The 227,062-nt window shown below is 57.0% G+C and carries 231 protein-coding genes, 1 tRNA gene, 4 rRNA genes and 1 pseudogene (2 of these 237 cut by a window edge); 160 read left to right on the plus strand and 77 right to left on the minus strand.

Annotated features, from left to right (window positions below; genetic code table 11):
- The 10 genes from livK to ugpQ form a co-directional block, all read left to right on the plus strand.
- Positions 1-526, plus strand: the final stretch of a protein-coding gene (gene livK / locus LGM20_RS01570; protein ID WP_002920808.1) for a high-affinity branched-chain amino acid ABC transporter substrate-binding protein LivK. It extends 584 nt beyond the left edge of the window; the window shows 526 of its 1,110 coding nt (coding positions 585-1,110); its start codon lies off the left edge, out of view; the stop codon is at positions 524-526.
- A gap of 61 nt (positions 527-587) precedes the next feature.
- Positions 588-1,514 carry a high-affinity branched-chain amino acid ABC transporter permease LivH gene (gene livH, locus LGM20_RS01575; RefSeq protein ID WP_002920807.1) on the plus strand — a complete coding sequence of 309 codons (927 nt, stop codon included), beginning with the start codon at positions 588-590 and terminating at the stop codon, positions 1,512-1,514.
- Entirely contained in the window at positions 1,511-2,788 is a 1,278-nt protein-coding gene (gene livM, locus LGM20_RS01580) for a branched chain amino acid ABC transporter permease LivM (protein ID WP_044524973.1), read from the plus strand. Before livH ends, livM begins: the two co-directional genes overlap by 4 nt.
- Positions 2,785-3,552 carry a high-affinity branched-chain amino acid ABC transporter ATP-binding protein LivG gene (gene livG / locus LGM20_RS01585; protein WP_023291227.1) on the plus strand — a complete coding sequence of 256 codons (768 nt, stop codon included), beginning with the start codon at positions 2,785-2,787 and terminating at the stop codon, positions 3,550-3,552. Before livM ends, livG begins: the two co-directional genes overlap by 4 nt.
- Position 3,553: 1 nt before the next feature.
- Entirely contained in the window at positions 3,554-4,267 is a 714-nt protein-coding gene (gene livF / locus LGM20_RS01590; protein WP_004145133.1) for a high-affinity branched-chain amino acid ABC transporter ATP-binding protein LivF, read from the plus strand.
- Positions 4,268-4,538: 271 nt separating this feature from the next.
- Positions 4,539-5,855: a sn-glycerol-3-phosphate ABC transporter substrate-binding protein UgpB gene (ugpB, locus tag LGM20_RS01595; RefSeq protein ID WP_032454248.1), complete on the plus strand. Its 1,317-nt coding sequence runs from the start codon at positions 4,539-4,541 to the stop codon at positions 5,853-5,855.
- Between the two features lie 106 nt (positions 5,856-5,961).
- Positions 5,962-6,849, plus strand: a complete 888-nt coding sequence (ugpA, locus tag LGM20_RS01600; RefSeq protein WP_032454247.1) for a sn-glycerol-3-phosphate ABC transporter permease UgpA — start codon at positions 5,962-5,964, stop codon at positions 6,847-6,849.
- Complete coding sequence (gene ugpE, locus LGM20_RS01605) at positions 6,846-7,691, plus strand: sn-glycerol-3-phosphate ABC transporter permease UgpE (protein WP_008806976.1); 846 nt, start codon at positions 6,846-6,848, stop codon at positions 7,689-7,691. Before ugpA ends, ugpE begins: the two co-directional genes overlap by 4 nt.
- A gap of 1 nt (position 7,692) precedes the next feature.
- A complete protein-coding gene (locus tag LGM20_RS01610) occupies positions 7,693-8,763 on the plus strand; it encodes a sn-glycerol-3-phosphate import ATP-binding protein UgpC (RefSeq protein WP_023291224.1) in 1,071 nt (356 codons plus the stop codon).
- Entirely contained in the window at positions 8,760-9,500 is a 741-nt protein-coding gene (gene ugpQ, locus LGM20_RS01615; protein ID WP_023291223.1) for a glycerophosphodiester phosphodiesterase, read from the plus strand. The genes LGM20_RS01610 and ugpQ overlap by 4 nt, the downstream gene beginning before the upstream one ends.
- A 24-nt stretch (positions 9,501-9,524) precedes the next feature.
- Here ugpQ and LGM20_RS01620 read toward each other — a convergent pair whose 3' ends face one another.
- Positions 9,525-9,845 (minus strand): DUF2756 family protein, encoded by a 321-nt coding sequence (locus LGM20_RS01620; RefSeq protein WP_023291222.1) that lies wholly within the window; start codon positions 9,843-9,845, stop codon positions 9,525-9,527.
- 123 nt (positions 9,846-9,968) lie between these two features.
- Here LGM20_RS01620 and ggt point away from each other — a divergent pair, with 123 nt between their 5' ends.
- On the plus strand, positions 9,969-11,714 hold the full coding sequence (ggt, locus tag LGM20_RS01625) for a gamma-glutamyltransferase (RefSeq protein ID WP_044524972.1): 1,746 nt from the start codon (positions 9,969-9,971) through the stop codon (positions 11,712-11,714).
- Positions 11,715-11,803: 89 nt separating this feature from the next.
- Here ggt and yhhY read toward each other — a convergent pair whose 3' ends face one another.
- Complete coding sequence (yhhY, locus tag LGM20_RS01630; RefSeq protein WP_072096665.1) at positions 11,804-12,280, minus strand: N-acetyltransferase; 477 nt, start codon at positions 12,278-12,280, stop codon at positions 11,804-11,806.
- 240 nt (positions 12,281-12,520) lie between these two features.
- Positions 12,521-13,162, minus strand: coding sequence for a bactofilin family protein (locus tag LGM20_RS01635; RefSeq protein WP_023291219.1), 642 nt, complete (start codon positions 13,160-13,162; stop codon positions 12,521-12,523).
- A gap of 264 nt (positions 13,163-13,426) precedes the next feature.
- Here LGM20_RS01635 and LGM20_RS01640 point away from each other — a divergent pair, with 264 nt between their 5' ends.
- The 5 genes from LGM20_RS01640 to gntU all read left to right on the plus strand — a co-directional run bounded on the left by LGM20_RS01640 (position 13,427) and on the right by gntU (position 18,567).
- Positions 13,427-14,464 (plus strand): oxidoreductase, encoded by a 1,038-nt coding sequence (locus LGM20_RS01640; RefSeq protein WP_044524971.1) that lies wholly within the window; start codon positions 13,427-13,429, stop codon positions 14,462-14,464.
- 121 nt (positions 14,465-14,585) lie between these two features.
- Positions 14,586-15,281, plus strand: a complete 696-nt coding sequence (locus LGM20_RS01645; RefSeq protein ID WP_002920779.1) for a pirin family protein — start codon at positions 14,586-14,588, stop codon at positions 15,279-15,281.
- Between the two features lie 239 nt (positions 15,282-15,520).
- Entirely contained in the window at positions 15,521-16,516 is a 996-nt protein-coding gene (gene gntR, locus LGM20_RS01650; protein ID WP_023291217.1) for a gluconate operon transcriptional repressor GntR, read from the plus strand.
- Between the two features lie 180 nt (positions 16,517-16,696).
- Positions 16,697-17,227 (plus strand): gluconokinase, encoded by a 531-nt coding sequence (gntK, locus tag LGM20_RS01655; RefSeq protein WP_044524970.1) that lies wholly within the window; start codon positions 16,697-16,699, stop codon positions 17,225-17,227.
- Positions 17,227-18,567 carry a gluconate transporter gene (gene gntU / locus LGM20_RS01660; protein WP_004202127.1) on the plus strand — a complete coding sequence of 447 codons (1,341 nt, stop codon included), beginning with the start codon at positions 17,227-17,229 and terminating at the stop codon, positions 18,565-18,567. Before gntK ends, gntU begins: the two co-directional genes overlap by 1 nt.
- On the opposite strand, the pseudogene LGM20_RS01665 reads toward gntU, so the two are convergent.
- Positions 18,564-18,925, minus strand: a pseudogene (locus tag LGM20_RS01665) (hypothetical protein). The gene gntU and the pseudogene LGM20_RS01665 overlap by 4 nt on opposite strands.
- Before the next feature lie 103 nt (positions 18,926-19,028).
- Here LGM20_RS01665 and asd point away from each other — a divergent pair.
- From asd to glgP, 6 genes are all read left to right on the plus strand, one after another.
- A complete protein-coding gene (gene asd, locus LGM20_RS01670; protein ID WP_023291215.1) occupies positions 19,029-20,135 on the plus strand; it encodes an aspartate-semialdehyde dehydrogenase in 1,107 nt (368 codons plus the stop codon).
- A gap of 238 nt (positions 20,136-20,373) precedes the next feature.
- Entirely contained in the window at positions 20,374-22,560 is a 2,187-nt protein-coding gene (gene glgB / locus LGM20_RS01675; RefSeq protein ID WP_023291214.1) for a 1,4-alpha-glucan branching enzyme, read from the plus strand.
- The gene (gene glgX / locus LGM20_RS01680) at positions 22,557-24,533 is read left to right on the plus strand and encodes a glycogen debranching protein GlgX (protein WP_023291213.1); all 1,977 of its coding nucleotides are present in this window, start codon (positions 22,557-22,559) and stop codon (positions 24,531-24,533) included. Before glgB ends, glgX begins: the two co-directional genes overlap by 4 nt.
- Before the next feature lie 80 nt (positions 24,534-24,613).
- Positions 24,614-25,909: a glucose-1-phosphate adenylyltransferase gene (glgC, locus tag LGM20_RS01685; protein WP_002920566.1), complete on the plus strand. Its 1,296-nt coding sequence runs from the start codon at positions 24,614-24,616 to the stop codon at positions 25,907-25,909.
- Positions 25,909-27,342 carry a glycogen synthase GlgA gene (gene glgA, locus LGM20_RS01690; RefSeq protein WP_004202133.1) on the plus strand — a complete coding sequence of 478 codons (1,434 nt, stop codon included), beginning with the start codon at positions 25,909-25,911 and terminating at the stop codon, positions 27,340-27,342. The genes glgC and glgA overlap by 1 nt, the downstream gene beginning before the upstream one ends.
- Positions 27,343-27,359: 17 nt before the next feature.
- Positions 27,360-29,807: a glycogen phosphorylase gene (glgP, locus tag LGM20_RS01695; RefSeq protein ID WP_023291212.1), complete on the plus strand. Its 2,448-nt coding sequence runs from the start codon at positions 27,360-27,362 to the stop codon at positions 29,805-29,807.
- Between the two features lie 101 nt (positions 29,808-29,908).
- Here glgP and glpD read toward each other — a convergent pair whose 3' ends face one another.
- Positions 29,909-31,417 (minus strand): glycerol-3-phosphate dehydrogenase, encoded by a 1,509-nt coding sequence (gene glpD, locus LGM20_RS01700; RefSeq protein WP_044524969.1) that lies wholly within the window; start codon positions 31,415-31,417, stop codon positions 29,909-29,911.
- 204 nt (positions 31,418-31,621) lie between these two features.
- Between glpD and glpE the strand changes: the two genes are divergently transcribed.
- The 3 genes from glpE to LGM20_RS01715 are packed head-to-tail and all read left to right on the plus strand — an operon-like array spanning position 31,622 to position 33,640.
- Positions 31,622-31,951: a thiosulfate sulfurtransferase GlpE gene (gene glpE / locus LGM20_RS01705; protein WP_023291211.1), complete on the plus strand. Its 330-nt coding sequence runs from the start codon at positions 31,622-31,624 to the stop codon at positions 31,949-31,951.
- Positions 31,952-32,001: 50 nt separating this feature from the next.
- A complete protein-coding gene (gene glpG / locus LGM20_RS01710) occupies positions 32,002-32,832 on the plus strand; it encodes a rhomboid family intramembrane serine protease GlpG (RefSeq protein ID WP_004151408.1) in 831 nt (276 codons plus the stop codon).
- 49 nt (positions 32,833-32,881) lie between these two features.
- Positions 32,882-33,640 (plus strand): DeoR/GlpR family transcriptional regulator, encoded by a 759-nt coding sequence (locus LGM20_RS01715; protein ID WP_002920548.1) that lies wholly within the window; start codon positions 32,882-32,884, stop codon positions 33,638-33,640.
- 15 nt (positions 33,641-33,655) lie between these two features.
- Here the strand turns inward: LGM20_RS01715 and malT are convergent, their stop codons facing one another.
- Positions 33,656-36,361, minus strand: coding sequence for an HTH-type transcriptional regulator MalT (gene malT / locus LGM20_RS01720; RefSeq protein WP_004202139.1), 2,706 nt, complete (start codon positions 36,359-36,361; stop codon positions 33,656-33,658).
- 624 nt (positions 36,362-36,985) lie between these two features.
- On the opposite strand from malT, the gene malP reads away from it, so the two are divergent.
- Positions 36,986-39,376 (plus strand): maltodextrin phosphorylase, encoded by a 2,391-nt coding sequence (gene malP / locus LGM20_RS01725; protein WP_044524968.1) that lies wholly within the window; start codon positions 36,986-36,988, stop codon positions 39,374-39,376.
- 10 nt (positions 39,377-39,386) lie between these two features.
- Complete coding sequence (gene malQ / locus LGM20_RS01730; RefSeq protein WP_023291208.1) at positions 39,387-41,480, plus strand: 4-alpha-glucanotransferase; 2,094 nt, start codon at positions 39,387-39,389, stop codon at positions 41,478-41,480.
- A gap of 102 nt (positions 41,481-41,582) precedes the next feature.
- Here the strand turns inward: malQ and gntT are convergent, their stop codons facing one another.
- From gntT to gntX, 3 genes are all read right to left on the minus strand, one after another.
- The gene (gntT, locus tag LGM20_RS01735) at positions 41,583-42,899 is read right to left on the minus strand and encodes a gluconate transporter (protein WP_008806999.1); all 1,317 of its coding nucleotides are present in this window, start codon (positions 42,897-42,899) and stop codon (positions 41,583-41,585) included.
- 336 nt (positions 42,900-43,235) lie between these two features.
- A complete protein-coding gene (gene nfuA / locus LGM20_RS01740; RefSeq protein WP_004202143.1) occupies positions 43,236-43,811 on the minus strand; it encodes a Fe-S biogenesis protein NfuA in 576 nt (191 codons plus the stop codon).
- A gap of 58 nt (positions 43,812-43,869) precedes the next feature.
- Positions 43,870-44,544 carry a DNA utilization protein GntX gene (gene gntX / locus LGM20_RS01745; RefSeq protein ID WP_023291207.1) on the minus strand — a complete coding sequence of 225 codons (675 nt, stop codon included), beginning with the start codon at positions 44,542-44,544 and terminating at the stop codon, positions 43,870-43,872.
- A gap of 39 nt (positions 44,545-44,583) precedes the next feature.
- Between gntX and bioH the strand changes: the two genes are divergently transcribed.
- Together bioH and LGM20_RS01755 are read left to right on the plus strand one after the other, a co-directional pair.
- A complete protein-coding gene (bioH, locus tag LGM20_RS01750; protein ID WP_023291206.1) occupies positions 44,584-45,357 on the plus strand; it encodes a pimeloyl-ACP methyl ester esterase BioH in 774 nt (257 codons plus the stop codon).
- Between the two features lie 120 nt (positions 45,358-45,477).
- A complete protein-coding gene (locus LGM20_RS01755) occupies positions 45,478-45,747 on the plus strand; it encodes a YdgH/BhsA/McbA-like domain containing protein (protein WP_004202149.1) in 270 nt (89 codons plus the stop codon).
- Between the two features lie 86 nt (positions 45,748-45,833).
- Here the strand turns inward: LGM20_RS01755 and feoC are convergent, their stop codons facing one another.
- The 5 genes from feoC to greB form a co-directional block, all read right to left on the minus strand.
- The gene (gene feoC / locus LGM20_RS01760; protein ID WP_004202151.1) at positions 45,834-46,073 is read right to left on the minus strand and encodes a [Fe-S]-dependent transcriptional repressor FeoC; all 240 of its coding nucleotides are present in this window, start codon (positions 46,071-46,073) and stop codon (positions 45,834-45,836) included.
- A gap of 9 nt (positions 46,074-46,082) precedes the next feature.
- Positions 46,083-48,401, minus strand: coding sequence for a Fe(2+) transporter permease subunit FeoB (gene feoB, locus LGM20_RS01765; RefSeq protein ID WP_032454235.1), 2,319 nt, complete (start codon positions 48,399-48,401; stop codon positions 46,083-46,085).
- A gap of 28 nt (positions 48,402-48,429) precedes the next feature.
- Positions 48,430-48,657 (minus strand): ferrous iron transporter A, encoded by a 228-nt coding sequence (gene feoA / locus LGM20_RS01770; protein ID WP_002920506.1) that lies wholly within the window; start codon positions 48,655-48,657, stop codon positions 48,430-48,432.
- 418 nt (positions 48,658-49,075) lie between these two features.
- Positions 49,076-51,406 carry a Tex family protein gene (locus tag LGM20_RS01775; protein WP_044524967.1) on the minus strand — a complete coding sequence of 777 codons (2,331 nt, stop codon included), beginning with the start codon at positions 51,404-51,406 and terminating at the stop codon, positions 49,076-49,078.
- Between the two features lie 101 nt (positions 51,407-51,507).
- Positions 51,508-51,981, minus strand: coding sequence for a transcription elongation factor GreB (gene greB, locus LGM20_RS01780; RefSeq protein ID WP_002920503.1), 474 nt, complete (start codon positions 51,979-51,981; stop codon positions 51,508-51,510).
- A gap of 227 nt (positions 51,982-52,208) precedes the next feature.
- On the opposite strand from greB, the gene ompR reads away from it, so the two are divergent.
- Both ompR and envZ read left to right on the plus strand, forming a co-directional pair.
- On the plus strand, positions 52,209-52,928 hold the full coding sequence (ompR, locus tag LGM20_RS01785; RefSeq protein WP_001157751.1) for an osmolarity response regulator transcription factor OmpR: 720 nt from the start codon (positions 52,209-52,211) through the stop codon (positions 52,926-52,928).
- Positions 52,925-54,280 carry a two-component system sensor histidine kinase EnvZ gene (gene envZ, locus LGM20_RS01790; protein ID WP_044524966.1) on the plus strand — a complete coding sequence of 452 codons (1,356 nt, stop codon included), beginning with the start codon at positions 52,925-52,927 and terminating at the stop codon, positions 54,278-54,280. Before ompR ends, envZ begins: the two co-directional genes overlap by 4 nt.
- Before the next feature lie 77 nt (positions 54,281-54,357).
- On the opposite strand, the gene pckA is transcribed toward envZ, so the two are convergent.
- From pckA to LGM20_RS01815, 5 genes are all read right to left on the minus strand, one after another.
- Positions 54,358-55,980, minus strand: a complete 1,623-nt coding sequence (pckA, locus tag LGM20_RS01795) for a phosphoenolpyruvate carboxykinase (ATP) (RefSeq protein ID WP_023291202.1) — start codon at positions 55,978-55,980, stop codon at positions 54,358-54,360.
- Between the two features lie 359 nt (positions 55,981-56,339).
- A complete protein-coding gene (gene hslO, locus LGM20_RS01800) occupies positions 56,340-57,224 on the minus strand; it encodes an Hsp33 family molecular chaperone HslO (RefSeq protein ID WP_017899960.1) in 885 nt (294 codons plus the stop codon).
- An 18-nt stretch (positions 57,225-57,242) separates the two neighbouring features.
- The gene (gene hslR / locus LGM20_RS01805) at positions 57,243-57,644 is read right to left on the minus strand and encodes a ribosome-associated heat shock protein Hsp15 (protein ID WP_044524965.1); all 402 of its coding nucleotides are present in this window, start codon (positions 57,642-57,644) and stop codon (positions 57,243-57,245) included.
- Positions 57,641-58,324, minus strand: coding sequence for a GMP/IMP nucleotidase (gene yrfG / locus LGM20_RS01810; RefSeq protein WP_044524964.1), 684 nt, complete (start codon positions 58,322-58,324; stop codon positions 57,641-57,643). Before yrfG ends, hslR begins: the two co-directional genes overlap by 4 nt.
- A gap of 60 nt (positions 58,325-58,384) precedes the next feature.
- Entirely contained in the window at positions 58,385-60,514 is a 2,130-nt protein-coding gene (locus tag LGM20_RS01815) for an intracellular growth attenuator family protein (protein ID WP_044524963.1), read from the minus strand.
- A 320-nt stretch (positions 60,515-60,834) separates the two neighbouring features.
- On the opposite strand from LGM20_RS01815, the gene nudE reads away from it, so the two are divergent.
- Positions 60,835-61,395 (plus strand): ADP compounds hydrolase NudE, encoded by a 561-nt coding sequence (gene nudE / locus LGM20_RS01820; protein ID WP_004202164.1) that lies wholly within the window; start codon positions 60,835-60,837, stop codon positions 61,393-61,395.
- Between the two features lie 53 nt (positions 61,396-61,448).
- On the opposite strand, the gene mrcA is transcribed toward nudE, so the two are convergent.
- Positions 61,449-64,007, minus strand: a complete 2,559-nt coding sequence (gene mrcA / locus LGM20_RS01825) for a peptidoglycan glycosyltransferase/peptidoglycan DD-transpeptidase MrcA (protein WP_032454231.1) — start codon at positions 64,005-64,007, stop codon at positions 61,449-61,451.
- A gap of 118 nt (positions 64,008-64,125) precedes the next feature.
- Between mrcA and LGM20_RS01830 the strand changes: the two genes are divergently transcribed.
- The 12 genes from LGM20_RS01830 (at position 64,126) to trpS (ending at position 74,076) form a co-directional block, all read left to right on the plus strand.
- The gene (locus LGM20_RS01830; protein ID WP_023291197.1) at positions 64,126-64,926 is read left to right on the plus strand and encodes a type IV pilus biogenesis protein PilM; all 801 of its coding nucleotides are present in this window, start codon (positions 64,126-64,128) and stop codon (positions 64,924-64,926) included.
- Positions 64,910-65,443 carry a PilN domain-containing protein gene (locus tag LGM20_RS01835; RefSeq protein WP_044524959.1) on the plus strand — a complete coding sequence of 178 codons (534 nt, stop codon included), beginning with the start codon at positions 64,910-64,912 and terminating at the stop codon, positions 65,441-65,443. Before LGM20_RS01830 ends, LGM20_RS01835 begins: the two co-directional genes overlap by 17 nt.
- Positions 65,433-65,861, plus strand: coding sequence for a HofO family protein (locus LGM20_RS01840; RefSeq protein WP_044524958.1), 429 nt, complete (start codon positions 65,433-65,435; stop codon positions 65,859-65,861). Before LGM20_RS01835 ends, LGM20_RS01840 begins: the two co-directional genes overlap by 11 nt.
- Entirely contained in the window at positions 65,851-66,231 is a 381-nt protein-coding gene (locus tag LGM20_RS01845; RefSeq protein ID WP_023291194.1) for a HofP DNA utilization family protein, read from the plus strand. Before LGM20_RS01840 ends, LGM20_RS01845 begins: the two co-directional genes overlap by 11 nt.
- On the plus strand, positions 66,167-67,408 hold the full coding sequence (gene hofQ, locus LGM20_RS01850; protein ID WP_032429004.1) for a DNA uptake porin HofQ: 1,242 nt from the start codon (positions 66,167-66,169) through the stop codon (positions 67,406-67,408). Before LGM20_RS01845 ends, hofQ begins: the two co-directional genes overlap by 65 nt.
- Before the next feature lie 270 nt (positions 67,409-67,678).
- Positions 67,679-68,200 (plus strand): shikimate kinase AroK, encoded by a 522-nt coding sequence (gene aroK, locus LGM20_RS01855; RefSeq protein WP_002920267.1) that lies wholly within the window; start codon positions 67,679-67,681, stop codon positions 68,198-68,200.
- Positions 68,201-68,255: 55 nt separating this feature from the next.
- Positions 68,256-69,350 (plus strand): 3-dehydroquinate synthase, encoded by a 1,095-nt coding sequence (gene aroB, locus LGM20_RS01860; protein ID WP_044524957.1) that lies wholly within the window; start codon positions 68,256-68,258, stop codon positions 69,348-69,350.
- Between the two features lie 84 nt (positions 69,351-69,434).
- A complete protein-coding gene (gene damX / locus LGM20_RS01865; protein WP_044524956.1) occupies positions 69,435-70,724 on the plus strand; it encodes a cell division protein DamX in 1,290 nt (429 codons plus the stop codon).
- A gap of 78 nt (positions 70,725-70,802) precedes the next feature.
- Positions 70,803-71,630, plus strand: a complete 828-nt coding sequence (gene dam / locus LGM20_RS01870; protein ID WP_004202178.1) for an adenine-specific DNA-methyltransferase — start codon at positions 70,803-70,805, stop codon at positions 71,628-71,630.
- 17 nt (positions 71,631-71,647) lie between these two features.
- The gene (rpe, locus tag LGM20_RS01875; RefSeq protein ID WP_023291190.1) at positions 71,648-72,325 is read left to right on the plus strand and encodes a ribulose-phosphate 3-epimerase; all 678 of its coding nucleotides are present in this window, start codon (positions 71,648-71,650) and stop codon (positions 72,323-72,325) included.
- Positions 72,318-73,079, plus strand: coding sequence for a phosphoglycolate phosphatase (gene gph, locus LGM20_RS01880; protein WP_023291189.1), 762 nt, complete (start codon positions 72,318-72,320; stop codon positions 73,077-73,079). The genes rpe and gph overlap by 8 nt, the downstream gene beginning before the upstream one ends.
- Positions 73,072-74,076, plus strand: coding sequence for a tryptophan--tRNA ligase (gene trpS, locus LGM20_RS01885; RefSeq protein ID WP_002920253.1), 1,005 nt, complete (start codon positions 73,072-73,074; stop codon positions 74,074-74,076). Before gph ends, trpS begins: the two co-directional genes overlap by 8 nt.
- 74 nt (positions 74,077-74,150) lie before the next feature.
- Here trpS and cysG read toward each other — a convergent pair whose 3' ends face one another.
- From cysG to nirB, 3 genes are all read right to left on the minus strand, one after another.
- Positions 74,151-75,524, minus strand: coding sequence for a siroheme synthase CysG (gene cysG, locus LGM20_RS01890; RefSeq protein ID WP_023291188.1), 1,374 nt, complete (start codon positions 75,522-75,524; stop codon positions 74,151-74,153).
- A gap of 153 nt (positions 75,525-75,677) precedes the next feature.
- Positions 75,678-76,004 (minus strand): nitrite reductase small subunit NirD, encoded by a 327-nt coding sequence (gene nirD, locus LGM20_RS01895; RefSeq protein WP_044524954.1) that lies wholly within the window; start codon positions 76,002-76,004, stop codon positions 75,678-75,680.
- The gene (nirB, locus tag LGM20_RS01900) at positions 76,001-78,544 is read right to left on the minus strand and encodes a nitrite reductase large subunit NirB (protein WP_044524953.1); all 2,544 of its coding nucleotides are present in this window, start codon (positions 78,542-78,544) and stop codon (positions 76,001-76,003) included. The genes nirD and nirB overlap by 4 nt, the downstream gene beginning before the upstream one ends.
- Positions 78,545-78,782: 238 nt before the next feature.
- Here nirB and LGM20_RS01905 point away from each other — a divergent pair, with 238 nt between their 5' ends.
- Positions 78,783-80,105, plus strand: coding sequence for a cytosine deaminase (locus LGM20_RS01905; protein WP_023291185.1), 1,323 nt, complete (start codon positions 78,783-78,785; stop codon positions 80,103-80,105).
- On the opposite strand, the gene tsgA is transcribed toward LGM20_RS01905, so the two are convergent.
- The gene (gene tsgA / locus LGM20_RS01910; RefSeq protein ID WP_004202192.1) at positions 80,102-81,289 is read right to left on the minus strand and encodes an MFS transporter TsgA; all 1,188 of its coding nucleotides are present in this window, start codon (positions 81,287-81,289) and stop codon (positions 80,102-80,104) included. The genes LGM20_RS01905 and tsgA overlap by 4 nt on opposite strands.
- Before the next feature lie 277 nt (positions 81,290-81,566).
- Here tsgA and ppiA point away from each other — a divergent pair, with 277 nt between their 5' ends.
- The 5 genes from ppiA (at position 81,567) to argD (ending at position 84,907) form a co-directional block, all read left to right on the plus strand.
- Positions 81,567-82,136 (plus strand): peptidylprolyl isomerase A, encoded by a 570-nt coding sequence (gene ppiA / locus LGM20_RS01915; RefSeq protein ID WP_002920238.1) that lies wholly within the window; start codon positions 81,567-81,569, stop codon positions 82,134-82,136.
- A 106-nt stretch (positions 82,137-82,242) separates the two neighbouring features.
- A complete protein-coding gene (locus LGM20_RS01920) occupies positions 82,243-82,410 on the plus strand; it encodes a YhfG family protein (RefSeq protein WP_004202194.1) in 168 nt (55 codons plus the stop codon).
- Positions 82,400-83,002 carry a putative adenosine monophosphate-protein transferase Fic gene (locus LGM20_RS01925; RefSeq protein ID WP_032454217.1) on the plus strand — a complete coding sequence of 201 codons (603 nt, stop codon included), beginning with the start codon at positions 82,400-82,402 and terminating at the stop codon, positions 83,000-83,002. Before LGM20_RS01920 ends, LGM20_RS01925 begins: the two co-directional genes overlap by 11 nt.
- A 31-nt stretch (positions 83,003-83,033) precedes the next feature.
- The gene (gene pabA / locus LGM20_RS01930; RefSeq protein WP_044524952.1) at positions 83,034-83,597 is read left to right on the plus strand and encodes an aminodeoxychorismate synthase component 2; all 564 of its coding nucleotides are present in this window, start codon (positions 83,034-83,036) and stop codon (positions 83,595-83,597) included.
- Positions 83,598-83,686: 89 nt separating this feature from the next.
- On the plus strand, positions 83,687-84,907 hold the full coding sequence (gene argD, locus LGM20_RS01935; RefSeq protein WP_032454216.1) for a bifunctional acetylornithine/succinyldiaminopimelate transaminase: 1,221 nt from the start codon (positions 83,687-83,689) through the stop codon (positions 84,905-84,907).
- On the opposite strand, the gene LGM20_RS01940 is transcribed toward argD, so the two are convergent.
- Positions 84,897-86,975, minus strand: coding sequence for a YccS/YhfK family putative transporter (locus LGM20_RS01940; RefSeq protein WP_023291181.1), 2,079 nt, complete (start codon positions 86,973-86,975; stop codon positions 84,897-84,899). The genes argD and LGM20_RS01940 overlap by 11 nt on opposite strands.
- 51 nt (positions 86,976-87,026) lie before the next feature.
- Positions 87,027-87,659 (minus strand): cAMP-activated global transcriptional regulator CRP, encoded by a 633-nt coding sequence (gene crp / locus LGM20_RS01945; RefSeq protein ID WP_000242758.1) that lies wholly within the window; start codon positions 87,657-87,659, stop codon positions 87,027-87,029.
- A gap of 306 nt (positions 87,660-87,965) precedes the next feature.
- Here crp and LGM20_RS01950 point away from each other — a divergent pair, with 306 nt between their 5' ends.
- On the plus strand, positions 87,966-88,370 hold the full coding sequence (locus LGM20_RS01950) for an OsmC family protein (protein ID WP_044524950.1): 405 nt from the start codon (positions 87,966-87,968) through the stop codon (positions 88,368-88,370).
- Positions 88,371-88,425: 55 nt separating this feature from the next.
- Here LGM20_RS01950 and LGM20_RS01955 read toward each other — a convergent pair whose 3' ends face one another.
- From LGM20_RS01955 to LGM20_RS01970, 4 genes are all read right to left on the minus strand, one after another.
- Positions 88,426-89,295 (minus strand): phosphoribulokinase, encoded by an 870-nt coding sequence (locus tag LGM20_RS01955; protein WP_004202201.1) that lies wholly within the window; start codon positions 89,293-89,295, stop codon positions 88,426-88,428.
- Between the two features lie 36 nt (positions 89,296-89,331).
- On the minus strand, positions 89,332-89,550 hold the full coding sequence (locus tag LGM20_RS01960) for a YheU family protein (protein ID WP_002920151.1): 219 nt from the start codon (positions 89,548-89,550) through the stop codon (positions 89,332-89,334).
- The gene (locus LGM20_RS01965) at positions 89,547-90,506 is read right to left on the minus strand and encodes a hydrolase (protein WP_229588929.1); all 960 of its coding nucleotides are present in this window, start codon (positions 90,504-90,506) and stop codon (positions 89,547-89,549) included. The genes LGM20_RS01960 and LGM20_RS01965 overlap by 4 nt, the downstream gene beginning before the upstream one ends.
- Before the next feature lie 258 nt (positions 90,507-90,764).
- Positions 90,765-92,669, minus strand: a complete 1,905-nt coding sequence (locus LGM20_RS01970) for an ABC transporter ATP-binding protein (RefSeq protein WP_023291178.1) — start codon at positions 92,667-92,669, stop codon at positions 90,765-90,767.
- A gap of 173 nt (positions 92,670-92,842) precedes the next feature.
- Between LGM20_RS01970 and kefG the strand changes: the two genes are divergently transcribed.
- The 4 genes from kefG to slyD all read left to right on the plus strand — a co-directional run bounded on the left by kefG (position 92,843) and on the right by slyD (position 96,097).
- The gene (kefG, locus tag LGM20_RS01975) at positions 92,843-93,406 is read left to right on the plus strand and encodes a glutathione-regulated potassium-efflux system ancillary protein KefG (protein ID WP_004202208.1); all 564 of its coding nucleotides are present in this window, start codon (positions 92,843-92,845) and stop codon (positions 93,404-93,406) included.
- Positions 93,393-95,198: a glutathione-regulated potassium-efflux system protein KefB gene (gene kefB, locus LGM20_RS01980; RefSeq protein WP_004202210.1), complete on the plus strand. Its 1,806-nt coding sequence runs from the start codon at positions 93,393-93,395 to the stop codon at positions 95,196-95,198. The genes kefG and kefB overlap by 14 nt, the downstream gene beginning before the upstream one ends.
- An 11-nt stretch (positions 95,199-95,209) precedes the next feature.
- Entirely contained in the window at positions 95,210-95,410 is a 201-nt protein-coding gene (locus tag LGM20_RS01985) for a YheV family putative zinc ribbon protein (RefSeq protein ID WP_002920143.1), read from the plus strand.
- Between the two features lie 93 nt (positions 95,411-95,503).
- Positions 95,504-96,097, plus strand: a complete 594-nt coding sequence (slyD, locus tag LGM20_RS01990; protein ID WP_004202213.1) for a peptidylprolyl isomerase — start codon at positions 95,504-95,506, stop codon at positions 96,095-96,097.
- 58 nt (positions 96,098-96,155) lie between these two features.
- On the opposite strand, the gene LGM20_RS01995 is transcribed toward slyD, so the two are convergent.
- Positions 96,156-96,374: a protein SlyX gene (locus tag LGM20_RS01995; RefSeq protein WP_002920136.1), complete on the minus strand. Its 219-nt coding sequence runs from the start codon at positions 96,372-96,374 to the stop codon at positions 96,156-96,158.
- Positions 96,375-96,596: 222 nt separating this feature from the next.
- On the opposite strand from LGM20_RS01995, the gene fkpA reads away from it, so the two are divergent.
- From fkpA to bfr, 11 genes are all read left to right on the plus strand, one after another.
- On the plus strand, positions 96,597-97,427 hold the full coding sequence (fkpA, locus tag LGM20_RS02000) for an FKBP-type peptidyl-prolyl cis-trans isomerase (protein WP_004202215.1): 831 nt from the start codon (positions 96,597-96,599) through the stop codon (positions 97,425-97,427).
- A gap of 168 nt (positions 97,428-97,595) precedes the next feature.
- Positions 97,596-98,318: a helix-turn-helix transcriptional regulator gene (locus tag LGM20_RS02005; protein WP_002920130.1), complete on the plus strand. Its 723-nt coding sequence runs from the start codon at positions 97,596-97,598 to the stop codon at positions 98,316-98,318.
- Positions 98,318-98,704: a sulfurtransferase complex subunit TusD gene (tusD, locus tag LGM20_RS02010; protein ID WP_002920128.1), complete on the plus strand. Its 387-nt coding sequence runs from the start codon at positions 98,318-98,320 to the stop codon at positions 98,702-98,704. Before LGM20_RS02005 ends, tusD begins: the two co-directional genes overlap by 1 nt.
- Positions 98,704-99,063: a sulfurtransferase complex subunit TusC gene (tusC, locus tag LGM20_RS02015; RefSeq protein ID WP_032454214.1), complete on the plus strand. Its 360-nt coding sequence runs from the start codon at positions 98,704-98,706 to the stop codon at positions 99,061-99,063. The genes tusD and tusC overlap by 1 nt, the downstream gene beginning before the upstream one ends.
- Before the next feature lie 7 nt (positions 99,064-99,070).
- Positions 99,071-99,358 (plus strand): sulfurtransferase complex subunit TusB, encoded by a 288-nt coding sequence (gene tusB / locus LGM20_RS02020; RefSeq protein WP_004202221.1) that lies wholly within the window; start codon positions 99,071-99,073, stop codon positions 99,356-99,358.
- Positions 99,359-99,482: 124 nt separating this feature from the next.
- Entirely contained in the window at positions 99,483-99,857 is a 375-nt protein-coding gene (gene rpsL, locus LGM20_RS02025; RefSeq protein ID WP_002920115.1) for a 30S ribosomal protein S12, read from the plus strand.
- Between the two features lie 96 nt (positions 99,858-99,953).
- On the plus strand, positions 99,954-100,424 hold the full coding sequence (gene rpsG / locus LGM20_RS02030; RefSeq protein ID WP_002920113.1) for a 30S ribosomal protein S7: 471 nt from the start codon (positions 99,954-99,956) through the stop codon (positions 100,422-100,424).
- Positions 100,425-100,520: 96 nt separating this feature from the next.
- A complete protein-coding gene (gene fusA / locus LGM20_RS02035; RefSeq protein WP_023291175.1) occupies positions 100,521-102,635 on the plus strand; it encodes an elongation factor G in 2,115 nt (704 codons plus the stop codon).
- 69 nt (positions 102,636-102,704) lie between these two features.
- Positions 102,705-103,889, plus strand: a complete 1,185-nt coding sequence (gene tuf, locus LGM20_RS02040; protein ID WP_004174069.1) for an elongation factor Tu — start codon at positions 102,705-102,707, stop codon at positions 103,887-103,889.
- Between the two features lie 180 nt (positions 103,890-104,069).
- Positions 104,070-104,264 carry a bacterioferritin-associated ferredoxin gene (bfd, locus tag LGM20_RS02045; RefSeq protein WP_044524940.1) on the plus strand — a complete coding sequence of 65 codons (195 nt, stop codon included), beginning with the start codon at positions 104,070-104,072 and terminating at the stop codon, positions 104,262-104,264.
- 73 nt (positions 104,265-104,337) lie between these two features.
- On the plus strand, positions 104,338-104,814 hold the full coding sequence (gene bfr / locus LGM20_RS02050; protein WP_004206792.1) for a bacterioferritin: 477 nt from the start codon (positions 104,338-104,340) through the stop codon (positions 104,812-104,814).
- Here the strand turns inward: bfr and LGM20_RS02055 are convergent.
- Complete coding sequence (locus tag LGM20_RS02055) at positions 104,798-105,283, minus strand: prepilin peptidase (RefSeq protein ID WP_044524946.1); 486 nt, start codon at positions 105,281-105,283, stop codon at positions 104,798-104,800. The two genes, bfr and LGM20_RS02055, sit on opposite strands and share 17 nt — an antisense overlap.
- Positions 105,284-105,665: 382 nt before the next feature.
- Between LGM20_RS02055 and rpsJ the strand changes: the two genes are divergently transcribed.
- From rpsJ to LGM20_RS02210, 31 genes are all read left to right on the plus strand, one after another.
- Complete coding sequence (gene rpsJ, locus LGM20_RS02060; protein WP_001181005.1) at positions 105,666-105,977, plus strand: 30S ribosomal protein S10; 312 nt, start codon at positions 105,666-105,668, stop codon at positions 105,975-105,977.
- 32 nt (positions 105,978-106,009) lie between these two features.
- The gene (gene rplC, locus LGM20_RS02065; RefSeq protein ID WP_002919796.1) at positions 106,010-106,639 is read left to right on the plus strand and encodes a 50S ribosomal protein L3; all 630 of its coding nucleotides are present in this window, start codon (positions 106,010-106,012) and stop codon (positions 106,637-106,639) included.
- Between the two features lie 10 nt (positions 106,640-106,649).
- Positions 106,650-107,255 (plus strand): 50S ribosomal protein L4, encoded by a 606-nt coding sequence (rplD, locus tag LGM20_RS02070; protein WP_002919794.1) that lies wholly within the window; start codon positions 106,650-106,652, stop codon positions 107,253-107,255.
- Positions 107,252-107,554: a 50S ribosomal protein L23 gene (rplW, locus tag LGM20_RS02075; protein WP_000617546.1), complete on the plus strand. Its 303-nt coding sequence runs from the start codon at positions 107,252-107,254 to the stop codon at positions 107,552-107,554. The genes rplD and rplW overlap by 4 nt, the downstream gene beginning before the upstream one ends.
- Positions 107,555-107,571: 17 nt before the next feature.
- Positions 107,572-108,393 (plus strand): 50S ribosomal protein L2, encoded by an 822-nt coding sequence (gene rplB / locus LGM20_RS02080; RefSeq protein WP_002919786.1) that lies wholly within the window; start codon positions 107,572-107,574, stop codon positions 108,391-108,393.
- Positions 108,394-108,409: 16 nt separating this feature from the next.
- Positions 108,410-108,688, plus strand: a complete 279-nt coding sequence (gene rpsS, locus LGM20_RS02085) for a 30S ribosomal protein S19 (protein ID WP_001138115.1) — start codon at positions 108,410-108,412, stop codon at positions 108,686-108,688.
- A 14-nt stretch (positions 108,689-108,702) separates the two neighbouring features.
- Positions 108,703-109,035 carry a 50S ribosomal protein L22 gene (gene rplV, locus LGM20_RS02090; protein ID WP_002919773.1) on the plus strand — a complete coding sequence of 111 codons (333 nt, stop codon included), beginning with the start codon at positions 108,703-108,705 and terminating at the stop codon, positions 109,033-109,035.
- A gap of 17 nt (positions 109,036-109,052) precedes the next feature.
- Complete coding sequence (rpsC, locus tag LGM20_RS02095) at positions 109,053-109,751, plus strand: 30S ribosomal protein S3 (RefSeq protein ID WP_002919766.1); 699 nt, start codon at positions 109,053-109,055, stop codon at positions 109,749-109,751.
- A gap of 12 nt (positions 109,752-109,763) precedes the next feature.
- Positions 109,764-110,174, plus strand: coding sequence for a 50S ribosomal protein L16 (rplP, locus tag LGM20_RS02100; RefSeq protein ID WP_002919759.1), 411 nt, complete (start codon positions 109,764-109,766; stop codon positions 110,172-110,174).
- A complete protein-coding gene (gene rpmC, locus LGM20_RS02105; RefSeq protein WP_002919754.1) occupies positions 110,174-110,365 on the plus strand; it encodes a 50S ribosomal protein L29 in 192 nt (63 codons plus the stop codon). Before rplP ends, rpmC begins: the two co-directional genes overlap by 1 nt.
- Positions 110,365-110,619, plus strand: coding sequence for a 30S ribosomal protein S17 (rpsQ, locus tag LGM20_RS02110; protein WP_002919751.1), 255 nt, complete (start codon positions 110,365-110,367; stop codon positions 110,617-110,619). The genes rpmC and rpsQ overlap by 1 nt, the downstream gene beginning before the upstream one ends.
- A gap of 165 nt (positions 110,620-110,784) precedes the next feature.
- On the plus strand, positions 110,785-111,156 hold the full coding sequence (gene rplN / locus LGM20_RS02115; protein ID WP_002919748.1) for a 50S ribosomal protein L14: 372 nt from the start codon (positions 110,785-110,787) through the stop codon (positions 111,154-111,156).
- A 10-nt stretch (positions 111,157-111,166) separates the two neighbouring features.
- Positions 111,167-111,481 (plus strand): 50S ribosomal protein L24, encoded by a 315-nt coding sequence (gene rplX, locus LGM20_RS02120; protein WP_000729185.1) that lies wholly within the window; start codon positions 111,167-111,169, stop codon positions 111,479-111,481.
- Positions 111,482-111,495: 14 nt separating this feature from the next.
- A complete protein-coding gene (gene rplE, locus LGM20_RS02125) occupies positions 111,496-112,035 on the plus strand; it encodes a 50S ribosomal protein L5 (RefSeq protein WP_001096200.1) in 540 nt (179 codons plus the stop codon).
- 14 nt (positions 112,036-112,049) lie between these two features.
- A complete protein-coding gene (gene rpsN / locus LGM20_RS02130; protein WP_002919667.1) occupies positions 112,050-112,355 on the plus strand; it encodes a 30S ribosomal protein S14 in 306 nt (101 codons plus the stop codon).
- Positions 112,356-112,388: 33 nt separating this feature from the next.
- Positions 112,389-112,781: a 30S ribosomal protein S8 gene (rpsH, locus tag LGM20_RS02135; protein WP_002919665.1), complete on the plus strand. Its 393-nt coding sequence runs from the start codon at positions 112,389-112,391 to the stop codon at positions 112,779-112,781.
- A gap of 12 nt (positions 112,782-112,793) precedes the next feature.
- Positions 112,794-113,327, plus strand: a complete 534-nt coding sequence (rplF, locus tag LGM20_RS02140; RefSeq protein ID WP_002919662.1) for a 50S ribosomal protein L6 — start codon at positions 112,794-112,796, stop codon at positions 113,325-113,327.
- A 9-nt stretch (positions 113,328-113,336) separates the two neighbouring features.
- Positions 113,337-113,690, plus strand: a complete 354-nt coding sequence (gene rplR, locus LGM20_RS02145; protein WP_000358960.1) for a 50S ribosomal protein L18 — start codon at positions 113,337-113,339, stop codon at positions 113,688-113,690.
- 14 nt (positions 113,691-113,704) lie between these two features.
- Positions 113,705-114,208: a 30S ribosomal protein S5 gene (gene rpsE, locus LGM20_RS02150; RefSeq protein ID WP_002919545.1), complete on the plus strand. Its 504-nt coding sequence runs from the start codon at positions 113,705-113,707 to the stop codon at positions 114,206-114,208.
- A 3-nt stretch (positions 114,209-114,211) separates the two neighbouring features.
- Positions 114,212-114,391, plus strand: a complete 180-nt coding sequence (rpmD, locus tag LGM20_RS02155) for a 50S ribosomal protein L30 (RefSeq protein WP_001140434.1) — start codon at positions 114,212-114,214, stop codon at positions 114,389-114,391.
- 3 nt (positions 114,392-114,394) lie between these two features.
- Positions 114,395-114,829, plus strand: coding sequence for a 50S ribosomal protein L15 (gene rplO, locus LGM20_RS02160; RefSeq protein WP_002919516.1), 435 nt, complete (start codon positions 114,395-114,397; stop codon positions 114,827-114,829).
- A gap of 7 nt (positions 114,830-114,836) precedes the next feature.
- Positions 114,837-116,168, plus strand: a complete 1,332-nt coding sequence (gene secY, locus LGM20_RS02165; RefSeq protein ID WP_002919515.1) for a preprotein translocase subunit SecY — start codon at positions 114,837-114,839, stop codon at positions 116,166-116,168.
- Between the two features lie 33 nt (positions 116,169-116,201).
- Positions 116,202-116,318 carry a 50S ribosomal protein L36 gene (gene rpmJ, locus LGM20_RS02170; RefSeq protein WP_000868187.1) on the plus strand — a complete coding sequence of 39 codons (117 nt, stop codon included), beginning with the start codon at positions 116,202-116,204 and terminating at the stop codon, positions 116,316-116,318.
- A gap of 146 nt (positions 116,319-116,464) precedes the next feature.
- Complete coding sequence (gene rpsM / locus LGM20_RS02175; RefSeq protein WP_002919259.1) at positions 116,465-116,821, plus strand: 30S ribosomal protein S13; 357 nt, start codon at positions 116,465-116,467, stop codon at positions 116,819-116,821.
- 16 nt (positions 116,822-116,837) lie between these two features.
- Positions 116,838-117,227 (plus strand): 30S ribosomal protein S11, encoded by a 390-nt coding sequence (rpsK, locus tag LGM20_RS02180; RefSeq protein WP_002919257.1) that lies wholly within the window; start codon positions 116,838-116,840, stop codon positions 117,225-117,227.
- A 33-nt stretch (positions 117,228-117,260) separates the two neighbouring features.
- Complete coding sequence (gene rpsD / locus LGM20_RS02185; RefSeq protein WP_002919224.1) at positions 117,261-117,881, plus strand: 30S ribosomal protein S4; 621 nt, start codon at positions 117,261-117,263, stop codon at positions 117,879-117,881.
- A gap of 25 nt (positions 117,882-117,906) precedes the next feature.
- Positions 117,907-118,896: a DNA-directed RNA polymerase subunit alpha gene (locus LGM20_RS02190; protein ID WP_002919219.1), complete on the plus strand. Its 990-nt coding sequence runs from the start codon at positions 117,907-117,909 to the stop codon at positions 118,894-118,896.
- A 40-nt stretch (positions 118,897-118,936) separates the two neighbouring features.
- A complete protein-coding gene (gene rplQ / locus LGM20_RS02195; protein ID WP_002919206.1) occupies positions 118,937-119,323 on the plus strand; it encodes a 50S ribosomal protein L17 in 387 nt (128 codons plus the stop codon).
- 107 nt (positions 119,324-119,430) lie between these two features.
- Entirely contained in the window at positions 119,431-119,799 is a 369-nt protein-coding gene (locus LGM20_RS02200; protein WP_032454201.1) for a DnaJ family domain-containing protein, read from the plus strand.
- Between the two features lie 2 nt (positions 119,800-119,801).
- A complete protein-coding gene (gene zntR / locus LGM20_RS02205) occupies positions 119,802-120,227 on the plus strand; it encodes a Zn(2+)-responsive transcriptional regulator (RefSeq protein ID WP_023291172.1) in 426 nt (141 codons plus the stop codon).
- 57 nt (positions 120,228-120,284) lie between these two features.
- Positions 120,285-120,563 carry an alternative ribosome-rescue factor A gene (locus tag LGM20_RS02210; RefSeq protein ID WP_023291171.1) on the plus strand — a complete coding sequence of 93 codons (279 nt, stop codon included), beginning with the start codon at positions 120,285-120,287 and terminating at the stop codon, positions 120,561-120,563.
- Here the strand turns inward: LGM20_RS02210 and mscL are convergent.
- From mscL to def, 5 genes are all read right to left on the minus strand, one after another.
- Positions 120,499-120,912 (minus strand): large-conductance mechanosensitive channel protein MscL, encoded by a 414-nt coding sequence (gene mscL, locus LGM20_RS02215; RefSeq protein WP_004145325.1) that lies wholly within the window; start codon positions 120,910-120,912, stop codon positions 120,499-120,501. The genes LGM20_RS02210 and mscL overlap by 65 nt on opposite strands.
- Positions 120,913-121,051: 139 nt before the next feature.
- Positions 121,052-122,428 (minus strand): Trk system potassium transporter TrkA, encoded by a 1,377-nt coding sequence (trkA, locus tag LGM20_RS02220; RefSeq protein WP_002919153.1) that lies wholly within the window; start codon positions 122,426-122,428, stop codon positions 121,052-121,054.
- A gap of 13 nt (positions 122,429-122,441) precedes the next feature.
- The gene (gene rsmB, locus LGM20_RS02225) at positions 122,442-123,737 is read right to left on the minus strand and encodes a 16S rRNA (cytosine(967)-C(5))-methyltransferase RsmB (RefSeq protein ID WP_023291170.1); all 1,296 of its coding nucleotides are present in this window, start codon (positions 123,735-123,737) and stop codon (positions 122,442-122,444) included.
- A 52-nt stretch (positions 123,738-123,789) separates the two neighbouring features.
- A complete protein-coding gene (gene fmt / locus LGM20_RS02230) occupies positions 123,790-124,737 on the minus strand; it encodes a methionyl-tRNA formyltransferase (protein ID WP_017900611.1) in 948 nt (315 codons plus the stop codon).
- 14 nt (positions 124,738-124,751) lie between these two features.
- On the minus strand, positions 124,752-125,261 hold the full coding sequence (def, locus tag LGM20_RS02235) for a peptide deformylase (protein WP_004206802.1): 510 nt from the start codon (positions 125,259-125,261) through the stop codon (positions 124,752-124,754).
- Between the two features lie 128 nt (positions 125,262-125,389).
- On the opposite strand from def, the gene dprA reads away from it, so the two are divergent.
- Genes dprA through LGM20_RS02265 form a run of 6 tightly spaced genes read left to right on the plus strand, consistent with a single transcriptional unit; the run spans position 125,390 to position 129,181 of the window.
- A complete protein-coding gene (gene dprA, locus LGM20_RS02240) occupies positions 125,390-126,514 on the plus strand; it encodes a DNA-protecting protein DprA (protein ID WP_044524937.1) in 1,125 nt (374 codons plus the stop codon).
- Positions 126,486-126,959 carry a DUF494 family protein Smg gene (gene smg / locus LGM20_RS02245; protein ID WP_002919137.1) on the plus strand — a complete coding sequence of 158 codons (474 nt, stop codon included), beginning with the start codon at positions 126,486-126,488 and terminating at the stop codon, positions 126,957-126,959. Before dprA ends, smg begins: the two co-directional genes overlap by 29 nt.
- A gap of 26 nt (positions 126,960-126,985) precedes the next feature.
- Positions 126,986-127,528, plus strand: coding sequence for a DNA topoisomerase family protein (locus LGM20_RS02250; RefSeq protein WP_044524935.1), 543 nt, complete (start codon positions 126,986-126,988; stop codon positions 127,526-127,528).
- A 4-nt stretch (positions 127,529-127,532) separates the two neighbouring features.
- Positions 127,533-128,105, plus strand: a complete 573-nt coding sequence (gene tsaC, locus LGM20_RS02255) for an L-threonylcarbamoyladenylate synthase type 1 TsaC (RefSeq protein WP_004206805.1) — start codon at positions 127,533-127,535, stop codon at positions 128,103-128,105.
- A gap of 3 nt (positions 128,106-128,108) precedes the next feature.
- Complete coding sequence (gene aroE / locus LGM20_RS02260) at positions 128,109-128,927, plus strand: shikimate dehydrogenase (protein ID WP_044524933.1); 819 nt, start codon at positions 128,109-128,111, stop codon at positions 128,925-128,927.
- A complete protein-coding gene (locus LGM20_RS02265; protein WP_044524932.1) occupies positions 128,924-129,181 on the plus strand; it encodes a DUF1488 family protein in 258 nt (85 codons plus the stop codon). Before aroE ends, LGM20_RS02265 begins: the two co-directional genes overlap by 4 nt.
- Here LGM20_RS02265 and LGM20_RS02270 read toward each other — a convergent pair.
- Positions 129,157-129,711 carry a gamma carbonic anhydrase family protein gene (locus LGM20_RS02270; protein ID WP_044524944.1) on the minus strand — a complete coding sequence of 185 codons (555 nt, stop codon included), beginning with the start codon at positions 129,709-129,711 and terminating at the stop codon, positions 129,157-129,159. The two genes, LGM20_RS02265 and LGM20_RS02270, sit on opposite strands and share 25 nt — an antisense overlap.
- A gap of 471 nt (positions 129,712-130,182) precedes the next feature.
- Here LGM20_RS02270 and LGM20_RS02275 point away from each other — a divergent pair.
- The 5 genes from LGM20_RS02275 (at position 130,183) to rrf (LGM20_RS02295) (ending at position 135,276) form a co-directional block, all read left to right on the plus strand.
- Positions 130,183-131,722 (plus strand): 16S ribosomal RNA (locus LGM20_RS02275).
- A gap of 194 nt (positions 131,723-131,916) precedes the next feature.
- Positions 131,917-134,818: ribosomal RNA gene (locus LGM20_RS02280) — 23S ribosomal RNA — on the plus strand.
- Between the two features lie 98 nt (positions 134,819-134,916).
- Positions 134,917-135,032: ribosomal RNA gene (gene rrf, locus LGM20_RS02285) — 5S ribosomal RNA — on the plus strand.
- Between the two features lie 14 nt (positions 135,033-135,046).
- Positions 135,047-135,122, plus strand: a tRNA-Thr gene (locus tag LGM20_RS02290).
- Between the two features lie 38 nt (positions 135,123-135,160).
- Positions 135,161-135,276, plus strand: a 5S ribosomal RNA gene (gene rrf / locus LGM20_RS02295).
- Together the 16S, 23S and 5S rRNA genes with 1 tRNA gene alongside form the textbook arrangement of a ribosomal RNA operon.
- A 224-nt stretch (positions 135,277-135,500) precedes the next feature.
- Here rrf (LGM20_RS02295) and LGM20_RS02300 read toward each other — a convergent pair.
- From LGM20_RS02300 to LGM20_RS02310, 3 genes are all read right to left on the minus strand, one after another.
- Complete coding sequence (locus tag LGM20_RS02300; protein ID WP_004206262.1) at positions 135,501-135,722, minus strand: putative periplasmic lipoprotein; 222 nt, start codon at positions 135,720-135,722, stop codon at positions 135,501-135,503.
- Positions 135,723-136,014: 292 nt separating this feature from the next.
- Positions 136,015-139,125 (minus strand): efflux RND transporter permease subunit, encoded by a 3,111-nt coding sequence (locus LGM20_RS02305; protein ID WP_023291164.1) that lies wholly within the window; start codon positions 139,123-139,125, stop codon positions 136,015-136,017.
- Positions 139,126-139,137: 12 nt separating this feature from the next.
- Positions 139,138-140,277, minus strand: a complete 1,140-nt coding sequence (locus LGM20_RS02310) for an efflux RND transporter periplasmic adaptor subunit (protein ID WP_044524928.1) — start codon at positions 140,275-140,277, stop codon at positions 139,138-139,140.
- A 376-nt stretch (positions 140,278-140,653) separates the two neighbouring features.
- Between LGM20_RS02310 and envR the strand changes: the two genes are divergently transcribed.
- Entirely contained in the window at positions 140,654-141,307 is a 654-nt protein-coding gene (gene envR / locus LGM20_RS02315; protein WP_044524927.1) for an acrEF/envCD operon transcriptional regulator, read from the plus strand.
- Between the two features lie 84 nt (positions 141,308-141,391).
- Here the strand turns inward: envR and fis are convergent, their stop codons facing one another.
- From fis to msrP, 10 genes are all read right to left on the minus strand, one after another.
- Positions 141,392-141,688: a DNA-binding transcriptional regulator Fis gene (gene fis / locus LGM20_RS02320; RefSeq protein ID WP_000462905.1), complete on the minus strand. Its 297-nt coding sequence runs from the start codon at positions 141,686-141,688 to the stop codon at positions 141,392-141,394.
- Between the two features lie 24 nt (positions 141,689-141,712).
- Entirely contained in the window at positions 141,713-142,678 is a 966-nt protein-coding gene (gene dusB, locus LGM20_RS02325; RefSeq protein WP_004144972.1) for a tRNA dihydrouridine synthase DusB, read from the minus strand.
- A 357-nt stretch (positions 142,679-143,035) separates the two neighbouring features.
- Entirely contained in the window at positions 143,036-143,917 is an 882-nt protein-coding gene (prmA, locus tag LGM20_RS02330) for a 50S ribosomal protein L11 methyltransferase (RefSeq protein ID WP_044524925.1), read from the minus strand.
- An 11-nt stretch (positions 143,918-143,928) separates the two neighbouring features.
- Positions 143,929-145,380 (minus strand): sodium/pantothenate symporter, encoded by a 1,452-nt coding sequence (gene panF, locus LGM20_RS02335; RefSeq protein WP_044524923.1) that lies wholly within the window; start codon positions 145,378-145,380, stop codon positions 143,929-143,931.
- Positions 145,370-145,612 carry a DUF997 family protein gene (locus LGM20_RS02340; protein ID WP_004206253.1) on the minus strand — a complete coding sequence of 81 codons (243 nt, stop codon included), beginning with the start codon at positions 145,610-145,612 and terminating at the stop codon, positions 145,370-145,372. Before LGM20_RS02340 ends, panF begins: the two co-directional genes overlap by 11 nt.
- Before the next feature lie 110 nt (positions 145,613-145,722).
- Positions 145,723-147,072 (minus strand): acetyl-CoA carboxylase biotin carboxylase subunit, encoded by a 1,350-nt coding sequence (gene accC, locus LGM20_RS02345; protein ID WP_004174096.1) that lies wholly within the window; start codon positions 147,070-147,072, stop codon positions 145,723-145,725.
- Between the two features lie 10 nt (positions 147,073-147,082).
- On the minus strand, positions 147,083-147,550 hold the full coding sequence (gene accB, locus LGM20_RS02350) for an acetyl-CoA carboxylase biotin carboxyl carrier protein (protein ID WP_004206250.1): 468 nt from the start codon (positions 147,548-147,550) through the stop codon (positions 147,083-147,085).
- 22 nt (positions 147,551-147,572) lie between these two features.
- Positions 147,573-148,025: a type II 3-dehydroquinate dehydratase gene (gene aroQ / locus LGM20_RS02355; RefSeq protein WP_023291159.1), complete on the minus strand. Its 453-nt coding sequence runs from the start codon at positions 148,023-148,025 to the stop codon at positions 147,573-147,575.
- A 232-nt stretch (positions 148,026-148,257) separates the two neighbouring features.
- Positions 148,258-148,857, minus strand: coding sequence for a protein-methionine-sulfoxide reductase heme-binding subunit MsrQ (gene msrQ, locus LGM20_RS02360; protein ID WP_023291158.1), 600 nt, complete (start codon positions 148,855-148,857; stop codon positions 148,258-148,260).
- On the minus strand, positions 148,857-149,858 hold the full coding sequence (gene msrP, locus LGM20_RS02365) for a protein-methionine-sulfoxide reductase catalytic subunit MsrP (RefSeq protein ID WP_032454192.1): 1,002 nt from the start codon (positions 149,856-149,858) through the stop codon (positions 148,857-148,859). The genes msrQ and msrP overlap by 1 nt, the downstream gene beginning before the upstream one ends.
- 230 nt (positions 149,859-150,088) lie before the next feature.
- Here msrP and LGM20_RS02370 point away from each other — a divergent pair, with 230 nt between their 5' ends.
- The 9 genes from LGM20_RS02370 to tldD all read left to right on the plus strand — a co-directional run bounded on the left by LGM20_RS02370 (position 150,089) and on the right by tldD (position 162,629).
- Positions 150,089-150,280, plus strand: a complete 192-nt coding sequence (locus tag LGM20_RS02370) for a hypothetical protein (RefSeq protein WP_032429221.1) — start codon at positions 150,089-150,091, stop codon at positions 150,278-150,280.
- A 79-nt stretch (positions 150,281-150,359) separates the two neighbouring features.
- Entirely contained in the window at positions 150,360-152,300 is a 1,941-nt protein-coding gene (csrD, locus tag LGM20_RS02375; RefSeq protein ID WP_044524921.1) for an RNase E specificity factor CsrD, read from the plus strand.
- Between the two features lie 305 nt (positions 152,301-152,605).
- Positions 152,606-153,649, plus strand: coding sequence for a rod shape-determining protein MreB (gene mreB, locus LGM20_RS02380; protein ID WP_002918653.1), 1,044 nt, complete (start codon positions 152,606-152,608; stop codon positions 153,647-153,649).
- A 70-nt stretch (positions 153,650-153,719) separates the two neighbouring features.
- A complete protein-coding gene (gene mreC, locus LGM20_RS02385; RefSeq protein WP_004206242.1) occupies positions 153,720-154,712 on the plus strand; it encodes a rod shape-determining protein MreC in 993 nt (330 codons plus the stop codon).
- Positions 154,712-155,200, plus strand: a complete 489-nt coding sequence (gene mreD, locus LGM20_RS02390) for a rod shape-determining protein MreD (protein ID WP_002918648.1) — start codon at positions 154,712-154,714, stop codon at positions 155,198-155,200. Before mreC ends, mreD begins: the two co-directional genes overlap by 1 nt.
- Positions 155,201-155,207: 7 nt before the next feature.
- The gene (locus LGM20_RS02395) at positions 155,208-155,789 is read left to right on the plus strand and encodes a Maf family protein (protein WP_023291155.1); all 582 of its coding nucleotides are present in this window, start codon (positions 155,208-155,210) and stop codon (positions 155,787-155,789) included.
- Between the two features lie 2 nt (positions 155,790-155,791).
- Complete coding sequence (gene rng, locus LGM20_RS02400; protein WP_004206239.1) at positions 155,792-157,261, plus strand: ribonuclease G; 1,470 nt, start codon at positions 155,792-155,794, stop codon at positions 157,259-157,261.
- Positions 157,262-157,298: 37 nt separating this feature from the next.
- A complete protein-coding gene (gene yhdP / locus LGM20_RS02405; RefSeq protein WP_044524919.1) occupies positions 157,299-161,096 on the plus strand; it encodes an AsmA2 domain-containing protein YhdP in 3,798 nt (1,265 codons plus the stop codon).
- A gap of 87 nt (positions 161,097-161,183) precedes the next feature.
- Positions 161,184-162,629 carry a metalloprotease TldD gene (gene tldD, locus LGM20_RS02410; protein WP_004206236.1) on the plus strand — a complete coding sequence of 482 codons (1,446 nt, stop codon included), beginning with the start codon at positions 161,184-161,186 and terminating at the stop codon, positions 162,627-162,629.
- 35 nt (positions 162,630-162,664) lie between these two features.
- Here the strand turns inward: tldD and aaeR are convergent, their stop codons facing one another.
- The gene (gene aaeR, locus LGM20_RS02415) at positions 162,665-163,594 is read right to left on the minus strand and encodes an HTH-type transcriptional activator AaeR (RefSeq protein ID WP_002918641.1); all 930 of its coding nucleotides are present in this window, start codon (positions 163,592-163,594) and stop codon (positions 162,665-162,667) included.
- Positions 163,595-163,725: 131 nt separating this feature from the next.
- On the opposite strand from aaeR, the gene aaeX reads away from it, so the two are divergent.
- The 4 genes from aaeX (at position 163,726) to LGM20_RS02435 (ending at position 167,197) form a co-directional block, all read left to right on the plus strand.
- Positions 163,726-163,929, plus strand: coding sequence for a p-hydroxybenzoic acid efflux pump operon protein AaeX (gene aaeX / locus LGM20_RS02420; RefSeq protein WP_002918640.1), 204 nt, complete (start codon positions 163,726-163,728; stop codon positions 163,927-163,929).
- Between the two features lie 7 nt (positions 163,930-163,936).
- The gene (gene aaeA, locus LGM20_RS02425) at positions 163,937-164,869 is read left to right on the plus strand and encodes a p-hydroxybenzoic acid efflux pump subunit AaeA (RefSeq protein ID WP_023291152.1); all 933 of its coding nucleotides are present in this window, start codon (positions 163,937-163,939) and stop codon (positions 164,867-164,869) included.
- Between the two features lie 5 nt (positions 164,870-164,874).
- A complete protein-coding gene (aaeB, locus tag LGM20_RS02430) occupies positions 164,875-166,842 on the plus strand; it encodes a p-hydroxybenzoic acid efflux pump subunit AaeB (protein ID WP_023291151.1) in 1,968 nt (655 codons plus the stop codon).
- 79 nt (positions 166,843-166,921) lie between these two features.
- Positions 166,922-167,197: a barstar family protein gene (locus LGM20_RS02435; RefSeq protein WP_002918629.1), complete on the plus strand. Its 276-nt coding sequence runs from the start codon at positions 166,922-166,924 to the stop codon at positions 167,195-167,197.
- 50 nt (positions 167,198-167,247) lie between these two features.
- Here LGM20_RS02435 and yhcN-B read toward each other — a convergent pair whose 3' ends face one another.
- From yhcN-B to argR, 3 genes are all read right to left on the minus strand, one after another.
- Positions 167,248-167,514, minus strand: coding sequence for a DUF1471 family stress response protein YhcN-B (gene yhcN-B / locus LGM20_RS02440; protein ID WP_002918627.1), 267 nt, complete (start codon positions 167,512-167,514; stop codon positions 167,248-167,250).
- Between the two features lie 99 nt (positions 167,515-167,613).
- Complete coding sequence (yhcN, locus tag LGM20_RS02445; RefSeq protein WP_017899932.1) at positions 167,614-167,877, minus strand: peroxide/acid stress response protein YhcN; 264 nt, start codon at positions 167,875-167,877, stop codon at positions 167,614-167,616.
- A 374-nt stretch (positions 167,878-168,251) separates the two neighbouring features.
- Positions 168,252-168,722, minus strand: coding sequence for a transcriptional regulator ArgR (gene argR, locus LGM20_RS02450; protein WP_002918625.1), 471 nt, complete (start codon positions 168,720-168,722; stop codon positions 168,252-168,254).
- Positions 168,723-169,136: 414 nt separating this feature from the next.
- Between argR and mdh the strand changes: the two genes are divergently transcribed.
- The 10 genes from mdh to LGM20_RS02500 all read left to right on the plus strand — a co-directional run bounded on the left by mdh (position 169,137) and on the right by LGM20_RS02500 (position 178,782).
- On the plus strand, positions 169,137-170,075 hold the full coding sequence (mdh, locus tag LGM20_RS02455) for a malate dehydrogenase (RefSeq protein ID WP_023291150.1): 939 nt from the start codon (positions 169,137-169,139) through the stop codon (positions 170,073-170,075).
- Positions 170,076-170,206: 131 nt separating this feature from the next.
- On the plus strand, positions 170,207-170,836 hold the full coding sequence (locus tag LGM20_RS02460) for a GntR family transcriptional regulator (protein ID WP_044524918.1): 630 nt from the start codon (positions 170,207-170,209) through the stop codon (positions 170,834-170,836).
- Positions 170,823-171,488 (plus strand): GntR family transcriptional regulator, encoded by a 666-nt coding sequence (locus tag LGM20_RS02465; RefSeq protein ID WP_044524917.1) that lies wholly within the window; start codon positions 170,823-170,825, stop codon positions 171,486-171,488. Before LGM20_RS02460 ends, LGM20_RS02465 begins: the two co-directional genes overlap by 14 nt.
- Positions 171,489-171,699: 211 nt before the next feature.
- Positions 171,700-172,968 (plus strand): SLC13 family permease, encoded by a 1,269-nt coding sequence (locus tag LGM20_RS02470; RefSeq protein ID WP_044524916.1) that lies wholly within the window; start codon positions 171,700-171,702, stop codon positions 172,966-172,968.
- A 32-nt stretch (positions 172,969-173,000) separates the two neighbouring features.
- Complete coding sequence (ttdA, locus tag LGM20_RS02475) at positions 173,001-173,900, plus strand: L(+)-tartrate dehydratase subunit alpha (protein ID WP_012540456.1); 900 nt, start codon at positions 173,001-173,003, stop codon at positions 173,898-173,900.
- Positions 173,900-174,517, plus strand: coding sequence for a L(+)-tartrate dehydratase subunit beta (gene ttdB, locus LGM20_RS02480; RefSeq protein ID WP_023291146.1), 618 nt, complete (start codon positions 173,900-173,902; stop codon positions 174,515-174,517). The genes ttdA and ttdB overlap by 1 nt, the downstream gene beginning before the upstream one ends.
- A 141-nt stretch (positions 174,518-174,658) precedes the next feature.
- Positions 174,659-174,910, plus strand: coding sequence for an oxaloacetate decarboxylase subunit gamma (locus tag LGM20_RS02485; protein ID WP_044524913.1), 252 nt, complete (start codon positions 174,659-174,661; stop codon positions 174,908-174,910).
- A gap of 15 nt (positions 174,911-174,925) precedes the next feature.
- Positions 174,926-176,695 (plus strand): sodium-extruding oxaloacetate decarboxylase subunit alpha, encoded by a 1,770-nt coding sequence (oadA, locus tag LGM20_RS02490; protein ID WP_224222704.1) that lies wholly within the window; start codon positions 174,926-174,928, stop codon positions 176,693-176,695.
- A gap of 15 nt (positions 176,696-176,710) precedes the next feature.
- On the plus strand, positions 176,711-178,012 hold the full coding sequence (locus LGM20_RS02495) for an oxaloacetate decarboxylase subunit beta (RefSeq protein ID WP_023291143.1): 1,302 nt from the start codon (positions 176,711-176,713) through the stop codon (positions 178,010-178,012).
- Between the two features lie 59 nt (positions 178,013-178,071).
- Positions 178,072-178,782, plus strand: a complete 711-nt coding sequence (locus tag LGM20_RS02500; protein ID WP_044524849.1) for a membrane protein associated with oxaloacetate decarboxylase — start codon at positions 178,072-178,074, stop codon at positions 178,780-178,782.
- A gap of 25 nt (positions 178,783-178,807) precedes the next feature.
- Here LGM20_RS02500 and degS read toward each other — a convergent pair whose 3' ends face one another.
- From degS to zapG, 3 genes are all read right to left on the minus strand, one after another.
- On the minus strand, positions 178,808-179,866 hold the full coding sequence (gene degS, locus LGM20_RS02505) for an outer membrane-stress sensor serine endopeptidase DegS (protein ID WP_002918568.1): 1,059 nt from the start codon (positions 179,864-179,866) through the stop codon (positions 178,808-178,810).
- Positions 179,867-179,953: 87 nt separating this feature from the next.
- The gene (degQ, locus tag LGM20_RS02510; protein WP_017899931.1) at positions 179,954-181,321 is read right to left on the minus strand and encodes a serine endoprotease DegQ; all 1,368 of its coding nucleotides are present in this window, start codon (positions 181,319-181,321) and stop codon (positions 179,954-179,956) included.
- Between the two features lie 174 nt (positions 181,322-181,495).
- The gene (gene zapG / locus LGM20_RS02515; protein ID WP_012540461.1) at positions 181,496-181,894 is read right to left on the minus strand and encodes a Z-ring associated protein ZapG; all 399 of its coding nucleotides are present in this window, start codon (positions 181,892-181,894) and stop codon (positions 181,496-181,498) included.
- 190 nt (positions 181,895-182,084) lie between these two features.
- Between zapG and zapE the strand changes: the two genes are divergently transcribed.
- The 7 genes from zapE (at position 182,085) to LGM20_RS02550 (ending at position 186,575) form a co-directional block, all read left to right on the plus strand.
- Positions 182,085-183,212 (plus strand): cell division protein ZapE, encoded by a 1,128-nt coding sequence (zapE, locus tag LGM20_RS02520; RefSeq protein ID WP_044524847.1) that lies wholly within the window; start codon positions 182,085-182,087, stop codon positions 183,210-183,212.
- 266 nt (positions 183,213-183,478) lie between these two features.
- Entirely contained in the window at positions 183,479-183,907 is a 429-nt protein-coding gene (rplM, locus tag LGM20_RS02525) for a 50S ribosomal protein L13 (RefSeq protein ID WP_002918559.1), read from the plus strand.
- A gap of 15 nt (positions 183,908-183,922) precedes the next feature.
- Entirely contained in the window at positions 183,923-184,315 is a 393-nt protein-coding gene (gene rpsI / locus LGM20_RS02530; protein ID WP_000829818.1) for a 30S ribosomal protein S9, read from the plus strand.
- Positions 184,316-184,372: 57 nt separating this feature from the next.
- Positions 184,373-184,657, plus strand: coding sequence for a hypothetical protein (locus LGM20_RS02535; RefSeq protein ID WP_136070768.1), 285 nt, complete (start codon positions 184,373-184,375; stop codon positions 184,655-184,657).
- The gene (gene sspA / locus LGM20_RS02540) at positions 184,627-185,265 is read left to right on the plus strand and encodes a stringent starvation protein SspA (RefSeq protein WP_002918467.1); all 639 of its coding nucleotides are present in this window, start codon (positions 184,627-184,629) and stop codon (positions 185,263-185,265) included. Before LGM20_RS02535 ends, sspA begins: the two co-directional genes overlap by 31 nt.
- A gap of 3 nt (positions 185,266-185,268) precedes the next feature.
- Positions 185,269-185,763: a ClpXP protease specificity-enhancing factor gene (sspB, locus tag LGM20_RS02545; RefSeq protein ID WP_002918465.1), complete on the plus strand. Its 495-nt coding sequence runs from the start codon at positions 185,269-185,271 to the stop codon at positions 185,761-185,763.
- A gap of 125 nt (positions 185,764-185,888) precedes the next feature.
- On the plus strand, positions 185,889-186,575 hold the full coding sequence (locus LGM20_RS02550) for an N-acetylmannosamine-6-phosphate 2-epimerase (RefSeq protein WP_044524845.1): 687 nt from the start codon (positions 185,889-185,891) through the stop codon (positions 186,573-186,575).
- A gap of 73 nt (positions 186,576-186,648) precedes the next feature.
- On the opposite strand, the gene gltD is transcribed toward LGM20_RS02550, so the two are convergent.
- Together gltD and gltB are read right to left on the minus strand one after the other, a co-directional pair.
- Positions 186,649-188,067 (minus strand): glutamate synthase subunit GltD, encoded by a 1,419-nt coding sequence (gene gltD / locus LGM20_RS02555; RefSeq protein ID WP_032454181.1) that lies wholly within the window; start codon positions 188,065-188,067, stop codon positions 186,649-186,651.
- A 9-nt stretch (positions 188,068-188,076) separates the two neighbouring features.
- Positions 188,077-192,537 carry a glutamate synthase large subunit gene (gene gltB, locus LGM20_RS02560; RefSeq protein WP_044524842.1) on the minus strand — a complete coding sequence of 1,487 codons (4,461 nt, stop codon included), beginning with the start codon at positions 192,535-192,537 and terminating at the stop codon, positions 188,077-188,079.
- 673 nt (positions 192,538-193,210) lie between these two features.
- Between gltB and LGM20_RS02565 the strand changes: the two genes are divergently transcribed.
- Positions 193,211-194,146 (plus strand): tRNA modification radical SAM protein MnmL/YtqA, encoded by a 936-nt coding sequence (locus tag LGM20_RS02565; protein ID WP_044524840.1) that lies wholly within the window; start codon positions 193,211-193,213, stop codon positions 194,144-194,146.
- Between the two features lie 52 nt (positions 194,147-194,198).
- Here LGM20_RS02565 and LGM20_RS02570 read toward each other — a convergent pair whose 3' ends face one another.
- Together LGM20_RS02570 and LGM20_RS02575 are read right to left on the minus strand one after the other, a co-directional pair.
- Positions 194,199-195,482: an MFS transporter gene (locus LGM20_RS02570; protein WP_023291136.1), complete on the minus strand. Its 1,284-nt coding sequence runs from the start codon at positions 195,480-195,482 to the stop codon at positions 194,199-194,201.
- Between the two features lie 76 nt (positions 195,483-195,558).
- Positions 195,559-196,575 (minus strand): Zn-dependent oxidoreductase, encoded by a 1,017-nt coding sequence (locus LGM20_RS02575; RefSeq protein WP_044524838.1) that lies wholly within the window; start codon positions 196,573-196,575, stop codon positions 195,559-195,561.
- A gap of 297 nt (positions 196,576-196,872) precedes the next feature.
- Here LGM20_RS02575 and uxuA point away from each other — a divergent pair, with 297 nt between their 5' ends.
- The 4 genes from uxuA to mtgA all read left to right on the plus strand — a co-directional run bounded on the left by uxuA (position 196,873) and on the right by mtgA (position 202,034).
- Complete coding sequence (uxuA, locus tag LGM20_RS02580; RefSeq protein WP_044524869.1) at positions 196,873-197,937, plus strand: mannonate dehydratase; 1,065 nt, start codon at positions 196,873-196,875, stop codon at positions 197,935-197,937.
- Between the two features lie 148 nt (positions 197,938-198,085).
- Entirely contained in the window at positions 198,086-200,425 is a 2,340-nt protein-coding gene (arcB, locus tag LGM20_RS02585) for an aerobic respiration two-component sensor histidine kinase ArcB (protein WP_032454177.1), read from the plus strand.
- A gap of 233 nt (positions 200,426-200,658) precedes the next feature.
- The gene (elbB, locus tag LGM20_RS02590; RefSeq protein ID WP_023291132.1) at positions 200,659-201,312 is read left to right on the plus strand and encodes an isoprenoid biosynthesis glyoxalase ElbB; all 654 of its coding nucleotides are present in this window, start codon (positions 200,659-200,661) and stop codon (positions 201,310-201,312) included.
- On the plus strand, positions 201,309-202,034 hold the full coding sequence (mtgA, locus tag LGM20_RS02595) for a monofunctional biosynthetic peptidoglycan transglycosylase (protein WP_023291131.1): 726 nt from the start codon (positions 201,309-201,311) through the stop codon (positions 202,032-202,034). Before elbB ends, mtgA begins: the two co-directional genes overlap by 4 nt.
- A 63-nt stretch (positions 202,035-202,097) precedes the next feature.
- Here mtgA and npr read toward each other — a convergent pair whose 3' ends face one another.
- The 11 genes from npr to LGM20_RS02650 form a co-directional block, all read right to left on the minus strand.
- Positions 202,098-202,370, minus strand: a complete 273-nt coding sequence (npr, locus tag LGM20_RS02600; protein WP_002918431.1) for a PTS phosphocarrier protein NPr — start codon at positions 202,368-202,370, stop codon at positions 202,098-202,100.
- On the minus strand, positions 202,367-203,221 hold the full coding sequence (gene rapZ, locus LGM20_RS02605) for an RNase adapter RapZ (RefSeq protein ID WP_004206208.1): 855 nt from the start codon (positions 203,219-203,221) through the stop codon (positions 202,367-202,369). The genes npr and rapZ overlap by 4 nt, the downstream gene beginning before the upstream one ends.
- A 45-nt stretch (positions 203,222-203,266) precedes the next feature.
- Positions 203,267-203,755 carry a PTS IIA-like nitrogen regulatory protein PtsN gene (gene ptsN, locus LGM20_RS02610; protein ID WP_004144926.1) on the minus strand — a complete coding sequence of 163 codons (489 nt, stop codon included), beginning with the start codon at positions 203,753-203,755 and terminating at the stop codon, positions 203,267-203,269.
- Positions 203,756-203,825: 70 nt separating this feature from the next.
- The gene (gene hpf / locus LGM20_RS02615) at positions 203,826-204,113 is read right to left on the minus strand and encodes a ribosome hibernation promoting factor (protein ID WP_004206206.1); all 288 of its coding nucleotides are present in this window, start codon (positions 204,111-204,113) and stop codon (positions 203,826-203,828) included.
- Positions 204,114-204,135: 22 nt separating this feature from the next.
- Entirely contained in the window at positions 204,136-205,569 is a 1,434-nt protein-coding gene (gene rpoN / locus LGM20_RS02620) for an RNA polymerase factor sigma-54 (protein ID WP_004206204.1), read from the minus strand.
- A 47-nt stretch (positions 205,570-205,616) separates the two neighbouring features.
- Positions 205,617-206,342: an LPS export ABC transporter ATP-binding protein gene (gene lptB / locus LGM20_RS02625; RefSeq protein ID WP_004206203.1), complete on the minus strand. Its 726-nt coding sequence runs from the start codon at positions 206,340-206,342 to the stop codon at positions 205,617-205,619.
- 6 nt (positions 206,343-206,348) lie between these two features.
- Complete coding sequence (lptA, locus tag LGM20_RS02630; protein WP_002918415.1) at positions 206,349-206,894, minus strand: lipopolysaccharide ABC transporter substrate-binding protein LptA; 546 nt, start codon at positions 206,892-206,894, stop codon at positions 206,349-206,351.
- The gene (gene lptC / locus LGM20_RS02635) at positions 206,863-207,438 is read right to left on the minus strand and encodes an LPS export ABC transporter periplasmic protein LptC (protein WP_002918413.1); all 576 of its coding nucleotides are present in this window, start codon (positions 207,436-207,438) and stop codon (positions 206,863-206,865) included. Before lptC ends, lptA begins: the two co-directional genes overlap by 32 nt.
- On the minus strand, positions 207,435-208,001 hold the full coding sequence (gene kdsC / locus LGM20_RS02640) for a 3-deoxy-manno-octulosonate-8-phosphatase KdsC (protein ID WP_023319211.1): 567 nt from the start codon (positions 207,999-208,001) through the stop codon (positions 207,435-207,437). The genes lptC and kdsC overlap by 4 nt, the downstream gene beginning before the upstream one ends.
- A 14-nt stretch (positions 208,002-208,015) precedes the next feature.
- On the minus strand, positions 208,016-209,020 hold the full coding sequence (gene kdsD / locus LGM20_RS02645) for an arabinose-5-phosphate isomerase KdsD (RefSeq protein ID WP_369707981.1): 1,005 nt from the start codon (positions 209,018-209,020) through the stop codon (positions 208,016-208,018).
- A complete protein-coding gene (locus LGM20_RS02650) occupies positions 209,017-209,994 on the minus strand; it encodes a calcium/sodium antiporter (RefSeq protein ID WP_044524837.1) in 978 nt (325 codons plus the stop codon). Before LGM20_RS02650 ends, kdsD begins: the two co-directional genes overlap by 4 nt.
- 209 nt (positions 209,995-210,203) lie before the next feature.
- On the opposite strand from LGM20_RS02650, the gene mlaF reads away from it, so the two are divergent.
- The 7 genes from mlaF (at position 210,204) to murA (ending at position 215,010) form a co-directional block, all read left to right on the plus strand.
- Positions 210,204-211,016: a phospholipid ABC transporter ATP-binding protein MlaF gene (gene mlaF, locus LGM20_RS02655; RefSeq protein WP_004206196.1), complete on the plus strand. Its 813-nt coding sequence runs from the start codon at positions 210,204-210,206 to the stop codon at positions 211,014-211,016.
- Positions 211,017-211,023: 7 nt separating this feature from the next.
- Positions 211,024-211,806 (plus strand): lipid asymmetry maintenance ABC transporter permease subunit MlaE, encoded by a 783-nt coding sequence (gene mlaE / locus LGM20_RS02660; protein WP_004150949.1) that lies wholly within the window; start codon positions 211,024-211,026, stop codon positions 211,804-211,806.
- Between the two features lie 4 nt (positions 211,807-211,810).
- The gene (gene mlaD, locus LGM20_RS02665) at positions 211,811-212,362 is read left to right on the plus strand and encodes an outer membrane lipid asymmetry maintenance protein MlaD (RefSeq protein ID WP_004206195.1); all 552 of its coding nucleotides are present in this window, start codon (positions 211,811-211,813) and stop codon (positions 212,360-212,362) included.
- A gap of 18 nt (positions 212,363-212,380) precedes the next feature.
- Complete coding sequence (gene mlaC / locus LGM20_RS02670; protein ID WP_023291126.1) at positions 212,381-213,016, plus strand: phospholipid-binding protein MlaC; 636 nt, start codon at positions 212,381-212,383, stop codon at positions 213,014-213,016.
- On the plus strand, positions 213,016-213,306 hold the full coding sequence (mlaB, locus tag LGM20_RS02675; RefSeq protein WP_023291125.1) for a lipid asymmetry maintenance protein MlaB: 291 nt from the start codon (positions 213,016-213,018) through the stop codon (positions 213,304-213,306). The genes mlaC and mlaB overlap by 1 nt, the downstream gene beginning before the upstream one ends.
- A 136-nt stretch (positions 213,307-213,442) precedes the next feature.
- Entirely contained in the window at positions 213,443-213,697 is a 255-nt protein-coding gene (gene ibaG / locus LGM20_RS02680) for a BolA family iron metabolism protein IbaG (protein ID WP_004144910.1), read from the plus strand.
- 53 nt (positions 213,698-213,750) lie between these two features.
- Positions 213,751-215,010 (plus strand): UDP-N-acetylglucosamine 1-carboxyvinyltransferase, encoded by a 1,260-nt coding sequence (gene murA / locus LGM20_RS02685; protein WP_023291124.1) that lies wholly within the window; start codon positions 213,751-213,753, stop codon positions 215,008-215,010.
- A 54-nt stretch (positions 215,011-215,064) separates the two neighbouring features.
- On the opposite strand, the gene sfsB is transcribed toward murA, so the two are convergent.
- Entirely contained in the window at positions 215,065-215,337 is a 273-nt protein-coding gene (gene sfsB / locus LGM20_RS02690) for a DNA-binding transcriptional regulator SfsB (RefSeq protein WP_004206189.1), read from the minus strand.
- Between the two features lie 197 nt (positions 215,338-215,534).
- Positions 215,535-216,506: an octaprenyl diphosphate synthase gene (ispB, locus tag LGM20_RS02695; protein WP_023291123.1), complete on the minus strand. Its 972-nt coding sequence runs from the start codon at positions 216,504-216,506 to the stop codon at positions 215,535-215,537.
- 260 nt (positions 216,507-216,766) lie between these two features.
- Here ispB and rplU point away from each other — a divergent pair, with 260 nt between their 5' ends.
- The 4 genes from rplU (at position 216,767) to cgtA (ending at position 219,609) form a co-directional block, all read left to right on the plus strand.
- On the plus strand, positions 216,767-217,078 hold the full coding sequence (gene rplU, locus LGM20_RS02700; protein WP_002918379.1) for a 50S ribosomal protein L21: 312 nt from the start codon (positions 216,767-216,769) through the stop codon (positions 217,076-217,078).
- A gap of 20 nt (positions 217,079-217,098) precedes the next feature.
- Entirely contained in the window at positions 217,099-217,356 is a 258-nt protein-coding gene (gene rpmA, locus LGM20_RS02705; RefSeq protein ID WP_002434222.1) for a 50S ribosomal protein L27, read from the plus strand.
- A gap of 93 nt (positions 217,357-217,449) precedes the next feature.
- Entirely contained in the window at positions 217,450-218,415 is a 966-nt protein-coding gene (locus LGM20_RS02710; protein ID WP_004206187.1) for a DMT family transporter, read from the plus strand.
- Positions 218,416-218,430: 15 nt separating this feature from the next.
- Positions 218,431-219,609: an Obg family GTPase CgtA gene (gene cgtA, locus LGM20_RS02715; RefSeq protein WP_004206186.1), complete on the plus strand. Its 1,179-nt coding sequence runs from the start codon at positions 218,431-218,433 to the stop codon at positions 219,607-219,609.
- 52 nt (positions 219,610-219,661) lie between these two features.
- Here the strand turns inward: cgtA and dacB are convergent, their stop codons facing one another.
- Positions 219,662-221,095 carry a serine-type D-Ala-D-Ala carboxypeptidase gene (gene dacB / locus LGM20_RS02720; protein ID WP_023291122.1) on the minus strand — a complete coding sequence of 478 codons (1,434 nt, stop codon included), beginning with the start codon at positions 221,093-221,095 and terminating at the stop codon, positions 219,662-219,664.
- Between the two features lie 235 nt (positions 221,096-221,330).
- On the opposite strand from dacB, the gene greA reads away from it, so the two are divergent.
- On the plus strand, positions 221,331-221,807 hold the full coding sequence (gene greA, locus LGM20_RS02725; protein WP_002918375.1) for a transcription elongation factor GreA: 477 nt from the start codon (positions 221,331-221,333) through the stop codon (positions 221,805-221,807).
- 152 nt (positions 221,808-221,959) lie between these two features.
- Here the strand turns inward: greA and yhbY are convergent, their stop codons facing one another.
- Positions 221,960-222,253, minus strand: a complete 294-nt coding sequence (gene yhbY, locus LGM20_RS02730) for a ribosome assembly RNA-binding protein YhbY (RefSeq protein WP_002918374.1) — start codon at positions 222,251-222,253, stop codon at positions 221,960-221,962.
- A 123-nt stretch (positions 222,254-222,376) separates the two neighbouring features.
- On the opposite strand from yhbY, the gene rlmE reads away from it, so the two are divergent.
- The 4 genes from rlmE to glmM all read left to right on the plus strand — a co-directional run.
- Positions 222,377-223,006 (plus strand): 23S rRNA (uridine(2552)-2'-O)-methyltransferase RlmE, encoded by a 630-nt coding sequence (gene rlmE / locus LGM20_RS02735; protein ID WP_008806638.1) that lies wholly within the window; start codon positions 222,377-222,379, stop codon positions 223,004-223,006.
- A 99-nt stretch (positions 223,007-223,105) separates the two neighbouring features.
- On the plus strand, positions 223,106-225,040 hold the full coding sequence (gene ftsH / locus LGM20_RS02740; RefSeq protein WP_004206183.1) for an ATP-dependent zinc metalloprotease FtsH: 1,935 nt from the start codon (positions 223,106-223,108) through the stop codon (positions 225,038-225,040).
- Between the two features lie 96 nt (positions 225,041-225,136).
- Positions 225,137-225,985 (plus strand): dihydropteroate synthase, encoded by an 849-nt coding sequence (folP, locus tag LGM20_RS02745; RefSeq protein ID WP_004206182.1) that lies wholly within the window; start codon positions 225,137-225,139, stop codon positions 225,983-225,985.
- On the plus strand, positions 225,978-227,062 hold the 5' portion of the coding sequence (gene glmM / locus LGM20_RS02750) for a phosphoglucosamine mutase (protein ID WP_004206179.1). 253 nt of this gene lie beyond the right edge of the window; the window shows 1,085 of its 1,338 coding nt (coding positions 1-1,085); its start codon is at positions 225,978-225,980; its stop codon lies off the right edge, out of view. Before folP ends, glmM begins: the two co-directional genes overlap by 8 nt.

Below are 227,062 nucleotides of genomic sequence, written 5' to 3' on the forward strand. Positions count from 1 at the left end.
TGACGGCATCACCGCGGGCGAGAAAGATTTCTCCGCGCTGCTGGCGCGCCTGAAGAAAGAGAACATCGACTTCGTCTACTACGGCGGTTACTACCCGGAAATGGGCCAAATGCTGCGCCAGGCGCGCTCCGTGGGGCTGAAAACCGTGTTTATGGGGCCGGAAGGGGTCGGCAACGCCTCGCTGTCCAATATCGCGGGCGCCGCGGCGGAAGGGATGCTGGTGACGATGCCAAAACGCTACGATCAGGACCCTGCCAACAGCGCCATCGTCAACGCGCTGAAAGCGGAGAAGAAAGATCCGAGCGGGCCGTATGTCTGGATCACTTACGCCGCGGTTCAGTCGCTGGCGCAGGCGATGGACAGAACCGGCAGCCAGCAGCCGCTGGATTTAATCAAAGATTTGAAAGCGCACGGTGCGAAAACCGTGATTGGGCCGCTGACCTGGGATGAAAAAGGCGATCTGAAGGGATTTGAGTTTGGTGTCTTCCAGTGGCACGCCGACGGCTCTTCGAGCGCGGCGAAATAAGCGCTGAAGATGAGTTATCCCTCCGCCCGCGAGCCGCGGGCGGTTTGAAAAAGGTTACCTTATGTCCGAGCAGTTTCTCTATTTTCTGCAGCAGATGTTTAACGGCGTCACGCTGGGCAGTACCTACGCGCTGATCGCCATCGGCTATACGATGGTGTACGGCATTATCGGCATGATCAACTTCGCCCATGGCGAGGTCTACATGATTGGCAGCTATGTCTCCTTCATGATCATCGCCGCGCTGATGATGATGGGTATCGACACCAGCTGGCTGCTGGTCGCCGCCGGCTTCGTGGGCGCCATTGTGATTGCCAGCGCCTACGGCTGGAGCATTGAGCGCGTGGCCTATCGGCCGGTGCGTAATTCCAAGCGTCTGATTGCGCTGATCTCCGCTATCGGGATGTCTATCTTCCTGCAGAACTACGTCAGCCTGACCCAGGGCTCCCGCGACGTGGCGCTGCCGAGCCTGTTTAACGGCCAGTGGGTCGTCGGCCACAGCGACAGCTTCTCCGCGACGATCACCACCATGCAGCTGGTGATCTGGGTGGTGACCTTTATCGCCATGCTGGCCCTGACGCTGTTCATTCGCTACTCGCGGATGGGGCGCGCCTGCCGCGCCTGTGCCGAAGACCTGAAAATGGCGAGCCTGCTTGGCATTAACACCGATCGCGTCATTGCCCTGACCTTTGTCATCGGCGCAGCGATGGCGGCGGTGGCGGGCGTGCTGCTGGGTCAGTTCTACGGCGTGATTAACCCCTACATCGGCTTTATGGCCGGGATGAAGGCCTTCACCGCCGCCGTGCTCGGCGGTATCGGCAGTATCCCCGGCGCGATGATCGGCGGCCTGATCCTGGGTATTGCCGAGGCGCTCTCTTCTGCCTATCTCAGCACCGAATATAAGGATGTGGTTTCCTTTGCGCTGCTGATTCTGGTGCTGTTAGTGATGCCGACCGGCATTCTGGGCCGCCCGGAGGTGGAAAAAGTATGAAACCGATGCAAATTGCAATGGCGCTGCTCTCTGCTGCGATGTTCTTCATTCTGGCGGGCGTCTTTATGGGCGTGCAGCTGGAGCTGAACGGCACCAAACTGGTGGTGGATACCGCCGCCGATATTCGCTGGCAGTGGATCTTCATCGGCACCGCGGTGGTCTTTTTCTTCCAGCTGCTGCGGCCGCTGTTTCAGAAAGCGGTTAAGAACGTCTCCGGGCCGAAGTTTATTATGCCGGCGATTGACGGCTCGACGGTGAAGCAGAAGTTGTTCCTGATAGCCCTGCTGGTGATTGCCGTGGCCTGGCCGTTTATGGTGTCGCGCGGTACGGTGGATATCGCCACCCTGACGATGATCTATATCATTCTCGGCCTTGGGCTGAACGTGGTGGTCGGCCTTTCCGGCCTGCTGGTCCTGGGCTACGGCGGGTTCTACGCCATCGGCGCGTATACCTTCGCGCTGCTGAACCACTATTACGGTCTCGGCTTCTGGACCTGTCTGCCGCTGGCCGGCCTGGTCTCCGCGGCGGCTGGCTTCCTGCTTGGCTTCCCGGTGCTGCGTCTGCGCGGCGACTACCTGGCGATCGTGACCTTAGGCTTCGGCGAGATCGTGCGTATTCTGCTGCTCAACAATACCGAAATCACCGGCGGGCCAAACGGCATCAGCCAGATCCCGAAACCGACCTTCTTTGGCCTCGAATTCAGCCGCAGCGCCCGCGAAGGCGGCTGGGATACCTACAGCAACTTCTTCGGCGTCAAATACGATCCCTCCGACCGGGTCATTTTCCTCTATCTGGTGGCGCTGCTGCTGGTGGTGCTGAGCCTGTTCGTTATCAACCGCCTGCTGCGGATGCCGCTGGGGCGGGCGTGGGAAGCGCTGCGTGAAGATGAGATCGCCTGTCGTTCGCTGGGCCTGAGCCCGACGCGCATCAAGCTGACCGCCTTTACCATCAGCGCCGCGTTTGCCGGCTTCGCCGGGACGCTGTTCGCCGCGCGCCAGGGCTTCGTCAGCCCGGAATCCTTTACCTTCGCCGAGTCCGCCTTTGTACTGGCGATCGTCGTGCTGGGCGGGATGGGCTCGCAGTTTGCGGTGATCCTGGCGGCTATTCTGCTGGTGGTGTCGCGTGAGCTGATGCGTGACTTTAACGAATACAGCATGTTAATGCTCGGCGGTCTGATGGTGCTGATGATGATCTGGCGTCCGCAGGGGCTTCTGCCAATGACGCGCGTGCAGTTGAAGCTGAAAAACGGTCAGGCGAAAGGAGAGCAGGCATGAGTCAGCCATTATTATCCGTCAGCGGCCTGATGATGCGTTTCGGCGGTCTGCTGGCCGTCAACAATGTGTCGCTGGAGCTCAAAGAGCGCGAGATCGTCTCGCTGATCGGCCCCAACGGCGCCGGGAAGACCACCGTCTTTAACTGCCTGACCGGTTTTTACAAGCCCACCGGCGGCACCATTCTGCTGCGCGACCAGCATCTGGAAGGGCTGCCGGGCCAGCAGATTGCCCGGATGGGCGTGGTGCGGACCTTCCAGCACGTGCGCCTGTTCCGCGAAATGACGGTCATTGAAAACCTGCTGGTGGCGCAACATCAGCAGCTGAAAACCGGGCTCTTCTCCGGCCTGCTGAAAACGCCGGCCTTCCGTCGGGCGCAGAGCGAAGCGCTGGACCGCGCGGCCACCTGGCTTGAGCGTATCGGCCTGCTGGAGCACGCTAACCGGCAGGCCAGCAACCTGGCCTATGGCGACCAGCGCCGGCTGGAGATTGCCCGCTGCATGGTCACCCAGCCGGAAATTCTGATGCTCGATGAACCGGCGGCGGGGCTGAACCCGAAAGAGACCAAAGAGCTGGACGAGCTTATCGCCGAGCTGCGTAACCATCACAACACCACCATCCTGCTTATCGAACACGATATGAAGCTGGTGATGGGCATTTCCGATCGCATCTACGTCGTGAACCAGGGGACACCGCTGGCCAACGGGACGCCGGAAGAGATTCGTAATAACCCGGACGTGATCCGCGCATACCTTGGTGAGGCATAAGATGGAAAACGCGATGTTAACTTTTGACAACGTCAGCGCCCACTACGGCAAGATTCAGGCGCTGCACAACGTCAGCCTGCATATCAAACAGGGCGAGATCGTCACGCTTATCGGCGCCAACGGCGCGGGGAAAACCACCCTGCTCGGCACGCTGTGCGGCGATCCGCGCGCCTCCAGCGGGCGTATTGTCTTTGACGGTAAGGATATTACCGACTGGCAGACGGCGAAGATCATGCGCGAGGCGGTGGCGATCGTCCCGGAAGGGCGGCGCGTCTTTTCGCGAATGACGGTGGAAGAGAACCTGGCGATGGGCGGTTTTTTTGCCGACCGCGATCAGTTCCAGACCCGCATCAAATGGGTGTATGAGCTGTTTCCGCGTCTGCACGAGCGCCGTATCCAGCGCGCCGGCACCATGTCCGGCGGCGAACAGCAGATGCTGGCCATCGGCCGCGCCCTGATGAGCCAGCCGCGTCTGCTGCTGCTGGATGAACCGTCGCTGGGGCTGGCGCCGATCATCATTCAGCAGATCTTCGATACCATCGAGCAGCTGCGCGAGCAGGGGATGACTATCTTCCTGGTTGAGCAGAACGCCAACCAGGCGCTGAAGCTGGCCGATCGCGGCTACGTGCTGGAGAACGGCCACGTGGTGCTGGAGGATACCGGCGACGCGCTGCTGGCCAACGAGGCGGTGCGCAGCGCCTATCTCGGCGGTTAATTCATCGCAACCCGGCGTCATTCACTTCGCCGGATAGTAGCCCGGGTGAGGCGCTTGCGCCGACCCCGGGAGCCGATCGCACAACTATTATCCGTGTCTCAGCTCCCACTTTACTTCCCCCGTCCTTTCATCGGCTTGTCATCTCTCTGACCCGTTACTATCTTTTTTTTGTAATAAAAAAGTTATTTTTCTGTAATTCGAACATGTCATGTTACCCCGCGAGCATAAAACGCGTGAAATCGCGCATCCGGCACAACAAGAGAGATAACCGATGATATCGTTACGACATACAGCTTTAGGACTGGCGCTGAGCCTGGCTTTTGCCGGTCAGGCCCTGGCGGTTACCACCATCCCGTTCTGGCACTCAATGGAAGGCGAACTGGGTAAAGAAGTGGATTCTCTGGCGCAACGCTTTAACGCGGCCAATCCTGATTACAAAATCGTTCCGGTATACAAGGGCAACTATGAACAGAGCCTGAGCGCCGGTATCGCCGCCTTCCGTACCGGCAACGCGCCGGCGATCCTGCAGGTGTATGAAGTGGGTACCGCCACCATGATGGCGTCAAAAGCCATTAAGCCGGTCTACCAGGTGTTCAGCGAGGCGGGCATCACGTTTGATGAATCGCAGTTTGTGCCGACGGTCGCCGGGTATTACACCGATTCGAAAACCGGCCATCTGCTCTCCCAGCCGTTTAACAGCTCCACGCCGGTGCTGTACTACAACAAAGACGCCTTCAAAAAAGCCGGTTTAGATCCAGAGCAGCCGCCGAAGACCTGGCAGGATCTGGCGGCCTACACCGCGAAGCTGAAAGCCGCCGGGATGAAGTGCGGCTACGCCAGCGGCTGGCAGGGCTGGATCCAGATTGAGAACTTCAGCGCCTGGCACGGTCTGCCGGTGGCGACGAAAAACAATGGCTTTGACGGCACCGACGCGGTTCTTGAGTTCAACAAGCCGGAGCAGGTGAAGCATATCGCGCTGCTCGAAGAGATGAACAAGAAGGGCGATTTCAGCTACTTCGGGCGTAAAGACGAGTCCACCGAAAAGTTCTATAACGGCGACTGCGCCATTACCACTGCCTCGTCCGGCTCGCTGGCCGATATCCGCCAGTACGCCAAATTTAACTACGGCGTCGGCATGATGCCTTACGATGCCGACGTGAAAGGCGCGCCGCAGAACGCCATCATCGGCGGGGCCAGCCTGTGGGTGATGCAGGGTAAAGACAAAGAGACCTACACCGGCGTGGCGAAGTTCCTCGACTTCCTGACCAAACCGGAAAATGCCGCTGAATGGCACCAGAAAACCGGCTATCTGCCGATCACCACCGCGGCCTACGATCTGACCCGCCAGCAGGGCTTCTATGATAAGAACCCGGGCGCCGATATCGCCACGCGCCAGATGCTGAACAAGCCGCCGTTGCCGTTCACCAAAGGCCTGCGTCTGGGCAACATGCCGCAAATCCGCACCATCGTCGATGAAGAGCTGGAGAGCGTGTGGACCGGCAAGAAAACCCCGCAACAGGCGCTGGATTCCGCCGTTCAGCGTGGGAATCAGCTGCTGCGCCGCTTCGAACAAGCGACCAAATCGTAATCTGTAACTTGCCCGGTGGCGCTGCGCTTACCGGGCCTACGATGTGCCTTATGTAGGCCGGGTAGGGCGTAGCCGCCACCCGGCATTGTTCAGGAACCCAATCTCAATGTCATCATCCCGTCCGGTATTCCGCTCGCGCTGGCTGCCCTATGTCCTGGTCGCGCCGCAGCTGATTATCACGCTGATTTTCTTTATCTGGCCCGCGGGCGAAGCGCTGTGGTATTCGCTGCAGAGCGTCGATCCGTTTGGCCTGTCCAGCCAGTTTGTCGGCCTGGATAACTTCGTGGCGCTGTTCCATGACCCGTACTATCTGGACTCGTTCTGGACCACTATCAAATTCAGCGCCCTGGTGACCGTCAGCGGCCTGCTTATTTCGCTCTTTTTCGCTGCGCTGGTCGACTACGTGGTGCGCGGCAGCCGCTTCTATCAGACCCTGATGCTGCTGCCGTATGCCGTGGCCCCCGCGGTGGCGGCGGTGCTGTGGATCTTCCTCTTTAACCCCGGGCGCGGGCTGATCACCCATTTCCTCGGCGAGCTGGGCTACGACTGGAACCACGCGCAGAACAGCGGCCAGGCGATGTTCCTGGTGGTCTTCGCCTCGGTATGGAAGCAGATAAGTTACAACTTCCTGTTTTTCTTCGCCGCGCTCCAGTCGATCCCGCGTTCGCTGGTTGAGGCTGCCGCTATCGACGGCGCCGGGCCAATCCGCCGCTTCTTCAGGCTGGCGCTGCCGCTGATTGCGCCGGTGAGTTTCTTCCTGCTGGTGGTCAACCTGGTTTACGCCTTCTTCGACACCTTCCCGGTGATCGATGCCGCCACCGCCGGCGGCCCGGTGCAGGCGACCACCACCCTGATTTACAAAATCTATCGCGAAGGTTTCGCCGGGCTCGATCTTTCCGCTTCCGCCGCGCAGTCGGTGGTGCTGATGTTCCTCGTCATTATCCTGACGGTGGTGCAGTTCCGTTACGTTGAAAGTAAGGTGCGTTACCAATGATTGAGAACCGTCGCGGGCTGACGATTTTCAGCCACACCATGCTGATTCTGGGCATCGCCGTCATTTTATTCCCGCTGTACGTCGCCTTCGTGGCGGCGACGCTGGATAACCAATCGGTGTTCGAAACGCCGATGACGCTGATCCCCGGCGGACATCTGCTGGAGAACATGAAGACCATCTGGGTGAACGGCGTTGGCGTCAACAGCGCGCCGTTCTGGCTGATGATGCTCAACAGCTTCATCATGGCGTTCGCCATTACGGTGGGCAAAATCGTCGTGTCGATGCTGTCGGCGTTCGCCATCGTCTGGTTCCGCTTTCCGCTGCGTAACCTGTTCTTCTGGATGATTTTTATCACGCTAATGCTGCCGGTCGAGGTGCGTATTTTCCCGACGGTGGAAGTGATCGCCAATCTCAACATGCTCGACAGCTACGCCGGGCTTACGCTGCCGCTAATGGCCTCAGCCACCGCCACCTTCCTGTTCCGCCAGTTCTTTATGACCCTGCCGGACGAGCTGATTGAAGCGGCGCGTATCGATGGCGCTTCGCCGATGCGCTTCTTTCGCGACATCGTGCTGCCGCTGTCGAAAACCAACCTCGCGGCGCTGTTCGTCATCACTTTTATCTACGGCTGGAACCAGTATCTGTGGCCGTTGCTGATTATTCAGGATGTGAATCTTGGCACCGCCGTCGCCGGCATCAAAGGCATGATCGCCACCGGCGAAGGTACTACCCAGTGGAATCAGGTGATGGCGGCGATGCTGCTGACCCTGATCCCGCCGGTTGTCATCGTTTTAGCCATGCAGCGCGCATTTGTGCGTGGCCTGGTCGATAGTGAGAAATAAAATGGCTGGTTTAAAACTACAGGCAGTAAGCAAAAGCTGGGATGGCAAAACCCAGGTGATTCAACCGCTGACGCTGGACGTGGCGGACGGGGAATTTATCGTCATGGTCGGCCCGTCGGGCTGCGGGAAATCAACGCTGCTGCGGATGGTCGCCGGACTGGAGCGGGTGACCAGCGGCGATATCTGGATCGACCGCAAGCGGGTCACCGAGATGGAGCCGAAGGATCGCGGCATCGCCATGGTGTTCCAGAACTATGCCCTTTATCCGCATATGAGCGTGGAAGAGAACATGGCGTGGGGGCTGAAGATCCGCGGCATGGGTAAGGGATTGATCGCCGAGCGGGTGCAGGAGGCGGCGCGTATTCTTGAGCTGGACGGCCTGCTCAAGCGCCGCCCGCGCGAGCTCTCCGGCGGCCAGCGCCAGCGCGTGGCGATGGGCCGCGCCATCGTGCGTGACCCGGCGGTATTCCTCTTCGACGAACCGTTATCAAACCTCGACGCCAAGCTGCGCGTGCAGATGCGTCTTGAGCTGCAGCAGCTGCATCGCCGCCTGAAAACCACCTCGCTGTACGTTACCCATGATCAGGTGGAGGCGATGACCCTCGCTCAGCGGGTGATGGTGATGAATAAAGGCGTTGCCGAGCAGATCGGCACCCCGGTGGAAGTGTATGAGAAGCCGGCCAGCCGCTTTGTGGCGAGCTTTATCGGCAGCCCGGCCATGAACCTGCTGGAAGGGCGCATCAGCGATGACGGCGGTCGCTTTGAGCTGGCGGGCGGCATCCAGCTGCCGACGAATCATGAGCACCGGCGCCACGCCGGGCGTAAAATGACCCTCGGTATCCGCCCGGAGCATTTTATCTTAAGCTCGCAGGCGCAAGGCGGCATTCCGCTGCTGATGGACTCCCTGGAAATTTTAGGCGCCGATAACCTTGCCCACGGGCGCTGGGGCGAACAGAAGCTGGTGGTCAGACTGCCGCACCAGCAGCGCCCGGCGGCAGGCAGCACGCTATGGCTGCATCTGCCTTTGGAACATCTGCACCTCTTTGATGGTGAAACAGGACAACGCGCATGAGTAACTGGCCTTATCCCCGTATCGTCGCCCATCGCGGCGGCGGTAAACTGGCGCCGGAGAACACCCTGGCGGCTATCGACGTCGGCGCTCGCTACGGGCACACGATGATTGAATTTGACGCCAAGCTGTCAAAGGACGGGCAGATCTTTCTGCTGCATGACGATAATCTCGAACGCACCAGCAACGGCTGGGGCGTGGCGGGGGAGCTGCCATGGGACGATCTGCTGAAGGTGGATGCCGGTAGCTGGTTCAGCCGTGAATTTAAGGGCGAGCCGCTGCCGCTGCTCTCCCAGGTGGCGGAGCGCTGCCGCCGTCACGGCATGATGGCGAATATCGAAATTAAACCGACCACCGGCCTTGGGCCGCAGACCGGCAACGTGGTGGCCCTGGCGGCGCGGGAGCTGTGGGCGGGAATGACCGCGCCGCTGCTGTCGTCGTTTGAAATCGATGCCCTGGAAGCGGCGCAGGAAGCCGCCCCCGAGCTACCGCGCGGGCTGTTGCTGGATGAGTGGCGTGAGGACTGGCGGGAGTTGACCACCCGGCTGGGCTGCGTCTCCATTCACCTTAACCACAAGCTGCTGGACGCCGGGCGGGTGGCAAGCCTGAAACAGGCCGGCCTGCATATCCTGGTGTATACCGTTAACAAACCCCAGCGCGCCGCCGAGCTGCTGCGCTGGGGCGTAGACTGCATCTGCACCGATGCCATTGACGTCATCGGGCCCCATTTCCAGCCTTAATAACCGCTGCGCGGCGGCTGGCCTTTACGGGTTGGTCTGCCGCAGCATCCCTCCGTTGTTGTTCGGCAGCACCTGCTGCGGCGGATTGAGATTCCCGCCCTGCGCCGCGCGCTGCTGATTGGTCTGCAGCTGGTTTTGCAGATGCTGCTGCTGGGAGCGAGTCTGATTGTTCAGATTCTGCTTCAGCATGCTCTGTTGCTGCTGTTGCTGCACCTTCATCTCATTTTGCATGCGCTGCTGGCTGGGGACCACGTAACCCGGCTGGTTGGGGTTGTTATCAATATTGATTGGCTGGGCTAAAACGCCGAGCGGCATCAGCGCCGCCAGAAATAACATCGCTTTCATGGTTTTCTCCTCCCGTGCGTGGGATCACTTAAGTGTACCTCGAATCCGCCATAACAATGATTTTTTAGGAGTTATCAACCAGGCTTAAGCGGGGAATGAAACCTACCTATCAGGAGTAAGACAATGATAAAAACAACAATCTGGCGTCAGGTGGTCATCGCTGCGTTGCTGGCGGGCGGTAGTTTTACCGTCGCCGCCAGTCCACCGCCGCCGCCGCCGGTCTCTTATGGCGTAGAGGAGGATGTATTCCACCCGGTGCGCGCCCGGCAGGGCATGGTGGCCTCGGTGGATGCGCTGGCCACCCGCGTCGGGGTGGATATTCTGCGCCAGGGCGGCAACGCTGTCGATGCGGCGGTGGCGGTTGGCTACGCGCTGGCGGTCACTCATCCGCAGGCGGGGAATATTGGCGGCGGCGGTTTTATGATGCTGCGGACGAAAGACGGCAAGACTACGGCGATCGATTTCCGCGAAATGGCGCCAGAGCAGGCCACCCGCGACATGTTCCTCGACGACCAGGGTAACCCGGACAGTAAAAAATCGCTCACCTCGCATCTGGCCTCTGGCACGCCAGGCAGCGTGGCGGGCTTCTCTCTTGCCCTGGAAAAATACGGCACCATGCCGCTGAACAAAGTGATCCGCCCGGCAATCAAGCTGGCGGAAGAGGGCTTTATTGTTAACGATGCGCTGGCGGACGATCTGAAGACCTACGGCAGCGAAGTGATCCCGCAGCACGAAAACAGTAAAGCGATCTTCTGGAAGAACGGCGAGCCGCTGAAGAAGGGCGACCGGCTGGTACAGAAGAACCTGGGGAAAAGCCTCGAGCTGATTGCCGAGCACGGTCCGGATGCCTTCTATAAAGGCGCTATTGCCGACCAGATCGCGGACGAGATGAAAAAGCACGGCGGGCTTATCACCAAAGCCGACCTCGCTAACTATAAGGCCGTGGAGCGCACGCCGATTAGAGGCGAATATCGCGGGTATGAGATCTACTCTATGCCGCCGCCCTCCTCCGGCGGGATCCACATCGTGCAGATCCTCAATATCCTCGAAAATTTCGATCTGCAGAAATATGGCTTTGGCAGCGCCGACGCTATGCAGGTGATGGCGGAGGCGGAGAAACACGCCTATGCCGACCGCTCTGAATATCTCGGCGACCCTGACTTCGTCAAAGTGCCGTGGCAGGCGCTGACCAGCAAAGCCTACGCCAAAGCGATTGCCGCCGAGATCGACGTCAATAAGGCGAAGCCTTCCAGCCAGATCCGCCCGGGCAAGCTGGCGCCCTATGAAAGCAACCAGACCACCCACTTCTCGGTGGTCGATAAAGACGGCAATGCGGTGGCGGTGACCTATACGTTGAATACCACCTTCGGCACCGGCATTGTGGCGGGGGACTCCGGCATTCTGCTGAATAACCAGATGGATGATTTCTCGGCGAAGCCCGGCGTACCTAACGTCTATGGCCTGGTGGGCGGCGACGCCAATGCGGTGGAGCCGAAAAAACGCCCGCTGTCGTCGATGTCGCCGACCATTGTGGTGAAAGACGGCAAAACCTGGCTGGTGACCGGCAGCCCGGGCGGCAGCCGGATCATCACCACTGTGCTGCAGATGGTGGTCAATACCATCGATTTCGGGATGAACGTCGCAGAAGCCACCAACGCCCCGCGCTTCCATCATCAATGGTTGCCGGATGAGCTGCGGGTGGAGAAAGGCTTTAGTCCGGATACCCTGAAGCTGCTGGAGGCGAAAGGGCAGAAAGTGGCGCTGAAAGAGGCGATGGGCAGCACTCAGAGCATTATGGTGGGGCCGGACGGGATGCTGTATGGCGCCTCCGACCCGCGTTCGCCGGATGATTTAACGGCGGGGTATTGATATGTTGCCCGGTGGCGCTGCTGCGCTTACCGGGCCAACCACTGCACGAACGCAGGTCGGGTAAGGCGAAGCCGCCACCCGGCAACATGCTACTTCATTCTCGCCATATAATATGCATCCACATATTCACCGTTGCGCAGCGCGTAACGCTTGCCGGTGCCTTCGATCTCAAATCCGTGTTTTTTGTACACCGCAATCGCCGGCTTGTTATCAGCGAACACCGTCAGCTCAATGCGGTCAACGCGCAGCCAGTTATCGCACAGGTCGATCATCTCGCGCATCAGTGCGCTGCCGATACCGCGCCCCTGATGGCCGGCGGCAACCGCCATGCCAAAGGTCGCCACGTGGCTGCGACGAGGGCGCGGTTCGACATGGAGCGACAGATGCCCGGTAACCCGATCGTCCAGCGTCGCCACCAGATGGAAGGTATGGGGTTTGGGCTGTAGCTTCTCCTGCCAGGCTTCCATGGCGGGGTAGGGGATCTGTAGCGTGTCATGATAGACCTCCGGGTGCGCCATCAGCATACGTAAAGGTTCAGCATCGCGCGGTTCGGCATGGCGTATCACTATGTCACTCATTCCCTTGTCCTCTTTTTGGTGGTTGATTCTCCTTCACCATCTCTGACGGCAGCCGGGGAGTCAATGCCGTTTTTTGCAAAAAAAAGATAGACAAGTGCGAATGAGAATGATTATTATTGTCCTGCATTCAGGAAGACCCTTGCGGAAAGCCTGAAAGCACGACATTGCTCACATTGCTTCCAGTATTACTTTAGCCAGCCGGGTGCTGGCTTTTTTTTTGCTGCAACCTCAGGCGCTTTGCGGCCTGGCGGACATCACGCCGTCTTCCGCAACCAGGCCGATGAGATGACTTTTGCTTTCCGCCGCGGCCAGCACCTCGGCGCTGCCGGTGAACTGGCCGCCCTTTTTAATCGCCAGCGAGCGATAGGCGAGGGTGCCATCCAGATTGCCGTGCTCCTCAATGGTGATGCTGTCGCCGCGGCACTGGCCCTGAACCTTGCCATCAATAATCAGCTCACGGCAGCTGATGTTGCCCTCGACCTGACCTTCACGCATCACCTTAATCAGATGTTCTTTCGCCTCAATGTTGCCGGTAAGCTGGCCGTGAATATAGACATGGCCGCTGGCGACAATATTGCCGACGAAATGCACCCCGCTGGCGATGACCGTAGTCTCTTGTTTTTTGCTGGCGACCGCCTGGGATTCTGGGTTGTTTGCCGGAGGCGTGGCCACTTCTGACGTCTGAGGTTCCGTTTTATTTTTCTTAATAAACATCGCGTTAATTTTGTTCCGTTGGCTATGGAGGAGAAAGGCGACCAGTGCGCAGGCGGCCGCCAGGCGCGCCGGCACGATCGCATCGACAGACCAGGCGATCAGCGCGAGAAGCCAGAAAAAAAGGGCGCCGTTTAAGGCGAGATACTGTTTGTCCATCCGTAGCGGCTGGCTACTCCGTTAGTCATCAGCAACGTCCTGGTTTGCCCTCCACTTATCCGCAGTTTCGCCATTGAGATCAAGATACTTAACCGAAAAATGTCGATTTAATCTGTTGTTAATCAATGAGTTATTAATAATTACGTATGGGTGGTACGCGACCTATTTTTTTGACGAATCTTCACGGAAAACGGACTGAGAGGATGAAGTCATGTCCCGGCTTGCGCTATGGTTGAAGGTAGCTCATTAACTAAGGACAGCGTTATGACTCTGCACTGCGCATTTATTGGCTTCGGCAAAAGCACCACCCGCTACCATCTTCCTTACGTGTTACACCGCCAGGACCGCTGGCAGGTGGCGCACATCTATCGCCGTCGGGCGAAGCCCGAGGAGCAGGCGCCGCAGTATTCCCACATCCATTTCACCAGCGATCTCGATGAAGTGTTAAACGACCCGCAGGTCAGGCTGGTGGTGGTCTGCACCCATGCCGACAGCCATTTTGACTATGCGAAAAAGGCGCTGGAGGCGGGGAAAAACGTGCTGGTGGAAAAGCCGTTCACCCCGACGCTGGAGGAAGCCAAGACCCTGTTTGCGCTGGCGAACAGCAAAGGCCTGACGGTGACGCCCTACCAGAACCGCCGCTTCGACTCCTGCTTCCTGACCACTAAAAAGGTGATTGAGAGCGGCAAACTTGGCGAACTGGTGGAGATTGAAAGCCATTTTGACAACTACCGCCCGCTGGCGGAGAACAACCCCGGCGGCCCGCATAACGGCGAGTTCTATGGCCTTGGCGTGCATACCCTGGACCAGATTATTTCGCTGTTCGGCCGCCCGGACCATGTCGCTTACGATCTGCGCTCGCTGCGCAACAAAGCTAACCCGGATGATACCTTTGAGGCCCAGCTGTTCTACGGCGATCTGAAGGCCATCGTTAAGACCAGCCACCTGGTGCAGATCGACTACCCGAAATTCATCGTCCACGGCCATAAAGGCTCGTTTGTGAAATATGGTATCGACCAGCAGGAGACCAGCCTGAAAGCCAATATCATGCCGGGCGAGCCGGGCTTTGGCGCGGACGACAGCGTCGGCGAGCTGGTGTATGTCAACGAGGCAGGGGAGACGGTGCGCGAAGCGGTCCCGCTGGAGAGCGGCGACTATGGCCGGGTCTACGACGCGCTGTACGACACCCTCGTCAACGGCCAGCCAAATTACGTCAAGGAATCTGACGTTCTTACCAATATGGAGATCCTGCAGCGCGGCTTTGAGCAGCCCTCACCGGCCACCATTACTCTGGTGAAATAAGCCCAAGCGGCTCCTCTGCGCTTGTTCATATTTTTTGAACAGAGGAGTCAATTTTCACCCTCTATGATCGTCGGCGAAATGGGTCCACACTGATTCCATCGAAAACATATGGGGGTGCAACATGATCTACTTACGCAAAGCGAACGAACGTGGCCACGCTAACCATGGCTGGCTGGATTCCTGGCATACTTTCTCTTTCGCCAACTACTACGACCCGAACTTTATGGGCTTCTCCGCCCTGCGGGTGATTAACGACGACGTCATCGACGCCGGTCAGGGCTTCGGTACCCACCCGCATAAAGATATGGAGATCCTGACCTATGTACTGGAAGGGGCGGTGGAGCACCAGGACAGCATGGGCAACAAAGAGCAGGTGCCGGCGGGCGAGTTCCAGATCATGAGCGCGGGTACCGGGGTGCGTCACTCTGAGTACAACCCGAGCAAAACCGATCGTCTGCGTCTGTACCAGATCTGGATTATTCCGGAAGAAACCGGCATTACCCCGCGCTACGAGCAGCGCCGCTTCGACGCCGCCCAGGGCAAACAGCTGGTGCTGTCGCCGGATGCACGGGATGGCTCGCTGAAGGTCTATCAGGATATGGAGCTGTATCGCTGGGCGCTGCTGAAAGATGAGCAGTCGGTTCACCAGATTGCCGCGGAACGTCGCGTCTGGATCCAGGTCGTCAAAGGCGAAGTGACCATCAACGGTACCAAAGCCACTACCAGCGATGGTTTGGCTATCTGGGACGAGCAGGCGATTTCGGTTCATGCCGACAGCGATAGCGAAATCCTGCTGTTCGATCTGCCGCCGGTTTGATCGTTATCTGAGGTCGTCTATACCCAAAATAATTTGAGTTGCAGAAAGGCGGCGACGCAGAGAATCCCCAGGAGCTTACTTAAGTAAGTGACTGGGGGTGAGCGAGGAAAGCCAACGCGCATGCAACTCGAAGTATGATAGGTATAAATAAATTGCGTAGCCTTCCCTCATGTTAGGGAAGGTTGCGCTTTGTCCGTGATAAACTGAGAAAATGTTCCCCGTTGATCACAGTCAGGACGATGAAAAAGAAAAGACCCGTACTTCAGGATGTAGCCGATCTTGTCGGCGTGACCAAAATGACGGTCAGTCGCTATTTACGCAACCCGGAGCAGGTCTCCGAAGCGCTGCGTGGCAAGATTGCCGTTGCCCTCGATGAACTGGGTTATATTCCCAATCGCGCCCCTGACATTCTCTCCAACGCCACCAGCCGCGCTATTGGCGTGCTGCTGCCATCGTTAACCAACCAGGTATTCTCGGAAGTGCTGCGCGGGATTGAAAGCGTCACTGACGCCTTCGGCTATCAAACCATGCTGGCGCACTACGGCTACAAGCCGGAAATGGAAGAGAAACGCCTCGAATCGATGCTCTCCTGGAACATTGACGGCCTGATCCTCACCGAACGCACCCATACGCCCCGCACCCTGAAGATGATTGAAGTCGCCGGCATTCCGGTGGTGGAGCTAATGGACAGCCAGTCACCGTGCCTCGATATCGCGGTCGGTTTCGATAACTTCGAAGCGGCGCGGCAGATGACGGCGGCGATTATCGCCCGCGGCCACCGCCACGTTGCTTATCTCGGCGCGCGTCTTGATGAACGTACTATCATCAAACAGAAGGGGTACGAGCAGGCGATGCTCGATGCGGGCATGACGCCCTACAGCGTGATGGTGGAGCAGTCCTCGTCCTATTCATCCGGGATTGAGCTGATGCGCCAGGCGCGCCGCGAATACCCGCAGCTTGACGGCATCTTTTGCACCAACGATGACCTCGCGGTCGGCGCGGCCTTTGAGTGCCAGCGCCTGGGGCTGAAGATCCCGGACGACATGGCGATAGCCGGTTTCCACGGCCACGATATCGGCCAGGTGATGGAGCCGCGGCTGGCCAGCGTCCTGACCCCGCGCGAGCGGATGGGGCGCATTGGCGCCGAACGTCTGCTGGCGCGCATTCGTGGCGAAGCGATTACCCCTAAGATGTTAGATTTAGGTTTCACATTGTCACCGGGCGGATCAATTTAAACTGACAAGTTTGAAGTAGATCACACATATTCACATCTGGCACGAATGGATATTGCTTCTCCACAGGTCCGGCATGACAATGTTACCGATAACAGTTACCCGTAACAATTAACCGATACGCCGCCTTCGCGCTCAATGAGTCAGCCCCGGCGCGGCGTACCTGTCCGGTGGGAGGATGCTTTGAGCACGACTAATCATGATCACCACGTCTACGTTCTGATGGGCGTTTCCGGCAGCGGGAAATCCGCTGTCGCCAGCGAAGTGGCGCATCAGCTGCATGCCGCGTTTCTCGACGGCGACTTTCTGCATCCGCGCAGCAATATCACCAAGATGGCCTCCGGTGAGCCGCTCAACGATGACGACCGTACCCCGTGGCTGCAGGCGCTAAATGACGCCGCGTTTGCCATGCAGCGTACCAATAAGGTGTCGCTGATCGTCTGTTCGGCGCTGAAGAAGAGCTATCGCGACATTCTGCGCAAGGGCAACCCGAACCTCTCCTTCATCTACCTGAAAGGCGACTTCGAGGTGATCGAAAACCGTCTGAAGGCGCGTAAAGGGCACTTCTTCAAAACCCAAATGTTGGTGACGCAGTTTGAAACGCTGCAGGAACCAGGCGCCGACGAGAGCGATGTGATTATCGTCGATATCGACCAGCCGCTGGAAGGCGTGGTGGCCAGCACCATTGAGGTGATCAACAAAGGCAGTCACTAGTGAGTACTTTAACGCTTGTTTTAACAGCAGTCGGCTCGGTATTGCTACTGCTGTTTTTAGTCATGAAGGCGCGGATGCACGCCTTCGTGGCTTTGATGGTGGTTTCTATTGGCGCAGGTCTCTTCTCCGGCATGCCGCTGGATAAAATCGCGGCGACGATGGAGAAGGGGATGGGCGGTACGCTGGGCTTCCTGGCGATCGTCGTCGCGCTGGGCGCGATGTTCGGGAAGATCCTGCATGAAACGGGGGCGGTCGATCAGATTGCCGTCAAGATGCTCAAATCCTTCGGCCACAATCGCGCGCACTATGCGATTGGTCTCGCCGGCCTCATCTGCGCGCTGCCGCTGTTTTTCGAAGTGGCGATCGTGCTACTGATCAGCGTCGCCTTCTCGATGGCGCGCCATACCGGCACTAACCTCGTGAAGCTGGTGATCCCGCTGTTTGCCGGGGTGGCCGCCGCCGCGGCGTTCCTGCTGCCGGGACCGGCGCCGATGCTGCTGGCGTCGCAAATGCACGCCGACTTTGGCTGGATGATCCTGATTGGCCTGTGCGCGGCAATTCCGGGAATGATTATCGCCGGGCCGCTGTGGGGCAACTTCATCAGCCGCTACGTTGAGCTGCATATTCCTGACGACGTGACGGAGCCGCATCTCGGCGAAGGCAAAATGCCCTCCTTCGGCTTCAGCCTGTCGCTGATCCTGCTGCCGCTGGTGCTGGTAGGCCTGAAAACCATCGCCGCGCGCTTTGTGCCGGTGGGGTCGACCGCTTACGAATGGTTTGAATTTATCGGTCACCCATTCACCGCGATCCTGGTAGCCTGCCTGGTGGCGATCTACGGCCTGGCGGTACGTCAGGGGATGGCGAAAGACCGGGTGATGGAGATCTGCGGTCATGCGCTGCAGCCGGCGGGCATTATCCTGCTGGTGATCGGGGCAGGCGGCGTCTTCAAGCAGGTGCTGGTTGACTCCGGCGTCGGCCCGGCGCTGGGTGAAGCGCTGACCGGCATGGGGCTGCCGATCGCCATTACCTGCTTCGTGCTGGCGGCGGCGGTGCGTATCATCCAGGGTTCCGCCACCGTGGCGTGCCTGACGGCGGTCGGCTTGGTGATGCCGGTGATTGAGCAGCTGAACTACAGCGGCGCGCAGATGGCGGCATTGTCTATCTGTATCGCCGGCGGCTCGATTGTCGTGAGCCATGTGAACGACGCCGGCTTCTGGCTGTTCGGTAAATTTACCGGCGCCACCGAAGCCCAGACGCTGAAAACCTGGACGATGATGGAAACCATCCTCGGCACCACCGGGGCGATTGTCGGCATGATCGCCTTCCAGCTGCTGAGCTAAGTCTGTTCGCCACCCGCTTGCGGGTGGCCAAAAGCCAGGGTAACGCCGTTTACCCTGGCTTTCCGGCGATAAGCCGCGCTTTTTCCCTCTTTTCTCTTCCCGCTCCTCGCCCTTATTAGCGCTACGACGATGCTCGTATCCTTCGGCAAGCCTTGCTGCACCTGGGTTTGTTGCCTCTTTTTGGCAAGGGGAAAATCAGCGGATTTCGCGCTTAATCCATAATCAGGATCAATAAAATCGCGACGGAAAATGTTCCATTCCCTGGGTGATTTCCCCGATAATCATTGCGCTTTGACGACGACCAGCGACGGTGGACAATGTGCAGGATAAGTTGCTTTTCTGATTGTTCAGCAATCATTGATTAATTTCACTTGCGACTTTAGCTGCATTTTGTAAGGTGAGGGATAATCCAGTTGGAAACTGGTCAGGCACAAACAGCACACACCTCGCAGGAATACGTTATGAAAAATGTTGGTTTTATCGGCTGGCGCGGAATGGTCGGCTCTGTTCTCATGCAACGCATGGTTGAAGAGCGCGATTTCGACGCCATTCGCCCGGTGTTCTTCTCTACCTCCCAGCTGGGACAGCCAGCGCCGTCTTTCGGCGGTAGCACCGGTGGCACGCTCCAGGATGCGTTCGATCTGGACGCGCTGAAGGCACTGGACATTATTGTCACGTGCCAGGGCGGCGATTACACCAACGAGATTTACCCGAAGCTGCGCGAAAGCGGCTGGCAGGGTTACTGGATTGACGCTGCCTCTTCGCTGCGCATGAAGGACGATGCGATCATTATCCTCGACCCGGTTAACCAGGACGTGATCACCGCCGGCCTGAACAACGGCGTAAAAACCTTTGTCGGCGGCAACTGTACCGTCAGCCTGATGCTGATGTCCCTCGGCGGCCTGTTTGCCCAGGATCTGGTGGAGTGGGTCAGCGTGGCGACATACCAGGCGGCTTCCGGCGGCGGCGCGCGTCATATGCGCGAACTGCTGAGCCAGATGGGCCAGCTGCACAACCACGTCGCGGCAGAGCTGGCGGACCCGGCTTCCGCCATTCTGGATATCGAGCGCAAAGTGACGTCGCTGACCCGCAGCGGCGAGCTGCCGGTGGATAACTTCGGCGTACCGCTGGCGGGCAGCCTGATCCCGTGGATCGACAAACAGCTGGATAACGGCCAGAGCCGCGAAGAGTGGAAAGGCCAGGCGGAGACCAACAAGATCCTCGCCACCTCGTCCGTTATCCCGGTAGACGGCCTGTGCGTCCGCGTTGGCGCGCTGCGCTGCCACAGCCAGGCGTTCACCATTAAGCTGAAAAAAGATGTCTCTATCCCGACCGTTGAGGAGCTGCTGGCCGCGCACAACCCGTGGGCCAAAGTGGTACCGAACGATCGCGACATTACCATGCGCGAGCTGACCCCAGCCGCGGTGACTGGCACCCTGACCACCCCGGTAGGTCGCCTGCGTAAACTGAATATGGGGCCGGAGTATCTGTCGGCCTTTACCGTTGGCGACCAGCTGCTGTGGGGCGCCGCGGAGCCGCTGCGCCGGATGCTTCGCCAGCTGGCGTAAGCGCAGGATAAACAGAAAGGGGGTCTTCGAGCCCCCTTTTTTTTTGCGTAATACAAGGAGTAAACGCGGATGTTAGATTTTTCCCCACGGAGGTAACTCAGCCTTGGCTATGCTTTAAGTAAGGAATTCCTTACCTGAAGGTGGGACGGAGCAGAAGGATGCAGAAGGCGCTGCGCCGTTCAGGTCAAAAAAAGTCGCCAGTTACAGGAATGAGCGACACTTACAACAGGATGAAAGCATGTCTAATCATATCGATAGAGACGTGATTAATGCGCTAATCGCCGGTCATTTCGCGGACCCTTTTTCCGTGCTCGGCATGCACCGTACCGACGCCGGGCTGGAAGTGCGCGCATTATTACCCGATGCCACCGATGTGTGGGTTATTGAACCGAAAACCGGACGCAAAGTCGGCAAGCTCGAATGCCTCGACTCGCGTGGTTTCTTCAGCGGCGTTCTGCCGCGGCGTAAAAACGCCTTTCGCTATCAGCTGGCCGTCACCTGGCACGGGCAGCAGAATCTGATTGATGACCCTTATCGCTTTGGTCCGCTGCTGCAGGATCTTGACGTCTGGCTGCTGTCGGAAGGGACCCACCTGCGCCCTTACGAAACGCTGGGCGCGCACGCCGCCACCATGGACGGCGTCACCGGCACCCGTTTCTCGGTATGGGCGCCGAACGCCCGTCGCGTCTCAGTGGTGGGGCAGTTTAACTACTGGGACGGCCGGCGCCACCCGATGCGATTCCGCAAAGAGTCCGGCATCTGGGAACTGTTCGTCCCCGGCGCGCACAATGGCCAGCTGTATAAATTCGAGCTGATTGACGCCCACGGCCATCTGCGGGTCAAAGCCGACCCTTACGCCTTTGAATCGCAAATGCGTCCGGAAAGCGCCTCGCTTATCTGCGACCTGCCGCCTAAAGTCGAACAGCCGGCGGACCGCAAAGCGGCGAACCAGTTCGATGCCCCTGTCTCTATCTATGAAGTGCATCTTGGCTCATGGCGTCGCCATACCGACAATAATTTCTGGCTGAGCTACCGCGAGCTGGCCGACCAGCTGGTGCCCTACGCAAAATGGATGGGCTTCACCCATCTCGAGCTGCTGCCGGTTAACGAGCACCCGTTCGACGGCAGCTGGGGCTATCAACCCACCGGCCTCTATGCGCCGACCCGCCGATTCGGCACCCGCGATGATTTCCGTTACTTTATCAACGCCGCGCACGCCGCCGGGCTAAACGTCATTCTGGACTGGGTGCCTGGCCACTTCCCGGCGGATGATTTTGCCCTTGCCTCTTTCGATGGCACCGCGCTGTATGAGCACAGCGATCCGCGCGAGGGGTATCACCAGGACTGGAATACCCTGATCTACAACTACGGACGCCGCGAAGTCAGCAACTTCCTGGTGGGAAATGCGCTGTACTGGATCGAACGCTTCGGCATCGATGCTCTGCGCGTCGACGCGGTGGCCTCGATGATCTATCGCGACTATAGCCGCAAGGCGGGGGAGTGGATCCCCAATGAATACGGCGGCCGGGAAAATCTGGAAGCCATTGAGTTTCTGCGCAACACCAACCGCATCCTTGGCGAACAGACGCCGGGCGCGGTCACCATGGCGGAAGAGTCCACCGATTTCGCCGGGGTAACCCGTCCGCCAGCCGGCGGCGGCCTCGGTTTCTGGTTCAAATGGAACCTCGGCTGGATGCACGACACCCTGGATTACATGAAACTCGATCCGGTGCACCGCCGCTTCCATCACGACAAAATGACCTTCGGCATGCTCTACAACTACACCGAGAACTTTGTGCTGCCGCTCTCCCACGATGAAGTGGTGCACGGCAAAAAATCGATTCTCGACCGCATGCCGGGGGACGCCTGGCAGAAGTTCGCCAACCTGCGCGCCTACTACGGCTGGCTGTTCGCCTTCCCGGGGAAAAAGCTGCTGTTTATGGGCAATGAGTTCGCCCAGGGCCGCGAGTGGAACCACGACGGCAGCCTCGACTGGCATCTGCTGGAGGGCGGCGACAACTGGCACCACGGCGTCCAGCGGCTGGTGCGCGACCTGAACCATACCTATCGCCACCATAAGGCGCTGCACGAGCTGGACTTTGACCCGTACGGCTTCGAATGGCTGGTGGTGGACGACCACGAGCGCTCAGTGTTTGTCTTTGTGCGCCGCGACCGGGCGGGGAACGAGATTATCGTCGCCAGCAACTTCACGCCGGTGCCGCGCCACGACTACCGCTTCGGCATCAACCAGCCGGGCCGCTGGCGCGAGGCGTTGAATACCGACTCAATGCACTATCACGGCAGCAACCAGGGCAACGGCGGGGTGGTGGAAAGCGATGCCATCCCCAGCCACGGTCGCGAACATTCGCTGTCCCTGACCTTGCCGCCGCTGGCGACGATCTGGCTGGTCCGGGAGGCGCAATGACCAACCTCGCGGCAGGCAAGCCTGCGCCGTTGGGCGCCAGCTATGACGGCAAGGGGGTGAACTTCGCCCTCTTCTCCGCCCACGCGGAGCGGGTGGAGCTGTGCGTGTTCGACGAGCAGGGCAACGAGCAACGCTTCGATCTCCCGGCGCGCAGCGGCGACATCTGGCACGGCTGGCTGGCTGCCGTCGGGCCGGGCCTGCGCTACGGCTACCGGGTGCATGGCCCCTGGGATCCGGCGCAGGGACACCGCTTTAACCCGGCCAAGCTGCTGCTCGATCCCTGCGCTCACCGGGTTGAGGGCGATCTGCCGGACGACGAGCGCCTGCACGGCGGAATGTGGCAGCCGGATCATCGCGATAGCGCCGCGATAGCGCCAAAATCGCAGGTAGTGGATCTGCGTTACGACTGGCTGGGCGATAAACCGCCGCGTACCCCGTGGGGGGAAACGGTGCTTTATGAAGCGCACGTGAAAGGGCTCACCCTGCTTAATCCGCAGCTGCCGGAAGCCATCCGCGGAACGTATAAGGCGCTGGGCCACCCGGTGATGATCGCTTACTTCAAATCGCTGGGCATCAGCGCCCTTGAACTGTTGCCGGTGGCGCAGTTCGCCAGCGAGCCGCGACTGCAGCGGATGGGGTTGAGCAACTACTGGGGCTACAACCCGCTGGCCTGGTTCGCGCTGGATCCGCGCTATGCCAGCGACCCGACGCGCGCCCTGGATGAGTTTCGCGATGCGGTTAAGGCGCTGCACGCCGCCGGTATCGAGGTGATTCTGGATATCGTGCTCAACCATAGCGCGGAAATCGATCTTGAAGGTCCCACCGTCTCCCTGCGCGGAATCGACAACCGTAGCTATTATTGGGTAAGGGAAGATGGCGATTATCACAACTGGACCGGGTGCGGGAATACGCTCAATCTCAGCCACCCGGGGGTAGTGGAACTGGCGCGCCAGTGTTTGCGCTTCTGGGTGGATGAGTGCCATGTCGACGGTTTTCGCTTCGATCTCGCCTCAGTGATGGGGCGGACGCCGGAATTCCGCCAGGATGCGCCGCTGTTCGAGGCTATCCGCCACGACAGCGTGCTGTCGCAGGTGAAACTGATCGCCGAACCCTGGGATATCGGCCCGGGGGGCTACCAGGTGGGCAATTTTCCCCCGCTGTTCGCCGAGTGGAACGACCATTTTCGCGATAGCGCCCGCCGCTTCTGGCTGCAGCAAAACGTCTCCCTGGGGGATTTCGCGCAACGCTTCGCGGCCTCCAGCGATCTCTTTGCCCGTGATGGCAAGCCGCCATCGGCGACGGTCAATCTGGTGACGGCCCACGATGGCTTCACGCTGCGCGACTGCGTTTGTTTCAATCAGAAACACAATGAGGCGAACGGGGAGGAGAATCGCGATGGGACTAACAATAACTACAGCAACAATCATGGTATAGAAGGATTAGAAGCTAATTTTGCGGTGATTGAACGGCGACGCGCCAGCGTGCATGCGCTGCTGACGACGCTGCTGCTGGCTCAGGGGACGCCGATGCTGTTGGCGGGCGATGAGCAGGGCCACAGCCAGCACGGCAACAATAATGCCTACTGTCAGGACAACGCCCTGACCTGGCTCGACTGGCGCCAGGCGAACCCGGGATTAACCGCCTTTACCGCGGCGCTGATCCACCTGCGCCGGCGCATTCCGGCGCTCACCCGCAACCGCTGGTGGCAGGAGGGGGATGGCAGCGTCCGCTGGCTTAATCGCCATGCCCAGCCGCTGACTGCCGGGGAGTGGCAGCAGGGGGCAGCGTGTATGCAGATCCAGTTGTCGGATCGCTGGCTGCTCACGCTGAACGCCACCGCAGAGGTGGTCGATATGGTTTTACCCGAGGGGGAATGGCGCGCCGTTCCTCCATTCGCCGGAGAGGATAATCCGGTCATCATGGCTGTCTGGCATGGGCCCGCGCACGGAGTGTGCGTATTTCAAAGGTCGTAAGCCCTGAAGCTTCCGGTTGAACCCGTGGCGGCGGCGCGGCGGGATGAGCAGGAAAGCGGGGGTGTAAAAAGGAGTTAATCATGGTTAGGCTTGAAAAAAACGATCCGCTGATGCTGGCGCGTCAATTACCTATCAAATCCGTGGCGTTGATCCTCGCGGGCGGCCGTGGCACCCGGCTTAAGGATCTCACCATTAAGCGTGCGAAACCTGCTGTTCACTTCGGCGGCAAGTTCCGTATTATCGATTTCGCATTATCTAACTGCATTAACTCAGGGATCCGCCGCATCGGCGTTATTACCCAGTATCAGTCGCATACGCTGGTGCAGCACATCCAGCGCGGCTGGTCGTTCTTCAGCGAAGAGATGAACGAGTTTGTCGATCTGCTGCCGGCCCAACAGCGCGTACACGGCGAAAACTGGTATCGCGGCACGGCGGACGCGGTGACGCAGAACCTGGACATCATCAGCCGCTACAAGGCCGAGTACGTGGTGATCCTCGCGGGCGACCATATTTATAAGCAGGACTACTCGCGCATGCTGATCGACCATGTCGAAAAAGGGGCGCGTTGCACCGTGGCCTGCATGCCGGTGCCCATTGAAGAGGCATCCGCCTTCGGCGTCATGGCGGTCGACGAAAACGAAAAAATCATTGAGTTTGTCGAGAAACCCGCCAACCCGCCGGCGATGCCGACCGACCCGACCAAATCGCTGGCCAGCATGGGCATTTATGTCTTCGACGCCGCCTATCTTTATGAGCTGCTGGAAGAAGACGATCGCAACGAGAACTCCAGCCATGATTTCGGCAAAGACATCATTCCGAAGATCACCGAAGCTGGCATGGCTTATGCACATCCTTTCCCGCTCTCCTGCGTGCAGTCCGACCCGAACGCCGAGCCGTACTGGCGCGACGTGGGGACGCTTGAGGCCTACTGGAAGGCCAACCTCGATCTGGCGTCAGTTACGCCGGAGCTGGATATGTACGACCAGAACTGGCCGATCCGTACCCATATGGAATCGCTGCCGCCGGCGAAGTTCGTGCAGGACCGTTCCGGAAGCCACGGCATGACCCTGAACTCGCTGGTCTCCGGGGGCTGCATTATCTCCGGGTCGGTGGTGGTGCAGTCGGTGCTGTTCCCGCGCGTGCGGGTGAACTCATTCTGTAACATTGATTCGGCAGTCTTGTTGCCAGATGTCTGGGTGGGGCGCTCATGCCGCCTGCGTCGCTGCGTGATTGACCGCGCCTGCGTCATCCCGGAAGGAATGGTGATTGGTGAGAACGCGGAAGAGGATGCACGCCGCTTCTATCGCTCAGAGGAAGGTATCGTGCTGGTGACCCGCGACATGCTGCGGAAATTGGGGCACAAACAGGAGCGCTAATGCAGGTCTTACATGTATGTTCTGAGATGTTCCCGCTGTTAAAGACGGGCGGTCTGGCGGACGTCATCGGCGCGCTGCCGGCGGCGCAAATCGCGGAGGGTATCGATACGCGCGTGCTGTTGCCGGCGTTTCCCGATATCCGCCGCGGCGTGGTGGATGCCCAGGTGGTGACCCGCCGGGATACGTTCGCCGGGCGGATCACGCTGCTGTACGGCCACTTTAACGGCGTGGGGATCTATCTGATAGACGCCCCGCATCTCTATGACCGGCCGGGGAGCCCTTACCACGATACCAACCAGCACGCTTATACCGACAACGTTCTGCGCTTTGCGCTGCTGGGCTGGGTGGGAAGCGAAATGGCCAGCGGACTGGATCCGTTCTGGCGCCCGGATGTGGTCCATGCCCACGACTGGCACGCCGGCCTGACGCCGGCCTACCTGGCGGCGCGCGGGCGTCCGGCTAAATCGGTCTTTACCGTGCACAACCTGGCGTACCAGGGGATGTTTTACTCCTGGCATATGAATGATATCGAGCTGCCGTGGTCGTTTTACAACATGCATGGCCTCGAGTTTAACGGCCAGATCTCGTTTCTGAAGGCCGGTCTTTACTACGCCGACCATATTACGGCGGTGAGCCCGACCTATGCGCGCGAGATCACCGAGCCGCAGTACGCCTACGGCATGGAGGGGCTGCTGCGTCAGCGCCATCATGAAGGGCGGCTGTCGGGAATTCTCAACGGCGTTGACGACGGTATCTGGAGCCCGCAAAACGACCTCCTGCTGCCGATGCGCTACGATCGCGACACGCTGGAGGAGAAGGCGGAGAACAAGCGTCAGCTGCAGATCGCCATGGGCCTGAAGGTCGATGATAAAGCGCCGCTGTTTGCCGTCGTCAGCCGTCTCACCAGCCAGAAAGGGCTCGATCTGGTGCTTGAAGCGCTGCCGGGCCTGCTTGAGCAGGGCGGCCAGCTGGCGCTGTTGGGCGCCGGCGACCCGGTGCTGCAGGAAGGGTTCCTCGCCGCCGCTGCCGAACACCCGGGCAAGGTGGGGGTGCAGATTGGCTATCATGAGGCCTTCTCCCACCGCATTATGGGGGGCGCCGACGTCATTCTGGTCCCGAGCCGCTTTGAACCCTGCGGCCTGACCCAGCTGTACGGTCTGAAGTACGGTACGTTGCCGCTGGTGCGCCGCACCGGCGGGCTGGCGGACACGGTCTCTGACAGTTCGCTGGAGAACCTTGCCGATGGTCTGGCGACAGGTTTTGTCTTTGAGGACAGCAATGCGCTGTCATTGCTGCGCGCTATACGTCGCGCCTTTGTCCTCTGGTCGCGCCCATCGCTCTGGCGCTATGTGCAGCGTCAGGCGATGAATATGGATTTTAGCTGGCAGGTTGCCGCGAACTCCTATCGCGAACTTTATCAACGCTTGATGTAATCACTGGAGTCATTGTTATGAATGTACCCTTTAGCTATGCATCACCGACGCTGAGCGTTGAGGCGTTAAAACATTCTATTGCCTATAAGCTGATGTTTATCATCGGTAAAGATCCGGCCATCGCCAACAAGCATGAATGGCTTAACGCCACGCTGTTTGCCGTTCGCGATCGCATGGTGGAGCGCTGGCTGCGCTCCAACCGCGCGCAGCTCTCGCAGGAAGTGCGCCAGGTATACTATCTGTCGATGGAGTTCCTGATCGGCCGTACCCTCTCGAATGCCCTGTTGTCGCTCGGCATCTATGACGATGTGAGCAGCGCGCTGGCGGAGATGGGGCTCGATCTCGAAGAGCTGATCGATGAAGAGAACGACCCGGGGCTTGGCAACGGCGGTCTGGGCCGCCTGGCGGCCTGCTTCCTTGACTCCCTGGCGGCGCTGGGGCTGCCGGGACGTGGCTACGGGATCCGCTACGACTACGGGATGTTTAAACAGAATATCGTCGATGGCCGGCAAAAAGAGTCCCCTGACTACTGGCTGGAGTACGGTAACCCGTGGGAGTTTGAGCGCCACAACACCCGCTATAAAGTGCGCTTCGGCGGCCGCATTCAGCAGGAGGGGAAGAAAACCCGCTGGATAGAGACGGAAGAGATCATTGCCGAAGCCTACGATCAGATTATCCCCGGCTTTGACACCGACGCCACCAACACGCTGCGTCTGTGGAGCGCGCAGGCCAGTAGCGAAATTAACCTCGGTAAGTTTAACCAGGGCGACTACTTCGCCGCGGTAGAGGATAAGAACCACTCCGAAAACGTCTCCCGCGTCCTCTATCCGGACGACTCGACCTACTCCGGCCGCGAGCTGCGCCTGCGCCAGGAGTATTTCCTCGTCTCGGCCACGGTGCAGGATATTCTGAACCGCCACTATCTGTTGCATAAGACCTATGACAACCTGGCGGACAAGATAGCCATCCACCTGAATGACACCCACCCGGTGCTGTCGATACCGGAGCTGATGCGCCTGCTTATCGACGAGCATAAATTCAGCTGGGACGAGGCGTTCGAGGTGACCTGTCAGGTCTTCTCCTATACCAACCATACCCTGATGAGCGAAGCGCTCGAGACCTGGCCGGTGGATATGCTGGGCAAAATTCTCCCGCGCCATCTGCAGATTATCTTTGAGATTAACGACTACTTCCTCAAGACCCTGCAGGAGCAGTATCCCAACGATACCGCGCTGCTCAGCCGGACCTCGATTATCGACGAGTCAAACGGCCGTCGCGTGCGGATGGCCTGGCTGGCGGTGGTGGTCAGCCACAAGGTCAATGGGGTGTCGGAGCTACATTCCCGATTGATGGTGGAGTCGCTGTTTGCCGAATTCGCCAAAATTTTCCCGATGCGCTTTATCAACGTGACCAACGGCGTCACGCCGCGCCGCTGGCTGGCGCTGGCCAACCCGCCGCTGTCGAAAGTGCTGGATGAGCATATCGGCCGCACCTGGCGGACCGATCTGAGCCAGCTTGACGAGCTGAAGCAGCATATCGACTATCCGACGGTCAATCAGGCAGTGCGTCAGGCTAAACTGGAAAACAAACAGCGGCTGGCCAGCTATATTGCGCAGCAGCTTAATGTGGTGGTGAATCCGAAGGCGCTGTTTGATGTGCAGATCAAACGCATTCACGAGTACAAACGCCAGCTGATGAATGTGCTGCACGTCATTACCCGCTATAACCGGATCAAAGCCGATCCGCAGGCGGAGTGGGTGCCGCGGGTGAACATTTTCGCCGGTAAGGCGGCTTCAGCCTACTACATGGCCAAGCATATTATTCACCTGATCAACGATGTGGCGGCGGTGATCAATAACGATCCGCAGATTGGCGACAAGCTGAAGGTCGTTTTTATCCCCAACTACAGCGTCAGCCTGGCGCAGCTGATCATTCCGGCGGCAGATCTGTCGGAACAGATCTCGCTCGCAGGCACGGAAGCCTCCGGCACCAGTAATATGAAGTTTGCCCTTAACGGCGCGCTGACGATCGGCACCCTCGACGGGGCGAACGTGGAGATGCAGGAGCACGTGGGCGAAGAGAATATCTTTATCTTCGGCAACACCGCGGAAGAGGTGGAGGAGCTGCGTCGCAGCGGCTATAAACCTCGCGAATATTACGAGCAGGATGAAGAGCTTCACCAGGCGCTGACGCAGATCGGTACCGGCGTTTTCAGCCCGGCGGAACCGGGGCGCTACCGCGACCTGCTGGATTCGCTGATTAACTTTGGCGACCACTACCAGGTGCTGGCGGACTATCGTAGCTATGTGGACTGCCAGGATCGCGTCGACGAGCTGTATCAACATCCGGAAGAGTGGGCCTACAAGGCGATGCTGAATATTGCCAATATGGGCTACTTCTCTTCCGACCGGACGATCCAGGAGTACGCGAAATACATCTGGCATATCGACCCGGTAAGGCTCTAAGCCAGTCAACGCAACACAACGGGGCCATTTGGCCCCGTTGTTTTGTTATTGCGGTTGGATCCGGCCTCAGGCGTTTCCCCAGGCCCGCGCAGCCGGGCGCGTTAAGACGCTAACGACAGCTCAGACTTTCCCGCATGCTGCGCCAGCCATTCGCTGATGCGCGCCTGCTGCTCGCCATTCAGCCACATGCCCTGTTTGGTTCGACGCCAGATGGCGTCATCCAGGCTGCGCACCCATTCATGCTCAACCAGATACTTCAGCTCGGCTTCATAAAACTCATGGCCGAAATCTTCCCCCAGATCGCTCAGGGCGCTGGCTTCCTTGAGGATCCACTCGCTGTTGCTCCCGTAGGTGCGGGCATAATGGCGGGCCAGTGATTCCCTGATGAACGGGAAGCGACGGCGCAGTTTTGCCGCGTAGTCGTCGCGGTCGCCGCCGATATCGCCGCCTGGGAGCACCGCGGTTTTGGTCCATGCCGGGCCGATCCCTTTGTAATAGGGGGTCAGTTTTTCCAGCGCATGCTCGGCCAGTTTGCGATAGGTGGTCAGCTTCCCGCCGAAGACGGAGAGCAGCGGCGCCTGGCCGTTCTCATCGTGAATATCCAGCGTGTAGTCGCGGGTGATCGCCTGCGGTGAATCCGACTCGTCGTCGCACAGCGGACGGACGCCGGAGTAGGTCCAGACGATATCGTCCCGGCTGAGGGTCTTTTTAAAGTGCGCGTTATAGACGTTCAGCAGGTAATTAATCTCTTTATCATCAATGGCCACCGCTTTCGGATCGCCCTTATACTCGACGTCCGTCGTGCCGATGATGGAGAACTCATCCATCCACGGGATAACAAACACAATACGTTTATCTTCGTTTTGCAGAATGTAGGCCTGCTTCTGGGTATGCACCCGCGGCACCACGATGTGGCTGCCCTTGATCAGGCGGATACCGTAAGGCGAGCGGAGATGCATCCCTTCGTCGAAGAACTGTTTGACCCATGGACCGGTGGCATTGACCAGACCGCGCGCCTTCCAGGTAAACTTCTCGCCGCTATCGATATCTTCCGCTTCCACCACCCACAGGCCGTTCTCCCGTTTTGCCGAGATGGCGCGAGTGCGGGTCCGCACCTCGCCGCCTTTGCGGACGACCATCTGCGCGTTGGCCAGCACCAGGCGGGCATCGTCGACCCAGCAGTCGGAATATTCGAAACCGCGCACAATTTCCGGCTTAAGTACCGATTCTGCGCCAAAACGCAAGCCGGTGGATCCCGGCAGACTGGTGCGTTTGCCCAGATGATCGTACATAAACAAGCCGATGCGGATCATCCATGCCGGACGCAGATGCGGGCGATGCGGGAGACGAAAGCGCATCGGGAAGGCGATATGCGGGGCCATTTTTAACAGCACTTCGCGTTCGGCCAGCGCTTCGCTGACCAGGCGGAACTCATAGTGTTCGAGGTAGCGTAGCCCGCCGTGGATCAGTTTGGAACTGGCGCTGGAGGTGGCGCAGGCGAGATCGCGCGCTTCCAGCATCAGTACGGATAAACCACGCCCGGCGGCATCTGCCGCGATACCGGCACCGTTGATGCCTCCGCCTATCACAATCAGATCTTTGGTTTCCACGTTCTTACCCTCTCACACTTTCGTTTAAGCTCACAAATGCTCGATATCGCTCACTATAGCAAACAAACGCGCTTTTGGTAACATCAAAAAAACATTTTGGAGTGATGGGTGTAACATATTGGCGTTTCTTTACCGCCTGACGGTACACTACAGGGTAAAATTGGGCCGGCCACTGCCCGTCATGACGAGAAAGAGAAGAGAACCATGGAACAGTTTGAATGTATCAACGTTGAAGAAGCGCACCAGAAACTGCATCAGCAGACGGCGGTTTTGGTCGATATCCGCGATCCGCAAAGCTATGCGATGGGCCATACGCCGGGCGCGTTTCATCTGACCAACGATACCCTGGGCGCGTTTATGCGTGACAACGACTTTGACACGGCGGTGATGGTGATGTGCTATCACGGCAACAGCAGCAAGGGCGCCGCGCAGTATCTGCTGCAGCAGGGGTTTGATAAGGTCTACAGCGTTGACGGCGGGTTCGACGCCTGGCATCGCCATTTCCCGGCGGAAGTGGCGCACGGGACGTTTTAACGACTGGCAGGTATACTATCTCCCTTTGTGTGGAATAAGCGATTCGCTGCATGTTAATGATTACCTCTTTTGCCAACCCGCGCGTGGCCCAGGCGTTTGTCGATTATATGGCGACGCAGGGGATTATCCTGACTATCCAGCAGCACACCCAGAGCGACGTCTGGCTGGCTGATGAGAGTCAGGCCGGACGCGTCAGGGCTGAGCTGGCGCGTTTTCTCGAAAACCCGGCGGACCCGCGCTATCTGGCGGCGAGCTGGCAGTCCGGTCAGACCAACAGCGGGTTGCGCTATCAGCGCTTTCCTTTCTTTGCCACGCTGCGGCATAACGCCGGCCCGTTCACCTGGGCGATTCTGCTGATCTGCATCGCGGTGTTCATCCTGCAAAATCTGCTGGGCGATCAGCCGGTGATGATTTGGCTGGCCTGGCCCTACGATCCTTCGCTGCAGTTCGAAGCCTGGCGCTATTTCAGCCATGCTTTCATGCATTTCTCGCTGATGCATATTCTCTTCAACCTGCTATGGTGGTGGTATCTCGGCGGCGCGGTGGAAAAGCGCATCGGCAGCGGCAAGCTGGTGGTGATCACCGTCATCAGCGCCCTGTTGAGCGGCTTTGTGCAGCACCAGTTTAGCGGCCCGTGGTTTGGCGGGCTGTCGGGCGTGGTTTACGCGCTGATGGGCTATGTCTGGCTGCGGGGCGAGCGCGATCCGCAGAGCGGTATTTATCTGCAGCGCGGGTTGATACTCTTCTCTTTAGTGTGGTTAATTGCTGGCTGGTTTGACGTTTTCGGCATGGCGATCGCCAACGGCGCGCACGTGGCTGGTCTGGCGACCGGCCTGGCGATGGCGTTTGTCGATACCTTGCATGGGCGAAAACGCGCATAAAGACTTACCGACAGGGGTCGGGTAGGCGACATTTTTCCAGGGATATTTCATGAAACAAACACAACGTCATGACGCCATTATCGAGCTGGTAAAAAAACAGGGTTACGTCAGCACGGAAGAGCTGGTTGAGCAGTTCGCGGTCAGCCCGCAGACCATCCGCCGCGACCTGAACGATTTAGCCGAACAGAAAATGATCCTCCGTCATCACGGCGGCGCGGCGCTGCCCTCCAGCTCGGTGAACACCTCCTGGCACGATCGCAAAGCGACCCAGACGGCGGAGAAAGAGCGTATCGCCCGGCGGGTGGCCAGCGAGATCCCGGACGGGGCGACGCTGTTTATCGATATCGGCACCACGCCGGAAGCGGTGGCGCACGCCCTGCTCGATCACAACGATTTGCGGATTGTGACCAATAACCTGAACGTCGCCAACACGCTGATGGTGAAAGAGGACTTCCGCATTATTCTCGCCGGCGGCGAACTGCGCAGCCGCGATGGCGGGATCATCGGGGAAGCCACCCTCGACTTTATCTCGCAGTTCCGTCTCGACTTCGGCATTCTCGGCATCAGCGGCGTCGACAGCGATGGCTCGCTGCTGGAGTTTGATTATCATGAAGTGCGCACCAAGCGCGCGATTATTGAGAATTCACGCCACGTGATGCTGGTGGTGGATCATACCAAGTTTGGCCGCAACGCGATGGTCAACATGGGCAGCATCAGCATGGTCGATGCGGTCTATACCGATGTGCTGCCCCCGGCGGGCGTGCTCAAGGTCATCACCGATAACAACCTCCAGCTCGAGCTGTGCTAAGCGACAACGGCGTCGTCAGACGCCGTATCCCATCATCTTAAGCAACTGCTGGGCATGCTGCACCGCGTCCTGACGGTGGGCGACGCCCAGTTTCTGATACAGGTTGCGAATATGGGTCTTGATGGTGGTGGCCGCCACGTCAAGCTCGCCGGCAATCTGCTCGTTGCTGTAGCCGGAATAGATTAAGCCAAGCACCTGCCATTCGCGCTGGGTCAGCGGGCTGGTGCGGATAAGCTCCGGCACCTCGGGGTGATTCAGCAGCCGCTCGACGAACCCTTCGTCAAAGTGGGCGAATTTGTGGCGATGATGCTGGTTGATGTCGCGCAGAATACGCTGGGCGCGATGCTGCTCCAGCTCCGGCAGGGTGTTCAGCTGGATCAGCTGGCGCAGCTGCTGGGCCATCGCCTCGCCTTCAATCACAAAGTGGTTGATAAAGCCGGTGCGGTTGGCGAGCGTCAGGGCTTCCAGCAGGGCTTTCTGCGCTTCGCTCTTGCGTCCTGCCTGCCAGTACAGCTGGTTGAGCAGCAGCAGGTTGCGGTTGAGATCGCTCATCAAACGCAGTGAACGCGCATTTTCGTTCAGCTCTTCCAGCACCATTTCCGCCGGTTCGAAATCGCCCAGCAGGATCTGCGCGCGGGCAATATTGCGCCACTGGCTCTGCAGGAAGTGGTTATTGGCGAATTCCGGCTTCGGCGTCTGGCGCAGCCAGTTGGCCGCCGCGGTTTTATCGCCGGTCATCTGCCAGTAGATCACCCGCACCTTGTCGGCGTTGGAGACCCAGTCGCTGTGGTAGTGACCGTTACCGAGCAGATTTTCCAGCCGGTTCAGGTGGCTACGGGCATTATCCAGATCGCCGCGCGCCAGCGAGCATTGCACCATCAGCGCCAGGCACTGCAGCTGCTGCTGCGGTTGATAGGTTGAGAGAACCTCCATCCCCTGGCGGGCGCAGGCTTCAGCCTCGTCGAGGCGCGCCCATGCCCACAGCAGCTGAGAGCGGATGCGCAGCAGGAACTCATGCATCGGCAGCTGCTCAAGATGCTGTTCGCGTACCAGCTGGAAGGCTTTCTCCTGGCTCTCCCAGGCGGCCTGCAGGAAGCCCTGGGCGAACAGAATTTCGCTTTGCTGAATGATGCTCCACAGGGCGTAATGCCAGACGTCGTGACGGCGGGCCATCTGTTCGGTCTGCTGCATCACGGCGAGAGATTTGGTCAGTTTCCCCTTACAGTGGAGGACTTCGCCATGTACTGAGGTGGCGACGATGCGGCTGTAATAGTTGGCCAGCGGCAGCTCTTCCAGCGCCACCATCGACAGACGTTCCGCTTCGTCCTGGTCGCCGTCGTTAATCGCCACCTGCGCGCGCAGGGCGTTGAAGTCGCCATGCATCGCGGTATCCATTTCGACGCTCATCTCCTGCTCGGCGCGCGCCAGCAGGGTGTTGACTTCGCTGTAGCGATGCTGGCTCTGCATCAGCCAGGCCTGCAGCAGGATCAGGCGCGGATTTTCCAGCAGATTTGACCAGGGCAGCGCCGACAGCGACTGCTCCAGCAGACCCAGTTCGCTATGGTTGAACATGCCCCAGGCGTGATTGAGCAAGATATCGCGCAGCATTTTGGCATCGCCGGCCGCCAGCGCATGATGGATGGCCTCGCTGGGGAAGCCTTGCGCCATCCAGCTCTCCGCCGCGGCGCGGTGGATCTCCGGCAGTTCAACCGCCAGCTCCCACTGACAGCGCTGGCGCAGGAAACTGCCAAACAGCGGGTGATAGCGGAACCATTCGCCGGAATCATCCATCCGCTGCAGGAACAGCCCCTGACGTTCGATCTCCTCCAGCTGCATCTGGCCATTCTCTTCGCCGGTGACGCGCACGATTAACGCATCGTTCATTGAGCGCAGCAGAGAGCTCTTCAGCAAAAAGTTGCGCGTGCGGGCGTCGACGTTATCCAGCACTTCATCCACCAGATAATCCGACAGATGGCTGGCGTTAATCCCGGCGAGGCGACGGGCGGAGTGTTGGGCGGAGGAGTTATTCTGGCGGGCGGAGAGGGCGATGAGCTGCAGCGCGGTGGCCCACCCGGCGACGTCGTCGCACAGCCGACTGCTGTCGTCGGCTTCGATAGGCGACGTCAGACGACAGTCGAAAAATTGTTTCGCTTCCTGGTGGGTAAAGGCCAGCTGCTGGCTGCCAATCTCCAGCAGCTGATCGCGGACGCGCAGGTTGGCAATGCCCAGCTGCGGCAGGTTCCGCGACAGGACCACGAGGGTCATATTCTCCGGCTGATGGCGCAGGAAAAAGCGCATCGCGTCATGGATCACCGGATTATTGATCAGATGATAATCATCAATGACGAGGTACAGCGGGCGCTGCCAGTCGGCGAGTTCAATAAACAGCTGCGCAAAAAGAGAGGAGAGGCTGGCGTACTGGCGCTTTTGCACCATCGCTTCACTGGCCGCGCAGTGGTTGCCGGTGGCCTGCTGGATCGCCGCGATCAGATAGCTGGCAAAACGCTCCTGCTGGTTGTCGCCTTCGTCCAGCGAAAACCACCCAAGATCGTTTTTACCTGCGGCCCACTGAGAAATGAGCGTTGTTTTACCGTACCCGGCAGGACTGGTGATCAGCACGAGACGATAATTGTTCGCGCCGGAAAGTTTCGCCAGTAAACGCTCTCGAACCACGGTGTGTTCAAGGCGAACCGGACGACTTAATTTGGACGGAATCAACATAGTTCTACATTTCGCTGTGCAAGAGAGAGGTTGCGATTTTTTTTGCGCTTCGTAATTAATATCTAATAAGGTCGGTGATTATGAAATTTATTGCAAGTTATGTCCGAAGTTTATGCTCTTGAATTTGCTCTATGTCACAAATTTCGACATTGGTTGCGAATGGGTAAAAATCGCAGGCAGGACTCGTCCTCAGCGGTTTTTAGCCGGCAGCTGGCGGAGCGGGGAGAGATTTATTTTATATCGGGAGTAGTTGTTTGTTTTTATTAAATTATTGTCAGTGATTTCTTAGAAGTAATCTTTTTTGCGGATTAATGTGATGAAATGTGCTTATTTTCCCGGAGGTCGCAATTCATTTTTTTAATAACCAGGCGAAAGGCGGGAAGCGTTTTGCCGCGTAGTGGCCTGTAACAAATTTTTACCCTGCACAGGTGACATCTCGACTGTCATACAGCGGTGATTTTTACAGCATATTTTGGCCTTCTCACCCACACTATAGTGGCCAGGATCACACTTTTCGCTCATCCCCGGTACTCCTCCCTGTCTAATCCCCGTCGGGATGAGGACGATGAATCGGGAGGTCGGCACACTAGCGCCATCGTTTTAGTAAAGGACCCGGATCTCATTATGTCACAGACTTCATTTAACAAAGCTCAGTTTCAGGCTGCACTGACGCGTCAGTGGCAGCGTTTTGGTTTACAGTCCGCTTCCGAGATGACGCAGCGTCAATGGTGGCGCGCCGTCAGCGGAGCGCTGGCGGAACTTCTGTCGGCGCAGCCGGTGGCAAAACCAGCGCAAGGACAACGTCACGTTAACTACATCTCGATGGAGTTTCTGATTGGTCGCCTGACCGGCAACAACCTGCTCAACCTGGGCTGGTACGAGGGCGTAAGCGACGCGCTGAAAGGCTATGACGTCAACCTCACCGATCTGCTGGAAGAAGAGACCGACCCGGCGCTGGGTAACGGCGGCCTGGGCCGTCTGGCAGCCTGCTTCCTCGACTCCATGGCGACCGTGGGGCAGTCGGCGACCGGCTACGGCCTCAATTACCAGTATGGTCTGTTCCGCCAATCCTTTGACGATGGCCAGCAGAAGGAAGCCCCGGACGACTGGGGTCGCAGCAGCTACCCGTGGTTCCGCCATAACGAGGCGCTGGATGTCCAGGTCGGCATCGGCGGCAAAGTCAGCAAAAACGGCGAATGGCAGCCGGCGTTCGTCATTACCGGCGAAGCCTGGGATCTGCCGGTGCTCGGCTATCGCAACAACGTCGCCCAGCCGCTGCGTCTGTGGCAGGCCAAACACGCCCATCCGTTTAACCTGACCAAATTCAACGACGGCGATTTCCTGCGCGCCGAGCAGCAGGGCATCGACGCGGAAAAACTGACTAAGGTGCTGTACCCGAACGACAACCATCAGGCCGGTAAAAAACTGCGCCTGATGCAGCAGTACTTCCAGTGCGCCTGCTCAGTGGCCGATATCCTGCGTCGTCATCATCTGGCAGGTCGCAAGCTGGCCGAGCTGGCGGATTACGAAGTGATCCAGCTGAACGATACGCACCCGACCATCGCCATCCCGGAACTGCTGCGCGTGCTGATCGACGAGCACCAGCTGAGCTGGGACGACGCTTGGGCGATCACCAGCAAAACCTTTGCTTACACCAACCATACCCTGATGCCGGAAGCGCTGGAGTGCTGGGATGAGAAGCTGGTGAAAGCGCTGCTGCCGCGCCATATGCAGATCATCAACGCGATTAACGACAAATTTAAACTGCTGGTGGACAAAACCTGGCCGGGCGATAAGCAGGTCTGGGCGAAACTGGCGGTGGTGCATGACAAGCAGGTGCGGATGGCCAACATGTGCGTGGTGGGCGGTTTTGCCGTCAACGGCGTGGCGGCGCTGCACTCGGACCTGGTGGTGAAAGATCTGTTCCCGGAATATAACCAGCTGTGGCCGAACAAATTCCATAACGTGACCAACGGCATCACGCCGCGCCGCTGGATCAAGCAGTGCAACCCGGCGCTGGCCACGCTGCTGGATGAGACGCTGAAAAAAGAGTGGGCCAATGACCTCGACCAGCTGATCAATCTGGAAAAATACGCTGACGATGCGGCATTCCGTCAGACTTATCGCAATATCAAGCAGGCCAACAAAGTTCATCTGGCTGAGTTTGTGAAGCAACGTACCGGGATTGAGATCAACCCGCAGGCGATTTTCGACATTCAGATCAAACGTCTGCACGAGTACAAGCGTCAGCACCTCAACCTGCTGCATATCCTTGCGCTGTACAAAGAGATCCGCGAAAACCCGCAGGCCGACCGCGTTCCGCGCGTCTTCCTGTTCGGCGCGAAAGCGGCGCCGGGCTACTATCTGGCGAAAAACATTATTTTTGCCATCAACAAGGTAGCGGAAGCGATTAACAACGACCCGAAAGTCGGCGATAAGCTGAAAGTGGTCTTCCTGCCGGACTATTGTGTATCGGCTGCGGAAAAACTGATCCCGGCGGCGGATATCTCCGAGCAGATCTCCACCGCGGGCAAAGAAGCCTCTGGCACCGGCAACATGAAGCTGGCGCTGAACGGCGCGCTGACCGTCGGGACGCTGGATGGCGCCAACGTGGAAATCGCCGAGCAGGTCGGTGAAGAGAACATCTTTATCTTCGGCCACACGGTAGAAGAAGTGAAAGCCCTGAAAGCGAAAGGCTACGATCCGCTGAAATGGCGTAAAAAAGACAAACTGCTCGATGCAGTGCTTAAGGAGCTGGAGAACGGCACCTATAGCAACGGCGATAAGCATGCCTTCGACCAGATGCTGCATAGTCTGCTGCAGGGCGGCGACCCGTATCTGGTGCTGGCCGATTTCGAAGCCTACGTGGCGGCGCAAAAACGGGTAGATGAGCTGTATCGCGACCAGGAGGCCTGGACCCGCGCGACAATCCTCAACACTGCGCGCTGCGGCATGTTCAGCTCCGACCGCTCGATCCGCGATTATCAGCAACGTATCTGGCAGGCGAAACGCTAAAGGAAGGCCTATGGAGAGTAAACGCCTCGATAATGCCGCGCTGGCGGCGGGCATCAGCCCCAGCTATATCAACGCGCACGGCAAGCCGCAGTCTATCGCGGCTGTCACCAAACAGCGTCTGCTGGATGCGATGCATCGCTCAACCGCCGCCACGAAAGTGGCGGTTAACCCGCTGCCGAACGTGAAGATCTTCACCCACGGCAAAAAAATGTCGCTGCCGGTGGCAGGACGCGGTGAGTATCAGTGGATCCTGACCACTGAGGACGGTAAGCAGTATCAGGGTAAAACCCGCGGCGGCGAGACGCTGCCGCTGCCGGCCAGACTGCCGGAGGGGTATCACTCCCTGACGCTCACCCAGGAGGGGGAGCGCTGGCACTGCCGGACCATCGTCGCCCCGGCCCGCTGCTATGAGCCGCAGCCGCTGAAAGAGGGGAAAAAGCTGTGGGGCACCTGCGTGCAGCTGTATACCCTGCGTTCGGAGAAAAACTGGGGGATCGGCGATTTTGGCGATCTGCGCGCCATGCTCCCGGAAATCGCCCGCCGCGGCGGGTCGTTTATTGGCCTCAACCCGATCCATGCCCTCTATCCGGCGAACCCGGAGAGCGCCAGTCCGTATAGCCCGTCTTCACGGCGCTGGCTGAACGTCATCTACATCGACGTCAACGCGGTTGAAGATTTCCAGCGTAGCGAAGAGGCGCAGGCGTGGTGGCAGTCCGCTGCGACCCAGCAGGCCTTGCAGGCGGCGCGGCAAACGGATGATGTGGATTACACCGCCGTCACCACGCTGAAAATGACCGCGCTGCGTATGGCGTGGAAACGATTCTCCCGTCGTGAAGATGAACAGATGACGGCGTTCCGCGAGTTTGTTCTGCGCGAAGGGGAAAGCCTCTACTGGCAGGCCGCTTTCGATGCGCTGCACGCCTGGCAGGTTCAACAGGACCCGCTGCGCTGGGGCTGGCCGGCCTGGCCGAAGGCCTTTCAGGATATCGACAGCCCGGAGGTGAAAGCCTTCTGCGTCGAGCATGAGGACGACGTCAGTTTCTATCTCTGGCTGCAGTGGCTGGCCTGGAGCCAGTTTGCCGCCTGCTGGGAAACCAGCCAGCGCGACGGGATGCCGATCGGCCTCTACCGCGATCTGGCGGTGGGCGTCGCCGAAGGCGGGTCGGAGACCTGGTGCGACCGTGAGCTGTACTGTCTGAAAGCGTCCGTGGGCGCGCCGCCGGATATTCTGGGCCCGCTGGGCCAGAACTGGGGCCTGCCGCCGATGGATCCGCATATTATTGCCGCTCGCGCCTATGAGCCGTTTATCGACCTGCTGCGCGCCAATATGCAGAACTGCGGCGCGCTGCGTATCGATCACGTGATGTCGGTGCTGCGTCTGTGGTGGATCCCCTATGGTGAAACCGCCGACCATGGCGCTTACGTTCAGTATCCCGTCGACGATCTGCTGTCGCTTCTGGCGCTGGAAAGCCAGCGTCATCGCTGCATGGTGATCGGCGAAGATCTGGGCACGGTACCGGTGGAGATCGTCAGCAAGTTACGCAACAGCGGCGTCTATTCGTATAAGGTGCTCTATTTTGAGAGTGATGCAGAGAAAACGTTCCGCGCGCCGGCGCTGTACCCGGAGCAATCAATGGCTGTGGCGACGACGCACGACCTGCCCACCCTCCGCGGCTACTGGGAAAGCGGCGATCTGACGTTAGGCAAAGCGCTGGGTCTCTATCCTGATGAGGTGGTGCTGCGCGGGCTGTACCAGGACCGTGAGCTGGCGAAGCAAGGGCTGCTGGATGCGCTGCATAAGTACGGCTGTCTGCCCAAGCGTGCCGGCCATAAGGCCTCCCTGATGAGCATGACGGGGATCCTCAACCGGGGGATGCAACGTTATATTGCCGACAGCAACAGCGCCCTGCTGGGCCTGCAGCCGGAAGACTGGCTGGAGATGGCGTCGCCGGTCAATATTCCGGGCACCAGCACTGAGTACCCAAACTGGCGCCGGAAGCTGTCCGTCACCCTTGAGCAGATGTTTGCCGATGAACAGGTCAATAAGCTGATTAAGGATCTGGATAAACGGCGCAAGGCGGCGAGCAAAAAAGCCGCCTCCTGATGACTCCCCGCCGCGCGCACCTCAGCGCGGCGAAGAGTATGTCCGATAAAAAAGGCCGGTCCGCATCATGCGAACCGGCCTTTTTCTATGGCGGGAGTAACCTTACACCACCATCCCCAGCAGCAGACAGCCTACCAGGCCGCAGACCGAGATAATGGTTTCCAGCACCGACCAGGACCTGATGGTCTCGCCGATGGTCAGGTTAAAGTACTCTTTGAACAGCCAGAAGCCCGGATCGTTCACGTGGGAGAAGATAACGCTGCCGGAGCCGACCGCGATAACCATTAGCTCCGGGCTGACGCCGGTGGTGGCGATCAGCGGCGCGGCGATCCCGCCTGCGGTGATGGCGGCTACGGTCGCCGAACCCAGCGCGATACGCAGCACCGCGGCGATGGACCAGGCCATAAAGAGCGGAGACATATTCGATTCGTGCATGATAGAAGCGATATATTTATCCATGCCGCTATCCACCAGCACCTGTTTGAAGGCGCCGCCGCCGCCGATGATCAACAGCATCATGGCGATGATTTTAATCGAAGAGGTCAGGGTATCGTTGATCTGCTCCATGGAGCGGCCGCGGTTCAAACCGAAGGTGAACAGGGCGATCAGTACCGCAATCAGGGTGGCCATGACCGGGTCGCCGAAGAACTCGGCAATCGGCAGGAAGGCGTGGCCCTTCGGCAGGATCATCTCGGCAACGGCGCGCATCGCCATCAGGATCACCGGAACCAGCGAGGTCCAGACGCTGACGCCAAAGCCAGGCATCTCTTCTTCAGTGAACACTTTCGGGTTATGCAGGCCTTCCGGGATCGGCTTATCAATGCCTTTCAGGAATCGGGCGAAAACCGGGCCGGCAAGAATAACCGTCGGGATAGCCAGAATGGTGCCGTAGAGCAGCGTTTTACCCATATCGGCGTGGAAGATGGTGGCGATCGCGGTCGGACCCGGGTGCGGCGGCAGGAAGCCATGGGTGACGGAGAGCGCGGCGGCCATCGGTACGCCGACGTACAGCAGCGGAATACGGGCCGAGGCGGCGATGGTAAACACCAGCGGCAGCATCAGCACGAAGCCCACCTCATAGAACAGGGCGAAACCGACGGTGAAGCCGGTCAGGACCACGGCCCATTGAATATGCTTCTTACCGAATTTATTGATAAGCGTGGTGGCGATACGCTGAGCGCCGCCGCAGTCTGCCAGCAGCTTACCGAGCATAGCGCCGAAGCCCATGATCAGCGCGAGGCTGCCAAGGGTACCGCCGACGCCGTTCTTGATGGAGACGATCACTTTATCCAGCGGCATACCCTGCATTAATCCGACGGCGAGCGCCACCAGAACCAGCGCAATGAAGCCGTTCATTTTGAAACGGATCATTAACAGCAATAACAGGGCAACCCCGATAGCAACGATGATTAATGGCATGATTTACCTGGCCTTAATTTGTTATGGGTAACGTCAAAGTTTCAACCTTTACAACATTCGCTCCGACAGGGAGCAAAATAGTCTGGCACCGTAAACGCTTGCATTATCCTTACCCAGAGAAAGGATAGCTGGCTATTTTTTTGCCGGTGGCGCCTGAAGGGGATGATACGGGTAACATGTGAGGGTTGAGAATCACCTGGCGGGGGAAAATGTTAAATATGAGACTTAAGTCATACTCTTTCCCCGGTTTTTGCCGGTCGTTTAGCGGGAGATGTTGCGCGGTAACACAGAAAGGAGAAAGGAGAGCCGGCGACAGGCTGCCGCCGGAGGGAAGGCTTAGTAGTAGGAGTGCTCGCCGCGCTGGTGCTCGGTCAGGTCGCGAACCCCTTTCAGCTCCGGAAACTCGTTCAGCAGCTGTTTTTCAATACCTTCTTTCAGGGTCACGTCGACCATCGAGCAGCCGTTGCATCCGCCGCCGAACTGCAGGATAGCCAGACCGTCGTCGGTGATCTCCATCAGCGACACGCGGCCGCCGTGCCCGGCCAGCTGCGGGTTAATCTGCGACTGCAGCAGGTACTCGACGCGCTCCATCAGCGGGGCATCGTCAGCGACTTTGCGCATTTTGGCGTTCGGCGCTTTCAGGGTCAGCTGCGAGCCAAGCTGGTCGGTGACGAAATCAATTTCAGCGTCTTCCAGATAGGGCGCGCTGAGCTCATCGACATAGGCGGTCAGCTGTTCAAATTTCAGCGCCGTGTCGGTGTCTTCCACCGCATCCGGTGGGCAGTAGGATACGCCGCACTCAGCGTTTGGGGTGCCGGGATTAATCACAAATACGCGAATTTGCGTCCCTTCTTCCTGATTTGCCAGCAGTTTGGCAAAGTGCGCTTGTGCAGCATCGGAAATACGGATCATAGCGTTGGCCTAATAGTTGACTATTTTACTGGGTTATAATACGCCCATCAGCGGGGGTCTACAAGGTACGGCATACACACCATACCTGAACCGTCGCGGCGCCGTTTCGCAAAAGCAGGCGGGATATCTCGGCGACGGTGCTGCCGGTCGTGACGACATCATCCACCAGAGCGATATGGAGTCCCTGCACGGCAAATTCAAGCTGAAAGGCATTTTTCAGGTTCTGCCTGCGCAGGCGGGCATTAAGCGAATGCTGCACGGCGCCCGCTCGCTGGCGCGTCAGGCCGTCGCGACGCCAGACGCACCCACGCCAGCGGGCTAACGGTCGGCACAGCTCATCGCATTGATTATAACCCCGGCGCCAGCGGCGGCGATGCCCCAGCGGCACGCCGACCAGCGCGTCTACCGGCGGCAAATCGTCACGCTGTTTAAGGCGCAGCAGCAGCAGGCGCGCCAGGGCGGGGCCCAGTTCCGGACGATGGTGAAACTTCAGCTGCCGCACCAGATCGCTCAGCGGCGGACGATAGTCATTGACCGCCACCATCCGATGCCAGGGAGGCGGCTTTTGCAGGCAGCGGCCGCAGGGATGCCGGGACATTGCCGACGGCAGGCCGCATTGCGGGCAGAGCGGGGGGCAGGCGAGCAGGGCGCGGCTGCAGCGAGAGCAGATCCCCCAGCGGGCGACCGCCAGCGGCATTTGGCATAGCCAGCATAAGCTGTGTGCTGTTAGCATATTTGGCCTTCTGTCCAGTAAAAAAGAGAACGGTAACGGATGAACGACATCTGGTGGCAAACAATCGGCGAAGGTGATTGTCATCTTGTGCTGCTGCACGGTTGGGGGCTGAACGCTCAGGTCTGGGATTGCATCACGCCGCAGCTGGCTTCGCATTTTACCCTTCACCTGGTGGACCTGCCGGGCTATGGCCGTAGCGGCGGGTTTGGGGCGATGTCGCTGGAGGCGATGGCGCAGCGGGTGCTGGAGCAGGCTCCGCCTCAGGCGGTATGGCTGGGCTGGAGCCTGGGCGGGCTGGTGGCCAGCCAGATCGCGATAAGGTGCCCGCAACGGGTGCAGGCGCTGGTAACGGTCGCCTCTTCCCCCTGTTTCGCGGCCCATGAGGACTGGCCGGGCATCAAGCCGGAGGTGCTGGCCGGGTTTCAGCAGCAGCTGAGCGAGGATTTCCAGCGTACCGTCGAGCGGTTCCTCGCCCTGCAAACCATGGGAACGGAGAGCGCCCGTCAGGACGCGAGGGCGTTAAAGCAGGCGGTGCTCTCGCTGCCGATGCCTTCCGCTGAGGCGCTGAACGGCGGTCTGGAGATCCTCAGAACCGTCGATCTGCGTCAGGCGCTGGTCGGACTGCCGATGCCGTTTCTGCGGCTGTACGGTCGGCTGGACGGGCTGGTGCCGCGTAAGATTGTCCCGCTGCTGGATAAGCTATGGCCGGATAGTGAGTCCATTCTCTTTGACAAGGCAGCGCATGCGCCGTTTGTTTCCCATCCCGCGGCCTTCTGCGAGCCGCTGCTGGCGTTGAAAAAACGGCTGGGGTAATTTTTTTTTCCGCGCCATGGTAAAAGGGCCATTCACAGCAATACTTAGGTTGTTACGGTGGTTGATTATTTCATTCCGCCACCGTGACCTAAAATAACAACCTAATGGAGAGTAGAGGCTATGAAACTTGTTACAGGAATGGTTGCATCTCTGGTGATTGGCTGTCTGTCTTTTGGCGCATTCGCAGCGAAAGAGATCCAAAAAGAGGACGTGGCGAAGATGAATCTGACCAAGGTCGGCAGCATCACGACCTCAAGGACGACCTCGCCGATGGACGCCCGACGCGATCTGTCGAAAAAAGCCGATGAGCTGGGTGGAAAATACTTTGTGGTGATTGCCGGGCAGAAAAACGAAAAAACCGTTCACGCTAACGCTGACGTGTATAAATAATCCAGTCATAAAAACGGGCCTGCTGGCCCGTTTTTCCCTGCTGTCGCACTCGTTTTATCCCGTGGCGCTGGCAGGCCTTACTCCCTTCATCGCAGCGCCCACCACTCCTGCTGGCACGCCGCTTTCCCTTCAGGACAGCTTTTACAGCTGCCGGAGAGACAGCCCTCGCTGGTTTCGCTGATCCGTACCACCTTACCCATGGCTTCCATGCGTTCGAGCATGGCGTCAATCAGCGGCTGAGGCGTCCGCAGGCGGGCGCTGAGCTGTTTCGCCTCCATGCGGCCCTGCAGGGCCAGCATATCGCGGACTTCCATTAACGACGCCACAGATTCTCCTTAGTGGCAATCGCCAGCCGGGCTGGAACAGCAGGAGGCCGGCGTTTTCCGGGTGGCCAGCAGCGAGACGTCAACCCGGCTGCGCGCCCGACGCAGCAGACCGAAGAGCACCACGTTGAACAATATCACCGCCAGGATACACACCAGGCTGTAGCGCGGATGGTCGCTAAAGCTGACGGTCTGGTAGTAGAGCGTCGAGAGCGAATAGGCGATATTCAGTCCCCACAGAATGGAGAAGGTCATCCAGCCGCGGCTCGATTCGCGGGCGATGGCCCCCATCACCGAGATGCAGGGGATATAGAGAAGAACGAAGATCAGGTAGCTGTAAGCCGCCGCGGCGCTGCCAAATTTACTGCCCATCACGCCCATCGCGCCGGTGGCCATTTCGCCATCGCCTTTGCTGGCTTCGATGGGGTTGGCCAGGACGCTGAGGCTGAAGGTGTCTTTCAGTCCCTGCCATGTTTCGTCGACGGCGGCCAGCAGTTCCTCGCCGAGGCTGAAGGTCTGCGGATTGAACTCCTCGTTTTGGATATCTTCGGCGGTATAGAGGGTGTTCAGCGTACCGACCACCACCTCCTTCGCCATTGCGCCGGTAAACAGGCCCACGGTGGCCTGCCAGTTATCTTCATGCACGCCGATCGGCTTAAACAGCGGAGTAATGACCCGGCTCACCGAGGCCAGCGCGGAGTCGTTGATGTTGTCGACGACCTTACCGCTCAGCGAGAAGCTGTTCAGCGCGCTGAGGAAGATGCTGACAATGACGATCACCTTCCCGGCGCGCAGCACAAAGCCTTTCAGGCGCTGCCAGGTCTGGATAATCAGGCTCTTAATATGCGGGACGTGGTACACCGGCAGCTCCATCACGAACGGCGAGGCTTCGCCGCGCATAATGGTGTGCTTCAGCATCAGGCCGGTGAGAATGGCCATCACAATGCCCAGCACGTAGAGCGAGAAGACCGCCAGCGCGCCGTTCTGACCAAAGAAGGCGGCCGCGAAGACGGCGAAGATCGCCAGCCGCGCGCCGCAGGACATAAACGGCGCCATCATAATGGTCATCAAACGTTCGCGCGGGGCGTCGAGGGTGCGGGCGCCCATCACCGACGGCACGTTGCAACCGAAACCGACAATCAACGGGACAAAGGATTTCCCCGGCAGGCCGAGAGCTTGCATCAGGCGGTCCATGACAAAGGCGGCGCGCGCCATGTAGCCGGAGTCCTCGAGGAAGGAGAGGAACAGATACATCATGCCGATCTGCGGCACCAGCGGCAGTACGGTGTTGATACCGCCGCCGATCCCCTGGGCGAGGAAGACGGTCAGCCAGTCCGGGAAGTGCAGGGTGTAACCCAGCCATTGAATACCGTGAATAAAGACCGCGACCGAGCCGGCGTCGAAAATCGGCTGCAGCGCGCCGCCGATGTTGATGGCCAGCAGGAACATCAGGTACATAACAAAGAGAAAAATCGGCAACCCGAGGAAGCGGTTGAGGATCACTTTGTCCATCGCCGCGGTGAAGCGGCTTGGCTCGGCGGTCAGGGTGTTACTGACGGCGTCGCAAATGGCGGCGATGGTCTGATAGCGCGCGTCAGCGATATGCAGAGCCGGGTCGTCGATCTCGTCGCTGAGATTCGCCAGGGCGATATCCAGTTTATCGGCGGCGTCGCCGGCATAGGCCCGGCTGTAGATGTCGCCCTCCAGCATCTGCAGACCGAGCCAGCGCCGCTGCCGGGCCGGGATCTGCGCTGACATCTGCTGCGCCAGCAGGTCGGCTTCGCGCAGCAGCGGCTGTGGATAGTGGACCAGCTCGATATCGCTGTTCGCCTGATGACGGTCGAGGGCAATCTTCAGCGCTTCGATCCCGCGTCCGCGGGTCGAAACCAGCGGAATGACCGGGCAGCCGAGGCGTGCGGCGAGGGCATCGATATCGATACGCACCTGCTGCTTTTCGGCAATATCCAGCATGTTCAGCGCCACGACGCAGGGGATCCCCAGCTCGAGCAGCTGCAGCGTCAAATAGAGGTTTCGCTCGAGGTTGGAGGCGTCGACCACGTTAATCAGCATGTCGGCGTCGCCGCTGAGGATGTAGTGGCAGGCGATCTGCTCGTCCAGCGAGGTTTGCGAAGAGATGGTGGTCAGAGAGTAGGTTCCCGGGAGGTCGACCAGCGTGACCTGGTGGTCAGTGGTGGCGAACACGCCCTCTTTACGCTCAACGGTGACCCCGGCCCAGTTGCCTACGCGCTGGCGGGCGCCGGTCAGCTGATTAAACAGGGTAGTCTTGCCGGAATTAGGATTACCAATTAAACCAACGGTTAATTTTTTCATATTTCAAACTCTTGTGCCGGGTCAGCCGTTATTGTGCAACCGCTTCCAGTTCGATTAAGGCGAGATCTTTTTTGCGTAATACCAGACTGACGCGTCGGGTTTCAATATGAACAGGATCGCCGAGCGGCGCCACGCGCACCACATGAAAAGAGGATCCGGGCAGCATGCCGAGGGAGAGCAATTTCTGACGGTATGCTGGGCTAATATCGCGGGAAAATCCGGTAATTTTCCACGCACTATCAGGTGTGAATTGCATAGGGCCTACTTGTCTATCGCTAACCGAAGAAGAATTTTCCGGACGCCTGGAGGCAGTTGCGCCGGGGACCGTAGCCAACGAAAAAGAAAAAACATTCTGCAAGCGATGATAATGAGAATGGTTTTTATCATCAATACATATGATGCGCTTTATGCCATTTTTAAAGTGAAATTCACCTTTTTATTGATATGCCGCAAAGTCCGCCTGTGATCGAAAATATTCGAAATATTATTTCGTCGCTCTAATGTTTAATTAAGGTTTCTTAAGTTAACGAAATGAAAATATTAATTTCGCTATCTGCCCGGCGCGGAATAAATGCAGGTTATCAGAAATAACTGAGAGCCATTTGCGCGAAAAGGCGGCTATAGGTCAGTGACAATGAAAAGGAAAACTGCCCCTGAAAAGGGGCAGGGAGGGATTAGCGTTTTTTACCCATCGCCGCGGCGAGGGCATCCATCATCGCGCTGTTGCCGGCAGGCTGCGCGTCGCGACCGCGGGGTTTGGCGGCTTTCGCGGCCGGGCGATTGCCCTGCGGGCGATCCTGACCGCCGCCGCGGCGGGCGTTGCTGTCGCCCGGCTGCTCGTCGAGACGCATGGTCAGGGCGATACGCTTACGCGGCAGATCGACTTCCATGACCTTGACCTTCACGATGTCGCCCGCTTTCACCACCGTATGCGGGTCTTCAACGAACTTGTTCGAAAGGGAAGAGATATGCACCAGGCCGTCCTGGTGAACGCCGATATCAACAAACGCGCCGAAGTTGGTGACGTTGGTCACCGCGCCTTCGAGGATCATCCCCGGCAGCAGGTCGTTCATAGTCTCCACGCCGTCGGCGAACTGAGCGGTTTTGAACTCAGGACGCGGGTCGCGGCCCGGTTTTTCCAGCTCTTTGATGATGTCGGTAACGGTCGGTACGCCGAACTTCTCATCGGTGAAATCGACGGCTTTCAGGTTCCGTAGCTCGCTGCTGTTGCCCATCAGATCTTTCAGCGCCTGCTGAGTGGCGGCCAGAATGCGCTCGACCACCGGATAGGCTTCCGGGTGAACGGTGGAGGCGTCCAGCGGGTTGTCGCCGTGGTTGATACGCAGGAAGCCGGCGCACTGTTCAAAGGCTTTCGGCCCCAGACGGCTGACCTTCAGCAGCTGCTGACGGTTCTGGAACTGGCCGTTCTCGTCGCGCCAGGCGACGATGTTCTGCGCCATCATGCGGGTCAGGCCGGCAACGCGGGTCAGCAGCGGCACGGAGGCGGTGTTCAGGTCAACGCCGACGGCGTTCACGCAGTCTTCCACCACCGCGTCCAGCTTACGCGCCAGCTGGGTCTGGCTGACATCATGCTGATACTGACCGACGCCGATGGATTTCGGGTCGATTTTCACCAGCTCGGCCAGAGGATCCTGCAGACGGCGGGCGATGGAGACCGCGCCGCGCAGCGACACGTCGAGGTCCGGGAACTCCTGCGCCGCCAGCTCGGAGGCGGAGTAAACGGAAGCCCCGGCTTCGCTGACGATCACCTTCTGGGCGGTGACCTTCGGGAACTGCTTCTGCACGTCGAGGAAGAAACGCTCGGTTTCACGCGAGGCGGTACCGTTGCCGATGGCCACCAGCTCAACGTTGTATTTCTCACACAGCGCGGCGACGGCGACGGCCGCTTTGGCGGCCTGGCCGGTGTGGGGGTAAATGGTATCCGTCGCCACCAGTTTGCCGGTACCGTCAACCACGGCCACTTTCACCCCGGTGCGCAGACCCGGGTCAAGGCCCATGGTGGCGCGCAGCCCGGCGGGCGCGGCCATCAGCAGGTCGTGCAGGTTGCGGGCGAAGACGTTAATGGCTTCGTCTTCGGCGCGCTCGCGCACGGTGCCCATCAGCTCGGTTTCGAGGTGCATCAGGACTTTGATCCGCCAGGTCCAGCTGACGACGCCTTTACGCCAGCTGTCCGCCGGGGCGTTGTTCAGGCGCAGGCCCAGGTGGTCGATAATAATCTGCTCGCCGTGGCTCTCTTTCGGCGGCTCGTCAAACTGCGGGTCGGCGTTTAAAGAGAGCTGCAGGACGCCTTCATTGCGGCCGCGGAACATCGCCAGCGCACGATGCGACGGCACGGCGGCGATCGGTTCGTGGTGATCGAAGTAGTCGCGGAATTTGGCGCCTTCCTCTTCTTTGCCGCTGACGACGGTGGAAACCAGGTGGGCGTTTTTCCACAGATAGTCACGGACCTTCGCCAGCAGCGCGGCGTCTTCGGCAAAACGCTCCATCAGAATATAGCGCGCGCCATCCAGCGCCGCTTTGCTGTCGGCCACGCCTTTATCGGCGTCAATATATTTTGCGGCTTCCGTTTCCGGATCGTGGGACGGTTCGTTCCACAGCAGGTCAGCCAGCGGCTCCAGCCCGGCTTCGATGGCGATCTGTCCGCGGGTACGGCGCTTCGGCTTGTACGGCAGGTAGAGGTCTTCCAGTTCGGTTTTGCTGAGCGTGGTAGTGATGGCTTTTTCCAGCGCGTCGGTCAGTTTGCCCTGTTCAGCGATGGATTTGAGGATCGCCTGACGACGGTCTTCGAGTTCGCGCAGGTAGCCGAGGCGGGTTTCCAGATTACGCAGCTGCGTGTCATCCAGACCGCCGGTGACTTCTTTACGATATCGTGCAATAAACGGCACGGTGTTCCCTTCATCAAGCAGGCGAACGGCAGCTTCTACCTGTTCGGCTCTGGCCTGAAGTTCACCCGCAATAATGCGGCAGAGCGAATCATTCATCATGGCTTTTAATTCATCTTTAGGGTCAAAAAAACAGGGACTAGTTATACGGACTGGCGGCTAAAAATGCCAGCCGCGCCCGGCGTCTCTCGGAAAGTTCTTGTCTATTTTACGTATTCGATCTCGTTGACATACCAGCTGGCTTCCCCCGCCGGCGTGTTAACGATGGCCAGATCGCCGACCTCTTTTTTTAACAGCGCGCGCGCCATCGGCGAGTCGATGGAGATATAGTCTTTGCGGCCAAAAATTTCATCGTAACCGACGATGCGAAAGCGCTTGATATCGCCTTCATCGTTTTCAATTTCTACCCAGGCGCCGAAGAAGACTTTGCCCTCCTGCTGCGGGGAGTAATCGACGATCTTTAACTGTTCCAGACATTTGGTCAGATAGCGGACCCGGCGATCGATCTCGCGCAGGCGCTTTTTGTTGTACTGGTAATCCGCGTTCTCGCTGCGGTCGCCAAGGCTGGCGGCCCAGGTCACCTTTTTGGTCACTTCCGGGCGCTCCTGGCGCCACAGGTAGTCCATCTCCTGCTTCAGTTTTTCATATCCCTCGCGGGTGATCAGCGGCGTTTTCATCGTGAGTTCAACCTTCTGACAGTCTGTCGTTGCGCACAATTTGCAGCGCGCAATAATACCGACAGGATAAATACTGTGTCTTATGATTAAATGTATACTTAACCTGCTGTTAAATATGCTTTGTAACAATTTAGCCTGGAATGTATACCAGATTTAGCTGGTGAGCGCGCCGGGCTTTTTTGAGAATACGCACTGACTATTGCAGTGAACCTTTGGGAGTACAAACAATGCAAGAGAATTATAAGATTCTGGTTGTGGATGACGACATGCGCCTGCGTGCGCTGCTCGAACGTTATCTGACCGAGCAGGGCTTCCAGGTTCGTAGCGTGGCGAACGCCGAACAGATGGATCGTCTGTTAACCCGCGAATCCTTCCACCTGATGGTGCTGGATCTGATGCTGCCCGGGGAAGATGGTCTCTCGATTTGCCGCCGTCTGCGCAGCCAGAGCAACCCGATGCCGATCATTATGGTGACGGCGAAAGGCGAAGAGGTCGATCGGATCGTGGGCCTGGAGATCGGGGCTGACGACTATATTCCGAAGCCGTTCAACCCGCGCGAACTGCTGGCCCGCATCCGCGCGGTGCTGCGCCGTCAGGCGAACGAGCTGCCGGGCGCGCCGTCGCAGGAAGAGGCGGTTATCGCCTTTGGTAAATTCAAACTGAATCTGGGCACCCGCGAAATGTTCCGTGAAGACGAGCCGATGCCGTTGACCAGCGGCGAGTTCGCGGTCCTGAAGGCGCTGGTGAGCCATCCTCGTGAGCCGCTGTCGCGCGATAAGTTAATGAACCTCGCTCGCGGCCGCGAATACTCTGCGATGGAGCGTTCCATCGACGTACAGATCTCCCGCCTGCGCCGCATGGTGGAAGAGGACCCGGCGCATCCGCGCTATATCCAGACCGTCTGGGGTCTGGGCTACGTCTTCGTCCCGGACGGCTCTAAGGCATGAAACGCGTGCGCTTTTCGCCGCGCAGCTCCTTTGCTCGCACGCTGCTCCTGATCGTCACCTTGCTGTTCGTCAGCCTGGTGACGACCTATCTGGTGGTACTGAATTTCGCGATCCTGCCGAGCCTCCAGCAGTTTAATAAAGTATTGGCCTACGAAGTGCGTATGCTGATGACCGATAAGCTGCAGCTGGAGGATGGCACCCAACTGGTGGTGCCCCCGGCGTTTCGTCGTGAAATTTATCGCGAGCTGGGGATTTCGCTCTATTCCAATGAAGCGGCGGAAGACGCAGGCCTGCGCTGGGCGCAGCATTATGAATTCTTGAGCCAGCAGATGGCTCATCAACTTGGCGGCCCCACTGAGGTGCGGGTGGAGGTCAATAAAAGCTCCCCCGTGGTGTGGCTGAAGACCTGGCTGTCGCCCAATATCTGGGTGCGGGTGCCGCTGACCGAGATCCATCAGGGCGACTTCTCGCCGCTGTTCCGCTATACCCTGGCGATCATGCTGCTGGCGATAGGCGGCGCCTGGCTGTTTATCCGAATTCAGAACCGCCCGCTGGTGGATCTGGAGCATGCGGCGCTGCAGGTTGGGCGCGGCATTATCCCGCCGCCGCTGCGCGAGTACGGCGCCTCTGAGGTGCGATCGGTGACCCGCGCCTTCAACCACATGGCCGCGGGCGTGAAGCAGCTGGCCGACGACCGTACGCTGCTGATGGCCGGGGTCAGCCATGATTTACGTACTCCGCTGACCCGCATTCGTCTGGCCACCGAGATGATGGGCGAGCAGGACGGCTATCTCGCGGAGTCGATCAACAAAGATATCGAAGAGTGCAACGCCATCATCGAGCAGTTTATCGACTACCTGCGCACCGGGCAGGAGATGCCGCTGGAGCTGGCGGATCTGAATGCGGTGCTGGGGGAAGTGATCGCTGCGGAGAGCGGCTATGAGCGGGAGATCGCCACCGCCCTGCAGGCCGGCGAAATTCCGGTACGCATGCATCCTCTGTCTATCAAGCGCGCGCTGGCGAATATGGTGGTCAACGCGGCCCGCTATGGCAATGGCTGGATCAAGGTCAGCAGCGGCAGCGAAGCGAGCCGGGCGTGGTTCCAGGTTGAAGATGACGGACCGGGGATTAAACCTGAGCAGCGGGAGCACCTGTTTCAGCCGTTTGTGCGCGGCGACAGCGCCCGCAGCACCAGCGGAACCGGGCTGGGGCTGGCGATTGTTCAGCGTATTATCGACAATCACAACGGCCGGCTGGAGATTGGCTCCAGCGAACGCGGCGGGTTACTGATCCGCGCCTGGCTGCCGGTGCACCGGGCGCTGACGCCGATGAAACCGGCCAAAGAGAGCTGATCGCGCCCGCGGTTGGCTGGTCAAAACGTTGCGCAATAAAAAGCCGGGCAAGCCCGGCTTTTTCATCTCTGCGTCCGTTAGCGCTGCGGCCCTGCCGCCACCAGCGCGGCGCCCGCTGGCGTATCGGTATACTTCTCAAAGTTCTCAATAAACAGCTTCGCCAGCTGGTCGGCTTTTTCCTGCCACTGCTCCGGGGAACCATAGGTGCTGCGCGGATCGAGGATCTGGGTATCGACACCCGGGAGCGCCGTCGGGATCTGCAGATTAAACATCGGCAGGGTAAAGGTCTCCGCGTTGTCCAGCGAGCCATTGAGGATGGCGTCGATGATGGCGCGGGTATCTTTAATCGAGATGCGCTTGCCGGTGCCGTTCCAGCCGGTATTGACCAGATAAGCCTGCGCGCCAGCCGCCTGCATACGTTTGACCAGCACTTCGGCGTACTGCGTCGGATGCAGCGACAGGAAGGCGGCGCCGAAGCAGGCGGAGAAGGTTGGCGTGGGTTCGGTCACGCCGCGCTCGGTGCCGGCCAGTTTGGCGGTAAACCCGGACAGGAAATGGTACTGCGTCTGATCGGCGGTCAGGCGGGAGACCGGCGGCAGTACGCCGAACGCATCGGCCGTCAGGAAGATCACTTTGGTGGCGTGACCCGCTTTGGAGACCGGTTTGACGATATTATCGATATGGTCGATGGGGTAGGAGACGCGGGTGTTTTCGGTTTTTGAACCGTCATCGAAATCGATTGTGCCGTCGGCGCGCACCACCACGTTTTCCAGCAGGGCGTTGCGGCGGATGGCGTGATAGATATCCGGCTCGGCCGCTTCAGAGAGCTTGATGGTCTTGGCGTAGCAGCCCCCTTCGAAGTTAAACACCCCATCGTCATCCCAGCCATGTTCGTCATCGCCAATCAGGCGGCGTTTCGGATCGGTGGAAAGGGTGGTTTTGCCGGTGCCTGAGAGGCCGAAGAAAATGGCGACATCGCCTTTCTCGCCGACGTTGGCAGAACAGTGCATGGAGGCGATGCCCTTCAGCGGCAGCAGGTAGTTCATGATCGAGAACATCCCTTTCTTCATTTCGCCGCCGTACCAGGTGCCGCCGATCAGCTGAATGCGCTCGGTGAGGTTGAAAGCGATGAAGTTTTCCGAATTCAGGCCCTGCTCTTTCCACTGCGGGTTGGTGCACTTCGCGCCGTTCATCACGATGAAGTCGGGCGCGAATTCCGCCAGCTCTTCGTCGCTCGGGCGAATGAACATGTTCTTCACGAAGTGCGCCTGCCAGGCCACTTCGGTAATGAAACGTACGCTGAGACGGGTATCGGCGTTAGCGCCGCAGAAGGCGTCGACGATAAACAGGCGTTTACCGGACAGCTGCTGTGTCACCAGCCCTTTCAGATGCTGCCAGGTTTCCTGCGAAAGCGGCTTGTTGTCGTTTTTACCCTTGCCTTTATCGGACCACCAGACGGTATCGCGGGTGGTGTCGTCGCGCACGAGGTACTTATCTTTCGGAGAACGACCGGTAAAAATGCCCGTGTCGACGGCGATAGCACCCAGACTGGTTAATACGCCACGTTCGTAGCCTTCCAGGTTGGGGTCGAGCTCTTCCTGAAACAACATGTCGTAGCTGGGGTTGTGGACGATATCCTGAACGTCATTGATACCATAAGCCTTGAGATCCTGCGGGGTTAAACCATGATTAACGCGCATGTCACTGCTCCTTAGCCAAGATGTACTGCTGTAAATTGTAGGGTTTATTACCGGGTATTGACCGCGACCAGGCTCATAGATTTACGTATCTCGACATTCCGCAGAATGACGAATAAAACGGTGACTCCTGTCACGAAGTGAAGTGGATTATCTCAGGAAATGGCCGGATGGTGGGGTTAGATGTTTCTCAATGGTTAAAAAGTAATTAAAAAAACTGCTGAAATGTGAATGTAATCGCTTTCCTGGAATAAAATTACGTAACTCTTTCAGCGAGAATCGATTCAACTCGTGAATAAATAAAAGTCAGGCACCGGGCGACAAACCACATCGCCGCCCGGTGCCTGAAGAAGAAGTGAGGATTAATGGACCTGCGGGTCGGCCGGAGAGGCGTTGTTACGGATCTCGGCGATGTCCATGGCGTTGAAGATATAGTGGTTACCGCAGTAGTCGCAGTGCATATCAATCTCGCCTTCGTCGGCAAGGATGCTATCTATCTCTTCGTCCGGCAGCGTCTTCAGCGCGCCGGCGCAGCGTTCGCGGGAGCAGGTGCACTTGAACTCCACGCTTTGCGGATCGTAGACCGTGACTTCTTCTTCATGGTACAGACGCCACAGCACATCGTTCGCCGGCAGGGTGAACAGCTCTTCCGCCTTGATGGTCTCGGTGAGCGTCGCCAGGTGCTCAAAGTCGGCAGTCTGGGCATCCTGGGCCGGCATCACCTGCAGCAGCATCCCGCCCGCCATCGGCTGGCCTTCATGTTCGCCGGTGCGGATGATAAGGCGCGTCGGCAGCTGCTCTGAACGCTGGAAGTAATCTTCCAGGCAGGCGGCCAGCGTATCGCCTTCCAGACCGACCACGCCCTGATAGCGCTCACCCTCTTCCGGGGAGATGGTAATGACCAGATAACCGTTGCCGACCATCGCTTTTAGATCCGCATCGTCCGCAATCTCGCCCTGCACGCGCGCGACGCCGCGCAGCTGCTGCTGGTTATTGCCGTTGATCACCGCCAGCTGTAAAGGCCCATCGCCCTGCAGCTGCACGGTAATGTCGCCGGCAAACTTCAGGGTCGCAGTCAGCAGACTGGTGGCGACCAGCAGCTCCGCCAGCACCGTTTTCACCGGCTGGGGATAAGTGTGATTCGCCAGTATCTGTTCCAGGGTTTCCGACACCGTCACCAGCTCGCCGCGCACGGCATAGTTTTCAAACAGATAACGATGTAATTGATCGTGTTGAGTCATAATCATCTCTCTTTCTGGCGCGAGTTACTCACTCTCGCCGTGTTTAAATCTCATCAGGTCGCGGCGCTCTTTCTTGTCCGGACGTCTGTCAGGGTGCGGCATGGTCAGGGCGTTCATTTTGCGCGCCAGGGCCATTTTTTCACGCTTCTCAATACTCTCCGCCGTCTCTTCATACAGGGTGACGGCTTCGCTTGCCGGGCGGCGCTGCTCGGTGATACCGACGATGCGCACCGTCCGCTCGTCGTTGCCCTGACGCAGCGTCAGCATGGCGTCCAGTTCGACGATTTTCCCTGGTTTGCTGCGTTGTCCGTTGTAATGCACCTTGCCGCCTTCAATCATCTCCCGCGCCAGCGCGCGGGTCTTGTAAAAGCGGGCGGCCCAAAGCCATTTATCCAGTCTGACGGTGTCGGCAGGCTTCTCTTTCATCGCCTCTCCTTCGGGGTAAGCGAAGGGATCAGTCGTCGGTAATCATTCAGCCCCGGATGGCGCAGATACTGCTTTTCCGCCAGCCCGGAGTCGGGATTGGTAATGCCCAGGCAGTAGCGAATGCCAAACTCCCTCGCGGCATCCAGAATCGCCTCGCTGTCGTCGACAAACAGCGTTTTATGCGCCTCAAGGCCGGTTTCCTCCGCCACGGCGCGCCACAGACGCTGATCCTCTTTCGGATAACCAAATGTGTGGGTGGAAAGTAATAAATCAAGGTGCGCATCCAGGCCGGTGTGTTTGAGTTTCACCGCCAGATTGTGGGGATGGGCATTGGTCAACAGAATACGTCGCTTACCGCTGGCCTTGAGCGCATCAAGGAACGGCACGGTATCCTCACGCAGCGTGGCGCGCGGACCCTGTTCGCTGGTCATCGCACAAATATCCAAACCCAGGCGCTCGCTCCAGTAATCCAGACAGTACCAGTTTAGCGTATGCTGCACGGCATGATACTCCTGGTGCATGGCCTCTTTCGCCTGTTGCAGATTGAGGTCGCGGGCGGCCCCCCAGGTTTCCGGCACCAGCGTTTGCCAGAAATAGTTATCGAAAGCGAGATCCAGGAGCGTGCCGTCCATATCCAGCAGAACGGTATCGACCTCCTGCCAGGCGATATCAAAATGCATGATGACTCTCCAGCGAGCGGGAAATGGGCGACAGGGTATCACACCCTGCCGCCGGGGAAATTAATCTTGCGGGTCAGACGAGGGGAGCAGCACCGGGTTCAGGCAGCTTTCGTAATATTTCTGAATCTCTTCCATACGCTGGCGATGGCGTTGATAACGACGCAGCGCCTGCACGCCGTGGTAAGCCATGCATCCCACCATCGACAGCAGCAGAAGAGTGATGCCCAGATAGCGCCACAGGCCGCTGCGGTCGGGAATGCGGTGCAGGTTGATATGCTGGGTGCCGTTGGCGTCAGTAAACAGATTGGTGACGATCCCTTCGGCATGGAAGGGAGTATGCATCAGCATACCGGCCAGCCGCCGCAGTTCGCCCCATTGCTCATGCGCCGGGTAATCATACAGGCTTACCGCCGGCCACGGCTGATTGACCAGCACGCTGCCCTCGTCGCTGGCGATGAGGAAGCCGCCCGGGGCCGGGCTGTTGAGCGCCTGCGCCGCTCGCGAGGTTTCACGCATTACAAAGGGGGCGGTTGAGGTGGTCACCAGATTCTCCAGCGACTCGGCGCTGACTGGTCGCAGGAGCACGTTCACGCCATCCAGTTTCCCGGCGGACGCGCGCTTGGTTAAGGTCTCCCAGTTACGGGTATTGCCGAGATTAACCAGCGCATTCTTCAGGCGCAGGCAATCATCTTTTGCCGAGCAGAGATCGTTGGTTTTCTGAACGATATCGCCGAAATCATCCAGCAGCACCATGCCAGATTTCTGAATGGCGGAGCGCAGCGCCGGGCTGACGCGGGAGTCGTCGTCGGTTTCCGGGTGCAGCTGACGCTGGACGGACTCCATCAGGGCGGTCGCTTTGCTGACAATGTCAGACTCCGGCAGCGGCAGAGGAGGGGCATCGTTCCACACAATCTGCGAACAATCGAAAGGCAGGAACGGCGAATCCTCTTTGGCCGTCCAACTGCCTGGCGTGCGGATGTTGCACATCCCGGTACCGGTCAGGCGCAGCGTATCGCCAATGCGCACATGGGCCTTTTCCAGCTGGCTGACGGTCGTGGCTTCAATCGTCTGCGCCCCCTTCAGCCACGACAGGGTGAACTTAAACGGCATATTCAGCGGTACGCTGGCCCATAGCATGATCACCACCACCAGGGCGCCGGCGGCGATAATCGCGCTGCGCAGCCAGTACTGCAGCGGGAAATTTTTCACTTCATCATGAAGCGACAAGTAGCGTCCCTGACGGGCCACATGGCGGTTGAGATAGATATCAATATCGGTCTGCTGTCCGAGGTCCTGGGCGATCCAGGGCTGCCAGTGGCGCGGATAGATGAGATCGATAATGCCCAGCGAGATATTATTGATATGTTCCTGATCGTTTTCGCCGAACAGCCCCCAGCGCTTCGGGACGCCGCGCAGGCAGTGGATTTCGCGCAGCGCGGCGCGGCGCGGCGGGGCATAGATCCCCCACAGGCCGGCGGCGAGCAGCAGCAAACCGGCGGCCACCAGCCACGGGGTAAAGACGGCTGGCCCAATCAGGCTGAAATAAAAGACCAGGAAAGAGGCGACGATCAGGATCGCTTCCCGCAGACCGTCCGGGCGATTCAGGGCGTGCTCTTCCGGGCTTTCCCGCCGGATCTGCCGCAGCTCTACCTGTTCGCTCTCTTCGCCGCGAATCGAGGCCTGGGTGGCCGAGGCGCGTTCCAGAGCGTAGCTTTGCGCTTCCTGACGATAGTCGCTCAGGGTATGACCGTTAAGGGTGATAACCAGCGGCAGGCTGTCGGTGGGGATCAGCTCGACGCTGTTTTCATCGTTGATATGCTGTTCCCAGAACGGCGGCAGATGTACCTCCACCGAATCGAGAAAATAGCGCCATTTATTCGGCGCGTCGGTGGTGATCCCGTAGCGGGTGATGGCTCGCGTCAACCCATAGACGGTATCGCTCTGTTCGTTTAGCGCCAGAGCGACGGGCGCGCTGGTGGCGCCGGACGCGGGCAGCTGCTGGGCGCGGCTCAGTTCGGCAAGATACTTTTCGATGGCCTGGCGCTCATCGGCAGGGAGCGGCCGCGTGGTGGCATCGCTAAAGGCGTGCAGTAGGGGGAGCCGGCGGCGTCTGGCGTGCGTGCGATACCACCATCCAATGAGCAATACGCAGATTAGCAGAGCTGTAAGGAATATCAGAAAGGTGCCCATGCCCATCCCATCATAGTTATATTTTTCTTACGAAATCGTCGGTGAACGTGAAGACTAACGTCAAGCTGCAGTGTTAGCGGCGCACCTGCTTGCAGGGTAGTGAATATGTCATGCAGCAGTGTATAAGCTTACCAAAAACGTTAAAGCGCAGAAATCGGTAAATTCTCAAACAGAATTCAAGCTATTGACTTTTTTATCTTTATTACTTTCACCTTTGCAGGGAAAAGGTTACAACTCTGTAAATAAGTGGCGATTTGGATTGCCGAAAGCGTGTTGCGTATCGCACAATGACTGCTTAATCACAGCATAGACCGATGACAATGAGCAAATCATTACAAAAACCCACCATTCTCAATGTTGAAACTGTCGCCCGTTCGCGCCTCTTTAATGTCGAAAGCGTCGATCTGGAATTCAGCAACGGTGTGCGTCGCGTTTATGAACGTATGCGGCCTTCCACCCGCGAAGCGGTAATGATTGTGCCGATTGTGGATGATCATATTATTTTGATTCGCGAGTATGCCGTCGGGACGGAATCCTACGAGCTGGGCTTCTCCAAAGGGCTGATTGATCCGGGTGAAACCGTGGATGAAGCGGCCAATCGCGAGCTGAAAGAAGAGGTTGGCTTCGGCGCCAATAAGCTGACGTTCCTGAAGAAGCTCAGTATGGCTCCCTCTTACTTCTCCAGCAAAATGAATATCCTGGTGGCGGAAGATCTCTATCCGGAGTCGCTGCCGGGCGATGAGCCCGAGCCGCTGCCGCAGGTGCGCTGGCCGCTGGCGCAGCTGATGTCGCTGCTGGATGAAGAAGATTTTAACGAGGCCCGCAACGTCAGCGCGCTGTTTTTAGTGCGGGAATGGCTGCAGGCCCAGGGCCGACTCTGAACGAGCGTTTACGCTAAGCAGCAATAAAAAAGCGCCCGCAGGCGCTTTTTTTGTCAGAACAGCTCGTGGGTTTCACCGCCGCCGTCCGTCAAGGTGGTGCCCACCTCATGGACCGCCTGCTGCGTGGGCTGGGTACCCTCAATAAAGTATTCCGCCCGGCTGTTGCCCCCGTTCGCCAGCTGACCGGTGCTGCGATCGATATTCACCGTGACGATTCCCGGCGGCGGCGTTAACGGCTCTTCCGCAACGCCTTCCAGCACGCTCTTCATAAAGCTGTCCCAGGCCGGTTGGGCGCTTTTGGCGCCGCCTTCGTAGCCGGAGATCTGATCTTTAATCGCCCCTGACGCGGTGGTCCGGCCAAGATCGCGACGATGATCGTCAAAGCCGATCCAAACCGAGGTCACCACGCCCGGCCCGTAGCCTGAGAACCAGGCGTCCTTCGAGCTGTTGGTGGTTCCGGTTTTGCCGCCGATATCATGCCGCTGCAGATCCCGTCCGGCGCGCCAGCCGGTTCCCATCCAGCCCGGTTCGCCAAAGATGTTGCTGTTCAGCGCGCTCTTGATCAGGAAGGCCAGCGGGGTATTGATCACATGCGGCGCGTATTCCTGGGCGCCGCTCTGCGCCACCAGTGACTGATTGGCCTGCTCCAGCTGCGGCTGCGGCGGCACGTTGCCATTCTGCGGTTCCGTCGAGGTGGCGACATCTTCCACATCTTTGTTTTCCAGCACATTGGATTTTGGCGTATCGCCGTAAATCACCGGTAAATCACACTGCGGGCAGGCGATTTTCGGGCGCTCCTCGAAGAGGACCCCACCCTGATCATTCTCAATCTTACTGATAAAGAACGGGTTGACCAGGAAGCCGCCGTTGGCCATCACCGAATACCCGCGGGCGACCTGCAGAGGCGTAAATGAGGCGGAGCCCAGCGCCAGCGATTCGGTGTGGACAATGTTTTGCGCCGGGAAACCAAAGCGCTGCAGATACTCGGCGGCATAGTCAACGCCCATGGCGCGCATGGCGCGCACCATTACCACGTTTTTCGACTGCCCCAGGCCCTGGCGTAAACGAATCGGACCGGCATACTGCGGCGGCGAGTTTTTCGGCCGCCAGTCGGAGCCGGCCCCGGCGTCCCAGCGCGAGATTGGCACATCGTTGAGCATGCTTGCCAGAGTTAAGCCTTTATCCATCGCAGCGGTGTAGAGGAACGGCTTGATGTTGGAGCCGACCTGGCGCAGCGCCTGGGTGGCGCGGTTAAACTTGCTCTGGTTAAAGTCAAACCCACCGACAAGGGCAATAATCGCGCCGTTTTGCGGGTTAATGGAGACCAGCGCCGAGTTGACGTCCGGGACCTGCGACAACCACCAGCTGTCACCCACTTTGCGAACCCAGATCTGCTGCCCGGCCTGCACGACGTCGTTGACTTTACGCGGAGTCGCTCCCTGCTGCGTATCGGAGATAAAGCGACGAGCCCAGCGCACGCCGTCCATCGTCAGTGAAACGGAGTCGCCGTTAGCCAACAGCGCGACGGCCTCCTGGGCATTCGCGGAGGTGACCACCGCAGGAGAAAGCGGGCCTAAGCCAGGCTGGCGCTTCAGGGCGTCGACGATCTTTTTCGCCTCCCACGGCGTTTCGCCGACCTTCCACAGCACGCTGGCCGGGCCGCGGTAGCCGTGACGCATATCGTAATCCAGCACGTTATTGCGGACCGCCTGCTGGGCCGCCTGCTGGTTTTTGCGGGTAATCGTGGTGTACACCCGGTAGCCATCTTCATAGGCCTGCTCGCCATAGCGATTCACCATCTCCTGGCGCACCATTTCGCTCAGATAAGGCGCTGAGAAGGCGATTTTCGGCGCGTGGTAGCTGGCGTCGATGGGTTCGCTGCGCGCTTCATCGTATTGCGCCTGGGTGATGTACCCCTCGCTCAGCATACGCGACAGCACCACGTTGCGACGGGCTGTGGCGCGATCCATCGAATAGAGCGGGTTAAAGGTGGACGGGGCTTTCGGCAGACCGGCAATCACCGCCATTTCGCTGAGGGTCAGCTGGTCGATAGGTTTGCCAAAATAGACCTGCGCCGCGGCGCCGACGCCATAGGCGCGGTAGCCGAGGTAAATCTTGTTCAGATACAACTCAAGGATTTCATCTTTGTTCAGCAGCTGCTCGATGCGGATGGCCAGAAAGGCCTCTTTAATCTTACGCATCAACGTCTTCTCGGGGCTGAGGAAGAAGTTACGCGCTAACTGCTGGGTGATGGTGCTGGCGCCCTGCGAGGCGTGGCCTGAGAACATCGCCACGCTGGCGGCGCGGAAAATACCCACCGGATCGACGCCGTGATGCTCATAGAAACGACTGTCTTCGGTGGCGATAAACGCTTTCACCAGCTCGGGGGGAATTTGCTGCAACGTTACAGGGATACGGCGCTTTTCGCCGTACTGCGCAATAAGCTCACCGTCGGCGCTATAGACCTGCATCGGGATCTGCAAACGCACATCCTTCAGGGTTGCGACGTCGGGGAGTTGCGGCTCTATGTATTTGTAGAGGCCAAAAATCGAGCCTGCTCCCAGCAGTACGCAACAGACTGCAAGGATCAATAGATACTTTACGAACTTCACCGGTGTTTTCCCATTTAGTTTTATTTGGGCAGTTTATAAACAAACGCGCGGTAGTATAAAGGCAAGCCAGGTGCATTGATATAGCCGGACAGTTTTGCCGGATAAGGAGATCGTAAGCATGGCTTTCAGAAACTGGCGGATCGGAATGCATATCCAACAGGATAGCATTGCCATTGTCGCGCTACTGCATGAGCGCTCACACTGGGCACTGCGCCGCTGGTGGCGCATTCCGCTGCCGCCAGGTCTGGTGCGGCAGGGGATGGTGGCGGACGTTAGCGCCCTCGGCTCACGGCTGGCCGCCTGGCGGCGGGAGCTACCGGCGCAGCATCAGATCAGTATCGCCTTTCCCGCGGCTCGCACGCTGCAAAAACGCCTGCCTTATCCCCAGTTCGCCCTGCGAGAGCGGGAACAGGCGACGTGGATAGCCAGCGCCATGACCCAGCAGCTGGCGATGCCCGCCTCCTCTCTATGTATTGATTATGCGCCCACCTCGCGGGATGACGGCTGGCAGGTGACGGCGGCGCAGCGGCTGGATATCAATGTTCTGCGGGAGCTGGCAGGGCGGCTGCGGCTGCGGGTGGCGGCCATCGTACCGGATGCCAGCGCGCTCGGCGCCTTTTTCCCCTGGATGACGGCAGCAGAGCAAGGCCTGGCGTGGCGGGATGAAAAGTACTGGCTATGGGCGACCCAGGAGGCCTGGGGCTGTGACGCCTGCGATGCGATAGGGTCCTTAAGCCAGCTGGCGGGGCAACTTCAGGTTCCTTTGCGCCTGTGCGCTGATGCGGGCGACGAGGCCAGTCGTTTTGATGTCTGGCAGGTGGTTCACCGCCGGCAGCCTCCGCTGCCAGCCGACGGCGATCGCTACGCCATTGCCCTTGGGCTGGCGCTGGGAGGCGGGCGCCATGACGCATGTCGTTAATCTTCTCCCCTGGCGTGACCTGCGTCGCCGCCAGCGCCTGCGCTACGCCCTGTTGTTAGCCACCGGTATCGTGCTGCTGGTGGGGACGACTCTGCAGGCGGGGCGAACAGCGGGTCTACAGCGCGACGCCCTGGCGAGGATCCACACGACAGCCGACGCAGCGTTGCTCGCCTCACTCAAACAGCGCGAACAGGCGATGCGCGAGGCATGGCAGCAGCATCAACGCCAGCGCGAGCAGCGCCAGCGCAGATCGACGATCGCCGCCTGGCAACCCCGACTAATGGCGCTCGCGGCAGGCCTGCCCGCTCAGGCATGGCTGACGCGGCTGGAGTACCAGGGGGCGCGCCTGACGCTGGATGGCCTGGCCCTCAACCTGCAGGCGCTGGCCCGGGTGGAGGCTGCTCTGGCCAGCGTCGCGGGATTCGCGCCGGCTAAAACCGGCGGAACGCAGCGCGACGCCGAGGGGCGCTGGCGGTTCAGTTTTACCCTGTCGGGAGCGCGCGCCGATGCGGATTAACACCCGGCGCACCCGGGCGGGGCTGTTGATCCTGCTCGCGATGGGGCTGATGGGGGGCGGCGTGGCGCTCTGGCGCGATGCCCCCCAGCCGCTGGCGGCGCTGTCCCGCGATGGCGCTCTGCAAACGCAGTGGCGGCGGATCATGGCGCTGCGCATCCCCGCCGGTGAAAGTTCCGGGGAACGCATCGACAAGCAGCCGTTCTCGCCCATCGCCATTCCGCTCGCCGGCGCGAAGCTAATCGCCTGGCATCCGCAGGGGAGCGGCGGTGAGATGGCGCTGACTCTCTCCTGGCCGACGGTACCCGCCCTGTTCTCATGGCTGGCGCGCTGCGGGATGAACCCGCGTTCGTTCTCGCTGGAGCGCGAGGGGCAGGCGCTGCGCATGCGGCTGCAGCTGGAGGCGGAAGATGGGCGGTAAATGCTGGATTTTGCTGTGGTTGCCGCTGTCGCTGCTGGCGGCCGGGCGCGATCCTTTCCTGCCGGTTGAAGATCCTTGCCGCACGGCGCAGCTGTCGCAATGGCGCTATGGCGGCGCGGCCGGCGATGGCGCAGGCTGGACGGGGTTTTTGCAGGATGGAAGCGGCATGTGGCGACGGGTACGCCTGGATGAGCAATTGCCCACGGGCTGGCGGGTGAGTCGGCTGACGGCCGGCGAGCTGGACATCGTCACGCCTCCGGGATGTGAACCGCCAGCGTGGCGCTGGCAACGTGAAGGAAAACAAGATGATGCGATGGATAAGCCTGCTGCTTCTGCTGCTACCGCTGGCGGTGGTCGCCGCGCGAAATGACAAGCCGGTTTCGCTGGTCGTTGACGACGCGCCAGTGGCCCAGGTGCTGCAAGCCCTGGCCGAAATGAACCATAAGAACCTCGTTGTCGCACCGGACGTCAGCGGCACGCTCTCCCTGCGCCTGCAGAAGGTCCCCTGGACCCAGGCGCTGCGGGCAGTGGCGGATAGCGCAGGCCTCTCTTTGCAACAGCAGGGGACGGTCATCTACGCGCATACGCAGGCCTGGCAAAAAGCCAATCTGGCGCAGCGCGAAGCTGAACAGGCGAAACGTCTGCAGAACCTGCCGCTGCTGGCGGAGAGCGTGACGCTGCACTATGCCGATGCCGAGGAGCTGGCTAAAAGCGGCGGTAAGTTGCTTAGCGCCCGGGGAAACCTGATGGCGGACAAGCGGACCAATCGGCTGCTGATCCGCGATGATGCGCGGCATCTGCCGGCGCTGAAGGCCTGGGCGCAGGAGATGGATCTGCCGGTCGGACAGGTGGAGCTGGCCGCCCATATCGTGTCGATGAGCGAAACCAGCCTGCGTGAACTGGGGGTGAAGTGGCGGCTGGCGGAGGCTGAAAGCACCCCGGGATCCGGGCACATCACCACCCTAAGCAGCGATGTGTCGGTCAACGATGCCAGCACCCGCGCAGGCTTTAACATCGGCAAAATTAACGGGCGCTTGCTTGAGCTGGAGCTTTCCGCGCTGGAGCGCAAGCAGCAGGTCGAGATTATCGCCAGTCCTCGTTTGCTCGCCTCCCATATGCAGCCCGCCAGCATCAAGCAGGGGAGCGAGATCCCCTATCAGGTCTCCAGCGGTGAAAGCGGCGCCACGTCGGTGGAGTTTAAAGAGGCGGTGCTGGGCATGGAGGTGACGCCGACGGTGCTGCAGCAGGGGAGAGTGCGGTTGAAGCTGCGAATAAGCGAGAACACGCCAGGCCAGGTGCTGAAGCAGGATAACGGCGAGGCGCTGGCCATTGATAAACAGGAGATCGAGACCCTGGTGGAAGTCCGCAGCGGCGAGACCCTGGCATTGGGCGGCATCTTTTCGCAGAAAAACAAAACCGCCCGCGACAGCGTCCCGCTGCTTGGCGATATCCCGGTGCTGGGGCGTCTGTTTCGCCGCGACGGGAAAGATAATGAACGCCGTGAACTGGTTGTCTTTATTACGCCACGGATTCTGGCAGTACGTTAAGCAGGTTTTTCATGCTAAACACGTTTCAGGTGTTTGACGTGAGGACGGATTTAGCATACAAGGGGTACCGATTTGAGAGTCGGGTACGACATCAATCCTCCCTTTATTGTCCGGCGATTTTATTCAGTTGCCAAACCAGCCGGAGTATTGAGATAATTTTTAGTCTGACTCTCGCTCTATTGCATATGAGGTTTCAGTTCATGCCCTGCGGCGCTGGGTGTCTGCGAAGCGGGTTTATCATTAACGAATAGTCTTAGTAGTACCGAAAAAATGGCAGAGAAACGCAATATCTTTCTGGTTGGGCCTATGGGTGCCGGCAAAAGCACTATTGGGCGCCAGTTAGCCCAACAGCTCAACATGGAATTTTACGATTCTGATCAAGAGATTGAGAAACGCACTGGCGCTGATGTGGGCTGGGTCTTCGATGTTGAAGGCGAAGAAGGCTTCCGCGACCGTGAAGAAAAAATTATCAATGAGTTGACGGAAAAACAGGGGATTGTGCTGGCGACTGGCGGCGGCTCTGTAAAATCCCGTGAAACGCGTAACCGTCTCTCCGCCCGCGGCGTGGTGGTCTACCTGGAAACAACGATCGAGAAGCAGTTGGCCCGTACGCAGCGCGATAAAAAGCGTCCTTTGCTACAAGTCGATGCGCCGCCTCGTGAAGTACTGGAAGCGCTGGCTGACGAGCGTAACCCGCTGTATGAAGAGATCGCCGATGTGACTATCCGCACAGACGATCAGAGTGCGAAAGTCGTCGCGAACCAGATTATTCATATGCTGGAAAGCAACTGATTCTGGCTTAATAAAAGTGCGTCAGAGTAAAAGTCATTGAGGTGGATGTCGCGTTATGGAGAGGCTTACTGTTACCCTCGGGGAACGTAGTTACCCGATTACCATCGCGGCTGGTTTGTTTAACGATCCAGCTTCCTTCCTGCCACTCAAGTCGGGCGACCAGGCTATGCTGGTCACCAACGAAACGCTGGCGCCGCTTTATCTGGATACCGTCCGCTCTGCGCTGGAGCAGGCAGGGGTCAACGTTGACAGCGTGATCCTGCCCGACGGCGAGCAGTATAAAAGCCTGGCGGTGATGGATACCGTATTTACCGCGCTGTTACAAAAACCCCATGGCCGCGACACCACGCTGGTGGCGCTCGGCGGCGGTGTTATCGGTGATTTAACCGGTTTCGCCGCGGCAAGCTATCAGCGCGGCGTGCGTTTTATCCAGGTCCCTACCACCTTGCTGTCGCAGGTCGACTCGTCGGTCGGCGGCAAAACCGCAGTGAACCACCCTCTCGGCAAAAACATGATTGGCGCCTTCTGGCAGCCGGTTTCCGTGGTGGTTGATCTTAACTGTCTGAAGACGCTTCCGAAGCGCGAACTCGCTTCCGGACTGGCTGAGGTCATCAAGTATGGGGTGATCCTCGACGGCGCATTCTTCAGCTGGCTGGAAAACAACATTGATGCCCTGCTGGCGCTGGATGAAAAGGCCATGGCGTACTGCATTCGCCGTTGCTGTGAGCTGAAAGCGGAAGTTGTGGCTGCCGACGAGCGTGAAACCGGGTTACGTGCTTTACTCAATCTTGGACATACCTTCGGCCATGCTATCGAGGCTGAAATGGGCTACGGTAACTGGCTGCACGGCGAAGCGGTGGCGGCAGGTATGGTGATGGCGGCGCATACGTCCGAGCGGCTGGGGCAGTTCCGCGCGCAGGATACTCAGCGCCTTATCGATCTGCTCAAGCGTGCAGGTTTACCGGTACGCGGCCCGCAGGAAATGAGTGCGCAGGCGTATTTGCCCCATATGATGCGCGATAAGAAAGTACTGGCTGGCGAAATGCGGCTGGTGCTCCCGCTCGCAATAGGAAGCAGCGAGCTGCGCGGCGGAGTGCCGCATGATGTGGTTCTTGGCGCGATTGCTGATACTCAGCAGGCGCAACAATAAGAAGGTCTGGCCGCGTTCGCGCGGCGTTATCATTTCGGGTGATGTGCAATAATCGTGAGCATAAGCCTTTTAGTGGGGTGTTAAATGGATGATTTCAAACCAGAAGACGATATGAAAGCCGATCGCAACGATCGTCGTGCTGGTCGTTCCCGTCAGTCTTCCGAGCGTGATGCCGATCCGCAGATCAATTTTGACGATGTCGATCTTGATGCCGATGAAGGCCGTCCGACGCGCGCCGGCAAGGCCCGTCGTGAGCGTGAAGAGGAAGAGTTCGAAGAAGAACTGGATGCGGAAGATGAGGAGATGCTCGAAGAGCAGCCTGTAGAGCGTCGTCCGCGTAAGCGTAAAAAAGCGCCGGCGAAACCCGCTTCCCGCCAGTACATCATGATGGGTGTGGGGATTCTGGTGCTGTTGCTGTTAATCGTAGGTATCGGTTCCGCGCTGAAATCGCCATCTTCGTCCAGCCAGCAGACCGCTTCCGGCGAGAAGAGCATTAATCTGTCTGACGACCAGTCCGCCAGCACGCCAGCTGCCGGCCAGGATCAGACTGCCGCCAATACCACCACACAGCAGGACGTCACGGTACCGCCAATTGCCGCGAACCCGACCCAGGGCCAGGCAGCGGCAGAGCCGCAGGGCCAGCAGCGTGTTGAAGTTCAGGGCGATCTGAATAACGCGCTGACCCAGCAGCAGGGCCAGCTGGACGGCGCCGTAGCTAACTCGACGCTGCCAACTGAACCGGCAACAGTCGCGCCGATCCGTAATGGCGCCAGTGGCGCCGCGGCGCCGCGCCAGACGATCGAACGTCAGACGGCGGCAACGCCGCGTCCGGCCGAGCGTAAGCACACCGTCATCGAAGCGAAGCCGCAGCCGAAACCACAGGCGGTGGCGAAAGCGCCGGTAGAAACGAAACCGGTCCAGCCGAAGCATGTTGAAAGCGCGGCCACTACCGCTCCGGCGAAAACGACCGTCAGCGAAAGTAAACCGGCAGCCACCGCGCAGAGCAAACCAGCCACGACCGCGACGACCGCAGCGCCAGCCGCAACGGCAGCCGCGGCAGCGCCGGCGGCGAAGAGCGGTAAAACGGCAGGTGACGTCAGCTCGATGAAATCTGCGCCGTCGGGTAACTATACCCTGCAGCTCAGCAGCTCCTCTAACTATGAAAACCTGAATAACTGGGCGAAGAAAGAGAAGCTGGACAGATATGTTGTCTATGAAACGTCGCGTAACGGCCAACCGTGGTACGTGCTGGTGAGCGGTATCTATTCATCGAAAGATGAAGCGAAACGCGCGGTCACCTCGCTGCCGCCGGACGTGCAGGCGAAAAATCCATGGGCAAAACCACTGCATCAGGTTCAGGCTGATCTGAAATAATGCCGTGGGGTAGTCTTAAGCGCAGGATGCTGTCGGAGCTTTCTCCACAGCCGGAGAATGTGTAATTAGTTAGGCAGCATGAAAAAGAATCGCGCTTTTCTAAAGTGGGCAGGGGGGAAGTACCCCCTGCTTGACGATATTAAAAAGCATTTGCCGGAAGGTGAGTGCTTAATCGAGCCCTTTGTGGGCGCCGGGTCGGTATTTCTCAATACCGACTTTTCTCGTTATATCCTCGCGGATATCAACAGTGATTTAATCGGCCTGTACAACATCGTCAAATTGCGCACCGACGAGTATGTCGCTGCCGCCCGCGAGATGTTTACCCCGGAAAACAACGTCGCTGAGCGCTACTACCAGTACCGAGATGAATTCAACCAGAGCCAGGATCCGCTGCGTCGCGCGGTGCTGTTCCTGTATCTGAACCGTCACGGCTACAACGGCCTGTGTCGCTACAATTTGCGCGGCGAATTCAATGTGCCGTTTGGCCGCTATAAGAAGCCCTATTTCCCCGAGGCTGAGCTCTATCATTTTGCCGACAAGGCGCAAAACGCTGAGTTTTACTGCGAATCTTATGAAGAGTGCATGCAGCGTGCGGATAGCCGCACGGTGGTGTATTGCGATCCGCCCTATGCGCCGTTGACGGCGACGGCGAACTTTACCGCCTACCACACCAACAGCTTCAACCTGGAGCAACAGGTGCTGCTGGCGCAAAAGGCGGAATCGCTGATGAAGAAACGGATCCCGGTGCTGATTTCCAACCACCGCACGCCGTTGACGCAGGAGTGGTATAAAAACGCGGCAGAAACGCATATTGTGAAGGTTCGGCGCAGCATCAGCAGCAACGGTGGTACGCGTAAAAAGGTGGACGAGCTCTTAGCGCTCTACCGTCCGCCTAAGACCAAATAAATTTCAAGGAGATGCGGATGAAGCAGTATTTGATTGCCCCTTCGATTCTGTCGGCTGATTTTGCCCGTCTGGGTGAGGATACCGCGAAGGCGCTGGCGGCGGGTGCGGATGTCGTGCACTTCGACGTCATGGACAACCACTACGTGCCGAACCTGACGATTGGCCCGATGGTGCTGAAGTCGCTGCGTAACTACGGTATTACCGCGCCGATCGACGTCCACCTGATGGTGAAGCCGGTCGACCGCATCATTCCTGATTTTGCCGAAGCTGGCGCCAGCATCATCACCTTCCACCCGGAAGCCTCCGAACACGTCGACCGCAGCCTGCAGCTTATCAAAGAGCACGGCTGTAAAGCGGGCCTGGTGTTTAACCCCGCGACGCCGCTGAGCTATCTCGATTACGTGATGGATAAGCTGGACGTGATCCTGCTGATGTCGGTTAACCCGGGCTTTGGCGGCCAGTCCTTTATTCCGCAGACGCTGGATAAACTGCGTGAAGTGCGCCAGCGCATCGATGCGTCCGGCTACGATATTCGCCTGGAAGTGGATGGCGGAGTGAAAGCGAGCAATATCGGCGAAATCGCCGCGGCGGGTGCGGATATGTTCGTTGCCGGTTCGGCGATCTTCGGCCAGCCGGACTACAAGAAAGTCATTGATCACATGCGTAATGAATTAGCGAAGGTAAGTCATGGATAAATTACAGGCGATCCGCGGCATCGCGTTTGATCTCGACGGCACGCTGGTGGACAGCGCGCCGGGTCTGACCGCCGCCGTTGATAACGCCCTCTACGCCCTGGAGCTGCCGGTGGCGGGAGAAGAACGCGTCGTGACCTGGATCGGCAACGGCGCCGATGTTCTGATGGAGCGGGCGCTGACCTGGGCTCGTCAGGAGCGTGCAACGTTACGTGCGGCGATGGGCAAGCCTTCCGTCGACGATCATGATATTCCGCAAGACGAACAGCTGCGCATTTTGCGTAAACTGTTTGACCGCTATTACGCCGAAGCGGCGGAAGAGGGCAGTTTCCTGTTTCCGGCAGTGGCCGATACGCTCGGCGCGCTGCAGGCCAAAGGCCTGCCGCTGGCGCTGGTGACCAATAAGCCGACGCCGTTCGTCGCCCCGCTGCTGGACGCGCTCGATATTGCGAAATACTTTACCGTGGTGATCGGCGGCGATGACGTACAGAACAAAAAGCCGCATCCGGAACCGCTGCTGCTGGTGGCGCAAAAGCTCGGCCTGACGCCGGAGGCGCTGCTGTTCGTCGGCGATTCCCGTAATGATATTCAGGCGGCCAAAGCGGCAGGCTGCTGCTCTGTTGGCCTGACCTACGGCTATAACTATGGCGAACCGCTTGCGCTGAGCGAGCCGGACTATCTCTTCGACCAGTTTAATGAACTCTTACCCGCTCTCGGGTTACCGCACAGTGAAACTCAGGAATTGAAACATGACTAAGCCCATCGTTTTTAGTGGCGCACAGCCCTCAGGTGAACTGACCATTGGCAACTACATGGGTGCGCTGCGTCAGTGGGTAAACATGCAGGACGATTACCACTGCATCTATTGCATCGTGGACCAGCACGCCATCACCGTGCGCCAGGATCCGCAGCAGCTGCGTAAGGCGACGCTGGACACCCTGGCGCTGTATCTGGCCTGCGGCATCGACCCGCAGAAAAGCACTATTTTCGTTCAGTCTCACGTGCCGGAACATGCCCAGTTAGGCTGGGCGCTGAACTGCTACACCTATTTCGGCGAACTGAGCCGCATGACCCAGTTTAAAGACAAGTCCGCGCGCTACGCGGAGAACATCAACGCCGGTCTGTTTGATTATCCGGTACTGATGGCCGCTGACATTCTGCTGTACCAGACCAACCAGGTTCCGGTGGGCGAAGATCAGAAACAGCACCTTGAACTGAGCCGCGATATCGCCCAGCGTTTTAACGCCATCTACGGCGATATTTTTAAAGTGCCTGAGCCGTTTATCCCTAAATCCGGCGCGCGCGTGATGTCGCTGCTGGAGCCGACGAAAAAGATGTCCAAGTCCGACGACAACCGCAACAACGTCATCGGCCTGCTGGAAGACCCGAAATCGGTGGTCAAGAAGATCAAACGTGCGGTCACCGACTCCGACGAGCCGCCGGTGGTGCGCTACGACCTGAAAGAGAAAGCGGGCGTCTCCAACCTGCTGGATATCCTCTCCGCGGTCACCGGGAAAACCATTCCTGAGCTGGAGCAGCATTTCGAAGGCAAAATGTATGGCCACCTGAAAGGCGAAGTCGCCGAAGCGGTATCGGGCATGCTGATTGACCTGCAGGAGCGCTATCACCGTTTCCGTAACGACGAAGCGTTTCTCAATCAGGTGATGAAGGACGGCGCAGAAAAGGCCAGCGCGCGGGCTTCTCAAACCCTGAAAGCGGTATACGAAGCGATTGGCTTTGTCGCCAAGCCGTAAGCGACGCAACAGCTAAAAAGGGCGGGATTATCCCGCCCTTTTTTATGCCTGTCGTTCACGCCGTCAGGCGAAGGTTAGTGGTTCGAGAACCAGTTCAGTTTATCCCGCAGACCGACCACGCGGCCGACAATGATCAGCGCCGGGCTGGCCATCTGCTGCGCCAGAATATCCAGCTGTCCTAAGGTGCCGCTGACCACTTTTTGCGTCACGGCGGTGCCGTTCTCGACGATGGCGGCAGGCATATCTTCCGCCATGCCGTGGGCGATAAGCTTCTCGCGGATCGCCGGCGCCTGGTTCAGACCCATATAGAACACCAGGGTCTGCTTCTCCACCGCCAGGTTCGCCCAGTCCAGCTCGCCGCCGGTTTTCAGATGGCCGGTGACCAGGCGGACGCCCTGGGCGAAATCGCGATGGGTCAACGGGATCCCCGAGTAGGCGGAGCAGCCGGAGGCGGCGGTGATGCCGGGCACAACCGAGAAGGGGATCCCCGCCTCGCAGAGGGTCTCCAGCTCCTCTCCGCCGCGGCCAAAGATAAAGGGATCGCCGCCTTTCAGCCGGACCACGCGTCTTCCTTTTTGCGCTTCGCGCAGCAGGATCTGGTTGATCTCCTCCTGCGGCACGCAGTGATAGCCTGAGCGCTTGCCGACGAACACCCGGTCGGCATCGCGGCGTACCAGATTCATAATGTCGTCGGAGACCAGCCGGTCATAGACCACCACGTCGGCCTGCTGGATCTGCTGCAGGCCCTTGAGCGTGAGCAGCCCGGCGTCACCAGGGCCGGCGCCAACCAGGACGACCTCGCCGCGATGCTCTAACGGCTCGGTCAGCAGCTGCTCGGTGGTATCCGCCACCGCCTGCCGATCGTCATTGGCCAGCGACTGCGCCAGCCGGTCGTTAACGAACAGCTTCTCCCAGAAGCGGCGGCGTTCGCCAACGGTGGCAAACTGCTGCTTCACGCGCGCGCGCAGATGGCCGGCGTAGCGGGCCAGCTGGCCAAGATGCAGGGGTAAGACTGACTCCAGCTTCTCGCGCAACAGGCGCGCCAGCACCGGGGATGTCCCGCCCGAGGAGACGGCGACCATCAGCGGCGAGCGGTCGATAATGGACGGCATGATAAAGCTGGCCTGGCGCGGGGCATCCACCACGTTACAGAAGATACGCCGCGCTTCGGCCGCGTCGCTGACCTGCTGGTTCACCGTCTCATTATCGGTAGCGGCGATGGCCAGCCAGCAGTTGTCCAGCAGCGAGGGGATAAACTCCCCCTGCACCAGGGTTAGCATCTGTGAATCGGCCCACACATGAAACTGCGGGGTAAAGTCGAGCGCATTGACCGTGACGTTTGCGCCAGCATCCAGCAGCAGACGGGCCTTGCGTTCGGCGACATCCCCGCCGCCAACCAGTAAACAATCACGCTGGCGCAACTGGCAGAATATGGGTAAGTGATCCACAGAATAACCTCATAAAAATAAGGGGTAGAAAATGAGTGGTCGTAGAATAGCAGCAAAGGTAATACAAAACATGCGACATATCCCGCACTCATGCGCTGTCGGTCAGAAGTGTTACTTATATCTCCCCCCGTGGCCGGGGGGAGGACGCGGGACTCACGCCTTAAGCTGAACGTGGCCGTCTTTTACCCGGGCGTCGAAACGGGCGATAGAGTGGCTGGCATCTTCCATACACAGGCCGTCGCTCAGGCGGAAACGTTGTTTTTTCAGCGGGCTGGCAACCCACAGGGCGCCGTCATGCTCGGCGATAATGCCGCGAGACAGTACGCTGGCGTTAAAGAACGGATCGATGTTGCTGATAGCGAACACCCTGTCGTCATGATAGGGACGGAAGATCGCCACCTGCTGCTGACCGAGCAGGGCGCAGACGCCGGTGGCGGGCAGGAAGTCGTCAATGTTGCAGATGTTTACCCACTGGCTCATGCTTTTTCCTCCACCAGAGTAACCGGGATGCGCTCATACGGCGTGGCCGGGCGATGCTGGTCACGTTCCGGCACCACCTGAACGTTCGGGTCGCGCTGGTCGCTGTTGATAAAGTGTTTGAAGCGGGTCTGCGCCGCCGGGTTATTGACGGTCTCGGTCCACTCGCAGGCGAAGGCGGCGCGCAGGCGAGCCAGCTCCTCTCCCAGATGGTCGTTCAGACCGAGCTTGTCATCGATGATGACGCTGCGCAGATAGTCGATCCCGCCTTCCATGTTGTCCAGCCACGGCGCGGTGCGGGTCAGCTTATCGGCGGTGCGGATGTAGAACATCATAAAGCGGTCGAGATACTTAATCAGCGTCTCGCGATCGAGGTCCGCGGCCAGCAGATCGGCATGGCGCGGCTTCATCCCGCCGTTACCGCACACGTACAGGTTCCAGCCTTTCTCGGTGGCGATGATCCCGACGTCTTTGCCCTGGGCTTCCGCACATTCGCGGGTACAGCCGGAGACGCCGAACTTCATTTTGTGCGGCGTACGGATGCCTTTGTAGCGGTTTTCCAGTTCGACGCCGAAGCCGACGCTGTCGCCGACCCCGTAGCGGCACCAGGTGCTGCCGACGCAGGTTTTCGCCATCCGCAGCGCTTTGGCGTAGGCGTGGCCGGTTTCGAAGCCCGCTTCAATCAGCTGCCGCCAGATCTCCGGCAGGTCGTCTTTCTGCGCGCCAAACAGGCCGATGCGCTGGGAACCGGTGATTTTGGTGTACAGATTGAATTCACGAGCGATACGGCCCACGGCGACCAGCCCTTCCGGCGTGATTTCGCCGCCCGCGGAGCGCGGAATGACCGAGTAGGTGCCATCTTTCTGGATGTTGGCGAGGAAGTTGTCGTTGGTGTCCTGCAGCGGCGTGTGCTGAGGCTTGAGGATGTACTCATTCCAGCAGGAGGCCAGCAGGGAGCCGACGGTCGGTTTACACACTTCACAGCCGTAGCCCTGGCCGTGTTTGGCCAGCAGTTCGTCGAAGGTTTTGATGCCTTCCACGCGGATCAGGTGGAACAGCTCCTGGCGGGAGTAAGCGAAGTGTTCGCACAGGTTGTTGTTGACCTCGATACCCTGTTTCGCCAGCTCGGCGTTGAGTACCTGGGTGACCAACGGGATACAGCCGCCGCAGCCGGTACCGGCCTTGGTTTCCGCTTTCAGCGCCGCGACGGTATGGCAGCCTTTGTTGATGGCGGCGATCAGATCGCCTTTGCTGACGTCGAAGCAGGAGCAGATTTGCGCGCTGTCCGGCAGTTTATCGACGCCGATCGACGGCTTGCCGCTGCCGGCGTGGGCCGGGAGGATCAGCGAATCCGGATTCTCTGGCAACTCGATGGCGTTCAGCACCAGCTGCAGCAGGTTGCCGTAGTCGCTGGTGTCGCCGACCAGCACCGCGCCGAGCAGGGTTTTGTTGTCGGCGCTGACGATCAGACGCTTATAAACTTCTTTGCTTTCGTCGAGATAGACGTAGCTACGGGCGCCCGGCGTGCGGCCGTGGGCATCGCCGATACCGCCCACGTCTACACCCAGCAGCTTCAGCTTGGCGCTGAGGTCGGCGCCGGTGAAGCTGTTTTCACTGCCGAGGAGGTGGTCGACGGCCACCTGGGCCATTTTATAACCCGGCGCGACGAGGCCATACACGCGGTTGTTCCAGCTGGCGCATTCGCCGATGGCATAGATATCCGGGTCGGAGGTCTGGCAGCTATCGTTGACCATGATGCCGCCGCGCTGGGCAACCGCCAGTCCGCACTGGGTGGCCAGTTTATCGCGCGGGCGGATCCCGGTAGAGAAGACGATGAAATCGACCTGCAGCTCGCTACCGTCGGCGAAGTGCATGGTTTTGCGCGCCTCGGTGCCCTGCTGAACGATCTCTTTGGTGTTTTTGCTGGTGTGAACTTTCACGCCCATGCTTTCAATTTTGCGCCGCAGCTGCTCGCCGCCCATCTGGTCGAGCTGCTCGGCCATCAGCATCGGCGCGAATTCGATAACATGGGTTTCGACACCGAGGTTTTTCAGGGCGCCTGCGGCTTCCAGGCCGAGCAGGCCGCCGCCGACCACCGCGCCGCGTTTGCTGCGACGGGCGCAGGATTCAATGGCGTTAAGATCTTCAATGGTGCGATAGACGAAGCAATCCTGAGTTTCCGCGCCTTTAATCGGCGGGATCCAGGGGTATGAGCCGGTCGCCATAATCAGCTTGTCGTAGAACACCGTGCGCCCGGCGCTGGAGTGGATCACTTTCTCCTGGCGGTTGATGGTGATGGCCCGTTCGCCGACCAGCACCTTGACGCCGTGTTTCTCATAGAAACCTTCGCGGACCAGCGACAGCTCTTCTGCGGTATGGTGGGAGAAATAAGACGACAGGTGGACACGGTCGTAGGCGATACGCGGTTCTTCACAGAACACGGTAATGTCGAACTGTCCGGTAGGCGCCTTATCGAGAAGCTCTTCGATAAAGCGATGGCCAACCATGCCGTTACCGATAATAGCGATTCTGACTTTGCTCATTTTTGCCTCGATTTCTTTTCTATTACCGCCTACCTTAACGATTCAGCCATCAGGCTTATTGATGCAAATCAATGACAACTTCACCTACCACTTAATGGGTATATAATTGATTTGTCTGTAATTTTCTAAGTTGTGGAAAACGCTGGCTTTTCCTTTTTGCCGATTTTATGTACAAGAATTGGGAGGGTCGCGATTGGGGTTGAGTAGAAAACAAGCCGTATTGAATAGAGAGGGTGATATGACAGCAGCGCCGCTTTGGTTGATTCAGAACGTACGCCTGGCAGACCGCGACGGCCTGTGGCAGATAGCGATAGATAAGGGCCGCTTTGGCGAGATCACTCCGATGGGGGAGGCGCGGGACGAAAGCTACGAGGTGTTGAACGCTCGCGGCGGTCTGGCGATCCCGCCTTTTATTGAGCCGCATATCCATCTGGATACCACCCAGACGGCCGGTGAGCCGAACTGGAACCAGTCCGGCACCCTGTTCGAGGGGATTGAGCGCTGGGCGGAGCGGAAAGCGCTGCTCAGCCATGAGGACGTTAAAGCCCGGGCGTGGAAAACCCTCAAGTGGCAGATCGCCAACGGCGTGCAGTTTGTCCGTACCCATGTCGATGTCTCCGATCCAACGTTGACGGCGCTGAAGGCGATGCTGGAGGTCAAAAAGGAGGTGGCGCCATGGGTCGAGCTGCAGATTGTCGCTTTTCCGCAGGAGGGGATCCTCTCTTACCCCAACGGCGAGGCGCTGCTGGAAGAGGCCCTGAAGCTGGGGGCGGATGTCGTCGGGGCGATCCCGCACTTTGAGTTCACCCGTGAATATGGGGTGGAATCGCTGCATATCGCCTTTCGACTGGCGCAGAAATATGACCGCCCGCTGGATATTCACTGCGATGAAATTGACGATGAACAGTCGCGCTTTGTTGAAACCGTTGCCGCGCTGGCGCTGAAGACGGGGATAGGGCCGCGGGTGACGGCCAGCCATACCACCGCCATGCACTCCTATAATGGCGCCTATACCTCGCGCCTGTTCCGCCTGCTAAAGCTCTCCGGCATCAACTTTGTCGCCAATCCGCTGGTCAATATTCATCTGCAGGGCCGGTTTGACGACTACCCGAAGCGACGGGGCATTACCCGGGTGAAGGAGCTGATGGCGGCGGGGATCAACGTTTGTTTTGGTCATGATGATGTCTTTGACCCGTGGTACCCGCTGGGGACCGGTAATATGCTGCAGGTCCTGCATATGGGGCTGCACGTTTGCCAGCTGATGGGCTACCAGCAGATTAACGACGGCCTGCAGCTTATCACTGACAACAGCGCCCGCACGTTTGGCCTGACCGATTACGGCATCGTCAGCGGCAACCCGGCTAACCTGATCATCCTCCCGGCGGAGAATGGCTTTGAGGCGGTACGCTGCCAGGTGCCGGTGCGCTGGTCAATTCGCCAGGGAAGGGTGATCGCGATTACCCAGCTGGCGCAAACCTGGATCCAGACCGACCGCGGTGGCGAGGCGCTCTCTTTTATGAGGAACAGCCCCCTTGCGGACGCAAAGGGGCCGAAGGCTTAGTGAGACGCCGCCTGCGCGTTGTTCTGGCGGTGACGGGAGACGAAGCCGAGGATAAAGCACATCACGAACACCACGGCGTAGAGGCCGTTAGCGGTGTGCAGCGCTGCCAGCGGACCGCTGGCAGCCACAATCGGGCCGGTGACCACGAAAGTCAGCATGGTGCCGATGGTGCCGCAGGTGAGGATAAAGTTCACCAGCTTTGGTGAAGCGACTTTAGTTTGCTGCGAACCGAGCGTAATGATCGAGGTGTAGATGGCGCTGGAGAAGAAGCCCAGGGTCAGAATAAACCACGGCATATGCTCCGGCGAACCATTTATAAACAGGTACATCAGCACCGTCGCGAGGCCGGCGAGGACGGTTAAAATGCGCTGCAGGTCGAAGAAGCGCAGGATAAAGCTGAATGACCACATGCCGATCATGTAGGACATCCAGAAATCGCTCACCAGTTTACCGGCATCGCCGAGGCTCATGCCCAGGCTCTTGGCATATTCCGGTACCCAGGAGATAAAGCCCAGCTGACCGAGGATGTAGCACAGCGCCGCGACGGAGAGGAACAGCACGCCGATGCCCCACTTCTCTTTCACCACCGGCTGGCTGTTTTCGCTCTGCGCTTTTTTGCCGAGCACCGGGAAGTCACAGCCGAATGTCAGGACGAAAATAGCGACATACACCAGACCGATACAGGCGTAGACCCAGTACCACTCGATGCTGCGCGCCAGCAGGACCGCGGCGACCATCGGAAAAATCATTCCCGCCATGCTAAAGAAGGAGTCGGTAAACAGCAGACGCGCCCCGCGCTGACGGCCTTCATACATATGGGTGATCAGGAAGGTCCCGATCGACATGGTGATCCCGCTGACCAGGCCGAGAACGAACATCGACGCGGAGAACAGCGCCAGGCTGTGGCTGAGCATCAGGCCGGCCACCGCCAGCACCATTAAAATAAAGCCAAAACGCAGCTGAGTTTTCAGCGGCACGATCTCCATCAGCCAGGCATTGAGGAAAATGGAGATCAGAATACCGGCGTTCAGAAAGGTAAAGGTGTTGCTCATACTGGAAACGGGCAGATGGAAATAATCCGCAATGTTACCCATCACCATCCCGGTGACGATCACCAACGCGCCGGTCAGGGCGTAGGAGAAGAAGCTGATCCATGTGAGCTTAATACGGTTGCTGTTAGTCATGACTGGCCTGTGAATAGAAAGGTAAAGCGCGTTGACGCTGCGCCGGGCGGACAGATTTTAGTCGTTCAGGTGATGTAATTAAATGTTTATTGTGAAATACGTTATCTTTTGCATGTTTTAATGTGACTTGCATCACGATTTTTTCGACGCAAGGGAGAACGTTTGCGCGGTTACAATTATTACAGCTAAGTAAAATTTGGTAAAAGGCTGGCCCAGGATGCAAAGGCTCTTTAGAATCAAGGCACTCGCTTTTATTCTGCTCCGTTAAGGAATTTCCATGCTCAAATCAACACTGGCGGCGATGGCTGCCGTTTTCGCCATTTCAGCTTTCTCCCCGGCCATGGCGGCAAAGGGCGATCCGCATGTGCTGCTGACCACCTCGGCAGGTAACATTGAGCTTGAGTTAAACAGCCAGAAAGCCCCGATTTCCGTGGATAACTTCCTGAAGTACGTTAACAGCGGCTTCTACAACAACACCACCTTCCACCGCGTGATCCCGGGATTCATGGTGCAGGGCGGCGGCTTTAACGAGCAGATGCAGCAGAAACAGCCTAACCCGCCGATCAAGAATGAAGCAGACAACGGCCTGCGCAACACCCGCGGCACTATCGCGATGGCGCGTACCGCCGATCAGGATAGCGCCACCAGCCAGTTCTTCATCAACGTGGCGGATAACGCCTTCCTCGACCATGGCCAGCGCGACTTTGGCTATGCGGTGTTTGGCAAGGTAGTCAAAGGCATGGACGTTGCGGATAAGATCTCCCAGGTCCAGACTCATAACGTCGGCCCATACCAGAATGTGCCGACTAAACCGGTTGTTATCCTCTCTGCGAAAGTGCTGCCCTAATCCTCCCGCGGCGCGGTGGTTTATCGCCGCGCCCGGTTGCCTCCCGGCATAACCTGTAATTGCTGCTTATACTTGTGGCACACAGGGGACGATAAGGGGGGCGACGATGCGTCCACTCACCGATAAGCAAAAATCCCGGCTCTGGGAACAGACACGTAATAGCAATTTTCAGGCCAGCCGTCGCCTCGAAGGCGTATCGGTGCCGCTGGTTACGCTGACTGCCGAGGAGGCGCAGGCTCGCCTCGCGACGCTGCGGAGGGAGTATGAGCGATAAATTTGGCGATGAACGCGATCCTTACCTCTATCCGGCGCTGAACGTCCTGCGCAACCGCCTCGGCATCCGCCAGGCTAAAACGCTGCAGCAGGCTGCCCTGGAGATGACGTCCCTGCGGGCGGCCACCCTGCCGCTGGGCCCGCGGGTGCGCGGCTTACCCTATCTGTGCGCTATTCATCATCAGCTGTATCAGGATCTGTTTGACTGGGCGGGTAGGCTGCGTGAAGTGAACCTCTACCTGGGCGATACGCCGTTCTGCCACTTTGCCCGCATCGAAGAGGAGGGGAATGCCCTGATGCAGGCTCTGGAGCAGGAGGATTATCTCTGCGGCCTGCCGCGGGATACCTTTATCGAACGCCTGAGCTGGTTCTATGGTGAAATTAATGTGCTGCACCCTTTTCGTCTCGGCAATGGCCTGACCCAGCGCATTTTCTTTGAACAGCTGGCGATACATGCCGGCTATCTTCTTGACTGGCGTGACGTCGATCCTGCCGCCTGGAGCACCGCCTGTCAGCAGGGCGCGATGGGCGATCCGGACCCGCTGGCGGCGATCTTTCGCAAAGTGGTAAGCGAAGCGCGGGAATCTGAGTAGAATAGCCCGGTTTGATTGTTCCGGAGCCGCTATGATCCTGCTTATCGATAACTATGACTCTTTCACCTGGAATCTGTATCAGTACTTTTGCGAACTGGGGGCGGAAGTGCTGGTCAGGCGCAACGATGCGTTGACGCTGGAGGAGATAGCGTCGCTGGCGCCGGAGAAGATAGTGATTTCGCCTGGTCCCTGTACGCCGGATGAAGCGGGGATTTCCCTCGCGGTAATCCGTCACTATGCAGGGAAAACGCCGCTGCTGGGCGTCTGCCTCGGGCATCAGGCGATAGCCCAGGCGTTTGGCGCGACCATTGTGCGGGCGGCGCAGGTGATGCATGGAAAAACCTCGCTTATCGAGCATAACGGCGAAGGGGTGTTTCAGGGGCTGAATAATCCTTTGACGGTGACCCGCTATCATTCGCTGGTGATTGACCCGCCGACGCTGCCGCCTGAGTTTATCGTCACCGCCCGCAGCGCCAGCGGTGAGATTATGGGGATCCGTCATCGCGACTGGGATCTCGAGGGCGTGCAGTTCCATCCGGAAAGCATCCTCAGCGAACAGGGCCATCAATTGCTGGCGAACTTTATTAAGCGGTGATTTCGGTTGCCATTGACTGATTTTTTATGCATATTTTGTGATTAGATTATCATAATCGCATCTGCATAACGAAGAGGGATGGGCAAGACATGGCAACTGAACAACCGGCAATCACCCGCGCCACATTCGATGAAGTTATTTTGCCAATTTATGCACCGGCAGAATTCATCCCGGTAAAGGGAAAAGGCAGCCGCGTCTGGGATCAGCAGGGCAAAGAGTATGTTGATTTCGCCGGCGGTATCGCGGTGACGGCGCTCGGCCATTGCCACCCGGCGCTGGTGGCGGCGCTCCACGAGCAGGGCGAAACGCTGTGGCATACCAGCAACGTCTTTACCAATGAGCCAGCGCTGCGCCTGGGACGTAAACTTGTCGATGCCACCTTCGCCGAGCGAGTGGTGTTTATGAACTCCGGTACCGAAGCCAATGAAACGGCCTTTAAGCTGGCGCGTCACTATGCGGTGACCCGCCATAGCCCGTACAAAACCAAAATCATCGCTTTCCATAATGCCTTTCATGGTCGCTCCCTGTTTACTGTCTCCGTCGGCGGGCAGCCGAAGTACTCCGATGGTTTCGGCCCGAAACCGGCGGATATTGTCCATGTTCCCTTCAACGACCTGCAGGCGGTAAAAGCGGTGATGGATGACCACACCTGCGCGGTGGTGGTGGAGCCGATTCAGGGCGAAGGCGGCGTGACGGCAGCGACGCCGGCGTTCCTGCAGGGGCTGCGCGAACTGTGCGATCAACACCAGGCGCTGTTAGTCTTTGATGAAGTGCAGTGCGGAATGGGGCGTACCGGATCGCTGTTTGCCTATATGCACTATGGCGTAACCCCGGATATTCTCACCAGCGCCAAAGCGCTGGGCGGCGGTTTCCCGGTCAGCGCCATGTTGACTACCCACGAGATCGCCAGCGCCTTCCATGCGGGTTCCCATGGCTCAACCTACGGCGGCAACCCGCTGGCCTGCGCGGTCGCCAACGCCGCTTTCGATCTGATCAATACCCCGGCGGTGCTGGATGGCGTGAACGCCAAACGCGAACTGTTCGTCAAACACCTGCAGCAGCTGGATGCCGAGTTTGATCTGTTCAGTGATATTCGCGGGATGGGCCTGCTGATTGGCGCCGAACTCAAGCCGCAGCACAAGGGCCGCGCGCGTGATTTTCTCTATGCCGCTGCGGAAGCCGGCGTCATGGTGCTTAACGCCGGGCCGGACGTGATGCGTTTTGTTCCCTCGCTGATCATCGAAGAGCAGGATATTGCCGAGGGGATGGCGCGCTTTGCCCAGGCCGTGGCAAAGGTGATTAACGGCTGATCTTCCGCAGCCAGATGCCGTGATGCGGCCGCTGACGCCATGCCACTGACGAAATGGTGTGCATGGTGTTCAGATGGCCCAGAATGCGTTGCAGATGCTGCTCCAGGGTGCTTAACGGACCGATCGGCACCTCGCTTTCCGGTGACTCCATAATATTGACATCCCCTGCGCTGCCGGGACCATCGCTGTCCAGCCGCTGCTGACAGCGCTGCAGGGCAATCTCACAGGATTCGAGATAGCGCTGGGCAAGATCCGGGGTGAGCATCGTATGCTCCCGGGCCAAAGTGGTCATGGCGTTGATGTGTTCGACGATAAACTGGCTGTGCGTCACCCATAGCTTCATATCTTCCAGGTAGTGGGTATTAAACCCGGGCTCCTGCATCGCCTGATTCAGGGAGTTGTAGAGCGCGTTGTGCGCCTGATTGACGCGCATGCGCTGGTAGGCCAGCGCGGGCGCTTTGGGGTCGGGGCTGAGGATCAGGCGAATCGCCTGCTGGTCGGCCTCCAGCGCATCGTGGGCGTTTTTTTTCAGCAGGCCGCTCTGCCACTGCGGCCACAGCCAGACCATCCCGCCGAAGGCGATCAGGCAGCCGATCAGCGTGTCGATCAGCCGGGCGATAATAAACTGTTCGCCGTTGAGCGTCAGAAGCTGCAGGGTATATACCGCCGTCACCGTAAACCCCACCATCGCCCAGCCATAGTGTTTGCGGATGATCAGATAGCTGAGCAGTGTGATCAGCAGCATCCCGCTCAGGGTATAGCTCTCCGGAACGTGAAAGTGCAAGGTCAGCCCGGCGATGATCAGGCCGGCGAGCGTCCCCGCCGCCCGGTGGACAATACGAACCCGCGTGGCGCCATAGCCATTCTGTGTCACGAAGAGGACGGTCATCAGGATCCAGTAGGGCTTCGGCAAATGCAGGGCGTTGCCCATCAGGCTGGCGATGCTCAGCATCACGCTGATGCGGGCGGCGTTGCGCAGCGCGGGGGACTTCAGCGACAGATAGTTCTTTAGCGCGGGAAACAGCGGTAAACGACGCTCTTTGTCAGCCATCAGATCCCGGGCATACAGTGGGCGCTGGGTATGCAGCACCCGGGCGATGCGGCTGAAGTGCCAGGCGCAGAAGTGGCCGACCGGGTTATCCGGATGCTGGCGGGCGATCTTTTCCAGGGCGCCGATCTGTTTATCCATCTGGAAACGCTGCGGAAAACGATGATAGAGCATGTCATCCGCCAGCACCCGCAGGCGGGCGGCGACGGTCTGCGCGTTCCAGCGGATCACCGCTTCGGCATGGCTGCGCTCAACCAGCTTTTGCACCTCTTCCGGCTGATGCAGGCTGACCGAAATATGCTCCTGTAGATCCAGCCCCATCTGGAACGCTCGCAGAAGACGTTTGTGGTCGTTACGTTGGTTGGCGGCCAGCATATGCATCTGCTGATAGCACTGGGTGATTAAATCGACCACCTTCTGCTGGCGGATGAGCAGCGGCGGCAGGGCGGTCGAGGGATCGGTATGCTGGGTCAACAGGCTATATTTGGCTTCGCAATAATTGGCCAGTTCCCGGTAGAGCAGACTGAGCGACTCCCGCAGCGGCTGTTCGCGCCACAGCCAGAACCAGAACCAGTTAAACACGCCGTACCATAGCGTGCCGAAGGCGTAGATCAGCAGCGGCTCCCAGACGGGCATATTGCCCGCCAGGCTCAGGGTAAAGATGGCGGCGATCAGCGACGCGGGCAGCAGGCGCGCGTGCAGCGAACTGATTTCCGCGGTGACGCCGAGCAATAGCGCCAGGCCGCTGAGAATAAGCGGCAAAGGTATGGTCTGGGCGAGCAGCAGCTGCACCACCAGGCTGCATCCGGCAAACAGACAGCCGCCGATAATCAGACGCTTAAAAAAGCGCTTATGCGGAGTGTCGAGACCGGCGATGTTGCAGCAGGCGGGAACTAAGGAAAACAGGAGTCCCTGCTGGAGATGGCCGAGCAGAAGACCGATGGCCACAGGCAGACACAGCACCAGCGTTTGCCGCAGTGCATAGTTGACTTCCGGGTGGTAAATCAGCCTGCGCCACATGAGGGAAAAACAAAAACGGCGTACTGCAGGAGCAATACGCCGCTTAGCAACTTAACGGGTGCCGTAGACGACGATAGTTTTACCGTGGGCGGAAATCAGGTTCTGATCTTCCAGCATTTTCAAAATACGGCCAACGGTTTCACGAGAGCAGCCGACGATCTGACCAATTTCCTGACGGGTAATTTTAATTTGCATACCGTCCGGGTGGGTCATGGCATCGGGTTGCTTCGCCAGGTTCAGCAGCGTCTGGGCGATACGGCCCGTCACGTCGAGGAAGGCGAGGTTGCCCACTTTCTCAGACGTCACCTGCAGACGGCGAGCCATTTGCGAAGAGAGACGCATCAGAATGTCCGGGTTCACCTGGATCAGCTGACGGAATTTCTTATAAGAGATCTCGGCCACTTCACATGCGGTTTTCGCCCGTACCCAGGCGCTACGCTCCTGACCCTCTTCAAACAGGCCTAATTCACCGATGAAATCGCCCTGGTTGAGGTAGGAGAGGATCATCTCTTTACCTTCTTCATCCTTGATGAGTACAGCCACGGAGCCTTTAACGATGTAGTACAGCGTTTCTGCTTTCTCACCCTGGTGGATCAGCGTGCTCTTTGATGGGTACTTATGAATGTGGCAATGAGACAAGAACCATTCAAGGGTAGGGTCTGTTTGCGGTTTGCCAAGCACCATGCGCGGTTATCCTCTGTTATAAGCTATCTCCGGGCGCCGACACTACACGGCGTCCGGGCATGCAATCGTATTGTTTCCCTATACCTGGGAAGCTGGCTGATGATTTTTCGACAGCCTGTAATGTGAACTCCTCTGCATACATGCAGTACATCAATGTATTACTGTAGCATCCAGACTGTTTTAGCATAGCTTTCGCCGCATGTCTCCTGGTGTCTCGCTTCAGCATGACGCAGGTCGCCTTCCGTTGCGAGAATTGTTATGTGCGCGTAATCTGACAGGAATATTGCGATACTGGAGTTAAATTTTATGCAAGCGCGTGTGAAATGGGTTGAAGGGTTAACCTTTATCGGGGAGTCCGCGTCAGGACACCAGATTCTGATGGATGGCAACTCCGGAGATAAGGCGCCCAGCCCGATGGAGATGGTGCTGATGGCGGCGGGCGGTTGCAGTGCGATCGATGTGGTCTCTATTTTGCAAAAAGGTCGTCACGACGTGACCAACTGCGAAGTGAAGCTGACCTCTGAGCGTCGGGAAGAGGCGCCGCGCCTGTTCACGCATATTAATCTGCACTTTATCGTCACCGGTAAGGCGCTGAAAGATGGCGCAGTCTCCCGTGCGGTGGATCTGTCGGCAGAGAAATACTGCTCGGTGGCGCTGATGCTGGAAAAAGCGGTGAAGATCACCCACTCCTATGAAGTGATCGAGGCGTAGTCTTCGCCTGCTGATGTGAATGATCTCAACCCCGGCCTGGCCGGGGTTTTTTCTGTTAGCCGATCTTTCGGCCTTCCATCAGACGCTCGACCAGCGGCGCCATAATAAGCTCCATCGCCAGCCCCATTTTACCGCCCGGCACCACCAGGGTGTTCATGTGCGAAATAAACGAGCCCTGTAGCATCGCCAGCAGCCAGGGGAAGTCGATGTTCTGCAGATTGCGGAAATGGATCACCACAAAGCTCTCGTCCAGAGAGGGGATCGCTTTCGCGGCAAACGGGTTGGAGGTGTCCACCGTCGGCACGCGCTGGAAGTTGATGTGGGTGCGGGAAAACTGCGGGGTGATGAAGTTAATGTAATCTTCCATCGATCGGACGACGGAGTCCATCACCGCCTCCCGGGAGTGGCCGCGTTCGCTGGTGTCGCGAATGAGTTTCTGGATCCACTCCAGGTTAACGATAGGCACGACCCCGACCAGCAGGTCGACATGGCTGGCGACATCATGCTGCGGCGTGACAACCCCGCCGTGCAGCCCCTCATAGAACAGCACGTCCGTCGGCTCCGGCAGCGGCTGCCATGGGGTGAAGGTTCCCGGCACCTGATTCCACGGCACGGCTTCGTCATAGGTGTGCAGGTATTTACGCGACTGGCCTTTGCCATGGCGGCCATAGTCGACAAAGGTCTGCTCCAGCAGGCCGAAGTCGTTCGCCTCCGGGCCAAAGTAGCTGATATGTTTGCCCTGATCCCGCGCTTTGCGGATCGCCATGTCCATTTCCGGGCGGGTGTAGCGATGAAAGCTGTCGCCTTCCACCTCCGCGGCGTGCAGATTTAGCTGCGCGAAGATTTTGCGAAAGGCGAGGCTGGTGGTGGTAGTGCCCGCGCCGCTGGAGCCCGTGACGGCGATCACCGGATGTTTGGCAGACATAACAACTCCCTGGTTAAACGATGTAGTGTCGTCGCCTTAGCCGTTAAACAGCGCGCGCGGCATAATATTGACCGTCTCATGCAGTTCCGACCACACGAGGACCGCCTCTCCGCGTTTCAGCTGCTGTTTTACATCGGCGACTTTATCGGCAAGTGAACGTTCATGTTCACCATAATCGGTGCCTTCGCGTAACACAAAGCTTTCAATCAGGTTATCCAGCGTTTCGGGATCCAGATCCTGCCAGGGAATAATCATACGGGAACCTCCAGCCAGCGGTTTAACCAGTCGGGAATGCGTCTTTCCAGCCACATCTCCGGTTTACGCAGGGTGCCGCCGACGAAGCCGACGTGGCCGCCTTGTTCAGTCAATTGATACTCAACGTTCGCCGGCAGTTGCTCCTGCGGGGGAATGGAGTGGTGGTCCATAAACGGGTCGTCTTTCGCATGGATGATGAGCGTCGGCTTAGTGATATCGCTGAGCCGCGGCATGGCGCTGCATTGCCGGTAATAATCCAGCGCATCGGCGAAACCATGGATTTTGGCGGTGATCATGTCGTCAAATTCCCGGATGCGGCGCATCCCTTTGAGCTGGCGTAAATCGACGGGCAGCGAGCCAGGATACGCTTTCAGCTTACGTGAGGCGTTGGCTTTTAACAGATTGAGCAGATAGCGCTGATAAACTCGCGAGAAGCCCTTATCCATATGATAGCTGCAGGCTTCCAGCATGAAAGGCGCGGAAACGATCACCGCCGCATCCAGCGGGCAGCGGTCGCCTTCTTCTGCCAGCAGGCAGCCCAGCATGTTGCCGCCCAGCGAATAGCCGACGGCGGCGGTCGGCGCGGGGCCAAACTCGCGCTGCAGCCAGTGGAGAAACCAGGTGCCATCTTCCGTTTCGCCGGAGTGATAGATGCGGTGATTGCGGTTAGGTTCGCCGCTGCAGCCGCGAAAGTGCATGACCACGCCCAGCCAGCCGCGCTGCATCGCCGCGTGGATCAGGCCATGGGCATACGGGCTGTGCAGACTCCCTTCCAGACCATGAAAGACGACGAGGCGCGGCTTGTGGCGCGCCTGGTGTGGGTCTTCGCTCCAGGCGAGATCGACAAAATCGCCGTCCGGCAGCTCAAGGCGCTGCCAGTGCGGGGTAAAGCGCAATTTACGGCGGATCAGCCGCGGCAGCATGGTTTGCAGATGACGATTGCCCACGCCGCGCATGGGATGGAACTCACGCGAATCGTTTTCGGGGGGCGTCATGTCTGTGGGGATGATTTCAACCATAGCACCAGAATAATTAATAAACGTGATGATGACTATACCGCGCAGGGCGCGCGGGAGTTAGCCAATATGTGGTCTTGTGGCCAATGACGCCCGGTGACACCGAAAACAAACCATTGATGTCATTGATGGCCTGAGCATGGGAATGGCAGAAACCCATTCTGCCCGCGCCGTCGCAGGCAGAATGATGAGGCGGCGTTAGCCTTCCTGAAGCATGCGCTCCAGCTGCTCTTGAGCCTCCAGCCAGGCCATTTCGCACTCTTCCAGCCCGGATTTCGCGCTGGCCTGCTGCTGCAGGCATTCAGTCAGTTCCGCTTTCCGCGAGGCGTCGTAGAGTTCGCTGTCGCCAAGTTTCTCTTCCGCACTGGCCAGCTGCGCGTTGAGCTTGTCCATCTCTTTCTCCAGACGGGCGATCTCTTTGCGCAGCGGTTGGGTCTGGCTGCGCAGCTCCGCTTCGCGACGCTTCTGGTCTTTGCGCGCTTGCGCGCTGTTGCCGCTCTCTTTTGGCGCGTCGCCGCTCTGGGACTCCTGTTTTTGCGAGTCGCTGAGCCACTGCTGATAATCGTCCAGATCGCCGTCGAACGGTTCGACTTTGCCATCGTGGACAAGGTACAGATCGTCGGTGGTGGAGCGGATCAGGTGGCGATCGTGCGATACGACCACCAGCGCCCCTTCAAAGTCGATCAGCGCTTCGGTTAAGGCCTGACGCATATCGAGGTCGAGATGGTTGGTCGGTTCGTCGAGCAGCAGCAGGTTAGGGCGCTGCCAGACGATCAGGGCCAGCACCAGACGCGCCTTTTCTCCACCGGAGAAGCGGCGGGTCTCTTCGCTGACCTTATCCCCCTGGAAACCAAAGCCGCCCAGATAATCGCGCAGCTTCTGCTCCAGCTCCTGCGGCGCCAGGCGCGCCAGGTGCTGCAGCGGCGACTCATCGGCGCGCAGGAACTCCAGCTGATGCTGGGCGAAGTAGCCGAGCTTGATGCCTTTGGCGAGGCCGATCTCGCCGCTCACGGGCTGGAGTTCGCCAGCCAGCAGCTTAATCAGCGTCGATTTCCCTGCGCCGTTGCGGCCCAGCAGGCCGATACGCGACCCCGGCACCAGATTGAGCTTAATGGAGTCGAGGATAATACGCTCGCCATAGCCGGCGCTGACTTTCTCCATCTTCAGCAGCGGGTTTGGCAGACTCTCCGGCTGGCGGAAGCTGAAGTGGAACGGGTTATCCACGTGCGCCGGGGCGATGAGTTCCATCCGCTCCAGCATTTTAATACGGCTCTGCGCCTGCTTGGCTTTGGTGGCTTTGGCGCGGAAGCGATCGATATAGCTTTGCAGATGCGCGACACGCTGCTGCTGGCTTTCGTACATCGCCTGCTGCTGAGCGAGCCGGGTGGCGCGCTGCACTTCAAACGAGCTGTAGTTGCCGGTGTACTCAAACATCGTCTGCTGTTCGATATGGATAATTTTGTCGACGATAGGATCGAGGAAATCGCGATCGTGGGAGATCAGGATCAGCGTCCCCGTGTAGCCCTTCAGCCACTTCTCCAGCCAGATCACCGCATCAAGGTCGAGGTGGTTAGTCGGTTCATCGAGCAGCAGCAGATCGGAGCGGCAGATCAGCGCTTGCGCGAGGTTAAGACGCATACGCCAGCCGCCGGAAAAATCGCTGACCGGCCGCTCGAGCTGTTCATTGCTGAAACCCAGGCCGTGCAGCAGGCTGGCGGCGCGGGAGCGGATGGTCCAGGCGTCGATGGCGTCCAGCTTGCCGTGGACGGTGGCGATGGCATGGCCGTCGTTGCGCTCGTTAGCCTGCTGGAGCGCGGCTTCCAGCTGGCGATATTCGCGATCGCCGTCAATGACATAATCGATTGCCGGCTGCGGCAGGGCCGGGGTTTCCTGATTCACCCAGGCCAGCTGCCAGTTGCCGGGAAAGGTCATACTGCCGCCGTCAGCGCTTATCTCGTTTTTCAAAAGCGATAGCAGCGTCGATTTCCCGCAGCCGTTTTTCCCCACCAGACCGACCTTCTGGCCAGGGTTGATGGTAGCGGTGGCGTTGTCCAGCAGGACGCGTACGCCGCGACGAATTTGTAACGAGGAGAAAACAATCATAAGGCGCCGTATGTTCAGACTATGTTAATTTGTCATTATGATAATGTAGTGTGGAAGCGAATCGCTTCACCGGGCCGCCATGGTAGCCCAAAACGAAGACGATACACAAAGTCATTCTGGCTGTGTCAAAACGCCAGGGCTGTGCAGGCCGCCAGAAGACCTACGGGAGGGGAATGATGTCTCAGACAGCGAAAGTGTTGCTGCTGTATGCCCACCCAGAATCTCAGGATTCCGTGGCCAACCGGGTTTTATTACAACCGGCCTTACAGTTGCCAAACGTCACCGTGCACGATCTCTACGCGCACTATCCGGATTTTTTTATCGATATTGCTCACGAACAGGACCTGCTGCGCCAGCATGAGGTGATCGTTTTCCAGCATCCTTTATATACCTGGAGCTGTCCGGCGCTGCTCAAGGAGTGGCTGGATCGTGTCTTAAGCCGCGGCTTCGCCAGCGGCGCCGGAGGGAACGAACTGGCGGGAAAGTACTGGCGCAGCGTGATCACCACCGGCGAGCCTGAGAGCGCCTACCGTCGCGATGCGAATCGCTATCCGATGAACGATATTTTACGTCCTTTTGAACTGACCGCCGGCATGTGCCGTATGCACTGGATGAGCCCCATTATCGTCTACTGGGCCCGGCGGCAACAGCCAGAGGAGCTGCGCAGCCGCGCCCTGGCCTATCGGGACTGGCTGGCCAACCCCCTTGCCGCCGGAGGTGTCCATGGCGGGATTTGATTTGCTGCTGGCGGGGGTGCTGTTTTTGTTCGCGGCCGTTATCGCCGTCCCTCTGGCTTCAAGACTGGGGATTGGCGCGGTGCTGGGCTATCTGCTGGCCGGGATCGCCATAGGTCCGTGGGGGCTCGGGTTTATCAGCGATGTGGATGAAATTCTCCATTTCTCTGAACTCGGCGTGGTGTTTCTGATGTTTATCATTGGCCTGGAGCTCAATCCCGCCAAGCTATGGCGGCTGCGAAGCTCCATCTTCGGCGTTGGCGCGGCGCAGGTGATGCTCAGCGCGGCGATCCTCGGCGGTCTGTTGATGACGACAGGATTTTCATGGCAGGCAGCGGTGGTCGGCGGGATCGGCCTGGCGATGTCCTCTACCGCGATGGCACTGCAGCTGATGCGCGAGAAGGGAATGAGCCGCAGCGAATCAGGGCAGTTAGGCTTTTCGGTCCTGCTGTTTCAGGATCTGGCGGTGATCCCGGCGCTGGCGCTGGTGCCTCTGCTGGCGGGTTCCGCGGATGAGCATGTGAACTGGCTAACGGTCGGCATGAAGGTCCTGGCGTTTGCCGGGATGCTGATTGGCGGACGCTATTTACTGCGGCCGGTGTTCCGCTTTATCGCCAGCTCCGGGGTCAGGGAAGTGTTCACTGCCGCCACGCTGCTGCTGGTCCTTGGATCCGCCCTGTTTATGGAGGCGCTGGGGCTGTCGATGGCGCTGGGTACCTTTATCGCCGGCGTGCTGCTGGCGGAAAGTGAGTATCGCCATGAACTGGAGATCGCCATCGATCCGTTCAAGGGGCTGCTGCTTGGGTTGTTCTTTATCTCGGTCGGTATGGCGCTGAACCTTGGCGTGCTGTACACCCATCTGCTGTGGGTGGCAGTGAGCGTGGCGGTGCTGGTGGCGGTAAAAATGCTGGTGCTCTATCTGCTGGCCCGTCTCTATGGCCTGCGGAGTTCCGAGCGTATGCAGTTTGCGGGCGTATTAAGCCAGGGCGGCGAGTTCGCGTTTGTTCTCTTTTCGCTGCCCGCTTCTCAGCGGTTGTTCCAGCACGACCAGATGGCGCTGCTGCTGGTGGCCGTCACCTTGTCGATGATGACCACGCCGCTGCTGATGAAAGGGATCGATAAGATACTGTCGCGACGCCTGAATCCAGCAGAGGATACCGATGAGGCGCCGTGGGTAGAGGACGATAAACCGCAGGTGATTATTGTTGGCTTTGGCCGTTTCGGCCAGGTCATCGGTCGCCTGCTGATGGCCAATAAGATGCGTATTACGGTGCTGGAGCGAGACATCAGCGCGGTGAATCTGATGCGCAACTATGGCTATAAAGTCTATTTTGGCGACGCCACCCAGCTGGAACTGCTGCGCTCGGCGGGGGCGGAGGAGGCGCAGTCGATCGTCATTACCTGTAATGAGCCGGAAGACACCATGCGGCTGGTGGAGATGTGTCAACAACACTTTCCACATCTGCACATCCTGGCGCGCGCTCGCGGGCGCGTCGAGGCGCATGAGCTTCTGCAGGCCGGCGTGACGCAGTTTTCCCGTGAGACTTTCTCCAGCGCGCTGGAGCTGGGGCGTAAAGCGCTCATCACCCTCGGGATGCATCCTCACCAGGCCCAGCGCGCGCAGCTGCACTTCCGACGCCTCGATATGCGAATGCTGCGTGAGTTAATGCCGGTGCATACTGATACGGTACAGATATCACGCGTGCGGGAAGCCCGGCGCGAACTGGAAGAGATTTTTCAGCGCGAAATGCAGAAAGAGAGCCGGCAGCTGGACGGCTGGGACGAGTTTGAATAAAGGTAAATCATATGGCAGTACGTAAACGTTTTATTGCCGGGGCGAAATGTCCGGCGTGCCAGGCGCAGGATTCACTGGCGATGTGGCGTGAAAATAATGTCGATGTTGTTGAATGCGTTAAGTGCGGTCATCAGATGCGTGAGGCGGATAAAGAGGCCCGTGAGCATGTACGCAAAGAGGAGCAGGTGATTGGCATTTTTCATCCCGACTAGCGTTATCCGTCGGCTTTTTTTAAGCTAAAGGGTACACGGCAGCAGAATTCCGCTACAATCTGCGCCACTATTCTTCCCATCTCAGGAGATATCATGAAAGTAGCAAAAGACCTGGTGGTCAGCCTGGCCTATCAGGTACGTACAGAAGACGGTGTGTTGGTTGATGAGTCTCCGGTAAGCGCGCCGCTGGATTACCTGCACGGTCACGGCTCCCTGATTTCCGGCCTGGAAAACGCGCTGGATGGCCACGAAGTGGGCGACAAATTTGACGTAGCCGTTGGCGCTAACGACGCTTACGGTCAGTATGACGAAAACCTGGTGCAGCGTGTACCGAAAGACGTCTTCATGGGCGTTGATGAACTGCAGGTTGGCATGCGCTTCCTGGCGGAAACCGATCAGGGTCCGGTACCAGTAGAGATTACTGAAGTTGAAGACGACCACGTTGTGGTTGATGGCAACCACATGCTGGCAGGCCAGAACCTGAAGTTCAATGTGGAAGTTGTCGCCATCCGCGAAGCGACCGCTGAAGAGCTGGAGCACGGTCACGTGCACGGCGCGCATGGTCATGATCACGACCACGATCATGGTCACGATGGCTGCTGCGGCGGTCACGGTCACGACCACGATCATGGCCACGACCATGGTAAAGGCGGTTGCGGCGGCCACGGTGGCTGCGGTTGCCACTAATCTTCGCGCTTCGGCACGAAGACAACAAAAAAGCGGGGAGACCCGCTTTTTTTACGCCTCAATAATGCGGCGGCGGCGTCTCTTCGGCCTGGGAGGCGATATGGGAGGGTTGGGTCGCCTTCAGCTTCTCGATCATCAGACGCATATGCTCGCGCATCTTTGCCATCTCAATCTCGTGGGCGGTTACGGTTTTATTGAGGTCTTCGATGGTGATTTCCTGAAACGCCAGCCGGCTTTCCAGCTCCGCAAGGCGCGTTTCTAATGTGCTATCGTGCATGGGTAACCTCTTTAGTCTGATCCTGCGGGCGGATTCTACTTAAGTTTCCCCCGGCGCGCAGCATCGCTGCGTCCTACAGGAAACTTATTCATACAAAAATAGTCCTAAAAGAGGCGATATTCAGGAACGTCCGTATGTAGATTTTAACGGCGACGTTCTATAGTACGTTTTTTGCTTTTTACGATAACCCTGGGGTGAGAGGCCCCGGCCCTGGAGAAATGGATGAAATCACTGTTTAAAGTAACGCTGCTGGCGACCACAATGGCCGTCGCCCTGAATGCACCGCTGACCTTTGCTGCAGATACCGCGGCGAAAGCAGCCCCGGCGGCTGAGAGTAAATCGGCATTTAAAAATGACGATCAGAAATCGGCCTATGCGCTGGGCGCGTCCCTGGGGCGTTACATGGAAAACTCCCTGAAAGAACAAGAAAAACTCGGCATTAAGCTGGATAAAGCCCAGCTGATCGCCGGCGTACAGGACGCGTTTGCCGATAAGAGCAAACTGTCCGACCAGGAGATCGAACAGACTCTGCAGGCCTTTGAAACGCGCGTGAAGACCGCGGCTCAGCAGAAAATGGAAAAAGACGCCACTGAGAACGAAACCAAAGGTAAAGCTTTCCGTGACAGCTTTGCCAAAGAGAAGGGCGTGAAAACGTCGAAAACTGGCCTGCTGTATAAAGTCGAGAAAGAAGGCACTGGCGATGCGCCGAAAGACAGCGACACCGTGGTGGTTAACTACAAAGGTACGCTGATCGACGGCAAAGAGTTTGATAACTCTTATACCCGCGGCGAGCCGCTCTCTTTCCGTCTCGACGGGGTGATCCCGGGCTGGACTGAAGGCCTGAAGAACATCAAGAAAGGCGGCAAAATCAAGCTGGTCATTCCGCCAGATCTGGCCTACGGCAAAACCGGCGTCCCGGGCATCCCGGCCAACTCTACGCTGGTCTTTGATGTAGAGCTGCTGGATATCAAACCGGCGCCGAAGGCAGATGCTCAGCCGGAAGCCGCTGGCGATGCGAAAGCCGCGGACGCGAAAGCTGACGCTAAGAAGTAATCGGGTTCAGGCCGCCGTCTCGTCAGAGGCGGCGGCTTTTTTATTGAGCGCAGATATAATTAAAACTGGAAAGATCCTCAGGCGCTGTATTACTTTAGATAGCTTAATAATGATGATGAGCCTGCCCTGACAATAACGACAGGCTCCTGAAAAGGAGTGCTTTTTTTCATGTCCAGGTCGCTTTTAACCAACGAAACCAGCGAGCTTGACCTGCTGGATCAACGTCCCTTTGACCAGACCGATTTCGATATTCTTAAATCTTATGAAGCGGTGGTGGACGGGTTGGCGATGCTCATCGGTTCGCACTGTGAAATCGTGCTGCATTCTTTGCAGGATCTGAAATGCTCTGCCATCCGTATCGCCAATGGTGAACATACCGGCCGCCAAATCGGTTCACCGATTACCGATCTTGCGCTGCGCATGCTGCACGATATGACGGGCGCCGATAGCAGCGTTTCCAAATGCTACTTTACCCGCGCCAAAAGCGGCGTCCTGATGAAGTCGGTGACGATTGCCATCCGCAACCGCGATCACCGGGTGATTGGTCTGCTGTGCATCAATATGAATCTGGATGTGCCGTTTTCCCAGATCATGAGCACCTTTATTCCGCCAGAAACGCCCGAGGTTAACTCGCCGGTGAACTTTGCTTCCTCGGTTGACGATCTGGTCGCCCAGACTCTGGAATTCACCATCGAAGAGGTGAATGCCGATCGCAGCGTGTCCAACAATGCTAAAAACCGTCAAATCGTGCTGAATCTCTACGAGAAAGGGATCTTCGATATTAAAGACGCCATTAACCAGGTGGCCGATCGTCTGAACATCTCCAAGCACACCGTCTACCTCTATATTCGCCAGTTCAAAAGCGGCGATTTCCAGGGGCTGGATAAGTAATGCGTTTTGCCCTCACGGTGACCGGCCCTGCCTATGGCACGCAGCAGGCGAGCAGCGCCTGGCAATTTGCGCAGGCCGTGCTGCAGGAAGGCCATGAGCTGGCGTGCGTTTTTTTCTATCGCGAAGGCGTGCTTAACGCTAACCAGCTGACGGCGCCCGCCAGCGATGAGTTCGATCTGGTGCGCGGGTGGCAATCCCTCCACGATGAGCACGGCGTCGCGCTGCATATCTGCGTGGCGGCCGCCCTGCGTCGTGGCGTAACGGACGAGCGCGAAGCGCAACAGCTCGCTCTGCCTGGCCATAATCTGCAGCCGGGTTTTACGTTGAGCGGACTTGGCGCGCTGGCGGAAGCGGCGCTTACTTGCGATCGGATGGTACAGTTTTGATGAAACGTGTGGCTTTCGTTTTTTCCTCCGCGCCGCACGGCAGCGCCGCCGGCAGGGAAGGCCTCGACGCCTTATTAGCCACCTCCGCCCTCACCGACGAGATTGGCGTATTTTTCGTGGGCGACGGCGTGTTTCAGCTGTTGCCCGCCCAGCGGCCTGGCGCTGTGCTGGCCCGCGATTACATCGCCACTTTTAAACTGCTGTCGCTATATGATATCGACCAGTGCTGGCTGTGCGCCGAGTCGGCGCGAGAGCGCGGCCTGGACCCCGCGACACCGTGGGTGGTGGATGTCGAATGCCTGGCGCCGGATGCCCTGCGCGCCCGTCTGCATGAATTTGATGTGATTTTGCGTTTCTGAGGCCCCCATGCTCCATACGCTCAGTGTTTCTCCCTGGCATGCCGATATCGCAGCAATGCTTCGCTTGATGGAGCAGGGTGACGATCTGTTACTGCTGTCTGATGGCGTCGCGGCGGCTATCGCCGGCGGTCGCTTCCTTGAGATCCTGCAATCCGCCCCCATAACCCTTTACGTGCTGCAAGACGACGTTGACGCCCGCGGGCTAACTGGTCAAATTGCGGACAGTGTCGGCAGGGTTAGCTATACTGATTTCGTCAGACTCACAGTCAAACATGCCGGTCAGTTGGCCTGGTGATGGCGGGATCGTTGTATATTTCTTGACACCTTTTCGGCACCGCCCTAAAATTCTGCGTCCTCATAATATATGAGGCGATTTATTACGTGTTTACGAAGCAAAAGCTAAAACCAGGAGCTATTTAATGGCAACAATTAACCAGCTGGTACGCAAACCACGCGCGCGCAAAGTTGCAAAGAGCAACGTGCCAGCGCTGGAAGCCTGCCCGCAGAAACGTGGCGTATGTACTCGCGTATATACCACCACTCCTAAGAAACCGAACTCCGCACTGCGTAAAGTTTGCCGTGTGCGTCTGACTAACGGTTTCGAAGTCACCTCCTACATCGGTGGTGAAGGTCACAACCTGCAGGAGCACTCCGTGATCCTGATCCGTGGCGGTCGTGTTAAAGACCTTCCGGGTGTTCGTTACCACACCGTTCGTGGTGCGCTTGACTGCTCCGGCGTTAAAGACCGTAAGCAGGCTCGCTCCAAGTACGGCGTGAAGCGTCCTAAGGCTTAATGGTTCTCCGTTAAGTAAGGCCAAACTGATTTATCTTAATGTCATACTAAACTCTTAGAGTTTTGGACAATCCTGAATTAACAACGGAGTATTTCCATGCCACGTCGTCGCGTCATTGGTCAGCGTAAAATTCTGCCGGATCCGAAGTTCGGATCAGAACTGCTGGCTAAATTTGTCAATATCCTGATGGTAGATGGTAAAAAATCTACTGCAGAAACTATCGTATACAGCGCGCTGGAGACCCTGGCTCAGCGTTCTGGTAAATCTGAACTGGAAGCCTTCGAAGTTGCGCTCGAAAACGTGCGCCCGACTGTCGAAGTTAAGTCCCGCCGCGTAGGTGGTTCTACTTATCAGGTTCCAGTTGAAGTTCGTCCGGTCCGTCGTAATGCCCTGGCAATGCGTTGGATCGTTGAAGCTGCTCGTAAACGCGGTGATAAATCCATGGCTCTGCGCCTGGCGAACGAACTCACTGATGCTGCAGACAACAAAGGTACTGCAGTTAAGAAACGTGAAGACGTTCACCGTATGGCCGAAGCCAACAAGGCGTTCGCTCACTACCGTTGGTAATCCCTTCGGAGTCATAGTCACCAGGCGGGCGCTTCAGATGAGTCGCCCGCTCTGGATAACTTAACTGAACGCCTAAAGAAATAAACGAGGAATCAAATGGCTCGTACAACACCCATCGCACGCTACCGTAACATCGGTATCAGTGCGCACATCGACGCCGGTAAAACCACTACTACCGAACGTATTCTGTTCTACACCGGTGTAAACCACAAAATCGGTGAAGTTCATGACGGCGCCGCTACCATGGACTGGATGGAGCAGGAGCAGGAACGTGGTATCACCATCACTTCCGCTGCGACTACTGCATTCTGGTCTGGTATGGCTAAGCAGTATGAACCGCACCGTGTAAACATCATCGACACCCCGGGGCACGTTGACTTCACTATCGAAGTAGAACGTTCCATGCGTGTTCTTGATGGTGCGGTAATGGTTTACTGCGCAGTTGGTGGTGTTCAGCCGCAGTCTGAAACCGTATGGCGTCAGGCAAACAAATATAAAGTTCCGCGCATCGCGTTCGTTAACAAAATGGACCGCATGGGCGCTAACTTCCTGAAAGTTGTTGGTCAGATCAAAACCCGTCTGGGCGCGAACCCGGTTCCGCTGCAGCTGGCAATTGGTGCTGAAGAAGGTTTCACCGGCGTTGTTGACCTGGTGAAAATGAAAGCCATCAACTGGAACGATGCAGACCAGGGCGTAACCTTCGAATACGAAGATATCCCGGCTGACATGCAGGATCTGGCTGACGAATGGCACCAGAACCTGATCGAGTCCGCAGCTGAAGCTTCTGAAGAGCTGATGGAAAAATACCTGGGTGGTGAAGAACTGACTGAAGAAGAGATCAAAAAAGCTCTGCGTCAGCGCGTTCTGAACAACGAAATCATCCTGGTAACCTGTGGTTCTGCGTTCAAGAACAAAGGTGTTCAGGCGATGCTGGATGCGGTAATTGACTACCTGCCATCCCCTGTTGACGTTCCGGCGATCAACGGCATCCTGGACGACGGTAAAGATACTCCGGCTGAGCGTCACGCAAGCGACGACGAGCCGTTCTCTGCACTGGCGTTCAAAATCGCTACTGACCCGTTCGTGGGCAACCTGACCTTCTTCCGCGTGTACTCCGGTGTGGTTAACTCTGGTGATACCGTACTGAACTCCGTGAAAGCTGCACGTGAGCGTTTCGGTCGTATCGTACAGATGCACGCTAACAAACGTGAAGAGATCAAAGAAGTTCGCGCGGGCGACATCGCTGCTGCAATCGGTCTGAAAGACGTAACTACTGGTGACACCCTGTGTAACCCGGATGCGCCGATCATTCTGGAGCGTATGGAATTCCCTGAGCCGGTAATCTCCATCGCCGTTGAGCCGAAAACCAAAGCTGACCAGGAAAAAATGGGTCTGGCTCTGGGTCGTCTGGCTAAAGAAGACCCGTCTTTCCGCGTATGGACTGACGAAGAGTCTAACCAGACCATTATCGCCGGTATGGGTGAGCTGCACCTCGACATCATCGTTGACCGTATGAAGCGTGAATTCAACGTTGAAGCGAACGTCGGTAAACCTCAGGTTGCTTACCGTGAAGCAATTCGCGCGAAAGTTACCGATATCGAAGGTAAACACGCCAAGCAGTCTGGTGGTCGTGGTCAGTACGGTCACGTTGTGATCGACATGTACCCGCTGGAGCCGGGCTCTAACCCGAAAGGTTACGAGTTCATCAACGACATCAAAGGTGGTGTAATTCCTGGCGAATACATCCCGGCCGTTGATAAAGGCATCCAGGAACAGCTGAAAGCTGGTCCGCTGGCAGGTTACCCGGTAGTTGATATGGGTATCCGTCTGCACTTCGGTTCTTACCACGACGTTGACTCCTCTGAGCTGGCGTTTAAACTGGCTGCGTCTATTGCCTTTAAAGAAGGCTTTAAGAAAGCAAAACCAGTTCTGCTTGAGCCGATCATGAAGGTTGAAGTAGAAACTCCGGAAGAGAACACTGGTGACGTTATCGGTGACTTGAGCCGTCGTCGCGGTATGCTGCGCGGTCAGGAATCCGAAGTAACCGGCGTTAAGATCCACGCTGAAGTACCGCTGTCCGAAATGTTCGGTTATGCAACTCAGCTGCGTTCTCTGACCAAAGGTCGTGCATCATACACCATGGAATTCCTGAAGTATGATGATGCGCCGAACAACGTTGCTCAGGCCGTTATTGAAGCCCGTGGTAAATAATCCACAGGATTAAAACCTAAGTCCCGTGCTCTCTCCGAAGGGGAGAGCACTATAGTAAGGAATATAGCCGTGTCTAAAGAAAAATTTGAACGTACAAAACCGCACGTCAACGTTGGTACTATCGGCCACGTTGACCATGGTAAAACTACCCTGACTGCTGCCATCACTACCGTTCTGGCTAAAACCTACGGTGGTTCCGCTCGCGCATTCGACCAGATCGATAACGCGCCGGAAGAAAAAGCTCGTGGTATCACCATCAACACCTCTCACGTTGAATATGACACCCCGACTCGCCACTACGCGCACGTAGACTGCCCGGGCCACGCCGACTATGTTAAAAACATGATCACCGGTGCTGCGCAGATGGACGGCGCGATCCTGGTTGTTGCTGCGACTGACGGCCCGATGCCGCAGACTCGTGAGCACATCCTGCTGGGTCGTCAGGTAGGCGTTCCGTACATCATCGTGTTCCTGAACAAATGCGACATGGTTGATGACGAAGAGCTGCTGGAACTGGTTGAGATGGAAGTTCGTGAACTGCTGTCTCAGTACGATTTCCCGGGCGACGACACTCCGATCGTTCGTGGTTCTGCTCTGAAAGCGCTGGAAGGCGACGCAGAGTGGGAAGCGAAAATCATCGAACTGGCTGGCCACCTGGATACCTATATCCCGGAACCAGAGCGTGCGATTGACAAGCCTTTCCTGCTGCCGATCGAAGACGTATTCTCCATCTCCGGTCGTGGTACCGTTGTTACCGGTCGTGTAGAGCGCGGTATCATCAAAGTGGGTGAAGAAGTTGAAATCGTTGGTATCAAAGAAACCGCGAAAACCACCTGTACTGGCGTTGAAATGTTCCGCAAACTGCTGGACGAAGGCCGTGCTGGTGAGAACGTAGGTGTTCTGCTGCGTGGTATCAAACGTGAAGAAATCGAACGTGGTCAGGTACTGGCTAAGCCGGGCACCATCAACCCGCACACCAAGTTCGAATCTGAAGTGTACATTCTGTCCAAAGACGAAGGCGGCCGTCATACTCCGTTCTTCAAAGGCTACCGTCCGCAGTTCTACTTCCGTACTACTGACGTGACTGGCACCATCGAACTGCCGGAAGGCGTAGAGATGGTAATGCCGGGCGACAACATCAAAATGGTTGTTACCCTGATCCACCCGATCGCGATGGACGACGGTCTGCGTTTCGCAATCCGTGAAGGCGGCCGTACCGTTGGCGCGGGCGTTGTAGCTAAAGTTCTGGGCTAATTCGTTAGCTTTGAATAAAAAAGGGCGCTTCGGCGCCCTTTTTGCTGTCCGTCGTTCAGCGAAAAGGGCGGGGCTACTGGCGATTCATAACGTGCGCTGCGGCGGATAATGAGTAAATGGTCTATTGTAATCATAACTATTCTCATTTAATATTTGTGCATAAATTGAACGGGAGTTTATATGTACGTTTGTTTGTGCAATGGCGTCAGCGATAAAAAAATTCGCCAGGTTGTTCGCCAGTTTCAACCGCAATCTTTTCAGCAATTACGTAAGTTTGTTCCCGTTGGAAATCAATGCGGTAAGTGTGTTCGCGCGGCGCGGGAAGTTATGGAAGATGAATTAACCACCCTGCCGGAATTCAAAGAAATCGCCTGAAGTCCACGCTTCTCTTTTGACATCCCTATAGGCCGGACTACGCTTCAATGAGTGGAAGCGGAGGGACTATATAATGAAAGGTGATGTCAAAATCATAAGTTATCTCAATAAATTATTGGGAAATGAGCTGGTCGCAATTAATCAGTACTTTCTCCATGCGAGAATGTTCAAAAACTGGGGCCTGATGCGCCTCAACGATATTGAGTACCACGAATCCATCGACGAAATGAAGCACGCCGATAAATACATCGAGCGTATTCTTTTTCTCGAAGGTATCCCGAATCTGCAGGATCTCGGCAAACTTGGCATCGGTGAAGATGTGGAAGAGATGCTGCAGTCCGATTTAAGACTGGAGCTGGAGGGGGCGCAAAACCTGCGCGAGGCGATCGCCTATGCCGACAGCGTCCATGACTACGTCAGCCGCGATATGATGATTGAGATCCTGGCGGATGAAGAAGGCCATATCGACTGGCTGGAAACCGAACTCGATCTGATCGGCAAAATCGGTCTGCAAAATTACCTGCAGTCGCAGATCAAAGTGTCAGACTAGCCAGCGTCTGACACCCGCACCAGAAACCCGCGGCCGCCAGAAATGGCCCAAACGGCAGCGGGTTGTTCCCCCTCCATTTACTGCTCCCGCCGCACCTGGCGTACAAACCTGATACTGCCCACACCGTGCAGGCGAGCAGCGATGCCACCAGTAGCAGCTGCGGCAGCAATCGCCAGCCATGCCAGGCGCCGAGGGCGGCGAGATATTTGATATCCCCATACCCCAACCCCTCATAGCCGCGGATCCCGCGATATAGCCAGTAAAGCGCAGCCAAACAGAGATAGCCGGCTATCGCCCCCCAGACGGCATCATGAAGCTGGTGCGGCGCCAGACAAAGATAAAAAAGTAAACCACTCCACAGCAGGGGACAGGTATAACGGTCGGGCAGCAGGCCGTGACGCAGGTCCTGGTGGCATAAGGTTAAGGTCAATCCGCTATAGCACAGCAAGAAGGGGAGGGCGGCGAGCATGGTTAACCCCGCGATCATCAATGAACATCGTCTCACTATGCTTATTGTCCCCGTTCAGTGCAAAAGGCACTTCCCTGGAATGGATGGCGCCATCCGCGTTAATTTGCCGCGTTGTCACCCCGTACCGTTCGCTAGCGCGAAGGTGCGCAAATCCTGGTGATGATTTTCTAAACAGCACTTGCGTAGCGCCAGAATTTGCGTATAATGCGCGGGCCTGTCAAAGTTGACGGCCGGTTCAATATGAACCCTGGTAATCGCAGTTGGGTTATCAAACAATGTCCCCAATCGGGGGGCTATGTAAGAACGGTTACACTCTCCCATCAATCGTAATGGGTATGAGGAGTAATCATTTCGTCTATAAAATAATTGGAGCTCTGGTCTCATGCAGAACCAAAGAATCCGTATCCGCCTGAAAGCGTTTGATCATCGTCTGATCGATCAATCAACCGCGGAAATCGTCGAGACTGCTAAGCGCACTGGTGCGCAAGTCCGTGGTCCGATCCCGCTGCCGACCCGCAAAGAGCGCTTTACCGTTCTGATCTCCCCGCACGTCAACAAAGACGCGCGTGACCAGTACGAAATTCGCACTCACAAGCGTCTGGTTGACATCGTTGAGCCAACTGAAAAAACCGTTGATGCTCTGATGCGTCTGGATCTGGCTGCCGGTGTAGACGTGCAGATCAGCCTGGGTTAATCAGGTCATCGAGCGATTGAGAGGTTGAAACAATGATTGGTTTAGTCGGTAAAAAAGTGGGCATGACCCGCATCTTCACTGAAGATGGCGTTTCTATCCCAGTAACCGTAATCGAAGTTGAAGCAAACCGTGTTACTCAGGTTAAAGACCTGGCTAACGATGGCTACCGCGCAATCCAGGTTACCACCGGTGCTAAAAAAGCTAACCGTGTAACCAAGCCGGAAGCGGGTCACTTCGCTAAAGCTGGCGTTGAAGCTGGCCGTGGTCTGTGGGAATTCCGTCTGGCTGACGGCGAAGAATTCACCGTAGGTCAGAACATTAGCGTTGAACTGTTTGCTGACGTTAAAAAAGTTGACGTAACCGGTACCTCTAAAGGTAAAGGTTTTGCTGGTACCGTTAAGCGCTGGAACTTCCGTACCCAGGACGCTACTCACGGTAACTCCTTGTCCCACCGCGTTCCGGGTTCTATCGGTCAGAACCAGACTCCGGGCAAAGTGTTCAAAGGCAAGAAAATGGCAGGTCAGCTGGGTAATGAGCGTGTAACCGTTCAGAGCCTGGACGTAGTACGTGTTGACGCTGAGCGCAACCTGCTGCTGGTTAAAGGTGCTGTCCCGGGTGCGACCGGTAGCGACCTGATCGTTAAACCAGCTGTGAAGGCGTGAGGAGATAGCAATGGAATTAGTATTGAAAGACGCGCAGAGCGCGCTGACTGTTTCCGAAACTACCTTCGGTCGTGATTTCAACGAAGCGCTGGTTCACCAGGTTGTTGTTGCTTATGCAGCTGGTGCGCGTCAGGGCACTCGTGCTCAGAAGACTCGTGCTGAAATCACTGGCTCCGGTAAAAAACCGTGGCGCCAGAAAGGTACCGGCCGTGCGCGTTCTGGTTCTATCAAGAGCCCGATCTGGCGTTCCGGTGGCGTGACCTTTGCTGCTCGTCCGCAGGACCACAGTCAAAAAGTTAACAAGAAGATGTACCGCGGCGCGCTGAAAAGCATCCTGTCCGAACTGGTACGTCAGGATCGTCTGATCGTTGTCGAGAAGTTCTCTGTTGAAGCGCCGAAAACTAAGCTGCTGGCACAGAAACTGAAAGACATGGCTCTGGAAGATGTGCTGATCATCACCGGTGAGCTGGACGAGAACCTGTTCCTGGCCGCACGTAACCTGCACAAGGTTGACGTACGTGATGCGAACGGTATCGACCCGGTTAGCCTGATCGCCTTCGACAAAGTCGTAATGACTGCTGATGCTGTTAAGCAAGTTGAGGAGATGCTGGCATGATTCGTGAAGAACGTCTGCTGAAGGTGCTGCGCGCACCGCACGTTTCTGAAAAAGCGTCTACTGCGATGGAAAAAACAAACACCATCGTTCTCAAAGTTGCTAAAGACGCGACCAAAGCAGAAATCAAAGCTGCTGTGCAGAAACTGTTTGAAGTCGAAGTCGAAGTCGTTAACACCCTGGTTGTTAAAGGGAAAGTTAAACGTCACGGACAGCGTATCGGTCGTCGTAGCGACTGGAAAAAAGCTTACGTCACCCTGAAAGAAGGCCAGAATCTGGACTTCGTTGGCGGCGCTGAGTAAGTCGGAGGAGTAATACAATGGCAGTTGTTAAATGTAAACCGACATCTCCGGGTCGTCGCCACGTCGTTAAAGTGGTTAACCCAGAGCTGCACAAGGGCAAACCTTTTGCTCCGTTGCTGGAAAAAAACAGCAAATCCGGTGGTCGTAACAACAATGGCCGTATCACCACCCGTCATATCGGTGGTGGCCACAAGCAGGCTTACCGTATTGTTGACTTCAAACGCAACAAAGATGGTATCCCGGCAGTTGTTGAACGTCTTGAGTACGATCCGAACCGCTCCGCGAACATCGCGCTGGTTCTGTACAAAGACGGCGAGCGCCGTTACATCCTGGCCCCGAAAGGCCTGAAAGCTGGCGACCAGATTCAGTCTGGCGTTGATGCTGCAATCAAAGCAGGCAACACCCTGCCGATGCGCAATATCCCGGTTGGTTCTACCGTTCATAACGTAGAAATGAAACCAGGTAAAGGCGGTCAGCTGGCTCGTTCCGCTGGTACTTACGTTCAGATCGTTGCTCGCGACGGTGCTTATGTCACCCTGCGTCTGCGTTCTGGTGAAATGCGTAAAGTCGAAGCAGACTGCCGCGCTACTCTGGGCGAAGTTGGCAATGCTGAGCATATGCTGCGCGTTCTGGGTAAAGCAGGTGCTGCACGCTGGCGTGGTGTTCGTCCTACCGTTCGCGGTACTGCGATGAACCCAGTAGACCACCCACATGGTGGTGGTGAAGGTCGTAACTTTGGTAAGCACCCGGTATCCCCGTGGGGCCTGCAGACCAAAGGTAAGAAGACCCGCAGCAACAAGCGTACTGATAAATTCATCGTACGTCGCCGTAGCAAATAATTTTAGAGGATAAGCCATGCCACGTTCTCTCAAGAAAGGTCCTTTTATTGACCTGCACTTGCTGAAGAAGGTAGAGAAAGCGGTGGAAAGCGGAGACAAGAAGCCCCTGCGCACTTGGTCCCGTCGTTCAACGATCTTTCCTAACATGATCGGTTTGACCATCGCTGTCCATAATGGTCGTCAGCACGTTCCAGTATTTGTTTCCGACGAAATGGTCGGTCACAAACTGGGTGAATTCGCACCGACTCGTACTTATCGCGGCCACGCTGCTGATAAAAAAGCGAAGAAGAAATAAGGTAGGAGGAAGAGATGGAAACTTTAGCTCAACATCGCCATGCTCGTTCTTCTGCTCAGAAGGTTCGCCTTGTAGCTGACCTGATTCGCGGTAAGAAAGTGTCGCAGGCCCTGGATATTCTGACCTACACCAACAAAAAAGCTGCTGTACTGGTCAAGAAGGTACTGGAATCTGCCATTGCTAACGCTGAACACAACGATGGCGCTGACATTGATGATCTGAAAGTTGCGAAAATTTTCGTAGACGAAGGCCCGAGCATGAAGCGCATTATGCCGCGTGCTAAAGGTCGTGCAGATCGCATCCTGAAGCGCACCAGCCACATCACTGTGGTTGTGTCCGATCGCTGAGACTCTGGAGACTAGCAATGGGTCAGAAAGTACATCCTAATGGTATTCGCCTGGGTATTGTCAAACCATGGAACTCTACCTGGTTCGCGAACACCAAAGAATTCGCTGACAACCTGGACAGCGATTTTAAAGTACGTCAGTTCCTGACTAAAGAACTGGCTAAAGCGTCTGTATCTCGCATCGTTATCGAGCGTCCGGCTAAGAGCATCCGTGTGACCATTCACACCGCTCGCCCGGGTATCGTTATCGGTAAGAAAGGCGAAGACGTAGAAAAACTGCGCAAGGTCGTAGCGGATATCGCTGGCGTACCTGCACAGATCAATATCGCCGAAGTTCGTAAACCTGAACTGGACGCAAAACTGGTTGCTGACAGCATCACTTCTCAGCTGGAACGTCGCGTTATGTTCCGTCGTGCGATGAAGCGTGCTGTACAGAACGCAATGCGTCTGGGCGCTAAAGGTATCAAAGTTGAAGTTAGCGGCCGTCTGGGCGGCGCGGAAATCGCACGTACCGAATGGTACCGTGAAGGTCGCGTACCGCTGCACACTCTGCGTGCTGACATCGACTACAACACCTCTGAAGCGCACACCACTTACGGTGTAATCGGCGTTAAGGTATGGATCTTCAAAGGTGAGATCCTGGGTGGTATGGCTGCTGTTGAACAACCGGAACCGGCTGCTCAACCTAAAAAGCAGCAGCGTAAAGGCCGTAAATAAGGAGCGTCGCTGATGTTACAACCAAAGCGTACAAAATTCCGTAAAGTGCACAAAGGCCGCAACCGTGGTCTGGCGCAGGGTACGGATGTTAGCTTCGGCACTTTCGGTCTGAAAGCTGTTGGCCGTGGTCGTCTGACTGCACGTCAGATCGAAGCAGCACGTCGTGCTATGACCCGTGCAGTTAAGCGTCAAGGTAAGATCTGGATCCGTGTATTCCCGGACAAACCGATCACCGAGAAGCCGCTGGAAGTTCGTATGGGTAAAGGTAAAGGTAACGTGGAGTACTGGGTTGCCTTGATTCAGCCGGGTAAAGTCCTGTATGAAATGGACGGTGTACCGGAAGAGCTGGCCCGTGAAGCATTCGGCCTGGCAGCAGCGAAACTGCCGATCAAAACCACCTTTGTAACTAAGACGGTGATGTAATGAAAGCAAAAGAGCTGCGTGAAAAAAGCGTTGAAGAGCTGAACGCTGAGCTGCTGAACCTGCTGCGTGAGCAGTTCAACCTGCGCATGCAGGCTGCAAGTGGCCAGCTGCAACAGACTCATCTGCTGAAGCAAGTGCGTCGTGATGTTGCACGCGTTAAGACTTTACTGACTCAGAAGGCGGGTGCGTAATGACCGATAAAATCCGTACTCTGCAAGGTCGCGTAGTTAGCGACAAAATGGAGAAATCCATTGTTGTTGCTATCGAACGTATGGTGAAACACCCGGTTTACGGCAAATTCATCAAACGTACGACCAAACTGCACGTACATGACGAGAACAACGAATGCGGTATCGGCGACAAGGTTGAAATCCGCGAATGCCGTCCGCTGTCCAAGACTAAGTCCTGGACGCTGGTTCGCGTTGTAGAGAAAGCGGTTCTGTAATAGAGTACGCATTCTCGATACGGATAAACGGCTCAGCGATGAGCCGTTTATTTTTTCTACCCATATCTGGTTTGTGGTGTTATAATGCCGCGCCCTCGATATGGGGCTTTTTAACGACCCTAATTTTCGGGTCTCAGTAGTAGTTGACATTAGCGGAGCACTAAAATGATCCAAGAACAGACTATGCTGAACGTCGCCGACAACTCCGGTGCACGTCGCGTAATGTGTATCAAGGTTCTGGGTGGCTCGCACCGTCGCTACGCAGGCGTAGGCGACATCATCAAGATCACCATCAAAGAAGCAATTCCGCGTGGTAAGGTCAAAAAAGGTGATGTGCTGAAGGCGGTAGTGGTGCGCACCAAGAAGGGTGTTCGTCGCCCGGACGGTTCTGTCATTCGCTTCGATGGTAATGCATGCGTTATTCTGAACAATAACAGCGAGCAGCCTATCGGTACGCGTATTTTTGGGCCGGTAACTCGTGAACTTCGTACCGAGAAGTTCATGAAAATTATCTCTCTGGCACCAGAAGTACTCTAAGGAGCGAATCATGGCAGCGAAAATCCGTCGTGATGACGAAGTTATCGTGTTAACCGGTAAAGATAAAGGTAAGCGCGGTAAAGTTAAGAATGTCCTGTCTTCCGGCAAGGTCATTGTTGAAGGTATCAACCTGGTTAAGAAACACCAGAAGCCGGTTCCGGCTCTGAACCAACCAGGCGGCATCGTTGAAAAAGAAGCTGCAATTCAGGTTTCTAACGTTGCAATCTTCAATGCGGCAACCGGCAAGGCTGACCGTGTAGGCTTTAGATTCGAAGACGGCAAAAAAGTCCGTTTCTTCAAGTCTAACAGCGAAACTATCAAGTAATTTGGAGTAGTACGATGGCGAAACTGCATGATTACTACAAAGACGAAGTAGTTAAGAAACTCATGACTGAGTTTAACTACAATTCTGTCATGCAAGTCCCTCGGGTCGAGAAGATCACCCTGAACATGGGTGTTGGTGAAGCGATCGCTGACAAGAAACTGCTGGATAACGCAGCAGCTGACCTGGCAGCAATCTCCGGTCAAAAACCGCTGATCACCAAAGCACGCAAATCAGTTGCAGGCTTCAAAATCCGTCAGGGCTATCCGATCGGCTGTAAAGTAACTCTGCGTGGCGAACGCATGTGGGAGTTCTTTGAGCGCCTGATCACTATTGCTGTACCGCGTATTCGTGACTTCCGCGGCCTGTCCGCTAAGTCTTTCGACGGTCGTGGCAACTACAGCATGGGTGTCCGTGAGCAGATCATCTTCCCAGAAATCGACTACGATAAAGTCGACCGCGTTCGTGGTTTGGATATTACCATTACCACTACTGCGAAATCTGACGAAGAAGGCCGTGCTCTGCTGGCTGCCTTTGACTTCCCGTTCCGCAAGTAAGGTAGGGTTACTTAATGGCTAAGCAATCAATGAAAGCACGCGAAGTAAAGCGCGTGGCTTTAGCTGATAAATTCTTCGCTAAACGCGCTGAACTGAAAGCTATCATCTCTGATGTGAACGCAACCGACGAAGATCGTTGGAATGCCGTTCTCAAGCTGCAGACTCTGCCGCGTGATTCCAGCCCGTCTCGTCAGCGTAACCGCTGCCGTCAAACAGGTCGTCCGCATGGTTTCCTGCGGAAGTTCGGGTTGAGCCGTATTAAGGTCCGTGAAGCCGCTATGCGCGGTGAAATCCCGGGTCTGAAAAAGGCTAGCTGGTAATTGTCACCAATTGAATCACGGGAGTAAAGACAGATGAGCATGCAAGATCCGATCGCGGATATGCTGACCCGTATCCGTAACGGTCAGGCCGCGAACAAAGCTGCGGTCACCATGCCTTCCTCCAAGCTGAAAGTGGCAATCGCCAACGTGCTGAAGGAAGAAGGTTTTATCGAAGATTTTAAAGTTGAAGGCGACACCAAGCCGGAACTGGAACTGACTCTTAAGTATTTCCAGGGTAAAGCTGTTGTAGAAAGCATTCAGCGTGTCAGCCGCCCAGGTCTGCGCATCTATAAGAAAAAAGATGAGCTGCCGAAAGTTATGGCCGGTCTGGGTATCGCAGTTGTTTCTACCTCTAAAGGTGTTATGACTGATCGTGCAGCGCGCCAGGCTGGTCTTGGTGGCGAAATTATCTGCTACGTAGCCTAATCGGAGGAAAAAATGTCTCGTGTTGCTAAAGCACCGGTCGTTGTTCCTGCCGGCGTTGATGTAAAAATCAACGGTCAGGTTATTACGATCAAAGGTAAAAACGGCGAGCTGACTCGTACTCTCAACGATGCTGTTGAAGTTAAACATGCAGATAATGCACTGACCTTCGGTCCGCGTGATGGTTACGCAGACGGTTGGGCTCAGGCTGGTACCGCGCGTGCCCTGCTGAACTCAATGGTTATCGGTGTTACCGAAGGCTTCACTAAGAAGCTGCAGCTGGTTGGTGTAGGTTATCGTGCAGCGGTCAAAGGGAATGTAGTAAACCTGGCTTTAGGTTTCTCTCACCCGGTTGATCATCAGCTGCCTGCGGGTATCACTGCAGAATGTCCGACTCAGACTGAAATCGTGCTGAAAGGCGCTGATAAGCAGGTGATCGGCCAGGTTGCAGCAGATCTGCGCGCCTACCGTCGTCCTGAGCCTTACAAAGGCAAGGGTGTTCGTTACGCCGACGAAGTCGTGCGTACCAAAGAGGCTAAGAAGAAGTAAGGTAACACTATGGATAAGAAATCTGCTCGTATCCGTCGTGCGACCCGCGCACGCCGCAAGCTCCAGGAGCTGGGCGCAACTCGCCTGGTGGTACATCGTACCCCGCGTCACATTTACGCACAGGTAATTGCACCGAATGGTTCTGAAGTTCTGGTAGCTGCTTCTACTGTAGAAAAAGCTATCGCTGAACAACTGAAGTACACCGGTAACAAAGACGCTGCTGCAGCTGTGGGTAAAGCTGTCGCTGAACGCGCTCTGGAAAAAGGCATCAAAGATGTTTCCTTTGACCGTTCCGGGTTCCAATATCATGGTCGTGTCCAGGCACTGGCAGATGCTGCCCGTGAAGCTGGCCTTCAGTTCTAAGGTAGAGGTGTAAGATGGCTCACATCGAAAAACAAGCTGGCGAACTGCAGGAAAAGCTGATCGCGGTAAACCGCGTATCTAAAACCGTTAAAGGTGGTCGTATTTTCTCCTTCACAGCTCTGACTGTAGTTGGCGATGGTAACGGTCGCGTTGGTTTTGGTTACGGTAAAGCGCGTGAAGTTCCAGCAGCGATCCAGAAAGCGATGGAAAAAGCCCGTCGCAATATGATTAACGTCGCGCTGAACCACGGCACCCTGCAGCACCCGGTTAAGGGTACTCACACGGGTTCTCGTGTATTCATGCAGCCGGCTTCCGAAGGTACCGGTATCATCGCCGGTGGTGCAATGCGCGCCGTTCTGGAAGTCGCTGGGGTTCGTAACGTTCTGGCTAAAGCGTATGGTTCCACTAACCCGATTAACGTGGTTCGTGCAACTATCGACGGTCTGGAAAACATGAAGTCCCCGGATATGGTCGCTGCCAAGCGTGGTAAATCCGTTGAAGAAATTCTGGGGAAATAAACCATGGCAAAGACTATTAAAATTACTCAAACCCGCAGTGCAATCGGTCGTCTGCCGAAACACAAGGCAACGCTGCTTGGCCTGGGTCTGCGTCGTATTGGTCACACCGTAGAGCGCGAGGATACTCCTGCTGTTCGTGGTATGGTCAACGCGGTTTCCTTCATGGTTAAAGTTGAGGAGTAAGAGATGCGTTTAAATACTCTGTCTCCGGCCGAAGGCTCCAAAAAGGCGGGTAAACGCCTGGGTCGTGGTATCGGTTCTGGCCTCGGTAAAACCGGTGGTCGTGGTCACAAAGGTCAGAAATCTCGTTCTGGCGGTGGCGTACGTCGCGGTTTCGAGGGTGGTCAGATGCCTCTGTACCGTCGTCTGCCGAAATTCGGCTTCACTTCTCGTAAAGCGATGATCACCGCAGAGATCCGTCTCTCCGATCTGGCTCACGTAGAAGGCGATGTAGTAGACCTGAACGCGCTGAAAGCGGCTAACATTATCGGTGTCCAGATCGAGTTCGCGAAAGTGATCCTGTCTGGTGAGGTAACTCGTCCGGTAACTGTTCGTGGCCTGCGTGTGACTAAAGGTGCTCGTGCTGCTATCGAAGCTGCTGGCGGTAAAATTGAGGAATAAGTAGCAGATGGCTAAACAACCGGGATTAGATTTTCAAAGTGCCAAAGGTGGCCTTGGCGAACTGAAACGCAGACTTCTGTTTGTGGTCGGTGCGCTGATAGTGTTCCGTATTGGCTCTTTTATTCCGATCCCTGGTATTGATGCCGCTGTACTTGCCAAACTGCTTGAGCAACAGCGAGGCACCATCATTGAAATGTTCAACATGTTCTCTGGTGGTGCTCTCAGCCGTGCTTCTATCTTTGCATTGGGGATTATGCCGTATATCTCGGCATCAATCATCGTGCAGCTGCTGACGGTGGTTTATCAACCGCTGGCGGAACTGAAGAAAGAAGGGGAGTCTGGTCGTCGTAAGATCAGCCAGTACACCCGCTACGGTACTCTGGTGCTGGCGATATTCCAGTCGATCGGTATTGCTACCGGTCTGCCGAATATGCCTGGTATGCAGGGCCTGGTGATTAATCCAGGCTTTGCATTCTATTTCACCGCTGTTGTTAGTCTGGTCACAGGGACTATGTTCCTGATGTGGCTCGGCGAACAGATCACTGAACGCGGTATCGGTAACGGTATCTCGATCATTATCTTCGCCGGTATCGTTGCGGGACTCCCGCCGGCCATCGCCCATACTATCGAGCAAGCGCGTCAAGGCGACCTGCACTTCCTCCTGTTGCTGTTGGTTGCAGTATTAGTATTTGCAGTGACCTTCTTTGTTGTATTCGTTGAACGTGGACAACGCCGCATTGTGGTAAACTACGCGAAACGTCAACAGGGTCGTCGTGTCTATGCTGCACAGAGCACACATTTACCGCTGAAAGTGAATATGGCGGGGGTAATCCCGGCAATCTTCGCTTCCAGTATTATACTGTTCCCGGCAACCATCACGTCATGGTTCGGGGGTGGTACTGGTTGGAACTGGCTGACAACAATTTCGCTGTATTTGCAGCCTGGGCAACCGCTTTATGTGTTACTCTATGCGTCTGCAATCATCTTCTTCTGTTTCTTCTACACGGCGTTGGTTTTCAACCCGCGTGAAACAGCAGATAACCTGAAGAAGTCCGGTGCATTTGTACCAGGAATTCGTCCGGGAGAGCAAACGGCGAAGTATATCGATAAAGTGATGACTCGCCTGACTCTGGTTGGTGCGTTGTACATTACTTTTATCTGCCTGATCCCGGAGTTCATGCGTGACGCGATGAAAGTGCCGTTCTACTTCGGTGGGACCTCGCTGCTTATCGTTGTTGTCGTGATTATGGACTTTATGGCTCAAGTGCAAACTCTGATGATGTCCAGTCAGTATGAGTCTGCATTGAAGAAGGCGAACCTGAAAGGCTACGGCCGCTAAAACTGGTCGCCCGAGAAGTTACGGAGAGTAAAAATGAAAGTTCGTGCTTCCGTCAAGAAATTATGCCGTAACTGCAAAATCGTTAAGCGTGATGGCGTCATCCGTGTGATTTGCAGTGCCGAGCCGAAGCATAAACAGCGCCAAGGCTGATTTTTTCGCATATTTTTCTTGCAAAGTTGGATTGAGCTGGCTAGATTAGCCAGCCAATCTTTTGTATGTCTGTACGTTTCCATTTGAGTATCCTGAAAACGGGCTTTTCAGCATGGTGCGTACATATTAAATAGTAGGAGTGCATAGTGGCCCGTATAGCAGGCATTAACATTCCTGATCACAAACATACCGTAATCGCTTTAACCGCTATTTTCGGTATCGGCAAAACCCGTTCTAAAGCCATCTGCGCTGAAACGGGCATCGCTGAAAATGTTAAGATCAGTGAGCTGTCTGAAGAACAAATTGATATTCTGCGTGAAGCAGTAGGTAAATTTGTCGTTGAAGGTGATCTGCGCCGTGAAATCACCCTGAGCATCAAGCGTCTGATGGACCTTGGTTGCTACCGTGGTTTGCGTCATCGTCGTGGTCTCCCGGTTCGCGGTCAGCGTACCAAGACCAACGCACGTACCCGTAAGGGTCCGCGTAAACCGATCAAGAAATAATCGGGGTGATTGAATAATGGCAAAGGCACCAATTCGTGCACGTAAGCGTGTAAGAAAACAAGTCTCTGACGGCGTGGCTCATATCCATGCTTCTTTTAACAACACCATCGTTACCATTACTGATCGTCAGGGTAACGCACTGGGTTGGGCAACAGCCGGTGGTTCCGGTTTCCGTGGTTCTCGCAAATCCACTCCGTTCGCAGCTCAGGTTGCAGCAGAGCGTTGCGCAGAAGCCGTAAAAGAATACGGCATCAAGAATCTGGAAGTTATGGTCAAAGGTCCGGGTCCGGGTCGCGAATCTACCATTCGTGCACTGAACGCCGCTGGTTTCCGCATCACTAATATTACTGATGTGACTCCGATCCCTCATAACGGTTGTCGTCCGCCGAAAAAACGTCGCGTATAACGCTGCGTTTTCCAGGTTAGTTGGAGAAAGAAAATGGCAAGATATTTGGGTCCTAAGCTCAAGCTGAGCCGTCGTGAGGGCACCGACTTATTCCTTAAGTCTGGCGTTCGCGCGATCGATACCAAGTGTAAAATTGAACAAGCTCCTGGCCAGCACGGTGCGCGTAAGCCGCGTCTGTCTGACTATGGTGTGCAGTTGCGTGAAAAGCAAAAAGTTCGCCGTATGTACGGTGTGCTGGAGCGTCAGTTCCGTAACTACTATAAAGAAGCAGCACGTCTGAAAGGCAACACCGGTGAAAACCTGTTGGCTCTGCTGGAAGGTCGTCTGGACAACGTTGTATACCGTATGGGCTTCGGCGCCACTCGTGCTGAAGCACGCCAGCTGGTTAGCCACAAAGCGATTATGGTAAACGGTCGTGTTGTTAACATCGCTTCTTATCAGGTTAAAGCGAATGACGTTGTCAGCATTCGTGAGAAAGCGAAAAAGCAATCTCGCGTGAAAGCCGCTCTGGAGCTGGCTGAGCAGCGTGAAAAGCCAACCTGGCTGGAAGTTGATGCTGGCAAGATGGAAGGTACGTTCAAGCGTCAGCCGGAGCGTTCTGATCTGTCTGCGGACATTAACGAACACCTGATCGTCGAGCTTTACTCCAAGTAAAGCTTAGTACCAAAGAGAGGACACAATGCAGGGTTCTGTGACAGAGTTTCTAAAACCGCGCCTGGTCGATATCGAGCAAGTGAGTTCGACGCACGCCAAGGTGACCCTTGAGCCTTTAGAGCGTGGCTTCGGCCATACTCTGGGTAACGCACTGCGCCGTATTCTGCTCTCATCGATGCCGGGTTGCGCGGTGACCGAGGTTGAGATTGATGGTGTACTGCACGAGTACAGCACCAAAGAAGGCGTTCAGGAAGACATCCTTGAAATCCTGCTCAACCTGAAAGGGCTGGCGGTGAGAGTTCAGGGTAAAGATGAAGTCATCCTTACTTTGAATAAATCTGGCATTGGCCCTGTGACCGCAGCCGACATTACCCACGACGGTGATGTCGAAATCGTCAAGCCGCAGCACGTGATTTGCCACCTGACTGATGAGAACGCTGCTATCAGCATGCGTATCAAAGTTCAGCGCGGTCGCGGTTATGTGCCGGCTTCTGCCCGAATTCATTCGGAAGAAGATGAGCGCCCAATCGGCCGTCTGCTGGTCGACGCCTGCTACAGCCCTGTAGAGCGTATTGCCTACAATGTTGAAGCTGCGCGTGTAGAACAGCGTACCGACCTGGACAAGCTGGTCATCGAAATGGAAACCAACGGCACAATCGATCCTGAAGAGGCGATTCGTCGTGCGGCAACCATCCTGGCTGAACAACTGGAAGCTTTTGTTGACTTACGTGATGTACGTCAGCCAGAAGTGAAAGAAGAGAAACCAGAATTCGATCCGATCCTGCTGCGCCCTGTTGACGATCTGGAATTGACTGTCCGCTCTGCTAACTGCCTCAAGGCAGAAGCTATCCACTATATCGGTGATCTGGTACAGCGTACCGAGGTTGAGTTGCTGAAAACGCCGAACCTAGGTAAAAAATCTCTTACTGAGATTAAAGACGTGCTGGCTTCCCGTGGACTGTCTCTGGGCATGCGCCTGGAAAACTGGCCACCAGCAAGCATTGCTGACGAGTAACCGGATCACAGGTTAAGGTTTTACTGAGAAGGATAAGGTCATGCGCCATCGTAAGAGTGGTCGTCAACTGAACCGCAACAGCAGCCATCGCCAGGCTATGTTCCGTAACATGGCAGGTTCGCTGGTTCGTCATGAAATCATCAAGACGACCCTGCCGAAAGCGAAAGAACTGCGTCGCGTAGTTGAGCCGCTGATTACTCTTGCCAAGACTGATAGCGTTGCTAATCGTCGTCTGGCATTCGCCCGTACTCGTGATAACGAGATCGTGGCAAAACTGTTTAACGAGCTGGGCCCGCGTTTCGCGAGCCGCGCCGGTGGTTACACTCGCATTCTGAAGTGTGGCTTCCGTGCAGGCGACAACGCGCCGATGGCATACATCGAGCTGGTTGATCGTGCTGAGCCGAAAGCAGAAGCTGCTGCAGAGTAATCTGTAGTAACGTAAAAAAACCCGCCCCGGCGGGTTTTTTTATATCTACCCCATCCCCACTTCACTACAATATCTGTACTCTTTTTGTTCATCCCCGGAGCCGTAGAATGTGGTTACTGGATCAGTGGGCAGAACGCCATATCCTCGATGCCCAAACCAAAGGCGAGTTCGATAATTTACCCGGTAGCGGCGTGCCGCTAACGCTCGATGACGATTCGCATGTACCGGCCGAGCTGCGGGCAGGCTATCGCCTTCTGAAGAATGCAGGGTGTCTTCCCCCGGAGCTGGAGCAGCGCAAAGAAGCGGTGGCTCTGGCAGACTTGTTGAAGGGGGTCCGTCAGGACGACCCGCGGCATGCCGAACTCAGCAAGCGCCTTGCTCTGCTCGAGCTTAAGCTGCGTCAGGCAGGACTGAACACCGACTTTTTACGCGGTGAGTACGCCGATGCGTTGCTGCACAAAATTAATCAGGAGTGAATATGTATCGTATTGGTGAGCTGGCAAAACTGGCTGATGTGACGCCAGATACCATCCGTTATTATGAAAAACAGCAAATGATGGATCATGACGTGCGCACTGAGGGGGGATTTCGTCTTTACTCGGATAACGATCTTCAGCGTTTGCGCTTTATTCGCTATGCCCGTCAGCTGGGCTTTACTCTGGAAGCGATCCGCGAATTATTGTCGATCCGTATCGATCCGGAGCATCACACCTGTCAGGAGTCGAAAGGGATCGTTCAGGCGCGATTAAGCGAAGTTGAGGCGCGGATCAACGAGCTACAAACGATGCGTCGCTCTCTGCAACGGCTCAATGATGCCTGCTGTGGCACAGCTCACAGCAGCGTTTACTGTTCGATCCTCGAGGCCCTTGAGCAAGGCGCCAGCAACGGCAATACCGGGCGTTGATTTTTTGTGCGCGCGGATCTACACTCGCGCGGAATTCACACATCCACTGGAGTTACTATGAGTCGCTATCAGCATACCAAAGGACAAATTAAAGATAACGCCATTGAGGCACTTCTCCACGATCCATTATTCAGGCAGCGCGTAGAGAAGAATAAGAAAGGGAAAGGAAGCTATCAACGTAAAGATAAACATGCAGCAAGGAATGACCGGGAGGCCAGTGGCAAGCAAGCGAATCGCTTTTTTACCACTGGCCTTCTGCTTTCACTGCTGATTAAGAACGGTTGTTTTGTTCTTTCAGCAGATCGCGAATTTCGCTCAGCAGGACTTCTTCTTTAGAGGGCGCTGGCGGTGCCGCCGGAGCCTCTTCTTTCTTACGATTTAACTTATTCATCAGTTTAATCGCCATGAAAATGGCAAATGCGACGATGATGAAATCGAAAACGTTCTGAATAAACACCCCGTAGTGCATCACCACTGCCGGTACATCACCCTGGGCATCGCGCAGCGTGACGGCAAACTGTTTAAAATCGATCCCGCCAATCAACAGGCCGAGCGGCGGCATAATAATATCCGCGACCAGCGACGAAACAATTTTACCGAATGCTGCACCGATGATCACACCCACTGCCAAATCGACAACGTTCCCGCGCATCGCGAATTCGCGAAACTCTTTTAAAAAACTCATTTTATTCTCCTTGAGCCAGCTGACGTTGTAAGTTTAACAAATGTATTTTCATTTGCCATTCCTCGTAGAGCGTTACAGGAAAATATTAACCTTTGAATAATAAGGGATAATAAAAGGCGCCTGTTCGACGCCCTGGGAATTACAGGAAGAAGGGGCTTGGCTGGAACAGCCTTTCTACATCGGAAATAAACTTTTTATCAGTCAAAAACATGATCACATGATCGCCCTGCTCGATCCGCAGATTATTATTAGCGATCATCACGTCATTCCCGCGCACGACGGCGCCGATGATCGTGCCTGGCGGAAGCTTGATCTCATCGATCGACCGCCCGACCACCCGCGAGGTGCTCTCATCGCCGTGTGCCACTGCTTCGATCGCTTCCGCAACGCCGCGGCGCAGGGAGGAGACGCCGACAATATCGGCTTTACGGACATGGCTGAGGAGGGCGGAAATCGTGGCCTGCTGAGGCGATATCGCGATATCAATGACGCTACCCTGAACCAGATCCACATAGGCTCTGCGCTGGATCAGCACCATGACTTTTTTGGCCCCCATTCGCTTGGCCAGCATCGCAGACATGATGTTTGCTTCGTCATCGTTAGTGACGGCAATAAACAGGTCCACCTGGTCAATATGCTCTTCGGCCAGCAGCTCCTGATCCGATGCGTCACCGTAGAAGACGATAGTATGCTGCAGTTTTTCTGCCAGCTCAGCGGCTCGCTGCTGATTGCGCTCGATAAGCTTAACGCTGTAGTCTTTTTCCAGCTTATGGGCCAGGCCCGCGCCAATATTGCCGCCGCCGACCAACATGATGCGTTTGTAAGGTTTCTCCAGACGCTGGAGTTCGCTCATGACCGCGCGAATATGCTGCGAGGCGGCAATAAAGAAGACTTCATCGCCGGCCTCGACAATCGTCGAACCCTGTGGGCGGATGGGGCGATCGTGGCGGAAAATGGCGGCCACGCGCGTATCGATATGCGGCATATGCTCGCGCATGGTGGACAACGCATTCCCCACCAGCGGACCACCGTAATAGGCTTTCACCACGGCGAGGCTGACTTTACCTTCGGCGAAGTTCACGACCTGCAGCGCGCCGGGATATTCTATCAGGCGATGAATATTGTCGATGACCAGCTGTTCCGGAGCGATTAAGTGATCGATGGGCACAGCTTCAGAATTGAAGAGCTTTTCCGCATCGCGGACGTAATCAGGCGCACGAATACGGGCTATACGGTTTGGCGTATTGAATAATGAATAGGCGACCTGACAGGCCACCATGTTGGTTTCATCCGAACTGGTGACCGCCACCAGCATATCGGCATCATCGGCTCCTGCCTCGCGCAGTACGCGGGGATGAGAACCGTGCCCCTGGACGACACGCAGGTCGAACTTATCCTGCAGGCTGCGCAGACGGTCGCCATTGGTATCAACCAGCGTAATATCATTGTTCTCGCCGACGAGGTTCTCCGCCAGCGTGCCGCCGACCTGGCCGGCGCCCAGAATAATAATCTTCATCTGCAGTGATCCATTAGTTCCGACGTTTGATTAGCTTAGCGTAAAAGAAGCCATCGCCTTCTTCCGCACCCGGCAGATTTTGCTGTCCCGGGCTTGCCGGCGTACCGGTTGCGTGAAGCTCTGCATCCGGGGTCCGCGCGAGGAACGCGGCAATTTGCTGACTATTCTCTTCCGGCAGAATAGAACAGGTAGCGTAAACCAACGTGCCGCCTGGCTTCAGATGCCCCCAGATGGCATTGAGGATCTCGGCCTGCAGCTGGGCTAAATCGCCGATATCCCGATCCCGGCGCAGCCATTTGATATCCGGGTGGCGGCGGATAACGCCGGTGGCGGAACAGGGGGCATCCAGCAGAATACGATCGAACTGCTCGCTGCCACACCACTGCTCAGGGAAGCGACCATCGCCCTGTTTGACTTCGGCTTTCATGCCCAGCCGTTTCAGGTTGTCATAGACGCGGGAAAGACGCTGTTCATCAATGTCCACCGCCATGACCTCAGCCTGGGGAGCGACTTCCAGAATATGCGTCGTCTTGCCGCCCGGCGCGGCGCAGAGATCGAGAATGCGCTCGCCGTTTTCCGGCTGCAGATAGCGCATGCAGCCCTGGGCCGAGGCATCCTGAACGGTTACCCATCCTTCGGCAAAACCCGGCAACGCATGGACCGGGGCAGGGGTGGCCAGACGCACGGCGTCGGGATAGTCAGGGTGGGTGAAGCCCTCTAAGCCAGCCTCTTTAAGCAGAGCAAGCCATTCGTCTCGGGAATGATGGTTGCGGTTAACGCGCAGCCACATCGGCGGGCGCTGGTTGTTCGCATCGACGATCTCCTGCCATTGTTGCGGCCAGGCCTGCTGCAGACGCTTCAGCAGCCATTTGGGATGAAGGTAGCGGTTTTCCTGCCCGGCGAATTCTGCCAGTAGCTCTTCCTGCTGGCGCTGAAACTGGCGTAACACCCCATTGATCAGCCCTTTAAGCTGCGGGCGCTTAATCGCCACCGCGCCTTCTACCGTTTCAGCCAGCGCGGCGTGCGGAGGGATGCGGGTGTAGAGTAACTGATAGAGCCCAACCATAATCAGAAAGTGCACGGTGCGCTGTTTGCCGGTCATCGGACGCGCCATCAGCTTGCTGATAAGCCACTCCAGCTGGCTGAGCGTACGCAGTACGCCAAAACACAGCTCCTGCAGCAGCGCTTTGTCTTTATCGCTGACTTTTTGCTGTAGAGGGGGCAGGACGTTGCTTAAAGACTGACCTTTTTCAACGACTTGCTCGATAGCCTGGGCGGCCAGGCTGCGTAAATTTATATTCTTTTTCATAAGCGCAAAAATAAAAATGCCCGGCGAACCCGGGCTTCAGAAGAGACGACCGTCAGGCGAGACGGGTGCCAGGAGTAAACCACTCCCGGCGGGAATTGAGTAAATCCTGGGCGCTCATCGCTTTTTTACCCGCAGGCTGTAGCGACTCCAGACTGAGGATCCCATCGCCCGTGGCGACCTGGATACCCTGTTTGGTTGCTGCCACGATAGTACCCGGTTCGGCATGCGCAGCTTCGGCAATGACCGATGCCCGCCACACTTTTAGCGGCTGCCCGTCAATTTCCAGCCAACTCATTGGCCACGGATTAAAGGCGCGGATGCAGCGCTCCAGCTGTGCGGCAGAAAGCGACCAGTCGATGCGAGCTTCTTCTTTACTCAGCTTCTCGGCGTGGCACACCAGCGATTCATCCTGTACTTCAGGCTGTGCGGTGCCGTTGGCCAGCTGGGCTAAGGTTGCCAGCAGACCTTGAGGGCCGAGCTCGGCCAGCTTATCGTACAGGCTGCCGCTGGTATCCTCTGCGGTAATGGGGCAGGAAAGCTTATACAGCATATCACCCGTATCAAGGCCGACGTCCATCTGCATGATGGTTACGCCTGTTTCGCTATCCCCGGCCCACAGCGAACGCTGGATCGGCGCTGCGCCACGCCAACGCGGTAGCAGGGAGCCGTGAACGTTGATGCAGCCCAGACGGGGCATCTCCAGCACCGCTTTCGGGAGAATCAAACCGTACGCCACCACCACCATGATATCGGCGCCGAGATCGGCGACTAATTGTTGGTTGTCCTGCGGACGCAGGGAAGATGGCTGGAATACAGGTAAGTTATGGGCTTCAGCCAGCACCTTTACCGGGCTCGGCATCAATTTTTTGCCGCGGCCAGCAGGACGGTCTGGCTGAGTGAATACGCCAACAACCTGATGTTCAGACGACAACAGCGCGTCAAGATGACGCGCTGCAAAATCGGGGGTGCCGGCGAAAATGATACGTAGTGATTGTGACACGGTATTCCTTGTTATCAGGCACGGGAACGTAAACGATCCAGTTTCTCAACCTTCTGACGAATGCGCTGTTGTTTGAGCGGTGACAGATAATCAATAAACAGTTTGCCGACCAGATGATCCATCTCATGCTGAATACAGATAGCCAGCAGGCCATCGGCCTCCAGTTCAAATGGCTTACCGTCGCGATCCAGCGCTCGGATCTTCACTTTTTCCGCACGCGGCACCAGGGCGCGCTGTTCCGGAATCGACAGGCAGCCTTCTTCGATGCCCGTTTCGCCATCTTTTTCCAGCAGCTCCGGGTTGATTAACACCAGCTGCTCTTCACGATTTTCCGACACATCAATAACGATAATGCGCTGATGGATATCGACCTGGGTCGCGGCCAGACCAATGCCCTCCTCAGCGTACATGGTGTCGAACATATCATCGACGATACGCTGAATTTCCGCATTCACTTCTTTGACCGGCTCGGCGACTTTGCGAAGGCGCTCGTCCGGAATATGTAACACTTGCAAAACTGCCATAAAGTTCCAGAGTCGTATTCAGGAGTTGATAAGATTATTAGCTCTATTCTAGACAAAACACCCTGCAATTGACAGTCTCACTGTCCAATCGCAAAGATTGTCAATACCGCTTATGGCAGGGGGTAAGGATGACGCCCGACGAGATTTGGCTGCGGCTGATGAAGGTCAGTAACTTGTATGGCGACAGAATGCTGAAGATCGCACAGCGCTTATGCGCAGCCGCCAGCGTTGATCGTGAAGCGCTGCATGCTGTCGGGATGTCCGCGGCGCAAGCAATGTTATTTTTTCGGCTTGACGGGCGTGAGCTTGATGAGACGCGGCGCTGGCTGGAGCACCCGGAACATCATCTGTTACGGGCCGACGATCCGCGCTTTCCGTTTCGGCTAAGGGCCATCGCTGATTACCCCGGTGCGTTGTTGGTCAGCGGCGATCCCGCTCTGCTTCACAGCGCGCAGCTTGCCGTTATTGGTAGTCGCCTGCATTCCTGGTATGGCGCTCGCTGGGGGAAGCTTTTCAGCGAAACGTTGGCGCGTAAAGGAATGACTATCACCAGTGGGCTGGCGTTAGGCATTGATGGCGTAGCGCATCGCGGCGCGCTCGCGGCCGAGGGCAAAACCATCGCGGTACTGGGCAACGGACTGGGTAAGGTTTATCCGCGGCGCCATGCAAGCCTCGCCCAGCAGATCATCGATAATGGCGGTGCGCTGGTGTCTGAATTTCCACTAATAACGCCGCCGCTTCCCGCGCATTTCCCCAGGCGCAACCGGATTATCAGCGGCCTGAGCCTGGGCGTGTTGGTGGTTGAGGCGGCATTGCGAAGCGGCTCGCTGGTTACCGTCCGCTGTGCTCTGGAGCAGGGAAGGGATGTGTTTGCCCTGCCTGGGCCGATAGGCAATCCGGGATCGGAAGGCCCACACTGGTTAATTAAGCAAGGCGCGGTGCCGGTGACCTCGCCAGAGGATATTGTGGAATACTGGCACAACGAGCTGACCTGGCTAACTGATACGTCTGATTCGATAAATAATTGCGCCGATCAGCCGTCTGTAGCATTGCCATTTCCGGAGCTCCTGGCTAACGTAGGAGATGAGGTAACACCTGTTGACGTTGTCGCTGAACGTGCCGGCCAATCTGTGCCAGTAACCGTAGCTCAGCTACTTGAACTGGAGTTAGCAGGCTGGATCGCAGCTGTACCCGGCGGCTATGTCCGATTAAGGAGGGCAAGCCATGTTCGACGTACTCATGTATTTGTTTGAAACTTACATCCATAGCGAAGCAGAAATGCGCGTGGATCAGGACAAACTGACGCGGGATCTTACCGACGCAGGTTTTGAGCGGGAAGATATCTATAACGCGTTAATGTGGCTCGAGAAACTGGCTGATTATCAGGAAGGTCTCGTTGAACCCATGCAGCTCGCTTCCGACCCACTGTCGCTTCGGGTATATACCGAAGAGGAGTGCCAGCGTCTGGATGCCAGTTGCCGGGGATTTTTACTCTTCCTCGAGCAGATTCAGGTGTTGAACCTCGAAACGCGAGAAATGGTGATAGAGCGCGTACTGGCGCTGGATACGGCAGAATTTGAGCTGGAGGACCTGAAATGGGTCATCCTGATGGTACTGTTCAATATTCCGGGCTGTGAAAACGCCTATCAGCAAATGGAAGAATTACTCTTCGAAGTAAATGAAGGTATGCTGCATTAATCTTTTTGCAGCAACATCGAGTTGTTATGACCAAATCAGCACTGTTTTCGGTGCGTAAAAATGAGCCCTGCCCGCAGTGCGGGGCTGAACTGGTGATCCGTTCCGGGAAACATGGCCCGTTTCTCGGCTGTTCGCATTATCCGGCCTGTGACTATATCCGTCCCCTGAAAAGTCAGGCGGACGGGCATGTCGTTAAGGTGCTGGAGGGGCAAGCATGCCCATCGTGCGGCGCGGTTATGGTGCTACGCCAGGGGCGTTTTGGGATGTTCATTGGCTGTAGCCGCTATCCGGAATGCGAACATACCGAGCTAATTGATAAACCAGATGAGACGGCTATTGCTTGCCCGCAGTGCGGACAAGGCCATCTGGTCCAGCGTCGTTCCCGTTTCGGTAAAACCTTTCACTCCTGCGATCGCTATCCTGATTGCCAGTTCGTTATCAATTTTAAACCGGTGGCGGGCGAATGCCCTGAATGCCATTACCCGCTGTTAATAGAAAAGAAGACGGCGCAGGGGCTCAGACGCTTCTGTGCCAGTAAACAATGTGGAAAGCCGATCCCGGCGGAATAAATCAGTGAACAATAACCTGCCCTCAGAAGCCGTCGCCCATGCCGTGGCGGTCCTGAATAATGAACATGTCATCGCCTATCCCACGGAAGCTGTTTTTGGCGTCGGCTGCGACCCTGACAGCGAAACGGCCGTTATGCGTCTGCTGGAGCTGAAGCAGCGTCCTGTTGAGAAGGGATTGATCCTTATCGCCGCTAGCTTTGAGCAGCTGAAGCCCTATATTGATGATTCTCGGTTAAGTGACTCGCAGCGGGCAGCAATCTTTTCCTGCTGGCCAGGACCGGTGACGTTTGTATTCCCGGCTCGTCCTGAAACGCCACGCTGGCTGACGGGTCGTTTTGATTCGCTGGCCGTACGCGTAACCAACCATCCGCTGGTGATTGAATTGTGCGAAGCCTACGGAAAACCGCTGGTCTCGACGAGCGCCAATCTCACCGGTCAACCGCCTTGCCGCACTACCGCAGAGGTCCGTGCTCAGTTTGGTGACAGCTTCCCGGTCGTGGATGGCGCTACGGGCGGACGTCAAAATCCATCTGAAATACGTGATGCCCTGACGGGTGAACTGTTCCGCCAGGGGTGAATCATGGAAACCTACGCTGTTTTTGGTAATCCGATTGCGCACAGCAAGTCGCCTTCTATTCACCACCTTTTTGCCCGCCAGTTAGGCATTACCCATCCTTATGGACGTGTGCTGGCGCCGCTGGACGATTTTGTCTCTTCTCTGAATCAGTTTTTTGCGGAAGGAGGAAAGGGCGCCAACGTTACCGTTCCTTTCAAAGAAGAAGCCTTTGCGCGCGCGGATGAACTGACAGAACGCGCTGCGCTGGCGGGAGCGGTGAATACCTTGAAACGTCTGGAAGATGGGCGTTTGCTGGGCGACAACACGGATGGTATTGGTCTTCTGAGCGATCTGGAGCGTCTGGGATTCATTAAGCCACGCCAGCGGATCCTGCTTATCGGTGCCGGTGGCGCATCGCGTGGGGTACTGCTGCCGCTGCTATCGCTGGGGTGCGCTGTGACGATCGTCAATCGCACCTATGCTCGCGCCCATGAGTTAGCCACGCTCTTCGCCCATACCGGTAGCGTCAGCGCCCGGGAAATGGATACCTTAGCCGGGGAAACTTTCGATCTGATCGTCAATGCAACATCCAGTGGGATAGAGGGTGATGTGCCGGCTATCCCGGCGTCTGTTGTTAACCCCGACGTGTATTGCTATGACATGTTTTACCAGAAAGGGGCGACGCCATTTCTTCAGTGGTGCCAGCAGCATGGCGCAACCCACTACGCTGACGGGCTGGGAATGCTGGTGGCGCAAGCCGCCCATGCCTTTCTGCTATGGCACGGCGTCCTGCCGGCTATCACCCCGGTTATAGAAAAGCTGCAACAGGAACTGAATGCATGAATCAGGCGATTCAGTTTCCCGATCGGGAATTATGGGATGCTGAACGGCAGGGCGTGGTTTTTCCCGCGTTGGTGAATGGGATGCAATTAACCTGCGTAATTTCAGGGCAGATCCTGCAGCAGCGTTTTGGCGCAGAGGGGCCAGCGCAGTGGCTGGCCGCATTCCGGGAACATCGTTGGGATCTTGAGGAAGAGGCTGAGGCATTGATCCGCGATAATCAGGAGGATGCTCAGGGTTGGGTCTGGCTCTCCTGATCCAGATATTCATCTTTCCATTTCACATAGTTATTTGCTGAATATTTTAGGCCTTCCCGCTCCGCCTCTGTCAGGGGGCGGATCTGTTTGACCGGATTGCCAAAGTAAAGGAAGCCGCTTTCAAGCTGTTTATTCTGCGGCACCAGACTTCCCGCGCCAATCATGACGTCATCACCAACCACGACACCATCTAACAAGATCGAACCCATACCAACCAGCACGCGGTTGCCGATAGTGCAGCCGTGCAGCATCACTTTGTGACCAACCGTCACATCCTCGCCAATGATCAGTGGATTTCCCTCAGGCTTGTAAGAGGATCTATGGGTCACGTGTAGAACGCTGCCGTCCTGAATATTGCTACGTTGACCTATCGACACGAAATTGACGTCGCCGCGAATGGCGACCAGAGGCCAGACGCTGACGTCATCGGCAATTCTGACATCACCGATGACGACGCTGGATGCGTCAATCATGACGCGAAGACCGATTTGCGGGAAAAATGTTTTATAGGGACGCAGGTGAGCAGACATGTTGACCTCAAAAATACGGGAGCGTAAGAAGACTTTGGTGGCTTTTATCTCGCTCTGCAACCCCTGAAAACGGTGAAAATTGAGCAAATCGCGCAATTACACGGCGAAAAGGGTGAAAAATCACCATTCAGAAAAAAAGATCGAAAAAAGGCTTGTGCAAAAAAATGGGATCCCTATAATGCGCTCCCACTGACACGGCAGATGTGAATCACTTCACACAAACAGCCGGTTCGGTTGAAGAGAAAAATCCTGAAAAACGGGTTGACTCTGAAAGAGGAAAGCGTAATATACGCCACCTCGCGACAGAGCGCTAAAGCGCGTCGCAACTGCTCTTTAACAATTTATCAGACAATCTGTGTGGGCACTCAAAGTGACATGGATTCTTAACGTCCTCGGACGAAAAATGAATACCAAGTCTCAAGAGTGAACACGTAATTCATTACGAAGTTTAATTCTTTGAGCATCAAACTTAAATTGAAGAGTTTGATCATGGCTCAGATTGAACGCTGGCGGCAGGCCTAACACATGCAAGTCGAGCGGTAGCACAGAGAGCTTGCTCTCGGGTGACGAGCGGCGGACGGGTGAGTAATGTCTGGGAAACTGCCTGATGGAGGGGGATAACTACTGGAAACGGTAGCTAATACCGCATAACGTCGCAAGACCAAAGTGGGGGACCTTCGGGCCTCATGCCATCAGATGTGCCCAGATGGGATTAGCTAGTAGGTGGGGTAACGGCTCACCTAGGCGACGATCCCTAGCTGGTCTGAGAGGATGACCAGCCACACTGGAACTGAGACACGGTCCAGACTCCTACGGGAGGCAGCAGTGGGGAATATTGCACAATGGGCGCAAGCCTGATGCAGCCATGCCGCGTGTGTGAAGAAGGCCTTCGGGTTGTAAAGCACTTTCAGCGGGGAGGAAGGCGGTGAGGTTAATAACCTCATCGATTGACGTTACCCGCAGAAGAAGCACCGGCTAACTCCGTGCCAGCAGCCGCGGTAATACGGAGGGTGCAAGCGTTAATCGGAATTACTGGGCGTAAAGCGCACGCAGGCGGTCTGTCAAGTCGGATGTGAAATCCCCGGGCTCAACCTGGGAACTGCATTCGAAACTGGCAGGCTAGAGTCTTGTAGAGGGGGGTAGAATTCCAGGTGTAGCGGTGAAATGCGTAGAGATCTGGAGGAATACCGGTGGCGAAGGCGGCCCCCTGGACAAAGACTGACGCTCAGGTGCGAAAGCGTGGGGAGCAAACAGGATTAGATACCCTGGTAGTCCACGCCGTAAACGATGTCGATTTGGAGGTTGTGCCCTTGAGGCGTGGCTTCCGGAGCTAACGCGTTAAATCGACCGCCTGGGGAGTACGGCCGCAAGGTTAAAACTCAAATGAATTGACGGGGGCCCGCACAAGCGGTGGAGCATGTGGTTTAATTCGATGCAACGCGAAGAACCTTACCTGGTCTTGACATCCACAGAACTTAGCAGAGATGCTTTGGTGCCTTCGGGAACTGTGAGACAGGTGCTGCATGGCTGTCGTCAGCTCGTGTTGTGAAATGTTGGGTTAAGTCCCGCAACGAGCGCAACCCTTATCCTTTGTTGCCAGCGGTCCGGCCGGGAACTCAAAGGAGACTGCCAGTGATAAACTGGAGGAAGGTGGGGATGACGTCAAGTCATCATGGCCCTTACGACCAGGGCTACACACGTGCTACAATGGCATATACAAAGAGAAGCGACCTCGCGAGAGCAAGCGGACCTCATAAAGTATGTCGTAGTCCGGATTGGAGTCTGCAACTCGACTCCATGAAGTCGGAATCGCTAGTAATCGTAGATCAGAATGCTACGGTGAATACGTTCCCGGGCCTTGTACACACCGCCCGTCACACCATGGGAGTGGGTTGCAAAAGAAGTAGGTAGCTTAACCTTCGGGAGGGCGCTTACCACTTTGTGATTCATGACTGGGGTGAAGTCGTAACAAGGTAACCGTAGGGGAACCTGCGGTTGGATCACCTCCTTACCTTAAAGAACCTGCCTTTGTAGTGCTCACACAGATTGTTTGATAAATAATAAATTTCAAAATGTACTGCGAAGTGCATTGTGAAATTTTGCTCTTTAAAAATCTGGATCAAGCTGAAAATTGAAACGACACACAGTTAATGTGTGTTCGAGTCTCTCAAATTTTCGCAATCTGAAGACATCTTCGGGTTGTGAGGTTAAGCGACTAAGCGTACACGGTGGATGCCCTGGCAGTCAGAGGCGATGAAGGACGTGCTAATCTGCGAAAAGCGTCGGTAAGGTGATATGAACCGTTATAGCCGGCGATGTCCGAATGGGGAAACCCAGTGCAATTCGTTGCACTATCGTTAACTGAATACATAGGTTAACGAGGCGAACCGGGGGAACTGAAACATCTAAGTACCCCGAGGAAAAGAAATCAACCGAGATTCCCCCAGTAGCGGCGAGCGAACGGGGAGCAGCCCAGAGTCTGAATCAGCTTGTGTGTTAGTGGAACGGTCTGGAAAGTCCGACGGTACAGGGTGATAGTCCCGTACACCAAAATGCACAGGTTGTGAACTCGAAGAGTAGGGCGGGACACGTGGTATCCTGTCTGAATATGGGGGGACCATCCTCCAAGGCTAAATACTCCTGACTGACCGATAGTGAACCAGTACCGTGAGGGAAAGGCGAAAAGAACCCCGGCGAGGGGAGTGAAAAAGAACCTGAAACCGTGTACGTACAAGCAGTGGGAGCACCTTCGGGTGTGACTGCGTACCTTTTGTATAATGGGTCAGCGACTTATATTCTGTAGCAAGGTTAACCGTATAGGGGAGCCGCAGGGAAACCGAGTCTTAACTGGGCGTTAAGTTGCAGGGTATAGACCCGAAACCCGGTGATCTAGCCATGGGCAGGTTGAAGGTTGGGTAACACTAACTGGAGGACCGAACCGACTAATGTTGAAAAATTAGCGGATGACTTGTGGCTGGGGGTGAAAGGCCAATCAAACCGGGAGATAGCTGGTTCTCCCCGAAAGCTATTTAGGTAGCGCCTCGTGAACTCATCTTCGGGGGTAGAGCACTGTTTCGGCTAGGGGGTCATCCCGACTTACCAACCCGATGCAAACTACGAATACCGAAGAATGTTATCACGGGAGACACACGGCGGGTGCTAACGTCCGTCGTGAAGAGGGAAACAACCCAGACCGCCAGCTAAGGTCCCAAAGTCATGGTTAAGTGGGAAACGATGTGGGAAGGCACAGACAGCCAGGATGTTGGCTTAGAAGCAGCCATCATTTAAAGAAAGCGTAATAGCTCACTGGTCGAGTCGGCCTGCGCGGAAGATGTAACGGGGCTAAACCATGCACCGAAGCTGCGGCAGCGACACGATGTGTTGTTGGGTAGGGGAGCGTTCTGTAAGCCTGCGAAGGTGACCTGTGAGGGTTGCTGGAGGTATCAGAAGTGCGAATGCTGACATAAGTAACGATAAAGCGGGTGAAAAGCCCGCTCGCCGGAAGACCAAGGGTTCCTGTCCAACGTTAATCGGGGCAGGGTGAGTCGACCCCTAAGGCGAGGCCGAAAGGCGTAGTCGATGGGAAACAGGTTAATATTCCTGTACTTGGTGTTACTGCGAAGGGGGGACGGAGAAGGCTATGTTAGCCGGGCGACGGTTGTCCCGGTTTAAGCATGTAGGCTGGTTATCCAGGCAAATCCGGATAATCAAGGCTGAGGTGTGATGACGAGGCACTACGGTGCTGAAGTAACAAATGCCCTGCTTCCAGGAAAAGCCTCTAAGCATCAGGTAACATCAAATCGTACCCCAAACCGACACAGGTGGTCAGGTAGAGAATACCAAGGCGCTTGAGAGAACTCGGGTGAAGGAACTAGGCAAAATGGTGCCGTAACTTCGGGAGAAGGCACGCTGGTGTGTAGGTGAAGTCCCTGCGGATGGAGCTGAGACCAGTCGAAGATACCAGCTGGCTGCAACTGTTTATTAAAAACACAGCACTGTGCAAACACGAAAGTGGACGTATACGGTGTGACGCCTGCCCGGTGCCGGAAGGTTAATTGATGGGGTTATCCGTAAGGAGAAGCTCTTGATCGAAGCCCCGGTAAACGGCGGCCGTAACTATAACGGTCCTAAGGTAGCGAAATTCCTTGTCGGGTAAGTTCCGACCTGCACGAATGGCGTAATGATGGCCAGGCTGTCTCCACCCGAGACTCAGTGAAATTGAACTCGCTGTGAAGATGCAGTGTACCCGCGGCAAGACGGAAAGACCCCGTGAACCTTTACTATAGCTTGACACTGAACATTGAGCCTTGATGTGTAGGATAGGTGGGAGGCTTTGAAGCGTGGACGCCAGTCTGCGTGGAGCCAACCTTGAAATACCACCCTTTAATGTTTGATGTTCTAACGTGGGCCCCTAATCGGGGTTGCGGACAGTGTCTGGTGGGTAGTTTGACTGGGGCGGTCTCCTCCCAAAGCGTAACGGAGGAGCACGAAGGTTAGCTAATCCTGGTCGGACATCAGGAGGTTAGTGCAATGGCATAAGCTAGCTTGACTGCGAGCGTGACGGCGCGAGCAGGTGCGAAAGCAGGTCATAGTGATCCGGTGGTTCTGAATGGAAGGGCCATCGCTCAACGGATAAAAGGTACTCCGGGGATAACAGGCTGATACCGCCCAAGAGTTCATATCGACGGCGGTGTTTGGCACCTCGATGTCGGCTCATCACATCCTGGGGCTGAAGTAGGTCCCAAGGGTATGGCTGTTCGCCATTTAAAGTGGTACGCGAGCTGGGTTTAGAACGTCGTGAGACAGTTCGGTCCCTATCTGCCGTGGGCGCTGGAGAATTGAGGGGGGCTGCTCCTAGTACGAGAGGACCGGAGTGGACGCATCACTGGTGTTCGGGTTGTCATGCCAATGGCACTGCCCGGTAGCTAAATGCGGAAGAGATAAGTGCTGAAAGCATCTAAGCACGAAACTTGCCCCGAGATGAGTTCTCCCTGAGACTATAAGTCTCCTGAAGGAACGTTGAAGACGACGACGTTGATAGGCCGGGTGTGTAAGCGCAGCGATGCGTTGAGCTAACCGGTACTAATGAACCGTGAGGCTTAACCTTACAACGCCGAAGATGTTTTGGCGGATTGAGAGAAGATTTTCAGCTTCGATACAGATTAGTCGATGCGTCCGCAGGACGTGTTGATAAAACAGAATTTGCCTGGCGGCACTAGCGCGGTGGTCCCACCTGACCCCATGCCGAACTCAGAAGTGAAACGCCGTAGCGCCGATGGTAGTGTGGGGTCTCCCCATGTGAGAGTAGGGAACTGCCAGGCATCAAATTTAGCGTGCTGATATGGCTCAGTTGGTAGAGCGCACCCTTGGTAAGGGTGAGGTCCCCAGTTCGACTCTGGGTATCAGCACCACTTTTTAGGTTAAAGTTCGGCACGTTGTAAAGAATTTGCCTGGCGACAATAGCGCGGCGGTCCCACCTGACCCCATGCCGAACTCAGAAGTGAAACGTCGTAGCGCCGATGGTAGTGTGGGGTCTCCCCATGTGAGAGTAGGGAATCGCCAGGCATCAAATAAAGCAGAAGGCCCAGTCGAAAGACTGGGCCTTCTGCTTTTGTGTTATCTGTCGATAAGCAGTCCTGCCGCCAGGGGGAAACCCGTCAAAGCCGATTTGCGCGTAATGCAGCAAGGGACAGTGAGTTTGTTTGTTTGTTCGGTTGTCATGTGGATGATGCGCAGAAGAGCAGATACAGGTTCGACGCTAGCCCCTGTATCTGCTGGTCGGGGGAGAATTAGCGGGTCAGCGCGACGATCCCTAACGTGAGGCCGGCTACCGCGGCGGCGCCCCCGGCGATCGCGCCTGCGGTGTCCCAGTTGTCTTCTGTTGTGCCTTTCATACAGGTATTGGTGTGGACTAAGCGGCCTTGCGAGTCATACACCGGCACGCAGGGAGAGTCATGGGCACAGCCTGCCAGCAGAGAGGCCAGCAGCGCCACGATTAAATACTTTTTCATGATATTACCTCTGGATAATCCGCAGGGTTGTACTGAAAGCCAGTGCAGAACGGAATGGCTTATTTTATCACCGCGGATTGTCCGGCCCGGATGCCGAAATCATCTCAATATATGAGCCACGTAAATATCGTGAAGATAAGCAGGGGAATATGCAGAAAAGATGGAGAGAACGATCGTGTCCCAGCGCTGCCGCGCGCGATAGCGGTTGTCAGATAGCGGGAAGCTGTAGTGGTTGCTCATATACCAGGCGAAAAAAAAGCGCCCGCAGGGGCGCCTTTAATACCAGGCCGGGTTATTCAGCGTGCCGGGTAAAACGTCGTCTGACGACCACAAAGAAGACCGGAACAAAGAAGATCGCCAGCAGTGTCGCGGTTAGCATCCCGCCCATGACACCGGTACCCACCGCATTCTGCGCCCCGCTGCCGGCACCATGGCTAATCACCAGCGGCATGACCCCGAGAATAAAAGCCAGAGAGGTCATCAGAATGGGTCGCAGGCGCATCCGCGATGCCTCCAGGGTTGCTTCAATGATCCCTTTCCCTTCTTTCTCCATCAGATCCTTGGCGAATTCGACGATCAGGATCGCGTTCTTCGCCGACAAACCGATCGTGGTCAGAAGGCCTACCTGGAAGTAAACGTCGTTATTCAGCCCACGCAGCGTGGCGGCTAACAGCGCGCCGATCACCCCCAGCGGAACCACTAGCATGACTGAGAACGGAATCGACCAGCTCTCATACAGCGCCGCCAGGCACAGGAAGACGACAATCAGCGAGATGGCATAGAGCGCGGGAGCCTGGTTGCCGGAAAGGCGTTCCTGGTAAGACATCCCGGTCCAGTCGTAACCAATACCGCTCGGCAGTTTACTGGCCAGCGCTTCCATCAGCGCCATGGCTTCCCCGGTACTCTTGCCCGGCGAGGCTTCACCGAGGATCTCCATGGAGGGTAAACCGTTGTAGCGTTCCAGACGCGGCGAGCCATATATCCAGCGCGAAGTGACGAAGGCGGAGAACGGAACCATTTCGCCATTGGCGCTACGAACATACATATTGTTAATGTCGCTCGGCAGCATACGGAAATGGGCATCAGCCTGGACGTACACTTTCTTGACGCGACCACGGTCAATAAAGTCATTGACGTAGTACCCGCCCAGCGCAGCGGATATCGTTTCATTGATATCGGAGAGCGATACGCCCAGCGCCTGCGCTTTTTCCTGGTCGACATCCAGTTTGAACTGCGGCGTATCTTCCAGCCCATTAGGCCGTACCCGTACCAGCTGATCCGGATGCTGTTTCACCATGCCCAGCAGTTGATTGCGCGCCTGCGTCAGGGCAGTATGACCTAGCCCGCCCTGGTCGATCAGCTCAAAGTCGAAGCCGGTGGCGGTACCCAGCTCAATAATGGCAGGCATGTTGAACGGGAAAACCATGGCGTCTTTGATCTGGCTGAAGGCCACGGTGGCTCGCTTGATGATGGACTCCACGCTGTTTTTATCGCCGCTGCGCGCTTCCCATGGTTTCAGGCTGACAAACGCCATGCCGGAGTTTTGTCCCTGGCCGCTGAAGCTGAAGCCGTTAACGGTAAAGACGCTTTCGACGTTAGCCTTCTCGTTATGCAGATAGTAGTCGGTCACGGTATCCAGCACTTTCTGTGTCCGCTCCTGTGTAGCGCCGGAAGGCAGCTGGATCATGGTCAGGAAGACCCCCTGGTCTTCATCGGGTAGAAAGGATGTCGGGAGACGCATAAACAGCACGGCCATTCCCACGACGATCAGCAGATAGATCACCAGGTAACGGCCGGTTCCACGCAAAATACCGCTGACGCTGTTGGTGTAGTGGTTAACGCTCTGGTCAAAACGGGCGTTAAACCAGCCGAAAAATCCTTTTTTCTCATGGTGTTCAGCTGAGGCTGGCTTCAACAACGTGGCGCAGAGCGCTGGTGTCAGCACCAGGGCAACCAGCACGGAGAGCGCCATGGCGGAAACGATGGTGATCGAAAACTGGCGATAAATCGCGCCGGTGGAACCGCCGAAGAAGGCCATCGGCACGAAAACCGCAGAGAGCACCATGGCGATACCCACCAGCGCCCCCTGGATCTGCGACATCGACTTTTCCGTCGCTTCTTTTGGCGAGAGCTTCTCCTCAACCATCACACGTTCGACGTTTTCCACCACCACAATGGCGTCATCGACCAGCAGACCTATCGCCAGCACCATACCAAACATCGTCAGGGTGTTGATGGAGTAGCCAAACATCGACAGTACCGCGAAGGTACCCAACAGCACGACGGGCACGGCAATGGTCGGAATGAGCGTAGCGCGCATGTTCTGCAGGAACAGATACATGACAAGGAAGACGAGAATAATCGCTTCAAAGAGCGTTTTGACCACTTCGTGAATAGAGATTTTGACGAAAGGGGTCGTATCGTACGGATAGACCACCTTCATTCCCTGGGGGAAGTAAGGCTGCAGTTCGGCCAGCTTCGCTTTAATCGCGGTGGCAGTATCCAGCGCGTTGGCGCCGGTCGCGAGCTTAATACCCAGACCAGAGGCGGGCTTGCCGTTAATTCTGGCGACGACATTGTAGTTCTCTCCGCCCAGCTCAACGCGGGCGACATCTTTCAAATGGACGACAGAACCATCGGCATTGACCCGCAGCGTGACCTTGCCAAACTCCTGCGGATCTTTAAGCCGCGTCTGGGCAATGATCGACGCGTTCAACTGCTGGCCTTTCAGCGCTGGCGTACCGCCCAGCTGGCCGGCGGCAATCTGATCGTTCTGAACCTGCAGCGCATTGATGACGTCCACCGGCGTCAGGTTGTATTTGTTCAGCAGGTTGCCATCCAGCCAGATGCGCATGGCGTACTGCGCGCCGAACAGCTGTACATCGCCCACACCGTTGAGTCGGCTGATGGGATCTTTAACATTAGAGGCGACATAGTCGGAAATATCATCCTGGGTGGTGACCGGGTTATCAGAGATAAAGCCGGCCACCAGCAGGAAGCTGCTGCTGGACTTCTCTACGCTAATTCCCTGCTGCTGGACTTCCTGAGGCAGCAGCGGGGTGGCCAGCTGCAGTTTGTTTTGCACCTGCACCTGGGCGATATCCGGATCGGTGCCGGACTTAAAGGTAAGCGTGATGGTTACTGAGCCGGCGGAATCGCTGGTCGACGACATATACATCAGGTTGTCGATACCGTTCATGTTCTGCTCAATAACCTGAGTGACCGTGTCCTGCACGGTCTGAGCATCCGCACCGGGATAGGTGGCGGAGATCGCCACCGCAGGGGGCGCAATCGTCGGATACTGCGCTATCGGCAGCTGGAGAATGGCCAGACCGCCGGCAATCATCATGATGATGGCCAGCACCCAGGCAAAGACCGGTCGATGGATAAAAAACTTAGACATGGCTGGGTATCCTTATTGCGCGACCGGTGCCGCACGCTCCACTTCTGCTTTAACGGTGACGCCGGGACGGACTTTCTGTAAGCCGCTGACAATCACCTTGTCGCCCGGCTTCAGCCCGCTGGTGATAAGCCACTTATCGCCCACGGCCTGGGAAGCCACCACTTGACGGGTTTCAACCTGATTTTTGTCATTCACCAGCATGACGGAGGCATCGCCCCGCGGCGTTCGAGTCACCCCCTGCTGCGGCACCAGGATGGCCTGCGGATCGGTGCCTTCATCGATGCGGGCGCGGACGAACATCCCCGGCAGCAGGACATGCTGCGGGTTAGGGAAGATAGCGCGCAGGGTAATTGAACCTGTACTTTCATCGACAGTGACGTCGGAGAACTGCAGCGAACCCTTAAGCGGATAGGCCTGACCGTTCTCCATCAGCAGTTCAACGCTTTTGGTGTCGCCGCCGCGTTGCAGGCTTTCCTGCTTAAGGCGCATGAAGTCATTGCTGGATTCCGTCACGTCGACGTAGATCGGATCGAGCTGCTGGACGGTGGCCAGGGCATCCGACTGACCGTTGGTAACCAATGCCCCCTCGGTGACGCTCGATTTACCGATGCGTCCGCTAATGGGAGAGGTCACTTTGGTGTAGGCCAGGTTGATGCGGGCGCTTTCCACGGAGGCTTTGGTAGCGATGACGTCGGCATCGGCCTGGCGGGCGGTGGCTACCGCCTGATCGTATTCCTGTTGACTGATATACTTGGTACCCAGCAGCGGAACGTAGCGTTTCACCGTCAAGTGGGCGATGGCGGCTGCGGCTTCGGCTTTTGCTTCATCGCCCTTGGCGCTGTTCCACGCCGCCTGGTAGGTTGCCGGATCGATCTGATAGAGCGACTGGCCTGCTTCGACATCGCTTCCTTCAACAAAGTTACGCTTCAGGATAATACCGCTTACCTGAGGGCGGACTTCCGCCACGCGAAAAGCTGAAGTTCGGCCTGGCAGTTCGGTGGTGACCGACAGCGGCGCGCTGTTCACGACATGGACCGTCACCTGCGGCGCCTGGGCATGGGGTTGCGGATTGTCCGAATTATCGCAGCCGGTAAGCAATAAGGCCGAGATAATTAAACCGGATAAAAGTGTCACTCTGGCGTGAGTAGTCATGGCGGTTCCTTATAGATTACGTGCCAAATTCGGCGGCGAATCTGTGAAAGAAAGAGGGAATTAAAAAGCAGTTTGCCATCCTACAAATAAACGCCGCTGGATGTAAGGGATAGTTATTTTGGGACAATCAGCAAGGCACGCAAAAACAAAAAAACGCGCTGCCTTTTTATTCTGTTTACCTTAATTGTAAATCTTAATAAATAGACATCAATTCCGTGAATGAGTTATTTATTAATATTGATTTGGGTAATTTATTTGACGATGGCGTCAGAATTAACTTGTCTGCATTTTTGCTAAAAAATATTCCATGACAAATGTTAGGTTAAGCGATCTTCAGAAAATCCTAAATATCCTGTCCGGCGGGAAGGGGGCTTGTATGGCAAGAAAAACGAAAGAAGAGGCGCTACGCACGCGGCAGCTCCTGATTGAGTCCGCGATCCAGCAGTTCGCTCTGCGGGGGGTGACCAACACGACCCTGACGGATATTGCTGATGCGGCGGGAGTGACCCGCGGCGCCGTCTACTGGCATTTTGCCAGTAAGACCGAGCTGTTTAATGAAATGTGGCAGCAGCAGCCACCGCTCAGGGATTTGATTCAGCATAGCCTCGCAACAGAGAATGAACAGGAGCCTTTAAATGCATTGCGCGAGCGGTTTATTACCGGGCTCCGCTATATTGCTGCGAATCCTCGCCAGCGCGCGCTGATGCAAATTCTTTATCAGCGCTGCGAGTTTTCCAATGATATGCTTTCGGAAAATGAAATTCGCCAGCGCATTGGCTTTAATTATTCGCTCATCGGCGGCATGCTGCAGTGCTGTGTGCGTAACAATATATTGCCAGCCGAAACAAATATTGAAGTGATATTAATTGTTTTACACAGCGCCTTTTCCGGACTAATTAAAAACTGGCTGCTCGATCCGCAACGCTTCGATCTTTATCAGCAGGCGCCTGCGCTGGTGGATAATATTATGGCGGTAGTCTGTGCTGCTCGTGTATTGGAGACGCCGGTACTGCGGGCGGTGAATCAGTAATGTGTCCCGCTGCCGCAGGTAATAAAAAAGGCGCTTCCCCATGCCGAAGAGCGCCTTTTATATCAAGCAAGCAACTGACTAGTATCAGTTCATGCCGTATTTTTTCAGTTTTTTACGCAGCGTACCGCGGTTGATGCCCATCATCAGGGCAGCGCGGGTCTGGTTACCACGGGTGTATTGCATCACCATGTCCAACAGGGGCTGTTCAACTTCAGCCAGTACCAGCTCATACAGGTCATTCACATCCTGACCGTTCAGTTGAGCAAAATAGTTCTTCAGTGCCTGTTTAACCGAGTCACGCAGGGGCTTTTGAGTTACCTGATCCTGAGAGTTAACGGTAGAAACGGTCAGTACGTCAGAATTTACGCGTTGTTCGAACATAGTTCTGTCAGCTCTTTATTTCTATTACGCAAAATTTTCGAAGTATGCCTCCAACGCCTCCAGCTGTTCGCTGGCATCCTCAATGGCGTTGAATGTGCGCCGAAACTGGTCATCTGGAGCATGTTCCTGAAGATACCAGGAGACGTGTTTACGCGCGATTCGGTACCCTTTTGCCTGACCATAAAAGTCATGCAATTCCCGAACGTGCGCACAAAGCAAGCGCTTGACCTCTGCCAGCGGCAGCGGGGGCAGCAGCTCTCCAGTGTCCAGATAATGCTGGATTTCCCGAAAGATCCAGGGTCTTCCCTGAGCTGCACGGCCTATCATCAGGGCATCAGCCCCTGTATAGTCGAGCACAGCTCTGGCTTTAAGCGGGTCAGTAATGTCGCCATTCGCGATAATCGGAATGGAAACTTTCTGCTTAACTGCCCGAATACTGTCGTACTCAGCGTCTCCGTTAAACAAGCAGGCGCGGGTGCGTCCGTGAATAGTCAGAGCCTGAATGCCACACTCTTCGGCCAGTTGGGCAATCTCTACGCAGTTACGGTGTTCCGGTTCCCAACCGGTGCGAATCTTGAGAGTCACAGGAACGTCCACCGCATTCACGACCGCCGTCAGGATCGACTTCACCTGGTCGGGGTACTGCAAGAGGGCTGAACCTGCAAGCTTGCGATTCACCTTTTTCGCCGGGCATCCCATATTGATATCAATAATCTGGGCGCCGCTTTCCACGTTAATCCGCGCGGCGGCAGCCATCTCTTCCGGCACGCTACCGGCGATTTGCACGGTACGAATACCGGGCTCATCAATATGCACCATCCGTAAACGGGACTTGTCGCTCTCCCACACCTGTGGGTTAGAGGACATCATCTCGGAAACGGTTAAACCCGCTCCCATCTCGTAGCACAGCGTCCGGAATGGTCTGTCAGTAATGCCAGCCATGGGCGCTGCGATCAGGCGATTTCTGAGCTGGTGGTGTCCGATGCGCATGAGTTAAGAAATGACCATACTGTGACTGCAAGGCGGCGTATATTACGCATTTTTTGCACGAGATGAAAGGCCAAACTTTGAGCAATCCTCTGTTGCAGATCAATGAATCCGGGACTAACGTAAAAGGAATGAATAAATACTTATATTAATCATTGATTTAATGGCTGATGGATAATTTGTGTCCATTTATAAAATCATAAAACTTCTCGATTTTTCTTAGAAAAACTCGCTACCAGACGATATAAAACGCTGTTTTTATAGCCAAAAAAGTGCTCTGTAGTGCGATCTGCCTCTCATTTCCTGGCATTATTTGGTGGCTACTGGAAACAAAAATGCGGCCCACAGGCCGCATTGCGCTTAGTTTTTCCGGCCGGTGATCCGGCACCACTCCTCTTTCTCGACCACCGGGTCAAGGGTGAAGAGATCGGCGTAGGCTTCACAGACGCTCTCCGCCTGGCTGGCAAGGATGCCGGAAAGCCCCAGCAAACCGCCTGAAACGGGCAGGACGCTGATTAACGGCGCCAGCTCACGTAACGGGCCAGCCAGGATATTGGCGACCACGACGTCGGCTTTCATCGACTCCGGCTGGTCCTGAGGAAGATAGAGCTCCAGACGCTCAGAGACGCCGTTACGCTGAGCGTTATCGCGGCTGGCCTGAATAGCCTGCGGGTCGATATCAATGCCGATCGCTTTTGCGGCTCCCAGCTTCAGCGCGGCAATCGCCAGGATGCCGGAACCGCAGCCAAAATCAATGACCGTTTTTCCGTTGAGGTCGAGTCCATCGAGCCACTGCAGGCACAGGGATGTCGTCGGGTGCGTGCCGGTACCGAAGGCCAGACCCGGATCGAGCATCACGTTGACGGCATTTTCATCCGGAACGTCGCGCCAGCTCGGGCAGATCCACAGCCGCTCACCGAAACGCATCGGATGGAAGTTATCCATCCATTCCCGCTCCCAGTCTTTATCTTCCAGCTGCTCGATCTTATGCGCGAAGTCGGCGCCCAGCAGCGGGTGCTGCTCCAGTTGGGCAACGACCGCTTTCATATCGGTTTCGGCATCGAACAGGCCGATCACGTCGGTATCGCCCCACAGCCGGGTTTCCCCGGGCAACGGCTCAAATACCGGCGTATCGTGCGTATCCTGGAAGGTGATCGAGACCGATCCGGCCTCCATCAGCGCATCGCTAAGATCTTCAGCGTTCGCGCCGGTGGTATTTAGTTTCAGTTGGATCCATGGCATAGCAAAACTCTTTATTTATCAGTAGTCAAAATAGGTGGCTGTGGTGCGGGACGGCCGAAACGGTTCCCTGCCACAAACGCCAGTAAACTCAGCAGCAGCGCGGGAACGATCGGGTGGAAGCCGAGAAACTGCACTTTCAGCGTGGCAAGTACGGCATACAGCACGCCGCCCACGATCATCGCGCTCAGCGCGCCAGCCGCGTTAGCACGTTCCCAATACAGGCCCAGTACCAGCGGCCACAGGAAGACGGCTTCCAGGCCGCCGAAGGCCAGCAGATTCAGCCAGATAATCATCTCCGGCGGTCGCCAGGCCGCGAGCAGCAGCAGAACACCCAACAGGAGCGTGATGCCGGCGGACATGCGTTTTAGCCGCTTTTCGTTAGTCGCCTGATCCGGACGCCAGTTCAGATACAGATCCTTGATGATCGTAGCGGAACTTTGCAGAAGCTGGGCATTGATCGTCGACATAATCGCCGCCATCGGCGCGGCCAGAAAGATCCCTGCCGCAAAGGGCGGGAGCACTTTGACCATCAGCGTCGGGATCACCAGATCCGGTACGGTTAAGTCGGGGAGCACCGCCCGACCTAACGCGCCGGCCAGGTGCATGCCAAACATCAGGATCGCCACTACGATGGTGCCGATCATAATGCCGTGATGCACGGCTTTGCTGTCTTTGTAGGAGATACAGCGAACGGCGGTATGCGGCAGGCCAATGACGCCGAAGCAGACCAGCACCCAAAACGAGGCCATAAAGGTTGGCGAGAGGATATCTTCCGCCCCCTGCGGGGACACCAGCTTGACGTCGATCGACTGCAGAGTCTCTACCGCATGGCCAATCCCGCCGGCGGCGTGGATCACCCCCACCAGCAGCACGATCGTGCCGATCAGCATCACCATGCCCTGCATGGTATCGTTGAGCACGCTGGCGCGAAAGCCGCCATAGGCGGTATACAGCGCGATGCTGATGCCGAAGATCAGCAGACCGGTATCGTAGGGAATACCCGCAGCTGTCTCCAGCAGGCGGGCGCCGCCGATAAACTGGACGGTCATGGCGCCAACGAAGGCTACCAGCAGGCTCAGGCTGGCCAGCCAGACCAGCAGACGGCTCTGGTAGCGCGCAAACAGCATGTCATTGAGGGTGACGGCATTATAACGACGCGCAAGGATGGCGAATTTTTTTCCCAGTACGCCCAGCGACAGCCAGATGGCGGGGAGCTGGATCATCGCCAGCAGTACCCAGCCCAGGCCGTATTTATAGGCGGCGCCGGGTCCGCCGATAAATGAGCTGGCGCTGATATAGGTGGCGGTTAGCGTCATGGCCAGCACGAAGCCGCCCATCGAGCGGCTGCCGAGAAAGTACTCATTAAGAAAGCTTCCTGAGGCGCGTTTTCTCATGGCGTAAAGGGATAAGCCGAACACCACTACCAGATAGGCGATCAGGGGAATAATGACCTCAAACTGCATCATCGTCCTCCAGAGGAATGTCGCGGAAAACCAGTTTGACCATCGCCCAGCACAGCAGAATAAACAGCAGCGGAACCAGCAGGCAGGCCATTTCAAACCAGTGGGGCAGGCCGGTAAAACCGATAGCCACCCCCGGCAGATAGGCGGCGGCCAGCCAGGCGGCAAGATAGAGAAGGGTCAGCCACAGCGCCCAGCGCGCTTCTTTGTGGGCCTGAACAAAGCGTTTGTCCATTTTTTGTCCCTTGAGGATAAAGAAAGCGGGGATTGTACCGCATGGTATAGATGAGGAGAGAGAAAAAGAAAAAAGGCCGGAAAATCCGGCCTTTTGCTGAGAGAGCAGAATTATTTTTCCTGCAAGCCGAGTTTTTTCTCCAGATAGTGGATGTTGGTGCCACCATGCTGGAAGTTCTCGTCGCTCATGATGCGCATCTGCAGATCGACGTTGGTCTTGATGCCATCGATGATCAGCTCCTGCAGCGCATTCTTCATGCGGGCAATCGCCACGTCACGGCTTTCGCCGTAGCAGATCAGTTTGCCGATCATGGAGTCATAGTACGGCGGTACGGTGTAGCCGGCGTAAATATGGGACTCCCAGCGCACGCCAAAGCCGCCCGGCGCGTGGAAACGGGTAATTTTACCCGGGCTCGGCAGGAAGGTGTTCGGGTCTTCGGCGTTGATACGGCATTCCACCGCATGGCCGCGAACCACCACTTCATCCTGCTTGATGGACAGCGGCTGGCCGGCTGCGATACGCAGCTGCTCTTTGATCAGGTCAACGCCGGTGATCATTTCAGTTACCGGATGCTCTACCTGGATACGGGTGTTCATTTCAATGAAGTAGAACTCGCCGTTTTCGAAAAGGAACTCAAAGGTACCCGCCCCGCGGTAGCCGATATCGACACAGGCTTTCGCGCAACGCTCGCCGATGTAGCGACGCAGTTCCGGAGTGATGCCCGGCGCCGGCGCTTCTTCGACCACTTTCTGGTGACGACGCTGCATGGAGCAGTCACGTTCAGCCAGATAGATAGCGTTGCCCTGACCGTCCGCCAGTACCTGAATTTCAATGTGACGTGGGTTTTCCAGGTATTTCTCCATGTAGACCATATCGTTGTTGAAAGCCGCTTTGGCTTCCGCTTTGGTCATGGAGATGGACTGGGCCAGTTCAGCATCGCTGCGCACAACGCGCATACCGCGACCGCCGCCGCCGCCGGAGGCCTTGATGATCACCGGATAGCCGATGCGTTTGGCATGGGCGCGGTTAGCGTCCATGTCGTCGGTCAGCGGGCCGTCAGAACCGGGTACGGTCGGGACGCCGGCTTTTTTCATGGCGGTGATCGCGGACACTTTGTCGCCCATCAGGCGGATGGTGTCGGCTTTCGGGCCGATGAAGATAAAGCCGGAGCGCTCAACCTGCTCAGCAAAGTTGGCGTTCTCAGAGAGGAAGCCATACCCCGGGTGAATTGCTACCGCGCCGGTGATCTCAGCGGCGCTGATGATAGCCGGGATGTTCAGATAGCTTTTTACGGACGGAGCCGGACCGATGCAGACCGTCTCATCCGCTAACAATACGTGTTTTAGATCGCGATCCGCGGTGGAATGCACAGCAACGGTCTTGATACCCAGTTCTTTACAGGCACGAAGGATGCGCAGTGCGATCTCGCCACGGTTAGCGATGACAATTTTATCCAGCATGTTCGCCTCGTTACTCGATAACTACCAGCGGCTCGTCGAATTCTACCGGTTGGCCGCTTTCGATCAGAATGGCTTTCACCACGCCGGCTTTGTCGGCTTCGATCTGGTTCATCATTTTCATCGCTTCGACGATGCACAGGGTGTCGCCCACGTTAACTTTCTGGCCAACTTCCACAAACGCTTTCGCGTCTGGGCTTGGCGTACGATAGAAAGTACCAACCATCGGGGAACGTACGATGTGACCACTGATTTCCGCTTTTGCCGGCGCTTCTGCTGCTGCAGCTGGCGCGGCAGCCGCGGCGGCAGGTGCCTGAGGCTGCATCATCGGCGCAGCATAAGCCTGCTGCATAACCGGATAGCTTGCGGCCGGTGCAGAGCGGCTGATGCGAACAGACTCTTCGCCTTCAGAAATTTCCAGTTCGGAGATACCTGATTCTTCAACCAGCTCGATCAGTTTTTTAATCTTACGAATATCCATGAGTGGGTTCCGTACTCTTTGTTTAGTGTGATTGTGACAGGCGTTTTACCGCCGTCTGTAAAGCGTATGAATAGCCGTCCGCCCCCAGTCCGCAGATGACGCCAGCGGCGACATCTGACAGATACGAATGCTGGCGGAAGGGTTCGCGTGCATGCACATTGCTCAGGTGAATCTCGATAAACGGGATGTTCACGGCAAGCAAAGCGTCACGGATTGCTACGCTGGTATGCGTGAACGCGGCCGGATTAATCAGGATATAGTCCACGTTGTCTTTAGCCTGATGAATTCGGTCGATTAACGCATGCTCCGCGTTGGACTGCAGGTGATCCAGGCTCACATTCAGCGCCGCCGCTTCAGATGTTAAATGGTTAACAATCTCCGCCAGCGTGAGCGGACCATACTTCTCAGGCTCGCGGGTACCGAGCATGTTAATGTTTGGACCATTCAAAAGCAAAATGTGAAACTTCTTTGCCATCGTGTGGCGATCTCCTGCCATTTTCGGGTAAAAAACAACATATACCTTCAATGCGCCCTTGTCACCTTTTCAGGGTCAGAAAACCCCGTCAGGAAAGCCAAAGTCGCACATTATAACGATTTCGTAGCAATTGGCAGCTAAATACTGGTCTTATCAGGGAAGATTATCAACCGCTATCTTAAAAAGAGTCGCGGTTGATAAAGGATCTGCGGGAAACTGCACATTACGGGATTCAGCGCCACCACTGGCGGAACTTCTTGTAACGCCATGCCAGCAGCGCCACTGCCAGCAGGGCATAAATGATGGGCTGCGGCGAGAGGATCTTCACTGACCACAGGTAGTGAATCGGCGCGAGGATCGCCACCAGATAGACGAAGTTGTGTAAAAGTTGCCAGCGGCGGCCCAGTTTTCGCTGCATCGCCTGCGTCGACGTCACCGCCAGCGCCAGCAGGATCGCCCAGCTGACCATGCCTAACGTCAGATAGGGGCGGTTGATAATCTCCGAGCCCAGCAGCGCCAGATTGTTAATGCCCAGCTCCAGCAGGGTATAGCTGGTCAGGTGCAGCGTCGCCCAGGCGAAACACCATAAACCTAACAGGCGACGAACGCGAATCAATAATGGTTGTTTCGCATAGCGCGCCAGCGGGGAGACCAGCAGCGTCGCCAGCAGAAACTTCAGCGCCATCCTGCCGGTAAAATGCTGGATATCCTTGGCCGGATCGGCGCTAAAGTAGCCCTGATGTCCGGCCCAGAATAGCCAGACCAGCGGCAAAAAACCCGCCAGATGAAGTAAAACCTTCAGCCAGGCGATCTGTTTGACGGTGAAACGCACTAGAAGTTCTCCCGCAGGTTCATGCCGCGATACAACGACGCCACCTCGTCGGCATAGCCGTTAAACAGCAGGGTTGGCTGACGCTTGACATCGAGTACGCCGCCGGCGCCGATAAACCGCTCGCTGGCCTGCGACCAGCGGGGGTGATCGACGTGCGGATTGACGTTGGCGAAGAAGCCGTATTCGTCCGGTGCCGCCAGATTCCAGGTGGTCGGCGGCCGCTCGCGGGTCAATTCAATGCTGACGATGGATTTAATGCCTTTGAAACCGTACTTCCACGGCACAGTAAGGCGGACCGGCGCGCCATTTTGCGGCGGCAGCGCTTTGCCATACACCCCGACGGTGAGCAGCGTCAGCGGATGCATCGCTTCATCCAGCCGCAGCCCCTCCACGTAAGGGTAAGCCAGTCCCCCACCGATAAACCGATCTTTCTGCCCGGGCATTTGATCCGGAGCATAGAGGGTTTTGAAGGCCACATAGCGCGCATTGCTGGTGGGCTCCACCAGCGCCAACAGCTTATGCAGCGGGAAGCCGACCCAGGGGACCACCATCGACCAGGCTTCCACGCAGCGCATACGATAAATACGCTCTTCCAGCGGGAAGCGTTTGGTCAGATCGTCATGGTCGAGAGTCAGCGGCTTCGCCACCTCACCGCCGATGGTCAATGTCCAGGGATCGGTGCGCAGGCTACCCGCGTTCGCCGCCGGATCGGCTTTATCGAGGCCGAATTCATAAAAGTTATTGTAGCCGGAGACTTTATCTTCCGGGGTAAGCGTCAGCTTAGCCTGCCATTCAGCGGGTTTAGCAAAGTCCAGGGCTTTGCCCGCCGGGGCTGGCGGACGGTCGTGGCCTTTAAACCAGTCCAGCAGGTCGGCCTGCGCGGCGGCGGGAAGCGAAAGGGCGGTCGCGCTGATGCCCAGCATTTTCAGTACCTGGCGCCGCTGGAGCATAAAAACGGATTCGGCCGTGACGTCGGCTTCCGTCAGTTTTTTTCTTTTCATGGTGTCCTCCGTCATGCGTTTCCTTAAGCATGACGGAGGCGGCGATGAATCGCGAATATGTCACGAAAAATTGCACATTAGGAGCATGGGCCGCCGCCGAAGCAGGGGCGCGGTCGTCCAGGAATCATCGGAAAGTGGCGCAAGACGTTTCCTTTACCGCGCCTGACCCGGCATCTTTAGCAGGGAAAAAAGCGGACGGGAGGCTGGCAGGACGGAAAATCGGCAATAATGTGCGCCGCTGGCGCGGGTTTGCCATCCAGCGTCTAAAATTAAAGCGCTTCTGGCGCAGGCCGCAGGCGGGCGGCGATTGGCAAATTTTTTCTGCCGACTATACTCGCTATCGGCATACTTTCGCCGATAATACGCATTCCATTGCCAGACTCGCCATCTTTGATAGTATGCGTCGCGCTTTAAAAGGTTAATGCTAGCGTCAAGGCGCGCGCCGGCACGGGAGCCTGATGGTTCATCGGGCAGTCATTCACTCGCGGAGTTAACACAGGGATGCGATTAACGACGAAGTTCTCAGCCTTTATCACGCTGCTAACTAGCCTGACCATCTTTGTCACGCTGATTGGCGCTTCGCTGAGTTTTTACAACGGCATTGAGAACAAGGTCGAAAACCGGGTTCAGGCGGTGGCGACCATGCTGGATAACCGGCTCATCACCACCTCTTTTGATAAGCTTGAGCCGCAGCTGGATGAGCTGATGACGCCGATAGAGATCGTGCATATCGATTTCATGCTTAACGGTAAACCGCTCTACAGCCACTCCCGAACCGACAGCTATCGCCCGCTTGGCAGTCATGAGCAATTCCGTGAGATCACGGTCCCATCGTTGAAACATCCCGGTATCTCTCTGCATCTGGTCTACGTTGACCCGATGGTGAACTATTTCCGTTCGCTGTCGATTACCGCCCCGCTGTCGATCTCCATCGGCTTCATGGTGGTGATTATTTTCTTCGCCGTCCGCTGGATCCGCCGCCAGCTGGCGGGTCAGGAGCTGCTTGAGCTTCGTTCCACGCGTATCCTGAGCGGCGAGCGCGGGCCGCAGGTGCGCGGCTCAGTCTATGAATGGCCTGCCAGCACCAGTAGCGCGCTGGATATGCTGCTGTCGGAGCTGCAGTTTGCCAGCGATCAGCGCAGCCGGATGGATACGCTGATTCGCTCCTATGCGGCACAGGATTCTAAAACCGGGCTGAATAATCGCCTGTTTTTTGACAATCAGCTGGCCACGCTGCTGGAAGATCAGGAGAAGGTGGGGGCGTACGGCATCGTGATGATGATCCGTCTACCGGAGTTTGATCTGCTACGGGACAACTGGGGGCGGGCAGCGGCCGAAGAACATTACTTCACGCTTATCAACCTGCTCTCTACCTTTATTATGCGTTACCCTGGCGCGCTGCTGGCGCGCTATCACCGTAGCGACTTCGCCGTGCTGCTGCCGCACCGTACGTTAAAAGAGGCGGATAGTATCGCCGGGCTGCTGCTGAAGGCCATGGACGCGCTGCCTCCGACGCGGATCCTCGATCGTGACGATATGATGCATATCGGCATCTGTTCTTTCCGCAGCGGACAATCGGCGGCGCAAGTGATGGAACATGCAGAAGCGGCGACGCGCAACGCGGTGCTGCAGGGCAGCAACAGCTGGTCGGTCTATGACGATACCCTTCCGGAGAAAGGCCGCGGCAACGTTCGCTGGCGGACGCTGATCGAACAGATGCTGAGCCGCGGCGGGCCGCGGTTGTACCAGAAGCCCGCCGTTACCCGCGACGGTCGGGTGCATCACCGTGAACTGATGTCGCGGATGTACGACGGTAAAGAAGAGGTGATTGCCGCCGAGTACATGCCGATGGTGCTGCAGTTTGGCCTGGCGGAGGAGTATGACCGCCTGCAGGTGACGCGCCTGCTGCCGTTTTTAGGCTTCTGGCCCGAGGAGAATCTGGCGCTGCAGCTGTCGGTGGAGTCGCTGATCCGTCCGCGTTTCCAGCGCTGGCTGCGCGATGCTCTGATGCAGTGTGAAAAATCGCAGCGTCAACGGATTATTTTTGAACTTGCTGAGGCAGATGTTTGTCAATATATCGGCCGTCTGCAGCCGGTTATGCGGTTGGTTAACGCGCTTGGCGTTCGGGTGGCGGTGGTTCAGGCAGGGTTAACCCTGGTGGGAACCAGCTGGATCAAGCAGCTGGATGCGGAGCTGATCAAACTGCATCCGGGCCTGGCGCGCAACATCGAAAAGCGCAGCGAGAACCAGCTGCTGGTGCAAAGCCTGGTGGAAGCCTGTAAAGGCATGCCTATGCAAGTTTTTGCGACGGGCGTACGCAGCCGCAGCGAGTGGCTGGTACTGTCCCAATGCGGTGTCACGGGCGGGCAGGGGGAATTTTTTGCCGCCTCACAGCCACTTGACACAAATGTGAAAAAATATTCGCAAAGATACTCGGTTTGATCTGCCGTTTAGCGTGATTTCACGTAGAATAACGCGCGCCATCGTGAAGGGGGTGTGCTTGTCTACCTGCCGGATCATCGCAATGTAAATGCCAGTGACCCTCCTTTGACAGGTTACAAATTCAGGCGTGGAGCGCTGCTGAAGATTTCAGCAATGAACGGAGTCGGAAAAATTTGTAACAAAGGAAATGAACTGCACTAATTTTCACCGCAGCAGGTGATTTTTGCGCCTTGTCGCTGCTGCGTGTGGTTGGTAAAGTAAGCGGATTTTGTTTTCCGCCCCAGCTTTCAGGATTATCCCTTAGTATGTTAAAAAAATTTCGTGGCATGTTTTCCAATGACCTGTCCATTGACCTGGGTACCGCGAATACCCTTATTTACGTAAAAGGACAAGGCATCGTATTGAATGAGCCTTCCGTGGTGGCCATTCGTCAGGATCGTGCCGGATCGCCGAAAAGCGTCGCCGCCGTGGGTCATGAAGCGAAGCAGATGCTCGGCCGTACCCCGGGTAATATCGCGGCGATTCGCCCGATGAAGGACGGCGTTATCGCTGACTTCTTCGTGACGGAAAAGATGCTGCAGCACTTTATCAAACAAGTGCACAGCAACAGCTTTATGCGCCCGAGCCCGCGCGTACTGGTCTGCGTGCCGGTTGGCGCCACCCAGGTTGAGCGTCGTGCTATCCGTGAATCCGCGCAGGGCGCTGGCGCTCGCGAAGTGTTCCTGATTGAAGAACCGATGGCGGCCGCGATCGGCGCTGGCCTGCCGGTTTCTGAAGCGACCGGTTCCATGGTGGTGGATATCGGCGGCGGTACCACCGAGGTAGCGGTTATCTCCCTGAACGGCGTGGTTTACTCTTCTTCCGTGCGTATCGGCGGCGACCGCTTCGACGAAGCCGTCATCAATTACGTGCGTCGTAACTACGGCTCTCTGATCGGTGAAGCGACCGCTGAGCGTATCAAACATGAAATCGGTTCGGCTTACCCGGGCGATGAAGTGCGTGAAATTGAAGTGCGCGGCCGTAACCTGGCGGAAGGCGTTCCACGCGGCTTCACCCTGAACTCAAACGAAATTCTTGAAGCGCTGCAGGAGCCGCTGACCGGCATCGTGAGCGCGGTCATGGTTGCCCTTGAGCAGTGCCCGCCGGAACTGGCGTCTGATATCTCCGAGCGCGGGATGGTTCTCACCGGCGGTGGTGCGCTGCTGCGCAACCTGGACCGTCTGTTAATGGAAGAAACCGGTATTCCAGTCGTGGTTGCTGAAGATCCGCTGACCTGCGTAGCGCGTGGCGGCGGCAAGGCGCTGGAAATGATCGACATGCACGGCGGCGACCTGTTTAGCGAAGAGTAGTCAGCCTGAAGGTCCGGGGTGGCTTCCGCGCTGCCCCTGGTCTTTACTGACACGAGAATACGCATAGCCTATGAAGCCAATTTTTAGCCGTGGCCCCTCGCTACAGATTCGCCTTATTCTGGCGGTGCTGGTGGCGCTTGGCGTGATTATCGCCGACAGCCGCCTGGGTACGTTCAGTCAAATCAGAACGTACATGGATACAGCCGTCAGCCCTTTCTACTTTGTCTCTAATGGTCCCCGGGAACTGCTCGACAGCGTATCGCAGACGCTGGCTACCCGTGACCAGCTCGAACTGGAAAACCGCGCGCTGCGTCAGGAGCTGTTGCTGAAAAACAGCGATCTGCTGATGCTGGGCCAGTACAAGCAGGAGAATGCGCGCCTGCGTGAACTGCTTGGCTCGCCGCTGCGCCAGGACGAGCAAAAAATGGTGACCCAGGTCATCTCAACGGTCAACGACCCCTACAGCGATCAGGTGGTTATCGATAAGGGCAGCGTCAACGGCGTCTACGAAGGCCAGCCGGTTATCAGTGATAAAGGCGTGGTGGGGCAGGTCGTAGCCGTGGCGAAAATGACCAGCCGGGTACTGCTGATCTGTGATGCCACCCATGCGTTGCCGATCCAGGTCCTGCGGAACGATATTCGCGTCATTGCCGCCGGTAACGGCTGCACCGACGACCTCCAGCTTGAGCATCTGCCGGCAAATACCGATATTCGCGTCGGCGATGTGCTGGTGACCTCCGGTCTGGGCGGTCGTTTCCCGGAAGGGTACCCGGTTGGGGTTGTCTCTTCAGTGAAACTGGACACCCAGCGCGCCTACACGGTGATCCAGGCGCGTCCGACGGCCGGTCTGCAGCGTTTGCGCTATCTGCTGCTGCTGTGGGGCGCCGATCGCAATGGCGCTAACCCGATGACCCCGGAAGAGGTCCATCGGGTGGCTAACGAACGCCTGATGCAGATGATGCCGCAGGTGTTGCCTGCGCCGGATGCGATGGGGCCGCAGATGCCGGCGCCCGCCACCGGGCTGACGCCGTCTCAGCCGTCGCAGCCTGCAGGGGGGCAATAGTGGCAAGTTACCGTAGCCAGGGACGCTGGGTTATCTGGCTCTCGTTTCTTATCGCGCTATTGCTGCAAATTATGCCCTGGCCGGCGGACATCAGCGTTTTCCGGCCCAACTGGGTATTATTGATCCTGCTGTACTGGATCCTCGCGCTGCCGCACCGGGTGAATGTGGGAACGGGCTTCGTGATGGGGGCTATTCTTGATCTCATCAGCGGTTCGACGCTGGGCGTTCGCGCGCTGTCCTTAAGCATCGTCGCCTATCTGGTGGCGCTGAAGTATCAGCTGTTCCGTAACCTGGCGCTGTGGCAACAGGCGCTGGTGGTCATGCTGTTATCCCTCGCCGTGGATATCATTGTTTTCTGGGCAGAGTTTTTAGTGATCAACGTCTCTTTCCGTCCGGAAGTATTCTGGAGTAGTGTAGTAAACGGTATCCTCTGGCCATGGCTCTTCCTGCTGATGCGTAAAGTGCGTCAGCAATTTGCAGTGCAATAAGGTTGATATGACAACTCTGTATCTTGCTTCTGGTTCCCCGCGTCGGCAGGAACTGCTGACTCAGCTTGGTCTCGCGTTTGAGCGTCTGGTTCCTGGTATCGAGGAGCAGCGCCAGCCGCAGGAGAGCGCGCAGCACTATGTCGTGCGCCTGGCGCGCGAAAAGGCGCAGGCCGGAGTGGCGCTGGCATCGCGGGATTTGCCGGTTTTGGGAGCGGATACGATTGTTATTTTGAACGGCGAAGTGCTGGAAAAACCGCGCGACGCCGAACACGCTGCAGCGATGCTGCGCCTGCTTTCCGGCCAAACCCATCAGGTCATGACCGCGGTGGCGCTGGCGGATAAGCAGCAGACGCTGGATTGCTTGGTGGTCACGGAAGTGACCTTCCGGCCGCTCAGCGAGCAGGATATCGCCGATTATGTGGCCAGCGGCGAGCCTTTAGATAAAGCAGGTGCATACGGTATTCAAGGGTTGGGTGGCTGTTTCGTCAGGAAGATTAATGGCAGCTATCACGCCGTAGTCGGCTTACCGCTGGTGGAAACGTATGAGTTGCTCAGTAACTTTAACTCACTGCGTAAAGAAAAGGGATAAAGATGACGGCTGAATTATTAGTGAACGTAACGCCATCCGAAACGCGCGTTGCGTATATTGATGGCGGTATTCTGCAGGAAATCCATATTGAGCGTGAAGCGCGACGCGGAATAGTAGGCAATATCTACAAAGGTCGTGTTAGCCGAGTGCTGCCGGGAATGCAGGCGGCTTTTGTAGATATTGGTCTGGATAAGGCGGCGTTCCTCCACGCCTCCGATATCATGCCGCATACCGAGTGCGTTGCCGGTGAAGAGCAAAAGCAGTTTACCGTGCGCGATATTTCGGAGCTGGTGCGCCAGGGCCAGGACCTGATGGTCCAGGTGGTTAAAGATCCGCTCGGTACCAAAGGCGCGCGTCTGACCACCGATATTACCCTGCCTTCCCGCTATCTGGTCTTTATGCCGGGCGCCTCCCACGTGGGGGTCTCTCAGCGCATTGAAAGCGAAGCCGAGCGCGAGCGGCTGAAAAAGGTCGTGGCAGAGTACTGCGACGAGCAGGGCGGATTTATCATTCGCACCGCCGCGGAAGGCGTTCACGAGCAAGAGATGGCCGCCGATGCCGCCTATCTTAAGCGCGTATGGACCAAGGTGATGGAGCGCAAAAAGCGCAACCAGACCCGCTATCAGCTGTACGGCGAGCTGGCCCTGGCTCAGCGCGTGCTGCGTGATTTTGCCGACGCGCATCTCGACCGGATTCGCGTCGACTCGCGGCTGACCTACGAGGCGCTACTCGAATTTACCGCCGAATATATCCCGGAAATGACCAGCAAGCTGGAACACTACAGCGGCCGTCAGCCGATATTCGATCTCTTTGACGTTGAGAACGAAATTCAGCGCGCGCTGGAGCGTAAAGTCGAGCTCAAGTCCGGGGGGTATCTGATCATCGACCAGACCGAGGCGATGACCACCATCGATATCAACACCGGGGCGTTTGTTGGGCATCGCAATCTTGACGATACTATCTTCAATACCAATATCGAAGCCACCCAGGCGATAGCCCGCCAGCTGCGTTTGCGTAATCTCGGCGGCATTATCATCATTGATTTCATCGACATGAACAATGAAGACCATCGCCGGCGGGTGTTGCACTCCCTGGAGCAGGCCCTCAGTAAAGACCGGGTGAAGACCAGCATCAACGGTTTCTCCCAGTTGGGTCTGGTGGAGATGACCCGTAAACGCACCCGCGAAAGCGTGGAGCATGTGCTGTGCAACGAATGCCCGACCTGCCACGGACGCGGAACGGTAAAGTCCGTGGAAACGGTATGCTATGAGATTATGCGTGAGATCGTTCGCGTGCATCATGCTTATGATTCCGATCGCTTCCTGGTCTATGCTTCCCCTGCGGTGGCGGAAACCCTGAAAGGGGAAGAGTCGCATGCGCTGGCGGAAGTGGAGATCTTTGTCGGCAAGCAGGTGAAGGTACAAATTGAGCCGCTCTATAATCAAGAGCAGTTCGATGTGGTTATGATGTAAGACACTGCGTCATTGTGCGGCTGACAAGGAGAGAGGCGTGAGGCGACTGCCCGGGATTTTATTGCTCACCGTGGCAACACTGATTGTTATCGTCGCGCTGCTGGTGAGTGGCTTGCGTCTCGTGTTGCCACAGCTCGATGCCTGGCGTCCGCAGCTGCTGGAGAAGATCTCCTCTCTCACCGGCACGCCGGTGGATGCCTCGCAGATCGCCGCCAGCTGGCAAACTTTTGGCCCAACATTAGATGTCCGCGATATTCATGTCGGGCTGAAAGATGGCGGGACAATGGCGGTCAAGCGCGTGACCCTGGCGCTGGACGTCTGGCAGAGTCTGTTGCATATGCGCTGGCAGTTCCGTGATCTCACCTTCTGGCAGCTGCAGATCCATACCAATACCCCTATTCAGACCAATGACGGCGGTGAAAGCCTGAAAACCGACCGCGTCAGCGATCTCTTTTTACGTCAGTTCGACCACTTTACTCTGCGCGACAGCCATCTGAGCTTCCTGACTATTTCCGGTCAGCGGGCGGAGCTGGCGGTCCCGCAGCTGACCTGGCTGAACGGCAGGAACCGTCACCGCGCCGAGGGGCAGCTCAGCCTTTCCAGTCTCACCGGCCAGCATGGCGTCATGCAGGTGCGGATGGATCTCCGCGATGAGGATGGCCTGCTGAACAAAGGCCGGGTCTGGCTGCAGGCTGACGATATTGACGTCAAGCCCTGGCTGGGCCGCTGGATGCAGGACAATATTGCCCTGAAAAGCGCCCGCTTCAGCCTCGAAGGCTGGATGACCATTGAAAAAGGCGATGTGGCCAGCGGCGACGTATGGCTGAAAAAAGGGGGCGCCAGCTGGCAGGGGGATAGCAAGGTTCATCACCTGTCAGTGGATAACCTGACGGCGCATCTCTCCCATGACAAGCAGAGCTGGGGCTTCTACATTCCCGATACGCGGATCGCGATCGACGATAAACCCTGGCCAAGCGGCGCGCTGGCGATGGCGTGGATCCCTGCGCAGGATGTCGGTGGCGACGGTCATCAGCGTAGCGATGAATTACGTATTCGCGCCAGCAACTTAGCCCTCAGCGGTCTGAGCGGACTGCAGCCGTTTGCCGATAAGCTGGCGCCTTCATTGGGCGAACTCTGGCGCACCACGCAGCCCAGCGGCAAAATCAACCTGCTGGCTCTCGATATTCCCCTGCAGGCGACGGAGAAAACGCGCTTTCAGGCGCAGTGGAGCGATCTGGCGTGGAAGCAGTGGAAGCTCCTGCCGGGAGCGGAACACTTTTCCGGCAGCCTGAATGGCAGCGTTGAGCATGGGGAACTGCGCGCGCGCATGACGAAGGCGCTGATGCCGTATACCGGTGTTTTCCGGGCCCCGCTGGAGATCGCCGCTGGCGAAGCCACCCTCAGCTGGGTAAAAAATGACAAAGGGTTTATGCTTGATGGCCGCGATATTGACGTGCAGGCGACGGGGGTACGCGCCCGCGGCGGCTTCCGCTATCTGCAACCGCAGGGGGACGATCCCTGGCTGGGCATTCTGGCGGGGATCAGCACCAACGATGGCGGCCAGGCGTGGCGTTACTTCCCGGAAAACCTGATGGGCAAAGCGCTGGTGGACTATCTCAGCAGCGCGATAAAAGCCGGACAGGCACGCGATGCGACGCTGGTGTATGGCGGCAACCCACATCTGTTCCCGTATCCGCACAACGAAGGACAGTTCCAGGTTTACGTCCCGCTGAAGAATGCCACTTTCGCTTTTCAACCGGACTGGCCGGCGCTGACCGGGTTGAATATCGACCTTAATTTTATCAACAGCGGCCTGTGGATGCGGGCGGAGAAAGCGATGCTCGGCAACGTAACCGCCAGCAATCTCGATGCCGCGATCCCGGATTATGCACAGGAAAAACTGCTGATTGATGCCGATATCAAAGGCCCGGGGAAAGAGGTGGGACCTTATTTCAACACCACGCCGCTGAAAGAGACCCTGGGAGCGGCGCTGGATTCCCTGCAGCTGGATGGTGATGTAAGCGCTCGCTTACATCTGAACATTCCCCTCGATGGCGAAATGACCACCGCGAAAGGCGATGTGCATCTGCAGAATAACGATCTGTTTATCAAGCCGTTAGATACCACGCTGCAGAATCTGAGCGGTAATTTCAGCTTTGTGAATGGCGATCTTAATAGTCAAACGTTGAGCGCGACCTGGTTTAATCAGCCGCTGAACCTCAATTTTTCCACCCGCGAAGGCGAAAAAGCATTTCTGGTGGATGTCGGGATGAACGCCAGCTGGCAACCGTCGCGCACCGGGCTGCTGCCGAAAGCGGTTAATGAGGCGCTGAGCGGTAGCGTTCCTTGGGAGGGTAAAGTCGCTATCGAACTGCCGTACCATGGCAATGCCAGCTATAAGGTTGATATCAATGGCGATCTGAAGAATGTGAGCAGTCACTTACCTTCACCGGTCAACAAGCCCGCTGGCGAACCCCTGCCGGTCAAAATTAATGTTGCCGGCGGTCTGAGCAGCTTCGACCTGACCGGTTCCGTTGGCGCGAAGAATCATATCAACAGCCGCTGGTTGCTGAACCGTAAGCTGACGCTGGACAGAGCGATCCTCACGACGGACAGCAAAGGCCCCTCTCCGCTGCCCGACCAGCCCGGCGTTGAGCTCAATCTGCCGCCGATGGATGGCGCGCAGTGGCTGGCGCTGTTCCAGAAGGGCGCGGCGAATGAAGTCAGCAGCAGCGTCCTCTTTCCACCGCGCATTGTGCTGCGTACGCCGTCGCTTGCGCTGGCCGGCCAGCAATGGAACAACGTGAGTCTGATGTCGCAGCCGGTCACCGGCGGTTCACAGGTTGAGGCGCAGGGGCGCGAGATCAACGCCACCCTGACGATGCGCGACAATGCCCCGTGGCTGGCAAATGTGCGTTATCTCTATTTCAACCCGGCCAGCGCCAGCGGCAAGGGCGGAACGGAGAACGTGGCCCCGCAGGCGGAGACGCGGCCGGATTTCCACGGTTGGCCCGATCTGCAGCTGCGCTGCGCGGAATGCTGGCTGTGGGGGCAAAAATATGGCCGTATCGACGGCGATGTGGCGATCAAGGGCGATACCTTAACGCTCTCCAATGGCCTGGTGGATACCGGGTTTGGCCGGCTGACGACCGACGGCGTGTGGGTTAACGCCCCTTCCGGGGTGCGCACCTCGCTGAAAGGCAGACTGCATGGCAATAAAACGGATGAATTTGCGGATTTCTTTGGCGTTTCCACACCGGTGAAGGATTCGCCGTTTGATATCGACTACGATCTGCACTGGCGCGCGCCGCCCTGGTCACCCGATGTCGCGTCGCTCAATGGGATCATTAAAAGCCACCTCGGCAAGGGTCAGTTTACCGACCTGAGTACCGGACACGCAGGCCAGCTGCTGCGTTTGCTGAGCGTCGATGCCCTGCTGCGCAAACTGCGCTTCGACTTCAGCGATACCTTTAGCGAAGGATTTTACTTCGACTCGATTAACAGTACGGCCTGGATTAAGGATGGTGTACTGCATACCGATGATACGCTGGTGGATGGCCTGGAGGCGGACATTGCCATGAAAGGGTCGGTCGATCTGGTGCGTCGTCATCTGGACCTGCAGGCGGTGGTGGCGCCGGAGATATCCGCGACCGTCGGCGTGGCGGCGGCCTTCGCCGTCAACCCGATTGTCGGCGCGGCGGTGTTTGCCGCCAGCAAGGTGCTGGGGCCGCTGTGGAACAAAGTCTCGATACTGCGCTATCGCATCACCGGCCCGATTGACCAGCCGCAGATCAATGAAGTGCTGCGCCAGGCGCGCAGCAACAAAAAGCAATGATTTGACGATTGCCGGGAATTGCCGCAATCTCAATAGAAGCCTTCTGTATTTCCGCCTGTCAGGCGGCAACAAACGAGTAGCATAACGATGAGTCTGAACCTGGTAAGTGAACAATTACTGTCGGCAAATGGCCTGAATCATCAGGACCTGTTTGCCATTCTTGGTCAACTGACCGAGCGCCGCCTCGATTACGGCGATCTCTATTTTCAGTCGAGCTATCACGAATCCTGGGTTCTGGAAGACAGCATCATTAAAGATGGGTCGTACAATATCGACCAGGGCGTAGGCGTGCGCGCCGTCAGCGGCGAAAAAACGGGCTTTGCCTACGCTGACCAGATCAGCAAGCTGGCGCTGGAGCAGAGCGCCCAGGCGGCGCGGACCATTGTGCGCGAGACGGGCAATGGCAAAGTACAGACCCTCGGCGCCGTAGAGCACAGCGCCCTCTATACCAGCATCGACCCGCTGCAGAGTATGAGCCGGGAAGAGAAGCTGGATATTCTCCGCCGGGTAGACAAAGTCGCCCGCGCGGCGGACCAGCGCGTGCAGGAGGTTTCGGCCAGCCTGAGCGGGGTCTATGAGCTGATTCTGGTGGCCGCCACCGACGGCACTCTGGCCGCCGACGTTCGTCCGCTGGTGCGCCTCTCGGTCAGCGTGCTGGTGGAAGAGGACGGCAAACGCGAGCGCGGCAGCAGCGGCGGCGGCGGGCGTTTTGGCTATGACTATTTCCTCGCCTCTCAGGAGGGCGAAGTACGGGCCGACGCCTGGGCGAAAGAAGCGGTGCGCATGGCGCTGGTTAACCTCTCGGCGGTCGCCGCCCCGGCGGGGATGCTGCCGGTGGTGCTCGGCGCCGGCTGGCCTGGCGTCCTGCTGCACGAAGCGGTCGGTCACGGCCTGGAAGGCGATTTCAACCGTCGCGGCACCTCGGTCTTTAGCGGCCATATGGGGGAATTAGTCGCCTCTGAGCTGTGCACCGTCGTGGACGATGGCACCATCGTCGACCGTCGTGGCTCGGTGGCCATCGATGACGAAGGCACGCCGGGTCAATACAATGTGCTGATCGAAAACGGCATCCTGAAAGGCTACATGCAGGATAAACTCAATGCGCGTCTGATGGGCGTCGCGCCGACCGGCAACGGCCGCCGTGAATCCTATGCCCATCTGCCGATGCCGCGTATGACCAACACCTATATGCTGGCGGGCCAGTCCACGCCGCAGGAGATTATCGAGTCGGTGGACTACGGTATCTTCGCGCCAAACTTCGGCGGCGGGCAGGTGGATATCACCTCCGGTAAGTTTGTCTTCTCCACCTCCGAGGCCTATCTGATCGAAAAAGGCAAGGTCACGAAGGCGGTGAAAGGCGCTACCCTGATCGGCTCCGGGATTGAGACTATGCAGCAGATTTCGATGGTGGGTAACGATCTGCGTCTGGATAACGGCGTCGGCGTCTGTGGCAAAGAGGGCCAGAGCGTGCCGGTGGGCGTTGGCCAGCCGACCCTGAAGGTCGATAACCTCACCGTCGGCGGCACTGCCTGATCCTGAGCGGGTTCCCGGCGTCGCCGGGAACCGCTTCAGCGGGCGATCCCTCTGCCGTGCATCCCCTGATAGATCTTCGCCACGTCGACAAAATACTCCGTCAGATAATTGATACAGACCTGCACTTTCAGCGGCAGTTTATCCTTTTCGGTGTACAGGGCGTAGACCGGACGCGGATCGGACTGGTAGCTCGGCAGCAGGATCTCAAGCTCACCGCGATTGATCTCTTCGATCGCCCACATCAACGGCACATAGGCGATACCCACCCCGGCGGTCAGCCAGCGCACCAGCGTCATGGGATCATTGGTCACAAAGCGCCCCTGCGGGGTCAGGCGGGTTGAGATCCCTTCCGGCGCGATAATGACAAACTCATTGTCCGGCCGCACGCTATATTCCAGCCAGGCATGCCCGGCAAGATCGGCCGGTTTCTCAGGATTGCCAGCCTGCGCCAGATAGCTTTTCGCGGCGCATAACACCATCGGCATTGAGCCCAGACGGCGGGAAAAAAGACTGGAATCCTGCAGGGCGCCCACGCGGATCACCACGTCAAGACCGTCGGCGATCAGGTCCGGCGCAGGTATGCCGGTGACCAGATTGACGGAGAGCCCGGGGTATTCTTTCAGCATTTTCGCCGTTATGCGCGCCAGAACATTCTGTGCCATAGTTGAAGAGCAGCCGATACGCAGCGTTCCGATAGGGGTGTTGTTAAATGCGTATAATTGCTCATGGACATCCTGTGCTTCAAACAGCATCCTACGGCAGCCCTGATAGTAAATTTTACCCGCTTCCGTTAAGCCAAGGCTGCGGGTGCTGCGGTTGAGCAGCTTCACCTGCAGTTCATCTTCCAGTTTGGCGACGGTCTGACTGATCGAGGAAACGCTCATCTGAAGCTGGCGGGCCGCTGCGGTGAAGGAACCTAATTCGACCACTTTGGCGAAAACGGACATGCGCTTTAATCGTTCCATTATTCACTCTGGCTTAAAAGTGATTTAGATCACACATTGTAGATAATGCGGCAATCGTTACGTTAATATATTGTTAGCTACATAATAAACGCATCTGCTCACTACCTGTACGCTTCTTATTCAAGGTCATCATGAGTCTGTTTCCTGTCATCGTGATTTTCGGCTTATCGTTTCCGCCGATCTTCTTCGAGTTGCTTTTGTCGCTGGCCATCTTCTGGCTGGTGCACCGATTGCTGGTTCCGACCGGCATTTACGATTTTGTCTGGCACCCTGCACTGTTTAATACGGCGCTATATTGCTGCCTTTTTTATTTGATATCGCGCTTGTTCGTTTGAGGTTGATGTGAAAACACTAACAAGAAATATCCTCCGTACCGCTATTACCGTGATACTGGTCATTTTGGCCTTCGTGGCGATTTTCCGCGCCTGGGTTTACTACACCGCTTCGCCGTGGACGCGGGATGCGCGTTTTAGCGCCGACATTGTGGCCATTGCCCCCGACGTCTCCGGGCTAATTTCCCAGGTAAACGTCAAGGATAACCAACTGGTTAAGAAAGACCAGGTATTGTTTGTTATTGACCAACCCCGTTACCAAAAAGCGCTGGCGCAGGCGGAAGCCGATGTCGCCTACTACCAGACCTTAGCCCAGGAAAAACGTGTCGAAGCCGGTCGGCGTAATAAGCTTGGCGTCCAGGCGATGTCGCGGGAAGAGATTGACCAGGCGAACAACGTGCTGCAGACCGTTGAGCATCAGCTGGCGAAAGCGGTGGCCAGCCGCGACCTGGCCAGACTGGACCTGCAGCGCACAGAGATTCGCGCCCCCGCGGATGGCTGGGTGACCAACCTTAACGTCTATACCGGGGAATTTATCACCCGCGGCTCCACGGCGGTGGCGCTGGTGAAAGAGAATACATTTTACGTCATGGCCTATCTGGAAGAGACCAAACTGGAAGGCGTCCGCCCTGGATACCGGGCGGAAATTACCCCGCTTGGCAGCAGCAAAACCATTAAAGGCACGGTGGACAGTATCGCTGCGGGGGTAACCAACGCCAGCAGCAGCAGCGACTCGAAAGGGATGGCTTCGGTGGATTCCAACCTTGAATGGGTGCGTCTGGCGCAGCGTGTGCCGGTTCGTATTCGCCTTGACCACCAGCAGGGGAATCTGTGGCCATCGGGCACGACGGCGACGGTGGTGATCACCGGTAAAGAAGACCGTGATACCAGCCAGGCCAACTTCTTCCAGAAACTGGCTATGCGCCTGCGCGAATTCGGTTAATCGCTATGGGGACATATACTATTGCTCCCCAGCATCTCCGCTTTGCTATTAAGCTTGCATGCGCGGTGGTGTTGGCGCTGTTCGTCGGCTTCCATTTTCAGCTCGAAACGCCGCGCTGGGCGGTGCTGACCGCGGCGATTGTCGCCGCTGGCCCGGCCTTTGCCGCCGGGGGAGAGCCGTACTCCGGCGCGATCCGCTATCGCGGCATGTTGCGTATTGCCGGGACCTTTATTGGCTGTATTGCGGCGCTGGTCATCATCATCCTGATGATCCGCGCCCCTCTGCTGATGATGCTGGTCTGCTGCCTGTGGGCCGGGTTTTGTACCTGGGTTTCGTCGCTGGTCAAGGTCGAAAACTCCTATGCCTGGGGGCTGGCCGGATACACCGCGCTGATTATCATTATTACCATCCACACCGATCCGATGCTGGCGCCGCAGTTTGCCGTTGAGCGCTGCAGCGAAATCGTCATCGGGATTGTCAGCGCCATCGTCGCCGATCTGCTGTTCTCCCCGCGTTCGATTAAAAAAGAGATCGACCTTGAACTGGATAACCTGCTGATTGCGCAGTATAAGCTGATGCAGTTATGCGTTGCGCACGGCGAAAAAGATGAAGTGGATCAGGCCTGGGGAGCGCTGGTGCGTCGCACCACGGCGCTGGAAGGAATGCGCAGTAACCTGATTATGGAGTCCTCTCGCTGGGCTAAGGCGAATCAACGCCTGAAGGCGATCAATACCCTCTCGCTAACGCTTATCACCCAGGCTTGCGAAACCTACCTGATTCAGAACTCGCGCCCGGAAATGGTGACGGACGACTACCGCGAGCTGTTCGCTGAGCCGGTTGAGACGGTGCAGGATGTTCACCAGCAGCTGAAGCGTATGCGTCGCTTCCTGACCTGGAAAGGCGAGCATAATACGCCGGTCACCATCTACAGCTGGGTAGGCGCAGCCACCCGTTACCTGCTGCTTAAGCGTGGCGTGGTGGGCAACACCAAAATCAGCCGCATCGAAGACGGTGTATTGCGCGGCGAAACGGTGGTTAAAGTGGAGTCCGCCGAGCGTCACCACGCGATGGTGAACTTCTGGCGTACCTCTGTCTCCTGTATCCTTGGGACGTTGTTCTGGCTGTGGACGGGCTGGACCTCAGGCAGCGGCGCAATGGTGATGATTGCCGTGGTTACCGCGCTGGCGATGCGCTTGCCTAACCCGCGAATGGTGGCGATAGACTTTCTCTACGGTACTCTGGCGGCGTTACCGCTGGGTACCCTGTACTTTCTGGTGATCATGCCGGCGACGCAGCAGAGTATGCTGTTGCTTTGTATCAGCCTGGCGGCGATGGCGTTTTTTATCGGTATCGAAGTGCAGAAAAGGCGCCTCGGATCGCTGGGGGCGCTGGCGAGCACCATCAACATTCTGGTGCTGGATAACCCGATGCAGTTCCAGTTCAGTCAGTTCCTCGATAGCGCGCTGGGGCAGATCGTCGGTTGTTTCCTCGCCCTGATGGTTATTCTCATTGTCAGGGATAACTCCCGGGCAAGAACCGGTCGGGTGCTGCTGAACCAGTTTGTCTCCGCGGCGGTCTCTTCGCTGACCACCAACTCGGCGCGTCGCAAAGAGAATCATCTGCCCGCGCTCTATCAGCAGCTGTTTTTATTGCTCAACAAATTCCCTGGCGATGTCGCCCGTTTCCGTCTGGCGTTGACGTTAATCATTGCCCACCAGCGCCTGCGCGATGCGCCCGTGCCGGTGAATGAGGATCTGTCGGCGTTCCATCGCCAGCTGCGACGTACCGCGGATCATGTGATCTCCGCCGGGAGCGATGATAAGCGTCGGCGCTACTTTACCCGGCTGCTGGCGGAGCTTGATGTTTATCAGGAGAAGCTGCGGGTCTGGGAGGCTTCGCCGCAGGTGACCGAGCCGGTACGGCGACTGGTTGAGATGTTGCACAAGTACCAGCATGTGCTGACCAGCAGTTAACCCATAAACCGACGCCCAGGCGTCGGTTTTTTTATCGCTATACTTAACGGCGACAGGAAGAGAAGCGGGAGGGGCTGCCATGACCACCTATACGTTTGATTTTGACGAAATCGCCGAGCAACAGGATTTCTACCGGGAGTTTTCCCGCACCTTCGAGCTGGCACAGGATAAGGTCAACAACCTTGATTCGCTATGGGACGCGGTGACCGGTGGGCTGCTGCCGCTGCCGCTGGACATTGAGTTCATCCATTTAAATGACAAGCAGCGTCGGCGCTTTGGGGCGTTAATTTTATTATTTGATGAAGCAGAGGAAGAGCTGGAGGGGGAGTTACGTTTTAACGCCCGGCAGGCATAAAAAAGCCCCCGGCAGGCGGGGGCAAGTCGTCGAAATAAGACGACGAGGGTTTATTTGTACAGCTCAGCGGTGGCGTGCCAGCTATCGCCGGTACGTGCTTCAATAATACGGTAGCTGCTGGCGCCTTCTTTCTCGGCTTTAGCGGCCAGTTCCTGACGCATGTCCATTGGCGCACTACCTACCTGGGAAACCGAGATGGTGCCCATGGACTGCAGGTTCTGGGCTTGCTCAGCGTTCACTTGCTGAACGGCCGCGCTAGCGCCGAAAGAGAGAAGAGAAGCCAGGCCAAGGGATGCGATGATCATTGCGCGTTTCATAATCTTTACTCCAGTCTTTGTTTTGCCGCGGCGGGGCGATGAATGAGGCCGGGCCGCGGTAGAGAATTTTTGTCGGGTTAATCGTTGACGATCTAAAACTTATTTATACAGCTCAGCAGTGGCATGCCAGTGGTCGCCAGTGCGGGCTTCGATAATGCGGTAAGAAGAAGCCCCTTCTTCCTGCGCTTTTTTGTTCAGCATTTCATGCATATCCATCGGGGAAGAGGCTACCGCGCCGACGGAAACTGTACCGATGGCCTCGCGGCCCTGGGCTTGCTCGCTGTTGATAACATCAGCGGCGAAAGCGCCAAACGACATGACGGACAGGATGCTGAGAGCTGCTACAGTGGTTTTGATTTTCATGATGTTCACCTCGTCGAATCTTTTTGTTGAGGGTCTTTGTTTCGTGACCCTCATCACAAAAACAAGTATACACTAATCACCAAAAATATTAATACCATGCTAATTGTTTTGCGCGTTAATAGTTACAATAAATTGCGCTTTTTATAACCGATAAGAATTAAAAATGACGAGTCACAGACAGAGATAAGTTTTATTTCTAATAAAATCATAAATGTATACGATTTTGATCTTTCGTGCGTTTTAGGCGTTTCCCTTACGTAAAAGAACGTATAGACAGGCTAAATCACACGAAATGTTAAATTTTTGTTGAGTTGAAAGGGGGGGAGGGAGAGAAGAGGGGGAATCACCCTCTGACGGTTGCCAGAGGGGAATGCTCAGAGTTCCTGTTCGAACAGCACCAGGATAGCGTCGTGCAGATCTTTCACTGTGAAACCGCGCGCTGGCGTGGTGAAGATGGTGTCATCCCCGGCGATGCTGCCAAGAATACCTTCCGCCTTGCCCAGCGAGTCGAGAAGACGGGCGATCAGCTGCGCTGCCCCGGGGCTGGTGTGAATCACCACGACGGCATCGTTATAATCGATATCCAGCACCAGATTTTTCAGCGGGCTGGAGGTGGTCGGCACGCCAAGCTCGGCAGGCAGGCAATAGACCATTTCCATTTTGGCGTTACGGGTACGAACCGCGCCAAATTTGGTGAGCATGCGGGAAACCTTCGATTGGTTGATATTCTCGAAGCCTTCTTCCTGCAGCGCCTGGACGATCTCTCCCTGCGAGCTGAATTTCTCTTCTTTAAGCAGCGCTTTAAACGCTTTAACCAGTTCTTCTTGTTTTGCCGAACTTCGCATAAGTCACCCAGATTATGGTGGTAAAATCGACATCATTATGCATAACCGTGAATTTTTATGCAAATAATCCGCGAGGGGATAGGTAAATAATGTTATGAAGGGGGCATATTTTAGCAAAAAAACCGTATAAGGAACATGTTCTCATCACAACGCTTAAAGGCATGTAAAAGTAAATGAAATGTTATTGAGTTGGTGTTGTTTTGCGCAACTGGCTGGGTGTATTGTAACCAATAGTCGATCCGGTACTTCGCTTTGCTGGATGGTCAGTCAGGAAGCATAAAGTGCGCCGCTGTTCTATTGCTACGCACAATAATGCATTCTTCAGCCATAATCATTGTAATTGTTCATCTTGTGAATTAAGGTCCAGGCGACGGAATAACGAAAGACTAAATTAACCATAATAAGGAGTTTAGGATGAAAGTTGCAGTCCTTGGCGCTGCCGGTGGTATCGGCCAGGCGCTTGCCCTACTACTTAAGACCCAACTGCCTTCAGGTTCAGAGCTCTCGTTGTACGACATCGCTCCGGTTACGCCGGGCGTGGCGGTAGATCTAAGTCATATCCCCACAGATGTAAAAATTAAAGGATTTTCCGGTGAAGATGCTACCCCGGCGCTGGAAGGCGCTGATGTGGTGCTGATCTCCGCGGGCGTAGCGCGTAAGCCCGGCATGGATCGTTCCGACCTGTTTAATGTGAATGCGGGTATCGTTAAGAACCTCGTGCAGCAGATAGCCAAAACCTGCCCGCAGGCCTGCATCGGCATTATTACCAACCCGGTGAACACCACCGTGGCCATCGCCGCCGAAGTGCTGAAAAAAGCCGGCGTGTACGATAAAAACAAACTGTTCGGCGTGACTACGCTGGACATCATCCGCTCCAATACCTTTGTGGCGGAGCTGAAAGGTCAATCGGCAACCGAGGTGGAAGTCCCGGTTATTGGCGGTCACTCCGGGGTCACCATTCTGCCTTTACTGTCGCAGATCCCGGGCGTCAGCTTTAGCGATCAGGAAGTGGCCGATCTGACTAAACGCATTCAAAACGCCGGTACCGAGGTCGTGGAAGCGAAAGCGGGCGGCGGGTCGGCGACCTTGTCGATGGGTCAGGCGGCTGCGCGCTTTGGCCTTTCTCTGGTTCGCGCCATGCAGGGAGAAAAAGGCGTAGTGGAGTGCGCCTACGTGGAAGGCGACGGCCAGTATGCGCGTTTCTTCTCTCAGCCGCTCCTGCTGGGGAAGAATGGCGTAGAAGAGCGTCAGTCTATCGGCAAACTCAGCGCCTTTGAGCAGCAGGCGCTGGAAGGCATGCTGGACACCCTGAAGAAAGATATCGCGCTCGGCGAAGACTTCGTCAACAAGTAACCTCGCACGCTCAAAAAAGCCGGAACTGTTGTTCCGGCTTTTTATTACCTCACTTTTCGCCCCAATGCGCCAGCGGTCGGGCAAATCTGCTAAAATCCCCCGCGTTGTAAGCCACCAGCCATGAGGACAGCGTGAAAAAGATCGAAAGAAAACAGACCCGGGACCAAATCGCGCAGATGATTCGTTATCAGATCCTCTCCGGCGCCATGAAACCCGGGGAGGAATTGACTCAGGAGAACATCGCAGAACAGCTGGGACTTTCACGTATGCCGGTTAGGGAAGCGCTACAGTCCCTTGAACAGGAAGGATTTCTGGTGCGCTTGCCTAACCGACATATGCAGGTCTCCACGCTGGCCGTCGAGGACGTGAGCCATATTTTTCGCGTTATCGCGGTGATGGCTGCGGAACTATTTGCCCTCGTGCCGGCGAATCAGGGGGAATTACTTCGCGTACGCGCGCAGGAGCTGGCATGTGCTGGTGATAACGCCGGTGAACTGGCGTTTCATCAGTTGCTGATTTCCTATCTTGATAACCGCTATCTGGCAAAGGCGTATCAGCAATTTTTGGACGGTTATATTTCCTATGTCATTCTGTACCTGAAAGAGGATGGCCAGGAGTCGGCGCAGATCCTGAGCGAACTGGCGAGCGCCATTGGCCAGGGTGAAGGCGAAAAAATTGCTCAGGCAACACAGCGTTATTTCCTTATCCTTGCGGAGATAATGCGTCAACATATGAAGGATTGGGAAAGTGCAGAAGCCTAAATTAGGGAAAATTAAGCTTCTTTCCGCGAAGGAGCAGGTGGCGGCGGTTTTGCGTAAAGCGATCCTTTCGCGGGATTTAGTGGAAGGGCAGGAAATTACCCTTGAAGGGATTGCCAAAATGGTTGGCGTTTCCAGCATGCCGGTACGTGAAGCGTTTCAGATTTTAGCCGCTGATGGCCTGATTCAAGTGCGGCCGAATAAAGGTGCGGTGGTGCTGGGGATTAATGAGCAGACTATCCGCGAGCATTACGAAATTCGCGCCGTACTGGAAAGTGAAGCGGTGGCGAAAGCTTCTCACCCAGGGACCGATATTACACGCATCGCTCAGGTTCACTATGCCGCAGAGAAGGCGCTGGCAGACAATAATTCTGCTGAATATTCCGACCTGAATCAGGCCTTCCACATGGAGATCTGGAACGCGGCGGGAAATGAAAAAATGAAGATGCTGCTCTGCAACATGTGGAACGGACTCTCGATGGGGCACAAGGTGACCGAAGAAGAGTACGCCATCATTTCCATTCGTGAACATAAAGCGATCTTACAAGCGCTTGAGCAGCATAACGAAGCGCTGGCCCGCCAGCGAATGCATGAGCATATCATCCGCTCGATGGAGAATATGCTCACGCGTTACCTGCCCGATCCGGCACCCTGACCGGTTCGATCGCCAGCGAATGGCTGGCGTTTGTTGTATTTATCAACATTATTAATTCCTCCTCGTGACGATCTGCGCAGGATCTTGATGCAGATCTCATTGCGCGATCATTCCACAAAAACGCATTGACTTACTTTTTGCATGGGAATAATTTCTCCCTCGTCAATATTGGATACAATATCATATATCATTGATAGGAAAAATTATAAGTATGGAACCGATTACCATCACCCTATGTTTGCTGGTGTTCGCTATCGTCATGTTTATCTGGGAGAAGGTGCCGCTGGCAGTGACTTCCATGGTGGTTTGCGTGGCGTTAGTGGTCACTGGCGTATTGGATCTAAAGCAGGCCTTTGCCGGTTTTATCGACAGCAACGTCATTCTCTTTGTCGCCATGTTTATTGTTGGCGGGGCGTTATTTGAGACCGGGATGGCCAATAAAGTCGGTGGGGTGATCACTCACTTCGCCAAAACTGAGAAGCAGCTGATCTTCACCATTATGGTGGTGGTTGGCGTGATGTCAGGTTTTCTCTCGAATACCGGTACGGCAGCCGTATTGATCCCGGTCGTGATTGGCGTGGCCGCCAAATCGGGATTTACCCGCTCGCGTCTGCTGATGCCGCTGGTGTTTGCTGCCGCGCTGGGCGGCAACCTGTCGCTGATTGGCGCTCCGGGCAACCTGATCGCACAATCGGCCCTGCAGAAGATCGGTAGCGGTTTCGGCTTCTTTGAGTATGCGAAAGTGGGCCTACCAATGCTGGTCTGCGGCATCCTCTATTTCCTGACCATCGGCTATAAGTTCCTGCCCAATAACCCGAACAGCGGTGAAGTGGGCAGCGTCGGCGAACAGCGTGATTACAGTCATGTTCCGCGCTGGAAGCAGATCCTGTCCCTGGTCGTACTGATCGCCACGATCCTCGGCATGATTTTCGAAAAACAGACCGGCATTAGACTGGCGGTGGCGGGCTGTATTGGTGCCCTGTTACTGGTTGTTACCGGGGTTCTGACGGAAAAGCAAGCTTACAAAGCCATTGATTCACAGACTATTTTTATCTTCGGCGGCACCCTGGCGCTGGCAAAGGCGCTGGAAATGACCGGGGCGGGCAAGCTGGTGGCTGACCAGGTTATCGGTCTGCTGGGCAACAACTCCTCGCCGTTCATGCTGCTGGTGGTGGTTTTTATCCTCTCCGTGGTGATGACCAACTTTATGTCCAATACCGCCACCGTCGCGCTATTGGTGCCAGTGAGCCTGTCTATTGCCGCCGGTATGGGGGCCGATCCGCGTGCGGTGCTGATGGCGACGGTGATTGGTAGCTCCTGCGCCTATGCGACGCCGATCGGTATGCCCGCCAATATGATGGTGCTGTCGGCCGGGGGCTATAAGTTCGTCGATTACGCCAAGTCCGGCATCCCTCTGATTATCGTTTCCACCATTGTCAGCCTGATCCTGCTGCCAATCCTTTTCCCTTTTCATCCGTAACTTACGGACGCTGTTCTGACTAAGGAGCCTTTATGAGCAAAAGTGAACAGATATCCCGCATGACCGACATTATGGCCAGATTTGTGGGATATACCGGCAAAGTATTGCCTGATGACGTCACGGCAAAACTAAAAGAGTTGCATAAGAAAGAGACCAGCCAGCTGGCGGATGTCATCTTCACCACCATGATTGAAAACCAGCGACTGGCGAAAGAGCTGGATCGTCCCTCCTGCCAGGATACCGGCGTGATCCAGTTTCTGGTGGAGTGCGGCGCCAACTTCCCGCTGATCGGCGAACTGGAAGCGCTGTTGCGCGAATCGGTGATCAAAGCCACCGTCGACTCCCCGCTGCGTCATAACAGCGTCGAGACCTTTGATGAATACAACACCGGCAAAAACGTTGGCAAAGGGACGCCCACCGTTTTCTGGGAGATTGTCCCGGATTCCGATCAGTGCAGCATCTACACCTATATGGCTGGCGGCGGCTGCTCGCTGCCGGGTAAAGCGATGGTGTTGATGCCTGGCGCTGGCTATGAAGGGGTGACCCGCTTTGTGCTGGATGTGATGACCAGCTATGGCCTGAACGCCTGCCCGCCATTGCTGGTTGGCGTTGGGGTGGCAACGTCAGTAGAAACCGCGGCGCTGCTGTCGAAGAAAGCGCTGATGCGCCCGATTGGCTCGCACAATGATAACGAACGCGCCGCGTCGCTGGAAAAAATGCTCGAAGACGGCATCAACAAAATTGGCCTGGGGCCGCAGGGGATGTCCGGCAATACCTCCGTGATGGGCGTCAATATCGAAAATACCGCACGCCATCCTTCCACTATTGGCGTGGCGGTCAACGTCGGCTGCTGGTCGCACCGCAAAGGACATATCGTTTTCGATAAAGACCTGAACTACACCATTACGTCTCACACAGGAGTGGCATTCTGATGGCTAAAAAAATACTCACTACGCCCATTAAAGATGAAGATTTAGCTGATATTAAAGCGGGCGATATCATTTATCTCAACGGCCATATTGTGACCTGTCGAGATGTGGCTCATCGTCGCTTAATTGAGGGCGGGCGTGAATTACCGGTCAATGTTGCCGGTGGCGCGATATTGCATGCCGGGCCGATTGTGCGACCGATTAAAGGTTCGGAAAATAAATTTGAAATGGTCTCCGTTGGGCCGACCACCAGTATGCGCATGGAGAAATTTGAAAAAGAGTTTATTGCCAGAACCGGCGTGAAATTAATCGTTGGTAAAGGCGGTATGGGGAAGGGAACCGAAGAGGGTTGCGCCGAGCATAAAGCCTTGCACTGCGTGTTCCCGGCCGGCTGCGCGGTCGTCGCCGCGGTCTGCGTGGAAGAAATAGAAGATGCGCAGTGGCGTGATTTAGGGATGCCGGAAACCTTATGGGTATGTCGGGTGAAAGAGTTCGGGCCGTTAATTGTCTCAATCGATACCCACGGCAATAACCTGTTTGAGCAGAATAAAGTGATCTTTAATCAGCGCAAAGACATTGTCGCCGATGAAATCTGCAAACATGTGAGCTTCATTAAATAACCCCGATTGAATATATAGCGCAGTAATGGCAGCGGCAGCTGACCGCTAAACAGAGGCTTCTGACCAGGCGGTCCGGGGAAATCCACTCTGCTAACGCGGTCTGCTGTTAGCCATTATTGCGCCCCTCCCAAAGGCTATTTTATGACTGATAATGCCGTCCTGTTAGGCGAAGGCTTCACCCTGATGTTTCTCGGCATGGGCTTTGTGCTGGTGTTCCTGCTGCTGCTCATTTTCGCCATCCGGGGAATGTCCCTCGCCGTCAACCGCCTGTTTCCCGAGCCGCCTGCCGCCCCCAAACCGGCGCCGGCCGCCGTTGCGCCCGCCGACGACTTCGCCCGCTTAACGCCGGCGATTGTCGCCGCCATTCACCACCACCGCCGTCTTCACCCTTAATTCACGGAGGAATTCATGACCGTTGCCATTACCGATGTCGTCCTGCGCGACGCCCACCAGTCCCTGTTCGCCACCCGTCTGCGTCTCGACGATATGCTCCCCGTCGCCGCTCAGCTTGACGACGTCGGCTACCGCTCGCTGGAGTGCTGGGGCGGGGCCACCTTTGACGCCTGCATCCGCTTCCTCGGCGAGGACCCGTGGGTCCGCCTGCGCGAGCTGAAAAAGGCGATGCCGAAAACCCCGCTGCAGATGCTGCTCCGCGGCCAGAACCTGCTCGGCTACCGTCACTACGCCGACGACGTGGTCGAACGCTTCGTGGAGCGCGCCGTCAAAAACGGCATGGACGTCTTCCGCGTCTTCGACGCCATGAACGACCCGCGCAACATGCAGGCCGCCCTGCAGGCGGTGCGCAGCCACGGCGCCCACGCCCAGGGCACCCTGAGCTACACCACCAGCCCGGCCCACACCCTGCAGACCTGGCTCGACCTCACCGAACAGCTGCTGGAGACCGGCGTCGACTCCATCGCGATTAAAGACATGTCCGGCATTCTCACCCCCGGCGCCGCCTTTGAGCTGGTCAGCGAAATCAAAAAACGCTTTGCCGTCACCCTGCACCTGCACTGCCACGCCACCACCGGCATGGCGGAGATGGCCCTGCTGAAGGCCATTGAAGCCGGCGTCGACGGCGTCGATACCGCCATCTCCTCGATGAGCGCCACCTACGGCCACCCGGCCACCGAAGCGCTGGTGGCCACCCTCGCGGGTACTGAGCACGACACCGGGCTGGATATCCACAAGCTGGAGAGCATCGCGGCGTACTTCCGCGAGGTGCGTAAGAAGTACCATGCCTTCGAGGGCCAGCTGAAGGGCACCGACAGCCGTATCCTCGTCGCCCAGGTGCCGGGCGGGATGCTCACCAACCTCGAAAGCCAGATGAAGCAGCAGAGCGCCGCCCACCGTCTGGATGAAGTGCTGGCGGAAATCCCCCGCGTGCGCGAGGACCTCGGCTTCATCCCGCTGGTCACCCCGACCTCGCAGATTGTCGGCACCCAGGCGGTGCTCAACGTGCTGACCGGCGAGCGCTACAAAACCATCGCGAAGGAGACCGCCGGTATTCTGAAAGGTGAATACGGCCGCACCCCGGCGCCGGTGAACGCCGCCCTGCAGGCGCGGGTGCTGGACGGCGCTGAGGCCATCACCTGCCGCCCGGCGGACCTGCTGAAGCCGGAGCTGGCGCAGCTGGAAGCCGATGTGAATCGCCAGGCGCAGGAGAAGAATATTCAGCTGGCGGAGAACGCCATCGACGACGTACTCACCGTGGCCCTGTTCCCGCAGCCCGGCCTGAAGTTCCTCGAAAACCGCCATAACCCGGCGGCCTTTGAACCGGTGCCGCAGGTGGAAGCCGCGCAGCCTGCTCCTGCCCCGGCGAAAGCTGCCGCCTCCGGTATCTACACCGTGGAAGTGGAAGGCAAAGCCTTTGTGGTGAAGGTCAGCGACGGCGGCGACGTCAGCCAGCTGACGGCGGCCACCCCGTCTTCCGCACCGGTTCCTGCCGCCGCCCCGGCCGGCGCCGGCACCCCGGTCACCGCGCCGCTGGCGGGCACTATCTGGAAAGTGATTGCCGGCGAGGGCCAGACGGTGGCCGAAGGCGAGGTGCTGCTGATTCTGGAAGCCATGAAGATGGAGACCGAAATCCGCGCCGCCCGGGCCGGGACCGTCCGCGGTATCGCGGTGAAAGCCGGCGATGCGGTGGCGGTCGGCGACACCCTGCTGCAGCTGGCGTAACGACGAGGAGCGGAAATGGAAAGTCTGAACGCCCTGATTCAGGGGATGGGGCTGATGCACCTGGGGTTCGGCCAGGCGGTGATGCTGCTGGTCAGCCTGCTGCTGCTCTGGCTGGCGATTGCGAAGAAGTTCGAGCCGCTGCTGCTGCTGCCGATTGGCTTCGGCGGCCTGCTGTCGAACATCCCGGAGGCCGGGCTGGCGCTGAGCGCTCTGGAGAGCCTGCTGGCCCACCACGACCCGGCGCAGCTGGCGGTGATTGCCGCGAAGCTCCACTGCGCGCCGGACGTCCACGCCATTAAGGAGGCGCTGGCCCTGGCCCTGCCGTCGGTGCAGGGGCAGATGGAGAGCCTGGCGGTGGACATGGGCTACTCCGCCGGGGTGCTGGCCATCTTCTATAAGGTGGCGATTGGCTCGGGCATCGCGCCGCTGGTGATTTTTATGGGCGTCGGGGCGATGACCGACTTCGGCCCGCTGCTGGCCAACCCGCGCACCCTGCTGCTGGGGGCGGCGGCGCAGTTCGGTATCTTCGCCACCGTCCTCGGGGCGCTGACACTCAACTACTTCGGCCTGATTTCGTTCACCCTGCCGCAGGCGGCGGCCATCGGCATCATCGGCGGCGCCGACGGCCCGACGGCCATCTACCTGTCGGGCAAGCTGGCGCCGGAGCTGCTGGGGGCCATCGCGGTGGCCGCCTACTCCTACATGGCGCTGGTGCCGCTGATCCAGCCGCCGATCATGAAGGCGCTGACCACGGATAAGGAGCGGAAGATCCGCATGGTGCAGCTGCGTACGGTGAGTAAGCGGGAGAAGATCCTCTTCCCGGCGGTGCTGTTGCTGCTGGTGGCGCTCCTGCTGCCGGACGCCGCGCCGCTGCTGGGGATGTTCTGCTTCGGCAACCTGATGCGCGAGAGCGGGGTGGTGGAGCGGCTGAGCGATACGGTGCAGAACGCGCTGATCAACATCGTGACCATCTTCCTCGGGCTGTCGGTGGGGGCCAAGCTGGTGGCGGACAAGTTCCTGCAGCCGCAGACCCTGGGGATCCTGCTGCTGGGGGTAATCGCCTTCTGCGTGGGGACCGCCGCCGGGGTGCTGATGGCGAAGCTGCTGAACAGGTTCAGTAAGAACCCGATCAACCCGCTGATCGGTTCAGCCGGGGTGTCGGCGGTGCCGATGGCGGCCAGGGTGTCGAACAAGGTGGGTCTGGAAGCGGACGGGCAGAACTTCCTGCTGATGCACGCGATGGGCCCGAACGTGGCGGGGGTGATCGGCTCGGCGATCGCCGCCGGGGTGATGCTCAAGTACGTGCTGGCGATGTAGGCCGGCCTGTTTCCGCGGCTGGCATGTCGGCCGCGGAGATTTCTCATAAGGAGACGGTGATGAATGAAGCCATAGCATGCTGTCCGGAAAACCGGACATCAACACGGGTGGCGGTGGTTGACGCCATGCTGGCGTCAGGCGATGAACTTGCACAACTGCAGCCGGCGCTGAACCTGCTTTCGCCCCCGCTGAACGCCACGCCTGGTGAAGCGCTGCTGGCCAGCTGTTATGAGGCCGGCGCTGACCACAACGCTGACGAGGCGACACGGGCGGTGACTGCCTTACCGGCGGCGGTCGTGCGCCCCGCGACGCCCTCGCTGCAGCGCAGCGGTCTGCTGTGCATGGCGGCCGGGGCGCTCAGCGCCCGGCAACTTCCGCTGACGCACAACCGGCTGTGCGACGTGGCGGGGCAGTTCGCCCGCGCTATTCCTGAAGGCGATGAAGAGGCGGGCAGTGGATTTTATACCGTGCGCAGCGTGTCCCTGCCCGTCTACCGGCGGCTGCGGCGGGATAACCATTCCCACAGCGTCTGTCTGCAGCAGGCGATGCTGCATTTGCTGGCCTGGAAGAGTGAGTCGCCCTGGGCGCGGCAGCAGGCGCAGCGCCTGCTCTGGCAGGGTGGCGTGCTGGGTGAGAAGGGGGAATTTGCGCTACTGACGCTGGATGATGAGCTTCGCGAGCGACAGGTTGTATGGCCCGCGCTGAGATCGCTGCTGGCGGTGACCGGGTTTCTGGTCAGATTCCCGGCCGGTCCGGTATTTAGCGATTAACGTGGCTCCCCAAACGGGGAGCCGCTTAGTTGGTGGCCGGGTATTCCTGGACGGCGATATGGAGCGTGATTTTCTTATCATCACGCATGATGACCACCGGAATTTCTGAACCCGGGCGGATCTCGGCCACCTGATCCATTGTCTCCAGCGCGGAGACCGCGGGTTTGTCATTCACTGAGATGATCACGTCGTTGGCGCGGATCCCCGCCTGCGCGGCCGGTCCGTCCGGCGCGACATCGTTAACGACGATCCCCTGGATCTGATCGATCCCGCCGCCCTGCGCGTGCAGCGGGGCGATCTCCCGGCCGCTAATGCCGATATAGCCGCGGATCACACGGCCATCCCGGATCAGCTTGTCCATAATTTTGGTCGCTAACTGGAACGGGATCGCAAAGCCAATGCCTTCAGGCGTTTCGCCGTCGTTGCTCTTGTCAAAGGAGAGGGTGTTAATCCCCATCAGCTCGCCGAGGGAGTTCACCAGCGCCCCGCCGGAGTTACCGTGGTTGATCGAGGCGTCAGTCTGCAGGAAATTCTGGCGGCCGGTGGGGTTGAGGCCAATGCGCCCTGTGGCGCTGATGATCCCCTGGGTGATGGTCTGTCCCAGGTTATAGGGGTTGCCAATCGCCAGCACCACATCGCCGATGTGCGGCGTGCGTTTCGGGTTGATCGGGATCACCGGCAGCCCGCCGGTAGCGTTGATCTTCAGCACCGCGAGGTCGGTCAGGGAATCGGAGCCTACCAGCAGCGCTTCGAAGACCCGGCCGTCCTGCAGAGCGACGATAATCTGGTCGGCATCGTTAATCACATGCTTGTTGGTCAGGATATAGCCGCGCTGGTCCATGATCACCCCGGAGCCAAGCGTCAGCTGATTATGGCTGGTGCTGTTCAGGGCGCGGTTATAGACGTTCACTACGGCGGGCGCGGCGCGGCGTACGGCGGCGTTATAGCTCGCCGGGGAGTCGTCTGCCGTATCGTTCTGGGTGGTCGGCGCTAGCTGCCACTGGCGCAGCGAGGGCATCAGGGCCAACAGCAGGCCCCCGACAAGCAAACCGATGAGTACTGAACGTAATAACTTTCCAGGCATGATGCAGATATCGTTAATGAATGGTCAGGCGCAGCATAGCATGAGTTGTCCGGACATCGCACATGGCGGCGATGTCCGGGGAGACAATCAGCGCAGCAGCAGATAGATGCTTTCGTTGCCGCGGATCACGTTCAGGGCGATGACCGGCGGTTTGCCTTCGAGCACTTTGCGTAATTCGGCAATCGAATGAATACGCTCGCGGTTAAGGCCAATGATAATGTCATCCTTATGCAGGCCGACCTGGGCGGCGGCGCTGCCTTTATCGACATTATCGATCACCACCCCTTTGGTGCCATCTTTCATCTGACCGTCGCTGAACGAGGCACCCTGCAGAGCCGGGATAATCAGCTCAGCGCTGGCGGTGGAGGAGGTGCTCTTATCCAGCGTCACTTCGACATCGACCGGTTTTCCATCGCGCAGCAGGCCCAGTTTGACTTTGGTCCCCGGCTCGGTGGTGGCGATCCGCGAGCGCAGTTCGGCAAAACTGTTCAGCGGCTTGCCGTTCAGGCTAACGATGACGTCGCCGGATTTGATCCCCGCTTTGGCGGAGCCGGAGTTTGGCAGCACTTCACTGACGAAGGCGCCGCGCTGAACGTTGAGGTTCATCGCCTTGGCGATATCGGCGCTCATTTCCATGCCTTTAATGCCCAGCAGGCCGCGCTTGATTTCGCCAAACTGAATGAGCTGGTCGGCGAGGGTTTTCGCCATGTTGCTCGGGATGGCGAAGCCGATGCCGATGCTGCCGCCGCCCGGCGCCAGGATCGCGGTGTTGATCCCAATAAGCTCGCCGTTGAGGTTCAACAGCGCGCCGCCGGAGTTGCCGCGGTTGATGGAGGCATCGGTCTGGATGAAATTCTCCAGCCCTTCAAGGTTGAGGCCGCTGCGGCCAAGGGCAGAGATAATGCCGGAGGTGGCGGTCTGACCAAGGCCGAACGGGTTGCCGACGGCGACGGCGAAGTCACCGACGCGGAGTTTATCGGAGTCAGCAATGGCGATTTGCGTCAGGTTCGACGGCTTAATCAGCTGCAGCAGAGCAATGTCGCTCTGTTCATCGCTACCGACCAGTTTGGCATCAAATTCACGACCATCGTTCAGCTGGACGCTGATCTTCTGCGCCTGATTGATGACGTGGTTATTGGTCAGCACGTAGCCTTTCGCTGCGTCGATAATGACGCCGGAGCCAAGCCCTTCGAACGGCTGCGCCTGTTCTTGCGGGGCGTTATCGCCAAAATATTTCTTCAGCTCTTCCGGCATATTGAGCGTCGGCGAGGCAGTGCCTTCCACCTGGACGCTGACTACCGCCGGCAGGACCTTTTCCAGCATCGGCGCCAGGCTTGGTAACGCGCCCTGGCCGGGCACCTGAGTCGGTAAGGATGCTGCTGCCGGAGGCAGAACCGACAACGATAACCCAATGCTTAACGCTAACGCACTCAACAGCAAAGTCTGTTTCTTCATTAGATGCTGGCTCTCGTAACCTGAGGTGTATGGAAAAATGTCCTGAATAACCTGATGTTATTGAATTTTTGCGCAGGTAACAATGTGGGGACTGGTTTAAATTGTAGCCGGGAAGTGGGGGAAGGAGCGGGCGCGATGGGCGCGCCCGGAGAATATTTTATCAGAGGCGATTGTTTAATCGCGTTTTGCGCCACCGCGCAGTAATCCGGATGCGCCTTCGGAGTAGTCGCGCGGCATCTGGACCGGCGCCTGATCGTTGCTGGCTTCAGACTCTTCCAGGCGGTTGCGGAACGGGTTGGCGTCTGCCATGGAATCCGGCAGCAGGTTGTTAGAGCTTTTCGCCATATGCTGATACAGCTGACGGTAGTCGTGCGCCATGTTATCCAGCAGCTCGGCGCTGCGCGCAAAATGGCTGACCAGCTCTTCACGGTACTCTTCAAGCTCGGCTTTATTCTTTTCCAGTTCGAACTGCAGCGCCTGCTGCTGGCGCAGTTTGCGGTTGCCGAAACGCATGGCGACGGCACCAATGATGATACCGACGACTAACCCAATTAGCGCGTATTCCCAGGTCATGAACATCTCCCGTTGTATTGTGGTTCCGTAGGGTGGCTCTTAGGCTCTCCGCCTGCGCCCGATAGTGCCACTATAACCGCTAATTCCACAGAAGTGGAATCCTGGCGTATCATCGCGTAGTGTAGAACGGCCTTTTTTTCGTCAATCGTGAGCTTCGACATCACGGTTTTCAAGGAATAACAATTAGATCATGCAAAGCCTGTCTCCAACATCGCGTTACCTTTCAGCCCTGAAAGAGGGCAGCCATCAACCCGACGACGTCCAGCAAGAAGCGGTGAGCCGCCTCGATACCATTTACCAGGAACTGCAGACTCAGCCCGCGCCCGTCGCGTCAGGCGGCGGTTTGCGCGCGAAATTCGGCAAACTGCTGGGTAAGCGCGAACCAGCAGCCGAGGCGGCGCCCGTCCGCGGCCTGTATATGTGGGGCGGCGTGGGGCGGGGGAAAACCTGGCTGATGGACCTGTTTTACCAGAGCCTGCCGGGCGAGCGAAAGCAGCGCCTGCATTTCCATCGCTTTATGCTGCGGGTGCACGAAGAGCTGACCACCCTGCAGGGCCATAGCGACCCGCTGGACATTGTCGCCGACCGCTTTAAAGCGGAAACCGACGTGCTCTGTTTCGACGAGTTTTTTGTCTCCGATATAACCGATGCCATGCTGTTGGGCGGGCTGATGAAGGCCCTGTTCGCCCGCGGCATCACGCTGGTGGCGACCTCCAATATTCCGCCGGATGAGCTCTATCGCAATGGCCTGCAGCGCGCCCGTTTTCTGCCCGCTATCGACGCCATCAAGCAGCATTGCGATATTATGAACGTCGATGCCGGCATCGATTATCGCTTGCGTACCCTGACCCAGGCGCACCTGTGGCTGTCGCCGCTGAATAACGACACCCGCGAACAGATGGATAAACTGTGGCTGGCGCTGGCCGGCGCGCCGCGCTCTGCCGGGCCGACGCTGGAGATCAACCATCGCGAGCTGCCGACCCTCGGCGTGGAAAACCAGACGCTGGCGGCGTCGTTCGCCACGCTGTGCGTGGATGCCCGTAGCCAGCATGACTATATCGCGCTCTCCCGCCTGTTCCACACCGTGATGCTGTTCGACGTGCCGGTGATGACCGCGCAGCTGGAGAGCGAAGCCCGGCGCTTTATCGCCCTGGTGGATGAGTTCTATGAGCGCCACGTGAAGCTGGTGGTCAGCGCGGCGGTGCCGCTGTACGACATTTATCAGGGAGAGCGGCTGAAGTTTGAGTTTCAGCGCTGTCTGTCGCGTCTGCAGGAGATGCAGAGCGAAGAGTACCTCACGCGCCCGCATATGCCCTGACAGGATACTTTTTCCCGGTGAATTCAGGGCCGCAGGGCCGCCCCGGGAGCTGCCTGAAAAATCTCATAAAGGGGTCGATCTTTGACCCCGACTTCTCTATAATCTTGCGACCCCACGTTACGAGAAGGTTTTTTTCCCGAAACTTTCTATGTGCCGGCATAGGCTATTCGAAGGGGTAGGTTTGCTGGACAATGTCGTGTGAACCTCAACTGACTAAACGTTTGGGTGTTCACCAACGTGTAACTTATTATTTGGGTAAGCTTTTAATGAAAACTTTTACAGCTAAACCAGAAACCGTAAAACGCGACTGGTATGTTGTTGACGCGACCGGTAAAACTCTGGGCCGTCTGGCTACTGAACTGGCTCGTCGCCTGCGCGGTAAGCACAAAGCGGAATACACTCCGCACGTTGATACCGGTGATTACATCATCGTTCTGAACGCAGAAAAAGTTGCTGTTACCGGCAACAAGCGCGAAGACAAAATGTACTACCACCACACCGGCCACATCGGTGGTATCAAAGAAGCGACCTTTGAAGAGATGATTGCCCGCCGTCCTGAGCGTGTGATTGAAATCGCGGTTAAAGGCATGCTGCCAAAAGGCCCGCTGGGTCGTGCTATGTACCGTAAACTGAAAGTTTACGCGGGTAACGAGCACAACCACGCGGCACAGCAACCGCAAGTTCTTGACATCTAATCGGGATTATAGGCAATGGCTGAAAATCAATACTACGGCACTGGTCGCCGCAAAAGTTCCGCAGCTCGCGTTTTCATCAAACCGGGCAACGGCAAAATCGTTATCAACCAGCGTTCTCTGGAACAGTACTTCGGTCGTGAAACTGCCCGCATGGTAGTTCGTCAGCCGCTGGAACTGGTCGACATGGTTGAGAAACTGGATCTGTACATCACTGTTAAAGGTGGTGGTATCTCTGGTCAGGCTGGTGCGATCCGTCACGGTATCACCCGCGCTCTGATGGAGTACGACGAGTCCCTGCGTTCTGAACTGCGTAAAGCTGGCTTCGTCACTCGTGACGCTCGTCAGGTTGAACGTAAGAAAGTCGGTCTGCGTAAAGCACGTCGTCGTCCGCAGTTCTCCAAACGTTAATTGTTTTCTGCTCACGCAGAACAATTTGCGAAAAAACCCGCTCCGGCGGGTTTTTTTATGGATAAAACGGCTGTTATCCACAAGCTTACCGCCGGTTCTTGCCACTTTTTCAGCATTTCCAGAATCCCCTCACCACAACGTCTTCAAAATCTGGTAAACTATCATCCAATTTTCTGCCCAAATGCTGGTGATTGTTCATTTTTTGTTTTATTCGTGAACGAAGGTGACATCGCGCTACTGGGGTTTTTACATCTGGCCGGCCATGAGTGGCTGGCAGCAGTACAAAATTCTGAATATACCTGGAGGTTTTCATGGCTGTCGCTGCCAACAAACGTTCGGTAATGACGCTGTTTTCTGGTCCTACTGACATCTATAGCCATCAGGTCCGCATTGTGCTGGCCGAGAAGGGTGTCAGTTTTGAGATAGAGCACGTGGAGAAGGACAACCCGCCTCAGGATCTGATTGACCTCAACCCGAATCAAAGCGTACCGACGCTGGTGGATCGTGAGCTCACTCTGTGGGAATCCCGCATCATTATGGAATACCTGGATGAGCGTTTCCCGCACCCGCCGTTAATGCCGGTTTATCCGGTGGCGCGTGGCGAAAGCCGTCTGTATATGCAACGTATCGAGAAGGACTGGTATTCGCTGATGAACACCATCCAGAGCGGTACCGCAGCGCAAGCTGATGCTGCGCGTAAGCAACTGCGTGAAGAACTGCTGGCCATCGCGCCGGTGTTCACCCAGAAACCTTACTTCCTGAGCGATGAGTTCAGCCTGGTGGATTGCTACCTGGCGCCGCTGCTGTGGCGTCTGCCGGTTCTCGGTGTGGAGCTGGTTGGCGCAGGCGCGAAAGAGCTCAAAGGCTATATGACTCGCGTATTTGAGCGTGATTCCTTCCTCGCCTCTTTAACTGAAGCCGAGCGTGAAATGCGCCTCGGTCGGGGCTAAATAATGGATGTATCACAGCTGACGCCGCGTCGCCCGTATCTGCTGCGGGCGTTTTATGACTGGCTGCTGGATAACCAGCTGACGCCGCATCTGGTGGTGGATGTCACGCTGCCGGGCGTGCTCGTGCCGATGGAGTATGCGCGCGACGGGCAAATCGTTCTCAATATTGCCCCGCGTGCGGTAGGTAATCTTGAGCTGGCGAACGACGAAGTGCGCTTCAACGCGCGCTTTGGCGGCGTGCCGCGCAACGTATCTGTCCCGCTGGCTGCGGTACTCGCCATCTATGCCCGTGAGAACGGCGCCGGCACGATGTTTGAACCGGAAGCGGCCTATGACGAAGACGTCAGCAGCCTCAACGATGATGACGTCGCGCCTGAGAGTGAAAGCGAAACGGTGATGTCGGTGATTGATGGCGATAAGCCCGATAATCACGACGACGATCCTGACGACACGCCGCCGCCGCGCGGCGGTCGCCCGGCGCTGCGCGTGGTGAAGTAAATCCCTTCTCTGACAGGCCCTGCGGGGCCTGTTTTTTTTGTCTGTCCGCTTTGTTAACTCTGCCACAAACGAGGCGTCCCATGGCTGGTACTGTCATCGCCACAGGTAGCTTTCAGGGAGCCGACATGTCTTTACTCGCACAACTGGACCAGCAAATCCGTCATCATGGCGGATTAATTGTCTCCTGCCAGCCGGTGCCGGGCAGCCCGCTGGATAACCCCGCCATCGTCGCGGCGATGGGGCTGGCGGCGGAGCAGGCGGGGGCGGTGGCGCTGCGCATCGAAGGTCTGGCCAACCTGCAGGCCGTTCGTCCGTTAGTGACGGTGCCTGTTATCGCGCTGATTAAGCGCGATCTGCATGATAGCCCGGTGCGTATTACGCCGTGGCTTGAGGATGTGAATGCCCTGGCGCAGGCAGGGGCCGATATCATTGCGGTTGACGGCACGCGGCGTCAGCGTCCGGCCTCTGTCGCATCGTTGTTGGCGGCAATTCACTGCCAGGGGAAAAATGCGATGGCAGATTGTTCCTCTCTCGACGATGCCCTTGAATGCTGGCAATTGGGCTTCGATATGGTTGGCACCACCCTCTCAGGCTATACCGCAGAGGAGACACCGGTCGAGCCGGATCTGGCGCTGGTGAAAAGCCTGAGCGCCGCGGGCTGCAGAGTGGTCGCTGAGGGACGCTACAATACGCCTGCGCAGGCGGCTGAGGCAATGCGCTGCGGCGCGTGGGCGGTGACCGTCGGCTCGGCGATCACCCGCTTAGAACATATCTGCGGCTGGTATAATACGGCGCTGAAAGCGGCGGTCTGACCGGCGAATGGGCAATAAAAAAGCCCGATGGCGTTAACCATCGGGCTTTTATGCGCTGAGACTCCGGGCCTAATCAGACTTCAAGGTAGTTGAGGATCCCGTCAGCCGCTTTACGTCCTTCCGCAATCGCGGTGACCACCAGGTCGGAACCGCGAACGATATCGCCACCGGCGAAGATTTTCGGGTTGCTGGTCTGGAAGGCGTTCTCGCTGCCTTCCGGCGCAATGATGCGGCCCTGGGAGTCCAGCTCGACGCTGTGCTTCGCCAGCCACTCCATGCTGTGGGGACGGAAGCCAAACGCCATGACGACGGCGTCTGCCGGCACCACGTGCTCAGAGCCAGCGACGATCTCCGCGCGACGGCGGCCTTTCGCATCCGGCTGGCCCATCTCGGTGCGCGCCATCTTCACGCCGCACACTTTGCCGTTGGCATTCACTTCCACGCCCAGCGGCTGGACGTTGAACTGGAACTCAACGCCTTCCTCACGCGCGTTTTTCACTTCGCGTTTTGAACCCGGCATGTTCTCTTCGTCACGACGATAGGCGCAGATCACGTGCGCCGCATTCTGACGGACGGAGGTACGTACGCAGTCCATCGCGGTATCGCCACCGCCGAGAACGACCACGCGTTTGCCTTCCATGCTGACGTAGGGCTCATCGGCGGTTTCGCCAAAGCCCATGATCTGCTTGGTGTTGGCGATCAGGAACGGCAGCGCGTCGTAGACGCCCGGGGCGTCTTCATTGTCCAGCCCGCCGCGCATCGACTGATAGGTGCCGACGCCGAGGAACACGGCATCGTACTCTTTCAGCAGGTCGTCGAGCTGCACGTCGCGGCCCACTTCGGTATTGAGTTTGAACTCAATGCCCATGCCGGTGAAGATCTCCCGGCGGCGGGTCATCACCTCTTTTTCCAGCTTGAACGCCGGGATACCGAAGGTCAGCAGGCCGCCGATTTCCGGATGGCGGTCAAACACCACCGCCTTGACGCCGTTGCGGGTCAACACGTCGGCACAGGCGAGGCCCGCCGGGCCAGCGCCGATGATCGCGACGGTTTTACCGGTCGGTTTCACGCCGGAGAGATCCGGACGCCAGCCCATCTCGAATGCCTTATCATTGATGTAGCGTTCGATGTTGCCGATGGTCACCGCGCCGAACTCATCGTTCAGCGTACAGGAGCCTTCACACAGGCGGTCCTGCGGGCAGACGCGCCCGCAGACTTCCGGCAGGGTGTTGGTCTGGTGCGACAGCTCAGCCGCCTCAAAAATACGCCCCTCGTTGGCCAGCTTCAGCCAGTTCGGGATGTAGTTATGCACCGGGCACTTCCACTCGCAGTACGGGTTGCCGCAGGAGAGGCAGCGATCCGCCTGCGCCTTGGCCTGGCCTTCTGAAAACGGCTCGTAAATTTCCACAAATTCAATTTTACGGATCTTCAGCGGTTTCTTAGGCGGATCAACGCGCTGCAGGTCGATAAATTGATAAACGTTCTGACTCATCTTAACCCCTTACTGCGCCTGCACCCGCAGCTCAGCTGCGGAACGACTACGGTGACCCAACAGTGCTTTAACATCGCTGGACTTCGGTTTAACCAGCGCAAACTTCGCGGAGAAGGCCGGCCAGTTGGCGAGGATCTCTTCGCCGCGTTGCGAACCGGTAAGCTGCACGTGCTCGGTGATTAAACCGCGCAGGTGCTCTTCATGGATAGCCAGAGAGTCAACGTCCAGCACTTCCACCAGCTCCGGGTTCACGCGTTTACGGAAGTCGCCATCTTCATCCAGGACATAGGCAAAGCCGCCGGTCATTCCTGCGCCAAAGTTGACGCCGGTTTTACCGAGCACGCAGACGATACCGCCGGTCATATATTCACAGCCGTTGTCGCCGATGCCTTCCACCACGGTGATGGCGCCGGAGTTACGCACCGCGAAACGCTCACCTGCGCGGCCTGCGGCGTACAGACGACCACCGGTCGCGCCGTACAGGCAGGTGTTGCCGATAATGCTGGCTTCGTGGCTGCGGAAAGCGGAGCCCACCGGCGGACGAATGGCCAGCAGACCGCCCGCCATGCCTTTGCCGACATAGTCGTTGGCGTCGCCCGTCAGATGCAGTTCCACGCCGCCGGCGTTCCACACGCCGAAGCTCTGGCCCGCGGTGCCGCTAAAGTGAGCGACGATCGGGTCGCCCGCCAGTCCCTGGTCGCCATGGGTCTGGGCAATATACCCGGACAGCGAGGCCCCCACAGAGCGGTCGGTATTGCGGATATCGAACCAGAACGTTTTGCTCTGCTTTTCATCCACGTACGGTTTCGCCTGCTGCAGCAGCTGGGCGTTGAGCACGCCGTTATCGAACGGCGGGTTATTTTCGGTGCAGTACAGCGCTTTGCCAGGATGCGGCTCTGCGGTCTCCAGCAGTTTACCCAGATCCAGTTTCTGCTGCTTGGCGGTGAACCCATCCAGCTCTTTGAGCAGATCGGTGCGGCCAATCAGATCCACCAGGCGCTTGACGCCCAGCTGGGCCATCAGCTCGCGGGTTTCACGGGCGATAAATTCAAAGTAGTTGGTCACTTTGAACGGCAGACCGTGATAGTGGTTCTTACGCAGTTTGTCATCCTGGGTCGCCACGCCGGTCGCGCAGTTGTTCAGGTGGCAAATACGCAGGTATTTACAGCCCAGCGCCACCATCGGGCCGGTACCGAAACCGAAGCTTTCCGCGCCGAGGATCGCCGCTTTGATGATATCGAGGCCGGTTTTCAGGCCGCCATCCACCTGCAGACGGATCTTATGACGCAGGCCATTAGCGACCAGCGCCTGCTGGGTTTCCACCAGACCAAGCTCCCACGGACAGCCGGCATATTTCACGGAAGAGAGCGGGCTCGCCCCGGTGCCGCCGTCGTAGCCGGCGATGGTGATCAGGTCGGCATAAGCTTTGGCTACGCCGGTGGCGATGGTTCCCACGCCCGGTTCAGAAACCAGTTTGACCGAAATCATCGCTTTCGGGTTGACCTGCTTGAGGTCGAAAATCAGCTGCGCCAAATCCTCGATAGAGTAGATATCGTGGTGCGGCGGCGGGGAGATCAGCGTCACGCCCGGTACCGAATAGCGCAGTTTGGCGATGTACGGAGTGACTTTATCACCCGGCAGCTGGCCGCCTTCACCCGGCTTCGCGCCCTGGGCGACTTTGATCTGGATAACGTCGGCATTGACCAGATAGGCTGGGGTGACGCCGAAGCGGCCGGACGCCACCTGCTTGATGCGCGACACTTTATTGGTGCCGTAGCGCGCCGGGTCTTCACCGCCTTCACCGGAGTTAGAGAAGCCGCCGATGCTGTTCATCGCTTCCGCCAGCGATTCGTGCGCTTCCGGACTCAGGGCGCCGATCGACATCGCTGCGGTATCGAAGCGTTTGAACAGCTCCTTCGCCGGCTCCACGTCGTCGATGCTGATGGCGTCTTCGCCCGGATTGAGCGCCAGCAGATCGCGCAGCGTGGCCGCCGGACGTTCGTTAACCAGCTTCGCGTATTGTTGATAATCGCTGTACTCGCCGCTCTGCACAGCCTGCTGCAGGGTACGCACCACGTCCGGGTTGTAGGCGTGATATTCGCCGCCGTGAACGTACTTCAGCAGACCGCCCTGAGCCAGCGGCTTGCGCGCCAGCCAGGCGCGTTTCGACAGATTCAGCAGGTCCTGCTGGAAATCGTCGAAGCCGGCGCCGCCGATGCGACTGACCACGCCCTGGAAACAGAGATCGGAGACATCGCGATGCAGACCGACCGCTTCGAACAGCTTCGAGCAGCGGTAGGAGGCGATGGTCGAGATCCCCATCTTGGACATGATCTTATACAGACCTTTATTGATACCGTTGCGATAGTTCAGCATCACCGCACGGTACGGTTTATCGATAGCTTTGCTGTCGACCAGCTTCGCCAGCGTTTCATAGGCGAGGTACGGATAGATAGCTGTCGCGCCGAAGCCCAGCAGTACGGCGAAGTGATGCGGATCGCGGGCGCTGGCGGTTTCAACGATGATGTTGGCATCGCAGCGCAGACTTTTATCGACCAGACGGGTCTGGATCGCGCCAACGGCCATCGGCGCCGGCACCGGCAGGCGGTCTTTGGCGATGTTGCGGTCAGAAAGAACCAGCAGCACGGTACCATCGCGTACCATTTGCTCCGCTTTGTCGCACAGGGCCTTCACCGTCTCGCTGAGTGAAGCCTCTGCCGGGTTGAAGGTGATGTCGAGGACGTCGGCACGATAGTGCTCTTCTTCCATCGTCGTCAGCTGTTTGAAATCGGAGTACAGCAGGATCGGCGATTTGAAGCTCAGACGATGCGCCTGGCCTTCCGCTTCGCAGAAGACGTTCATTTCGCGCCCGATGCTGGTGGCCAGCGACATGACGTGCGCTTCACGCAGCGGATCGATAGGCGGGTTCGTCACCTGGGCGAACTGCTGACGGAAATAATCGTAGATAATGCGCGGCTGGCTGGAAAGGACGGCGAAAGGCGTGTCATCGCCCATTGAGCCGACCGCTTCCTGGCCATTTTCGCCGAGCACGCGCAGCACCGAGTCCAGCTCTTCCGCGCTGTAGTTAAACTGTTTCTGGTAGCTTGCCAGCAGATCGTCGTCCAGCTGGCGGCTGCCAACCTCTTCGTCCGGCAGATCTTCAAACGGCACCAGGCGACGAACGTTTTTCTCCATCCACTCTTTATACGGATGGCGGCTCTTCAGATCGTCATCGGTTTCCGCTGAGTGCAGAATGCGTCCGGCACGGGTATCGATAACCATCAGCTCGCCCGGGCCCACGCGGCCTTTCTCAACCACTTCGTCCGGCTGGTAGTCCCAGATGCCGACTTCAGAGGCGCAGGTGATGAGCTTATCTTTGGTAATGACGTAGCGCGCCGGGCGCAGGCCATTACGGTCGAGGTTACAGGCCGCGTAGCGACCATCGGACATGACGATGCCCGCCGGGCCGTCCCATGGCTCCATATGCATGGAGTTAAAGTCGAAGAACGAACGCAGTTCCGGATCCATATCCGGGTTGTTCTGCCAGGCTGGCGGCACCAGCAGACGCATGGCGCGCACGATGTCCATCCCGCCGGCCAGCAGCAGCTCCAGCATGTTGTCCATTGAACTGGAGTCGGAGCCGGTTTCGTTAACGAACGGCGCGGCGTCGTGCAGGTCCGGGATCAGCGGGGTCTGGAACTTATAGGTACGGGCGCGAGCCCACTGGCGGTTGCCGGTGATGGTGTTGATTTCACCGTTGTGCGCCAGGTAGCGGAACGGCTGCGCCAGCGGCCAGCGTGGTACGGTGTTGGTGGAGAAGCGCTGGTGGAACAGGCAGATAGCCGACTCCAGGCGCAGGTCCGCGAGGTCCAGGTAGAAGCGCGGCAAATCCGCCGGCATACACAGACCTTTATAGATGTTGACCAGGTTGGACAAGCTACAAACGTAGAAATCTTTGTCTTCCTGCAGGCGTTTTTCAATGCGACGACGCGCAATAAACAGACGACGCTCCATATCGCGCGGGCGCCAGCCAGCCGGGGCGTTAACAAAGATTTGCTCAATACGGGGCAGCGAGGAGAGGGCGATTTCACCGAGCACGCCTTCGTTGGTCGGCACATCGCGCCAGCCAACAATCGACAGGGTCTCAAGCTGAAGTTCTTCTTCAACGATGCGGCGTGCCGCTTTCGCCAGTTCAGGATCTTTATTCAGGAACAGCATCCCAACGGCGTAGTTTTTGGCTAAACGCCAGCCGCGCTCTTCGGCAACGATGCGGAAGAAACGATCGGGTTTTTGCAGCAGCAGACCGCAACCGTCGCCGGTTTTACCATCGGCAAGGATTGCGCCACGGTGCTGCATGCGGGCCAGTGCGTGTATCGCGGTTCGCACTACCTTGTGGCTAGGTTCGCCTTCTATGTGGGCGATCAGGCCGAAACCACAGTTATCCCTCTCAAGGGATTTGTCGTACAACATATCAGTGAACCTCCCCAGGCTCTACGGACCCCCTCCGATACCGATTGCGCACAGGCACAGAAAGAGCATGGCGACGGGGTTTGCACCTCGCATTCGCCCTCTTTAAATCCTTTTTGCATCGGTACACAAGTTTGAGGACTTGCTGTTAAGAGGGAATCTCAATTACTGCATAAATATGATGAGCAGAGTGCTCATCCAGAAAGCTTCCAGCGGATTCCCAACTTATCGGGAATCCACACTTACGTCAAATGGCAATCTTATTAATACAAAAATGTGCTATACAGGTGTTAACTTTTTGTTTTTAAAATAAATAATGCCATTTTTTATGCTTTGGATACGTCTGCAGAGGGTAAGACTAGTGTGATCTGTCTCACTGTGCGCGCGGCTTTGCATTACCGATCTGCGCTGAAATATATTTCATTATTAGCATATTTGACTGCTATAAATTTATGTGGTGGATATTAATACTGTTTTTTACCATAAAGTAGATTAGGGCCGCGCGATGATGAAATATAAGGAAAACTCATTACCCTGTGGGTGAATGAAATTGCAGTAATCATGATTGTTTATGCAATGAAGCGGGGCGCCGCGCTGACGATTGATCCAGGTCATCGCCGTCGGTGACGAAAAGTGGCAGGCTTGGCCCCCTTTGTTGAGGCCGGTCTATCAGATTATGCAGTTACAGAAATTAGTCAATATGTTTGGTGGGGATCTTCTGCGCCGCTATGGCGAAAAGGTCCATAAGCTAACGCTGCACGGCGGTTTTAGCTGCCCGAACCGCGACGGTACGCTGGGCCGTGGCGGCTGCACTTTCTGTAACGTGGCCTCGTTTGCGGATGAAGCCCAGCAGCATCGATCCATCGCCGAACAGCTCGCCCATCAGGCGCAGCTCGTTAACCGGGCAAAGCGCTATCTGGCCTATTTTCAGGCCTATACCAGCACCTTTGCTGAAGTGCAGGTGCTCCGCTCGATGTATCGCCAGGCCGTCAGCGAGGCGAATATCGTTGGCCTCTGCGTCGGCACCCGCCCGGACTGCGTGCCGGAGGCGGTTCTCGACCTGCTCAGTGAATACCACCAGCAGGGGTATGAGGTATGGCTGGAGCTGGGGCTGCAGACCGCGCATGATAAGACCCTGCATCGCATTAACCGCGGGCATGATTTCGCCTGTTACCAGCGCACCGCGCGTCTGGCGCGTGAGCGCGGACTGAAGGTTTGCGCGCATCTCATTGTCGGCCTGCCCGGGGAGTCCCAGGAGCACGGCCTCGAGACGCTGGAGCGGGTCGTGACCACCGGCGTGGATGGCATCAAGCTGCACCCGCTGCATATCGTTAAAGGCAGCATTATGGCAAAAGCATGGCAGGCCGGTCGTCTCGATGGCATCGAACTGGAGGCGTATACCGTCACCGCCGGGGAGATGATCCGCCACACCCCGCCGGAGGTGATCTACCATCGCATATCGGCCAGCGCCCGTCGGCCCACGCTGCTCGCGCCGCTGTGGTGCGAAAATCGCTGGACCGGAATGGTTGAACTGGATCGCTATCTGAATGAGCAGGGCGCTCAGGGTTCGGCGCTGGGCCGCAGCTGGGTCGCGCCCCAGGCGGTGAAATAGTCTCAGAGGATGCCCGGCGTGATGACTGCGCCGGGCATGGTATTGCTGTCGACTATGCCTGACTGGCTTTCATTGTCACGCGTGGCGTTTTGATCACGAACAGTACCAGCAGGGCGCCGAGCGCGGCGATAGTGCCGGCGAGGACAAAGGCGCTGTCGAATTTACCGGTAGACTGCACGATATAGCCGGTGACAATCGGCCCCACGATGCCGGAGACGCTGCCGATAAGGTGGATAAAGCCGCTGGTGCCGCCGACGCGGGATTTATGCACCACGTCCTGGATAATCGCCCAGTAGATCGCTCCGGTGACATAGAGGAAAAAGATGGAGACAGACATCAGCAGAACGGCAGGAACGACGCTGCTGACGGTACCGGCAAGCCCCACACAGATGGCGGCCATCAGCAGACATACCACCAGCACAATTTTGCGCGACAGCAGCAGGCGTCCGGTGAGTTTAAAAATTTTATCGGAAATATACCCTCCCAGCGCCAGGCCGACAAAGCCGACTATCCATGGAATCATGGTGGTGAGGCTCATCTGTTTAATATCCAGATGGTGCTGCTGAACCAGATAGGACGGGAACCAGCTGAGGAAGAAAAACAAAATATAGTTGTAGCAGAAGAATGCAAAGGCTGTTACCAGAATAATAGGCTGCTTGAGATAATAACCCAGTGAGTGAGCGGTTTGATTTTCTACGGTTTCCAGGGCGTCCTCCTCTTGCTTCATTTTATTAATGAGCATGAGCTCTTCCTGACTGACATGCTTATGTTTGTCAGGCGAGTTGGCGGCAATAAAAAACCACACGACCATCCACACAATACCGATGGCGAAAATAATCATAAACGCCGGGCGCCAGCCGAATGCGAGAGCCAGATAACCGACGATGGGGCCGGCAACCGCGCCGCCCAGCGGAGAGCCGGCGCTGAGCAGCCCTACGGCGGTAGCCGCTTGCTTCTTAGGAAACCAGCCGTTGATCATCTTGTTCGCCGACGCGCAAATCGGGCCTTCAGCCATCCCGAAGAGGACGCGCAGCATCAGCATGGAATAAAAGCCGGTGGCAAAGGCGGTTAAGCCGCAAAATAGCGACCACATCCCCACCGCCAGCCCCAGGACCAGCGTTGCGCCAAACTTATCCACGGCCAGACCGCCAATAAAATTAAATACCGCGTAGCCGAAGAAAAAACTGCCGAAAATAATACCAAACTGTTCGGCGTTGAGCGCCAGATCCTTTTCAATCATCGGTACCGTAATGGATAACGCCACCCGGTCCAGATAATTAATCATATATACTAAAAATAATAACAGGACGATAATCCAGCGGATATTTTTTCCCATGATGACACCGTGATGAGTATGTTATTGAGCTCTGGCGCGACGGATATCAATATTCACGTCGCCCGTTATTTAGCATTTACCCCAGCTGCAGCAATACCTTGCAGCAGGTTTTCCGATCGTTGGCAAAAATCTCCATAGCCTCTTTTACCTGCTCCAGCGGCATGCAGTGGGTGATTAACGCCTCAGGCTGGATAAGGCCTTTCTCCATCCAGTCGATGACCAGCGGAAAACGTCCTCTGTTCAGCCGGGAGGAGAAAATGGAGATCTCTTTACTGGTGATGCTTTGCTGGGTGAGGGTGGACGCCTCGCCGGAGAAGCCGAGTATGCCGATGCGTGCGGCGGGAGAGGCGAGGAGAATGGCCTCCTGAAGGATCGCCGGGTGGCAGGCGGCATCGATGACCAGCGTGGGGGCTATCTGCCGCTGCGCCAGCTGTTCCGCCAGCGGCTGGTGAGTGTTATCCAGCGTCAGATCGGCGCCATTGTCCCGCGCCATCTGCAGACGTTCGGCAATGCGGTCCACGACGATCACCTGCTTAACGCCATACACCCCCTTCAGCGCCTGGATCACCGTCAGACCCATCGGACCTGCGCCGTAGATCAGGGCGATATCCTGCGCCATGGGCTGCAGCTGGGCGGTAATGTTTGCCGCAATGGTAAAAGGCTCAACCATCGTCGCCTGACGATCGCTGATGGCTTCCGGAATGCGCCAGGCGTTTTTCGCCGGCACGCAGGCGTAGTCGCTGAATCCGCCGTCGCGGTGAACCCCGATGACCTGGAGCTGCGCACAGACATTCGGCCGCCCCACCGAGCAGGGATAACACTGGCCGCAGCTGACGACAGGGTCGACCGCGACGCGCTCGCCGATGCGTGCCGGAGAGACCTGTTCGCCGACGGCATCGATGATGCCGAAGAATTCATGGCCGATCACGCGGGGATATTTCGCGAAGGGGTTGTGGCCCTGATAGATATGCACATCGGAACCGCAGATCCCGGCAAAGGCGATTTTCACCCGGACTTCGTGGGCGCCCGGAGCGGGAACCGGACGTGATTCGATGTTCAGTTGGCCTGGCTCTTTGACAACGACGCTTCTCATTTCTGTTCCTTCCCTTGTCTGTTTTCTGAACAAATATCGTGACTTTTATTACCATACAAGTATGCAATTGATCATAACTAGCTCTGGATCACATTTGACGAAGGTCGTCAGAAAAAGCCCGGCAATGATTAATTTATTGAAATAAATTGAGAAAAATTATGAATGTAGAGAAAGCGACCTCACCGGCGAGCCGGTCAGCAGGAATGTGATCGCCATCACGACAGTTAAGGCTCAATCAATTATGATTACTGGTATGGTAGTAGGGTGAAATTAAACTATGTTGAGCAGGTGATGACGATGCAGATGACAATGCGCTGGTTTGGACCAGAGGAAGATAAGGTTTCATTAGAGCATATACGCCAGGTCCCCGGCGTGGAGGGGGTGGTCGGCGCGCTCTATGACGTCGCGGTGGGCGAGGTATGGCCGGAGGATAAAATTGAGCGTCTGGTCAGCCAGGCCCATGCCGCAGGCCTGAAAATGGAGGTAATAGAGAGCGTCAACATCCATGACGACATCAAAATCGGCCTCCCTTCTCGTGACCGCTATATTGCCAACTATCAGCAGACCATTCGCCACCTTGCCCGCTTCGGCGTCAAAGTCATCTGCTATAACTTCATGCCGGTGTTCGACTGGATGAAGACGGATATGAACTACGTCCTGCCGGATGGCTCGTTGACGATGGCTTTTGAGAAGAAAGATATCGATAAGCGGCTGGAAGACGTGGTGAAGGAGGTGCTTGAGAATTCAAACGGCTTCGCGTTGCCGGGCTGGGAGCCGGAACGGCTGGCGGAAGTGCAGACCCTGTTTGCCAAATATAGCGCGGTGGATGACCATAAGCTGCGGGAGAACCTGGTCTATTTTCTGCGGGCGGTGATCCCGGTTTGCGAAGAGGTGGGCGTGAAAATGGCGATCCACCCTGACGATCCGCCGTACTCGATATTTGGCCTGCCGCGGGTGGTCAAAAACCGCGACGATCTGGACTGGATCTGCCGGGCTGTCGATTCACCCGCCAACGGTATCACCCTCTGCACCGGCTCGATTGCCGAAGATCCGGATAACGACGTATACGCTATTCTGGCTGAGTTTACCCGCCGCAAGCGGATCCATTTTGCCCACGTCCGCAATATTAAACTGATGCAGGATAAAGACTTTTACGAGTGCGCCCATCCGTCAGAATACGGCTCCCTGGATATGTACAAGGTGATGCAAGCGTTGCACGACAACGGCTTCGACGGCTATATACGCCCGGATCATGGCCGCTTTATCTGGGGAGAGACCGGACGCCCGGGCTATGGTTTATACGATCGCGCACTCGGGGTGACCTACCTCAAAGGTCTCTGGGAGGCGCTAAGCAAGCGCTAACCCCTTCCTGACCATGCCTCTTTTTCGCGGCTGGTTCGCCTCGGCGGCCAGTCGTCATATCGGCTCCTTCCCGCATTTTTTGCACAACTTACAGCGCATTGCTCAGAATTGAGTATTATTGTGCGGAGTTGTCGTGAAGGAATCCCTTATGAAGCAAATTCGTATGCTGGCGCAGTATTATGTCGACCTGATGATGAAGCTGGGTCTGGTCCGCTTTTCAATGCTGTTGGCACTTGCGCTGGTGGTGCTGGCCATCGTGGTGCAGATGGCGGTCACCATGGTGCTGCATGGCCAGGTTGAAAGCATCGACGTTATCCGCTCTATCTTCTTCGGTCTGCTGATCACCCCGTGGGCGGTCTATTTTCTCTCGGTGGTGGTGGAGCAGCTTGAAGAGTCCCGCCAGCGTCTTTCGCGGCTGGTGGAGAAGCTGGAGGAGATGCGTGAGCGCGATCTGAAGCTGAACGTGCAGCTGAAAGACAATATCGCGCAGTTGAATCAGGAGATTGGCGAACGTGAAAAGGCGGAAGCCGAGCGTGAGACCACCCTCGAGCAGCTCAAAATCGAGATGAAAGAGCGTGAAGAGACGCAGATCCAGCTCGAACAGCAATCCTCCTTTCTGCGCTCTTTCCTCGATGCCTCCCCGGACCTGGTCTTCTACCGCAATGAGGATAAAGAGTTTTCCGGCTGTAACCGGGCGATGGAGCTGCTGACCGGCAAAAGCGAGAAACAGCTGATCCACCTCAAACCGCAGGATGTCTATAGCGAAGAGGCGGCGGAAAAGGTGCTGGAAACCGATGAGAAGGTGTTCCGCCACAATGTATCGCTGACCTATGAGCAGTGGCTGGACTATCCCGATGGCCGTAAAGCGTGCTTCGAAATCCGCAAGGTCCCGTACTACGATCGCGTCGGTAAGCGTCGTGGTCTGATGGGCTTCGGACGCGATATCACCGAACGAAAACGCTATCAGGACGCCCTCGAACGCGCCAGCCGGGATAAAACCACCTTCATCTCCACCATCAGCCATGAGCTGCGTACCCCGCTGAACGGGATTGTCGGGCTGAGCCGAATTTTGCTGGATACCGAACTGACCAGCGAGCAGGAAAAATACCTGAAAACCATCCATGTCTCAGCGGTGACGCTGGGGAATATCTTCAATGATATTATCGATATGGATAAAATGGAGCGCCGTAAGGTGCAGCTCGATAACCAGCCGGTGGACTTCACCAGCTTCCTTGCCGACCTGGAAAACCTTTCCGGTCTGCAGGCGCAGCAGAAGGGACTGCGCTTTGTGCTGGAGCCGAGCCTGCCGCTGCCGCACAAGGTGATCACCGATGGCACCCGCCTGCGGCAGATCCTGTGGAATCTTATCAGCAACGCCGTGAAGTTTACCCCACAGGGCGGAGGGGTGAACGTCCGCGTGCGCTATGACGAAGGCGATATCCTGCACTTCGAAGTGGAAGACTCCGGGATTGGTATTCCTGAAGCGGAGCAGGACAAAATATTCGCCATGTATTACCAGGTCAAAGACAGCCACGGCGGCAAACCCGCCACCGGCACCGGGATTGGCCTCGCCGTATCGCGTCGCCTGGCGCGCAATATGGGCGGCGATATCAGCGTCACCAGCCAGCCGGGTAAAGGGGCGACCTTTACGCTCACCGTCCATGCGCCTGCCATTGCGGAAGAAGTGGAAGATACGCTGGCGGAAGACGACATGCCATTACCGGCGCTCAACGTCCTGCTGGTGGAAGATATTGAGCTCAACGTCATTGTGGCGCGCTCGGTGCTGGAAAAGCTGGGCAACAGCGTGGATGTCGCGATGACTGGCAAAGCCGCGCTGGAGATGTTTGAGCCTGGCGAGTACGACCTGGTGCTGCTGGATATCCAGCTGCCGGATATGACGGGACTGGATATTTCTCGTCAGCTAAAACAGAATTTTGCCGCGGATGAGCTGCCGCCGCTGGTGGCCCTGACCGCCAACGTGCTGAAGAATAAGAAAGAGTATCTGGATGCCGGCATGGACGATGTGCTGAGCAAGCCGCTATCGGTGCCGGCACTGACGGCCATGATTAAAAAATTCTGGGATGCGCCGGAAGAGGAGGCGCAGGAAGCGCCGGCGGCCGATCGGCATAAAGCCGATGCGGTGCTGGATACCGATATGCTTGAGCAATATATCGAACTGGTGGGACCGAAGCTTATCAACGATGGCCTCGCGGTGTTTGAGAAGATGATGCCGGGCTATATGTCCGTCCTTGAGTCTAATCTCACCGCCCGGGATCAAAAAGGGATCGTTGAAGAGGGGCATAAGATCAAAGGGGCTGCGGGCTCTATTGGCCTGCGCCACATCCAGCAGCTGGGTCAGCAGATCCAGACGCCGGACCTGCCTGCCTGGTCTGATAATGTCGCTGAATGGGTTGAAGAGATGAAATCCGAGTGGCAAAACGACGTGGCGGTTCTGAAGGCGTGGGTGGCGAAGGCCGGGAAAAAATGACCCCGGACAGACCGGGGTGCGCGAATACTGCGCCAACACCAGGGAACTGGTGGTTGAGCCAGTGTGATTTGAGTGATGTTGTTACGTGGCGCAACCTGAGAAGTGGATTGCTCGCTCATTAAGATAGCAAAGCTTAACTAATTTGTTACATGAATCAGTAAAATATGTGAAGCATAGCGAGTAAATCGACATTTTTGACTGGTTTCAGCGAGTTGCATGGAGGAGCGAAGGCGATGAAAAAAATTGGTGTGGTACTGAGCGGCTGCGGCGTGTACGACGGCAGTGAAATTCATGAGGCAGTGATTACCCTGCTGGCGATCGCGCGCAACGGCGCGCAGGCGGTCTGCTTTGCGCCCGATAAACCGCAGCGCGACGTCATCAACCATCTGACGGGCGAACCGTTGACCGAGCAACGCAACGTACTGGTTGAAGCGGCGCGCATCGCCCGCGGCGACATCCTGCCGCTGGCGCAGGCGCGTGAGGAGACGCTGGACGCGCTGATCGTCCCCGGCGGCTTCGGCGCGGCGAAAAACTTAAGCAGCTTCGCCGCCGAGGGCAGCGAATGCGAGGTGGACCGCGACCTGCGGGCCCTGACGCTGGCGATGCATCAGGCCGGCAAGCCGCTGGGCTTTATGTGCATCGCTCCGGCGCTGCTGCCGAAGATCTTTGCGTTTCCGCTGCGAATGACTATCGGGACCGATCTCGACACCGCCGATGTGGTGGAGGAGATGGGGGCGGAGCATGTGCCTTGCCCGGTCGACGACATCGTGGTGGATGAAGAGAACAAAGTGGTTACCACTCCGGCGTATATGCTGGCGGAGAATATTGCGCAAGCCGCTACCGGGATCGAAAAACTGGTCGCCCGCGTGCTGGCGCTGAGCGCATGAAGCTCCGCATTGCGCCCTTCGCGCTGCTTAAACGACTGGCGCTGCGTCTGCTGCTGATCGCCGCCGTCTTCTGGGGCGGGGGGATCGCGCTGTTTAGCGTGCTGCCGGTGCCCTTTTCGGCGGTCATGCTTGAGCGGCAGGTTAGCGCCTGGCTGTCCGGAGATGTCCACTATCTGGCGCACTCCGACTGGGTCGCCATGGATAACATCTCCCCGTGGATGGGGCTGGCGGTGATTGCCGCCGAAGATCAGAAGTTCCCGGAACACTGGGGGTTTGACGTCCCGGCGATAGAAAAGGCGCTGGCGCACAATGAGCGTCACGATACCCGCATTCGCGGCGCATCAACGCTGTCGCAGCAGACGGCGAAAAACCTGTTTCTGTGGGATGGACGCAGCTGGCTGCGCAAGGGGCTGGAAGCCGGGTTGACCGTCGGCATGGAAACCGTGTGGAGTAAAAAGCGGATCCTGACCGTCTACCTGAATATTGCCGAGTTTGGCGATGGGATTTTTGGCGTGGAAGCGGCCGCCCAGCGCTATTTTCATAAGCCCGCCAGCCAGTTGACGCCGGGGGAAGCGGCTCTGCTGGCCGCGGTGCTGCCAAACCCGATCCGCTATCGCGCCGACGCGCCTTCGGGCTATGTGCGCAACCGCCAGGCCTGGATCTTACGTCAGATGCGACAGCTGGGTGGGGAAGGATTCATGCGTGAGCATAAGCTCTATTAGCGGGTTAATCCGGCGCCGGGGCTGGTACAGTCGCCAGTCGTCCGTCGCCGGGAAGCATCACGTTTAATCTTCGTCAAACCCGGCATTAAACAGGGCAATCACCGCGGCGAGGGCTTCCACTTCCTGCGGACCGCTGGCCTCCACCTCTATCTGCCGTCCTTTCGCCGAGTCCAGCATCAGCAGGGCAATGACGCTGTTGGCTTCCGCCTCCGTGCCTTCATCGTTGCGCAGCAACACCTCGGCATCGAAATTCTGCATTAGTTCGAACAGCTTCATCGCCGGGCGGGCGTGCATGCCCAGCTTATTGGTGATTTCAACGGTCTGCTTTACGGTCATGATTTACGTTTTTCCAGCGTCCGATGACGAGACTGTACGTTTTTGCCGCGCGAGCGGAAGTAGTCAGCCAGTTGTTCAGCAATATAAACCGAACGATGTTTACCGCCGGTACAGCCAATGGCCACCGTCAGATAGCTGCGATTGTTGGTCTCCAGCATCGGTAACCATAGCTCAAGATAGCTCCGGGTCTGGTAAATAAAGTTGTGCACTTCGGTGTGCCGATCGAGGAAGGCGGCCACCGGTTTATCCAGACCGGTCATAGGACGCAGCTTCGGATCCCAGTGCGGGTTTGGCAGAAAGCGCACGTCAAAGACGTAATCGGCATCGATCGGGATACCGTGCTTAAAGCCGAAGGATTCGAAGACCATGGTCAGTTCGCGTTCACGTTTACCCAGCAGCCGGGTGCGCAACATTTCCGCCAGCTCGTGAACCGACATCTCCGAGGTATCGACAATCAGGTCGGCCCGCGAGCGCAGGGGCTCCAGCAGATCGCTCTCTTCGTCGATGGCGCTTTCCAGCGACAAATTCTTGCTCGACAGCGGATGCAGGCGACGGGTGTCGCTGTATCGACGGATCAGCGTGTTGCGATCGGCATCGAGAAACAGCAGCTGCGGCGAAAAGCACTCCGGCAGGTTTTTCATGGCCTGCTCGAAGATCTCCGGTGATTCCGGCATGTTCCGCACGTCGATGCTGACGGCCGCCGAAATATTGCGGTCAGCCAGCGACCGTGCCAGATCGGGCAGCAGCACGACCGGCAGGTTATCCACGCAGTAAAAGCCCATATCTTCCAGCGCTCGCAGAGCGACGGATTTACCCGAGCCCGAGCGGCCGCTGACGATCATCAGTACCATGTACCGTTTCTCCTCAGTACGATAAAGGATAAGGTGCGACTGCCGTTATGCGTCATCGCTGCTTCCTGCTTCGGTGATGATCTCATACAACTCTTCATCGCTCTGCGCCGCGCGCAGGCGACGACAAATCGCTTTGTCGGCCAGTCGTTTGGCCACCAGGGAGAGCGTATGCAGGTGGGTTTTTGTCTGATCGGCCGGCACCAGCAGCGCGAACAGCAGGTCGACAGGCTGATTGTCGATCGCGTCGAAGGCGATGGGGGTTTCCAGCTGGACAAAAACGCCGACAGCACGCAGCGTATCCTCTTCCAGTTTTCCGTGGGGAATGGCGATACCATTGCCAATCCCGGTACTGCCCATTTTTTCGCGGGTAAGGATCGCTTCGAACACCACCTGCGGCGGCAAACTTAACTGTTTGGCGGCCAGTTCGCTAATGATTTCCAGAGCACGCTTCTTGCTCTGGCAGTGAACCTGGCTACGGGTACATTCCTGGTTCAGGACGTTGCTCAGTTGTAGAGCCGAATCGTTGTTCATCATAATTTCACCTGAGCGCCCCCGCGCCCGTCGCCGATGTTCACTGACGGCGGACGCAGGGGGGCCCGGACAATTAGTGTTGTTTTAGTTTATCTTTATGCTTCGTTAACTGCCTTGCCAGCTTGTCGATAAGACCATCGACAGCCGCATACATATCCTGCCCTTCCGCACTGGCATGGATTTCGCCACCGTTGACATGCAGATTCGCGTCCGCAATTTGCGTCACTTTCTCTACTTTTAACACAATATAGACCTGATTGATCCGGTCGAAAAATTGTTCCAGCTTGCTGAACTTCGCCGTGACGAAGTCGCGCATCGCGGGAGTGATCTCGACGTTGTGTCCTGTAATGTTGAGCTGCATAGTGTCTTCCTTATCGGTTGTGTCAGACCAGTTGTTTACGCTGGTTTGACGGCGGGATGGATAAAGACTCTCTGTACTTCGCGACAGTGCGGCGCGCGACCATGATACCCTGCTCGGACAACATGGAGGTGAGCTTACTGTCGCTCAACGGCTTCGCGGGGTTTTCCGCGGCGATGAGTTTCTTCACCAGCGCGCGAATCGCCGTCGACGAGGCTTCGCCGCCGCCTTCGGTATTAACATGGCTGGAGAAGAAATACTTCAGTTCAAAAATACCGCGCGGACTGTGCAGATATTTTTGCGTGGTGACACGGGAAATTGTCGATTCATGCATCTCGACGGCCTGGGCGATATCGGCCAGCACCATCGGCTTCATATACTCTTCACCCTGTTCGAAAAAAGCCTGCTGCTGTTCTACGATGCAGCGGCTGACGCGAAGCAGGGTATCGTTGCGGCTTTCAAGACTTTTGATCAGCCAGCGGGCTTCCTGAAGATTGCTGCGAATGAACTGGCCGTCGGCGTCATTGCGGGCGCTGTTGCCCATTGCCGCATACTGCTGATTAATTTTCAGCCGTGGAATGCTGTCGGCGTTGAGCTCCACGGTCCAGCGGCCGCTGACCTTGCGCACCAGCACGTCGGGAATGACATATTCCGGTTCGCTGGTTTGAATGGACTGGCCAGGACGGGGATCCAGGGACTGGATCAGATTTACCGCCTCTTTCAGCACCTCTTCTTTCAGGCGGGTCACCCGCATCAGGGTGCGGAAATCATGGTTGGCCAGAAGATCGAGATGATCGCTGATAATCAGCCGGGCCTCTTCCAGCCATGGCGTCTCTTTGGCGAACTGCGAGAGCTGGATCAGCAGGCAGTCGCGCAGATCTTTCGCCGCGACGCCAACCGGATCGAAACGCTGGATGCGCTTCAGGACGGCTTCCACTTCTTCGAGGCCGATCTCCTCATCGCCGATGCTGTCGACGATATCTTCAATCTGAACGGTGAGGTAGCCCGTATCGTCGACGGCGTCGACAATGGAGGTGGCGATGGCGCGGTCGGTATCGGTGAAGGGCGTCAGCTCGACCTGCCACATCAGGTAATCCTGCAGCGTCTGGGTGGTCTCGCCTTGATAAACGGGGAGTTCGTCGTCCTGATAGTCCACGCCGTTGCCTGACGGCGTACCGGCGGTATAGATTTCATCCCAGCTGGCATCGAGAGGAAGCTCGTCGGGCATCTCTTTTTGCTCAAGCGCGTCGACGGTATCGAGAGACTCGCGGTCCTCCACCTCTTTCGCCTCTACCTCGTCGTGAAGATCGGTTTGCTCAAGCAACGGGTTACTTTCCAGCGCTTGCTGGAGCTCTTGCTGGAGTTCTAACGTGGACAACTGCAGCAAACGAATCGCCTGCTGCAGCTGCGGCGTCATGGCAAGCTGTTGGCTAAGCCTTAATTGCAAACCTTGCTTCATGTTCAGGGTAAATATCTCCGGCTAAAACGTCTGTAACCTCTACCCTATCAGAGTCTGAAGTCTTCCCCAAGATACACGCGCTTAACCTGCTCATCTTCGAGGATCTGCTGCGGTGTACCATGAGCGATAAGGTGTCCCTGACTGACAATATACGCGCGTTCGCAGACGGCGAGCGTCTCTCTGACGTTATGATCGGTAATCAGTACGCCGAGGCCGCTGTCGCGCAAATGCTCAATGATGCGTTTGATATCGATAACCGAGATCGGATCCACGCCGGCAAAGGGTTCATCCAGAAGAATAAATTTCGGGTTTGCCGCCAGCGCGCGGGCGATTTCGACGCGGCGGCGTTCGCCACCGGAGAGCGCCTGACCGAGGCTGTCGCGCAGGTGCTCAATATGAAACTCTTCCATCAGCTCTTTGGCGCGATCTTCCCGCTGTTCGCTGCTCAAATCGTCACGGATCTGCAGGACCGCCATGAGGTTGTCATAGACGCTCAGGCGACGGAAAATCGAGGCTTCCTGCGGCAGATAGCCGATCCCCCGGCGCGCGCGCGCGTGCAGCGGCAGCAGGCTGATGTCTTCGTCATCAATGATGATATTGCCCGCGTCGCGCGGCACAATCCCGACCACCATGTAGAAGGTGGTGGTTTTACCGGCGCCGTTGGGGCCGAGCAAGCCGACAATCTCCCCCGAGTTAACGGTGAGACTGACATCTTCCACCACGCGGCGGCCTTTATACGCTTTAGCGAGATTCTTCGCAGTTAAGGTTGCCATAACAGATTAGTTACTCTTCTTTTGCTGGTTGCCGCTTTTGTCCTGCAGCTCGGACGGCACCAGAACGGTGGTGACGCGTCGACCTTTGTCGCTGAAGGCCTGCATTTTTTGCTCTTTCACCAGATAGGTGATCTTGTCGCCCTTGATGTTGCTGTCGAGCTGTTCAAGGTACGCGTTGCCGGTCAGCACGACGTAATCGTTCTGCAGCTCATAGCGCATTTTCGACGCCCGGCCTTTTACCGGTTTGCCGTTATCCTGCATCTGGTAGAAGGTGGCCGGGTTACCGAAACCTTCGATCACCTCTTTGCCTTTTTCATTGCCCGGACGGGTGACTACCACTTTATCAGCGTTAATCTTGATCGTCCCCTGAGTCACGACCACGTTACCGGTGAAGGTGACGACGTTGCCCTGCATATCCAGCGACTGCTGATCGGATTCGATATGGATCGGCTGATCGGTATCGCCCGTCTTGGCGAGGGCCGGCAGGCTGGCGGCCAGTAACGCGCCGGCGAGCGCAATCTTAAGGCTGAGTTTGTTTGTTCTGAATTTCATAAGAGGTTCTCACCTTTTCAATCAGCTCGGCATTTTTGCTGCGAAGGTTTCCACGCATTTTCAGGCCGCTGGAATTAAATGTGGTGCCGTATAACGTCACCATGTCATCGGAGGTAACGTCCTGCGTTACCAGATTTATCTGGGCGTTATCCGTCGTAATTTTGCGCAGTTGAGAGTCTGGCGCGAGCGCATTCACCTCAACGTGCCCGTAAAGATAGAGCATCCGGTCATTTGTCAGCTTCGCTTTATCAGCCCTGACTGACCAGGTCGGCACCTTATTGGTATCAAAGGTGGTCATCACCGGTTTGGTAAACCAGGAGACCTCCTGATCGGAAAAATACTCCACGTGCTCGGCGATCAGCCGATAGCTCAGGGCGCCTTCCGGACTGTACACCACGGTGTCAGTGTGTTCGCTTTTATACGTCGGGTCGTTGGGATTGACCTCCGGCTGGGCCGTGTCGTCCGTATTCGCCAGATTCAGGCCGATGAGGATCAGCGCAAGCAGCGACAGTAAAATGATAACCCAACGTCTGGTTTTACTCATATTGATTGCCCTTTGGCCTCATCCAGCTTGCCCTGCGCCAATAGTAACAAATCGCAGACTTCGCGTACCGCGCCGCGTCCGCCATTAATCCGGGTGATGTAATCGGCGCGCGGCAGCAGCAGCGGATGCGCATCCGCGACGGCGACGCTGAGGCCCACTTCGGCCATCACCGGCCAGTCAATCAGATCGTCGCCGATGTAGGCGACTTCCTCTGGCCGCACGCCCAGTTTGTCAGTGAGATCGCGGAACGCCAGCAGCTTGTCCGACTGCCCCTGATACAAATGCGTAATGCCCAGCGTCTGACAGCGATCTTCTACCAGTTTAGCTTTTCGTCCGGTAATAATCGCCACTTCAATGCCAGAGGTCAGCGCGCAGCGGATACCATAGCCATCGCGGACGTTGAACGCTTTCAGCTCCTCGCCGTGATTACCCATATAGATAAGCCCGTCGGATAATACACCGTCGACATCGAGGATCAGTAGACGGATCTTAGCCGCGCGATCGAGAAACGTCTGGCTTACCGGCCCATAGCAGGTCGCTAACTGAGCATCAGCATTATTCATTATTTTTTCCTTACTTACACTACGCCCGCGCGCAGGAGATCGTGCATATGTACCACACCCAGCAGATGGTCGCCATCGGCAACCAGCACGCAGGTGATATGACGGGATTGCATCAGGTTTAGCGCATCCACCGCGAGGGTGCCGGGACGGATGCGGATCCCTCCCCGGGTCATGACGTCGGCAATGCTGGCATCGCGCATATCGACGCCGGTGTCGAAGACCCGGCGCAGGTCACCGTCGGTAAAGATACCGATGATGTTCATGTCGTCATCGCAGATAGCGGTCATACCTAAATTTTTACGAGTGATTTCCAGCAGCGCATCGCGCAGGGTGGCCTGCAGGCCGACGTGCGGGATCTCATCACCGGTATGCATAATATCATTGACGCGCAGCAACAGCTTACGACCGAGTGCGCCGCCCGGATGCGAGAGAGCGAAATCCTCAGCGGTAAAGCCGCGAGCCTCCAGCAGGGCGACGGCGAGGGCATCGCCCATCACCAGCGCGGCGGTGGTGCTGGAGGTGGGGGCCAGCCCTAATGGACAAGCCTCTTTCGGCACTTTCACGCACAGATGAATATCCGCCGCGCGCGCCATGCTGCTTTCAGGCCGGCTGGTGATGCAGATAAGCTTCACCTGCTGGCGTTTCAGGACCGGGATCAGCGCGAGGATTTCGTTCGATTCGCCGGAGTTCGACAGCGCAATCACCACGTCCTGCGGCGTAACCATGCCCAAATCGCCGTGCGCGGCTTCGCCAGGGTGGACAAAAAATGCCGACGTGCCGGTACTGGCGAAGGTTGCCGCCATCTTGCGGCCAATATGGCCGGATTTGCCCATCCCCATCACCACGACTTTCCCGCCGCAGCGGAAAATCGTTTCGCAGGCGCGGGTGAAATCTTCATTTATATATTGATCGAGCTGGGCCAGACCTTCACGTTCAATTTCCAGCACCTGACGGCCGGCCTGTTGAAAGTCAAAATCCGTGGGCAAATCTATTTGCGACATGATGTTATCCCGAGTCATTCAACGAAGAGCGGCGCTGTCCAGAACAGCATCGCCAACCAAACCACAAAACCACTGACCAGCAGCGCGCCAACCAGTCGTCCCGGCTGCTGCCTACGGCGCCAGCACAGCACCGCGAAGATGAGGCTGACCAGCAACATCACGCCATAGTCGCGGGTAAAGGCTTCCGCCGCAAAGGCTCCCGGCGCGATCAGCGCCGGCAAACCCAGCACCAGCGCAATATTGAGGATATTCGCGCCGATGATATTGCCGATGGCAATGTCATCTTCCCCTTTGCGCGCCCCGGCGATGGCGGTGGCCAGCTCCGGCAGGCTGGTGCCTATCGCCACTACCGTCAGGCCGACGGTTAGTTCGCTGATGGCAAAATAGTTTGCCAGCACCGTGCTGTTATCCACCACCATGCGGGTGGCCATCGGCATGACGATCATCGCCACCCCTAACCACAGCAGAGCGACCGGCAGCGACCCTTCACGCGGCAGTTCCGCCAGCTGTTCGCGGGTCAGGCTATCGCTTCCCTGGCGTTCCGCCAGACGGGCAATCTTGATGGTGAACAGCAGCCATAGCAGCGCCAGCGCCAGTAAAAACAGGCCGTCGAGACGGGACAGTTGACCATCATAGAGCACCAGCCCCGCCAGCACGCTGACCAGCAACATTAGCGGTAATTCGCGGCGCAGAATATCAGAATGCACGGTAAATGGCCTGAGTAAGGCAGCCAGACCGAGGATCAGGAGAATATTGGTGATATTGGAGCCGAGCGCGGTGCCCACCGCCAGATCGGTCTGCCCATGCAGCGAGGCCGCGGTGGAAACCATGATCTCTGGCAGGCTGGTGCCAATACTCACCACCGTCATACCGATGATCAGCGGCGGGATCCCCAACATGCGACAAAGGATGGAGGCGGCATAGACCAGACGATCGGCGCTGTAGACAACCAGCAATAAACCAATAATTAACAGAGCCGTCGCTAAGAGCATCTAAAGTCCTTTCTTCAGGTATAATCGTCGCCTCGCTGGGTTATCCCTACGCAGCGTAACGAATTCTTAATTTTGACTTTATGCGTGCCAAAAGTAAAACAAATGCCAGCTTTCGCTAACCTGTGCAGGTAAGATTCTGTAAAAATGTTGTGATTGTGGCGTAAGAAAGGGCGATGCTTGCCCATCAGGTGCTTAGTAAGGATGATTTTATGAGCCAAACTCAGGCGAATTTAGTTGAAGTGCGCGGTATCCGCTTTTCTCGCGGCGATCGCGTGATCTTCGACGACATCTCGCTGTCGGTGCCGCGCGGTAAAATTACTGCGATTATGGGACCTTCGGGGATCGGCAAGACTACCCTGTTACGCCTGATCGGCGGACAGATCCCGCCGGACAGGGGAGAGATCCTGTTCGATGGCGAGAACGTGCCGCAGATGACCCGTTCACGTCTGTACACGGTGCGTAAGCGGATGAGCATGCTGTTCCAGTCCGGGGCGCTGTTTACCGACCTCAATGTTTTTGACAACGTCGCCTACCCGCTGCGCGAACATACGCATCTGCCGCCTGCGCTGCTGCATACGACGGTGATGATGAAGCTGGAGGCGGTGGGGCTGCGCGGTGCGGCGAAGTTAATGCCCTCCGAGCTTTCCGGCGGCATGGCGCGCCGCGCCGCCCTGGCGAGGGCCATCGCCCTGGAGCCGGATCTCATTATGTTCGACGAACCGTTCGTCGGGCAGGATCCCATCACCATGGGCGTGCTGGTGAAGCTGATTTCTGAACTCAACAGCACGCTGGGCGTCACCTGCATCGTGGTTTCGCACGATGTGCCTGAGGTGCTGAGCATTGCGGACTATGCGTATATCGTGGCGGATAAAAAGATTGTCGCCCACGGCAGCGCCCAGTCGCTACGGGAGAATGCCGACCCTCGGGTTCGTCAGTTCATTGATGGTATTGCCGACGGCCCGGTGCCGTTCCGTTATCCGGCTGGCGACTATCACCATGATTTATTAGGCATAGGGAGTTGAGCGACTGATGCTGTTTAATGCGCTGGCCGCGCTAGGCCATCGCGGTATTAAAACCACCGCGACCTTCGGACGCGCCGGATTAATGCTGTTTAACGCCGTTGTCGGCAAACCAGAGTTTCGCAAGCACGCGCCGCTGCTGGTTCGTCAACTCTACAACGTCGGCGTTCTGTCGATGCTGATTATCATTGTATCGGGCCTGTTTATCGGTATGGTGCTCGGGCTGCAGGGTTATCTGGTCTTAACCACCTACAGCGCAGAGACCAGTCTTGGCATGCTGGTGGCGCTGTCGCTGCTGCGCGAGCTGGGGCCGGTGGTCGCCGCGCTGCTGTTTGCCGGTCGCGCCGGGTCGGCGCTGACCGCCGAGATTGGCCTGATGCGGGCCACGGAACAGCTCTCCAGTATGGAGATGATGGCGGTGGACCCACTGCGCCGCGTCATTTCTCCCCGTTTCTGGGCCGGCGTCATTTCGCTGCCGCTGCTGACGATTATCTTCGTCGCGGTGGGGATCTGGGGTGGCGCGCTGGTGGGCGTGAGCTGGAAGGGCATTGACGGTGGTTTTTTCTGGACCGCGATGCAAAATGCCGTCGACTGGCGAATGGATCTGGTGAACTGCCTGATTAAGAGCCTGGTATTCGCCATTACGGTAACCTGGATTGCGTTATTCAATGGTTATGACGCTATCCCCACTTCCGCCGGGATTAGCCGGGCGACTACGCGCACCGTGGTGCATGCGTCGCTGGCGGTTCTGGGGCTGGATTTTGTGCTGACTGCGCTGATGTTTGGGAATTGAGTTCATGCAAACGAAAAAAAATGAAATCTGGGTAGGGGTGTTCTTACTGGTGGCGCTGCTGGCGGCGCTGTTTGTCTGCCTGAAGGCTGCAAACGTCACCTCGTTACGTACCGAGCCGACTTACCGTCTTTACGCGACCTTCGATAATATCGGCGGCCTGAAAGCGCGCTCGCCGGTGCGCATCGGCGGTGTGGTTGTTGGCCGCGTGGCGGACATCACCCTCGACCCGAAAACCTATCTGCCGCGCGTGGAGCTCGATATTGATGAGCGCTACAACCATATCCCCGATACCAGTTCGCTGGCGATCCGCACCTCTGGTCTGCTGGGCGAGCAGTATCTGGCGCTGAACGTCGGTTTTGAAGACCCGGACCTCGGGACGACTATCCTTAAAGACGGCGGTACTATCCAGGACACCAAGTCCGCCATGGTGCTGGAAGATCTGATTGGTCAGTTCCTTTATAACAGCAAGGGCGGCGACAATCAGAATTCTGGCAATGATAAGGCCGAGGCAGAAGGTCATACTGACGCGACGCCGGCAGCCGGCACGACGCATTAATTTCAGGAGAAATACGATATGTTTAAACGCTTACTCATGGTCGCCATGCTGGTGATTGCCCCGCTGACCGCGGTCCAGGCGGCAGACCAGTCCAATCCGTATAAGCTGATGAATGAAGCGGCGCAGAAAACCTTCGATCGCCTGAAGAATGAACAGCCGAAGATCAAGGCCAACCCTAACTATCTGCGCGACATCGTCGACCAGGAGCTTCTGCCATATGTGCAGGTGAAGTATGCCGGCGCGCTGGTGCTGGGCCGCTATTACAAAGAAGCCACCCCGGCGCAGCGTGAAGCCTATTTTGCCGCCTTCCGTGAATACCTGAAGCAGGCCTATGGCCAGGCGCTGGCCATGTACCACGGTCAGACCTACCAGATTGCCCCTGAACAGCCGCTGGGCAGCGCGACCATCATTCCGATCCGCGTCACCATCCTCGACCCGAATGGCCGTCCGCCGGTACGTCTCGACTTCCAGTGGCGTAAAAACACCCAGACCGGCAACTGGCAGGCCTACGATATGATCGCGGAAGGGGTCAGCATGATCACCACCAAACAAAACGAGTGGAGCGATCTGCTGCGTACCAAGGGCGTTGATGGCCTGACCGCGCAGCTGAAAGCGATCTCCGCTCAGCCGATCACCCTGGAACAGAAAAAATAATGAGCGGGCAGCTGAGCTGGACTCGTGATGGCGAGACGCTGGCGCTGCACGGAGAGCTGGATCAGGATCTGCTGGTCCCGCTCTGGGAGGCTCGTGCCCAGGCGACGGCGGGGACAGCGATCATCGATCTCAGCCAGACCACGCGCGTGGACACGGCGGGCCTGGCGCTGTTAGTGCATTTTGTCGCGCTGATTCGCCGCCAGGGCCGGGAAGCGCAGCTGATCGGCAAGAGCGAAAATCTGCAAACGCTGGTCGGTCTTTACAACCTGCCTGCCGATATGATCCCATAATCTTTTCAGTGCCTTAGCGCTGAAGCTATTCCGAAAGCCCCGGCAATCTTTTCGCCGGGGCTTTTTGCTTGTTTAAGACCGCGCCACTTTCCTCTAAGATGTTGGGCTGTTTTCACTATCAGATAAATTTGAGCCCATGGAAAATCATGAAATTCAGACCGTGCTGATGAACGCACTCCCCCTCCAGGAAGTCCACGTCTCTGGCGATGGCAGCCACTTTCAGGTTATTGCTGTGGGTGAGATGTTCGATGGCATGAGTCGGGTTAAAAAGCAGCAGAGCGTCTACGCGCCGCTGATGGAATATATTGCTGACAACCGCATCCATGCGCTGTCGATCAAGGCCTTTACTCCGCAGGAGTGGGCGCGAGACCGCAAACTAAATGGCTTCTAAGCTGTGGGGGATCCCCTGCAGCGTATGTGAATTTTTAATAGAGAACAGAATCAATGGATAAATTCCGTGTTCAGGGGCCGACTCGCCTTCAGGGCGAAGTCACCATCTCCGGTGCAAAAAACGCCGCCCTGCCAATCCTCTTTTCCGCGCTGCTTGCCGAAGAGCCGGTAGAGATCCAGAACGTACCTAAGCTGAAAGATATCGATACCACCATGAAGCTGCTGAGTCAGCTGGGCGCGAAGGTAGAGCGCAATGGTTCGGTGTGGATTGACGCCGGCCCGGTCGATGTATTCTGTGCTCCGTACGATCTGGTGAAAACCATGCGCGCCTCTATCTGGGCGCTGGGCCCGCTGGTGGCGCGTTTCGGTCAGGGACAAGTTTCTCTGCCTGGCGGCTGCGCCATCGGCGCGCGTCCGGTCGATCTGCATATTAGCGGGCTGGAACAGCTGGGCGCCGAGATCAAACTGGAAGAAGGTTATGTTAAAGCCTCGGTCAATGGTCGTCTGAAAGGCGCGCATATCGTGATGGATAAAGTGAGCGTCGGCGCCACCGTCACTATCATGAGCGCAGCGACCCTCGCCGAGGGGACGACGATTATCGAAAACGCCGCTCGCGAGCCGGAGATCGTCGATACCGCGAACTTCCTTAACGCGCTGGGCGCAAAAATCAGCGGCCAGGGCACCGATCGCATCACCATCGAAGGTGTGCAGCGTCTGGGCGGCGGCGTTTACCGCGTGCTGCCGGACCGTATTGAAACCGGGACCTTCCTGGTTGCCGCAGCCATTTCCGGCGGCAAGATCCTCTGCCGTCACGCGCAACCAGATACCCTGGACGCCGTACTGGCGAAGCTGCGCGACGCCGGAGCGGACATCGAAACGGGCGAAGACTGGATCAGCCTTGATATGCACGGCAACCGTCCGAAAGCGGTTAACGTGCGTACCGCGCCGCATCCGGGCTTCCCGACCGATATGCAGGCCCAGTTCACGCTGCTCAACCTGGTCGCGGAAGGGACCGGCGTGATCACCGAAACGATCTTTGAAAACCGCTTTATGCACATTCCGGAACTGATCCGTATGGGCGCCCACGCGGAGATCGAGAGCAATACCGCGATCTGTCACGGCGTGGAGCAGCTTTCGGGCGCGCAGGTGATGGCGACCGATTTGCGTGCCTCGGCGAGCCTCGTGCTGGCAGGTTGTATCGCTGAGGGAACCACCATCGTCGATCGCATCTATCATATCGATCGTGGCTATGAGCGTATCGAAGACAAACTGCAGGCGCTGGGTGCCAATATTCAGCGCGTGAAAGGCGAGTAACCGCATCCTGTCAGGGCCCGGGCGTCTATCCCGGGTCCTTGTCGAACAATCACATCACTTGTCCATCTTCTTTTGACGCATCATCTGCGTTCTGTCGATAAACTCATGCGTTACCGGATCATGGTAGCGTGACGGCCAGATGACCCACGGCTGTGTATCCAGCGCCGTGGCGATGATTAATTCGCCTTTCGGCCAGGGGCGGGTCAGGGCGTTCGCCAGCGTTGAAGAACTCAGACCGTGCCGTCGCGACTCTGCCGCCAGCGATGTTCCCCGTTTACGTAATCCCGCAACAATATCTGCGGGATGCCAGTCGATGAACTTATCCATAAATTCTCCTGGTGATAAAGATCCTGATCGGCCCATATGGGCGACGGGGACACTATACCCGCGCACCAGGTAAGGTTCTAACAAGTTCTGTTAAAGCGCCGGAATATTCAGAATGTATCAAGGTATCCGGAAATTTACGGTAGGGAATGGGTTTTTACTGGAACTTTCCCGCGCATTGCGCGGGAAGGGGGAGGAGATTAATGATCGCGCTGAACCGCGATATGCGCCAGCCCGATCAAGGCTTCACGCCAGGGGGTGTCAGGGAGAACCTGCAGCGCGGCAATCGCTTTGTCAGCTTCTTCTTCGGCACGTTTCTGCGTCCACTCCAGCGAACCGCAGGCAGCCATCGTTTCCAGGACGGCATCCAGCAGATGGCGGCCGTTGCCCTGCTCGATTGCCCCGCGAATCATCGCCGATTGATCGGCGGTACCATGGTGCATGGCGTGCAGCAGCGGTAGCGTCGGTTTGCCTTCGTTGAGGTCGTCACCGACGTTTTTACCAAGCCGCTCTCCGTCGGAGCTGTAATCGAGTAAATCGTCGATCAGCTGGAAAGCGGTGCCGAGATAGCGGCCATAATCCTGCAACGCGCGCTCTTCTTCCGCAGTGCAGTCGGCCAGTAATCCCGCACACTGCGAGGCAGCCTCAAACAGACGCGCCGTCTTGCTGTAGATGACGCGCATGTAGTTCTCTTCCGTGATATCCGGGTCATTGACGTTCATCAGCTGCAGCACTTCGCCTTCGGCAATGACGTTCACCGCTTCCGACATGACCTCGAGGATCTTCAGCGAGCCCAACTGGGTCATCATCTGAAAGGCGCGGGTATAGATAAAATCGCCGACCAGCACGCTGGCGGCATTGCCAAACGCCGCATTTGCCGTGGCTTTGCCGCGACGCATATCAGACTCATCGACGACGTCGTCATGCAGCAGGGTGGCGGTATGAATAAATTCAATCAGCGCAGCAATGGTGACATGCGCGCTCCCCTGATAGCCCACCGCGCGGGCGGCGAGCACAGCAATCATCGGGCGAATGCGTTTGCCGCCGCCGCTGACGATGTAATAGCCTAACTGATTGATAAGCTGAACATCGGAGTTGAGTTGCTCAAGAATCGTCGCATTGACACCCGCCATATCTTGCGCGGTTAACTCATTGATTTTTTCTAAATTCATCGCAAAAGCCGGGCCAAATGTCCTGTTACCATGAATCCAGGTGGGATCACAGAAGGATTAAGACAGAATTAAAAGAAGTTATGATTGTACTGAAAAATTGCCGTAGATAAACGTTGTCGTGAAAGTTGTGTTTTTTTTCTGCATTGATCGCTAATCGCTCTTGTCAAAGGCTCGCGTTTTGCGTAATATTCGCGCCCTATTGTGAATATTTATAGCGCACTCTGAATCACACGAAGAGGTGCGCGGAAGCGGAGTTTTATATGTACGCGGTTTTCCAAAGTGGTGGTAAACAACACCGAGTAAGCGAAGGTCAGACCGTTCGCCTGGAAAAGCTGGACATCGCAACTGGCGAAGCTGTTGAGTTCGCTGAAGTGCTGATGATCGCAAACGGTGAAGAAATCAAGATCGGCGTTCCTTTCGTTGAGGGCGGCGTAATCAAAGCTGAAGTTGTTGCTCACGGTCGTGGCGAGAAAGTTAAAATCGTTAAGTTTCGTCGTCGTAAACACTATCGTAAGCAGCAGGGCCATCGTCAGTGGTTCACTGATGTGAAAATCACTGGCATCAGCGCCTAAGACCTGAGGAGTAGATTTAAATGGCACATAAAAAGGCTGGCGGCTCGACTCGTAACGGTCGCGATTCAGAAGCTAAACGTCTGGGCGTAAAACGTTTCGGCGGTGAAGCAGTTCTGGCAGGTAGCATCATCGTTCGTCAACGTGGTACCAAATTCCACGCTGGCACCAACGTTGGTTGCGGCCGTGACCACACTCTGTTCGCTTTGACTGACGGTAAAGTCAAGTTCGAAGTTAAAGGCCCGAAAAACCGTAAATTCATCAGCATCGTTGCTGAATAAGTTTTTCGCGTCCCGGTAACGGATGAAAGCCCCGCAACACGTTGCGGGGCTTTTTACATTCGTCTACCGGAAAATTTTTGCAGGGAAACAGGCATGAAGCAGCAGGCTGGGATTGGCATTATTCTGGCGCTTACCACCGCGATGTGTTGGGGAGCGTTGCCGATTGCAATGAAGCAGGTTCTTGAGGTGATGGCGCCGCCAACGGTGGTGTTTTATCGCTTCCTGATGGCCAGTATTGGTCTTGGCGCGATCCTCGCGATCAAAGGCAAACTGCCGCCGCTGCGAATTTTTCGCAAGCCGCGCTGGCTGGTCTTATTAGCGATTGCCACCGGCGGCCTGTTCGGTAACTTCATCCTGTTCAGTTCTTCCCTGCAGTATCTCAGCCCCACGGCTTCTCAGGTCATCGGCCAGCTATCGCCGGTAGGCATGATGGTGGCTAGCGTCGTGATTCTGAAAGAGCGCATGCGCGGCACCCAGGTGGTGGGCGCGTTAATGCTGCTCAGCGGGTTGGTGATGTTCTTCAACACCAGCCTGATTGAAATCTTTACCCGCCTGACGGACTACACGTGGGGGGTAATTTTCGGCGTTGCTGCCGCAACGGTGTGGGTAAGCTACGGCGTCGCGCAAAAGGTGTTATTGCGCCGTCTGGCATCGCAGCAGATACTATTTTTGCTGTACACTTTATGTACGATTGCATTACTGCCGCTCGCTGAGCCTGGGGTGATATCCCGGTTAAGCAGCTGGCAACTGGCATGCCTGATTTTTTGCGGGCTGAATACCCTGGTCGGCTACGGGGCGCTGGCGGAAGCCATGGCGCGCTGGCAGGCGGCGCAGGTCAGCGCGTTAATCACCTTGACGCCACTGTTTACGCTACTGTTTTCTGATTTATTATCAATGGCCTGGCCCGATGTTTTCGCCAGACCGATGTTAAACCTGATTGGTTATCTCGGTGCGTTTGTCGTGGTTGCGGGCGCGATGTATTCCGCCATCGGTCATCGTCTTTGGGGACGTTGGCGTAAGCGAGAGGCGGTAGTACCGCTGCCCCGCTCAGGCGAATGATTTACGGAGAGTAAAATGAAGTTTGTAGATGAAGCAACGATCCTGGTCGTAGCAGGTGACGGCGGCAATGGTTGCGTAAGCTTCCGCCGCGAAAAATATATTCCGAAAGGCGGCCCGGACGGCGGCGATGGCGGTGACGGCGGCGATGTCTGGCTGGAAGCGGACGAGAACCTGAATACCCTGATCGACTACCGTTTTGAAAAATCTTTCCGCGCCGAACGCGGGCAGAATGGCCAGAGCCGCGACTGTACCGGTAAGCGTGGTAAAGACGTGACGGTAAAAGTGCCGGTCGGGACCCGGGTTATCGACCAGGGCACCGGCGAGACCATGGGCGATATGACCAAACACGGTCAGCGTCTGATGGTGGCGAAGGGCGGCTGGCACGGTCTGGGCAACACCCGTTTTAAATCATCCGTTAACCGTACGCCGCGTCAGAAGACCATGGGTACGCCGGGTGATAAGCGCGACCTGCAGCTGGAGCTGATGCTGCTGGCGGACGTCGGAATGCTGGGGATGCCGAACGCCGGTAAATCCACCTTTATCCGTGCGGTCTCCGCCGCCAAGCCGAAAGTGGCTGACTATCCGTTTACCACCCTGGTGCCAAGCCTGGGCGTGGTGCGTATGGACAATGAGAAGAGCTTCGTGGTCGCCGATATCCCGGGGCTGATTGAAGGCGCAGCGGAAGGCGCAGGCCTCGGCATCCGCTTCCTCAAGCACCTTGAGCGCTGCCGCGTATTGCTGCACCTGATCGACATCGAGCCTATCGACGGTTCCGATCCGGTTGAGAACGCGCGCATCATCATCGGCGAGCTGGAGAAATACAGCGAGAAGCTGGCCTCCAAACCGCGCTGGTTAGTCTTTAACAAGATTGACCTGATGGACAAAGCGGAAGCCGAAGCTAAAGCGAAGGCGATTGCTGAAGCGCTGGGTTGGGAAGAGAAATTCTACCTGATCTCCGCCGCCAGCCAGCAGGGCGTAAAAGATCTGTGCTGGGACGTGATGACCTTCATCATCGAAAACCCCATCGTGCAGGCGGAAGAAGAGCAGAAGCCGGAGAAAGTCGAGTTTATGTGGGACGACTATCACCGTCAGCAGCTTGAAGAGGCCGAAGCCGAAGTGGAAGATGACGAAGACTGGGATGACGACTGGGACGAAGACGACGAAGAAGGCGTTGAATTCATCTACAAACGTTAATCCTGACTTCTCTGGATCAAAAAGGGCCGCATCTGATGCGGCCCTTTTGTTTTTAGTTGTTCTGGTACAAATCTTTATAAAGCCGGCTTTCAAAGCGCACCAACGGTATGCGGCGGTTACGCTGATCGGCTGGCTCCACGGCGTAGCCGGAGAGGTATTGCACGAAGGCCACCTTTTGCCCGCTGGCGGTAGTGATGAAGCCCGCAAGGTTATAAACCCCCTGCAGCGACCCGGTTTTCGCCGAGACTTTGCCATCGACGCCCGCCTGATGGAGGCCGGCGCGATACTGCAGCGAGCCGTCATGGCCCGCCAGCGGCAGCATAGAGATGAAGTTGAGCTCGGTGTCGTGTTGGGCGATATACTGCAACACCTGCATCATGGTCGCCGGGGCGATCAGGTTGTGGCGCGACAGGCCAGAGCCGTCGGCGATGATGGTGTTGCCGAGATCAACCCCAGCCTGTTGACGCAGGATCTGACGTACGGCATCGGATCCTGCCCGCCAGGTCCCTGGTACGCCGAACCGGGCATGACCGATGGTACGAAAAACGGTATCCGCAATCATGTTGTCGGATTTCTTCAGCATGATCCGCAGCAGATCGTGCAGCGGCGCCGACTGGGTGGTGGCTAATACCGTGCCGGGCTCATTGGCCAACGTCTGACGCAGCAGCGTGCCGCTATAGGCGATCCCCGCCTGCTTCAGCTCCGCTTTAAGGATCGCCCCGGCGTAGCTGGCGCCATCCTGTATCGCGAAGGCCAGCGGCAGCGGTTCGCTACGCTGCGGCAGGCAGCCGGTGAGGGTATAGCGATTGAGGTCGCCCGGCACCACGTCCAGTTCGCAATACTGGGCTTCCGATGAGCCACGCGCCAGGGTGCGAACCTGACTGAACATGGTGACCGGATAATAGGAGGCGACGCGAATGAAGGCGAGATCGCCCGGCTTCTGCGCGCTATACAGCGAGACCGAGAAGCAGTTGCGGTCGACAATCGCCGCCGCAGGCGGAGCGCTGAAGCATTGCGTCAGGTCGTTCCACGGCCACCCCGGCGCTTTATCATGGCTGGCGAAGACCGAGGTATCGATAAGCACATTGCCGTCGATACGCTGCACGCCAGCTTTTTTCAGCGTCGCCACCATGTTGCGAATATCCTGCCGCTTCAGCGTCGGGTCGCCGCCGAAGCGGGCGATCAGATCGCCTTTCAGCACGCCGCCGTCCAGTGAGCCTTTGGTTTCCAGCGTGGTGGTGAAGCGAAAATCGGGACCCAGCTGCAGCAGGGCCGCCAGCGCGGTAATGACCTTTTGCGTACTGGCCGGAAGCGCCATTTGCTGGCTGTGATAGTCGATTTCCGGCGTCGATGCGCCGACCTTTTGCGCCATAAAGGCAAGGTTCGCACCGGCGGGAAGCTGGGTGATGTACTCGTCAATATTCGCCGCCTGAGCGCTAAGCGCTATACCGGCAGTCAATCCGATGATAAATCTGGGAAATCGCATAATCTCGCGCTAACAACCTGAAGCCAGGCCGTCATACTACGGTGCAACGTCCAGTAAAGTAAACGATGACCCATAATGAACTTCGGGGTAAAATACCTATCAAATGAAAAATTGCTGCTGACCTGGGGAGTGTTTCCCGGGTCGGTTTCTTTTTGCTCGTGTCCTGCCCGTGGACAGGACAGGTGGCGGAGCGGAGCTATCCGTTTCCTGAAGGAATGATAAAGAGGTATAACTAATGCAAGCGATTCCGATGACCTTACGTGGCGCTGAAAAACTGCGCGAAGAACTGGATTATCTGAAGTCTGTGCGTCGTCCTGAAATCATTGCCGCTATTGCTGAGGCCCGTGAACACGGCGATCTGAAAGAGAATGCCGAGTATCACGCCGCGCGTGAACAGCAGGGCTTCTGCGAAGGGCGCATCAAGGATATCGAAGCGAAGCTGTCCAATGCGCAGGTTATCGATATCACCAAAATGCCGAATAATGGCCGGGTGATTTTTGGCTCTACTGTCAGCGTGCTGAACCTCGATACTGACGAGGAACAGACCTACCGTATCGTGGGCGATGACGAAGCTGATTTTAAGCAGAATCTGATCTCCGTGAACTCGCCGATTGCCCGTGGTCTGATCGGTAAAGAGCAGGATGACGTCGTGACTATCCGTACACCGGGTGGGGAAGTGGAATACGAAATTACCAAGGTTGAATACCTGTAAGGCGTATTTCCCGCTACGATGTTTATAGATTGTAAAGAAAGGAAAAAGGCCGCATAGCGGCCTTTTATCAACGTCACGAGCATGGCATTTTGCTCGCCTGGCCACAGAAATCCCTCGTTTTACACAAAGTTGTGTCAGGATTGAGGATATTCTTAGCGTGGCAGCGAGATTTTACGCTCTGGCGTTGGGCGGTACAGAACCAGCGTTTTACCGATGACCTGTACGTTACAGGCGCCGGTTTCGCGCACGATGGCTTCCACGATCAAGGCTTTAGTTTCGCGATCTTCTGAGGCGATCTTCACCTTGATGAGTTCATGGTGCCCTAACGCTTGTTCGATCTCGGCCAGTACCCCTTCGGTCAAACCATTGTTGCCAAGCATAACTACCGGCTTGAGCGGATGTGCCAGACCTTTCAGGTGCTGTTTTTGTTTAGTACTCAGATTCATCGTATTTTTTTGCTTACGTTGGGATTGAAAACGGGTCATTCTACCGCCATCTCCCATATATCGCCAAACTACCGCGTCGATTTTTACGCAGTAAAGTACGATGAACCCGAACGGGAATGTTAAATGACAGGTAAAAAGCGTTCTGCCAGCTCAAGCCGCTGGCTTCAGGAACACTTTAGCGATAAATATGTTCAACAGGCACAGAAAAAGGGGTTACGTTCCCGTGCCTGGTTTAAACTTGATGAAATACAGCAAAGTGACAAAATTTTTAAGCCGGGGATGACGATAGTTGACCTCGGCGCTGCTCCCGGAGGCTGGTCGCAGTATGCGGTCACGCAGATCGGCAACAGCGGCCGCATCATCGCTTGCGATCTTTTACCAATGGATCCAATCGTTGGTGTGGACTTCCTTCAGGGCGACTTTCGTGATGAATTAGTCCTGAAAGCGTTACTTGAGCGAGTAGGCGACAGTAAAGTACAAGTGGTCATGTCCGATATGGCGCCGAATATGTGCGGAACACCGGCGGTGGATATTCCCCGGGCGATGTATCTGGTAGAACTGGCGCTTGAAATGTCTCGTGATGTATTAGCGCCAGGTGGTAGTTTTGTAGTGAAGGTGTTCCAGGGCGAAGGCTTCGATGAGTATCTTCGAGAAATTCGCTCCCTGTTTACGAAGGTCAAAGTTCGTAAGCCGGACTCTTCCCGCGCTCGTTCGCGTGAAGTGTATATTGTAGCGACCGGGCGTAAACCATAACCGGCAGATTTCAAATGAAAGTTTGAAAGAAACTGGATATAGCGTATCCTGACGCTGTTTTTAACACAGTTGTAATAAGAGGTTAATCCCTTGAGTGACATGGCGAAAAACCTAATACTCTGGCTGGTCATTGCCGTTGTGCTGATGTCAGTATTCCAGAGCTTTGGGCCCAGCGAGTCGAATGGCCGCAAGGTGGATTATTCTACCTTCCTGCAAGAGGTCAATCAGGACCAGGTTCGCGAAGCGCGTATCAACGGACGTGAGATCAACGTTACCAAGAAAGATAGTAACCGTTACACGACTTACATTCCGGTTAACGATCCGAAGCTGCTCGATAACCTGTTGACTAAAAACGTCAAAGTTGTTGGTGAACCACCAGAAGAGCCAAGCCTGCTGGCTTCCATCTTCATCTCCTGGTTCCCAATGCTGCTGTTGATCGGCGTCTGGATCTTTTTTATGCGGCAAATGCAGGGCGGCGGCGGAAAGGGCGCGATGTCCTTCGGCAAAAGCAAAGCCCGTATGCTGACGGAAGATCAGATCAAAACCACTTTTGCTGACGTTGCCGGGTGTGACGAAGCGAAAGAGGAAGTCGGCGAACTGGTGGAATACCTGCGTGAGCCGAGCCGCTTCCAGAAACTGGGCGGTAAGATCCCGAAAGGCGTCCTGATGGTCGGTCCTCCGGGTACCGGTAAAACGCTGCTGGCGAAAGCGATCGCTGGCGAAGCAAAAGTGCCGTTCTTTACTATTTCCGGTTCTGACTTCGTAGAAATGTTCGTCGGTGTTGGTGCATCCCGTGTGCGTGACATGTTCGAACAGGCTAAGAAAGCAGCGCCTTGCATCATCTTCATCGATGAAATCGACGCCGTCGGCCGCCAGCGTGGCGCCGGTCTTGGCGGTGGTCACGATGAACGTGAGCAGACCCTGAACCAGATGCTGGTTGAGATGGACGGCTTCGAAGGTAACGAAGGTATTATCGTTATCGCGGCGACTAACCGTCCGGACGTTCTTGACCCCGCGCTGCTGCGTCCGGGCCGTTTTGACCGCCAGGTGGTGGTTGGCCTGCCGGATGTTCGCGGTCGTGAGCAGATCCTGAAAGTGCATATGCGTCGCGTTCCGCTGGCGCCGGATATCGATGCGGCAATCATTGCTCGCGGTACCCCTGGCTTCTCTGGTGCGGACCTGGCCAACCTGGTCAACGAAGCGGCCCTGTTTGCTGCCCGCGGCAACAAACGCGTCGTATCGATGGTTGAGTTCGAAAAAGCGAAAGACAAAATCATGATGGGTGCGGAACGCCGCTCCATGGTGATGACGGAAGCGCAGAAAGAGTCCACCGCTTACCACGAAGCGGGCCACGCGATTATCGGTCGTCTGGTGCCGGAGCACGATCCGGTGCACAAAGTGACGATTATCCCGCGCGGTCGTGCGCTGGGTGTGACCTTCTTCCTGCCGGAAGGCGATGCGATCAGCGCCAGCCGTCAGAAACTGGAAAGTCAGATCTCCACCCTGTACGGCGGTCGTCTGGCGGAAGAGATTATCTACGGTCCGGAACATGTTTCTACCGGCGCGTCTAACGACATTAAAGTGGCGACGAACCTGGCGCGTAACATGGTGACCCAGTGGGGCTTCTCCGACAAACTTGGTCCGCTGCTGTACGCGGAAGAAGAGGGTGAAGTGTTCCTCGGCCGCAGCGTCGCGAAAGCGAAGCATATGTCCGATGAAACCGCGCGTATCATCGACCAGGAAGTGAAATCGCTGATTGAGCGTAACTACGGTCGTGCTCGCCAGCTGCTGAACGACAACATGGACATTCTGCACGCGATGAAAGATGCGCTCATGAAGTATGAGACCATCGATGCGCCGCAGATTGACGACCTGATGGCTCGTCGCGATGTTCGTCCGCCAGCGGGTTGGGAAGAACCCGGTTCTTCTAACAACTCTGACAACAATGGCACGCCTCGTGCGCCGCGTCCGGTCGATGAACCGCGTACGCCGAACCCGGGCAACACCATGTCAGAGCAGCTGGGCGACAAATAAGCTGCCGCTGTTGATGTCTTGTTTTAACCTTAAAACCCCGGGGCGCCCGCTCCGGGGTTTTTCTTTTTTAACCTCTTCAGTCTCAGGGATTTTGTGATGAAACTTGTAGCCCAGGGCTCAACCCTCGATCTCTCTCACCCCCACGTGATGGGTATTCTTAATGTGACGCCTGACTCCTTCTCCGATGGCGGCGCCCATAATTCGCTGATTGAGGCGGTGAAGCATGCCAATCTGATGATCAACGCCGGGGCGACCATCATTGATATCGGCGGTGAATCGACGCGGCCAGGGGCGGCTGAGGTTAGCGTGGAAGAGGAGCTTGCGCGGGTGATCCCGGTGGTGGAGGCTATCGCCCAGCGCTTTGAGGTGTGGATCTCCGTGGATACCTCCAAAGCGGAGGTTATCCGCGAATCCGCCCGGGCAGGGGCGCATATCATTAACGATATTCGTTCGCTGACCGAACCCGGCGCGCTGCAGGCTGCGGCGGAAACCGGGCTGCCGGTGTGTCTGATGCATATGCAGGGACAGCCGAAAACCATGCAGGAGGCGCCGAAGTATGAGGATGTCTTCGCCGATGTGGAGCGCTTTTTTAATGAACACATCGTGCGCTGCGAACAGGCAGGGATCGCAAAAGAAAAATTGCTGCTCGACCCGGGATTCGGTTTCGGTAAAAATCTCACCCACAATTATCAACTGCTGGCCAGGCTGGGAGAGTTTCATCACTTTGGTCTGCCGCTGCTGGTCGGTATGTCGCGTAAGTCGATGGTAGGTCAGTTGCTGAACGTCGGGCCGTCGGAACGGCTGAACGGCAGCCTGGCGTGTGCCGTCATTGCAGCAATGCAGGGCGCGCAGATTATCCGCGTCCATGATGTCAAAGAAACGGTAGAAGCGCTGCGCGTGGTGGAAGCCACTCTCGCCGCTAAGGGAAAAAAACGTTATGAGTAACCGCAAGTATTTTGGCACCGATGGTATTCGTGGCCGCGTCGGCGATGCGCCGATCACTCCGGAATTTGTGCTTAAGCTCGGCTGGGCGGCGGGCAAAGTGTTAGCGCGTCACGGCTCGCGTAAAATTATCATCGGCAAGGATACCCGTATTTCGGGCTATATGCTGGAATCGGCGCTGGAAGCCGGGCTGGCGGCAGCGGGGCTCTCTGCGTCGTTCACCGGGCCAATGCCAACGCCGGCGATCGCCTACCTGACGCGCGCCTTTCGCGCCGAGGCGGGGATCGTCATCTCCGCTTCACATAACCCCTTCTACGACAACGGCATCAAGTTCTTCTCCATTGAGGGCACCAAGCTGCCGGATGATGTGGAAGAGGCGATTGAAGCCGAAATGGAGAAAGAACTCACCTGTGTGGACTCGGCTGAGCTGGGCAAAGCCAGCCGCATCGTCGATGCCGCGGGCCGCTACATTGAGTTTTGTAAAGGCACCTTTCCTAACGAACTGAGCCTCTCCACGCTGAAAGTGGTGGTGGACTGTGCGCACGGCGCAACCTACCACATCGCGCCCAATGTTTTCCGCGAGCTGGGCGCCCAGGTTATCGCGATGGGCTGCGAGCCTGACGGCCTCAACATCAACGAAGAGGTCGGGGCCACCGACGTGCGGGCGCTGCAGGCGCGCGTGCTGGCGGAAAAAGCCGATCTGGGCATTGCCTACGATGGCGATGGCGATCGGGTGATCATGGTTGACCACGAAGGCAATAAAGTCGATGGTGACCAGATCCTCTACATCATCGCCCGGGAAGGGCTGCGTCAGGGACAGCTGCGCGGCGGCGCCGTCGGTACGCTGATGAGCAATATGGGCCTGGAGCTGGCGCTCAAGCAGCTGGGCATCCCGTTTGCCCGCGCTAAGGTGGGTGACCGCTATGTGCTGGAGATGCTCCAGGAAAAAGGCTGGCGCATCGGTGCGGAAAACTCCGGCCATGTGATTCTGCTGGATAAAACCACCACCGGCGATGGCATCGTCGCCAGTTTGCAGGTGGTCGCGGCGATGGTACGCAACCACATGAGCCTGCATGACCT

Source organism: Klebsiella quasipneumoniae subsp. quasipneumoniae (assembly GCF_020525925.1).
GTDB classification, from domain to species: Bacteria; Pseudomonadota; Gammaproteobacteria; order Enterobacterales; family Enterobacteriaceae; genus Klebsiella; species Klebsiella quasipneumoniae.

Coding starts and splice junctions, on each gene's coding strand:
- bfd (WP_044524940.1), top strand. CDS start 104,070: ATGTACGTTTGTTTGTGCAATGGCGTCAGCGATAAAAAAATTCGCCAG.
- rplX (WP_000729185.1), top strand. CDS start 111,167: ATGGCAGCGAAAATCCGTCGTGATGACGAAGTTATCGTGTTAACCGGT.
- gph (WP_023291189.1), top strand. CDS start 72,318: ATGGATAAATTACAGGCGATCCGCGGCATCGCGTTTGATCTCGACGGC.
- glgX (WP_023291213.1), top strand. CDS start 22,557: ATGACCAACCTCGCGGCAGGCAAGCCTGCGCCGTTGGGCGCCAGCTAT.
- LGM20_RS01635 (WP_023291219.1), bottom strand. CDS start 13,162: ATGGACAAACAGTATCTCGCCTTAAACGGCGCCCTTTTTTTCTGGCTT.
- zntR (WP_023291172.1), top strand. CDS start 119,802: ATGTATCGTATTGGTGAGCTGGCAAAACTGGCTGATGTGACGCCAGAT.
- rpsD (WP_002919224.1), top strand. CDS start 117,261: ATGGCAAGATATTTGGGTCCTAAGCTCAAGCTGAGCCGTCGTGAGGGC.
- glgB (WP_023291214.1), top strand. CDS start 20,374: ATGTCTAATCATATCGATAGAGACGTGATTAATGCGCTAATCGCCGGT.
- smg (WP_002919137.1), top strand. CDS start 126,486: ATGTTCGACGTACTCATGTATTTGTTTGAAACTTACATCCATAGCGAA.
- ibaG (WP_004144910.1), top strand. CDS start 213,443: ATGGAAAATCATGAAATTCAGACCGTGCTGATGAACGCACTCCCCCTC.
- rpmC (WP_002919754.1), top strand. CDS start 110,174: ATGAAAGCAAAAGAGCTGCGTGAAAAAAGCGTTGAAGAGCTGAACGCT.
- livM (WP_044524973.1), top strand. CDS start 1,511: ATGAAACCGATGCAAATTGCAATGGCGCTGCTCTCTGCTGCGATGTTC.
- LGM20_RS01845 (WP_023291194.1), top strand. CDS start 65,851: ATGGGCGGTAAATGCTGGATTTTGCTGTGGTTGCCGCTGTCGCTGCTG.
- LGM20_RS01955 (WP_004202201.1), bottom strand. CDS start 89,295: ATGTCTGCCAAACATCCGGTGATCGCCGTCACGGGCTCCAGCGGCGCG.
- csrD (WP_044524921.1), top strand. CDS start 150,360: ATGCGATTAACGACGAAGTTCTCAGCCTTTATCACGCTGCTAACTAGC.
- LGM20_RS01830 (WP_023291197.1), top strand. CDS start 64,126: ATGGCTTTCAGAAACTGGCGGATCGGAATGCATATCCAACAGGATAGC.
- mlaD (WP_004206195.1), top strand. CDS start 211,811: ATGCAAACGAAAAAAAATGAAATCTGGGTAGGGGTGTTCTTACTGGTG.
- dusB (WP_004144972.1), bottom strand. CDS start 142,678: ATGCGCATCGGACACCACCAGCTCAGAAATCGCCTGATCGCAGCGCCC.
- envR (WP_044524927.1), top strand. CDS start 140,654: ATGGCAAGAAAAACGAAAGAAGAGGCGCTACGCACGCGGCAGCTCCTG.
- def (WP_004206802.1), bottom strand. CDS start 125,261: ATGGCAGTTTTGCAAGTGTTACATATTCCGGACGAGCGCCTTCGCAAA.
- rplM (WP_002918559.1), top strand. CDS start 183,479: ATGAAAACTTTTACAGCTAAACCAGAAACCGTAAAACGCGACTGGTAT.
- LGM20_RS02270 (WP_044524944.1), bottom strand. CDS start 129,711: ATGTCTGCTCACCTGCGTCCCTATAAAACATTTTTCCCGCAAATCGGT.
- asd (WP_023291215.1), top strand. CDS start 19,029: ATGAAAAATGTTGGTTTTATCGGCTGGCGCGGAATGGTCGGCTCTGTT.
- dacB (WP_023291122.1), bottom strand. CDS start 221,095: ATGCGATTTCCCAGATTTATCATCGGATTGACTGCCGGTATAGCGCTT.
- glgA (WP_004202133.1), top strand. CDS start 25,909: ATGCAGGTCTTACATGTATGTTCTGAGATGTTCCCGCTGTTAAAGACG.
- ugpE (WP_008806976.1), top strand. CDS start 6,846: ATGATTGAGAACCGTCGCGGGCTGACGATTTTCAGCCACACCATGCTG.
- mlaB (WP_023291125.1), top strand. CDS start 213,016: ATGAGCGGGCAGCTGAGCTGGACTCGTGATGGCGAGACGCTGGCGCTG.
- sfsB (WP_004206189.1), bottom strand. CDS start 215,337: ATGGATAAGTTCATCGACTGGCATCCCGCAGATATTGTTGCGGGATTA.
- LGM20_RS02340 (WP_004206253.1), bottom strand. CDS start 145,612: ATGGACAAACGCTTTGTTCAGGCCCACAAAGAAGCGCGCTGGGCGCTG.
- mlaC (WP_023291126.1), top strand. CDS start 212,381: ATGTTTAAACGCTTACTCATGGTCGCCATGCTGGTGATTGCCCCGCTG.
- nfuA (WP_004202143.1), bottom strand. CDS start 43,811: ATGATCCGTATTTCCGATGCTGCACAAGCGCACTTTGCCAAACTGCTG.
- LGM20_RS01905 (WP_023291185.1), top strand. CDS start 78,783: ATGACAGCAGCGCCGCTTTGGTTGATTCAGAACGTACGCCTGGCAGAC.
- LGM20_RS02310 (WP_044524928.1), bottom strand. CDS start 140,277: ATGACTACTCACGCCAGAGTGACACTTTTATCCGGTTTAATTATCTCG.
- pckA (WP_023291202.1), bottom strand. CDS start 55,980: ATGCGCGTTAATCATGGTTTAACCCCGCAGGATCTCAAGGCTTATGGT.
- tusC (WP_032454214.1), top strand. CDS start 98,704: ATGAAACGTGTGGCTTTCGTTTTTTCCTCCGCGCCGCACGGCAGCGCC.
- ttdB (WP_023291146.1), top strand. CDS start 173,900: ATGGCTAAAAAAATACTCACTACGCCCATTAAAGATGAAGATTTAGCT.
- nirB (WP_044524953.1), bottom strand. CDS start 78,544: ATGAGCAAAGTCAGAATCGCTATTATCGGTAACGGCATGGTTGGCCAT.
- glpE (WP_023291211.1), top strand. CDS start 31,622: ATGGAACAGTTTGAATGTATCAACGTTGAAGAAGCGCACCAGAAACTG.
- rplC (WP_002919796.1), top strand. CDS start 106,010: ATGATTGGTTTAGTCGGTAAAAAAGTGGGCATGACCCGCATCTTCACT.
- kefB (WP_004202210.1), top strand. CDS start 93,393: ATGGCGGGATTTGATTTGCTGCTGGCGGGGGTGCTGTTTTTGTTCGCG.
- yhcN-B (WP_002918627.1), bottom strand. CDS start 167,514: ATGAAACGCGCAATGATCATCGCATCCCTTGGCCTGGCTTCTCTTCTC.
- LGM20_RS01965 (WP_229588929.1), bottom strand. CDS start 90,506: ATGCGCGGCGTGGGCAATCGTCATCTGCAAACCATGCTGCCGCGGCTG.
- gntT (WP_008806999.1), bottom strand. CDS start 42,899: ATGCCATTAATCATCGTTGCTATCGGGGTTGCCCTGTTATTGCTGTTA.
- damX (WP_044524956.1), top strand. CDS start 69,435: ATGGATGATTTCAAACCAGAAGACGATATGAAAGCCGATCGCAACGAT.
- LGM20_RS02485 (WP_044524913.1), top strand. CDS start 174,659: ATGACTGATAATGCCGTCCTGTTAGGCGAAGGCTTCACCCTGATGTTT.
- lptC (WP_002918413.1), bottom strand. CDS start 207,438: ATGAGTAAAACCAGACGTTGGGTTATCATTTTACTGTCGCTGCTTGCG.
- LGM20_RS01610 (WP_023291224.1), top strand. CDS start 7,693: ATGGCTGGTTTAAAACTACAGGCAGTAAGCAAAAGCTGGGATGGCAAA.
- rpe (WP_023291190.1), top strand. CDS start 71,648: ATGAAGCAGTATTTGATTGCCCCTTCGATTCTGTCGGCTGATTTTGCC.
- rplW (WP_000617546.1), top strand. CDS start 107,252: ATGATTCGTGAAGAACGTCTGCTGAAGGTGCTGCGCGCACCGCACGTT.
- degS (WP_002918568.1), bottom strand. CDS start 179,866: ATGCCTGGAAAGTTATTACGTTCAGTACTCATCGGTTTGCTTGTCGGG.
- rplR (WP_000358960.1), top strand. CDS start 113,337: ATGGATAAGAAATCTGCTCGTATCCGTCGTGCGACCCGCGCACGCCGC.
- hpf (WP_004206206.1), bottom strand. CDS start 204,113: ATGCAGCTCAACATTACAGGACACAACGTCGAGATCACTCCCGCGATG.
- LGM20_RS02575 (WP_044524838.1), bottom strand. CDS start 196,575: ATGAGAAGCGTCGTTGTCAAAGAGCCAGGCCAACTGAACATCGAATCA.
- rpsQ (WP_002919751.1), top strand. CDS start 110,365: ATGACCGATAAAATCCGTACTCTGCAAGGTCGCGTAGTTAGCGACAAA.
- livH (WP_002920807.1), top strand. CDS start 588: ATGTCCGAGCAGTTTCTCTATTTTCTGCAGCAGATGTTTAACGGCGTC.
- bfr (WP_004206792.1), top strand. CDS start 104,338: ATGAAAGGTGATGTCAAAATCATAAGTTATCTCAATAAATTATTGGGA.
- livF (WP_004145133.1), top strand. CDS start 3,554: ATGGAAAACGCGATGTTAACTTTTGACAACGTCAGCGCCCACTACGGC.
- kdsC (WP_023319211.1), bottom strand. CDS start 208,001: ATGAATAATGCTGATGCTCAGTTAGCGACCTGCTATGGGCCGGTAAGC.
- LGM20_RS01620 (WP_023291222.1), bottom strand. CDS start 9,845: ATGAAAGCGATGTTATTTCTGGCGGCGCTGATGCCGCTCGGCGTTTTA.
- bioH (WP_023291206.1), top strand. CDS start 44,584: ATGAACGACATCTGGTGGCAAACAATCGGCGAAGGTGATTGTCATCTT.
- elbB (WP_023291132.1), top strand. CDS start 200,659: ATGAAAAAAATTGGTGTGGTACTGAGCGGCTGCGGCGTGTACGACGGC.
- LGM20_RS01960 (WP_002920151.1), bottom strand. CDS start 89,550: ATGATTATTCCCTGGCAGGATCTGGATCCCGAAACGCTGGATAACCTG.
- kefG (WP_004202208.1), top strand. CDS start 92,843: ATGATGTCTCAGACAGCGAAAGTGTTGCTGCTGTATGCCCACCCAGAA.
- lptB (WP_004206203.1), bottom strand. CDS start 206,342: ATGGCAACCTTAACTGCGAAGAATCTCGCTAAAGCGTATAAAGGCCGC.
- livG (WP_023291227.1), top strand. CDS start 2,785: ATGAGTCAGCCATTATTATCCGTCAGCGGCCTGATGATGCGTTTCGGC.
- LGM20_RS02305 (WP_023291164.1), bottom strand. CDS start 139,125: ATGTCTAAGTTTTTTATCCATCGACCGGTCTTTGCCTGGGTGCTGGCC.
- rpsH (WP_002919665.1), top strand. CDS start 112,389: ATGAGCATGCAAGATCCGATCGCGGATATGCTGACCCGTATCCGTAAC.
- aaeX (WP_002918640.1), top strand. CDS start 163,726: ATGAGTCTGTTTCCTGTCATCGTGATTTTCGGCTTATCGTTTCCGCCG.
- rlmE (WP_008806638.1), top strand. CDS start 222,377: ATGACAGGTAAAAAGCGTTCTGCCAGCTCAAGCCGCTGGCTTCAGGAA.
- malT (WP_004202139.1), bottom strand. CDS start 36,361: ATGTTGATTCCGTCCAAATTAAGTCGTCCGGTTCGCCTTGAACACACC.
- argR (WP_002918625.1), bottom strand. CDS start 168,722: ATGCGAAGTTCGGCAAAACAAGAAGAACTGGTTAAAGCGTTTAAAGCG.
- cgtA (WP_004206186.1), top strand. CDS start 218,431: ATGAAGTTTGTAGATGAAGCAACGATCCTGGTCGTAGCAGGTGACGGC.
- rplD (WP_002919794.1), top strand. CDS start 106,650: ATGGAATTAGTATTGAAAGACGCGCAGAGCGCGCTGACTGTTTCCGAA.
- LGM20_RS01840 (WP_044524958.1), top strand. CDS start 65,433: ATGCGGATTAACACCCGGCGCACCCGGGCGGGGCTGTTGATCCTGCTC.
- accC (WP_004174096.1), bottom strand. CDS start 147,072: ATGCTGGATAAAATTGTCATCGCTAACCGTGGCGAGATCGCACTGCGC.
- rplQ (WP_002919206.1), top strand. CDS start 118,937: ATGCGCCATCGTAAGAGTGGTCGTCAACTGAACCGCAACAGCAGCCAT.
- LGM20_RS02210 (WP_023291171.1), top strand. CDS start 120,285: ATGAGTCGCTATCAGCATACCAAAGGACAAATTAAAGATAACGCCATT.
- rpsE (WP_002919545.1), top strand. CDS start 113,705: ATGGCTCACATCGAAAAACAAGCTGGCGAACTGCAGGAAAAGCTGATC.
- LGM20_RS01985 (WP_002920143.1), top strand. CDS start 95,210: ATGGCAGTACGTAAACGTTTTATTGCCGGGGCGAAATGTCCGGCGTGC.
- gltB (WP_044524842.1), bottom strand. CDS start 192,537: ATGTTGTACGACAAATCCCTTGAGAGGGATAACTGTGGTTTCGGCCTG.
- LGM20_RS02300 (WP_004206262.1), bottom strand. CDS start 135,722: ATGAAAAAGTATTTAATCGTGGCGCTGCTGGCCTCTCTGCTGGCAGGC.
- ugpA (WP_032454247.1), top strand. CDS start 5,962: ATGTCATCATCCCGTCCGGTATTCCGCTCGCGCTGGCTGCCCTATGTC.
- npr (WP_002918431.1), bottom strand. CDS start 202,370: ATGACCGTAAAGCAGACCGTTGAAATCACCAATAAGCTGGGCATGCAC.
- yhbY (WP_002918374.1), bottom strand. CDS start 222,253: ATGAATCTGAGTACTAAACAAAAACAGCACCTGAAAGGTCTGGCACAT.
- rpsS (WP_001138115.1), top strand. CDS start 108,410: ATGCCACGTTCTCTCAAGAAAGGTCCTTTTATTGACCTGCACTTGCTG.
- glpG (WP_004151408.1), top strand. CDS start 32,002: ATGTTAATGATTACCTCTTTTGCCAACCCGCGCGTGGCCCAGGCGTTT.
- uxuA (WP_044524869.1), top strand. CDS start 196,873: ATGCAGATGACAATGCGCTGGTTTGGACCAGAGGAAGATAAGGTTTCA.
- rplB (WP_002919786.1), top strand. CDS start 107,572: ATGGCAGTTGTTAAATGTAAACCGACATCTCCGGGTCGTCGCCACGTC.
- ispB (WP_023291123.1), bottom strand. CDS start 216,506: ATGAATTTAGAAAAAATCAATGAGTTAACCGCGCAAGATATGGCGGGT.
- feoA (WP_002920506.1), bottom strand. CDS start 48,657: ATGCAATTCACACCTGATAGTGCGTGGAAAATTACCGGATTTTCCCGC.
- rplF (WP_002919662.1), top strand. CDS start 112,794: ATGTCTCGTGTTGCTAAAGCACCGGTCGTTGTTCCTGCCGGCGTTGAT.
- gntX (WP_023291207.1), bottom strand. CDS start 44,544: ATGCTAACAGCACACAGCTTATGCTGGCTATGCCAAATGCCGCTGGCG.
- rpsN (WP_002919667.1), top strand. CDS start 112,050: ATGGCTAAGCAATCAATGAAAGCACGCGAAGTAAAGCGCGTGGCTTTA.
- LGM20_RS01925 (WP_032454217.1), top strand. CDS start 82,400: ATGAGCGATAAATTTGGCGATGAACGCGATCCTTACCTCTATCCGGCG.
- rplU (WP_002918379.1), top strand. CDS start 216,767: ATGTACGCGGTTTTCCAAAGTGGTGGTAAACAACACCGAGTAAGCGAA.
- LGM20_RS01835 (WP_044524959.1), top strand. CDS start 64,910: ATGACGCATGTCGTTAATCTTCTCCCCTGGCGTGACCTGCGTCGCCGC.
- LGM20_RS01755 (WP_004202149.1), top strand. CDS start 45,478: ATGAAACTTGTTACAGGAATGGTTGCATCTCTGGTGATTGGCTGTCTG.
- mlaE (WP_004150949.1), top strand. CDS start 211,024: ATGCTGTTTAATGCGCTGGCCGCGCTAGGCCATCGCGGTATTAAAACC.
- LGM20_RS01920 (WP_004202194.1), top strand. CDS start 82,243: ATGCGTCCACTCACCGATAAGCAAAAATCCCGGCTCTGGGAACAGACA.
- ompR (WP_001157751.1), top strand. CDS start 52,209: ATGCAAGAGAATTATAAGATTCTGGTTGTGGATGACGACATGCGCCTG.
- LGM20_RS02565 (WP_044524840.1), top strand. CDS start 193,211: ATGCAGTTACAGAAATTAGTCAATATGTTTGGTGGGGATCTTCTGCGC.
- hslO (WP_017899960.1), bottom strand. CDS start 57,224: ATGATTATGACTCAACACGATCAATTACATCGTTATCTGTTTGAAAAC.
- mreB (WP_002918653.1), top strand. CDS start 152,606: ATGTTAAAAAAATTTCGTGGCATGTTTTCCAATGACCTGTCCATTGAC.
- rapZ (WP_004206208.1), bottom strand. CDS start 203,221: ATGGTACTGATGATCGTCAGCGGCCGCTCGGGCTCGGGTAAATCCGTC.
- ugpB (WP_032454248.1), top strand. CDS start 4,539: ATGATATCGTTACGACATACAGCTTTAGGACTGGCGCTGAGCCTGGCT.
- rplN (WP_002919748.1), top strand. CDS start 110,785: ATGATCCAAGAACAGACTATGCTGAACGTCGCCGACAACTCCGGTGCA.
- feoB (WP_032454235.1), bottom strand. CDS start 48,401: ATGAAAAAATTAACCGTTGGTTTAATTGGTAATCCTAATTCCGGCAAG.
- rng (WP_004206239.1), top strand. CDS start 155,792: ATGACGGCTGAATTATTAGTGAACGTAACGCCATCCGAAACGCGCGTT.
- LGM20_RS02395 (WP_023291155.1), top strand. CDS start 155,208: ATGACAACTCTGTATCTTGCTTCTGGTTCCCCGCGTCGGCAGGAACTG.
- zapG (WP_012540461.1), bottom strand. CDS start 181,894: ATGACCTGGGAATACGCGCTAATTGGGTTAGTCGTCGGTATCATCATT.
- yhcN (WP_017899932.1), bottom strand. CDS start 167,877: ATGAAAATCAAAACCACTGTAGCAGCTCTCAGCATCCTGTCCGTCATG.
- LGM20_RS02500 (WP_044524849.1), top strand. CDS start 178,072: ATGAATGAAGCCATAGCATGCTGTCCGGAAAACCGGACATCAACACGG.
- rplV (WP_002919773.1), top strand. CDS start 108,703: ATGGAAACTTTAGCTCAACATCGCCATGCTCGTTCTTCTGCTCAGAAG.
- rsmB (WP_023291170.1), bottom strand. CDS start 123,737: ATGAAAAAGAATATAAATTTACGCAGCCTGGCCGCCCAGGCTATCGAG.
- panF (WP_044524923.1), bottom strand. CDS start 145,380: ATGCAGTTTGAGGTCATTATTCCCCTGATCGCCTATCTGGTAGTGGTG.
- LGM20_RS01645 (WP_002920779.1), top strand. CDS start 14,586: ATGATCTACTTACGCAAAGCGAACGAACGTGGCCACGCTAACCATGGC.
- mdh (WP_023291150.1), top strand. CDS start 169,137: ATGAAAGTTGCAGTCCTTGGCGCTGCCGGTGGTATCGGCCAGGCGCTT.
- greB (WP_002920503.1), bottom strand. CDS start 51,981: ATGAAAACGCCGCTGATCACCCGCGAGGGATATGAAAAACTGAAGCAG.
- glgC (WP_002920566.1), top strand. CDS start 24,614: ATGGTTAGGCTTGAAAAAAACGATCCGCTGATGCTGGCGCGTCAATTA.
- aroB (WP_044524957.1), top strand. CDS start 68,256: ATGGAGAGGCTTACTGTTACCCTCGGGGAACGTAGTTACCCGATTACC.
- tsgA (WP_004202192.1), bottom strand. CDS start 81,289: ATGACTAACAGCAACCGTATTAAGCTCACATGGATCAGCTTCTTCTCC.
- aroQ (WP_023291159.1), bottom strand. CDS start 148,025: ATGGCAAAGAAGTTTCACATTTTGCTTTTGAATGGTCCAAACATTAAC.
- aroK (WP_002920267.1), top strand. CDS start 67,679: ATGGCAGAGAAACGCAATATCTTTCTGGTTGGGCCTATGGGTGCCGGC.
- dprA (WP_044524937.1), top strand. CDS start 125,390: ATGACGCCCGACGAGATTTGGCTGCGGCTGATGAAGGTCAGTAACTTG.
- gltD (WP_032454181.1), bottom strand. CDS start 188,067: ATGAGTCAGAACGTTTATCAATTTATCGACCTGCAGCGCGTTGATCCG.
- rpsJ (WP_001181005.1), top strand. CDS start 105,666: ATGCAGAACCAAAGAATCCGTATCCGCCTGAAAGCGTTTGATCATCGT.
- malQ (WP_023291208.1), top strand. CDS start 39,387: ATGGAGAGTAAACGCCTCGATAATGCCGCGCTGGCGGCGGGCATCAGC.
- LGM20_RS01775 (WP_044524967.1), bottom strand. CDS start 51,406: ATGATGAATGATTCGCTCTGCCGCATTATTGCGGGTGAACTTCAGGCC.
- mlaF (WP_004206196.1), top strand. CDS start 210,204: ATGAGCCAAACTCAGGCGAATTTAGTTGAAGTGCGCGGTATCCGCTTT.
- ftsH (WP_004206183.1), top strand. CDS start 223,106: ATGGCGAAAAACCTAATACTCTGGCTGGTCATTGCCGTTGTGCTGATG.
- rpsG (WP_002920113.1), top strand. CDS start 99,954: ATGCCACGTCGTCGCGTCATTGGTCAGCGTAAAATTCTGCCGGATCCG.
- LGM20_RS02190 (WP_002919219.1), top strand. CDS start 117,907: ATGCAGGGTTCTGTGACAGAGTTTCTAAAACCGCGCCTGGTCGATATC.
- greA (WP_002918375.1), top strand. CDS start 221,331: ATGCAAGCGATTCCGATGACCTTACGTGGCGCTGAAAAACTGCGCGAA.
- rpmD (WP_001140434.1), top strand. CDS start 114,212: ATGGCAAAGACTATTAAAATTACTCAAACCCGCAGTGCAATCGGTCGT.
- LGM20_RS01715 (WP_002920548.1), top strand. CDS start 32,882: ATGAAACAAACACAACGTCATGACGCCATTATCGAGCTGGTAAAAAAA.
- tusB (WP_004202221.1), top strand. CDS start 99,071: ATGCTCCATACGCTCAGTGTTTCTCCCTGGCATGCCGATATCGCAGCA.
- LGM20_RS02570 (WP_023291136.1), bottom strand. CDS start 195,482: ATGGGAAAAAATATCCGCTGGATTATCGTCCTGTTATTATTTTTAGTA.
- pabA (WP_044524952.1), top strand. CDS start 83,034: ATGATCCTGCTTATCGATAACTATGACTCTTTCACCTGGAATCTGTAT.
- sspB (WP_002918465.1), top strand. CDS start 185,269: ATGGATGTATCACAGCTGACGCCGCGTCGCCCGTATCTGCTGCGGGCG.
- rplP (WP_002919759.1), top strand. CDS start 109,764: ATGTTACAACCAAAGCGTACAAAATTCCGTAAAGTGCACAAAGGCCGC.
- argD (WP_032454216.1), top strand. CDS start 83,687: ATGGCAACTGAACAACCGGCAATCACCCGCGCCACATTCGATGAAGTT.
- LGM20_RS02535 (WP_136070768.1), top strand. CDS start 184,373: ATGGATAAAACGGCTGTTATCCACAAGCTTACCGCCGGTTCTTGCCAC.
- LGM20_RS02495 (WP_023291143.1), top strand. CDS start 176,711: ATGGAAAGTCTGAACGCCCTGATTCAGGGGATGGGGCTGATGCACCTG.
- accB (WP_004206250.1), bottom strand. CDS start 147,550: ATGGATATTCGTAAGATTAAAAAACTGATCGAGCTGGTTGAAGAATCA.
- ggt (WP_044524972.1), top strand. CDS start 9,969: ATGATAAAAACAACAATCTGGCGTCAGGTGGTCATCGCTGCGTTGCTG.
- zapE (WP_044524847.1), top strand. CDS start 182,085: ATGCAAAGCCTGTCTCCAACATCGCGTTACCTTTCAGCCCTGAAAGAG.
- rpoN (WP_004206204.1), bottom strand. CDS start 205,569: ATGAAGCAAGGTTTGCAATTAAGGCTTAGCCAACAGCTTGCCATGACG.
- LGM20_RS02265 (WP_044524932.1), top strand. CDS start 128,924: ATGAATCAGGCGATTCAGTTTCCCGATCGGGAATTATGGGATGCTGAA.
- LGM20_RS01950 (WP_044524950.1), top strand. CDS start 87,966: ATGCAAGCGCGTGTGAAATGGGTTGAAGGGTTAACCTTTATCGGGGAG.
- folP (WP_004206182.1), top strand. CDS start 225,137: ATGAAACTTGTAGCCCAGGGCTCAACCCTCGATCTCTCTCACCCCCAC.
- ttdA (WP_012540456.1), top strand. CDS start 173,001: ATGAGCAAAAGTGAACAGATATCCCGCATGACCGACATTATGGCCAGA.
- kdsD (WP_369707981.1), bottom strand. CDS start 209,020: ATGACTCGGGATAACATCATGTCGCAAATAGATTTGCCCACGGATTTT.
- LGM20_RS02470 (WP_044524916.1), top strand. CDS start 171,700: ATGGAACCGATTACCATCACCCTATGTTTGCTGGTGTTCGCTATCGTC.
- msrP (WP_032454192.1), bottom strand. CDS start 149,858: ATGAAAAGAAAAAAACTGACGGAAGCCGACGTCACGGCCGAATCCGTT.
- rpmA (WP_002434222.1), top strand. CDS start 217,099: ATGGCACATAAAAAGGCTGGCGGCTCGACTCGTAACGGTCGCGATTCA.
- nudE (WP_004202164.1), top strand. CDS start 60,835: ATGAGCAAATCATTACAAAAACCCACCATTCTCAATGTTGAAACTGTC.
- LGM20_RS01995 (WP_002920136.1), bottom strand. CDS start 96,374: ATGCACGATAGCACATTAGAAACGCGCCTTGCGGAGCTGGAAAGCCGG.
- gntR (WP_023291217.1), top strand. CDS start 15,521: ATGAAAAAGAAAAGACCCGTACTTCAGGATGTAGCCGATCTTGTCGGC.
- tusD (WP_002920128.1), top strand. CDS start 98,318: ATGCGTTTTGCCCTCACGGTGACCGGCCCTGCCTATGGCACGCAGCAG.
- malP (WP_044524968.1), top strand. CDS start 36,986: ATGTCACAGACTTCATTTAACAAAGCTCAGTTTCAGGCTGCACTGACG.
- murA (WP_023291124.1), top strand. CDS start 213,751: ATGGATAAATTCCGTGTTCAGGGGCCGACTCGCCTTCAGGGCGAAGTC.
- rpsI (WP_000829818.1), top strand. CDS start 183,923: ATGGCTGAAAATCAATACTACGGCACTGGTCGCCGCAAAAGTTCCGCA.
- ptsN (WP_004144926.1), bottom strand. CDS start 203,755: ATGATGAACAACGATTCGGCTCTACAACTGAGCAACGTCCTGAACCAG.
- LGM20_RS02550 (WP_044524845.1), top strand. CDS start 185,889: ATGTCTTTACTCGCACAACTGGACCAGCAAATCCGTCATCATGGCGGA.
- slyD (WP_004202213.1), top strand. CDS start 95,504: ATGAAAGTAGCAAAAGACCTGGTGGTCAGCCTGGCCTATCAGGTACGT.
- aaeR (WP_002918641.1), bottom strand. CDS start 163,594: ATGGAACGATTAAAGCGCATGTCCGTTTTCGCCAAAGTGGTCGAATTA.
- hslR (WP_044524965.1), bottom strand. CDS start 57,644: ATGAAAGAGAAGCCTGCCGACACCGTCAGACTGGATAAATGGCTTTGG.
- LGM20_RS02250 (WP_044524935.1), top strand. CDS start 126,986: ATGACCAAATCAGCACTGTTTTCGGTGCGTAAAAATGAGCCCTGCCCG.
- LGM20_RS01940 (WP_023291181.1), bottom strand. CDS start 86,975: ATGTGGCGCAGGCTGATTTACCACCCGGAAGTCAACTATGCACTGCGG.
- arcB (WP_032454177.1), top strand. CDS start 198,086: ATGAAGCAAATTCGTATGCTGGCGCAGTATTATGTCGACCTGATGATG.
- nirD (WP_044524954.1), bottom strand. CDS start 76,004: ATGAGCCAGTGGGTAAACATCTGCAACATTGACGACTTCCTGCCCGCC.
- rpsK (WP_002919257.1), top strand. CDS start 116,838: ATGGCAAAGGCACCAATTCGTGCACGTAAGCGTGTAAGAAAACAAGTC.
- trpS (WP_002920253.1), top strand. CDS start 73,072: ATGACTAAGCCCATCGTTTTTAGTGGCGCACAGCCCTCAGGTGAACTG.
- dam (WP_004202178.1), top strand. CDS start 70,803: ATGAAAAAGAATCGCGCTTTTCTAAAGTGGGCAGGGGGGAAGTACCCC.
- tldD (WP_004206236.1), top strand. CDS start 161,184: ATGAGTCTGAACCTGGTAAGTGAACAATTACTGTCGGCAAATGGCCTG.
- crp (WP_000242758.1), bottom strand. CDS start 87,659: ATGGTGCTTGGCAAACCGCAAACAGACCCTACCCTTGAATGGTTCTTG.
- oadA (WP_224222704.1), top strand. CDS start 174,926: ATGACCGTTGCCATTACCGATGTCGTCCTGCGCGACGCCCACCAGTCC.
- sspA (WP_002918467.1), top strand. CDS start 184,627: ATGGCTGTCGCTGCCAACAAACGTTCGGTAATGACGCTGTTTTCTGGT.
- aroE (WP_044524933.1), top strand. CDS start 128,109: ATGGAAACCTACGCTGTTTTTGGTAATCCGATTGCGCACAGCAAGTCG.
- lptA (WP_002918415.1), bottom strand. CDS start 206,894: ATGAAATTCAGAACAAACAAACTCAGCCTTAAGATTGCGCTCGCCGGC.
- hofQ (WP_032429004.1), top strand. CDS start 66,167: ATGATGCGATGGATAAGCCTGCTGCTTCTGCTGCTACCGCTGGCGGTG.
- LGM20_RS02005 (WP_002920130.1), top strand. CDS start 97,596: ATGTCCAGGTCGCTTTTAACCAACGAAACCAGCGAGCTTGACCTGCTG.
- secY (WP_002919515.1), top strand. CDS start 114,837: ATGGCTAAACAACCGGGATTAGATTTTCAAAGTGCCAAAGGTGGCCTT.
- envZ (WP_044524966.1), top strand. CDS start 52,925: ATGAAACGCGTGCGCTTTTCGCCGCGCAGCTCCTTTGCTCGCACGCTG.
- LGM20_RS01815 (WP_044524963.1), bottom strand. CDS start 60,514: ATGGGCACCTTTCTGATATTCCTTACAGCTCTGCTAATCTGCGTATTG.
- mreC (WP_004206242.1), top strand. CDS start 153,720: ATGAAGCCAATTTTTAGCCGTGGCCCCTCGCTACAGATTCGCCTTATT.
- rpmJ (WP_000868187.1), top strand. CDS start 116,202: ATGAAAGTTCGTGCTTCCGTCAAGAAATTATGCCGTAACTGCAAAATC.
- rpsL (WP_002920115.1), top strand. CDS start 99,483: ATGGCAACAATTAACCAGCTGGTACGCAAACCACGCGCGCGCAAAGTT.
- aaeB (WP_023291151.1), top strand. CDS start 164,875: ATGGGGACATATACTATTGCTCCCCAGCATCTCCGCTTTGCTATTAAG.
- trkA (WP_002919153.1), bottom strand. CDS start 122,428: ATGAAGATTATTATTCTGGGCGCCGGCCAGGTCGGCGGCACGCTGGCG.
- yrfG (WP_044524964.1), bottom strand. CDS start 58,324: ATGCATTTTGATATCGCCTGGCAGGAGGTCGATACCGTTCTGCTGGAT.
- LGM20_RS01970 (WP_023291178.1), bottom strand. CDS start 92,669: ATGATTGTTTTCTCCTCGTTACAAATTCGTCGCGGCGTACGCGTCCTG.
- fusA (WP_023291175.1), top strand. CDS start 100,521: ATGGCTCGTACAACACCCATCGCACGCTACCGTAACATCGGTATCAGT.
- rplE (WP_001096200.1), top strand. CDS start 111,496: ATGGCGAAACTGCATGATTACTACAAAGACGAAGTAGTTAAGAAACTC.
- LGM20_RS02650 (WP_044524837.1), bottom strand. CDS start 209,994: ATGCTCTTAGCGACGGCTCTGTTAATTATTGGTTTATTGCTGGTTGTC.
- fis (WP_000462905.1), bottom strand. CDS start 141,688: ATGTTCGAACAACGCGTAAATTCTGACGTACTGACCGTTTCTACCGTT.
- fkpA (WP_004202215.1), top strand. CDS start 96,597: ATGAAATCACTGTTTAAAGTAACGCTGCTGGCGACCACAATGGCCGTC.
- ppiA (WP_002920238.1), top strand. CDS start 81,567: ATGCTCAAATCAACACTGGCGGCGATGGCTGCCGTTTTCGCCATTTCA.
- LGM20_RS02710 (WP_004206187.1), top strand. CDS start 217,450: ATGAAGCAGCAGGCTGGGATTGGCATTATTCTGGCGCTTACCACCGCG.
- mtgA (WP_023291131.1), top strand. CDS start 201,309: ATGAAGCTCCGCATTGCGCCCTTCGCGCTGCTTAAACGACTGGCGCTG.
- LGM20_RS01640 (WP_044524971.1), top strand. CDS start 13,427: ATGACTCTGCACTGCGCATTTATTGGCTTCGGCAAAAGCACCACCCGC.
- degQ (WP_017899931.1), bottom strand. CDS start 181,321: ATGAAGAAACAGACTTTGCTGTTGAGTGCGTTAGCGTTAAGCATTGGG.
- mscL (WP_004145325.1), bottom strand. CDS start 120,912: ATGAGTTTTTTAAAAGAGTTTCGCGAATTCGCGATGCGCGGGAACGTT.
- LGM20_RS02435 (WP_002918629.1), top strand. CDS start 166,922: ATGACCACCTATACGTTTGATTTTGACGAAATCGCCGAGCAACAGGAT.
- ugpQ (WP_023291223.1), top strand. CDS start 8,760: ATGAGTAACTGGCCTTATCCCCGTATCGTCGCCCATCGCGGCGGCGGT.
- prmA (WP_044524925.1), bottom strand. CDS start 143,917: ATGCCATGGATCCAACTGAAACTAAATACCACCGGCGCGAACGCTGAA.
- LGM20_RS02200 (WP_032454201.1), top strand. CDS start 119,431: ATGTGGTTACTGGATCAGTGGGCAGAACGCCATATCCTCGATGCCCAA.
- rplO (WP_002919516.1), top strand. CDS start 114,395: ATGCGTTTAAATACTCTGTCTCCGGCCGAAGGCTCCAAAAAGGCGGGT.
- rpsC (WP_002919766.1), top strand. CDS start 109,053: ATGGGTCAGAAAGTACATCCTAATGGTATTCGCCTGGGTATTGTCAAA.
- glgP (WP_023291212.1), top strand. CDS start 27,360: ATGAATGTACCCTTTAGCTATGCATCACCGACGCTGAGCGTTGAGGCG.
- LGM20_RS02055 (WP_044524946.1), bottom strand. CDS start 105,283: ATGCTCGCCGCCCTCCCCTTCTTGCTGTGCTATAGCGGATTGACCTTA.